Origin of the sequence: Sphingobium sp. B11D3B, from assembly GCF_025961735.1 — a bacterium.
GTDB lineage: Bacteria > Pseudomonadota > Alphaproteobacteria > Sphingomonadales > Sphingomonadaceae > Sphingobium.
The window spans coordinates 2,511,890-2,742,575 of record NZ_JAOQOF010000001.1 but is presented as its reverse complement, the minus strand read 5'-3'; the positions used below and the strand labels follow the sequence as shown (position 1 = coordinate 2,742,575).

The 230,686-nt window shown below is 65.0% G+C and carries 201 protein-coding genes, 1 tRNA gene and 1 pseudogene (2 of these 203 cut by a window edge); 111 read left to right on the top strand and 92 right to left on the bottom strand.

The features are described 5' to 3' along the window. From M2333_RS12680 to M2333_RS12600, 17 genes are all read left to right on the top strand, one after another. Positions 1–66: the end of a flagellar biosynthesis protein gene (locus M2333_RS12680; RefSeq protein ID WP_264612000.1), read on the top strand. Its footprint begins 618 nt before the window's first position; the window shows 66 of its 684 coding nt (coding positions 619–684); the start codon falls outside the window, past its left edge; its stop codon occupies positions 64–66. Beyond that, a complete protein-coding gene (locus M2333_RS12675; protein WP_264574126.1) occupies positions 63–1,394 on the top strand; it encodes a FliI/YscN family ATPase in 1,332 nt (443 codons plus the stop codon). Before M2333_RS12680 ends, M2333_RS12675 begins: the two co-directional genes overlap by 4 nt. Further along, the gene (locus tag M2333_RS12670) at positions 1,391–1,819 is read left to right on the top strand and encodes a hypothetical protein (protein ID WP_264576889.1); all 429 of its coding nucleotides are present in this window, start codon (positions 1,391–1,393) and stop codon (positions 1,817–1,819) included. The genes M2333_RS12675 and M2333_RS12670 overlap by 4 nt, the downstream gene beginning before the upstream one ends. Continuing rightward, positions 1,816–3,207 (top strand): flagellar hook-length control protein FliK, encoded by a 1,392-nt coding sequence (locus M2333_RS12665; RefSeq protein ID WP_264611999.1) that lies wholly within the window; start codon positions 1,816–1,818, stop codon positions 3,205–3,207. Before M2333_RS12670 ends, M2333_RS12665 begins: the two co-directional genes overlap by 4 nt. A 12-nt stretch (positions 3,208–3,219) precedes the next feature. Continuing rightward, positions 3,220–3,840 carry a flagellar basal body-associated protein FliL gene (fliL, locus tag M2333_RS12660; RefSeq protein ID WP_264571515.1) on the top strand — a complete coding sequence of 207 codons (621 nt, stop codon included), beginning with the start codon at positions 3,220–3,222 and terminating at the stop codon, positions 3,838–3,840. A 38-nt stretch (positions 3,841–3,878) separates the two neighbouring features. Continuing rightward, on the top strand, positions 3,879–4,748 hold the full coding sequence (locus tag M2333_RS12655; RefSeq protein ID WP_264611998.1) for a flagellar motor switch protein FliM: 870 nt from the start codon (positions 3,879–3,881) through the stop codon (positions 4,746–4,748). An 11-nt stretch (positions 4,749–4,759) separates the two neighbouring features. Further along, on the top strand, positions 4,760–5,089 hold the full coding sequence (gene fliN / locus M2333_RS12650) for a flagellar motor switch protein FliN (RefSeq protein ID WP_181560894.1): 330 nt from the start codon (positions 4,760–4,762) through the stop codon (positions 5,087–5,089). Beyond that, the gene (locus tag M2333_RS12645) at positions 5,086–5,358 is read left to right on the top strand and encodes a flagellar biosynthetic protein FliO (RefSeq protein WP_181560893.1); all 273 of its coding nucleotides are present in this window, start codon (positions 5,086–5,088) and stop codon (positions 5,356–5,358) included. Before fliN ends, M2333_RS12645 begins: the two co-directional genes overlap by 4 nt. Further along, positions 5,351–6,301, top strand: a complete 951-nt coding sequence (gene fliP, locus M2333_RS12640) for a flagellar type III secretion system pore protein FliP (RefSeq protein ID WP_413716495.1) — start codon at positions 5,351–5,353, stop codon at positions 6,299–6,301. The genes M2333_RS12645 and fliP overlap by 8 nt, the downstream gene beginning before the upstream one ends. Positions 6,302–6,326: 25 nt before the next feature. Next, a complete protein-coding gene (fliQ, locus tag M2333_RS12635) occupies positions 6,327–6,599 on the top strand; it encodes a flagellar biosynthesis protein FliQ (protein WP_181560891.1) in 273 nt (90 codons plus the stop codon). Beyond that, the gene (gene fliR, locus M2333_RS12630) at positions 6,596–7,372 is read left to right on the top strand and encodes a flagellar biosynthetic protein FliR (RefSeq protein ID WP_181560890.1); all 777 of its coding nucleotides are present in this window, start codon (positions 6,596–6,598) and stop codon (positions 7,370–7,372) included. Before fliQ ends, fliR begins: the two co-directional genes overlap by 4 nt. Positions 7,373–7,375: 3 nt before the next feature. After that, positions 7,376–8,521, top strand: coding sequence for a flagellar biosynthesis protein FlhB (locus M2333_RS12625; protein WP_264611997.1), 1,146 nt, complete (start codon positions 7,376–7,378; stop codon positions 8,519–8,521). Between the two features lie 58 nt (positions 8,522–8,579). Beyond that, entirely contained in the window at positions 8,580–9,023 is a 444-nt protein-coding gene (locus M2333_RS12620) for a hypothetical protein (RefSeq protein WP_181560888.1), read from the top strand. A gap of 120 nt (positions 9,024–9,143) precedes the next feature. Beyond that, the gene (gene fliD / locus M2333_RS12615) at positions 9,144–10,526 is read left to right on the top strand and encodes a flagellar filament capping protein FliD (protein ID WP_264611996.1); all 1,383 of its coding nucleotides are present in this window, start codon (positions 9,144–9,146) and stop codon (positions 10,524–10,526) included. A gap of 75 nt (positions 10,527–10,601) precedes the next feature. Continuing rightward, positions 10,602–10,970: a flagellar export chaperone FliS gene (gene fliS / locus M2333_RS12610; RefSeq protein WP_264576883.1), complete on the top strand. Its 369-nt coding sequence runs from the start codon at positions 10,602–10,604 to the stop codon at positions 10,968–10,970. A gap of 133 nt (positions 10,971–11,103) precedes the next feature. After that, positions 11,104–11,256: a hypothetical protein gene (locus M2333_RS12605; RefSeq protein ID WP_264571511.1), complete on the top strand. Its 153-nt coding sequence runs from the start codon at positions 11,104–11,106 to the stop codon at positions 11,254–11,256. A gap of 164 nt (positions 11,257–11,420) precedes the next feature. Then, positions 11,421–12,920, top strand: a complete 1,500-nt coding sequence (locus tag M2333_RS12600) for a PQQ-dependent sugar dehydrogenase (RefSeq protein WP_264611995.1) — start codon at positions 11,421–11,423, stop codon at positions 12,918–12,920. Between the two features lie 46 nt (positions 12,921–12,966). Here M2333_RS12600 and gdhA read toward each other — a convergent pair whose 3' ends face one another. Then, positions 12,967–14,316, bottom strand: coding sequence for an NADP-specific glutamate dehydrogenase (gene gdhA, locus M2333_RS12595; RefSeq protein WP_264611994.1), 1,350 nt, complete (start codon positions 14,314–14,316; stop codon positions 12,967–12,969). 471 nt (positions 14,317–14,787) lie between these two features. On the opposite strand from gdhA, the gene ung reads away from it, so the two are divergent. After that, complete coding sequence (gene ung, locus M2333_RS12590) at positions 14,788–15,528, top strand: uracil-DNA glycosylase (protein ID WP_264611993.1); 741 nt, start codon at positions 14,788–14,790, stop codon at positions 15,526–15,528. A gap of 74 nt (positions 15,529–15,602) precedes the next feature. Further along, the gene (locus tag M2333_RS12585; RefSeq protein ID WP_264611992.1) at positions 15,603–16,532 is read left to right on the top strand and encodes a DUF808 domain-containing protein; all 930 of its coding nucleotides are present in this window, start codon (positions 15,603–15,605) and stop codon (positions 16,530–16,532) included. A 58-nt stretch (positions 16,533–16,590) separates the two neighbouring features. Here M2333_RS12585 and M2333_RS12580 read toward each other — a convergent pair whose 3' ends face one another. Further along, positions 16,591–16,962, bottom strand: coding sequence for a hypothetical protein (locus M2333_RS12580; protein ID WP_264611991.1), 372 nt, complete (start codon positions 16,960–16,962; stop codon positions 16,591–16,593). Positions 16,963–16,988: 26 nt separating this feature from the next. Here M2333_RS12580 and M2333_RS12575 point away from each other — a divergent pair, with 26 nt between their 5' ends. Continuing rightward, positions 16,989–18,101: a serine hydrolase domain-containing protein gene (locus M2333_RS12575; protein ID WP_264611990.1), complete on the top strand. Its 1,113-nt coding sequence runs from the start codon at positions 16,989–16,991 to the stop codon at positions 18,099–18,101. A 4-nt stretch (positions 18,102–18,105) separates the two neighbouring features. Here the strand turns inward: M2333_RS12575 and M2333_RS12570 are convergent, their stop codons facing one another. From M2333_RS12570 to pdxH, 4 genes are read right to left on the bottom strand one after another with little or no spacing between them, the layout of a single operon-like run. Then, positions 18,106–18,519 carry a hypothetical protein gene (locus tag M2333_RS12570; protein WP_264611989.1) on the bottom strand — a complete coding sequence of 138 codons (414 nt, stop codon included), beginning with the start codon at positions 18,517–18,519 and terminating at the stop codon, positions 18,106–18,108. A 6-nt stretch (positions 18,520–18,525) separates the two neighbouring features. Then, positions 18,526–19,353 carry a PhzF family phenazine biosynthesis protein gene (locus tag M2333_RS12565; protein ID WP_264611988.1) on the bottom strand — a complete coding sequence of 276 codons (828 nt, stop codon included), beginning with the start codon at positions 19,351–19,353 and terminating at the stop codon, positions 18,526–18,528. Then, positions 19,350–20,354 carry a cation diffusion facilitator family transporter gene (locus M2333_RS12560; protein WP_264605998.1) on the bottom strand — a complete coding sequence of 335 codons (1,005 nt, stop codon included), beginning with the start codon at positions 20,352–20,354 and terminating at the stop codon, positions 19,350–19,352. Before M2333_RS12560 ends, M2333_RS12565 begins: the two co-directional genes overlap by 4 nt. A 10-nt stretch (positions 20,355–20,364) precedes the next feature. Beyond that, on the bottom strand, positions 20,365–20,985 hold the full coding sequence (gene pdxH, locus M2333_RS12555; protein WP_264605997.1) for a pyridoxamine 5'-phosphate oxidase: 621 nt from the start codon (positions 20,983–20,985) through the stop codon (positions 20,365–20,367). A gap of 173 nt (positions 20,986–21,158) precedes the next feature. Between pdxH and M2333_RS12550 the strand changes: the two genes are divergently transcribed. The 10 genes from M2333_RS12550 to M2333_RS12505 all read left to right on the top strand — a co-directional run bounded on the left by M2333_RS12550 (position 21,159) and on the right by M2333_RS12505 (position 31,301). Then, entirely contained in the window at positions 21,159–21,854 is a 696-nt protein-coding gene (locus M2333_RS12550) for a DUF4136 domain-containing protein (protein ID WP_264611987.1), read from the top strand. Between the two features lie 237 nt (positions 21,855–22,091). Further along, positions 22,092–23,018 (top strand): DnaJ C-terminal domain-containing protein, encoded by a 927-nt coding sequence (locus tag M2333_RS12545; RefSeq protein ID WP_264577866.1) that lies wholly within the window; start codon positions 22,092–22,094, stop codon positions 23,016–23,018. 95 nt (positions 23,019–23,113) lie between these two features. Next, positions 23,114–24,070 (top strand): YihY/virulence factor BrkB family protein, encoded by a 957-nt coding sequence (locus M2333_RS12540; RefSeq protein ID WP_264612621.1) that lies wholly within the window; start codon positions 23,114–23,116, stop codon positions 24,068–24,070. Beyond that, a complete protein-coding gene (gene fabI / locus M2333_RS12535; protein ID WP_181560875.1) occupies positions 24,067–24,876 on the top strand; it encodes an enoyl-ACP reductase FabI in 810 nt (269 codons plus the stop codon). The genes M2333_RS12540 and fabI overlap by 4 nt, the downstream gene beginning before the upstream one ends. Before the next feature lie 52 nt (positions 24,877–24,928). Further along, positions 24,929–25,999, top strand: coding sequence for a chorismate synthase (gene aroC, locus M2333_RS12530; RefSeq protein WP_264611986.1), 1,071 nt, complete (start codon positions 24,929–24,931; stop codon positions 25,997–25,999). Further along, the gene (locus M2333_RS12525; protein ID WP_264611985.1) at positions 25,996–26,583 is read left to right on the top strand and encodes a hypothetical protein; all 588 of its coding nucleotides are present in this window, start codon (positions 25,996–25,998) and stop codon (positions 26,581–26,583) included. The genes aroC and M2333_RS12525 overlap by 4 nt, the downstream gene beginning before the upstream one ends. A 27-nt stretch (positions 26,584–26,610) precedes the next feature. Next, on the top strand, positions 26,611–27,027 hold the full coding sequence (locus tag M2333_RS12520) for a secondary thiamine-phosphate synthase enzyme YjbQ (protein ID WP_264572319.1): 417 nt from the start codon (positions 26,611–26,613) through the stop codon (positions 27,025–27,027). A 73-nt stretch (positions 27,028–27,100) separates the two neighbouring features. After that, entirely contained in the window at positions 27,101–28,423 is a 1,323-nt protein-coding gene (locus M2333_RS12515) for a dicarboxylate/amino acid:cation symporter (RefSeq protein WP_264611984.1), read from the top strand. An 8-nt stretch (positions 28,424–28,431) separates the two neighbouring features. Then, positions 28,432–29,367, top strand: a complete 936-nt coding sequence (locus tag M2333_RS12510; RefSeq protein ID WP_413716494.1) for a glutaminase — start codon at positions 28,432–28,434, stop codon at positions 29,365–29,367. Between the two features lie 77 nt (positions 29,368–29,444). Next, positions 29,445–31,301, top strand: coding sequence for an ABCB family ABC transporter ATP-binding protein/permease (locus tag M2333_RS12505; protein ID WP_264571494.1), 1,857 nt, complete (start codon positions 29,445–29,447; stop codon positions 31,299–31,301). Between the two features lies 1 nt (position 31,302). Here the strand turns inward: M2333_RS12505 and M2333_RS12500 are convergent, their stop codons facing one another. From M2333_RS12500 to M2333_RS12485, 4 genes are all read right to left on the bottom strand, one after another. Next, entirely contained in the window at positions 31,303–31,995 is a 693-nt protein-coding gene (locus tag M2333_RS12500) for a methyl-accepting chemotaxis protein (protein WP_264611982.1), read from the bottom strand. A 100-nt stretch (positions 31,996–32,095) separates the two neighbouring features. Further along, the gene (locus tag M2333_RS12495) at positions 32,096–32,626 is read right to left on the bottom strand and encodes a L,D-transpeptidase family protein (protein WP_264611981.1); all 531 of its coding nucleotides are present in this window, start codon (positions 32,624–32,626) and stop codon (positions 32,096–32,098) included. Further along, positions 32,623–33,687 carry a GTP cyclohydrolase II gene (gene ribA, locus M2333_RS12490; protein ID WP_264611980.1) on the bottom strand — a complete coding sequence of 355 codons (1,065 nt, stop codon included), beginning with the start codon at positions 33,685–33,687 and terminating at the stop codon, positions 32,623–32,625. Before ribA ends, M2333_RS12495 begins: the two co-directional genes overlap by 4 nt. Positions 33,688–33,700: 13 nt before the next feature. After that, positions 33,701–34,501, bottom strand: coding sequence for an exodeoxyribonuclease III (locus M2333_RS12485; RefSeq protein ID WP_181560868.1), 801 nt, complete (start codon positions 34,499–34,501; stop codon positions 33,701–33,703). Positions 34,502–35,119: 618 nt separating this feature from the next. Between M2333_RS12485 and M2333_RS12480 the strand changes: the two genes are divergently transcribed. Beyond that, the gene (locus tag M2333_RS12480; RefSeq protein WP_264611979.1) at positions 35,120–35,605 is read left to right on the top strand and encodes a vgr related protein; all 486 of its coding nucleotides are present in this window, start codon (positions 35,120–35,122) and stop codon (positions 35,603–35,605) included. A gap of 5 nt (positions 35,606–35,610) precedes the next feature. Here the strand turns inward: M2333_RS12480 and M2333_RS12475 are convergent, their stop codons facing one another. From M2333_RS12475 to M2333_RS12435, 9 genes are all read right to left on the bottom strand, one after another. Next, entirely contained in the window at positions 35,611–36,105 is a 495-nt protein-coding gene (locus M2333_RS12475) for a flavin reductase family protein (RefSeq protein ID WP_264611978.1), read from the bottom strand. 134 nt (positions 36,106–36,239) lie between these two features. Next, positions 36,240–36,671: a SufE family protein gene (locus tag M2333_RS12470; RefSeq protein ID WP_413716493.1), complete on the bottom strand. Its 432-nt coding sequence runs from the start codon at positions 36,669–36,671 to the stop codon at positions 36,240–36,242. Positions 36,672–36,711: 40 nt separating this feature from the next. Further along, on the bottom strand, positions 36,712–36,972 hold the full coding sequence (locus tag M2333_RS12465; protein ID WP_264611976.1) for a hypothetical protein: 261 nt from the start codon (positions 36,970–36,972) through the stop codon (positions 36,712–36,714). Between the two features lie 25 nt (positions 36,973–36,997). Beyond that, complete coding sequence (locus M2333_RS12460; RefSeq protein ID WP_264611975.1) at positions 36,998–37,297, bottom strand: hypothetical protein; 300 nt, start codon at positions 37,295–37,297, stop codon at positions 36,998–37,000. A gap of 29 nt (positions 37,298–37,326) precedes the next feature. Further along, entirely contained in the window at positions 37,327–37,629 is a 303-nt protein-coding gene (locus tag M2333_RS12455; RefSeq protein WP_264572317.1) for a cell division protein ZapB, read from the bottom strand. Positions 37,630–37,724: 95 nt separating this feature from the next. Further along, positions 37,725–38,105: an envelope stress response membrane protein PspC gene (pspC, locus tag M2333_RS12450; RefSeq protein ID WP_181560863.1), complete on the bottom strand. Its 381-nt coding sequence runs from the start codon at positions 38,103–38,105 to the stop codon at positions 37,725–37,727. A 1-nt stretch (position 38,106) separates the two neighbouring features. Further along, positions 38,107–38,373, bottom strand: a complete 267-nt coding sequence (pspB, locus tag M2333_RS12445) for an envelope stress response membrane protein PspB (RefSeq protein WP_181560862.1) — start codon at positions 38,371–38,373, stop codon at positions 38,107–38,109. Positions 38,374–38,376: 3 nt separating this feature from the next. Next, positions 38,377–39,045: a phage shock protein PspA gene (gene pspA / locus M2333_RS12440; RefSeq protein WP_181560861.1), complete on the bottom strand. Its 669-nt coding sequence runs from the start codon at positions 39,043–39,045 to the stop codon at positions 38,377–38,379. A 66-nt stretch (positions 39,046–39,111) separates the two neighbouring features. Beyond that, positions 39,112–39,288, bottom strand: a complete 177-nt coding sequence (locus tag M2333_RS12435) for a hypothetical protein (protein ID WP_181560860.1) — start codon at positions 39,286–39,288, stop codon at positions 39,112–39,114. A gap of 182 nt (positions 39,289–39,470) precedes the next feature. On the opposite strand from M2333_RS12435, the gene pspF reads away from it, so the two are divergent. Further along, the gene (gene pspF / locus M2333_RS12430; RefSeq protein WP_264611974.1) at positions 39,471–40,511 is read left to right on the top strand and encodes a phage shock protein operon transcriptional activator; all 1,041 of its coding nucleotides are present in this window, start codon (positions 39,471–39,473) and stop codon (positions 40,509–40,511) included. Positions 40,512–40,544: 33 nt separating this feature from the next. Here pspF and M2333_RS12425 read toward each other — a convergent pair whose 3' ends face one another. Continuing rightward, a complete protein-coding gene (locus tag M2333_RS12425) occupies positions 40,545–41,108 on the bottom strand; it encodes a urate hydroxylase PuuD (protein WP_264574156.1) in 564 nt (187 codons plus the stop codon). 247 nt (positions 41,109–41,355) lie between these two features. Here M2333_RS12425 and M2333_RS12420 point away from each other — a divergent pair, with 247 nt between their 5' ends. After that, positions 41,356–41,967, top strand: coding sequence for a superoxide dismutase (locus M2333_RS12420; RefSeq protein ID WP_264571487.1), 612 nt, complete (start codon positions 41,356–41,358; stop codon positions 41,965–41,967). Between the two features lie 175 nt (positions 41,968–42,142). Here M2333_RS12420 and M2333_RS12415 read toward each other — a convergent pair whose 3' ends face one another. Continuing rightward, positions 42,143–42,598 carry a universal stress protein gene (locus tag M2333_RS12415; protein ID WP_181561548.1) on the bottom strand — a complete coding sequence of 152 codons (456 nt, stop codon included), beginning with the start codon at positions 42,596–42,598 and terminating at the stop codon, positions 42,143–42,145. A gap of 142 nt (positions 42,599–42,740) precedes the next feature. Between M2333_RS12415 and M2333_RS12410 the strand changes: the two genes are divergently transcribed. From M2333_RS12410 to M2333_RS12385, 6 genes are all read left to right on the top strand, one after another. Further along, entirely contained in the window at positions 42,741–44,054 is a 1,314-nt protein-coding gene (locus M2333_RS12410) for a pyruvate dehydrogenase complex dihydrolipoamide acetyltransferase (protein ID WP_264611973.1), read from the top strand. A gap of 7 nt (positions 44,055–44,061) precedes the next feature. Beyond that, positions 44,062–44,466 (top strand): acyl-CoA thioesterase, encoded by a 405-nt coding sequence (locus tag M2333_RS12405; protein WP_264611972.1) that lies wholly within the window; start codon positions 44,062–44,064, stop codon positions 44,464–44,466. A 107-nt stretch (positions 44,467–44,573) separates the two neighbouring features. Then, on the top strand, positions 44,574–44,948 hold the full coding sequence (locus M2333_RS12400; RefSeq protein ID WP_264611971.1) for an endonuclease domain-containing protein: 375 nt from the start codon (positions 44,574–44,576) through the stop codon (positions 44,946–44,948). After that, positions 44,941–46,356, top strand: a complete 1,416-nt coding sequence (gene lpdA / locus M2333_RS12395; RefSeq protein WP_264611970.1) for a dihydrolipoyl dehydrogenase — start codon at positions 44,941–44,943, stop codon at positions 46,354–46,356. The genes M2333_RS12400 and lpdA overlap by 8 nt, the downstream gene beginning before the upstream one ends. Positions 46,357–46,367: 11 nt before the next feature. Beyond that, positions 46,368–47,030 (top strand): phosphatase PAP2 family protein, encoded by a 663-nt coding sequence (locus tag M2333_RS12390; protein WP_264611969.1) that lies wholly within the window; start codon positions 46,368–46,370, stop codon positions 47,028–47,030. A 378-nt stretch (positions 47,031–47,408) separates the two neighbouring features. Continuing rightward, the gene (locus tag M2333_RS12385) at positions 47,409–50,732 is read left to right on the top strand and encodes a TonB-dependent receptor (protein ID WP_264611968.1); all 3,324 of its coding nucleotides are present in this window, start codon (positions 47,409–47,411) and stop codon (positions 50,730–50,732) included. A gap of 101 nt (positions 50,733–50,833) precedes the next feature. On the opposite strand, the gene mtgA is transcribed toward M2333_RS12385, so the two are convergent. Next, positions 50,834–51,586 carry a monofunctional biosynthetic peptidoglycan transglycosylase gene (mtgA, locus tag M2333_RS12380; protein WP_264611967.1) on the bottom strand — a complete coding sequence of 251 codons (753 nt, stop codon included), beginning with the start codon at positions 51,584–51,586 and terminating at the stop codon, positions 50,834–50,836. Positions 51,587–51,615: 29 nt separating this feature from the next. Continuing rightward, complete coding sequence (locus M2333_RS12375; protein WP_264611966.1) at positions 51,616–52,953, bottom strand: dihydroorotase; 1,338 nt, start codon at positions 52,951–52,953, stop codon at positions 51,616–51,618. 49 nt (positions 52,954–53,002) lie between these two features. Between M2333_RS12375 and M2333_RS12370 the strand changes: the two genes are divergently transcribed. The 3 genes from M2333_RS12370 (at position 53,003) to M2333_RS12360 (ending at position 54,807) form a co-directional block, all read left to right on the top strand. Continuing rightward, a complete protein-coding gene (locus M2333_RS12370) occupies positions 53,003–53,779 on the top strand; it encodes a YgfZ/GcvT domain-containing protein (RefSeq protein WP_264571480.1) in 777 nt (258 codons plus the stop codon). After that, positions 53,776–54,522 (top strand): glutaminyl-peptide cyclotransferase, encoded by a 747-nt coding sequence (locus M2333_RS12365; protein WP_264571479.1) that lies wholly within the window; start codon positions 53,776–53,778, stop codon positions 54,520–54,522. Before M2333_RS12370 ends, M2333_RS12365 begins: the two co-directional genes overlap by 4 nt. Positions 54,523–54,624: 102 nt before the next feature. Continuing rightward, the gene (locus M2333_RS12360) at positions 54,625–54,807 is read left to right on the top strand and encodes a DUF2892 domain-containing protein (RefSeq protein ID WP_264571478.1); all 183 of its coding nucleotides are present in this window, start codon (positions 54,625–54,627) and stop codon (positions 54,805–54,807) included. Between the two features lie 141 nt (positions 54,808–54,948). Here the strand turns inward: M2333_RS12360 and M2333_RS12355 are convergent, their stop codons facing one another. From M2333_RS12355 to M2333_RS12345, 3 genes are all read right to left on the bottom strand, one after another. Beyond that, a complete protein-coding gene (locus M2333_RS12355; protein ID WP_413716128.1) occupies positions 54,949–55,671 on the bottom strand; it encodes a DsbA family protein in 723 nt (240 codons plus the stop codon). Positions 55,672–55,763: 92 nt separating this feature from the next. After that, complete coding sequence (locus M2333_RS12350) at positions 55,764–57,188, bottom strand: M48 family metalloprotease (protein WP_264611965.1); 1,425 nt, start codon at positions 57,186–57,188, stop codon at positions 55,764–55,766. Between the two features lie 89 nt (positions 57,189–57,277). Beyond that, entirely contained in the window at positions 57,278–59,965 is a 2,688-nt protein-coding gene (locus M2333_RS12345) for an Rne/Rng family ribonuclease (RefSeq protein ID WP_264611964.1), read from the bottom strand. Positions 59,966–60,477: 512 nt separating this feature from the next. Between M2333_RS12345 and M2333_RS12340 the strand changes: the two genes are divergently transcribed. From M2333_RS12340 to M2333_RS12320, 5 genes are all read left to right on the top strand, one after another. Further along, positions 60,478–61,383, top strand: a complete 906-nt coding sequence (locus M2333_RS12340) for an N-acetylmuramoyl-L-alanine amidase family protein (RefSeq protein ID WP_413716492.1) — start codon at positions 60,478–60,480, stop codon at positions 61,381–61,383. Positions 61,384–61,454: 71 nt separating this feature from the next. Next, positions 61,455–63,956, top strand: a complete 2,502-nt coding sequence (locus M2333_RS12335; RefSeq protein ID WP_264611963.1) for a penicillin-binding protein 1A — start codon at positions 61,455–61,457, stop codon at positions 63,954–63,956. 123 nt (positions 63,957–64,079) lie between these two features. Beyond that, a complete protein-coding gene (locus M2333_RS12330; protein ID WP_264611962.1) occupies positions 64,080–64,631 on the top strand; it encodes a DUF2062 domain-containing protein in 552 nt (183 codons plus the stop codon). Between the two features lie 120 nt (positions 64,632–64,751). Next, on the top strand, positions 64,752–65,879 hold the full coding sequence (gene prfB / locus M2333_RS12325; RefSeq protein ID WP_181560842.1) for a peptide chain release factor 2: 1,128 nt from the start codon (positions 64,752–64,754) through the stop codon (positions 65,877–65,879). Further along, positions 65,879–66,637 carry a class I SAM-dependent methyltransferase gene (locus M2333_RS12320; RefSeq protein WP_264611961.1) on the top strand — a complete coding sequence of 253 codons (759 nt, stop codon included), beginning with the start codon at positions 65,879–65,881 and terminating at the stop codon, positions 66,635–66,637. The genes prfB and M2333_RS12320 overlap by 1 nt, the downstream gene beginning before the upstream one ends. 12 nt (positions 66,638–66,649) lie before the next feature. Here M2333_RS12320 and M2333_RS12315 read toward each other — a convergent pair whose 3' ends face one another. After that, positions 66,650–67,321: a helix-turn-helix transcriptional regulator gene (locus M2333_RS12315; protein ID WP_264611960.1), complete on the bottom strand. Its 672-nt coding sequence runs from the start codon at positions 67,319–67,321 to the stop codon at positions 66,650–66,652. A 102-nt stretch (positions 67,322–67,423) separates the two neighbouring features. On the opposite strand from M2333_RS12315, the gene M2333_RS12310 reads away from it, so the two are divergent. Together M2333_RS12310 and M2333_RS12305 are read left to right on the top strand one after the other, a co-directional pair. Beyond that, the gene (locus M2333_RS12310; protein ID WP_181561545.1) at positions 67,424–67,609 is read left to right on the top strand and encodes a hypothetical protein; all 186 of its coding nucleotides are present in this window, start codon (positions 67,424–67,426) and stop codon (positions 67,607–67,609) included. Positions 67,610–67,617: 8 nt separating this feature from the next. Continuing rightward, the gene (locus M2333_RS12305; protein ID WP_264611959.1) at positions 67,618–68,001 is read left to right on the top strand and encodes a hypothetical protein; all 384 of its coding nucleotides are present in this window, start codon (positions 67,618–67,620) and stop codon (positions 67,999–68,001) included. 21 nt (positions 68,002–68,022) lie between these two features. Here M2333_RS12305 and M2333_RS12300 read toward each other — a convergent pair whose 3' ends face one another. Continuing rightward, the gene (locus M2333_RS12300) at positions 68,023–68,502 is read right to left on the bottom strand and encodes a hypothetical protein (RefSeq protein WP_264611958.1); all 480 of its coding nucleotides are present in this window, start codon (positions 68,500–68,502) and stop codon (positions 68,023–68,025) included. Positions 68,503–68,641: 139 nt separating this feature from the next. Between M2333_RS12300 and M2333_RS12295 the strand changes: the two genes are divergently transcribed. The 3 genes from M2333_RS12295 to M2333_RS12285 all read left to right on the top strand — a co-directional run bounded on the left by M2333_RS12295 (position 68,642) and on the right by M2333_RS12285 (position 72,809). Next, positions 68,642–69,601 carry an NAD(P)H-dependent flavin oxidoreductase gene (locus M2333_RS12295; RefSeq protein ID WP_264586338.1) on the top strand — a complete coding sequence of 320 codons (960 nt, stop codon included), beginning with the start codon at positions 68,642–68,644 and terminating at the stop codon, positions 69,599–69,601. A gap of 102 nt (positions 69,602–69,703) precedes the next feature. Then, complete coding sequence (locus M2333_RS12290) at positions 69,704–70,006, top strand: hypothetical protein (RefSeq protein WP_181560836.1); 303 nt, start codon at positions 69,704–69,706, stop codon at positions 70,004–70,006. Between the two features lie 313 nt (positions 70,007–70,319). Beyond that, a complete protein-coding gene (locus tag M2333_RS12285; protein ID WP_264611957.1) occupies positions 70,320–72,809 on the top strand; it encodes a PAS domain S-box protein in 2,490 nt (829 codons plus the stop codon). Between the two features lie 16 nt (positions 72,810–72,825). On the opposite strand, the gene M2333_RS12280 is transcribed toward M2333_RS12285, so the two are convergent. Next, a complete protein-coding gene (locus M2333_RS12280; RefSeq protein WP_264611956.1) occupies positions 72,826–73,320 on the bottom strand; it encodes a MarR family winged helix-turn-helix transcriptional regulator in 495 nt (164 codons plus the stop codon). Between the two features lie 270 nt (positions 73,321–73,590). Between M2333_RS12280 and ectA the strand changes: the two genes are divergently transcribed. The 12 genes from ectA (at position 73,591) to M2333_RS12220 (ending at position 88,890) form a co-directional block, all read left to right on the top strand. After that, positions 73,591–74,106, top strand: coding sequence for a diaminobutyrate acetyltransferase (gene ectA, locus M2333_RS12275; protein ID WP_264612620.1), 516 nt, complete (start codon positions 73,591–73,593; stop codon positions 74,104–74,106). Then, positions 74,103–75,413, top strand: a complete 1,311-nt coding sequence (gene ectB / locus M2333_RS12270; RefSeq protein ID WP_264611955.1) for a diaminobutyrate--2-oxoglutarate transaminase — start codon at positions 74,103–74,105, stop codon at positions 75,411–75,413. Before ectA ends, ectB begins: the two co-directional genes overlap by 4 nt. A 15-nt stretch (positions 75,414–75,428) precedes the next feature. Further along, a complete protein-coding gene (locus M2333_RS12265; protein ID WP_264611954.1) occupies positions 75,429–75,842 on the top strand; it encodes an ectoine synthase in 414 nt (137 codons plus the stop codon). A 33-nt stretch (positions 75,843–75,875) separates the two neighbouring features. Next, on the top strand, positions 75,876–76,796 hold the full coding sequence (thpD, locus tag M2333_RS12260) for an ectoine hydroxylase (protein ID WP_264611953.1): 921 nt from the start codon (positions 75,876–75,878) through the stop codon (positions 76,794–76,796). After that, positions 76,793–78,229: an aspartate kinase gene (locus tag M2333_RS12255; protein ID WP_264611952.1), complete on the top strand. Its 1,437-nt coding sequence runs from the start codon at positions 76,793–76,795 to the stop codon at positions 78,227–78,229. The genes thpD and M2333_RS12255 overlap by 4 nt, the downstream gene beginning before the upstream one ends. 22 nt (positions 78,230–78,251) lie before the next feature. Continuing rightward, entirely contained in the window at positions 78,252–79,487 is a 1,236-nt protein-coding gene (locus M2333_RS12250; protein WP_264611951.1) for an MFS transporter, read from the top strand. Further along, complete coding sequence (locus M2333_RS12245) at positions 79,484–80,830, top strand: MFS transporter (RefSeq protein WP_264611950.1); 1,347 nt, start codon at positions 79,484–79,486, stop codon at positions 80,828–80,830. Before M2333_RS12250 ends, M2333_RS12245 begins: the two co-directional genes overlap by 4 nt. A 269-nt stretch (positions 80,831–81,099) precedes the next feature. Beyond that, the gene (locus tag M2333_RS12240; RefSeq protein WP_264611949.1) at positions 81,100–83,910 is read left to right on the top strand and encodes a TonB-dependent receptor plug domain-containing protein; all 2,811 of its coding nucleotides are present in this window, start codon (positions 81,100–81,102) and stop codon (positions 83,908–83,910) included. Between the two features lie 80 nt (positions 83,911–83,990). Next, entirely contained in the window at positions 83,991–85,463 is a 1,473-nt protein-coding gene (locus tag M2333_RS12235) for an FAD-dependent oxidoreductase (RefSeq protein ID WP_264593402.1), read from the top strand. Positions 85,464–85,479: 16 nt separating this feature from the next. After that, positions 85,480–86,568: a hypothetical protein gene (locus M2333_RS12230; protein WP_264611948.1), complete on the top strand. Its 1,089-nt coding sequence runs from the start codon at positions 85,480–85,482 to the stop codon at positions 86,566–86,568. 34 nt (positions 86,569–86,602) lie between these two features. Further along, positions 86,603–87,514 (top strand): LysR family transcriptional regulator, encoded by a 912-nt coding sequence (locus M2333_RS12225; RefSeq protein ID WP_264571458.1) that lies wholly within the window; start codon positions 86,603–86,605, stop codon positions 87,512–87,514. A gap of 56 nt (positions 87,515–87,570) precedes the next feature. After that, positions 87,571–88,890, top strand: coding sequence for a hypothetical protein (locus tag M2333_RS12220; RefSeq protein ID WP_264611947.1), 1,320 nt, complete (start codon positions 87,571–87,573; stop codon positions 88,888–88,890). A gap of 70 nt (positions 88,891–88,960) precedes the next feature. Here M2333_RS12220 and M2333_RS12215 read toward each other — a convergent pair whose 3' ends face one another. The 4 genes from M2333_RS12215 to glpD form a co-directional block, all read right to left on the bottom strand. Next, positions 88,961–89,749, bottom strand: a complete 789-nt coding sequence (locus M2333_RS12215) for a DeoR/GlpR family DNA-binding transcription regulator (RefSeq protein ID WP_264611946.1) — start codon at positions 89,747–89,749, stop codon at positions 88,961–88,963. Between the two features lie 131 nt (positions 89,750–89,880). Continuing rightward, positions 89,881–91,368 (bottom strand): glycerol kinase GlpK, encoded by a 1,488-nt coding sequence (gene glpK, locus M2333_RS12210; RefSeq protein ID WP_264611945.1) that lies wholly within the window; start codon positions 91,366–91,368, stop codon positions 89,881–89,883. A gap of 39 nt (positions 91,369–91,407) precedes the next feature. Continuing rightward, the gene (locus M2333_RS12205) at positions 91,408–92,244 is read right to left on the bottom strand and encodes an MIP/aquaporin family protein (protein WP_264586348.1); all 837 of its coding nucleotides are present in this window, start codon (positions 92,242–92,244) and stop codon (positions 91,408–91,410) included. Positions 92,245–92,272: 28 nt separating this feature from the next. Continuing rightward, entirely contained in the window at positions 92,273–93,790 is a 1,518-nt protein-coding gene (gene glpD / locus M2333_RS12200; protein ID WP_264611944.1) for a glycerol-3-phosphate dehydrogenase, read from the bottom strand. 294 nt (positions 93,791–94,084) lie between these two features. On the opposite strand from glpD, the gene M2333_RS12195 reads away from it, so the two are divergent. Next, the gene (locus tag M2333_RS12195; protein WP_181561543.1) at positions 94,085–94,285 is read left to right on the top strand and encodes a hypothetical protein; all 201 of its coding nucleotides are present in this window, start codon (positions 94,085–94,087) and stop codon (positions 94,283–94,285) included. A 20-nt stretch (positions 94,286–94,305) separates the two neighbouring features. After that, the gene (locus M2333_RS12190) at positions 94,306–95,367 is read left to right on the top strand and encodes an FAD-dependent monooxygenase (RefSeq protein ID WP_264611943.1); all 1,062 of its coding nucleotides are present in this window, start codon (positions 94,306–94,308) and stop codon (positions 95,365–95,367) included. Positions 95,368–95,724: 357 nt separating this feature from the next. Here the strand turns inward: M2333_RS12190 and M2333_RS12185 are convergent, their stop codons facing one another. Further along, entirely contained in the window at positions 95,725–96,144 is a 420-nt protein-coding gene (locus M2333_RS12185) for a hypothetical protein (RefSeq protein WP_264611942.1), read from the bottom strand. Positions 96,145–96,346: 202 nt separating this feature from the next. Here M2333_RS12185 and M2333_RS12180 point away from each other — a divergent pair. Beyond that, positions 96,347–96,675, top strand: a pseudogene (locus tag M2333_RS12180) (transposase); the annotation flags it as partial. Positions 96,676–97,122: 447 nt separating this feature from the next. Here M2333_RS12180 and M2333_RS12175 read toward each other — a convergent pair. Then, a tRNA-Ser gene (locus M2333_RS12175) sits at positions 97,123–97,214 on the bottom strand. Positions 97,215–97,577: 363 nt separating this feature from the next. Here M2333_RS12175 and M2333_RS12170 point away from each other — a divergent pair. After that, positions 97,578–98,735 (top strand): M23 family metallopeptidase, encoded by a 1,158-nt coding sequence (locus M2333_RS12170; protein WP_264571391.1) that lies wholly within the window; start codon positions 97,578–97,580, stop codon positions 98,733–98,735. After that, a complete protein-coding gene (locus tag M2333_RS12165) occupies positions 98,674–99,087 on the top strand; it encodes a bactofilin family protein (RefSeq protein WP_264611941.1) in 414 nt (137 codons plus the stop codon). The genes M2333_RS12170 and M2333_RS12165 overlap by 62 nt, the downstream gene beginning before the upstream one ends. Positions 99,088–99,120: 33 nt before the next feature. Here the strand turns inward: M2333_RS12165 and M2333_RS12160 are convergent, their stop codons facing one another. Next, on the bottom strand, positions 99,121–100,701 hold the full coding sequence (locus M2333_RS12160; RefSeq protein ID WP_264571389.1) for a peptide chain release factor 3: 1,581 nt from the start codon (positions 100,699–100,701) through the stop codon (positions 99,121–99,123). A gap of 409 nt (positions 100,702–101,110) precedes the next feature. Between M2333_RS12160 and M2333_RS12155 the strand changes: the two genes are divergently transcribed. Further along, a complete protein-coding gene (locus tag M2333_RS12155; protein ID WP_220128563.1) occupies positions 101,111–103,213 on the top strand; it encodes a TonB-dependent receptor in 2,103 nt (700 codons plus the stop codon). 182 nt (positions 103,214–103,395) lie between these two features. After that, positions 103,396–103,929, top strand: a complete 534-nt coding sequence (locus tag M2333_RS12150) for a hypothetical protein (RefSeq protein WP_264611940.1) — start codon at positions 103,396–103,398, stop codon at positions 103,927–103,929. A gap of 29 nt (positions 103,930–103,958) precedes the next feature. On the opposite strand, the gene pheT is transcribed toward M2333_RS12150, so the two are convergent. From pheT to rpmI, 5 genes are all read right to left on the bottom strand, one after another. Beyond that, positions 103,959–106,361 carry a phenylalanine--tRNA ligase subunit beta gene (gene pheT, locus M2333_RS12145; RefSeq protein WP_264611939.1) on the bottom strand — a complete coding sequence of 801 codons (2,403 nt, stop codon included), beginning with the start codon at positions 106,359–106,361 and terminating at the stop codon, positions 103,959–103,961. A gap of 130 nt (positions 106,362–106,491) precedes the next feature. Next, on the bottom strand, positions 106,492–107,604 hold the full coding sequence (gene pheS, locus M2333_RS12140) for a phenylalanine--tRNA ligase subunit alpha (protein ID WP_264611938.1): 1,113 nt from the start codon (positions 107,602–107,604) through the stop codon (positions 106,492–106,494). Between the two features lie 89 nt (positions 107,605–107,693). Further along, complete coding sequence (locus M2333_RS12135; RefSeq protein WP_264571384.1) at positions 107,694–108,341, bottom strand: choice-of-anchor C family PEP-CTERM protein; 648 nt, start codon at positions 108,339–108,341, stop codon at positions 107,694–107,696. Between the two features lie 150 nt (positions 108,342–108,491). Next, positions 108,492–108,854: a 50S ribosomal protein L20 gene (rplT, locus tag M2333_RS12130; protein WP_181560727.1), complete on the bottom strand. Its 363-nt coding sequence runs from the start codon at positions 108,852–108,854 to the stop codon at positions 108,492–108,494. A 12-nt stretch (positions 108,855–108,866) separates the two neighbouring features. Next, on the bottom strand, positions 108,867–109,070 hold the full coding sequence (rpmI, locus tag M2333_RS12125; protein WP_014078133.1) for a 50S ribosomal protein L35: 204 nt from the start codon (positions 109,068–109,070) through the stop codon (positions 108,867–108,869). 214 nt (positions 109,071–109,284) lie between these two features. On the opposite strand from rpmI, the gene M2333_RS12120 reads away from it, so the two are divergent. Beyond that, positions 109,285–110,124, top strand: coding sequence for a universal stress protein (locus M2333_RS12120; RefSeq protein ID WP_264611937.1), 840 nt, complete (start codon positions 109,285–109,287; stop codon positions 110,122–110,124). A gap of 38 nt (positions 110,125–110,162) precedes the next feature. Here M2333_RS12120 and M2333_RS12115 read toward each other — a convergent pair whose 3' ends face one another. Together M2333_RS12115 and mutS are read right to left on the bottom strand one after the other, a co-directional pair. Next, complete coding sequence (locus M2333_RS12115; protein ID WP_264611936.1) at positions 110,163–112,940, bottom strand: [protein-PII] uridylyltransferase; 2,778 nt, start codon at positions 112,938–112,940, stop codon at positions 110,163–110,165. 69 nt (positions 112,941–113,009) lie between these two features. Continuing rightward, on the bottom strand, positions 113,010–115,595 hold the full coding sequence (gene mutS / locus M2333_RS12110) for a DNA mismatch repair protein MutS (RefSeq protein WP_264612619.1): 2,586 nt from the start codon (positions 115,593–115,595) through the stop codon (positions 113,010–113,012). A 197-nt stretch (positions 115,596–115,792) separates the two neighbouring features. Here mutS and M2333_RS12105 point away from each other — a divergent pair, with 197 nt between their 5' ends. Continuing rightward, positions 115,793–118,054: an NADP-dependent malic enzyme gene (locus M2333_RS12105; RefSeq protein ID WP_181560724.1), complete on the top strand. Its 2,262-nt coding sequence runs from the start codon at positions 115,793–115,795 to the stop codon at positions 118,052–118,054. Positions 118,055–118,114: 60 nt separating this feature from the next. Here the strand turns inward: M2333_RS12105 and M2333_RS12100 are convergent, their stop codons facing one another. Next, positions 118,115–118,882, bottom strand: coding sequence for a hypothetical protein (locus M2333_RS12100; protein WP_264611935.1), 768 nt, complete (start codon positions 118,880–118,882; stop codon positions 118,115–118,117). A gap of 113 nt (positions 118,883–118,995) precedes the next feature. Then, the gene (locus M2333_RS12095) at positions 118,996–119,472 is read right to left on the bottom strand and encodes an outer membrane protein assembly factor BamE (protein WP_264571380.1); all 477 of its coding nucleotides are present in this window, start codon (positions 119,470–119,472) and stop codon (positions 118,996–118,998) included. Positions 119,473–119,650: 178 nt separating this feature from the next. Here M2333_RS12095 and M2333_RS12090 point away from each other — a divergent pair, with 178 nt between their 5' ends. Both M2333_RS12090 and M2333_RS12085 read left to right on the top strand, forming a co-directional pair. Then, positions 119,651–120,166, top strand: coding sequence for a ubiquinol-cytochrome C chaperone family protein (locus M2333_RS12090; RefSeq protein WP_264611934.1), 516 nt, complete (start codon positions 119,651–119,653; stop codon positions 120,164–120,166). Between the two features lie 4 nt (positions 120,167–120,170). Continuing rightward, positions 120,171–120,722: a YceD family protein gene (locus M2333_RS12085; RefSeq protein WP_264611933.1), complete on the top strand. Its 552-nt coding sequence runs from the start codon at positions 120,171–120,173 to the stop codon at positions 120,720–120,722. Between the two features lie 133 nt (positions 120,723–120,855). Here M2333_RS12085 and M2333_RS12080 read toward each other — a convergent pair whose 3' ends face one another. Together M2333_RS12080 and M2333_RS12075 are read right to left on the bottom strand one after the other, a co-directional pair. Further along, the gene (locus tag M2333_RS12080) at positions 120,856–121,167 is read right to left on the bottom strand and encodes a GIY-YIG nuclease family protein (protein ID WP_264611932.1); all 312 of its coding nucleotides are present in this window, start codon (positions 121,165–121,167) and stop codon (positions 120,856–120,858) included. Positions 121,168–121,321: 154 nt separating this feature from the next. Continuing rightward, positions 121,322–121,750 (bottom strand): GFA family protein, encoded by a 429-nt coding sequence (locus M2333_RS12075; RefSeq protein WP_264611931.1) that lies wholly within the window; start codon positions 121,748–121,750, stop codon positions 121,322–121,324. A 48-nt stretch (positions 121,751–121,798) separates the two neighbouring features. Here M2333_RS12075 and dinB point away from each other — a divergent pair, with 48 nt between their 5' ends. Then, positions 121,799–122,896, top strand: coding sequence for a DNA polymerase IV (gene dinB, locus M2333_RS12070; RefSeq protein ID WP_264611930.1), 1,098 nt, complete (start codon positions 121,799–121,801; stop codon positions 122,894–122,896). On the opposite strand, the gene M2333_RS12065 is transcribed toward dinB, so the two are convergent. Both M2333_RS12065 and M2333_RS12060 read right to left on the bottom strand, forming a co-directional pair. Then, positions 122,893–124,473 (bottom strand): SLC13 family permease, encoded by a 1,581-nt coding sequence (locus M2333_RS12065; protein ID WP_264611929.1) that lies wholly within the window; start codon positions 124,471–124,473, stop codon positions 122,893–122,895. The genes dinB and M2333_RS12065 overlap by 4 nt on opposite strands. A 105-nt stretch (positions 124,474–124,578) precedes the next feature. Continuing rightward, a complete protein-coding gene (locus M2333_RS12060) occupies positions 124,579–125,187 on the bottom strand; it encodes a flavodoxin family protein (protein ID WP_264611928.1) in 609 nt (202 codons plus the stop codon). 140 nt (positions 125,188–125,327) lie between these two features. Here M2333_RS12060 and M2333_RS12055 point away from each other — a divergent pair, with 140 nt between their 5' ends. The 6 genes from M2333_RS12055 to M2333_RS12030 all read left to right on the top strand — a co-directional run bounded on the left by M2333_RS12055 (position 125,328) and on the right by M2333_RS12030 (position 136,515). Then, the gene (locus tag M2333_RS12055; RefSeq protein WP_264611927.1) at positions 125,328–127,667 is read left to right on the top strand and encodes a prolyl oligopeptidase family serine peptidase; all 2,340 of its coding nucleotides are present in this window, start codon (positions 125,328–125,330) and stop codon (positions 127,665–127,667) included. Positions 127,668–127,717: 50 nt separating this feature from the next. Next, positions 127,718–128,293 (top strand): hypothetical protein, encoded by a 576-nt coding sequence (locus tag M2333_RS12050; protein ID WP_264578018.1) that lies wholly within the window; start codon positions 127,718–127,720, stop codon positions 128,291–128,293. Between the two features lie 53 nt (positions 128,294–128,346). Then, positions 128,347–129,927: a glutamine-hydrolyzing GMP synthase gene (guaA, locus tag M2333_RS12045; protein WP_264571370.1), complete on the top strand. Its 1,581-nt coding sequence runs from the start codon at positions 128,347–128,349 to the stop codon at positions 129,925–129,927. Positions 129,928–130,316: 389 nt separating this feature from the next. Then, positions 130,317–133,166 carry a TonB-dependent receptor domain-containing protein gene (locus M2333_RS12040; protein WP_264611926.1) on the top strand — a complete coding sequence of 950 codons (2,850 nt, stop codon included), beginning with the start codon at positions 130,317–130,319 and terminating at the stop codon, positions 133,164–133,166. A 60-nt stretch (positions 133,167–133,226) separates the two neighbouring features. Then, entirely contained in the window at positions 133,227–134,828 is a 1,602-nt protein-coding gene (locus M2333_RS12035; RefSeq protein WP_264611925.1) for a carboxylesterase/lipase family protein, read from the top strand. Positions 134,829–134,847: 19 nt separating this feature from the next. After that, positions 134,848–136,515: a tannase/feruloyl esterase family alpha/beta hydrolase gene (locus M2333_RS12030; protein WP_264611924.1), complete on the top strand. Its 1,668-nt coding sequence runs from the start codon at positions 134,848–134,850 to the stop codon at positions 136,513–136,515. Positions 136,516–136,777: 262 nt separating this feature from the next. Here the strand turns inward: M2333_RS12030 and M2333_RS12025 are convergent, their stop codons facing one another. Genes M2333_RS12025 through M2333_RS12000 form a run of 6 tightly spaced genes read right to left on the bottom strand, consistent with a single transcriptional unit; the run spans position 136,778 to position 144,644 of the window. Then, entirely contained in the window at positions 136,778–137,524 is a 747-nt protein-coding gene (locus M2333_RS12025; protein WP_264611923.1) for a response regulator, read from the bottom strand. Next, the gene (locus M2333_RS12020) at positions 137,521–140,190 is read right to left on the bottom strand and encodes a sensor histidine kinase (protein ID WP_264611922.1); all 2,670 of its coding nucleotides are present in this window, start codon (positions 140,188–140,190) and stop codon (positions 137,521–137,523) included. The genes M2333_RS12025 and M2333_RS12020 overlap by 4 nt, the downstream gene beginning before the upstream one ends. Beyond that, entirely contained in the window at positions 140,187–140,777 is a 591-nt protein-coding gene (gene kdpC, locus M2333_RS12015; protein WP_264576724.1) for a potassium-transporting ATPase subunit KdpC, read from the bottom strand. Before kdpC ends, M2333_RS12020 begins: the two co-directional genes overlap by 4 nt. Before the next feature lie 11 nt (positions 140,778–140,788). Next, positions 140,789–142,822, bottom strand: a complete 2,034-nt coding sequence (kdpB, locus tag M2333_RS12010; protein ID WP_264611921.1) for a potassium-transporting ATPase subunit KdpB — start codon at positions 142,820–142,822, stop codon at positions 140,789–140,791. Between the two features lie 13 nt (positions 142,823–142,835). After that, positions 142,836–144,539 (bottom strand): potassium-transporting ATPase subunit KdpA, encoded by a 1,704-nt coding sequence (kdpA, locus tag M2333_RS12005; protein ID WP_264611920.1) that lies wholly within the window; start codon positions 144,537–144,539, stop codon positions 142,836–142,838. 15 nt (positions 144,540–144,554) lie between these two features. After that, positions 144,555–144,644 carry a potassium-transporting ATPase subunit F gene (locus M2333_RS12000; RefSeq protein ID WP_181560703.1) on the bottom strand — a complete coding sequence of 30 codons (90 nt, stop codon included), beginning with the start codon at positions 144,642–144,644 and terminating at the stop codon, positions 144,555–144,557. A gap of 366 nt (positions 144,645–145,010) precedes the next feature. Here M2333_RS12000 and M2333_RS11995 point away from each other — a divergent pair, with 366 nt between their 5' ends. The 3 genes from M2333_RS11995 to M2333_RS11985 are packed head-to-tail and all read left to right on the top strand — an operon-like array spanning position 145,011 to position 149,214. Continuing rightward, positions 145,011–146,684: an MFS transporter gene (locus M2333_RS11995; RefSeq protein WP_264611919.1), complete on the top strand. Its 1,674-nt coding sequence runs from the start codon at positions 145,011–145,013 to the stop codon at positions 146,682–146,684. Then, positions 146,681–147,841 carry an HlyD family secretion protein gene (locus tag M2333_RS11990; RefSeq protein WP_264611918.1) on the top strand — a complete coding sequence of 387 codons (1,161 nt, stop codon included), beginning with the start codon at positions 146,681–146,683 and terminating at the stop codon, positions 147,839–147,841. The genes M2333_RS11995 and M2333_RS11990 overlap by 4 nt, the downstream gene beginning before the upstream one ends. Then, positions 147,841–149,214 carry an efflux transporter outer membrane subunit gene (locus M2333_RS11985; RefSeq protein WP_264611917.1) on the top strand — a complete coding sequence of 458 codons (1,374 nt, stop codon included), beginning with the start codon at positions 147,841–147,843 and terminating at the stop codon, positions 149,212–149,214. Before M2333_RS11990 ends, M2333_RS11985 begins: the two co-directional genes overlap by 1 nt. Before the next feature lie 56 nt (positions 149,215–149,270). On the opposite strand, the gene M2333_RS11980 is transcribed toward M2333_RS11985, so the two are convergent. Then, positions 149,271–151,658 carry an arylsulfatase gene (locus tag M2333_RS11980; protein WP_264611916.1) on the bottom strand — a complete coding sequence of 796 codons (2,388 nt, stop codon included), beginning with the start codon at positions 151,656–151,658 and terminating at the stop codon, positions 149,271–149,273. A gap of 241 nt (positions 151,659–151,899) precedes the next feature. Here M2333_RS11980 and M2333_RS11975 point away from each other — a divergent pair, with 241 nt between their 5' ends. After that, positions 151,900–152,811: a LysR family transcriptional regulator gene (locus tag M2333_RS11975; protein WP_264611915.1), complete on the top strand. Its 912-nt coding sequence runs from the start codon at positions 151,900–151,902 to the stop codon at positions 152,809–152,811. Between the two features lie 18 nt (positions 152,812–152,829). Here M2333_RS11975 and M2333_RS11970 read toward each other — a convergent pair whose 3' ends face one another. The 10 genes from M2333_RS11970 to M2333_RS11925 all read right to left on the bottom strand — a co-directional run bounded on the left by M2333_RS11970 (position 152,830) and on the right by M2333_RS11925 (position 165,770). Next, positions 152,830–153,399 (bottom strand): alpha-ketoglutarate-dependent dioxygenase AlkB, encoded by a 570-nt coding sequence (locus tag M2333_RS11970; RefSeq protein ID WP_264612618.1) that lies wholly within the window; start codon positions 153,397–153,399, stop codon positions 152,830–152,832. Between the two features lie 16 nt (positions 153,400–153,415). Further along, the gene (locus M2333_RS11965; protein WP_264595277.1) at positions 153,416–153,679 is read right to left on the bottom strand and encodes a DksA/TraR family C4-type zinc finger protein; all 264 of its coding nucleotides are present in this window, start codon (positions 153,677–153,679) and stop codon (positions 153,416–153,418) included. A gap of 65 nt (positions 153,680–153,744) precedes the next feature. Further along, on the bottom strand, positions 153,745–155,715 hold the full coding sequence (gene malQ / locus M2333_RS11960) for a 4-alpha-glucanotransferase (RefSeq protein WP_264611914.1): 1,971 nt from the start codon (positions 155,713–155,715) through the stop codon (positions 153,745–153,747). 11 nt (positions 155,716–155,726) lie between these two features. Beyond that, positions 155,727–156,008, bottom strand: coding sequence for a DUF2934 domain-containing protein (locus M2333_RS11955; protein WP_264611913.1), 282 nt, complete (start codon positions 156,006–156,008; stop codon positions 155,727–155,729). Next, entirely contained in the window at positions 155,998–158,277 is a 2,280-nt protein-coding gene (treY, locus tag M2333_RS11950; protein WP_264611912.1) for a malto-oligosyltrehalose synthase, read from the bottom strand. Before treY ends, M2333_RS11955 begins: the two co-directional genes overlap by 11 nt. 2 nt (positions 158,278–158,279) lie before the next feature. After that, on the bottom strand, positions 158,280–160,010 hold the full coding sequence (gene treZ / locus M2333_RS11945) for a malto-oligosyltrehalose trehalohydrolase (protein ID WP_264611911.1): 1,731 nt from the start codon (positions 160,008–160,010) through the stop codon (positions 158,280–158,282). Then, a complete protein-coding gene (glgX, locus tag M2333_RS11940; RefSeq protein ID WP_264611910.1) occupies positions 160,007–162,157 on the bottom strand; it encodes a glycogen debranching protein GlgX in 2,151 nt (716 codons plus the stop codon). The genes treZ and glgX overlap by 4 nt, the downstream gene beginning before the upstream one ends. Then, the gene (locus M2333_RS11935; protein ID WP_264611909.1) at positions 162,154–163,386 is read right to left on the bottom strand and encodes a glucose-1-phosphate adenylyltransferase family protein; all 1,233 of its coding nucleotides are present in this window, start codon (positions 163,384–163,386) and stop codon (positions 162,154–162,156) included. Before M2333_RS11935 ends, glgX begins: the two co-directional genes overlap by 4 nt. Before the next feature lie 233 nt (positions 163,387–163,619). Further along, positions 163,620–164,633, bottom strand: a complete 1,014-nt coding sequence (locus M2333_RS11930) for an inorganic phosphate transporter (RefSeq protein ID WP_181560695.1) — start codon at positions 164,631–164,633, stop codon at positions 163,620–163,622. Between the two features lie 12 nt (positions 164,634–164,645). Then, positions 164,646–165,770 (bottom strand): DUF47 family protein, encoded by a 1,125-nt coding sequence (locus tag M2333_RS11925; RefSeq protein WP_264572309.1) that lies wholly within the window; start codon positions 165,768–165,770, stop codon positions 164,646–164,648. Positions 165,771–166,040: 270 nt separating this feature from the next. Between M2333_RS11925 and M2333_RS11920 the strand changes: the two genes are divergently transcribed. From M2333_RS11920 to M2333_RS11910, 3 genes are all read left to right on the top strand, one after another. Beyond that, positions 166,041–167,576 (top strand): right-handed parallel beta-helix repeat-containing protein, encoded by a 1,536-nt coding sequence (locus M2333_RS11920; protein WP_264611908.1) that lies wholly within the window; start codon positions 166,041–166,043, stop codon positions 167,574–167,576. A gap of 195 nt (positions 167,577–167,771) precedes the next feature. Next, positions 167,772–169,265 (top strand): ATPase domain-containing protein, encoded by a 1,494-nt coding sequence (locus tag M2333_RS11915; protein ID WP_264611907.1) that lies wholly within the window; start codon positions 167,772–167,774, stop codon positions 169,263–169,265. Next, positions 169,265–171,691 carry a PAS domain-containing sensor histidine kinase gene (locus M2333_RS11910; protein WP_264611906.1) on the top strand — a complete coding sequence of 809 codons (2,427 nt, stop codon included), beginning with the start codon at positions 169,265–169,267 and terminating at the stop codon, positions 171,689–171,691. The genes M2333_RS11915 and M2333_RS11910 overlap by 1 nt, the downstream gene beginning before the upstream one ends. Before the next feature lie 21 nt (positions 171,692–171,712). Here M2333_RS11910 and M2333_RS11905 read toward each other — a convergent pair whose 3' ends face one another. After that, positions 171,713–173,881, bottom strand: a complete 2,169-nt coding sequence (locus tag M2333_RS11905; RefSeq protein ID WP_264611905.1) for a family 1 glycosylhydrolase — start codon at positions 173,879–173,881, stop codon at positions 171,713–171,715. A 256-nt stretch (positions 173,882–174,137) separates the two neighbouring features. On the opposite strand from M2333_RS11905, the gene glf reads away from it, so the two are divergent. Then, positions 174,138–176,336 carry a UDP-galactopyranose mutase gene (gene glf / locus M2333_RS11900; protein WP_264611904.1) on the top strand — a complete coding sequence of 733 codons (2,199 nt, stop codon included), beginning with the start codon at positions 174,138–174,140 and terminating at the stop codon, positions 176,334–176,336. 164 nt (positions 176,337–176,500) lie between these two features. Here glf and M2333_RS11895 read toward each other — a convergent pair whose 3' ends face one another. Beyond that, on the bottom strand, positions 176,501–177,124 hold the full coding sequence (locus M2333_RS11895) for a class I SAM-dependent methyltransferase (protein WP_264611903.1): 624 nt from the start codon (positions 177,122–177,124) through the stop codon (positions 176,501–176,503). 173 nt (positions 177,125–177,297) lie between these two features. Between M2333_RS11895 and M2333_RS11890 the strand changes: the two genes are divergently transcribed. Beyond that, entirely contained in the window at positions 177,298–178,305 is a 1,008-nt protein-coding gene (locus M2333_RS11890; RefSeq protein ID WP_264611902.1) for an alcohol dehydrogenase catalytic domain-containing protein, read from the top strand. A 23-nt stretch (positions 178,306–178,328) separates the two neighbouring features. Here M2333_RS11890 and M2333_RS11885 read toward each other — a convergent pair whose 3' ends face one another. Together M2333_RS11885 and M2333_RS11880 are read right to left on the bottom strand one after the other, a co-directional pair. Further along, complete coding sequence (locus M2333_RS11885) at positions 178,329–178,562, bottom strand: hypothetical protein (protein ID WP_264611901.1); 234 nt, start codon at positions 178,560–178,562, stop codon at positions 178,329–178,331. 145 nt (positions 178,563–178,707) lie between these two features. After that, complete coding sequence (locus M2333_RS11880; protein WP_264611900.1) at positions 178,708–179,613, bottom strand: LysR family transcriptional regulator; 906 nt, start codon at positions 179,611–179,613, stop codon at positions 178,708–178,710. 87 nt (positions 179,614–179,700) lie between these two features. Here M2333_RS11880 and M2333_RS11875 point away from each other — a divergent pair, with 87 nt between their 5' ends. The 3 genes from M2333_RS11875 (at position 179,701) to M2333_RS11865 (ending at position 182,396) form a co-directional block, all read left to right on the top strand. Beyond that, positions 179,701–180,735, top strand: coding sequence for an aldo/keto reductase (locus M2333_RS11875; RefSeq protein ID WP_264611899.1), 1,035 nt, complete (start codon positions 179,701–179,703; stop codon positions 180,733–180,735). Between the two features lie 14 nt (positions 180,736–180,749). Further along, complete coding sequence (locus tag M2333_RS11870; RefSeq protein ID WP_264611898.1) at positions 180,750–181,931, top strand: MFS transporter; 1,182 nt, start codon at positions 180,750–180,752, stop codon at positions 181,929–181,931. A gap of 114 nt (positions 181,932–182,045) precedes the next feature. Next, positions 182,046–182,396: a DUF2200 domain-containing protein gene (locus tag M2333_RS11865; RefSeq protein WP_181560683.1), complete on the top strand. Its 351-nt coding sequence runs from the start codon at positions 182,046–182,048 to the stop codon at positions 182,394–182,396. 175 nt (positions 182,397–182,571) lie between these two features. On the opposite strand, the gene M2333_RS11860 is transcribed toward M2333_RS11865, so the two are convergent. Beyond that, the gene (locus tag M2333_RS11860; RefSeq protein WP_264611897.1) at positions 182,572–185,136 is read right to left on the bottom strand and encodes an EAL domain-containing protein; all 2,565 of its coding nucleotides are present in this window, start codon (positions 185,134–185,136) and stop codon (positions 182,572–182,574) included. Between the two features lie 184 nt (positions 185,137–185,320). Between M2333_RS11860 and M2333_RS11855 the strand changes: the two genes are divergently transcribed. Beyond that, the gene (locus M2333_RS11855; RefSeq protein WP_264571338.1) at positions 185,321–185,530 is read left to right on the top strand and encodes a hypothetical protein; all 210 of its coding nucleotides are present in this window, start codon (positions 185,321–185,323) and stop codon (positions 185,528–185,530) included. A 1-nt stretch (position 185,531) separates the two neighbouring features. On the opposite strand, the gene M2333_RS11850 is transcribed toward M2333_RS11855, so the two are convergent. Then, the gene (locus M2333_RS11850; RefSeq protein ID WP_181560681.1) at positions 185,532–185,717 is read right to left on the bottom strand and encodes a YbdD/YjiX family protein; all 186 of its coding nucleotides are present in this window, start codon (positions 185,715–185,717) and stop codon (positions 185,532–185,534) included. After that, a complete protein-coding gene (locus M2333_RS11845) occupies positions 185,714–187,762 on the bottom strand; it encodes a carbon starvation CstA family protein (protein WP_264578050.1) in 2,049 nt (682 codons plus the stop codon). The genes M2333_RS11850 and M2333_RS11845 overlap by 4 nt, the downstream gene beginning before the upstream one ends. 313 nt (positions 187,763–188,075) lie before the next feature. Between M2333_RS11845 and M2333_RS11840 the strand changes: the two genes are divergently transcribed. Genes M2333_RS11840 through M2333_RS11825 form a run of 4 tightly spaced genes read left to right on the top strand, consistent with a single transcriptional unit; the run spans position 188,076 to position 194,128 of the window. Continuing rightward, positions 188,076–188,405, top strand: coding sequence for a hypothetical protein (locus tag M2333_RS11840; protein WP_264574284.1), 330 nt, complete (start codon positions 188,076–188,078; stop codon positions 188,403–188,405). Positions 188,406–188,462: 57 nt separating this feature from the next. Further along, positions 188,463–189,737: a TolC family protein gene (locus tag M2333_RS11835; RefSeq protein ID WP_264611896.1), complete on the top strand. Its 1,275-nt coding sequence runs from the start codon at positions 188,463–188,465 to the stop codon at positions 189,735–189,737. Then, positions 189,734–190,876 carry an efflux RND transporter periplasmic adaptor subunit gene (locus tag M2333_RS11830; RefSeq protein WP_264611895.1) on the top strand — a complete coding sequence of 381 codons (1,143 nt, stop codon included), beginning with the start codon at positions 189,734–189,736 and terminating at the stop codon, positions 190,874–190,876. The genes M2333_RS11835 and M2333_RS11830 overlap by 4 nt, the downstream gene beginning before the upstream one ends. Positions 190,877–190,879: 3 nt before the next feature. Continuing rightward, the gene (locus M2333_RS11825) at positions 190,880–194,128 is read left to right on the top strand and encodes an efflux RND transporter permease subunit (protein ID WP_264611894.1); all 3,249 of its coding nucleotides are present in this window, start codon (positions 190,880–190,882) and stop codon (positions 194,126–194,128) included. Here the strand turns inward: M2333_RS11825 and M2333_RS11820 are convergent. The 10 genes from M2333_RS11820 to M2333_RS11775 all read right to left on the bottom strand — a co-directional run bounded on the left by M2333_RS11820 (position 194,113) and on the right by M2333_RS11775 (position 206,906). After that, complete coding sequence (locus tag M2333_RS11820) at positions 194,113–195,558, bottom strand: spinster family MFS transporter (RefSeq protein ID WP_264611893.1); 1,446 nt, start codon at positions 195,556–195,558, stop codon at positions 194,113–194,115. The two genes, M2333_RS11825 and M2333_RS11820, sit on opposite strands and share 16 nt — an antisense overlap. Before the next feature lie 48 nt (positions 195,559–195,606). Next, entirely contained in the window at positions 195,607–196,764 is a 1,158-nt protein-coding gene (locus tag M2333_RS11815) for a 12-oxophytodienoate reductase (RefSeq protein ID WP_264584110.1), read from the bottom strand. Between the two features lie 40 nt (positions 196,765–196,804). Then, a complete protein-coding gene (locus tag M2333_RS11810; protein ID WP_264611892.1) occupies positions 196,805–198,919 on the bottom strand; it encodes a TonB-dependent receptor in 2,115 nt (704 codons plus the stop codon). Between the two features lie 120 nt (positions 198,920–199,039). Continuing rightward, on the bottom strand, positions 199,040–199,960 hold the full coding sequence (locus tag M2333_RS11805) for a helix-turn-helix transcriptional regulator (RefSeq protein ID WP_264611891.1): 921 nt from the start codon (positions 199,958–199,960) through the stop codon (positions 199,040–199,042). Positions 199,961–200,441: 481 nt separating this feature from the next. Next, a complete protein-coding gene (locus M2333_RS11800; RefSeq protein WP_264611890.1) occupies positions 200,442–201,515 on the bottom strand; it encodes an isopenicillin N synthase family dioxygenase in 1,074 nt (357 codons plus the stop codon). A gap of 188 nt (positions 201,516–201,703) precedes the next feature. Beyond that, entirely contained in the window at positions 201,704–201,922 is a 219-nt protein-coding gene (locus M2333_RS11795; protein WP_264611889.1) for a hypothetical protein, read from the bottom strand. Positions 201,923–201,990: 68 nt separating this feature from the next. Beyond that, positions 201,991–203,355 carry a hypothetical protein gene (locus M2333_RS11790; RefSeq protein ID WP_264611888.1) on the bottom strand — a complete coding sequence of 455 codons (1,365 nt, stop codon included), beginning with the start codon at positions 203,353–203,355 and terminating at the stop codon, positions 201,991–201,993. 4 nt (positions 203,356–203,359) lie between these two features. Then, positions 203,360–204,268 carry an amidohydrolase family protein gene (locus M2333_RS11785; RefSeq protein ID WP_264611887.1) on the bottom strand — a complete coding sequence of 303 codons (909 nt, stop codon included), beginning with the start codon at positions 204,266–204,268 and terminating at the stop codon, positions 203,360–203,362. Between the two features lie 38 nt (positions 204,269–204,306). Beyond that, on the bottom strand, positions 204,307–205,704 hold the full coding sequence (locus M2333_RS11780; protein ID WP_264575527.1) for a spinster family MFS transporter: 1,398 nt from the start codon (positions 205,702–205,704) through the stop codon (positions 204,307–204,309). A gap of 50 nt (positions 205,705–205,754) precedes the next feature. Continuing rightward, positions 205,755–206,906 carry an iron-containing alcohol dehydrogenase gene (locus M2333_RS11775; protein WP_264611886.1) on the bottom strand — a complete coding sequence of 384 codons (1,152 nt, stop codon included), beginning with the start codon at positions 206,904–206,906 and terminating at the stop codon, positions 205,755–205,757. Between the two features lie 240 nt (positions 206,907–207,146). On the opposite strand from M2333_RS11775, the gene M2333_RS11770 reads away from it, so the two are divergent. From M2333_RS11770 to M2333_RS11760, 3 genes are all read left to right on the top strand, one after another. Beyond that, positions 207,147–207,446 carry an antibiotic biosynthesis monooxygenase family protein gene (locus M2333_RS11770; protein ID WP_181560674.1) on the top strand — a complete coding sequence of 100 codons (300 nt, stop codon included), beginning with the start codon at positions 207,147–207,149 and terminating at the stop codon, positions 207,444–207,446. A 142-nt stretch (positions 207,447–207,588) separates the two neighbouring features. After that, positions 207,589–208,617 carry a 6-bladed beta-propeller gene (locus tag M2333_RS11765; RefSeq protein ID WP_181560673.1) on the top strand — a complete coding sequence of 343 codons (1,029 nt, stop codon included), beginning with the start codon at positions 207,589–207,591 and terminating at the stop codon, positions 208,615–208,617. Continuing rightward, complete coding sequence (locus M2333_RS11760) at positions 208,617–209,333, top strand: ThuA domain-containing protein (RefSeq protein WP_264611885.1); 717 nt, start codon at positions 208,617–208,619, stop codon at positions 209,331–209,333. Before M2333_RS11765 ends, M2333_RS11760 begins: the two co-directional genes overlap by 1 nt. Positions 209,334–209,348: 15 nt before the next feature. Here the strand turns inward: M2333_RS11760 and M2333_RS11755 are convergent, their stop codons facing one another. Beyond that, positions 209,349–210,404, bottom strand: a complete 1,056-nt coding sequence (locus tag M2333_RS11755) for a mandelate racemase/muconate lactonizing enzyme family protein (RefSeq protein ID WP_264611884.1) — start codon at positions 210,402–210,404, stop codon at positions 209,349–209,351. Positions 210,405–210,602: 198 nt separating this feature from the next. Here M2333_RS11755 and M2333_RS11750 point away from each other — a divergent pair, with 198 nt between their 5' ends. Genes M2333_RS11750 through M2333_RS11740 form a run of 3 tightly spaced genes read left to right on the top strand, consistent with a single transcriptional unit; the run spans position 210,603 to position 215,210 of the window. Then, positions 210,603–213,164, top strand: coding sequence for a TonB-dependent receptor (locus tag M2333_RS11750; RefSeq protein WP_264611883.1), 2,562 nt, complete (start codon positions 210,603–210,605; stop codon positions 213,162–213,164). Positions 213,165–213,223: 59 nt separating this feature from the next. Further along, positions 213,224–214,429 carry a cobalamin-independent methionine synthase II family protein gene (locus M2333_RS11745; protein WP_264611882.1) on the top strand — a complete coding sequence of 402 codons (1,206 nt, stop codon included), beginning with the start codon at positions 213,224–213,226 and terminating at the stop codon, positions 214,427–214,429. 34 nt (positions 214,430–214,463) lie between these two features. Further along, positions 214,464–215,210: an SDR family oxidoreductase gene (locus M2333_RS11740; RefSeq protein ID WP_264611881.1), complete on the top strand. Its 747-nt coding sequence runs from the start codon at positions 214,464–214,466 to the stop codon at positions 215,208–215,210. A 69-nt stretch (positions 215,211–215,279) separates the two neighbouring features. Here the strand turns inward: M2333_RS11740 and M2333_RS11735 are convergent, their stop codons facing one another. Together M2333_RS11735 and M2333_RS11730 are read right to left on the bottom strand one after the other, a co-directional pair. After that, positions 215,280–216,296 (bottom strand): helix-turn-helix domain-containing protein, encoded by a 1,017-nt coding sequence (locus M2333_RS11735; protein WP_264575535.1) that lies wholly within the window; start codon positions 216,294–216,296, stop codon positions 215,280–215,282. Between the two features lie 30 nt (positions 216,297–216,326). After that, positions 216,327–216,941, bottom strand: coding sequence for a GntR family transcriptional regulator (locus M2333_RS11730; protein ID WP_264612617.1), 615 nt, complete (start codon positions 216,939–216,941; stop codon positions 216,327–216,329). A gap of 355 nt (positions 216,942–217,296) precedes the next feature. Between M2333_RS11730 and M2333_RS11725 the strand changes: the two genes are divergently transcribed. Together M2333_RS11725 and M2333_RS11720 are read left to right on the top strand one after the other, a co-directional pair. Continuing rightward, positions 217,297–218,484 carry a hypothetical protein gene (locus M2333_RS11725; RefSeq protein WP_264611880.1) on the top strand — a complete coding sequence of 396 codons (1,188 nt, stop codon included), beginning with the start codon at positions 217,297–217,299 and terminating at the stop codon, positions 218,482–218,484. A gap of 284 nt (positions 218,485–218,768) precedes the next feature. Next, positions 218,769–219,779 carry an MBL fold metallo-hydrolase gene (locus M2333_RS11720; RefSeq protein ID WP_264612616.1) on the top strand — a complete coding sequence of 337 codons (1,011 nt, stop codon included), beginning with the start codon at positions 218,769–218,771 and terminating at the stop codon, positions 219,777–219,779. A gap of 227 nt (positions 219,780–220,006) precedes the next feature. Here M2333_RS11720 and M2333_RS11715 read toward each other — a convergent pair whose 3' ends face one another. Continuing rightward, positions 220,007–221,134: a pyridoxal phosphate-dependent aminotransferase gene (locus M2333_RS11715; protein WP_264611879.1), complete on the bottom strand. Its 1,128-nt coding sequence runs from the start codon at positions 221,132–221,134 to the stop codon at positions 220,007–220,009. A 410-nt stretch (positions 221,135–221,544) separates the two neighbouring features. Between M2333_RS11715 and M2333_RS11710 the strand changes: the two genes are divergently transcribed. Then, positions 221,545–222,711 (top strand): MalY/PatB family protein, encoded by a 1,167-nt coding sequence (locus tag M2333_RS11710; RefSeq protein WP_264611878.1) that lies wholly within the window; start codon positions 221,545–221,547, stop codon positions 222,709–222,711. Positions 222,712–222,739: 28 nt separating this feature from the next. Here M2333_RS11710 and M2333_RS11705 read toward each other — a convergent pair whose 3' ends face one another. Next, entirely contained in the window at positions 222,740–223,672 is a 933-nt protein-coding gene (locus tag M2333_RS11705; RefSeq protein ID WP_264611877.1) for a LysR family transcriptional regulator, read from the bottom strand. A gap of 488 nt (positions 223,673–224,160) precedes the next feature. Here M2333_RS11705 and M2333_RS11700 point away from each other — a divergent pair, with 488 nt between their 5' ends. From M2333_RS11700 to M2333_RS11690, 3 genes are read left to right on the top strand one after another with little or no spacing between them, the layout of a single operon-like run. Further along, positions 224,161–225,411 carry a spinster family MFS transporter gene (locus M2333_RS11700; RefSeq protein WP_264611876.1) on the top strand — a complete coding sequence of 417 codons (1,251 nt, stop codon included), beginning with the start codon at positions 224,161–224,163 and terminating at the stop codon, positions 225,409–225,411. Positions 225,412–225,454: 43 nt separating this feature from the next. Next, positions 225,455–225,943 (top strand): c-type cytochrome, encoded by a 489-nt coding sequence (locus M2333_RS11695; protein ID WP_264611875.1) that lies wholly within the window; start codon positions 225,455–225,457, stop codon positions 225,941–225,943. Positions 225,944–225,980: 37 nt separating this feature from the next. Continuing rightward, positions 225,981–227,744, top strand: coding sequence for a pyrroloquinoline quinone-dependent dehydrogenase (locus M2333_RS11690; protein WP_264611874.1), 1,764 nt, complete (start codon positions 225,981–225,983; stop codon positions 227,742–227,744). Positions 227,745–227,762: 18 nt separating this feature from the next. Here M2333_RS11690 and M2333_RS11685 read toward each other — a convergent pair whose 3' ends face one another. The 4 genes from M2333_RS11685 to M2333_RS11670 form a co-directional block, all read right to left on the bottom strand. Next, positions 227,763–228,647 carry an MBL fold metallo-hydrolase gene (locus M2333_RS11685; protein ID WP_264611873.1) on the bottom strand — a complete coding sequence of 295 codons (885 nt, stop codon included), beginning with the start codon at positions 228,645–228,647 and terminating at the stop codon, positions 227,763–227,765. A gap of 63 nt (positions 228,648–228,710) precedes the next feature. Then, positions 228,711–229,460, bottom strand: a complete 750-nt coding sequence (locus tag M2333_RS11680) for a glutathione S-transferase family protein (protein ID WP_264611872.1) — start codon at positions 229,458–229,460, stop codon at positions 228,711–228,713. Positions 229,461–229,527: 67 nt separating this feature from the next. Beyond that, positions 229,528–230,385 carry a 3-mercaptopyruvate sulfurtransferase gene (gene sseA, locus M2333_RS11675; RefSeq protein WP_264611871.1) on the bottom strand — a complete coding sequence of 286 codons (858 nt, stop codon included), beginning with the start codon at positions 230,383–230,385 and terminating at the stop codon, positions 229,528–229,530. A 116-nt stretch (positions 230,386–230,501) separates the two neighbouring features. Further along, positions 230,502–230,686, bottom strand: partial view of a TonB-dependent receptor gene (locus tag M2333_RS11670; RefSeq protein ID WP_264611870.1) — the end only. Its footprint extends 2,137 nt past the window's final position; only the last 185 of its 2,322 coding nucleotides appear in the window; the start codon falls outside the window, past its right edge; it ends in the stop codon at positions 230,502–230,504.

Genomic DNA, 230,686 nt, shown 5'->3' with positions numbered 1-230,686 from the left:
GATGGCCCGGACGTGCGCCTCGCGCGCCTCAAGGCGCTGATGGATGATATGGAGGGCCGACTGTGATCCAGGCGGAACTCGCCCGCGCCACGCGCTTGCTCGATCATATGCAGGTGCCCAATCAGGCGCCGCGCCATGTCGGCCGGCTGGTTGGCCATGATGGCGGGATGCTCGAAGTGACCGGCTTCTCCCGCCCCATCGGCGCCGGCGCGCGCATTCGTGCAGCCGATGGCATGTCGGTGCGCGCCGAGGTCGTTGGCTTCCGGGGCAGCCGCGCCGTGCTGGTGCCGCTGGATCAGGATGCGCCGCTGGAAAATGGCGCGCGCGTCGAGCCAGACAGCGCCGCCAATATGGTGCAGGTCGGCGAGGGGCTGATCGGCCGCGTCATCGATGCGATGGGCCAGCCGCTCGATCGCAAGGGCCCGGTGCTTGCCAATGGCCAGTGGCCGCTGGCTGGCGTGCGCGGCAATGTGCTGGATCGCGGCCGGGTGCTTGAGCGGTTCGATCTCGGCGTCCGCGCCGTGAATGCCTTGCTCACGGCCGGGCGCGGCCAGCGTATCGCCATCATGGCCGGTTCGGGCGTCGGTAAATCGGTGCTGATGGGCCAGATGATCGCCGGGGCCGAGGCGGATGTGATCGTCACCGGTCTCATCGGCGAGCGCGGCCGCGAGGTCAGCGACTTCCTCGAGACCAAGATCGGCGGCGCGCTCATGAACAAGAGCGTCGTGGTTGCCGTTCCGGCCGATCATCCGCCGGTGCTGCGCCTGCGCGCGGCTGCCCGGGCGACCGCCATCGCCGAATATTTCCGCGCGCGGGGCAAGCAGGTGCTGCTGCTCATCGACAGTCTTACCCGCTGCGCCCATGCCCAGCGCGAGATCGGCCTGTCGCTGGGCGAGCCGCCGGCGATGAAGGGCTATCCGCCCTCGGCGCTGTCGCTCATCCCCCGCCTTGTCGAGCGGGCGGGCGTGGACAGCCGCTCGGGCGGGTCGATCACCGCGATCTACACTGTGCTGGCCGACGGCGACGATACCGACGATCCCATCGTCGATACCGCCCGCGCTATTGTCGACGGGCACATCGTGCTCTCGCGGCATCTTTCAGAGCAAAGCATTTTCCCGGCTATCGACGTCGGGCGTTCGCTCTCGCGCGTGATGGCGGACATCGTGGATGACGAGCATCTGCGCGCCGCCGCCAATTATCGGCGGCTGTGGGCGGCCTATGAGGAAAATCGCGATCTCATCCTGATGGGCGCCTATCGCCCCGGCAACGATCCGACCATCGATGAGGCCGTGGAACGCCGGCAGCAGTTGCTGGGCTTCCTGCGCCAGAGCAGCAAGTCCACGATTGACGTCGACACCAGCGCCGCGGCGCTGATCGCGGAGTTCGGCGCATGAGCCGCATGGTCGCCGCGCGCAAGCGCCTCGTCCGGGTGCGGGACGTGCAGCACAATCAGGCCGTCGCCGCGCTCACGCTTGCGCAGGATGAGGCGAGCCAGATCGCCAGCAATGCCCGCCGCATCGCGCAGGTGCGCGAGGAGCTGTGCGGCCAGAGCGGGCAGCAAATCGGCGGACTCTTCGCTGCGCGGCGCGAACTCGCCAGCCGCCTGGAGCGCGCCGGCCGGCAGCTCGATGGCGCGCTGTTCGACGCCAATCGGCGGATCGACGCGCGCGATGCGGAACGGGTGGTGGCGGATCGTGAACGCGAAATCGCCGAGCGGCTCAAGGACAAGGCCAAAGCGGCACGGGAAGCACTGCGCGAAGCCCGGCTGGCCGCGCAGCCGCGCGTCCGGCGGATGCAGAACAGGGGACTGGAAGAATGATCAACATCACGTCGCTCTTCAGCATGATGACGGGGCGCGCTCCGGCTGCCGATGCGAAGGCCGGGGAGCCGGGCCTCGCCACGGGCGGGCAGTTCGCTGCGCTTGTCGAGCTGGCTGCGCTGAACGGCAATGCTCCGGCGGCCGGGGGCGCGGGCCTCAGCCTTGTCGTCGACAATGACGGGACTGCCACGACCGGACCGGCCGGTGCCCCGGACGAAGGCTTCAGCGCCGATATCCTCGCGCTGGTCGGCGGCGAAAAGCTGGCTTTGACAGCGCCCGATCGGTTCGCGAGCCAGCCCCAGCAGGCTGTGACCGTCGCGGCTCAGCTGCAGGCGCAGCAGGCCCAGCAGGGCGCTGCGACAGCGCAGCCGCCCCAGGATGCTGCCCTGGCGTTGACCGAAGGCGAGCCGAATGCAGACGCCGAGGCCGGTGACACGGCCGCGACGGATGATGGCGCCACCAACGCTGCGGCGCCCGCGCAGCCGCTGCAGGCACAGGTCATTCCCTTCCCGCTCGCGCCCGGTATGCCGGCCATGGCTGCCCATGTTGCCGCCGGCACCGGGCCCAAGGGAGGCCGTGCCGCCGCTTCAACGCAGGATGGCGCGACCGTGGCCGCTGGTGTGGCGGCGCTCGCTGCCCCCAAGGCCGATGGGGCGGACTCTCCAAAGGCGGAGGGTGCCAGCCTGGCAGATGCTCTGGCGGCGCAGGGCGCAACGACCGGCAAGGCCGCGGCGCCGGCTCCAGACACGGCCCAGCGCTTCGTGATCGACTTGCCGGTCGGAATCTCGGCCGAGAGCGGCGCCGTCAGCAGCAGTGGCGGCGCAGGACAGGCAGCGCCTTCGGCAGCCTCGGCGCTGGGCGCACAGGTTATCGACATGGGCGTCTCGGGCCAGTGGATCGATCGGCTGGCGCGGGAAATTGCCGGGCTGGCGGAAGGCGGCGGGCATAGCCGCTTCTCGCTCAATCCGCCGCATCTGGGCCGGCTTGAAGTCGACGTGTTCCAGGGCGCCGGCGCCATGGACATCCGCCTGACGGCCGAAACGGACGAAGCCGCACGGCGCCTTAACGAAGGGCGCGGCACGCTGCAGGCCGATGCACGCCTGGCCTCCCTGCATCTCGGGCAGATCACGGTCGAGAAGGCCGGCCCCTCCTCGGATACCGCGCGCGATCAGGGTCAGGCGCAAAGCCAGGCCCAAAATCAGGCGCAAAATCAAGCTCAGGGCCAGGCCCAGCGCGATCTGGCGAGCCAGATGCAGCAGCAGGGGCGCGGACAGGATGGCGATCGCGGGACATCGTTCCCGCGCGTCGCCGGGGAACAATCTCGCCAGCCCGATGAGAGCAGGGTCGCCGCGCGCGACAGTGCCGACGGGCATGTGCGCTTTGCTTAAGGGGATCGATTGATGAGTGATGCACCGGACGCCGGCGCCGCCAAGAAGAAGGGCGGCGGCAAGAAGAAGCTGATCATCATCCTGGGCGCCGTGGCGCTGCTGGGTGGCGGTGGCGCGGCCGCGGGGTTCTTCGCCGCTGGCTCCATGCACAAGGAAAGCGGGCCGGCGGAAGATGCCTTTCGCCCGCAGCTGGTGCTGACCGGCGAGAAGCCCGAGGAGGTCGCCAAGACCTGGGCTGCCAAGGCCGCCGAGCAGCACGCGCCGGAGCGCGAGGGCAAGGGCGTGGATCTGCCCCGCCCGGCCAATGCCTCGGCCTATCAGGCGACCTATTTCCAGATCCCGGCGCCGTTCACCTCAAACCTCGCGGACAGTGACTCCTTCGCGCAGGTCTCGATCGCCGTGTCGACCTATTACGACCAGCGCGTGATCGAGGCGGTGCAAGCACATGAGCTGCCGATCCGCTCGGCCATCCTGATGATGATGGCGCAGGAGCAGGAGCTCGACCTCTCGACCCCGCAGGGCAAGGAGAAGCTCCAGGCGAAACTTCTGACCGTTATTAACGATGTTTTGAAGGAAAAGACGGGCTACGGCGGCATTGATAACGTTTATTTTACCAATTTCGTTATTCAGTAGCGCCGTGTCCGACGGGGGTCGGACGGGGACAATGAACGATGAATGACGTGCAGCCTTTCGCGCTCGGGCGACAGACCAGTGAGCCGGTCGCCGCGATCAGCGGACTGGAAAAACTCGGCGAGCGGGTGAGCCGCCGGTTGCGCGCGATCATCGAGCCCTATGGCGGCGCGCGTCCGCTGGTCACCGCGCTGCCGCTCGAAGAAACCATGTTCATGATGTGGGATGCGAGCGCGCCGGAGTTCGCCAGCCTCTCGCTCTATCGCCTGCACCCCATCAAGGGGCCAGTGGTGCTGCGCATCGACGCGCCGCTGGTCTCGTTGCTGGTCGACCGCTTCTATGGCGGCAAGGGCGACCGTGCGAGCAGCGACAAGCGCGAGTTCACGCCCACGGAGACGCGGCTCGGCGCCCGGCTTGCCGATGGCATTATCGCGGCGCTGGTCGAATGCTGGGCCGAGATCGCCCCGCTGGAACCAGTGCTCATCAACCGCGAGACCAATCCGGCCCATGCCCAGCTGATGTCCGGCGAGACGGCCATCGTGGTGCAGGGGTTCGAGGTCGACATGGGCGATCATCGCCCGCGCATCATCGAGTTCATTTATCCCAAGGCCGGCTTTGGCGGGCTGGAGATCGTCGGATCGCCCAAGGCGGGGGACGAGGCCCGGCCGGCCGACCCGGTCTGGCGGGCCCGTCTCGCCACCCGGCTGGACGATGTGCGCTTCCCCGTCCGCACGGTGCTGGCGCGGCCCAATCTCAAAATGGCGGAGCTGATGTCGCTGAAGCCTGGCGACGTCATCCCCATCCACATCGCGCGGCAATTGCCGCTGCTCGTCGGGGACCGCGTATTTGCGCAGGGCACCGTGGGCGAACAGGACGGCAGTGCCGCCTTCATGATCGAAAAACTGGCCTGAGGACCAACATAATGAGCGAGATGAGCGAAACACTCCGGGCTGAGGCCGCCGCACCGGTGGACATGGGTCTGGGCCGCAACATGGCCCTGCTGGCCGATATCCCCGTCCGCATGTCCGTCGAGGTCGGCGCCACCCAGTTGCGTCTGGCCGAAATCATGAATCTGGGCGAGGGCAGCGTCGTGCAGCTCGATCGTCAGGCCGACGATCTGCTGGACATCATGGTCAACGGCACGCTGGTCGCCCGGGGCGAGGTGGTGACGGTGAACGGCCGCTATGGCGTGCGCATCGTCGAGATCGCCTCCACCGAGGCGCGCCTCGCCGGGCTCGAGCGCCGCGCATGAGCGCGCTCGCCTGGTATTTCCTCAAGCTGCTCATCATGCTGCCGCTGGTCGGCGGCATGGCCTATGGCGCGCTGTGGCTGTGGCGCAAATATCAGCCCGGCATGCTGGGCGCCGGCCAGCGCGACCGGATGGTCAAGCTGGTCGATGTGCTGCCCATGGGCACCCTCGGCAAGCTCGCGGTCGTGGAATTCGAGGGCAAGCGCCTGCTGCTCTCGGTCTCGCGCGGCAAGGTCGAGAAGATCGCGGAGAGCGAAACCCGTCATGGCTGACCCCATTCTGGCGACCACCCAAGTGCTCCTGCGCAGGCAGGAGCCCAAGGCGCAGTCGCCGTTCCTCGCCGCCCTGGGCTCCTGCCTGCGCAGGAGCACGGGTTTGCTGATCCTCCTTTGCGCTCTGCTCTTTGGCGCGCTGAGCCTCACGCAGCCCGCCTTCGCCCAAGCTGCGCCCGCCGCGCCGGCTGCACCCGCCGCCGCGCCCGCGCCGCAAGCACAGGCGCCGGCAACCGGCGCGCTGCCGCAAGGTGCCGCCGCCGCCTCGGGCGGGCTGACCCGCGCGCTCGACGATGTTTCGGGCGATGGCCGCCCGCTCTCCATCTCGCTGCAGATCCTCGTCCTGATGAGCCTGCTGACGGTGCTGCCGTCGCTGGTGCTGATGATGACCAGCTTCACGCGCATCATCATCGTGCTCTCGCTGCTCCGTCAGGCGCTCGGCCTCGCGCAGACGCCGCCGAACCAGGTGCTTGTCGGCCTCGCGCTGTTCCTCTCGCTGTTCGTGATGCGCCCGGCGATCGACCAGATCACCGCCAGCGCCTACACGCCTTATGGCGAGGGCCAGATCAGCATCGAGGAAGCGGTGAGCCGCTCAGGCAAGGTGCTGCATGGCTTCATGGCCAAGCAGACCCGCCAGAACGACCTCGCTCTGTTCCAGAACCTCGCCAACGTGCCGGCCTTCCGCTCGCCCGAGGAGATTCCCTTCTCGATCATGCTGCCGGCCTTCATCACCAGCGAGTTGAAGACCGCCTTCCAGATCGGCTTCATGATCTTCCTGCCCTTCCTCATCATCGATCTCGTCGTCGCCTCCACGCTGATGGCGCTCGGTATGATGATGCTCTCGCCGACGATCATCTCCATGCCGTTCAAGCTGCTGCTGTTCGTGCTGGTGGATGGCTGGGCGCTGACCATGGGCTCCCTCGCCGGCTCGTTCGCGACCTGAGCGGGCAGAAAAGGGAGCACATCGCATGGAAAATGGCGATTTCTTCGTCGGCCTCGCCCAGCAGGCGCTATGGGTTGCCGCGCTGGCGACCGGGCCGATCCTGATCCCGGCCCTGCTGGCGGGGGTCATCATCGGCATGATTCAGGCCGCCACCTCCATCAATGAGGCGACGCTCTCCTTCGTGCCCAAGCTCATCATCGTCGCGGTGACGCTGGCGCTGTTCGGCGGCGCGATCCTGATGCTCATCGCCGATTTCACGCGCGAGATCTTCGAGCGGATTCCGGACCTGCTCAGATGATCGCACCGGCATTTGCGGGCCTCGAGGCGCAGCTGTGGCTGTGGATGCTGGCGATGATCCGGCCCGGCGCCGCGCTGCTGGCCGCGCCGATCTTCGGTGCCGCCGCCGTGCCGGTGCAGCTGCGCATCATCCTCAGCCTCGCGATCGGCATTGCCGCGCTCAACAGCGCCCCCTTTGCGCTGCCCGAACAAGGGCTGGCGAGCATCGCCGGCATCGCGCTTGTCGCGGCGGAAGTGATCGCCGGCCTCAGCCTCGGCTTCGCCTTGCAGATCGGCTATTCGGCGGCGTTCATCGCTGGCGAGACGATCGCCAATGCCATGGGCCTGGGCTTTGCCTCCATGGTCGATCCGCTCTCCGGCCAGCCAACGCCGGTCGTCGGCCGTTTTCTCTCGATCATTGCCACCTTCCTGCTGCTCGCCATGGATGGGCATCTGCTGCTCATCCAATATGTGGTGATGAGCTACAAGGCGCTGCCGCCGGGCAATCTCATGCCGGCGAGCGCGTTCGAGAGCATCGCGCAGTTTGGCGGCACCATGTTTGCCTCGGGCGTCATCATCGCCCTGCCGGTCACCTTCACGCTCATTCTTGTCCAGCTCGTCATGGGGATGCTGGCGCGCACCGCGCCGTCGCTCAATCTCTTTGCGGTCGGCCTGCCGGCCACGCTGCTGGCTGGCCTCGTGCTGCTCGCCATCGCCGCGCCGGTCATGGGCGAGGCGATCAGCGACGCCTTGCGCCAAGGGCTCGACATGAGCCGCTTGCTGGCGGGCGGCTGAGCCATGGCGCAGGAGCCCTCCGGCGGCGGCGAAAAGACCGAGAAGCCAACAGCCAAGCGTCTGACGGACGCGGCCAGCAAGGGCGACATTCTCCAGTCCCGCGAACTCTCCACCGCCATGGTGGTGATGGCCGGCGTCGGCTGGCTCGCGATCGCCGGGCCGGCATTGATCGACGCCATCCGCCTGATGCTCGCCGAAGCCTTGCGGTTCGATCAGGGTGATATTGCGGGCTTCGCGCCGGAGCAGCGCGCCTATCATCTGCTCGCCATCATCGCGCTGCCGCTCGCGGGCGTGCTGCTGGCGACGGTCGTGGCGGCGATTGCCGCGCCTGCCGTGCTTGGCTCGCTCGGCTTCCGCACCGGCGCGCTCGTGCCCAAGCCGGAGCGGATGAACCCGATCAACGGGCTCAAGCGCATCTTCGGCATGCAGGGCATTATCGAGCTGATCAAATCGCTCGCCAAGGTGGTGCTGCTCGGCAGCATCGGCGGCGTGCTGCTGTGGCGGCAGTTCGATGCGATCCACGGCATGGCCAAGACCGGGGTGATGCCGGCGATGAGCGAGATGGGCCACATCTTCGTGGTCGTCACGCTCGCGCTCGCGGCGGCCCTGTTCCTCATCGCGGGCATCGACGTGCCGGCGCAGATCTTCCAGCGCATGAAGCGGCTCAACATGAGCAAGCAGGAAGTGAAACAGGAGCACAAGGAGACGGAAGGCTCGCCCGAACTCAAGGGCGCGATCCGCCGGCGGCAATATGAGACGCTCAACGGCTCGGTGCGCAAGGCGGTGGAAGAGGCCACGGTGGTGCTCACCAACCCGACGCACTTCGCCGTCGCGCTGCGCTATCATCCGGGGCGCGACGCGGCGCCTGTCGTGGTGGCGCGCGGTTCCGATGAAATCGCCGCGGCGATCCGCACGCTCGCGGCCGATCAGGGCCGGCCGGTGCTGCAATATCCCGAGCTCACCCGCGCCATCTACTTCACCTCGCGCGCTGGGCAGGAAGTGGACGAGCGGCTGTTCATGGCCGTCGCCGCGATCCTCGCCTTCGTCTACCGGATCGAGCACGCCATGGCGACCGAGATGGACCGTCCGCACATCGATCTGCCCGACGCGATGCGATTCGATGCGGATGGGCGCAATATCGTGAATTAAAGCTTAGCCGAACTCGTCCGTCTTTTGTTGATGGGGACACATTAGAAGGCAATGTGTCATGAACGAGTTCTTGCCCCGCGCCGGGGCTGTCACCCCGGTGACCAGCGCAACGGAGCGCAGCCCCTTGGCCGTGCCTGCCGTTTCCCAATCCCGTGCCATGCATGGCGGGGCGGAGGGCGAGACCTCCCGCGCCGCCTTGCTGCGGGATCGCGAACGCTCCGCCGCCGCTGCCGATTATGCCCGCATCCATGCCGAGATTGCCGATGTGCTGGCGCATATCCAGCCCTCCGCCCGCAATGCTGAATCGAGCGTCGAACTGGCCGACCGGGCCATCGTCGCATTGATGCCGAGCCCCGTCGTCATGCTCCCCATGCCGCCGACCGACGAGCAGATGGTCACCTTCGTCGCCAATGTGGCGCAGGCGGTGGCGCGACAGGCCGGGCTGGCTCAAGCGGCGCAGGCATCGGTCACCTCGCTCATGGTGGAAGCCGCCTCGCACTGAGGGTTCCGGCGCCAAGCGCGCCGCTGTTCGACGACTGAATGCGCCTGCCCTGATTCTTTGTCCATGGCACTAAAGCCGCGCGCGCCGCTGCCGTTCTGAAGCCTTGAAAGGACGACGGATATGGCGACGGATATTGCGAGCGCACTCGGCATCGGCTCCGGGATCAACATCACCCAGATGGTGTCCGATCTCACCAATGCCTCGTTTCAGCCGCGCCAGAGTGCCGTCCAGTCCCGGCTGGATACCGCCAGTGCCCGCGTGTCGGCGCTGGCCTCCGCCAAAAGCTCGCTCGAGACCTTCTCCAAGGCCCTGACCGACCTGCTGCAGGGCACCGGCTATCGTGGCAATCCGGTCTCCAATGATCCGACCATCGCGGCGGTCTCGCTCATTCCGGGCGGCGTGCCCAAGGGCCTCCCGGCGCAGCTTGAGGTGCGCCAGCTTGCCGCCGGGCAGGTGCTCCAGTCCGCCGCGCTGGCCGACAGCGCCGCCGTCGCCGGCACCGGCACGCTCAAGCTCACCGTGGGCAGCACCGAGACGATGATCACCGTCGGCGGCACCGGCACGCTGGCTGACCTTGCCTCGGCCATCAATGCCGCGAATGCCGGCGTGACGGCTTCGATCGTCACCGATCAGTCCGGCGCGCGCCTCGTTCTCAAGGGCGAGACCGGCACAGCCAAGGCCTTTACGCTCACCGCCGAGGCCGATGCGGATGCCAATCTCCAGCGCTTCGTCTGGGATGGCGCCGCCGGGACGCTGACGCAGAGCCAGGTCGCCGCGAATGCGCTGATCCGCATCGACAATGTCGATATGGAATTCGGCTCGAACAAGATCACCACCGCCATTCCCAATATCCAGATCGACCTCAACAAGGCGGAGCCGGGCAAGACGATCACGCTCGCCACGGACCAGCCGACCAGCACGATGAGCGATCTCGTTCGCGAGTTCGTCACCGCCTATAATCAGCTCAAGGGCGCCCTCAACGATGCGACGGTCGCGCAGGGCGATACGGCCGGCCTGCTCTCGGGCGACTTTGGCGTGCGGGATCTGTCGCGTCGTCTCGCCGGCCTCGTCTCCCAGCCGCTGACCGATAGCGGCACCTATCGCACGTTGAGCGACCTGGGCGTGCGCACCGAGCGCAACGGCACGCTCACGCTGGATACCAAGCGGCTCGAAGCGGCGCTGGCGGCTGACCCGGAAGGCGTCACCCAGATGCTCAATCCCGCCGTGCCCCGCGCGACGCAGCCGGGCATTGCCGGCGCGCTCAAGGACATCACCGATTATGTGAACGGCAGCGAAGGTCCGCTCGCCAGTTCCGCAGCCATTTACGGGAAGCAGAAGGCCGCGCTGGAGAAGGAGCTGGAGAAGCTGGGCGATCAGCGCAGCACCTACAGCACCCAGCTCACCGCGACCTACGCGAAGATGCAAACGCGCCTGCTGCAGTTCCAGGCCACGCAATCCTATCTTGAGCAGCAGGTCAAGATCTGGAGCAAGAACAACGACTAACGGTCCGGACGCAGACGCTGGACACACCAATAAGGGATACGCTGTATGTACATGGGTTCGCATCCGATGAGGCCGATGGCCGCGCTTCGCCATTATGCGGCGGTGGATAGCGGCAGCCGCGTCGAGGGCGCCACGCCGCACCAGCTCGTGCGCATCCTGTTCGACGAGCTGCTGCTCGCGCTGGATACCGCCGCACTGGCGCTCAAGGCCGGCGATCGCCACAAATGCCTGGACCGGCAGACGCGCGCGCTCGCCATTCTCCACGCGCTGGAGACGAGCCTTGATTTCGATCAGGGCGGCGAGATCGCCATCAGCCTTGCGACCATCTACCGCGAGACGCGCCGCCGGACGCTGGAGGCGACCGTCGCCAATGATCCCAGCCTGATGGAGAGCGCCCACGGCTTCATCGCGGAAATCGCATCGGCCTGGAAGCAGATCGGCTGACGGCCTAGCCGCCCCGTCCGTCGTTCCTTTCAACTCGTCCGCTTTTCCGGCATTCGTCGCAAAGCCGGGCACCGGCCGGCCCGCCATCCGTTTCTCTCCCATGCCCATCAAGGGCGAAAAGAGAGGATGGACCATGGCAAACCAGAACCAGCAGAATGATCAACAGCGCCAGCCCGGCCAGGGCGGCCAGCAGGACCAGTCCAACACGGACAAGTCCGGCCGCCAGCAGGGCGGACAGGACGATCAGAACCAGCAGGGCGGCGGTCAACGCCAGAACCAGCGCTGATCCGATCGGACATGCGAAGGTCGCCGGTGTTCCGGCGGCCTTTGTTGTGTCCACGCATTCCGCAGCATCTTCACGCCACCGCCGGATCATTTCACCGCCTTGTCCTTGACTTAGCGCCATATTGCCGATCTCCTGGGATCTGAAGGAACAGGCGGGAGCGAGTGATGCGGTCAGTTATCCTGTCGTGCATGATCCTCGCGCTGGCCGGATGCGGTAGCGATGACTCCGCCACTCCAACGCCCACGCCAACCCCCACACCGTCATCCAATCGCGCGCCTGCTTTCACGTCGCCCGCCGCCGTCTCGGTCGTCGAGAACGTCACGGCTGCTTATGCCGCCCGCGCCTCCGATCCGGATAATGATCCCGTCACGATCAGCATCGCCGGCGGTGCCGATGCAGCGCTGTTCTCGATCAACGTCACCGGCGATCTGGCCTTTCGCACCGCTCCCAACTTTGACGCGCCGGGCGATGCCAATGGCGACAATGTGTATGAGGTGGCGCTCAGCGCCAGTGACGGGCGCACGAGCGCCCAGCAGGATGTCCGGATCACGGTCACCAACGATCGGGAAGGCATTGCCGTCCGCCGCGTCGCGCAGGGCTTCAGCCAGCCGATTGCGCTGTATCGCAGTCCCGACAGTTCCTCCGTTATCTACGTCGCCGAGCGTGGCGGACGCGTCTACCGGCTGGACACCACCAACGGCTCGCGCACGCTGGCGTTGACCCTTCCCAATCTCTCGACCGATGGCGAACGCGGACTCATCGGTATGACGGTGGGGCGGAGCGGTCTCGGCAATGCGAGCGATCCGCACGCGCTCTTCCTGCTTTGGACGGACTCAGTCGGCACCATTTGGCTTACCAGCCATGCCGCTCAATCCGATGGCACATTCTCGGCGGGGAGCGCGGTCTTTTCCGCCCCCCATCCCAATTTCAGCAATCACAATGGGGGATGGGTCGATTTTGGCCCCGGCGGAGATAGTCCCGCCGGCGTGCTCTATGTCGGCCTCGGCGATGGTGGCGGAGCGGGGGATCCCAATAATAACGCCCAGAACAACGCTTCGAGCCTCGGGAAGATCATGCGTGTGGCGCGCAGCCCGGACCCCTATGCCGGTGCCTCAGTTCAGTTTTGGTCGCCAGCCACCGTCTTTGCCTCAGGCCTGCGCAATCCCTTCCGTGGCGGTCTTGAGGATTCGACCATCATCATCGGCGACGTCGGTCAGGATCAGCGCGAGGAGATCAATGTGCTGCCGATTGCAGAAGGGCCGTACAATCTCGGCTGGCCCTATCTGGAAGGCACGCTTCCCTATAAGGGCGCCGTCCCGTCGAACGTCAGTCTGACCGCGCCCAAATTGCAATATGGCCACGGGACGGGGCTGTTTCAGGGCCGGTCAGTGATCGGCGGCGTGGTCTATCGCCAGTCGATTCCTGCGCTCAATGGTCATTATCTTTTCGCCGATTTCGTCAGCGGCAATCTCTGGTCGGTCCCGTTCGACCGGCTGCGGAACGGGCCGTTGCTGGACGGTACGGGTTTCGAGAACCGCAATGCCGATTTTGTGCCGGACGTGGGCACGATTGATCAGCCCGTCGCCTTCGGCAAGGATTCCCTCGGAAACGTCTTCATCATCGATTTCGACGGCGAGATTTTCCAGATCGTCCCGGCCAGTTGATTCGCATCCGGAGGCCACCGTCTCGCCGGCAGCCCCCGTTACCACGTCAGATCACCCCAAGCGCGTCCATCGCCTCGGCCACGCGGACGAAGCCGGCGATGTTGGCGCCCAGCACATAATCGGCGGGGGCGCCATATTCCTCGGCGGTTTCCGCGCAGCGGTCGTGGATGTCGTGCATGATCGAGGCGAGGCGGCTTTCCGTCTTCTCGAAGGACCAGCTATCGCGCGAGGCGTTTTGCTGCATTTCCAGCGCTGAGGTGGCGACGCCGCCGGCGTTGGCGGCCTTGCCGGGTGCGAACAGGATGCCGGCTTCCTGGAACAACCGCACCGCATCCGGGGTGGAGGGCATGTTGGCGCCTTCGCCCACCGCGATGACGCCATTTTTGAGCAGCGTCTTGGCGTCATTGCCGGTCAGCTCGTTCTGGGTGGCGGATGGCATGGCGATGTCGCAGGGCACATCCCAAACCGAGCCGCCCTCAACATAATGGCTCTTGCCGCCCTTGAGGCGCACATAGTCGCTGATCCGGTCGCGGCGGACGAGCTTCACTTCCTTGACCAGTTCGAGGTCGATGCCGTCCTCGTCCATCACATAGCCGTTCGAGTCCGAGCAGGCCGCGATGATGCCGCCGAATTCGATGACCTTCTCCATGGTGTAGATGGCGACATTGCCCGAGCCGGACACGGTCACGCGCTTGCCATCGAAGCTCTGCTTGCGGGTCGCCAGCATCCGCTGGACGAAATAGGTCGCGCCATAGCCGGTGGCCTCCGTGCGGGCGCGCGAGCCGCCATGGAACAGCGCCTTGCCGGTCAGCACGCCAGCCTCATAGCGGTTGGTGAGCCGCTTATACTGGCCGAACATATAGCCGACCTCGCGCCCGCCCACGCCGATATCCCCGGCCGGCACGTCGGTATATTCGCCCAGATGCCGGAACAACTCAGTCATGAACGACTGGCAGAAGCGCATGATCTCACCCTGCGAGCGCTCGCGGGGGTTGAAGTCCGATCCGCCCTTGCCGCCGCCGATCGGCATGCCGGTGAGGGCGTTCTTGAAGGTCTGCTCGAAGCCGAGAAACTTGATGATGCCGACATTGACCGAGGGATGGAAGCGGATGCCGCCCTTGTAGGGCCCGAGTGCCGAGTTGAACTGGACGCGGAAGCCGCGGTTGATCTGCACCTGGCCATTATCGTCCACCCACGGCACGCGGAAGATGATCTGCCGCTCGGGCTCGCACAGCCGCTCGATCAGGGCATTGTCGAGATAATGGGGCCGCTTTGCGACGACGCGGCCGAGGCTTTCCAGCACCTCCGTCACCGCCTGATGAAATTCCGGCTCGCCGCCATTGCGGCGGATGACGTCATGCAGGACCGGGCGAAGCTTATCGTCAATTCTCAGCAATGTTTGGCCTTTCTTCTCTGGACTTAAATTTGATGGCCGGGGCTGGACGGCGCCGACACGGCGCGCGTGGGGCAGGCAGAGACGAAGCGACCGAACATTGCCGGGCCGAGCAGGACTCAGCGCGGCGAAGGCCGGCGGTCGTGCTCTGGTCAGGCCCCGGAAGGGTGGCGGAATGTGATGGGGTGGCGTGGCATCATGCTGACTTTCGGGCGTGGGGCGTGCGCGTCTGGAACGTCGCACGGCGGTTCGGCGAAAGGGCCCCGAGCCCGGCGCGCACGGCACCGGGTCCCGGGGCTAGATGCCCGCGAGAAGCTGCCCCGCATGATGGCGGATGGAAAAATGCCTGATGCATATCCGCATGAAAAACCCCATGCGTTTCATTGCCTTGCGTGTCAACCGGCAGCGGCTGTCTGCCGTTCGCGCCTATGCGGACCGATTTGCCCGGCGCCGCAAATGCTCTAAGCCGGGCGAATGACTGCCGATGCCGACACCGCCATAACCCCGCCCTCCATCCCTGCCTCGCTCGATGAGAGCTGGCGGGTGGCACTGGCTGATGCGTTCGCCGCGCCCTCCATGGCGCAGCTGAAAGCCTTTCTTCAGGCCCGCAAGGCGGCCGGCGCGCAAATCTTCCCGCGCGGCAGCGACTGGTTCAACGCGCTCGCCCTCACGCCCCTGCCCGATGTCCGCGTGGTGATCCTCGGGCAGGATCCCTATCATGGGCCGGGGCAGGCGCATGGCCTGTGCTTCTCGGTGAAGCCGGGCGTGCGGCCGCCGCCGAGCCTCGTCAACATCTTCAAGGAACTGCGGACGGATGTGGACTTTACCCCGCCCGGCCATGGTCACCTCGTCCATTGGGCGGAGCAGGGCGTGCTGCTGCTCAACAGCGTGCTTACCGTCGAGATGGGGCAGGCCGGCGCCCATGCCAATCGGGGCTGGGAGCGGTTCACGGATGCAGTGATCGCCGCCGTCGCCGCGCAGGACAAGCCCGTCGCCTTCCTGCTCTGGGGGGCCTACGCTCAGAAGAAAGCGGCGTTCGTGCAGGATGTGAGCGCCGGGGGGCGGCATCTGGTGCTGAAGGCGCCGCATCCCTCGCCGCTCTCGGCCCATAATGGATTTTTCGGCTGCCGGCACTTCTCGCGGGCCAATGCGTTTCTCACCGCGCAGGGGCGGGGGGCGATCGACTGGTCGTTGCCGCCCGAGCCTGCTGCCTGACCTGTTGCCCGATCTTTCCGCCCGCCGGGAAATCAGGCAGGGTGGCTGCAATATCCTGACGAGGAGCATCCCTTATGGCCTCCGGCCTCGCCGCCCTGCTTGACGACGTCGCCGCCATCGCCCGCCTTGCCGCGGCATCCGTCGACGATGTGACCGCCGCGGCCGGCCGGGCCAGCGTGAAGACAGCCGGCGTGGTGGTGGACGATGCCGCCGTAACGCCGACCTACGTCACCGGCTTTTCGCCGCAACGCGAACTGCCGATGATCTGGCGTATCGCGCTCGGGTCCATCCGTAACAAGCTGATCATCCTTTTGCCGCTCGCGCTCCTGCTCAGTGCGTTCCTGCCGCAAGCGATCACGCCGCTGCTGATGATCGGCGGCACCTTCCTCGCCTTCGAGGGGGCCGAGAAGATCATCGAGATGCTGCGGGGCGGCCATGCGCAGGAGGAGGACATGCTCCCCGCCGATGGCGACGCCGTGGCGCTGGAAAAGGCGAAAGTCTCAGGCGCGATCCGCACCGACCTCATTCTCTCGGCCGAGATCATGGCGATTGCCCTGGCGGACGTGGCAAGCCGCCCGCTGCTCACGCAGGCGCTGGTCCTCGCCGTCGTCGGCCTGCTCGTCACCGTCGCGGTCTATGGTGTGGTCGGGTTGATCGTGAAGCTCGACGATATCGGCCTGCACTTCGCCAAGACCGGTGGCCCTTTGGTCCAGCGGGTGGGTCGCGGGCTGGTGCGGATGATGCCGGGGGTGCTGAGCCTGCTCGAATCGATCGGCATGGTGGCGATGCTGTGGGTCGGCGGCGGGATCATTCTGCACGGGCTGGAAGGGACGCCGCTGGCTGGGCTGCCTCATGGCCAACATGCGATTGCCGAAGCGGTGAGCCACGCTCCGGTGATTGTCTGGACGATCAGCGCGATGCTGGCGGCGCTGTTCGGCTTCCTCGTCGGCTTGGTGGTGGCGGCGGTGGTGCACCTCATCCAGCGGCTGCGCGGCAGGCACTGATCCATCTTAGCGCCTCCTCGTTAGAGGAGGGGAGGCATGGCGGTTCGTCCTGCGCCCCTCAGCGCTCGGGCATGCAGCCGAAGCCGGGCTTGAGCCGTGCGGATCGCGTGGCCAGCATGGGTATCTTGGCGGTCAGGCGCCGGGCCTCGGGCGCATCCTCATAGCGCACCAGCGCCATCCACGGCACGCCGGCGAGATCGCTCTGGCAGCTTTCGAGCGGTCGATTCTCGACATAGCGGCACGAGCAGCCCAGGCGCGCGGCGAGGCCGGCGGCCTGGTCGGCCTCCCGCTGCCAGCCGGGCCAGCTCACCGCGACCCAGAAGGCGACCAGAACTACCGGCAGCAGGGCGAGCCAGCCGCTCGCGCGCTTCATCATGGCCTTGCGCTTGAGAGGATCGCGCTGCCCCCACATCTGATTATCCCCTTTCATCGCGCTGCGTGATAAGGCCGCGCGCCATGAAGATCAAAAGCCTTTCCCGCTGGCTGTGCGTCACCGCCGCCAGCCTGATGCTCGCCGGAGCGGGCGCATCGCAGGACGTGCCGGCCAGCCGCTATGCCGTGCTGAAGGACAGCCCCGGCCTTTCCGCCATGGCGCTGCGCGAGGCGGTGGACCCGCTGTTCGATCCCGGCGATGGCGCGGACGTCGGCGAGACGCGCGCACTCATCGTGATGCGCGGGGGCGAGATTGTCGCCGAGCGCTATGCCGATGGGTTCACGCCGCAGAGCCGCTTTTTAAGCTGGTCAGTTGCCCGCACGGTCACCGGCCTCATCGCCGGCATGATGGTCTCGGACGGGCTGCTGGCGCTGGACGATCCGGCCCCCGTGGCCGCCTGGCGACAGACCGGCGATCCGCGCGCCGCGATCAGCTTGCGGCACCTGCTGCAGATGAGCAGTGGCCTGCAATATCGCGAAGATTGGCAACCGGGCGAGCCGAGCGACACGCTCGCCATGCTCGCCGGCGAGGGGAGCACGGATCAGGCGGCGTTCGCAGCGGCCAAGCCACTGGTGCAGGCCCCGGGCGCGACCTTCGCCCCGAGCGCGGGCAGCACCATGATCCTCACCGGCATCATGACGGACCGGCTGACCGCGAATCGTGACCCGCTCGCCCGGCGCGCCGCCATGGCGCGGTTTCTCGATGCCCGCTTCGCGAAACCGCTCGGGCTCAAGGACTTCGTGCCGGAATTCGATGCGCGCGGGACGCTCGAGGGCGCGCTGATGATGCATATGACGGCGCGCGACTATGCGGCGATCGGCGAACTCATCCGCCAGCGCGGCCATGTCGCGGGGCGCCAGCTCATCGCCGATCCCTGGTTCGATTTCATGACGGCGCCGTCGCCCGCTCATGCCGCATTTGGTGGGCATCTCTGGCTCAACCGGGGCGGCGACCCCTCACCGCTCTTTCCGGGCCAGGCCGGTGCCGGCGTGATGGCGGCGGTGGGCGAGCGCGGCCAGTTCGTCCTGGTTTCGCCCGAGCAGCGACTGGTCATCGTCCGCCTCGGCATCACCCGCGAGGAAGACATGGACGCCCTGCGCGAAGCCATGGCGCGACTGGTCCGGCGGTTTTCGTGACTGGTCAGGAGTGTGGCGCTGCCAGTTTAACGGACCAACCGTAGCACGAGGCGTTGGCGTGGATGACGCTTGCGCGCGGTGCGTCGGTCGCGATGACCAGCGTTGCCTGCGCCCACTCCAGACGAACAGCTGGTTGACCATCGATCGCTACGGCTCGACAGGCGAAGAGCCGATCCGTTGGAAGCCAGCGGGGCTGTATCCAGACGATTCTGGAAAAGCCAGACAAAGCGCCGCAGTCCGTCATTTGAACGCGCGCTTCGGTCCAACCGTCGGGCGAAAGACTTTCATAAAACGTCGTTGTGTCGCACATTGCGCTGCCGGCTGACCGCACAAGTCCGAACGCCAGAATGAGGAGCAAGGCGGCGCAGCCCAAGTGGAACTGCCGACGTTCGTTTTGCGTCAGTTCTCTCTTGCTCATGACGGCTTACCACCCTGAAAGCAAAAACTGCCCCTCGATCACCGTGCGGCAGCGACCGGTGAGGATGACGCGGTCGCCGGCGCGTTCGCAGTCGACATAGCCGCCGCGCGCGCTGGCCTGATAGGCGGTGAAGCGGTCGCGGCCGAGCCGGTCGCTCCAATAGGGCGTGAGCAGGCAATGGGCCGAGCCGGTCACCGGGTCTTCGTCGATCCCTGCGCCCGGCACGAAAGCGCGGCTGACGACATCGGTTTCGGTGCCCGGCGCAGTGGCGATGATGAGCAGATTGCCGAGTTTGCCGAGCGCCGCGAAATCGGGGCGCAGCGCGCGCACTTGCGCGTCGTCCGCAAAGACGAGCAGGCGATAGCCGCCGTCGCGGGCGTGCGTCTCCTGCGGCGCGGGGCTACCGAGCAGGGCAGCGATTTCTGAAAGGTCCGCCGGCGTCATGGCCATGCCCGGCAGATCGAGCCGGTAGGTATCGCCTTCACCGCCCGCCACGCGTTCGACCACCAGATCCCCGGCCTGCTGTGTGCGGAAGCGCAGGCTCTGTCGCGCGGCGCCCATCAGGGCATGACCGCTCGCCAGCGTGGCGTGGCCGCACAGCGCGACTTCCACCGTCGGCGTGAACCAGCGCAAGTCATAGTCCGCGCCGGCGCCGGGTGGGAGCGGCACGGTGAAGGCCGTCTCCGCGAGGTTATTCTCCTGCGCGATCGCCTGCAGCACATCGTCCGCCAGCCAGTGATCCAGCGGCATCACGGCGGCGGGGTTGCCGGTGAACGGCGCATGCGCAAAGGCATCGACCTGGACGAAAGGGAGGATCATCGGCGCTGCCGTCATGGGGCGGGCGTCTCCGGCCCGGGCGTCTTGTCGCTCGCGGCGGCTTCGTTGACGAGCACCGTGCGGGCATCCTGCTGGGTGAGCAGGTCGCTTTCCGGCTGGTCGGCGGGGTCGGGGTGGATGATCAGCTCCAGGCCGGGGAAGTCGGCGGTCAGGTCGCGGGTGATGTCCTCCATCACGTCGTGCGCCTGTTTCAGCGACATATGCGGGTCGAGCCAGATGTGGAACTGGGCGATGTCATGCGATCCGCTGCTGCGGGTCCGCAGATCGTGAATGCCGTGCAGGGCGGGGTGCCGCTCGGCAATGTCGAGGAAGCGCTGGCGCTTTTCCAGCGGCCATTCCTTGTCCATCAGCTCGCCAATGGCGTGCATCGCCGTCCGGCCCGCATTGAGCGCCAGCCACAGGCCGATGCCGAGGCCGAAGAGCGCATCCGCGCCGCGCAGGTGCAGCGCCGTTTCCAGCACCAGCGCCAGGATGACCGAGCCATTGAGCAGCAGGTCGCTGCGATAATGCAGGCTGTCCGCGCTGATCGCGACCGATCCCGTCGCCCGGATCGCGCGTGCCTGATAGCTGACGAGCAGGATCGTCAGCACGATGGCGAGGATGGAGACGCCGATGCCATATTCGATCGCCGTGGGCGTGCCGGCACTGCCGAACCGCTCGACTGAGCGCAGGATGATGAGCACGGCGGCAACGCTGATCAGCGAGACCTGAAACAGCGCGGCCAGAGCCTCCGCCTTGCCATGGCCGAACCGGTGGTCGTAATCCGCCGGGCGCGCGGCGAGGCGGACGGCGAAGAGCGTGACGAGGCTGGCAACCAGATCCAGCCCGGTATCCGCCAATGAGCCCAGCATGGCGATGGACTCGGTGCGCAGCACGGCCCAGCTCTTGGCCGTCGCGAGAATGAGCGCCACGGCGACGCTGGCGAGCGCGGCCTTGCGATTGATCGCCCCGGTCGTGGCGAGATGATCCTCGTGCGCCGGAGGCCTCGCCGCACTCACCGGCCATGCCTCATGGATAGAGCATCTGCGCGGCCCAGCGACCCGCGCCGTCCGCCTCGTAGCGGCGACGCTCGTGGAGGCGGAAGGCCCGGTCCAGCCAGAACTCGATTGCGCGCGGGGCAAGGCGGAAGCCCGACCAGTGCGGCGGGCGGGGCACGTTGACGCCGGCGAAGCGCGCCTCGACCTCCCTGATGCGATCCTCGAAGGTTTCGCGGGCATCCAGCGGCCGGGACTGGTCGGATGCCCAGGCGCCGATCTGCGACACGCGCGGGCGCGAGGCGAAATAGGCGTCCGCCGTTGCGGCATCCACCGGGCCGACCGGTCCCTCGATCCGGATCTGGCGCCGCAGCGACTTCCAGTGGAACAGCAGGGCCGCCTCGGGATGGGCGAGCAGTTCCCCGGCCTTACGGCTCTCGAAATTGGTGTAGAAGGTGAAGCCTTCCGGCCCATAGCCCTTGAGCAAGACCATGCGGGTGGAGGGGCGGCCCTGCGCATCGACGGTCGAGAGCGCCATGGCCTCGGGATCATTGGGCTCGCTGGCCCGGGCGTCGGCCATCCATTGGGCGAAGAGGGCGAAGGGGTCGTCCGTCAGCGTGGTCGGCTCGGATGAGGTCGCGGTCTGTGTCGTCATGCGCTTCACCTAGCCTGTGCGGCCGCGCGTGGAAACTCTCCTGTCGCGTCGTGCCCCGGAGGCGCGATGCCCATTCATATGGGGGCAAGGCGCGGGTCGATAAACTATGCGCGCCGATGCTGGACCAGTTGGGTGGGCTGGCGCGGAAACAAGCTCTGCGCAAGAGGACCACCATGAACGTCTCCGTCCCTGTCCGCTTCATCGCTGCCCTCTCCCTCCTCGCGATGGCCGCGCCGGGCGTCGCCCAATGGGGTCGCGGTCCGGATCGGTGGGGCGGCTCGCGCATCGATTCGCCGCGTGCGCCTCTGGTGAGCAACGGCCGTGACTCGCGCGAAGGGCAGGTCGATGCCGCACAGTTCACCGCCGAGGGCGGGGCTGCGCGGCTCGGCAGCGGGCCAGTCCAGGTTTCGACGCTGACCGGCGCGGTCGATGACGTCGCGGGCACCGCGCCCTTTGAAGCGGCGGTGATCGATCAGTTGGTGAAGGCCGGCTATGATACGCTGGCGCAGTCGCAGGGCGACAGCGGGCAGGTGACCGAACTGCGCATCCGCCGCGAGGTGCTGGTGCCCGAGGAGACCAAGCGCAAGCCGGTGAGCGGCGAAATGATGGTCGGAACCGGCACCTATGGATCGACCATGGGCATGGCGCTCGCGGTGGATCTCTCCAAACCGCGCAAGGCGCTGGTGTCGACCCGCATGGAAGCGCGCATCCTCGATAAGGCCACCGGCGCGCCCCTGTGGGAAGGCCGGGCCGAGATTGCGACGCGCGAGGGCGATTCGCGCTGGAGCGATCAGGCGATCGCCACGCGCCTCGCCGAGGCGATGTTCGAGCGCTTTCCGAACGGGCCGGCACGCGTCGCCGCGCGATAGGGCCAATCGACATTCAGCTCTGACGGCCTGCAAATGGCGATTTTCCGTGCTTCCGGTGCTCACGTACCTTGAGTACGCTGCGCTCCGGGTCACGAAAAATCACCATTTTCGCCACGTCATCATCTGAATGTCGATCGGCCCTAGCCGCACGCCAATCCCCACTTGCGGCGCCGCGCCGCAATCGCCAGATGAATGCCATGAGGCATGATATCTTCGTGAACGGGTGGGTAGAACGACATGGCTGATCCCTATTCGCTGCTGGGCGTCCCCCGCAGTGCGGACGAGGCGGCGATCAAGTCCGCCTATCGCAAGCTCGCCAAGGAGCTGCATCCGGACCGGAACAAGGACAATCCCAAGGCCGCGGAGAAATTCTCCGAGGTGACGCGCGCCTATGATCTGCTGTCCGACAAGGACAAGCGCGCCCGGTTCGACCGGGGCGAGATCGATGCCGACGGCAACCCCACGCATCCCTTCGGCTTTGGCGGACAGGGCGGGGGGCGCTCGCAGGGCGGCGGGCCGGAAGGCTTCGAGTTCGGAGCCGGCGGCGCGGACTTTTCGGACATTTTCGAGGGGCTGTTCAGCGGCGGCCGTGGCCGATCGGGCGGCGGCTTCGGCTTTGGCGGGCGCGGCGCGCCACCGCCGCAGCGTGGCGCCAACATGGCCTATCGCCTGTCCGTGCCGTTCGTCGATGCCGCGACACTGGCGCCGCAGCGCATCACGCTCGCCGATGGCAAGACCATCGATCTCAAGCTCCCTGCCGGTGTCGAGAACGGCACCCAGATGAAGCTGGGCGGCAAGGGCCAGCCGGGACCGGCGGGCGCGGGCGATGCCATCGTCACCATCGAGATCGGCGATCACGCTTTCTACAAGCGCGATGGCGACAATGTGCGGCTGGACCTGCCGATCAGCCTTAACGAGGCCGTTGCCGGCGCGCGTGTCAAGGTGCCCACGGTCGATGGGCCGGTGATGCTCGCTGTTCCGGCGGGCGCGCATTCCGGGCAGACGCTGCGGCTCAAGGGCAAGGGTTTCCATCGCAAAAGCGGTGGTCGCGGTGACCAGCTCGTCACGCTGATGATCGACGTGCCGGGCCATGATGCCGCGCTCAAGGCTTTCGTGGAGAGCTGGAGCGACACGCGGCCGTTGCGGACGCATCTGGGCGTGTGATCCCGGCGCGGGCGAGCCCTGCGCTATGGCCGGGGGGCGAGGGGTGCATGTGCGCGATTCCCTCGCCTGCCGCTTTGTTCTAGAGATCGGGCGTGCTGACCAATCCCTCTCCGCAATCGCCTGAAGCGCGCCGTCGCCGGTTGCGCGATCGGGGCGAGCGCCTGCGCGCGGAAATCGAGCGGAGCCGCTGGGCGAGCCGCGCCCTGGCCGTGGTCAAGCGCGTTGCGGTCGGCGTTTATAATGAAGGCTTCATCCATGCCGGCAATCTCGCTTATCTGACGCTGGTCGCGGTTTTCCCCTTCTTCATCCTTGCTGCGGCGATCGCGCAGATCCTCGGGCGGACCCGCGCCGGTCTCGAAACGGTGAACGGCTTTCTGCTCACGGTGCCGCCCAGCGTCGCGCAGGTGCTGCGGCCGGCCATCGTCGATGTGCTGGAGGCGCGGACCGGACCCTTGCTCTGGCTTGGCGCCATCATCGGCCTGTGGACCGTCGGCAGCCTGATCGAGACGATCCGCGACATTCTCCGCCGGGCCTATGGCACGCGCTCGACATCGCCCTTCTGGCATTATCGACTGCGGGCCATGGGGATCATCGTGCTCAGCGTGTTCGGGGCGCTGCTGGCGCTTTCCCTGCAGGTGCTGCTCGTCGCGGCGGAGACGATCGTCGAGCAATTGCTGCCGGGCAGCGACCAGGCTTTCGCCATTCTTACCGCCACCCGCTTCGTGCCGGCGATCATCCTTTATCTCGCGCTTTACTTCATCTTCGCGGCGCTGACCCCGAGCCGTTATCGCGCCAAGCGCTTCCCGAAATGGCCCGGCGCGGCGTTCACGGCGGGCTGGTGGTACGTCACCTCGTTGCTGCTGCCGCTCTTCTTCTCGAACATCACCAGCTACAGCCTGACCTATGGCGGTCTGGCGGGCGCGATGATCACGCTCATTTTTTTCTTCATCATTGGGCTTGGCGTGGTAATTGGCGCCGAACTCAACGCCGCGCTGGCTGATTTCCCGGACGGGGAAGAACCGGCGGAAGAGACGGAGGATCCAACATCATGACAGGCCTTATGGCCGGCAAACGCGGCCTCATCATGGGGTTGGCCAACGACAAGTCGCTGGCCTGGGGTATTGCCAAGGCACTTCACGCGCAGGGCGCACAAATGGCCTTCTCCTATCTGGGCGAGGCGCTGGAGCGGCGCGTGCGCCCGCTGGCGGCGGAAGTCGGCTCTGATTTTCTGTTGCCCTGCGACGTGTCGGACATGGCGTCTGTCGATGCCTGCTTCGAGGGATTGGCCGCGCGCTGGCCGACCATCGACTTCGTGGTCCACGCCATCGGCTTCTCGGACAAGAACGAGCTGCGCGGCGGCTATGTCGATACCAGTCTCGAAAACTTCCTGCTGACCATGAACGTCTCGGCCTACAGCCTCGTCGCCGTGACGAAGCGCGCGGTGCCGATGATGAGCGAAGGCGGGTCCATCGTCACGCTGACCTATTATGGCGCCGAGAAGGTGATCCCGCATTATAATGTGATGGGCGTCGCCAAGGCTGCGCTGGAAACCAGCGTCAAATATCTCGCCATGGACCTGGGGCCGCAGAACATCCGCGTGAACGCGATTTCGGCCGGGCCGATCAAGACGCTCGCGGCATCGGGCATCGGCGATTTCCGCTACATCCTCAAGTGGAACGAGCTGAACTCGCCGCTGCGCCGCAACGTCACCATTGAGGATGTCGGCGGGGCCGGGCTGTATCTGCTGTCCGATCTCGCCTCCGGCGTGACCGGCGAGATCCATCATGTGGATGCAGGCTATAACGTGATCGGCATGAAGGCCGAGGACGCGCCGGATATCGCGCTCGACAAGGGATGAGCGGCAGCGCAGCCGTCTGCGCTGCCCTGGCGGCTGAGCTGGAAAGAATGGCATGAGCGTCAATAGTTTCGGGCGGGTCTTCCGCTTCACCACCTGGGGCGAGAGCCATGGCCCGGCCATCGGCGCCGTGGTGGATGGCTGCCCCCCGGGACTGGCGCTGAGCGAGGCCGATGTGCAGCCCTGGCTGGACAAGCGCCGCCCGGGCACATCGCGCTTCACCACCCAGCGGCAGGAGCCGGATCAGGTGCGCATCCTCTCCGGCGTGTTTGAGGGGAAGACGACCGGAACGCCGATCAGCCTGATGATCGAGAATGTCGACCAGCGCTCCAAGGACTATTCCGAGGTCGCGCAGGCCTATCGGCCCGGCCATGCCGATTATGCCTATGATGCCAAATATGGCCTGCGCGATTATCGCGGCGGCGGGCGCTCATCGGCGCGCGAGACGGCGAGCCGGGTCGCGGCGGGTGCCGTGGCACGGCTGGTGGTGCCGCAGGTCCAGATCCTTGGCTATGTCAGCGAGATCGGCGGGGACGCCATCGATCCTGCGGCATTCGATGCCAGCGAGATCGGCAACAATCCCTTCTTCTGCCCGGACCCGACTGCGGCCGCGCGCTGGGAAGCGCTTGTCGATGCGGCCCGCAAGGATGGCTCCTCGCTCGGCGCGGTGGTCGAATGCGTCGCCATGGGCGTGCCCGCCGGCTGGGGCGCACCGCTCTATGCCAAGCTGGACAGCGAACTGGCGGCGGCGATGATGAGCATCAACGCGGTGAAGGGCGTGGAGATTGGCGACGGCTTTGCGGCTGCGCGGCTGCGCGGCGAGGAGAATGCCGACCCGATGCGCCCGGGCAACGACGGTCGCCCCGTGTTCCTCGCCAATCATGCAGGTGGCATCGCCGGCGGTATCGCCACCGGTCAGCCGATCCGGGTGCGCGTGGCGTTCAAGCCGACCAGCTCGATCCTTATTCCGCAGGAAACGGTGACGCGCGAGGGGACGGCAGCGGACATCCGCACCAAGGGTCGCCATGATCCCTGCGTCGGCATTCGCGGGGTGCCGGTGGTCGAGGCGATGATGGCGCTGGTGCTGGCCGATCAGGCGCTGCTCCACCGGGCGCAGTGCGGATGAGGACGGCCCTCGCCATCCTCGCTCTGGCAAGCCTTGCCGCCTGTCAGTCCCAGCCTGACGATCCGGGCAATGGCGCGCAGGCGGGTCGCAACATCGCTGTGCCGGCCAACGACAGCGCCGACGCGGCGAATGCGGCTGAGGAGCCGGCGGAGGCAGAGACGCTCGACCAGGTCGGGCCGATCCGCATCGGCGCAACGTTGGCCGAGCTGGCCGCTGAAGGGCTCGCGGTCGCCGGGCGGGACGATCCCATGCCGGGCTCGACCTGCACCTATGCGCATTTCAAGGGCTGGCCGGACGCGGCGGTGATGCTGGATGGCGACCATGTCGTGCGGGTCGACGTCTCCGATGCGCAGCAGGAGGGCCCCTTTGGCCTGCGCGTGGGCCAGAGCGAAGCCGAGGCGATCAAGCGGCTCGGTTCGGCCGAAGTGCAGCCGCATCCCTATACCGGGCCGACCGGCCATTATCTGGTGTTCCATCGGGCCAATGCGCCGACGGGGCTGATCGCGGAGACGGACGGCAAGACCGTGCAGAGCTGGCGCATCGGCCAGTGGGAGCAGGTCCAATGGGTCGAGGGCTGCTCGTGATCTTTGCTACGGGCGCCCATGGCTGATCTGCGGCAGGCCAGCACGGTCCTGCGCATCGCGACGCCGGGGCAGGCCATGGTGGAGATCAGCCGCGAGGTTTCGCATTGGGCTTTGGCGCAGGGCATGGACGAAGGCCTGCTTACGGTCTTCTGCCGCCACACCTCCGCCTCGCTCACCATTCAGGAAAATGCCGCGCCGGCGGTGCAGAAAGATCTGCTCGCCTGGCTGGCGCGGATGGCGCCCGAGGACCAGCGCTATCTCCATGACGATGAAGGGCCGGACGATATGCCGGCGCATGTCAAGGCGGTCCTGACCGGTGTTTCGCTCAGCGTGCCGCTGATCGGCGGGCGGCTGGCGCTCGGCACCTGGCAGGGCATCTATCTGGTCGAGCATCGCCGTGCCCCGCATCAGCGCGAGGTGGCGTTGCATCTTCTGGGATGCTGAGTGGCTTTTTGCGTATTTGCGATGCGCTCCCCGCACTGTTAGCCTGCTTCGCAACACCAAAAGGGGATCGAGCATGACCGAAGCCAGCGCGGGCGAAGACCGCAAGGAAACGCGCCTGCAATACTGGATGCTCGGCGGGTTCCTTGCGGGGCTGGTGCTGGGGCTGATCGTCCACAGCGTCGCGGCGGACGCGGCCTGGGTGGCGATCGTCACCACCTATGTCACGCAGCCCATTGGCCAGATCTTCCTGCGCCTGCTGTTCATGCTCATCATTCCGCTGCTGGTCTCGGCGCTGATCGTGGGCGTCGCGGATATGGGGGAGGCGCGGCATCTCAAGACCGTGGGCCTGCGCACCTTGCTCTACACGGTCGTTGTTTCCAGCATTTCGGTCGCCATCGCTCTGGCGCTCGTCAATCTGCTCCAGCCGGGCGGCGGCATCAATCCGGCGCTGGCCCGCAGCATGATCGCGCAATCGGCGGAAGGGGCCGCCTCCATCGTGGCGCAGGCTGGCGAGTCCAAAACCGGTGTCGACGCTGTGCTGTCGATCGTGCCGACCAATATCGTCGGGGCAATGGGCGCGAATGACATTCTGGCGGTGATGTTCTTCGCGCTCTTCTTCGGCGTCGGCTTCCTGCTGGTCGATCCGGCGAAGACCGCCACGCTCAAAGCCGGGTTCGAAGGCATTTTCGAGGTCTCGATGCGGCTTATCGGCCTTGTCATCAAGCTCGCGCCCATCGCCATCTTCTGCTTCATGTTCAATCTGGCGGCGCTGTTTGGCTGGGAACTGATCGGGCGTCTTTCCGCCTTTGTCTTTGTCGTGCTGCTGGCGCTCGGCCTGCAGATGTTCGGCGTGTTTCCGCTCATCCTCAAGTTCATCGCGGGCAAAAGCCCCATCGCCTTCTTCCGCGAGACGCAGGAAGCCAGCGTGATGGCTTTCGCCACAGCCTCGTCCAACGCGACCCTGCCCACATCGTTGCGGGTCGCCGAGGAGGGCCTGAAGCTCCCGCGCCCTATCTCCCGCTTCGTGCTCACCATCGGCGCCACTGCCAACCAGAATGGCTCAGCCATGTTCGAGGGCGTGACGGTGCTGTTCCTCGCGCAATTTTTCGGCGTTGATCTGTCGCTCGGCCAGCAGCTCGTCGTGATGCTCATCTGCATCATGGGCGGGATCGGCACGGCGGGCGTTCCGGCCGGCACGCTGCCGGTGATCGCGCTCATCCTCGCCAGCGTGGGCGTGCCCCCGGCAGGCATCGGGCTCGTGCTGGGTGTGGACCGCTTCCTCGATATGTGCCGTACCACGGTGAATGTGGTGGGCGATCTGGTCGCGGCGCAGGTGATCGCCAGCACCTCAGGCGATGAGCTGCCGCAGGAGCCTGCCGATATCGTCATCCATTGATCGCTCCGATGGCTGGCGACCTGCAGACAATCGTCGACGAGATCGTCGCGGCCATGGCGGCCGAACGGGATCGCGGCGCCGTCGCGACCTATATCCCCGGCCTTGCCAACGTGTCCCCGGACCAGTTCGGCATGGCCATTGTCGGCGCGGATGGGACCATCGCCATGGGTGGGGATGCGCGCACGAGCTTTTCGATCCAGTCCATCTCCAAGGTGTTCGCGCTCACCATGGCGCTCGGCAAGGTGGGGGACCAGCTCTGGAAGCGCGTTGGCCGCGAGCCTTCCGGCAATGCCTTCAACTCCATCGTCCAGCTTGAGGCCGAACAGGGCATTCCGCGCAATCCGTTCATCAACGCCGGCGCGCTGGTGGTGGCGGACGTCAATCTCTCCGGCCATCGCCCACGCGAATCCATCGGCGCGCTGCTGCGCTTCGTGCGCTATCTGGCCGATGACGAGAGCATCGCCATCGATGAAAGCGTGGCGCGCGGCGAGGCGGAGACCGGCTACCGCAACATTGCGCTGGCCAATTACATGCGGGCGTTCGGGAACATCCACAATCCCGTCGATCTGGTGACGGGCTGCTATTTCCACCAATGCGCCATTGCGATGGATTGCGTGCAACTGGCGCAGGCCGGCCGCTTCCTCATGCTGGATGGACGCCAGCCGGCGGGCGGGCGCGTGGTCTCGCCCCGCCGCGCTCGCCGCATCAACGCGCTGATGCTGACCTGCGGCCATTATGACGCCAGCGGCGACTTCGCCTTTCGGGTGGGGATGCCGGGCAAATCCGGCGTCGGCGGTGGCATTCTCGCCGTCGTACCCGGCAAGGCGAGCATCGCCGTCTGGTCGCCCGGCCTCAACGAAAGCGGCAACTCCCACCTCGGCACGCGCGCCCTGGAACGGCTGGCCGAAGCGACCGGCTGGAGCGTCTTCAGCGCGCGGGCGTGAGTTGGGCAGGGCCGCTCTTGCGCATTGGGATGATCACCACCCTTGGCAAGCGGTGGCCGCGCGCCTAACTGGCATCCATGCCACCGGACAATCAGGATAAGGATCTGCCCACGCCGCCCGCATGGGCGACGTTGCGGCGCTTCCTGCCCTATCTCTGGCCGGCGGGTGAGCCCAATCTCAAGGCGCGGATCATCGTCGCGCTGGTGCTGGTGTTGCTGGGCAAGGCGATCATCCTCGTCATGCCCTTTGCCTATAAGGGTATCATCGACCGGATGGGGCCGGGGATGCAGGCGGGGGTGGCCGTCGCATTGGGGCTGGTGCTGGCTTATGCGGGCGCACGCTTTGGCGGCGTCGTCTCTGACAATCTGCGCAATGTCGCCTTCGAGCGGGTCGGGCGCAATGCCCAGCGGCTGATGGCCGAGCAGACGCTGCGCCACCTGCACAATCTCTCGTTGCGCTTCCACCTCAACCGCAAGACCGGCGGCGTTACCAAGGTCATCGAGCGGGGCACCACGTCCATCGAGACGATGCTGCACTTCCTGCTGTTCAACATCGCCCCGACGGCGATCGAGCTGATCGCGGTGTGCATCATCTTCCAGGTCAAGTTCGGCTTCGGGCTGGTGGCGGGCACGCTGGTGATGATCGCGCTCTACACGGCCTTCACGCAGAAGATCACCGAATGGCGCAACGCGCTGCGGCGGGAGATGGTCGATCTCGATACCGGGGCGACGGCCCATGCCGTGGACAGCCTGCTCAACTTCGAGACGGTCAAATATTTCACGGCGGAAGACCGCGAGGCAGCACGCTATGGCGCAGCGCAGCGCAGCTACATGAACGCCGCGACCAAGAGCAACAACAGCCTTGCGATGCTCAACATCGGCCAGGCGCTCATCACCAATGTGATGATGGGCGGGGCGATGGCGTTCACGGTGTGGGGCTGGGCGCAGGGCCGGTTCACGCCGGGCGATGTCGTACTGGTGAATGCGTTGCTGATGCAGCTTTTCCGCCCGCTCGATCTGCTCGGCATGGTGTATCGGACGATCCGCCAAGGCCTCATCGACATGGAGGCGATGTTCAGGCTGATCGATACCGAGACCGAGATCAAGGACGTGCCCGATGCGCCGCCGCTGGCGGTGACGGCGGGCGATATCCGCTTCGAGGACGTGGTGTTCGGCTATGATCCCGACCGAACGATCCTCAAGGGCGTGAGCTTCCATGTCGCTGCGGGTACGACGCTGGCGGTGGTCGGCCATTCCGGCGCGGGCAAGTCGACCATCGCGCGGCTGCTCTTCCGCTTCTACGATATTCAGGGCGGCCGCATCCTCATCGACGGACAGGATATTGCCCGCGTGCAACAGACCTCGCTGCGCGCCGCCATCGGCATCGTGCCGCAGGACATGGTGCTGTTCAACGATACCATCGGCTACAACATCGCTTATGGCCGTGACGGCGCGACGCAGGCGGATATCGAGGCCGGTGCGCGCGGGGCGGCGATCGACCGCTTCATCGACTCGCTGCCCAAGGGCTATGACACGCGGGTGGGCGAGCGCGGCCTCAAGCTCTCCGGTGGCGAGAAGCAGCGCGTCGCCATCGCGCGCACGCTGGTCAAGGACCCGCCGATCCTGGTCCTCGACGAGGCGACCAGTGCGCTCGACAGCCGCACGGAAGCGGCGATCCAGACCGTGCTCGATGACGTAGCCGCGCGGCGCACGACGATCATCGTCGCGCACCGGCTCTCGACCATCGTCCATGCCGACAGCATCATCGTGATGGATGACGGCCGCGTGGTCGAGCAGGGCACGCACGCGCAATTGCTCGCGCTCGGCGGCCATTATGCGCAGATGTGGATGCGCCAGCAGGCCGAGCGGATGAACCCGGAGGCGGGATTGGCGGCATCCGAATCCAGCGCATCGCTGGAGGATGCGGCGGAGTAGCTCAGGCGGCGATGCCGGGCGCGATGCTGTGCTTCATCATGTCCGCCGCGCGGGACGTCGCAAGGCGCGTGTCCCCAGCCAGCTTCTTCACCTCATTGGCGACGACCGCGAAACCCTGACCGGCCTCGCCGGCGCGGGCGGCTTCGATGCGGGCGTTGAGTGCCAGCAGGTTGGTCTGGTTCGCGATGGCGCCGATCGTGGTCACGATGGCCGCCAGTTCGGCCATGGTGGACTGGAGCCGGGCATTGCCGCGCTGCAATTCACCCTGCAGGCGCTGGCTTTCCTCATAGCGGGCCTGCACTTCCTGTTCGAGCTGGACCTGCCGGGTAACGTCGGAGGCGATCTTGAGGATCCGCACCGGTCTGCCCTGACAATCGACAACGGGATTATAGGTCGCCTGAAGATAGACAGAGGCGCCGCCGCGTGAGCGCCGCTCATAGCGGCCGGCGTGGAACGCGCCGGAGGTCAGCGTCCGCCAGAAGGCCGCATAGTCAGTGGAGCGCACGAAGGATGGTGCGCAGAAGATGCGATGATGCTCGCCGACCACCTCATCGAGGCGGTAGCCCAATGTCTCGAGCAGGACGTCATTGGCCCACAGGATGGTGCCTTCCGGACTGAATTCGATGACGCCCTGGGACCGGCAAATGGCTTGCCAGGCTGCGTCGGTCCGCCCGTCTTCGAGATATGCGTTCATGAATCACCTTGTGGTCGTCCCGGCAGGTGAGGCCCCTGTGGTTAAGCGCTGCTTACCATGGGGTGGTTTCGCGACGAGCCGTTGAACGCGGCAGGATGCGCTATCGCAAACGGAGCGTCGTGCCGGGGCGAAGCAGCCCAAGGACGGTGCGCATGTCGTCCGGGGCGATGGCGACACAGCCTTCCGTCGCCTTGGGCTGGCCATTCTCACCGATCACCCATTGGTGGAAGAAGATCGCGCTGCCCATGCCGGGCGTTGGCGGCGCATCATTATGGCCAAGGACGATGATGACGTCATAGGCCTGATCCGCGCGTGCGAGCAGCTCGTGGCTGGTGTGGCGCGGCAGATGGACGGGGCGGTTATAGGCCGGGTCGGCGGGATCGTCGCTCCAGCCATCGTCCGGCCGGACCCAGCGCCACGGGATTGCGGGCGCCTGAGCGGCATCGATGCGACCGGGGCGGAGCAGCGCGGCGCGCACTGGCCAATCACCGATGGGCGAGGCGCCGTCGCCTTCGCGCTTGTCCGCCGCAGCAATGAGCCCGCTCTTGCCGATGACGCAGGCGCAGGACCAGTCGCCGATGGTCAGGCGCCCCGCCTCGCCATCGACCAGAATGGCTGGCGCTTCGCTCACAACTGATGGCCGGTGCGGTCCCGCTTGGTGGCGAGATAGCGCTCATTATGGGGATTGGAGGGCAAAGCCAGCGGCAGCCGTTCGGCCACGCGGATGCCCTGCGATTCCAGGCCGGCGACCTTCTCCGGATTGTTGGTGAGCAGCCGGATTTCGTCGATGCCGAGCAGATCGAGCATGCGTGCCGCGACGCCGAAATCGCGCGCATCGATGGCGAAGCCCAGGCGGACATTGGCGTCCACCGTATCGAAGCCCTGATCCTGCAGCTGATAGGCACGCAGCTTGTTGATGAGGCCGATGCCGCGCCCCTCCTGCCGGAGGTAGAGCAGAACGCCCCAGCGCGCATGGGCGATCTCGTGCAGAGCGCCGTGCAATTGCGGGCCGCAATCGCATTTGAGCGAGCCGAGTACGTCGCCGGTCAGGCACTCGCTGTGCAGGCGGACGACCGGGGCGCTGCCGTCGCGCTCGCCGATGACGAGGGCGATGTGCTCGCGCGGGTCTTCCGGGGAGCGGAAGGCGACGATTTGCGCATCCACGCTGGCTTCGACGGGCAACCGCGCGCGGGCGGCGATGGCAAGCCGGGTCGGGTCTGCATAAGTGGCGATATCGTCCGCGCTCAGCTGCACCTCGGCCTCGGCGTCCTCGGAGCCGATGAAGAAGGCGGGCAACATGCCGGCGAGGCGCGCAAGGGTGAGGGCGGCGGCGGCCAGGGCCGGGTGCGGCACCGGCAGGGCGCGGAACGGGCCTTTGAGCGGCGTCGCGAGATCGCGCACCGGATCGGCAATGGCCATGGCGGCGGCGGGCGAATCGATCCAGCGCTCGCGGGCGATGAGCGCCGGCGCTTGTGGGTCCGCCGCCTCCCGCTGGTTGGCGAGCTTGAGCGTGACGGCCCGCGCGGCGGAGAGCAGCAGGGGCGCCTCTGCCGCCGGGTCGAACGAGGAGAGGCTCGTCGGCGTTGCGCCTTCCACAGGCAGCAGCGTCAGCGCGTCACCTGCATCGACCAGCCGGATCGGCCAGCCGCGCCGGAGAGCATCGATGGCGCGAGCCGCAGCGCGCGCGTCCATTATCGCGCGCCCATCAGAAGGCGAATTCCGTGATGAGCGGGGCGTGGTCCGAGGGGCGCGTCCAGCTGCGACAATCCTCGGCGACCTGGTGCGACACCGCCGTCTCGGCGAGATCGGGGCTCAGCCACATATGGTCGAGCCGACGGCCGCGATCCGACTTTGCCCAATCCTGCGCGCGGTAGCTCCACCAGGTGTAGAGCCGCTCGGGCGCGGGCACGAAGCGCCGGCCAAGGTCAATCCAGTTGTGCGAGCTTTGGAGATGGCCGAGCAGGTCGCGCTCGATCTGGGTGTGGCTGACGACGTTGATGAGCTGCTTGTGGCTCCACACGTCGCACTCGAGCGGCGCGACGTTGAAGTCGCCGAGCAGCAGGGTCGATCCGCCGAGCTTGCCGGACCAATCGATCATGCGTTGCAGAAAATCGAGCTTCTGGCCGAACTTGCGGTTGATCGTGCGGTCCGGCTCTTCGCCGCCGGCGGGCACGTAGACATTCTCGATGCGCAGGCCGTTTTCCAGCCGCACGCCGATGTGGCGCGCCTCGCCATTGGCCTGCCAGTCGAGTCGCTCGTCCTCACGCACCGGAATGCGGCTGACGATGGCTACGCCATGGTGCATCGGCTGGCCGTGCAGCACCTGATGATTATAGCCGAGCCGGCGGAACAGGCCCTCCGGAAAGGAGCCGTCCACGACCTTCGTCTCCTGCATGCACAGAACGTCCGGCTGATACTCGGTGAGGAAGCGCTCGACGATTTCGAGGCGGGCGCGGACGCTGTTGATATTCCAGGAGGCGATCTTGAGAGTCTGCTTGGTCGACATGGCCAAAGTCCCTAGCCGCCCTCGGCGCCGAACCCAAGCCGCGAAGCGATTATTTTGACTCGGGGGCTGTGCGCCGCGGCATTAGACCGGGCGGATCGCGCGGACATCGAAAACCCCCGCTCCGGGGGGCATGGAGCGGGGGCTCGAAGAAAGCGCCTGAATTTTTGCGCATGTGGTGCGGGGCGAAGCCCGGGCAACAGGGGGGAATCCCGAGGTCAGTCCCCGCGCCACATCGCTTTTCTAAGTCAGCCCAGATGACCGCCCGATGAATGGACCTGTCAGACTTGGGCAAGATTGTCGGTTTTTGCGCACGGGAAGAGGGGAGCTGTGATCATCCGTAAAAAATTCCGCCCGGATGGGGCGGGCGCGGGTTTGATGCCGATCAATGTCGGCGGCGCCGTTCGGTGAAAAGAGGGCTCATCACATGGTTTGCAGGAGCATTCGCGATGAACCTTCTTATGCAGTGGCCGGTCCTGACCTTCATCGGCATGGTTGCGGTCTTTGGCGTCATTCTGGCGGCGGTGTCGGTTCTCGATCTCAAGAGCGAGTGACGGCCGGCGGGAATGCGCCGGGGCGGGCGGGCCTTGCCGGTGAGGCAGGGGCGCCTATCTCGGCTGCATGGCCGTCCTACCCCCGCACGTTGCCGCCGTCGATCGGCCGCTGTCCCAGCCGGAGCGCGCGCTGGTCGAGCGCATGTTCGGCGATGCGATCGCGCTCGATGAGGTGCGAATTCGCAACCGCAAATGGTGGCCCTTCCAGCCGCGCGCCATCGTCATGGCGCCGCGCGGGCACATTCATTTCCATCCGCAGGGGCGCAGCTATTGCGATTGCTTCGGCGCGAGCGACCTGGCGGCGCAAGGGCTGTTCATTCACGAAATGACGCATGTCTGGCAGCACCAGACCGGGACCAACCTGCTGGTGCGACGCCACCCGTTCTGCCGCTATGATTACGACTTCCAGCCGGGCAAGCCGTTCGCGCGCTATGGGATCGAGCAGCAGGCGGAGATCGTCCGCCATGTCTTCCTGATGCGGAACGGCCGGCAGGTGCCGGGCAAGCCGCCTTTACCGGTGCTGGAGGCGATCCTGCCGTTCGGCCGGGCGTGAGCCGGTCAAGCGGTGGCGTCTTCCAGATCGACCAGCCGGTGATAGCCGCCGCGATAGAAGATCAGCGGCGATCCCTCGGGCGCACGCTCCATGGCCTGCACCGCGCCGACGACGAGAAGATGGTCGCCCAATTCCACGACCTTTTCGATCGCGCATTCGATCCATGCGAGCGCGCCATCGAGGATCGGCAGGCCGCCGGGGCTGGTGCCATGGGCCATGCCCTCGAACTTGTCGTCATGCCGCGAGGCGAATCGCCGGCAGGTTTCCAGCTGGGCATTGCCGAGCACATTCACGCAGAAGCGGCCGGTGGTGGCGATATTGGCCCAGCTGCCCGAGCGCTTGTCGGGCAGGAAGCCGACCAGCGGCGGGTCAAGCGAGATCGAAGAAAAAGTGCCGACCGCCAGACCCCAGCGCTGACCGTCCGCATTATTTGAGGTGATGACGCATACGCCGGTGGGATAACTGCCGAGAACGTCGCGGAAATGCTTGGAATCAATCAATGCGCCACCTGTTTCTTCTGGCGCCCGCCCTGTTCGTGACGGAGGCCGCATTCCAATTACACTGCGGTGAAAACCGCTCACCGGCATGGCGCCCAACCTGCAAGCTGTGATGCGAGCCTGTCAACCGCCCCCTTTCAACTGGCAGCATCCTCCGCCTGCAGGCGAGTCGCCGTTTCCCGGATCAGCGCGATCATGTTCGGCAGCCCTTGCGTGCGATTGGACGAGAGCTGGCGCTTGAGGTCGAAGGGTGCCAGCGCCTGTTCGATGTCGAACGTCGCGACCTCCGCCGGCATCCGGTCCTGCACGGTGAGGAGGACCAAGGCGATGATGCCCTTGGTGATGGCGGCATTGCTGTCCGCCAGGAAATGCAGCGCGCCATTGTCCAGCCGTGTCGGGTAGACCCAGACGGAGGCGGAGCAGCCCCGCACGAGCGTCGCGTCCGTCTTCAGCGCGTCCGGCATCGGCTCCAGTTCGCGGCCCAGGTCGATCAGTAGCCGGTAGCGCTCATCGCCTTCGAGCAGTTCGTAATCGTCCTGGATGGTCTGCAATGTCGTCATGCCGCCCATATAGGTCGCGGCGCGCGGGAGGCCAGTGAAACTCTGCGGATCAGACGTCGATGCCGGCGGCGATGGCTTCCAGCTTGCGGATGCGCTCCTTGAGATCGGCCATCTCGATCAGCCCGCCGGCCAGGGGTGCGTCCGGGGTCGGCGCGCGCGGGGCGGCGCGGCTGGCGGCCATGTCCAGCTCTGCCCGCTTTAGCGCCAGCCATCCGTTCCAGCCCTTGAGCATGGCCAGGGCGACAAGTGCGAACGACAAAGTTAGCGCTATCATGGTCATGGCGTGCTTCACGAGGTCAAGATCGGTCATGACTCTATCTCCTCCTGTCGATGTCTTAGTGGTCGGTCCGCGTGGGCATTTCGTGAGAGACGGATTCAGGGCCGCCGAGCTGGTCGATTTCGTGGGCGAGGGCGGCGCCGCGATCAGTCACGATCCGCTCCAGCACCCGCACCCGCTGCTCCAGCCGCTCGACCTGCGCGGCATATTGTGCGGCCTTTTCTGCGGTCTGTGTGCCGAGCACGTCCAACTCGCGCTCGCGGAGCTTCATCTTCTGCCGCATATATTTGCTCCAGATGCCCCCGATGACCGGGATGCCGACGACAATCATGAAGAATAACAGCATTGAAGCGGGCATGATGGGGCTCCCGGCCAGTTGGATGGCGATCAGTTGGAGGGGGTGCGCAGGCTTTCGATCTCGTTGGTCAGATGAAGGGCGCTGTCGGTCACGATGCGCTCCACATTGGCCAGGCGATCCTTGACCGCGCCAAGCTCGGCACGCAGCTGCGCATTCTCCTGACTGAGCAGCTTGATGCGCTCGCTGAGCTCCTCATTCTTCTGCGGATAGACGGCCTTGCCCCAGCTGTTCTCGAGCGGATAGCCGTGCCGGACGCGCAGCCATGTGTTGAAGACCCATCCGGCGATGGCCAGCAGGCCGATCAGTGAACTGGCGCCGACGATGAGCGGCATCGATTCGACGACGGCGTCCGCGGTGATAGGATCCATGGTTCAAATTCCCCTGTAATCGAGCGCTGTTGCGCCTCTCATTCGCCTCGCGTCTCGTGTCAGCGCAGGCTGTCGATCTCGTCGGCAAGCCGGGTGTTGCGGCTGGTGTAGAAGGTCTCGATGTCGGACAGGCGCCGGTCGATGTCGCGGAACTTGCTGCGCACATCGCGGGTAGAGCGCGCCGGATTGGTGCGCACGCCCTGCCAGAAGCGCTCGTCTTCCCGGTCGGCATAGAGGCCGGTCGGCTTGGGCTCGGCCATCCATGCGGCGAGCAGATAGGCGATCACCGTCCAGGGGAAGCCGCCGGCCAGCGTCACGAGCACGGCGCCAATGCGGACCCAGAGCACGTCGATGCCCATATAGTCGGCAATGCCAGCGCAGACGCCCATGGCCTTGGCATTCTTCTTGTCGAGGTAGAATTTGGTGCGGCGGGCGGACATCTCAGTTCCTCCTGTCGAAATAGGGATCGTCGCTCGCGCTCGGGCGGGCTGGACGGAAATCGGGATTGTCGGCGGCGATGATCCGCTCGACCGTCTGGAGGCGCTCCTCCAGGCGACGGGCGAGCATGTGCATCTCATCGAGCAGCCGTTCGTCCTCGTCGGTGATCTTGGGCGCCTGCTTCCACTTGGTGACATAGTGGAAGATCAGCCACGGCATGCCGATGAACAGCATCCCGCAGATGACGATAGGCAGAAAGACGTCCTCCATGGATCAATCCTTCCTGGCTTGCGCGGCCTTGAGCGCCGCGAGTTCGGCTTCCACCTTGTCGGCGGATTGGAGTTCGGCGATCTCCTGCTCCAGCGTCTTGGGCTGACCGCCCAGACCCATGGCATCGGCCTCGCCTTCAGCCAGATCGACCCGGCGCTCCAGCAGTTCGAAGCGGGAGAAGGCATCCTGCACGCGCTCACCATTGTACATCTCGCGCGCACGCCGGCGCGTCTGTGCACTCTCCATGCGGGCGACGAGGCTGTTCTGCCGGACACGCGCCTCGCGCAGCTTGGCCTGCAGCTTGGCGATGTCCTCTTCGGATGCGGCCAGCGCCTCATCCAGCATGGCAATCTGCCCGCGCAGCTGCTCGGCCATGTCGCCGGCCTTCTGCTTTTCGACCAGCGCGGCCTTGGCAAGGTCTTCGCGATCCTTGGAGAGGGCGAGCTGCGCCTTCTCGACCCAGCTTTCCTGCAGGGCATCGAGCTTGGCGATGTGGCGGCGCATCTCCTTCTGGTCGGCGATGGTCCGCGCTGCCGATGCACGCACCTCGACCAGCGTCTCCTCCATTTCGAGGATGATCATGCGGATCATCTTGGCCGGGTCCTCGGCGCGATCCAGCAGATCGGTCACGTTGGCGGCAATGATGTCCCGGGTGCGAGAGAAAATACTCATGTACATACTCCAACTGAGGCGGTTCGGTCGGGGCAGCGGGGGTGTGCTGCCCCGACCTTGAAGCCGTCACACAAGGGATTGTGACGGCTTGTCCGGTGTGTTGTCCAGAGCCGCTGCAGTCGTGGCGGCAGGGTTGCCGGTGACCGCAGGGCCGACAGCGCCGATCACCATGATGGCGCTGAAAATAAGGGTAAGACATGCTGCGGCGGTCTGAGCACCGAAGCGGTCGATTGTGTTCAACATGGCGGTCTCTTCCTGATCCTGGTTAGGCCTTCAAATCCCGCTCATTGGCGGATTGCCTAATGCACTGCAGGGGGCGTGCCAATTTCTGAGAAGCCCGGATTTTCGCCAATTTCTTCTCGGCCGAGGTGCGCGCGAAGCATTGTTTGTTGCAATGAGTTGGGAAATATCCCTAAAAGTTGGGAATGGAAAAGACGACGCATTTCGTCGGGGAATCCCTCGCCTTTCTGGATGCGGTCGAGCAGGCCGGCCGTGCGGCTGACCTCAACCGCCCGGTGCTGGTCATCGGCGAGCGGGGTACTGGCAAGGAGCTGATCGCCGAGCGCATCCATCGCCTTTCCCAGCGCTGGGATGGGCCGCTCATCATCATGAACTGCGCCGCCTTGCCCGAGACGCTGATCGAGGCCGAGCTGTTCGGCCATGAGGCCGGCGCCTTCACCGGCGCGACACGGGCGCGGGCCGGTCGCTTCGAGGAGGCTGATGGCGGAACCCTATTCCTCGATGAACTGGGCACGCTCTCCATGGCGGCGCAGGAGCGGCTGCTGCGCGCCGTGGAATATGGCGAGGTGACGCGCATCGGCAGTTCGCGGCCGCTCAATGTGGATGTGCGGATTGTCGGAGCGACCAACGAGCATCTGCCCGATGCCGTGGAAGCCGGGCGGTTCCGCGCCGACCTGCTCGACCGGCTGAGCTTCGAGGTGATTACCCTGCCGCCTCTGCGCGGGCGCGAGGGCGATGTCGACGTTCTGGTCGAGCATTTCGGGCGCAAGATGGCATCGGAATGCGGCTGGTCGTCATGGCCGGGCTTTTCCAAGCGGATGATGACGGCGCTCAACGCCTATCGCTGGCCCGGCAATGTGCGCGAGCTGCGCAATGTCGTCGAGCGCGCCGTGTATCGCTGGCCCGACCCGGATCGGCCGATCGACGAGATCCAGCTCGATCCCTTTGCTTCGCCATGGAAGCCGCAGCCGATGCCGGGCAAGCCCGCTGCCGCCAGCGCGGCGCCTGTTTCCGGTCCTTCCGAGGAGGGCGCGGTCGAGGACGGGCGATTGCTGATCGCGCTGGACGATGTCGCCGACTTTCGCGGCGCTGTCGACGCGCATGAGGCCGCGATCCTGCGCCATGCGCTCCAGCGCCACCGCTTCAACCAGCGCGCCACGGCCAAGGCGATCGGGCTCTCCTACGACCAGTTGCGGCACTGCCTGAAGAAACACGCCCTGCTTTGAGGCGCTTGCCGCCTCGCGCAGGGCGCCGGCCGCTCAGCCGCCGTTGAAGTTGACCATGCAGTAGAGCATCGGGATCGACAGCAACGTGTTGGTGCGGCTGAAGATCATCGCGCGGGTGGCGGCGCTGGCCTTGGTCGCATCGTCGGCGGCCACCAGCCCCAGCGCCTTCTTCTGCGCCGGCCAGATCACGAACCACACATTGATCGCCATGATCACGGCGAGCCACATGCCCAGACCGATCAGTTGATAGGGCGCCTTGAACGCGAACGCCTCGTGCAGATAGCCGGTGCGCCATGCCACCAGCAGACCGGTCAGCACGGTCAGCGCCGCGGCCCAGCGGAAGAAAAACAGCGCGGAGGGCGCGATGAACTTGGAGACGCCCGGTTTCAGCTCTGCCGGGACCTTGGGCATGGTCGGGATCTGCACGAAGTTGAAGTAATAGAGCAGGCCGATCCACAAAATGCCGAAGAAGGTGTGCAGCCAGCGCAAGGCGGCGGAGACGGATTCGCCATTCGGGCCAATGCCGTAAATGACAGCCAGGGTCAGAATAACCCCGATCAGCAGGACGAGATGCAGATTGCCGAACAGTTTCGTCATGATGCTCCCCCAGTCGTTTGCCGGGTGCTTTGACCGCACCCTCCCCTAAAGCCGGTTATCGGCCATCGCACAGGCTATGCCAAAGTCGCGCCGCTGTCATATCGAAATTATATTTGGCGCTGATCGGGAGAGATGACTGGAAAGCTGCCGGTCTACGCGCCATCTGCTGCGGGCAACCGACACGAATCGCGCGCCTGCGCGTTTCGCCTGCAGAACGACTTTAATGCACCAAGAGGAGATTAGCGCCATGGCATTCACACTGCCCGACCTTCCCTATGCCAAGACCGCCTTTGGCGATGACATGTCGGCCGAGACCTTCGACTATCACCACGGCAAGCACCACAATGCCTATGTGACGAAGGCCAACGAGCTGGTTGCCGCCGATCCGGCCCTGCAGGGCAAGTCGCTCGTGGAGCTGATCAAGTCCTCCAAGGGCGGGCTGTTCAACCAGGTCGGCCAGATCTGGAACCACAGCTTCTTCTGGCAGTGCCTCTCGCCCGAGACGCAGGAGCCGAGCGGCAAGCTGGCCGATCTCATCAACGAAGGCTTCGGCTCGACCGACGCGTTGATCGAGAAGCTGAAGGCGGAAGCCGTCGGCCACTTCGCCAGCGGCTGGGCCGCGCTGATCCTCAAGGACGGCAAGCTGGAAGTGACCAGCTATCACGACGCCGATTGCCCGGTGGCGCATGGCGATACGCCGCTGTTCATCCTCGATGTATGGGAGCACGCCTATTACATCGATTATCGCAACGCGCGCCCCAACTTCGCGGACACGATCCTCAAGAAGCACGTCAACTGGGCGTTCGTCGCGGAGAATCTGGACGGCAATGGCGCCGAGCGGGCCAACCAGCCGGGCTGAGCACGCCGCAATCGGATTTTGAAGGAGGGGCTGTCGAAGGTCGGCCCCTTTTTCATTGTCGTAATGAAATTAACAGTGCTCCTGCGAAGGCAGGAGCCCAGGGCGGCGAGGTTCGTTGGTTGCGCCCTGGGTTCCTGCCTTCGCAGGAACACGCTGCAGGGACACGATGGCCGACCTAACTCAGCCGTTCGATATCCTCGCGGCTCAGCGATCCGGGGATGATCATCACGGGGCAGGGCAGTGTGCCGGCGTCATTGCCGGCAAAGTGCGCCACCAGTGGTCCGGGCGCGCCCTTGGGCGCGGCGCCGAGTACGAGCGCGGCGACCGTTTCGCCCGAGGCCAGCATCTCTTTCACCGATGCCACGGGATCGCCGACCTTGACCGTGATCGCGGGCTGGATGCCAGCTTCCGCCATCAGCGTGCCGGCGGCACTGGCCGCGAGGGCTTCGGCGCGGGCGCGGGCTTCCTCCTCCATCGTCGCCTGTACGGCGCCCCATTGGACGAACTCGGTCTTGGGCACGAGCGCCAGCATATGCACGCCGCCGCCCGTCTTGGCAGCGCGGCGCGCGGCGAACAGCAGGGCCGATTCCGCCTCGCTGCTTTCGTCCACCACGACGAGATAAGTCCGCATCATCGCCTGCTCCCCCGAAGAAACCGGCTCGGTAGGTGCGGGAAATTCGGTCCGGATGCAAGGGATGGCCTTGACCCCGACGGGCAAAGCGTGAAGGTGGCCGGTGATTGTCCAACCCGAAAAACAGGAAAGCCTGGCCCCCATGGCGATCAATATCCAGATGCCCGCCCTCTCGCCGACCATGGAGGAAGGCACGCTTTCGAAATGGCTCGTGAAGGAAGGCGACACCGTCTCTTCCGGCGATTTGCTCGCCGAAATCGAGACCGACAAGGCCACCATGGAATTTGAAGCCGTGGACGAAGGGGTCGTCGGTAAGATCCTCGTCGCCGAAGGGACCGACAATGTGAAGGTCGGCACCGTCATCGCGGTGCTGGTCGAGGAAGGCGAGGAGGTGCCGAGCGGCGATGCCCCCGCTGCAGCCAAGCCCGCACCCAAGGCCGACGCCGCTCCGGAGAAGAAGCCGGAAGCCGCCAGCGCCCCCAAGCCGGAGCCGGAAGTCGCGAAATCGACTGCCGCGCCGGCCGCTGCCTCCTCTGGCGATCGCGTCAAGGCCAGCCCGCTCGCCCGCCGCATCGCCACGAACAGCGGCATCGATCTGGCTGCGGTTTCGGGCACCGGCCCCAATGGCCGTATCGTGAAGGCAGATCTGGAGGGAGTGAAGCCCGGCAGCACCGCGCCTAAGCCCGCCGCGAGCCCCTCAGCGGCGCCCGCAGCGTCGGCTTCGGCCGCGCCTGCGCCTGTGGCCGCGACCGCGCAGGATTTCGGCATTCCGCACGAGGTCGAGAAGCTCTCGAACATGCGCAAGACCATCGCGCGCCGCCTCACCGAATCGAAGCAGCAGGTGCCGCACATCTACCTTACCGTGGATGTGCGCCTCGATGCGCTGCTTATGCTGCGTGGCGAACTGAACAAGGCGCTCGAATCGCGGGGCGTGAAGCTCTCGGTCAACGATCTGCTCATCAAGGCGCTGGCCAAGGCGCTGATCGCCGTGCCCAAGTGCAATGTGCAGTTCGCCGGCGACCAGTTGCTCAAGTTCAGCCGGGCCGACATCTCGGTGGCGGTGTCCATCGAGGGCGGACTGATCACGCCGATCATCACCGATGCCGGCGCCAAGTCCGTCTCCGCCATCTCGACCGCGATGAAGGACCTCGCCACCCGCGCCAAGGAAGGCAAGCTCAAGCCGGAAGAGTTCACCGGCGGCACGGCCAGCCTCTCCAACATGGGCATGATGGGCATCAAGCAGTTCGAGGCAGTGATCAATCCGCCGCAGGCGATGATCATGGCGATCGGCGCTGGCGAGAAGCGGCCTTATGTGATCGACGATGCGCTCGGCATCGCGACCGTCATGTCCGCCACCGGCAGCTTCGATCATCGCGCCATCGATGGCGCCGACGGTGCGGAGCTGATGAAGGTGTTCAAGGAACTGATAGAGGCGCCGCTGGGTCTGGTGGCGTAAGCGCACCATGGCCCCTGACGTGGATGTCCTGCCGGAAGGTGCGCCCGCGACGCGGATCACCGCGACGCCGGCGGATGCCAATCCCTATGGGGACATTTTCGGCGGCTGGTTGATGGGCCAGATGGATATGGCGGCGGCGCTTGTCGCCTCGCGGCACAGCAAGGGCCGGGCTGTCACTATCGCCGTGGAAGGCATGCAGTTCCACCGCCCGGTGCTGGTGGGGGACGAGGTCTCCGTCTTCGCGACGCTCGTGAAGGTGGGCAGCACGTCGATGACCATTGAGGTCGAGGCCTGGCGCCGCGCGCGGCACAGCGAGGAAACCTACAAGGTCACGCAGGCCCGGTTCATCTTCGTCGCCATCGACGAAGTGCGCCGCCCCCGCAGGGTGCCGCCCCTGGCGAACGCGCAATGAAGGCTCGGCGCGTAGACCTTCCCTCTCCCCTTGCGGGAGAGGGAGGGGCCCGCCGCAAAGCGGTGGGAGGGAGAGGGGGCGACGTCCTTCTCGAACGAGCCCGAGAGATGCGTGCAAATCCAACCGAAGCAGAAAGTCGGCTCTGGGCGGTCCTGCGGAATAAGCGGTTGGCGAGTCACAAGTTCAAGCGTCAGCAAGTGATCGGTCGATTCATCGTCGATTTCGTAAATTTCGAGCAGCGCCTCATTGTCGAGGCAGATGGTTCACAGCATATCGCAAGCGAGCGGGATTATCAGCGAACCCTCTGGCTTGAGCACCAAGGCTTCCGCGTCTTGCGCTTCTGGAATGATGATATTCTGGCGCGGACGGAGCAGGTTGCCGAGGCGATCTGGTCCGCGCTGACCGACGGGGCCAGCCCCCTCTCCCCCAACCCCTCTCCCACGAGGGGAGAGGGGCCTTTGAATGGAGCATTTCGTGTCTGAATCCTATGACGTCATCGTTCTCGGTTCCGGCCCCGGCGGCTATGTCGCGGCGATCCGCGCGAGCCAGCTTGGCCTCAAGACGGCCATTGTGGAGCGCGAGCTGCTCGGCGGTATCTGCCTTAACTGGGGCTGCATCCCGACCAAGGCGCTGCTGCGCTCGGCCGAGATCTTCCATTATATGAGCCACGCCAAGGATTATGGCCTGGCCGCCGAGAAGATCAGCGCGGACATTGAGGCGGTGGTGAAGCGCTCGCGCGGTGTTGCCAAGCAGCTCAATGCCGGCGTCACGCACCTGATGAAGAAGAACAAGGTCGCCGTGCACATGGGCACGGGTACGATCACCGGCAAAGGCAAGCTCTCGGTCACGGACAAGGACGGCAAGAAGACCGATCTGGCGGCCAAGCACATCATCGTGGCGACCGGTGCGCGGGCGCGTGATCTGCCCTTCGCGCCGGCGGACGGCAAGCGTATCTGGACCTATCGCACCGCGATGACCCCGCCGGAAATGCCCGGCAAGCTGCTGGTTATCGGCTCGGGCGCCATCGGCATCGAGTTCGCGAGCTTCTACAACGACATGGGCGCGGATGTGACCGTGGTCGAGATGATGGACCGCATCGTGCCGGTCGAGGACAAGGACGTCTCGGCGTTCCTTGAAAAGCAGCTGGTGAAGCGCGGCATGAAGATCGTCACCGGCGCCTCGCTGGAGAGTCTCAAGGCCAGCGACACGGGCGTCACCGCCGCCATCAAGGGCAAGGATGGCAAGAGCGAGACCAGCGAGTTCAGCCACTGCATCGTCGCCATCGGCATCGTGCCGAACACAGAGAATATCGGGCTGGAGGCGCTGGGCGTCACGCTGGAGCGGGGCCATATCAAGACCGACGGCCTGTGCCGCACCGGCGTTGATGGCATCTGGGCGATCGGCGATGTCACCGCGCCGCCATGGCTCGCGCACAAGGCCAGCCATGAGGGCGTGACCGCCGCCGAGGCGATTGCGCAGGCGCTGGGCAACAAGGATGTCCACCCGCATGAAATGGACCCGCTCAACATTCCGGGCTGCACCTACTGCCAGCCGCAGGTCGCCTCCGTGGGCCTGACCGAGGCGAAGGCGAAGGATGCGGGATACACCGTCAAGGTCGGCACCTTCCCGTTCATCGGCAATGGCAAGGCCATCGCGCTGGGTGAGGCGGAAGGCTTCGTGAAGACGGTGTTCGACGCCAAGACCGGCGAGCTGCTCGGCGCGCACATGGTCGGCGCTGAGGTGACCGAGATGATCCAGGGCTACACCATCGGCAAGACGGCCGAGTTGGTGGAGCAGGACTTCATGCAGACGGTCTTCCCGCACCCGACCATCAGCGAATCCATGCATGAGAGCGTGCTGGCCGCTTACGGGCGGGCGGTGCATATCTGATCCAAAGGCGGATGCGGCAACCGCCAACTCCGGGCGTCGCGCTCAGTTTTGCGCTCGGTCTGGCGTTGCTGGTCGCGGCCATCGGCTTCCTCCAGCCCACCGGCCTGTTCGCGCCCATCGATGAGCGGCTGATGGGGCTGGCGGGCAAGTTGCACGGCGTGCGCGGTGCGGGGCTGGTGACGCATGGCGCGGTGGCGCTGGACCGGCTGGGCGCGGTGGGCGGCCGCACGTTGATCGTGCTGGCGGTGGGGCTGGTCTTCATCAAGCTGGGGCATCCCGAACGCTTGATCCCGCTGCTGGTCGCGGGCGTGGGGACCGCGCTCGTCATCGGCGTGGTGAAGCTCGGCTTCAATGCGCCGCGCCCGATGATGCTCTCCCCCGATATGCTCCCCAGCCTCGTCGAGACTGTGGGCACCAGCTTTCCCAGCGGGCACGCCGCCGGCGCAATGGCGCTCTATGGCGCCATCGCGCTGCTGGCGCGGAGCCGGGTGGTGACATGGGTCTGCGCGGCGATGATTCTCGCCACGGGGGCCAGCCGGGTGTGGCTCGGCGTGCATTGGCCGAGCGATGTGGCGGGCGGCTGGGCGGTCGGCCTGATCTGGCTGCTGCTCGTGTTTTTCATCCTGCCCTGGTGGCGTCCGCTTCTGCAGCGGCCGGTCATCTCGCGCGACTGAGCCTCGCCGGCAGCCCAGACGGTCGATTGGGCCAGCGATCCGTTCATCTCATGGCAAGATTCTGCGCGAGCGTTGCATCGATGCCGCACTGCACAATATGCCATTGATATCGCGCGATTTTATTGCCGCGTTACGAGCGATTTGCGGAATTTTCCTCCTTTTTCCGGATACATACCGCTCATTTCGCAATGGCGAGACTGGGCTGGTCGCCAGTATGAACCCGCCATCGTCATAATTGAGTCACGTCCGCCAGACACGGGCGATGACATAAGGATCGCAGACCAGGCGAGAGGATGTGTCCGAGCCCATAGGGGTGAAGGCAGCCGTGATCAGGACGGCTCAAGACCAGTTTTCGTGATGATCTAAAGGGGATCTTCGATGCGCAACTTCCGCTTCTTCCTCGCTGCCTCGGCCGCGAGCATCGCCACCTGCGTGGCGCTCAGCCCTGCCCATGCGCAGGAAACAACCTCTTCCGTGCGCGGTACGGTCACGGCGGAAGGCGCGCCGGTCGCCGGCGCCGCCGTCACCGTGACGCACGTCCCCTCGGGCACCGTCTCGCGCACGACGACGGGCGCCGACGGCAGCTTCTCGACCAGCGGCCTGCGGATTGGTGGGCCTTACACGGTTGAGGTCGCCGCATCGGGCTTCGAAGATGTCCGCGTGACGGACGTGTACACGGTCGTTGGCCAGTCCTTCACGCTGCCGATTGAGATGGCCTCGGGCGACGCCATCGTCGTGACGGCATCGGCCATCCGCGGCGCTGGCAACGTATCGCAGGGCCCCGCCATGGTCATGACTGCTGAGCAGATCGGCAAGATCGCTTCGGTCAATCGCGACATCCGCGACATTGCCGCGCGCGACCCGTTTGCGACGCTCGACACCAGCCAGACGACCGGTCGCCAGGTTTCGTTCGCGGGCCAGAATCCCCGCTTCAACCGCTTCACCGTGGACGGCGTTCCGGTCACCGACAGCTTCGGCCTCAACCCGGATGCGCTGCCGTCACGTCGTGGCCCGGTTCCGCTCGATTCCATCGGGCAGTTCGAAACCAAGGTTGCGCCGTACGATATCCGCGAAGGCTTCTTCCAGGGCGGCGTCTCGAACGCGATCCTCAAGTCGGGCACCAACGAATTCCATGGGACGGCCTTCTTCACCTTCAGCTCGGACGAGCTGACCGGGAAGCGGACCAAGCCCTATATCCTCAACACCGCCGGTCGGGTCACGCAGCCCGATTTCACCAGCAAGGACTTTGGCGCCACCCTCTCGGGTCCGATCATCAAGGACAAGCTGTTCTTCATGGTCTCTGCCGAGCGCGTGCGCGCCGCCCGTCCGGTGGCCTTCGGCACGCAGGAAGACAATGCTGGCACGCCGGTCATCGGCGCGACGAATGCAGCCCTGCAGCAGATCGTGGGCATCGCCCAGAGCCGTTACAACTACGACGTCGGCGGCCTGCTCCGCACCGATGGCGACAAGGACGACCGGATCGTCGGCAAGCTGGACGCCAACCTTTCCGAAACGCAGCGCGTCTCGCTGACCGGTCTTTATACCAAGGATGAGTTGAACGTCAGCACGACCACCGGCACCCGCGATCTGGGTCTGGAATCCAACGCCTATCGCAAGCCCAACGAGCTGAAGGCCGGCATTCTCGCGTGGAATGCCGACTGGTCCGAGACCTTCTCGACGGAAACCCGCGCTCTCTACAAGACCTATGACAGCGGCCAGTTCCCTCTGATGGGCCGCAGCGCCCAGATGTCCGTCTGCGCGGCGCCGACCTCGGATCGCACGACGAATGGCGCTACCACGACCGCGGCCAGCATCGTGTGCCCCACTGGGACGCCGCAGTTCGTCCTGGGTGCCGGCGGCCCGAGCCAGTCGAATGTGCTGAACATCAAGAGCTGGGGCGGGTCCGTTTCCGCCAAGCTGAAGGCTGGCGACCACAACCTCCGCGCTCTTGCGGAATGGAATCACACCAAGTCCTTCAACATGTTCGTCAATCCGTCGGCGGGCACCTATTATTTCGACTCGATCGCCGACTTCCAGGCCGGCACGGCGCAGAGCTTCAGCTACAACAACGCGGCTTCGCTTAACCCCGCGGATGCCGCCGCCAGCTTCTCCTACAATGTGTACACGTTCGGCTTGCAGGACGATTGGCGCGTGAACGAGACGCTCTCGGTCGGCGTCGGTCTGCGCTGGGATGTGTTCGGGATGAAGAGCACTGCGGCGGTAAACCCCAACTTTTACCCGCGCTACGGCTTCTCGAATAACAGCAACATCAGTGGCATCGACCTGCTGCAGCCCCGCCTTGGCTTCACCTACAAGGCAACGCCGCGCCTCACCATTCGCGGTGGTGGCGGCATCTTTGGTGGCGGATCGCCGGACGTTTATATCGGCAACTCCTTCTCCAACACCGGCGTGATCAACACATCGATCACGGCGCGCCAGACGGACGGCGGCATTTACCAGCTTAACGGTTCCGCGAGCGGCGCCAACAGCGCAAACGCGTCCTCCATCCTCAACAACCCGTCGTTCACCAACATTCCCGCTGCTGCCAACACTGCGGTGGTCGCCGCAGCCAACGGTCTGTCTGCGAACCCGAACGCGACCACGTCGATCAATGCGATCGATCCGAACTTCAAGGCACCCAACCAATTCCGCGCGACCTTGTCGGCGGACTATGAGGCCGATCTGGGTCCGCTCGGCGACGGCTGGCGCTTCGGCGCCGATGTGCTGTATTCGAAAGTGCGTTCGCAGGTGAAGGTCATCGATCTGCGGTCGATCCCCGTTGCAGGCTCGCTCACGCCGGACGGCCGTCAGCGCTACACCAGCAAGATCGGCAACGCGAACGATACCGGCCAGGACCTGCTCCTGACCAACACCGATTATGGTCGCGGCTGGATCGGCGTCCTGCGCGCCGAGAAGAGCTGGGACTGGGGTCTGACGCTCGGCGGTGCCTATACCCGTCAGGACGTGCGTGACGACACCTCGCTCACGTCCTCTCAGGCAAGCTCGATCTACGGCAACACCGCGGCTTATGACGCCAATCTGAGCGGGCCTGGCCATTCGAACGACGAAGTGACTTGGGCCTTCCGCTACAATGCGTCGTTCGAGCGCGCGTTCTTCGGGGATTACAAGACGCGTATCGACCTGTTCGGCTCGACCCGTGCCGGTGCCCGGTACAGCTACACGATGCAGGATCTCTCGGGCGGCCGCTCGGGTGTGTTCGGCACGGCCGGCAGTGCACAGCGCTATCTGTTCTACGTGCCGACCGGCGTGAACGACCCGAAGGTCATCTATGATAGTGCGGCGACGGCAACGCGGATCGACAGCATCATCCAGTCCTCTGGGCTGGCAGGCTATCGCGGGCAGGTTGCGCCGCGCAATGCCTTCCGCTCGAAGGCGTTCACGCGCATCGACCTTCATGTGGAGCAGGAACTGCCGCTGCCTCTGGGCACGCGTTTCGCGCTGTTCGCGGACATCGAGAACTTCACGAACCTGCTCAACCACAAATGGGGCCAGCAGCTTCGGTCGAGCTTCCCCTTCCGCAAGACCGTTGCGAAGGTGAGCTGCGTGGCAGTGGGCGCCAACAGCTGTGCTCAGTACAAATATGAGCAGCCGAGTAGCGACACTGTGCTGGCGGACGAACTGGTGACGACAAACGGATCGTCGTTGTACGCGATCCGTCTGGGCGCACGCTTCAGCTTCTGATCGGCGCGGGATAAAGATCGAAAAGGGCGGGGGCAGCGATGCCTCCGCCCTTTTTGTTGGGCTGTTTATTTGCTCTTTGTGCGGGAACTGCGTCTGCCCGCTCAGTTCAGATCAAGGCAGGCATCCAGTCCGTCGGCTTTCACATGGCCGATCCAGCGGGCGATGTTGTTGCCGTGGCGGCGGGTGAAGCCGGTGGGGGCGATGGCGCCGCGCTTTTTGGGCAGGGGGAGGACCGCCGCGATGCGGGCGGCCTCGGTGCGGCTCATCTTGTCGGCGCCGTGGTTGAAGTAGCGGATTGCGCCCGCCTGCACGCCATAGGTGCCGATGCCCGTCTCGGCGACGTTGAGATAGACTTCCATGATCCGGCGCTTGCCCCAGATCGCTTCGATCAGCACCGTGTACCAGGCCTCCAGCCCCTTGCGGAAGAAGCCGCCGCCCTGCCAGAGAAACACGTTCTTGGCGGTCTGCTGGCTGATCGTGGAGCCGCCGCGAATGCGCCCGCCGCGGGCGTTCTGCTCCATCGCCTGCCGGATGGCATCGGTGTCGAAGCCGTGATGCTGGCAGAATTTGGCATCCTCGCCGGCAATGGCGGCACGCGGCATGTCCGGATCGATGTCCGACAGCGGCGTCCAGTCCTTGGTGATGCCGTTCTTGTCCATCAGCATGGTGATCGTCACCGGCACCGGCACGACTTTATAGACCAGCACCTGCAGCAACGAGATGCCGATGAAGGCGAGGATGAGCATCAGCAGCCAGCGGAACAGCTTGCCCGGCAGGCTGGTGGGATTGCCGGGAAAGCCCAGGCCCTTGCGCCGGGGCGCCTTGCGTCTCGTGGTGCTCCGCGTTGTCGCCATCGCCCCGCCTTCCCCCTTTTGCCTTTGCCTCAGTGGCCGGGGAACTCGGTCGCCTCGAAGCGCACCGGTTCGCCTACCGCCTCATTGGCGAGCTGGTTGTCCCACATCACCCGATGGCCGCGCACGATGGTGCCGATCGGACGGCCGGTCACGCTCATGCCCTCAAATGGCGACCAGCCGCAGCGCGAGGCCATCCAGTCCGCGCCCATCGTCCAGCGCGCCTTGAGGTCGACGACGGTGAAGTCGGCATCATAGCCGGTCGCGATGCGGCCCTTGCCGACCAGGCCAAAGATGCGCTGCGGTCCGGCGCTGGTCAGATCGATAAAGCGCTGCAGCGTCAGGCGGCCGTTCGCCACGTGATCGAGCAAAAGCGGCACCAAAGTCTGCACGCCGGGCATACCGCTCGGGCTGGCAGGATAGGTCTTGGCCTTTTCTTCCTTGGTGTGTGGCGCGTGGTCGGAGCCGAGCACATCGGGCACGCCCTGGCCGACCCAGTGCCACAGCCCCTCGCGATGGGCAGCGCTGCGGATCGGCGGGTTCATCTGCGCATAGGTGCCGAGGCGCGGATAGGCATCCTCGCCCGCCAGCGTGAGATGCTGCGGCGTCACCTCGCAGGTCGCGACATCCTTGTGCTGGCTGAGGAATTCCAGCTCGGCGGGCGTTGTGACGTGCAGCACATGGATGCGGCGGCCGGCTTCGCGCGCCAGCTTCACGATGCGGCGGGTGGCCATCATCGCGCTTTCATCGTCGCGCCAGACCGGGTGGCTGGCCGGATCGCCCTCGATCCGCTCATCTTTGCGCGCATTCATCCGCGCCTCGTCCTCGCAGTGCACGGCGACGCGGCGACGGCCATGGGCGAGCACCCGCGCGAGGGCCTCGTCCTCGGCGACCAGCAGGCTGCCGGTGGAAGCGCCCATGAAGATCTTCACGCCCGCCGTGCCGGGGATGCGCTCCAGCTCGCCGAGCTGCTCGGCATTGTCGCCGGTGGCGCCGACATAAAAGGCATGGTCGCACCACATGCGGTGATGGGCGCGCTTGAGCTTGTCGGCCACGCGCTCGGCAGTGTCCGTGTTCGGATTGGTGTTCGGCATCTCGAACACGGCGGTCACGCCGCCCAGCACCGCGGCCCGGCTGCCCGATTCGAGATCTTCCTTATGCTCCAGCCCGGGTTCGCGGAAATGGACCTGGCTGTCGATCACGCCCGGCAGCACATCAAGGCCGGTACAGTCGATCGTTTCCCCCGCATCGCCAAGGCTGGTGCCGATCGCGGCGATCCTGCCGGCATTGACGCCCACGTCCACGCGTGCGGGGCCGCTCGGGAGGTGGACGGTGCCGCCCTTCAGCAGCAGGTCGAATGTCTGGGCCATCGCGCGAACCTCTCTTGGCTTGGTGCTCCTCTCCCCCTACCTAAAGCGCATGTCCGCCACCACCCCCCTTGCCACGCCGCCCCTCGCCACCACGCTGCGCGATCGGGCCATTCTTCGTGTCGGCGGAGCGGAGGCGCGGCCGTTCCTGCAAGGCCTGCTCACGCAGGACGTGCTGAGCCTGCAGCCGGGCGCGCCGCGTTATGCCGGACTGCTCACGCCGCAGGGCAAGGCGCTCTACGATATGCTGCTCTGGGCCGATCCGGCGGGCGGCGAGGACGTGCTGATTGATTGCGAGGCATCGCGTGTCGAGGCGCTGGCCCGCAGGCTGACGCTGTACCGGCTGCGCCGCCCCGTCACCATCGGCATCGAGGAAGGGCTTGCCGCGCACTGGTCCGCCGATCCGGTCGATGGCGCATCCACCGACCCCCGCCTCGCGGCACTGGGCTGGCGCTGGCTGGCCCCAGCGGGGGAGGACGACGCTTCGGACATGTATCGCGCGCATCGGCTGGCCCAAGGCGTGCCGGAAGGCGTGGCGGAGCTGGGCGACGACAAGACGCTCTGGCTGGAGTGCAACGCGGAAGAGCTGCACGGCGTGGATTATGGCAAGGGCTGCTATGTCGGGCAGGAGAATACCGCGCGGATGCACTATCGCAACAAGGTGAACCGGCGGCTCGTGGTGGTGCCGCTTGACCGGTCCGACCCGGCCCGGCTGCGCATTGCCTATCCGGCTTTGGGGCTCGCGGTGGATCATCGTCCGGTCGATTCGCTCGAGGGGATCACGCTGCCGGACTGGCAGGCCGACGCGCTCGCGGAAGACGCCGAATGAAGCGGCTATTGGTCGCGATCTTCGTCCTCGTCTTCAGCGCGGGGCCCGCGCAGGCGGAGATCAAATGGGAGATCGTGCGCGAACTGCCGCATGATACCCGCGCCTTCACCCAGGGCCTCACCATCCATGGCGAGCTGATCTACGAAACCACCGGGCAGGTCGGCGAGTCAGATGTGCGGATCATGCGGCTGAGTGACGGCAAGATCCTGCAGCGGCGGCCCATGCGCGCCGATGTGTTCGGCGAGGGCAGCACAATCTGGGGCGACCGGATCGTGAGCATCACCTGGAAGGACGAGACCGGCTTCGTCTGGAACCGCAAGGATTTGAAGCCGATCGGCTCGTTCGGCTACACGGGCGAGGGCTGGGGCCTCACTCATGATGGCCACGCGCTGATCATGAGCGATGGCACGCCGGACCTGCGCTTTCTCGATCCCGAGAGCTACAAGGAGCAGCGCCGCGTCACCGTCACATGGGAAGGCGAGCCTGTGCGCTTTCTCAACGAGCTGGAGCAGGTCGGCGACGTTCTCTACGCGAACATCTGGTTCTCGCCGCTCATTGCCCGCATCGATCCGGCCACCGGCAAGATCGACGACTGGATCAACCTGCAACCGCTGGTGGCGAAGAATATGAGCGCGAGCGGCGAGGGCGTGCTGAACGGCATCGCGTGGGATGCCAAGGCGCAGCTTCTCTACGTCACCGGCAAGAACTGGCCCAAAATCTACGCGCTGCGCCTGCAGGACTGAGCCTGAACGACTGAGATCGCGCCTGTTTGATCTTCGTCAAGGTCAGGCGCCTGCGACCCGCCTAGCATCACCGTCAGATGAAATTGTGAGAGGGCTGTGGCCATGGCTGCGAACATCGGACGACTGGACCGGATTATCCGGATCCTGATTGGCCTCGGGCTGATCGCGCTCGTCTTTGTCGGCCCGCGAACGCCGTGGGGCTGGATCGGCCTGGTGCCGCTGCTCACCGCGTTCGTAAGCTTCTGCCCGCTCTACGCACTGATCGGAATCAGGACCAAGTCCTGACCGTCACTTTGCGCGCCTCTCGTCCCACCGTCCGGGCATTGGAGGCCAGTGCAAAGGGAGGCCCCCTCTTGGCAGCGGAGGGGGCCTCCAACGTCCGGCTTGGAGTCCTGAACGGCGCCGACCCAAGCCGTCTCTGGTCAATCAGCCCTTGGTGCGCGCCTTGTCCACGGCCGCCTGTAGCGTCTCGGTGCCGACCAGGCCGTTGAACACCTGATCGCCCACCACGAACAAAGGCGTGCCCTCGGCGCCGAGGGCCTGGGCGAGGCGGATGTTGCTCATGAACTCATCATCGCCGCCCTTGGCCGCAATGGCGGCCTTCGCCTTGTCGGCATCCAGCCCCGCCGTGCGCGCGGCCTTGAGGATGGCGTCCGAGGAGACGCCGCCGGCCGCGTACATCGCCTTGTGAAAGGCCATGAACTTGTTCTCGCTGGCGGCCAGCAGGCTGACCTTCGCCGCATTGGCACTGCCATCGGCAATGATCGGCAGTTCGCGATAGACCACGCGCAGATCGGGATTGGCCTTCACCAGTTCCTCGATATGCGGCAGCGCGGCGCGGCAATAGCCGCAGGCATAGTCCATGAACGCGACGAGGGTGACCTTGGGCTGGGCCGCGCCTTCCCATGCGCCCGGATAGGGCGTTTCCAGCGCGGACCGGTTCTGATCGACGGTGCCGGCGGTCTGCTTGGCTTTCAGCCGTTCCATCGCCTGCGGAATGATCTCGGGATGCTCGAGTATATAGTCACGCACCACCGATTCGATGGCGGCGCGGTCCGCCGTCGGCATGGCCGGGCTTTGATTGGTCGCAGCATAGGTCACCGCCGCGCCGCCGGCGAGCAGCGCAACGGCCATAGCCGGCATCACCATCCGCCCGCGCTTGCGCTCGCCGGTGCGGGTGCCCAGCGCGGACACGATCACCCCGGCTGCGCGGAACAGCGCGCCCGCGCCTGCCTTGTTCGTCATTTCTTTCGTGTCCTTTCCATGGCGGCGCGGCTGGCCATCGCAATGTCCTGCGCCCGCAGATAATCGGGTGAGTTGGGCTGGATGCCGGCCAGTGCCACATCGGCATGGCGCAGGGCGAGTGCGTCCTGCCCTTCCATCGAGTAGCGCTCGGCCGTGGCGAGCGCGGCGCGGGCGGTGTCGCCCTTGCGCTGATAGACGACGCCGAGCGAATACCAGGCGAACGGATTCTGCCGATCCCGCGCGACCGTGTTGCGCAGCACGCGCTCCGCCTCATCGAGATGGCTGTCATCCTCGGTCGCGACGAGGGCATGGCCGAGCATCGCGGCGATCAGCGGCTCGCCATTGGTGCGCTGCACGGCCTCGCGCAGCGACGGGATGGCATCGGCGGGCTTGCCGGATTCGAGCATGACCTGGCCCTGCAGCTCCAGAAAATACGGGTCATGCGGCGCGGCCTTGAGCAGGGTATCGACTTCCGCCAGCGCTTTCTCGGTGAAGGCGCTCTTATGATAGGCATAGGCCCGCGCATAATGGGCGGGCAGGCTCTGGTCCGAGGGCGGATAAAGCTTGAGGGTCTTTTCCGGCTCGCTGACGAAGCCGATCAGCTTGGCGCGCACACGCTGGAAGCGCGCTTCCAAGGCCGGGTCGGTTGGCTTGTTCCAGGCCGGATCATTCTCATACAGCGCCGTCAGGGCCGAGATGCGGTCGCGCGAGAGCGGGTGGGTGCGGACATAGGTGTCCTGCGGCACATACAGCCGATATTCGAGATTCTGCAGCTTCTGGAAGAAGGCGATGCTGCCCTTGCCGCTGATGCCGGCGGCCTTGAGATAGCGCGCGCCGGCGGCGTCCGCGCTCGATTCCTGCGTGCGGGTGAAGGTGAGGAAGCGGCCCATGGCGGCCTGTTGACCCGCCGCCATGATGCCCATGCCGGCCTCGCCCCCGCCCGCTGCCATCGCCGCCGCCCCGAGCAGCAGCGAGACGAGCTGGATGCCGGTGGCTTCCCGCGCGCCATCGGCAAAGCGCACGATGTGGCCGCCCTCGATATGGCCAAGCTCGTGGGCCATCACGCCCTGCACCTGATTGAGGTCATCGGCTTCCGCGATCAGGCCGCTGTGGAACCAGACGATCTGCCCGCCCGCGACGAAGGCGTTGAGGCTGGGATCGTTGATCACCAGCATCTGCACATTGCGCTCATCGAGCCCGGCGGCCCGGATGATCGGGACGGAGGCATCGCGCATCAGCGCTTCGGTTTCGGCATCGCGCAGGACGGACTGGGCCAACGCGGGCTGCGCGGCGAGCAGGCTCAGCAGCGCAAGAACGGCGAGAAGTCGGCCGATCAGCCAGGGCGCGACAGCCGCCTCACGGGCATGATGGGGTTTGAGCTGGCCGGCAAGCTGCCGGGGAGGGGAGAGCGGCCGATCCATGACCGGCCCCTTAGCCCGGCGAGCCTGAACCCGGCATGACGGATCGGGCGACCCATCATGCCGGTTCTCAGACCGCAGGGCGGTGTGCGTCACGCGCCGAACGTGCGCTGCCACCAGCCGCGACGGGGCGTTTCAGCGCTGTCGCCGTCGGCTTGCGCCGGCGCGTCAGCGTCCGTGACCGTGTCGGCGGCATCCGCGACCAGCGTCTCGCGCGCCTCGGTAGCGGCCTCGACGGTCTTGGGCTTGCGACGCGCGCGGGGCTTGGCGGCGGGCTTGGGAGCCTCTTCTGCCGCCTCCGTGCTTGCCTCGGCTGCCGGCTGGGCCTCACCCTCGGTCGCGGCGGGCGCTTCCGCAGCCTTGGTCGTCTTGCGACGCGTGCGGCGCTTGGGTGCCGGTGCCTCTTCGGCGGCCTCGGTCGGTGCTTCAGCAGCAGGCGCTTCGACGGTCGGGGTTTCGGCCAGTTCCGGCGAGACTTCGACCGTCACGGCTTCATCCGCGGCTTCGGCAGCCTTGCGGGTGCGGCGGCGGCGCTTGGGCGCAGGCGCTTCTTCCGCGTCGGCAGCAGGCTCGGGCGATGCGGGCTCGGCCGTCTCCTGCACTGCCTCGGCAGCGTCCGCCGATTCGACCGGCGCGACGCCTGCGGCGTCGTCCGTCTCGCCTTCGTTGGCTTCGGCACCATGGTCTGCACCGTCGCTCTGTCCGCCCCGCCGGCGACGACCACCCCGGCGACCACGGCGGCCGCGGCGCGGTGCCTCGTCAGACCCTTCGGCCTCGCTCGATTCGGACGGGCCGGCATCGGCCTGCTCGTCATCGCGCTCATCGGCATCGGCCTGCGCGTCATCATCCTCGTCGGACGCAGCGCCATCGCTGTCCTGCGGCGACTGGTCGTCCCGGTCACGCCGGCCACGGCGACCACGACGGCGACGCTTGCGCTTGCGTCCCTCGCCACCTTCGTCGTCTGCGCGAGGCTGGCGCTCTTCAGCGACCTCTTCCTCTTCCTCGACGTCCTCGATCTCGTCCTCTTCGTCCTCCACCTCTTCGGTGATGACGGGGGCATAACTGACCTGCATGGTCGGGCGCGGGCCACTAGCCTCGACCGACATGCGGGCGCCCTCGATCTCGCCATCGGGCAGGATGAGGATGGTCACGCCATAGCGGTTCTCGATCTCATCGAGTTCGCGGCGCTTGTTGTTGAGCACGTAGAAGGCCGCTTCCTGGCTGGCGCGCAGGGTGATCTGGCTCCCGCGACCGCGCGCGGCTTCCTCTTCCAGCATGCGCAGGGCCGAGAGGCCCGCCGAGGATGCCGTGCGGACGAGACCGGTGCCCTCGCAATGGGGGCAGGGCCGGGTCGAGGCTTCCAGCACGCCGGTGCGCAGGCGCTGGCGGCTCATTTCCATGAGGCCGAAGCCGGAGATGCGGCCGACCTGGATGCGGGCGCGATCGTCCTTGAGCGCCTCCTTCATCGCCTTCTCGACCTTACGGATGTTGGAGTTGTGCTCCATGTCGATGAAGTCGATGACGACGAGGCCGGCCATGTCGCGCAGGCGCAGCTGGCGGGCGATCTCGCGCGCAGCTTCCAGATTGGTGGCCGTGGCGGTCTGCTCGATACTGTGCTCGCGCGTCGAGCGGCCCGAGTTGATATCGATGGAGACCAGCGCCTCGGTCGGGTTGATGACCAGATAGCCGCCGGACTTGAGCTGCACGACCGGATTATACATCGCGGCGAGCTGGTCCTCGACCCCGAAGCGCTGGAACAGCGAGACCGGATCGGCATATTGCTTCACGCGCCGGGCATGGCTCGGCATCAGCAGCTTCATGAAGTCCTTCGCCTGGCGATAGCCTTCATCGCCCTCGACGATCACTTCCTCGATATCGCGGTGGTAGATATCGCGGATCGCGCGCTTGATGAGGTCGCTGTCATTGTGGATCAGCTCCGGCGCGGCGGCCCTGAGCGTGTTTTCGCGAATCTCGTCCCACAGGCGGGCGAGATAGTCGAAGTCGCGCTTGATCTCGGTCTTGGTGCGCGAGAGGCCCGCCGTGCGCACGATGCAGCCCATGGTGTTGGGCAGCTTCATCTCGGCGATGATGGACTTCAACCGCTTGCGATCCGCACCATTGCTGATCTTGCGCGAGATGCCGCCGCCATGGCTGGTGTTGGGCATCAGCACGCAATAGCGGCCGGCGAGGCTGAGATAGGTGGTCAGCGCCGCGCCCTTGTTGCCGCGCTCTTCCTTCACGATCTGGACGAGCAGCACCTGGCGGCGCTTGATGACGTCCTGAATCTTGTAGCGACGGCGCAGGGCCATGCGCTTGCGGCGCACTTCTTCTGCGGCCTGCTCATTGCCCTTGCCGTTCTGCTTGCGGGCCGGCGCTTCGCCTTCGCTCTCTTCGTCTTCGTCGAGATTCGGGCGCTCGACGACTTCTACGCCGTCCTCGCCATGATCATCCTCGTCGTCGACATCGCCGCGCAGGGCAGCCTCTTCGGCGGCATGTGCGGCTTCTTCAGCCAGAAGCGCCTCACGGTCCTCGCGGGGGATCTGGTAATAATCCGGGTGGATTTCCGAAAAGGCGAGGAAGCCGTGGCGATTGCCACCGTAATCGACGAACGCCGCCTGCAGCGAGGGTTCGACTCTGGTAACCTTGGCGAGATAGATATTGCCCTTGAGCTGCTTGTGTTCAGCGCTCTCGAAATCAAACTCCTCGATCCGGTTCCCCGTTACGACCGCGACCCGGGTCTCTTCCCGGTGGCGCGCATCGATCAGCATACGCATTGTCATTAAAGTCTCTCCAGCCGGTCATCGCCATGCGCCGCAAGCGGGGATGGCGACCCGGTGTCATGTAGGGGGGCGCGCTCTTGCGTGTCGTGTCGACACGGCAGCGGCGCTGAAAACCCCGGTTTTCAAAAAAGGATTGCGTGTCTGTCGCCTGGGCATGTCCGCGTCCTGCGGATACCGGCTTGAACAGTGCTCGCGGCTGAAGGCCCGCTTTCGCGCGCTCCAAGCTCATCAAGCCATGCCCCATGCAACATCAACCTGTCGGATCGCCCAGAAGGCGATGATTAACCGGAAAAATCCCCACCGCGCGCCAGTCGGGCACAGCGGGTTGTCCGGGAGAACGAAGCGCTAGCAGGGCTTGCTCCGCAGAGCAACGTGGAAAAGCAGAAGGCCCCGCGCTGCCCGACCAAGCCAGGCTGCTTACCAGCGCGGTGGCACCCTGCACGCAAGAGCCTTGCCGGCCGGTTAACTTTTGGCTGGCGCTGGCGCCGCATGGACGGCAAAAGTCGCCCTCCATGGCCCTGTTGACCGCATTTTCTGCTCTTGTGCTGACCCTTGCCGCGCCGTTGGACGAGGGGCTGGCGCCTGTGGTTTGGGCGCCTGCGTCCGGCGCTGGTGACCTCACAAACCATATGAGCCGGCCGCCCAAGGGCCCGCGCCTTGTCGTGCGTATTCCCGATGCCGCGCCGGCCGTGCCCCTGCCAACGATCGAAGGGCCGAAAGACCCGCGCCGCCCGCTGGTGGTGATCGACGCCGGCCATGGCGGGCACGATCCCGGCGCCTACAATGCCAGCCTCGATATTCGCGAGAAAGATCTGACGCTGGCCATCGCTCAGGCCGTGCGGGACGAACTGCTCAAGACCGGCCGCATCCGCGTTGCGCTGACCCGGTCGGACGATCGCTTCCTCATCCTGCAGGAGCGCTACAGCATTGCCAGCAAGCTGGGCGCCGGGCTGTTCATTTCGATTCACGCGGACGCCGCGCAGGACGGGGAGGCGCGCGGCGCGACTGTCTACACCCTGTCCGACGTCGCGTCCGATCGCGAGGCGGCGCGGCTGGCGGCGCGCGAGAACCGCACGGATATCATCAATGGCGTCGACCTCTCGGGCGCCAGCACGGCGGTCAGCTCGATCCTGATCGATCTGACGCGGCGGGACACGATGGAATCCTCGGCGCGCTTTGCCGAGATCCTGCATCGCGAGGGGCTGCCGCATTTCCGCTTCCGCACGCCTTATCACCGGCAGGCCTCGCTGGTGGTGCTCAAATCGGCCGATACGCCCTCGGTGCTGCTGGAAACCGGCTATGTCAGCAACAATGCCGAGGCCGGCTGGATGGCGACGCGCGATGGGCGGTTGCAACTGGCCAAGGGCGTTGCCGCCGCCGTCTCGGTCTATTTCGCGCGGCAATCGGCGCAGCGCTGAATTCCAGATTTGCGCGCACCCTGCCGCAAAATCGGTTCCCTCACGCGGCAGAATTGGTCTAGGTGGCGCGCATGGAAGAAGCGACAAACGAAGCGACGAGCTTCCGGTTGCAGCGGGGCGGGCGTCTTGACGCCGTGCGCGCGCGCCTGCGCGACATGATGAAGCGGCGGCGCTGGCGCTGGCTGGCTTATGCGCTGCTGGCCTTCATTGGCGCGATTTTCCTCTTCTGGCTGCTGTTCGCACGCGATCTGCCCGATGCGCGCACGCTGCTCGATTACCAGCCGCCGCTGCCGACGGTGGTGCGCGATATCGATGGCCAGCCCGTCTACAGCTTCGCCCGCGAGCGTCGCGTCCAGCTGCAATATTCCGATTTCCCGCCGATGCTAGTGAATGCCTATCTGGCTGCGGAAGACCGGACGTTCTTCAGTCATCACGGCCTCGATTATCCGGGTCTTGCCCGCGCCGCATTCCAGGGCCTGATGAGCGGGCAGACGCCGCGTGGCACCTCCACGATCACCCAGCAGGTCGCCAAGAACCTGCTGGTCGGCAATGAGGTGAGCTATACGCGCAAGCTCAAGGAAGCGATCCTCGCCTGGCGCATGGAAAGCGTGCTGACCAAGCAGCAGATCCTCGAACTTTACCTCAACCAGATCTTCCTTGGCCGCAACGCTTATGGCGTACAGGCCGCGGCGCGCGCCTATTTCGACAAGGATGTCGGCGATCTCAAGCTGCATGAGGCGGCCTATCTCGCGATCCTGCCCAAAGGGCCGGCGAACTATCGGCCCGAAGTCCACATGGATCGCGCGCTCGAACGGCGGAACTGGGTGCTTGGCGAGATGCTGCGCAACCGCTTCATCACGCAGGGCCAGTATGAGGAAGCGCGGGCGCAGCCGCTCGGCGCGGTGCGGCAGCGCGGCAGCGGCTACAGTGCTGTGGGCGGCTATTATATCGAGGAAATCCGGCGTCGCCTGATCGCCGAGTTTGGCGAAGCTGCCGAGCATGGCCCCAACAGCGTCTATGCAGGCGGCCTGTGGGTGCGTTCGCCGCTCTCGCCTTTCATGCAGGAGCAGGCGGCGCGGGCGCTGCGCGAGGGCCTGCTGCGTTATGATTCGGGCAAGGGCTGGTCCGGACCGATCGCGAAAATCGACAATCTGGATCGCTGGGAAAGCGAGCTTGCTGCCTCCAATCTTGGCATTGATTATGCGGACTGGACCGTGGCGGTGGTGCTGGACAAGTCCGGCAGCAGTGCCTCGCTCGGCCTGCCCGGTGGCCAGACCGGCACATTGCCGCGCGCGTCGGCCTTGCTGGCGGACCGGCGCAATGGCCGGCCGACCTTCGATTCGCTCAAGCCCGGCGACGTCATTGCGGTGAAGCCGGAAGGCAATGCCTATGCGCTGCGCAACGTTCCCGGCGTCTCGGGCGGCTTCATGATCGAGGGCGTCCACACCGGCCGCGTCTTCGCCATGCAGGGCGGGTTCGATGCGCGCCTGTCTTCCTACAACCGGGTGACGCAGGCGATGCGACAGCCCGGCTCGACCATCAAGCCGTTCGTTTATGCCGCCGCGCTCGACAATGGCATGACGCCCGCCTCGATCATCGTCGATGGCCCCTTCTGCGTGTGGCAGGGCGCCAATCTCGGGCAGAAGTGCTTCCGCAACTTCTCCGGCGGGGGCGGTGGCGCGCAGACGATGCGCTGGGGCATCGAGCAATCGCGCAACCTGATGACGGTGCGCACGGCGGCGCAGACCGGCATGGATCGCGTCGTCCGCACCATCAAGGCGATGGGCATTGGCGATTACCAGCCCTATCTCGCCTTCGCGCTCGGCGCCGGCGAGACGACGGTCGAGAAGATGGTCAATGCCTATGCGATGCTCGCCAATCACGGCCGCCAGCTCACCCCCAAGGTGATGGATTATGTGCAGGACCGGAACGGCCAGGTGATCTGGCCGCGCAAATGGAAACCCTGCCAGGGCTGCAATGCCGATGACTGGAACGGCAAGGCCATGCCGCGCTTCGCCCATGGCGGGCGGCAAGCGATGAACCCGATGACCGCCTATCAGATGGTGCACATCACCGAAGGCGTGATCCAGCGCGGCACCGCGACCAGCCTGCGCGATCTCGATCGGCCGCTGTTCGGCAAGACCGGCACCACCAACGGCCCGACCAACGTCTGGTTCGTGGGCGGATCGCCGGACATCGTCGCCGGCGTCTATGTCGGCTTCGACCAGCCCCGTAACATGGGCGGCTATGCCCAGGGCGGCACGCTGGCGGCGCCGATCTGGAAGTCCGCCATGGCGCCCATTCTCAAGGATATGCCCAAGACGCCGTTCGTGGCGCCGGCAGGCGTCCGCATGGTGCGGGTCGACCGGCGCAGCGGCAAGCGCGTCTACGGCGGCTGGCCGTCGGACGATCCGCGGACCGCGATCATCTGGGAGGCGTTCAAGCCGGAAACCGAGCCGCGTATTTCCATGCGGCGCGATGAGCTGGAAGAGCGCGCGCGCGAGGACAAGCCCGCCGCGGCCCGCCGCGATGTGAGCCGCGATTTCGCCGGGGAGCAGGGCGGCATCTATTGAGCCGCGGGCCCGGCGACCTATATCGCGTGTCTGGCCCGTTACTTGTCCCGTCCTCGTGCGCCGCGTTCACGCGATGCTCAGCCTTGATGGGTTAGACAGGTCGCCTGTCATGGAGGACCCGTCTTGAAGCGCTGGTTGATCGGCCGCCTGCCGACCCGCGAAAGCCTGCTGTCGAATCGGTGGATGAAGCCGTTCGCGCACCGCATCGCGCACCCGCTGCTCTGGCATTTCAACCGGCGGTCGACAGCACGCGGGGTCGCGCTGGGTCTGTTCGCGGGCTTCCTGATTCCCTTCGGGCAGACGCCGGTTGCGGCCATGCTGGCATTTTCCGCACGGGCCAACATATTGACCGCCGCGTGCGCAACGCTGGTCACAAACCCGCTCACCTTCCCGCCCATTTATTTCGCGGCGTACAAGCTGGGGCATGGCGTGCTGGGCGACCGGCTTTCGGCAAGCGGCGATACGATGATTCGCTCCATCGGCGCGCGCGCGCTGGATTTTGCGGCGCCCACCGCGCTCGGGCTTCTGCTGTTCGCCATTGTGGCATCGATCCTGGGCTTTTGCCTCGTCCACCTCGGCTGGCGCGGCTGGGTGGCCCATCGTTGGCGGCAGCGCAGCCGCGCGCGGCAGGGCGATTCCGCCGCATCCGATCCGCGCGATCAGTCGTTGATCTGAGAGCAACTTTCCGCCCGCTGTGCCAAGGCCGGCCTTCTCGCCCCTTGACCGGGGGGAAGCGGCGTCGCATCGGGCTGCATTCGGCCCACCATCTGGCCACGGACTTGACGGAGATTTCTCATGCGTGCCGAAGCGCAGGCCCATGTCGACCACATTCAGGCAGCGCTGGATTTGCTGCGCCGGTTCCTCGACTGGGATCGCGCGCTGCGCCGCCTGGATGAGCTGAACGCGCGCGTGGAGGATCCCACGCTGTGGGATGATCCCAAGGCAGCACAGGACGTCATGCGCGAGCGCCAGCGGCTCGACGCAGCCATCAACGCCACCCGCGCCATCGAATCCGAGATGAACGATACCGTCGAGCTGATCGACATGGCGGATGCCGAGGGCGACGAGGAGATGGCCAATGAAGGCATTGCCGGCCTCGCCGCGCTGGCCGAGCGGGCGGATCGTGACAAGGTGACGGCGCTGCTCTCCGGCGAGGCGGACGGCAACGACACCTATCTGGAAATCCATGCCGGCGCCGGCGGCACCGAGAGCCAGGACTGGGCCGAAATGCTGCTGCGCATGTACCAGCGCTGGGCCGAGAAGCGTGGCTACAAGGTCGAGATGATCGAGTATCAGGCGGGCGAACAGGCGGGCATCAAGTCCGCGACGCTGCTGCTCAAAGGCGAGAATGCCTATGGCTACGCCAAGACCGAGAGCGGCGTGCACCGGCTGGTGCGGATCAGCCCCTATGACAGCTCCGCCCGGCGCCACACGTCATTCAGCTCGGTCTGGGTCTATCCGGTGATCGACGATAATATCGAGATCGAGATCAAGGAAAGCGACCTCAAGATCGATACCTATCGCGCGTCCGGCGCGGGCGGTCAGCACGTCAACACCACCGATTCCGCGGTCCGCATCACCCACGTGCCGTCCGGCATCATCGTGGCGAGCCAGAATGACCGCTCCCAGCACAAGAACCGCGCCACCGCGATGAATATGCTCAAGGCGCGCCTCTATGAGGCGGAGCTGCAGAAGCGCGAGGCCGAAGCCAACACCGATTATCAGGCCAAGACCGAGATCGGCTGGGGCCACCAGATCCGCTCCTATGTGCTGCAGCCCTATCAGCTGGTGAAGGATCTGCGCACCGGCGTCACCTCCACCGCGCCCGATGACGTGCTGGACGGCGCGCTCGATCCGTTCATGGCGGCCGCGCTCAGCCAGAAGGTGACCGGGGAGAAGGTCGACGTCGAGGATGTCGACTGATGCTGGGCGGGCGGGATGCGCGGCGCTCTGCCGCGCTGGTCCTGCTGCTTGGCCCTGCCTTGCTTTCGGGCTGCGATTCGCTCGCGCCGGCGTCCAGTGGTCGGCCCGACACGGCCGAAGCCTTCCCCCGCGCCGACCGGCCGGTGGCGCCGATCATCTCGACGCGCTGGTCCACGGAAGAGGCGCGCGACCGGGTCAACGAGGCCGAGGAGATCATGGACCGCGCCGGCATCGCGCCGGGCATGACCGTAGCCGACATTGGCGCGGGTGAGGGATACTACACCGTGCGGCTCGCCACACGCGTGGGGCCGAGGGGCCGCGTGCTCGGGCAGGACATCATCGCCGAGGTGATCGACCAGCTCGGCCAGCGGGTGACCCGCGAGAATCGGGACAATGTCAGCGTCAAGCTCGGCACGCCGGACGATCCGCGCCTGCCGGAGCACAGCTTCGACCGAGTGCTGATGGTGCACATGTATCATGAGATCGCCGAGCCCTACGCCTTTCTCTGGCGGCTCTATCCCGCGCTCAAGTCCGGCGGGCAGGTGGTGGTCGTCGATATCGATCGCCCGACCGAGCATCATGGCACGCCGCCGGCACTGCTGCGCTGCGAGTTCGAAGCGATCGGCTTCCGCTTCGTCGGTATGGAAGGCCGGACAGCGGCGGGCGGCTATCTGGCGCGTTTCGAGCCCGGCGAACGCCGTGTCGAGCCGAGCGAAATCAGGCCGTGCCGCCTCGCGCGTCGTGGTCGCCCCGGATAGCCGGCGAGGCGATCAGCCCACCCGGCGCCCGGCCCAGATCACGCGACCGACGATATTGACGAGGGCGGGGTCGACATCCTCCCATGTCGGGTAGAGCGGGTTGTCGCTGCGGATCGAGAAGAGCCCGCGGCGGGGCGCGAGCGCGACGCGCTTGACCATCAGCACATCATCCATGCGCAGCACATAAATGCCATCGCGCAGCCGATCGATGCCATCGGCCCGATCGACCATGATGTCGTCGCCATCGCTGAGCGTCGGCGCCATCGATTCGCCATCCACGCGGATGATGGAGAGCTGATCGGGCTGGCCGCCCAGGGCCCTCAGCCAGCGCATGTCGAAGGCCAATGCACCGGCTGCCGCCTCATCCTCGACCAGCGCGCCGACACCGGCAGAAGCGCCGAGGGCGAGGCGAGGAACCGCGATGAGACCGCGCGGCAGGGACGCGCTGTGCCTCATCGGGGTTGGCGCCAGCGCTGAAGAGCCGCCGAGCAGCGCCTCCTCAACGCCGAAGAAGCGGGCGAGCAGCTGGCGATCGGCCTCGTCCAGCTTGCGGGGCGAGCCGCGCTTCACGAACTGCTGAATATAGGCCGGATTGCGACCGAGCAGGCGGGAAATGCTGCCATAGCTTTCCCCACGCTCTTGAATCAGCCGCTCCAGATTAGCTCTCGCATCGACGCTGTCCATTGCGGAACACTACACATAGGAATTTTCCTAGACAAGTAGGAAATAACTTTAGAACCTAGGGGTCTTCCTATTGTCGAGTCCAGTGAGGAGGTTCGGTTGGCGATGACGGTCCTGAGATCCATAGAGTTATTCCTGCGCCGTACAGGCATGGCGGCAACCCGTTTCGGTCGCGAATGCGTGCGCGATCCCCGCTTCGTGCATGATCTGCGTCGAGGGCGTGAACCCTCCGAACGCACGCGGCGCCGCGTAGAACATTTCATGAACATTTATGAGGAAGGTGCGCAATGAGAGCGCTGTTGAGATTCACGCCGGCTCGTTCGTCTGCCATGGCCAGCTCGTTGCCTCGCAAGGCCGCCCCAGCTCGCAGCACGCGGCGCGATTGTCACGGCCGTCTGCTGGCTGCTTTGCAGGCGCTGGCAGGCCAAGATTGTGCTGTGGAGGATGGCGGACAGCGCCCCTGGTGCAGCGCGACGTTCATCGGCGCGCAGCATCGGATCGTGCTGCACCTCCCCGGTACGGATGCGTGGGACAGGGCGACGGCGCTGACCAAGACGTTGCCGGACGCAGAGATCGCCCTCGTCCATCACATCGTCGTCGATCTGGCGGTCGATTCCGTGATGGATGGGCAGGATGGCGGGGTGGAGATGGTGCTGGCGGTCCTCACGATTGAGGACTGGTGACTGGCGTGCGGTGCGGCTTTGTCAGTGGCGGGACTGGATGGTCAGTGCGCGCAGGCGGGCGAGCGCCTCGCTCAGCGCGGCCTGCATCGCGGCGGAGTCCTCCTCCGTCGCATCGCTGGCGACGCGGATGGCTGCATCATCGCTTATCGGGCGGGCGCGGGGCCAGTGCGCGGCGGCCAGCTCGCTGACCTCCAGATCGCTAAGTGGCGCCGGCATGACCGCGCTGAACGACGCCCATGCGGGCAGCGCGTTGGTCTCGGTGACGAGCATGAGGGCTGGGCGGCGCGGCGTCGGCGCTGTCTCCGCCACATCCGGAGTGGCGGGCAGGTCGTCGTTCATGCGGAGGCGAGGCGCCGGCCTCGGGCTCCATGCGGAGGGTGCAGCCTGACCCTGAACCGATGCCTGCGCGCGACTCGTGCGGTCGAACAACCGCGCCAGCAAGCTCGTCACATCCGGCGCGGCCCATGTGAGGCCCGCCCGCATCGTTCTTGTCTGTCCCATGCCGCTTACCCCCTTTGCCTCGAATGGCCCTGCCGTAGCGGTAGCGCGCAGATGGTAAATGAAACGGTAACGACGCGATTTTCGCCGGCATTGACGGGTGCAGGCCGCCATGTCAGGCCGGGCGGGAGAGGAGAAACTGGTGTCCGTTCCCGAGAGCCTTCGCCGTGGTTTGCGTCTGCCCGTCATCGGCGCGCCGCTGTTCATCATCTCCAATCCCGATCTGGTGATCGCGCAGTGCAAGGCGGGCATCATCGGTGCCATGCCCTCGCTGAATGCCCGCGCGCCGGACCGGCTCGAGGACTGGCTGGAGCGCGTCGTCACCGAACTCGCGGCGCATGATGCCGCCCACCCCGAGGCGCCGGCCGCGCCCTTTGCCGTCAATCTCATCGTTCATCGCTCCAACCCGCGCCTGATGGAGGATCTCGCGATCTGCGCCCGCTTCAAGGTGCCGCTGATCATCACCTCGCTGGGCGCAAATGAGGAGGTGAATGCAGCGGTGAAGGCCTGGGGCGGCCTCGTCTTCCATGACGTCATCAATCAGCGCTTCGCTCACAAGGCGGTCGAAAAGGGGGCGGATGGCCTGATCCTGGTGGCGGCGGGCGCAGGCGGCCATGCCGGCAGCCAGTCGCCCTTCGCGCTGGTGGCGGAGACGCGGGCGTGGTTCGACGGGCCAATCGCCCTTTCCGGCGCCATCGCCACGGGCAGCGGCATCGCTGCCGCGCAGGCGATGGGCGCGGACTTTGCCTATATCGGCTCGGCCTTCATCGCCACGCAGGAAGCGCGGGCCAGCGCCGCCTACAAGCAGGGCATCGTGGACGGGCAGGCGGCGGACATCGTCTATTCGGATTACTTCACGGGCGTCTCCGGCAATTATCTGCGCGCGTCCATCCTCGCACAGGGGCTGGACCCGGACGCGCTACCCGCAAGCGATCCCTCGGCGATGGACTTCGCTGCGGCGACAGGCGCCAAGGCGTGGAAAGACATTTGGGGCGCAGGCCAAGGCATTGGCGCGGTCACCGATGTCGTGCCGGCCGCTGCGCTCATCGCGCGATTCGCCGCGGAATATGAGGATGCGCGCCGCCGCCTTTGCGCATCGTGAAGGCGCGCACGGTGCGCGGGCTGCACGGCGCGCCACGCGCCCGCCGGGCAAAACACGCCATGGGCCTTGATAATCGGCGACAAACCGGCCAATGGCCCGGCCATGGACAATAGTCGCATCTTTGAAGCGATCGCGCTGCGTCGCTGTCTTTCCGCCCGCTACAACAAGCTGGCGCTCGTGCTCGCGCCGCATGTGCTTTACAAGCGCAACGACAGCTACTTCATCGATGCCATCACCATTACCCGCGACGGCGCCGAGCCGCGCGAACCGAAGGTCGGCAGCTACAATCTGGCGGGCCTGAGCGAGCTGGACGTTCTTGAGACCACGTTCGATGTCCACCCGCTGTTCGACCGCATGGACCCGAAATATCGGGAAAACACGCTTTTCATGATCGACGCGGACTGAGTCTGGGTGGGGCGTACGCCCTGAAGACTTCCTCCCGTCCAGGCTCATCTGAATCGGATGACGCCGCAGCGCCCGCCATTTTTGGCTCCTCTGCATTCCAAGACGGCCCGAGATTTCTGCTGTTTGTAGCCTGTTCCTGTTTCAGAGCGGGCACAGGCTAGTCTTTGGGTTAACGCGCTGAGCAAACTCTGTACAAAATGGCATTTCGCGACCGTAGGTGGTGAGATAAACCGTCAGACCTTGGCGTATCGGCGCAGATGGCAAAATCTCGCGGGCGGCCCTCGATAGGATCTCGATACGAATGCTCCAGAATATGCCTGCGCGCGCTCAACATCTGGCCTCTGCCGATCTGGCCTTCCTGGCTGGCGGGGGCGAGTGCGCTGCGTTGATCAGGGACAGGGACTGGAGCGCCACGCCACTCGGTCCGATCGAAGACTGGGCGCCCTGCCTCAAATGCGCCGTTTCGCTGCTGCTTCGCTCGCAGGTGCCGATCGTGATGTTGTGGGGCGAGGAAGGCGTCATGCTTTATAACGACGCCTATTCCGGCTTCGCGGGCGGGCGCCACCCCGAGCTTCTGGGTTCCAATGTTCGGGAAGGATGGGGCGAGGTCGCCGACTTCAACGACAATGTCATGAAGGTCGGGCTGGCCGGCAAGACGCTCCATTATCGCGATCAGGAATTGACGCTGCACCGCCACGGCCGGCCCGAGCAGGTGTGGATGGACCTCGATTATTCGCCGGTGCTCGATGAGCAGGGCCAACCGGCGGGCGTCATCTGCATTCTCGCCGAAACGACCGAGCGCGTTGCGGCTGAGCGCAAGACCGAATTCCTGATGTCGCTGTCCGACGCGTTGCGCCCTTTGACCACGCCGGCCGACGTCATTGCCCTGACGGCGGAACGCCTTGGGGCGTATCTCTCGGCCAGCCGGGTGTTCTACGCGGAAATCACCGACGGCCGCATGACCGTCGAGCGCGATCATCATCGCGGTGTCGGGTCGATTGTTGGCGAACATTCGCTCGAAGCCTTCGGCCCGGACCTGCTGAACGCCTATCGCGTCGGCACGCCCGTGGTGGTGCGTGACGTGCAGGCTGACGCGCGCCTGAGCGCCGAGGCAAAGGCCGGCCTTGGCGCGCGCGAGGTCGGTGCCTTCGTGGACGTGGTGCTGTTCGAGGAAAAGCAGTGGGTGGGCCTGCTCGCGGTCCAAAATGCCGCGCCGCGCGTCTGGACGGCGGAGGAAGAAACGCTCGTTCAGGAGGTGGGCGAACGCGTCAAGGTCGCCGTGGAGCGCGCGCGCTCGGAGCGGGACCGCCTGTGGACCTTGTCGCAGGATATGCTCGCGCGCGCCGATTTCACCGGCATGATGTCGGCCGTGAGCCCGGCCTGGACGCAGGTGCTGGGCTGGACGGAAGCCGAGCTGCTTACCCGCGGTTACGCGACCTTCATGCATCCCGAAGACATGCCACCGACGCTGGAAGCCATTGAGCGCATGGCGCAAACCGGGGAGCCGACGCGGTTCGAGAACCGCATTGCGACGCGCGATGGCGGCTGGAAGCATATCGAGTGGACCGTCGCGCCGGAGCCCGATGGCGTGAACTTCGTCGCGGTCGGCCGTGACCTCAGCGAAACCAAGGCTCGTAATGCGGAACTCGAAGCGGCGCGGGAGGCGCTGCGGCAGAGCCAGAAGATGGAAGCCATCGGCCAGCTGACCGGCGGCGTCGCGCATGATTTCAACAATCTGCTGATGGCCATCACGAGCAGTCTCTCGTTGCTCGGCAAGCGGATCCCCGATGACCCCATGTCGAAGCGACTCCTCGACAATGCCCAGCAGGGCGCCGAGCGCGGCGCCGCATTGACCCAGCGGATGCTGGCCTTTGCGCGGCGGCAGGACCTCTCGCCCGAACCGGTCAACGTCTCCTCGCTGCTCGACGGGCTCAAGGAACTGGCGCAGCGGACGCTGGGGCCGCTCTGGCCGCTCGAATTTCACGGCGTTGCGGACGGCCCCTTCATCGTCGCCGATCCCAACCAGATCGAGATGGCGCTGCTCAACCTGCTGGTGAATGCGCGGGATGCCTCACCCGATGGCGGCACGATCAGGATCGAGACGGATACCAAGCGGATCGCGCCGGGCGAATCGGCCGAACTCGCGCCGGGCAGCTATGTGCGCATTCTGGTCATAGACCAGGGCACGGGGATGGATGCCGAGACGCTGGCGCGGGCGACCGAGCCATTCTTCACCACCAAGGGGGTCGGCAAGGGGACGGGCCTTGGCCTGTCGATGATCCATGGCCTTGTGCGCCAGCTCGGAGGCACCTTTACCCTGACGAGCGCACCCGGCATCGGGACGACGGCGGCGCTCTGGTTCCCCGTCTCCAGCGACGACGCCAACCGGCCCGCACGGGAGGCGGAGCCGGCGCTGTCTGCGGACGGCAAGGTTCGCCCGCTCAAAATTCTCGCCGTGGACGATGATCCGCTCATCCTGATGAACACGGCAGCGTTCCTGGAAGACCTCGGCCATCAGGTGTGGGAGGCCGATTGCGCGGCCGATGCTCTCAAGATCTTGCGGGACAATCCGGGCATCGACCTGCTCGTCACCGATCAGGCCATGCCGAACATGACCGGCGTGCAGCTTGCCATGCAGCTGATGGCGGAGGACGTCCGCCTGCCGATCATCCTCGCCACTGGCTATGGCGAGGTGCCGACGGATAGCGGCCTCAACGTCCTCAAGTTGGGCAAGCCGTTCTCGCAGGGTGAGCTGAAGGCGGCCATCGCCCGCGCCATGGCGGAAGTCCGGCAGGCTCTGTAAGCGCCGGAATCAGCGCTCAGGATGAATGCGGCCGCGCCCGGTCGATCGGGCCGCTGTCGAGCAAGGGCGCTGCGTCGATATGTTCGGCGTCCATCAACATGGCGAGACGCTCGGTCGCGGCGAGGACCATCGCCTGTTCCCAGACGGGCAGAGCTGAAAAGCGCTCGGTAAAGGTCGCCTGAAGGGGATCGGGCGCTTCTGCGAGAGCCGTTTCTCCCGCCGCCAGAACATGCAGATGGAACTGCCGCTTGTCGCGTTCGCTGCGCTCCCGCTGAACAAAGCCCAAGGCGACAAGGCGGTCGACGATCGCCGTGATGGTGGCCTGGCTGAACTGCAGCGATTGGGCAATCGCGCTTGGCGTAGGGGAGGGGGCGGCGGCGATCTCCCGCAGCACCAGCAGTTGCGAGGGCGTGAGGCCGGTGGCCGTGGCGAGCTGGCGGCTGCCGATCTCCGTGGCGCGGAGAATCCGCCGCAAGGCGCGCAAAGTGGATGAAGCAATATCGAGGCTCATGCCGTGTCGATAGCGCAAGGCGCGCCCCACGCCAATTCGCCGGAACGACGGGAGCGGGCGGGCATATGCTTTATCAGATGAACTAAAATTTGCCTCTTCCTGTTGAAGTGAGCGAGATAAGTGCCATATATGGCGCCGAACGACGCTCTGCACAGCGTCGCGTCTCAGAAAAGATAATTCGGGAGATAAACAATCTTTGATCGACAAGCTACAGCGGCTCTTGAGCCGCCAAGGGCTTCTGCGCACTTTTTAGATCGCGAGGGGCGATCTATCTCGCTTCGAAAGCCTGCCGCCACGGACGGGCCTGCCGTCAGTGCCCTGATTGCCGCATCACCGCCGCTGGATGCGAACTCCGCCTATTGCAACCTGCTCCAGTGCACCGATTTCGCCGATAGCTGTGCCGCCGCGGAATGCGATGGCGCACTGGTGGGCTGGGTGTCTGGCTATCGCGTGCCGCAATCGCCCGAGACGTTGTTCGTCTGGCAGGTGGCCATCGCCGCCTCCATGCGGGGCCATGGCCTCGCAGGCCGGATGATCGAGGCCTTGCTGGCGCGCCCGCAGCAGCATGGCGTGACTCACGTCACGACCACGATCACGCAGGACAACCGCGCATCCTGGGCGCTGTTCGAAGGACTGGCGCGGCGGTGGAACGCCCCCATCGAGAAGACCGCGCGCTTTGAGCGCGAGCCACATTTTGCTGGAGCGCACGCCACCGAGTGGCAGGCGCGCCTCGGCCCGCTGCCTCATCTGGCAGCCGCAACACAAGAAGGAACGCTGACAGCATGACCGCCAACATCTTGCCCCACCCCACGGCTCGCAAACCCGACACCGCCATTTACGAGCGGCGGGAATCCGGCGTGCGCAGCTATGCACGCTCCATGCCGCGTCAGTTCAACCGCGCGCAGGGCGTCTGGATGCACGACAATCAGGGCGGCCGCTATCTCGACTTCCTCTCGGGCTGCTCGACGCTCAACTACGGCCATAATCATCCGGTGCTCAAAAGCGCGCTGGTCGATTATATCGCCAGCGACGGCATCACCCATGGCCTAGACCTCCACACCGATGCGAAGGCGGATTTTCTCGCCGCGCTGGAAGAGGTTATCCTGCGCCCCCGCGGACTGGATTATCGGGCCATGTTCACCGGGCCGACCGGTACCAATGCGGTCGAGGCTGCGATCAAGCTGGCCCGCAAGATCACCGGTCGCGAGATGGTGATCGCGTTCACCAACGGCTTCCATGGCATGACGCTGGGCGCGCTGGCCTGCACCGGCAATGCCGCCAAGCGCGGTGGCGCCGGCGTGCCGCTGAGCCATGTCGCGCATGAGCCCTATGATGGCTATCATGGGCCGGACGTCGACACGGCCGAGCTGCTGGAACGCCGCCTGTCTGATCCCTCGAGCGGTCTCGATGCGCCTGCCGCCATTCTGGTGGAAACGGTGCAGGGCGAAGGCGGGCTCAATGTCGCGTCGGCGGAATGGCTCCGCAAGATCGCGGCGATTGCCAAGCGCCATGGCGCGCTGCTGATTATCGACGATATTCAGGCGGGCTGCGGCCGCACCGGCAACTTCTTCAGCTTCGAGGGCATGGGCTTCACGCCGGACATCGTGACGATGGCGAAGTCGCTCTCCGGCATGGGCCTGCCCTTTGCGCTCACTTTGTTCAGCCCCGCGCTCGATCAATGGTCGCCGGGCGAGCATAATGGCACCTTCCGGGGCAACAACCATGCCTTCGTGACCGCCACCGCCGCGCTTCGCCATTTCTGGAGCGACGACACATTCCAGCAGGACATCGCCCGTCGCGGCGCGCTGCTGAAGCGGCGGCTGGAGGCGATGGCCGCCGAACATGGCCTCTCCACCCGCGGTCGCGGCATGATGCGCGGCATCGATGTCGGCTCGGGCGAGGTCGCCGAAACCATCACCGCCGCCTGCTTTGCGCAGGGGCTCATCATCGAAACCAGCGGTGCGCATGACGAGATCGTGAAGGTGCTCGCGCCTCTCGTGATCGAGGACGACGTGCTGTCGGCCGGCCTCGACATTCTCGAGGAGAGCATCCGGTCCGCGCTGAGCGTCCCTTATGGCGTCGCCGCAGAGTAAGAGGAGATACGCATTATGATCGTTCGCAAGCTGCAGGACATCCGCAAGACGGACCGCAACGTGAAGTCCAAGGGCTGGGAGAGCGCACGCCTCCTCCTGAAGGACGACGATATGGGCTTTTCCTTCCACGTCACCACCATGCACGCGGGTGAGGAACTGCACATGCATTACCAGAACCATCTGGAGGCGGTGCTGGTCCTCAAGGGCACCGGCACCATCGAGGATCTGGGCACCGGCATGACGCACAAGCTCTCGCCCGGCGTCATGTACGCCCTCAACGACCATGACCGGCACATCGTGCGCCCGGAGACGGACATATTGTGTGCCTGCACCTTCAATCCGCCGGTGACCGGCAAGGAAGTCCATGACGAACATGGTGCCTATCCCGCCGACACCAGCGCCCCGCGCGACCCCGCGCTCGCCGACTGAACCACCTTTTCAACCATTAGAAGGGGGAGAAGCATGCAAGACCTCTACCCATCCCGCCACGACAGCGTGGCGGCCTTTTCGCCGCGCCTCGACCCCGTCGTTCATAGCGACTGGAGCGAGGACGCACCCATCAGCCGCGCACAGGCCGAGCGCTTCGACCGCGACGGCTATCTGGTGCTGGAAGACCTGTTTTCCGACGAGGAAGTCGCGTTCCTACAGCGTCACGCCGGCAAGCTGCTGGCCGATCCCGATGCGCTGGAAGAAGAAACGGTGATCAGCGAGCCGGGCAGCCGTGAGATCCGCTCCATCTTCCGCATCCACGCGCAAAGTCCGGTGCTCGGGCGGCTGGCCGCCGATGCGCGCCTGGCCGAGGTCGCCCGCTTCCTGCTGAGCGACGAGGTGTACATCCACCAGTCCCGGCTCAACTATAAGCCCGGTTTTCGCGGCAAGGAATTCTACTGGCACAGCGATTTCGAGACGTGGCATGTGGAAGACGGGATGCCGCGCATGCGCGCCCTGTCGATGTCCGTGCTGTTGGCCGAAAACACGCCGCATAATGGCCCGCTGATGCTGATCCCCGGATCGCATCGCCAGTTCCTCACCTGCGTCGGTGAAACGCCGCAGGACCATTATCGCCAGTCTCTCAAGAAGCAGGAATATGGCGTGCCGGACGAGGACAATCTCGCCGAGCTGGCCGACACGTTCGGCATCGTCGCGCCGACCGGCAAGCCCGGATCCGTGGTGATCTTCGACTGCAACATCATGCATGGGTCGAATGGCAACATCACGCCCTTCCCGCGCGCCAATGCCTTTCTGGTCTACAATGCCGTCTGCAACCGACTGGTCGCGCCGTTCGGCGTCGAGACGCCGCGCCCGGCGTTCATTGCCGCGCGAGGCGAGCCGCAGGCGATCACGCCTGTGAAGGGACCGTTGATGGAGGAGGCGCTGGCATGAGCCATAGTGTGGAAAAGATCGGCGGTACATCCATGGCCGCCACAACGACTTTGTTCGACAATGTGCTGATCGCCGGCCGCAAGGGCGCCGATCTCTACAACCGCATCTTCGTCGTCTCGGCCTATGCCGGCATGACCGACCTGCTGCTGGAGCACAAGAAGAGCGGCGATCCGGGGGTCTATGCCCGCTTCGTCGCGGATGACGATGCCGATGGCTGGCGCCACGCCATGGATGCGGTGCGCGATGCGATGAAGACGCGCAACGCCGGGATGTTCGTGCGCGAAGAAAGCCTCGCCGAAGCGGATGCCTTTGTCGAGATGCGGATTGCCACCGTCGCTGCCTGCCTCGAGGATCTGGCGCGGCTGCGCAGTCACGGCCGCTTCTGCCTCAAGGAGCAGCTGGTGACGGTGCGCGAGCTGCTCGCTGGCCTCGGCGAGGCGCACAGCGCGCATTCGACGGCGCTGCTGCTGCGCGACCGGGGCGTCAACGCCGCGTTCGTCGATCTCACCTTGTGGGACCAGCAGGACATGCGCGAACTGGATGAGCGCATCCTGCAGGCCTTCGCGTCCATCGATCTCAGCAACACGCTGCCGATCGTGACCGGCTATGCCGGATGCAGCGAGGGCATGGTGCGGCTCTATGCCCGTGGCTATTCGGAAATGACCTTCTCGCGCATCGCGGTGCTGACCGGCGCACGCGAAGCGGTCATCCACAAGGAATTCCACCTTTCGAGCGCCGACCCGCGCCTCGTCGGGACGGACAAGGCCCGCAAGATCGGTCGCACCAATTATGACGTGGCCGATCAGCTCGCCAATCTGGGCATGGAGGCCATTCACCCCGGCGCCGGGCGGGGCTTACGTCAGACGGAGATCCCGCTGCGCGTGCGCAATACTTTCGATCGGGAGGATGGCGGCACGCTCATCTGCGGCAAATATGTCTCCGATACGCCGCGCGTTGAAATCGTGACCGGCGTGCGCCAGGCGCAGGCCCTGCAGTTCTTCGAGCAGGATATGGTCGGCGTGAAGGGCTATGACGCCGCGATCCTCGAGGCGTTGACCTGCCATGGCGCGTGGATCGTCAGCAAGGCCTCCAACGCTAACACCATCACCCATTATCTCTCGACGGACGCCCCCACGGTGAAGCGCGTGATCGCTGATCTGCAGGGGCGCTACCCGGATGCGGCGATCTCCGCCCAGCCGGTGGCGATCGTCTCGGTGATCGGCAGCGACATTTCGCGGGCGGGGCTGCTGGCCGATGCCTTGCGGTCGCTCGCGGATGAAGGCGTGCCGATCATCGCGATGCAGCACCAGATCCGCAACGTGGATGTGCAGTTCGTCGTCGCGGTCGAGGATTATGACACGGCAGTCGGCGCCTTGCACCGTGCCCTGGTGGAAGATGACGCGGCCATGTCAGAGGACCGGCGCGCGGCGTGATCCGCGCGCTGCTCCACCCTTGATGCTCGCCGCGATCCAGCCCGTCCGCAGCCTCCTGCTCGCCATCTTCATGCTGATGGCGGGCAGTGGCTTTTTGTCGACACTGATCAGCCTGCGGCTGGAGCGGGCAGGCGCGGGCACGATGGTGATCGGCGTGGTGGCCACGGCCTATTTCGCCGGGCTGGTCGTCGGCGCGCTGCGGGCCGGTGAGATCGTCCGGCGGGTGGGGCATATCCGCGCCTTTGCGGTGTTCGTCTCGCTGCTCTCGGCGAGCACGCTTTCTTATGCCCTGATCCAGTCCGCGCCGTTCTGGGCAGGCCTGCGCCTGATCGACGGCCTGTGCGTGGCCGGGGTCTTCATCTGCCTCGAAAGCTGGCTCAACGACCGGGCGGAGATGGAGACGCGCGGCAGCATCCTCGCGGCTTATATGGTCGCGCTCTATCTGGGGCAGGCAGTGGGCCAGCTGCTGCTCGGTGCCAGTGGTACGCTGCCGGCCGCCCCGTTTCTGCTCGCGTCCATTCTCATCTCGCTGGCGATCATTCCGCTCTGCCTCACCCGCAGCAGCGCGCCGGCGCCGGTCGATGCAGAGGCCTTCACGATACGAGGACTCTACGCAGCCTCGCCGCTGGGCACGGTCGGTGCGGTGGCGACCGGCCTGATGCTCGGCGCCTTTTACGGCATGGCAGCAGTCCATGTACGGCGGCTGGGGCTGGACCTGAGCGCCACGGCCACCTTCATGATGATCGTGATCCTCGGCGGCGTGGCCCTGCAATGGCCGCTTGGCCGCCTGTCCGACCGGCTGGATCGGCGGCGCGTGATCGTCGGCTGCTTCACGGCGACGCTGGTCGTCAGCCTGATGCTCGCCATGCTGGCATCGCGAGGGCTCGACCTGTTGGTCCTGGGCGCTCTGTTTGGCGGGCTGAGCTTCGCGCTGTATCCGCTCTGCGTCGCGCACTGCAACGACCGGTTGCTGGCGACCGAGCGCGTCGCGGCGAGCGGGCGGCTGGTGCTGCTCTACTCGGCCGGGGCTGCCGCCGGTCCCCTGGGGGCGGCACTGCTGATGAGCGCGGCGCCCGTGGGCGGCCTGTTCTTCTTCATCGCGCTGTGCGCGGGCCTGACGCTCGCTTTCGGCCTCTGGCGGCAGGCATCGACGCCGCCTGTGCCGGCGCCCGACCAGCAGGATTTCCAGATCGTCCCGCGCACCACCCCCATGGCCTCGCTGCTGGACCCCAACACTGTCGATGGACACACCGAATGACCGCATCCCCCCTGCCAGCCTCCCCCGACCAACCGGTCGAGACTGCCACGCTGCGCCGCGCGATCGCGGCCTCGGCATTGGGCAATGCCACCGAATGGTTCGATTACGGCATCTATGCCTATGGGGTGACCTATATCTCGGCTGCGCTCTTCCCGGGCGATCTGGATGATGCGGTGCTGTTCGCGCTCGCGACCTTCGCCATCTCCTTTCTGGTGCGTCCGCTCGGCGGGCTGTTCTGGGGACCGCTGGGTGACCGGCTGGGGCGCAAGTCGGTCCTCGCATTCACCATTCTGCTGATGTCGGGCGCCACGCTCGCGGTCGGGCTTATCCCGTCCTATGCCAGCATCGGCCTCTGGGCGCCCGCGCTGCTCATCCTGCTGCGGATGGTGCAGGGCTTCTCGACGGGCGGCGAATATGGCGGCGCGGCAACCTTCATGGCGGAATATGCGCCCGACAAAAGGCGCGGCTTTTACGGCAGCTTTCTCGAATTCGGCACGCTGGCCGGCTTCTCCTTCGGCGCGATCCTCATGCTGAGCTTCTCGATGCTGCTCGGGGAGGCGCAAATGTATGAATGGGGCTGGCGCATTCCGTTCCTGGTGGCGGGGCCGATGGGACTTGTCGGCATGTATTTGCGCTCGCGCATGGAGGACACGCCGGTCTTCCGCGCCCATGAGAGCGAAGCGCGGCCTTCGGTTTCGCTCCGCCAGCTCATGCACAGCCACTGGCGCCCGATGCTGGTCGTGGGCGGACTGGTCGTCGCGCTCAATGTCGTCAACTATACGCTGCTCAGCTACATGCCGACCTATCTCGAGCGGCGCATCGGCCTCACCGCGCAACATGCGCTGATCGTCCCGATTGTCGGCATGCTGTTCATGATGCTGTTCCTGCCCTTCGCCGGTTCGCTCTCGGACCGGATCGGCCGCAAGCCAATGTGGCGCTTCTCGCTCATTGGCCTGCTGGTTTGCGTGGTGCCGCTTTATCTGCTCATGGGCACGGGCTTCCTCGGCGCCACGATTGCATTCGTTTTGCTCGGCCTCCTCTATGTGCCCCAGCTGGCGACAATTTCGGCGACATTCCCGGCGCTTTTCCCGACCGCCGCGCGCTTCGCCGGCTTCGCCATCGCCTATAATGTCTCCACCTCCATCTTCGGTGGCACGGCGCCGGCCATCGGCAGCGGCCTGATCACACTGACGGGGAACGAGCTGATGCCGGCCTTCTATATGATGCTGGCTTGTCTGGTCGGGCTGGTTGCCTTGCGCTTCATGCCGGAAACGGCAGGCCGCTCGCTTCACGAAGATGTTTTTGCTCGCGGTGACCGCCCCGGGAGGCCGACGCGCCACTGACCATTCTCGAATCGAGAACGCACCGCCAAAGCTACATGGCCTTCTGAACTGGCCCTCTCGCGCGTACCGCAGATCCTATCGCGCTCAGCCCCGACGGGAATCGTGTCGAACCCAGCTCTACTGGTTCGAATCTTCGGTCTGGCGATGCGCAATAAGAGCTTGAGCAGGGAGAGGATCAGATGAAAGCTATCAGCGCAGCCCGTTCGCGGTTCCATTTGGGCGTTTGCATTGCGGCAATGGTATGCCCCCTCAGCGGCGCCTTAGCGCAGGTGAGCGACGATACCGCCGAGCCGGCGACGGCCCAGGTTACGAGCGCGCAGCCGGAAGTCGCCGGCGCGGCGTCTTCTGCCGGCGCAGCGGCCGATCAGGACATCGTCGTCACCGGCTCACGCATTCAGGCGAGCGGCTTCACGGCGCCGACGCCGACCTCGGTCATCAGCACCGCGCAAATTCAGTCCGTGGCGCCGACGCGGGTCGATGACGCGCTCCGCCTCATCCCGGCCTTTTCAACGACCGGCAACGGCGTCGCACGGGCCTTGTCATCCGCGACGGTGGTTGCCGATCTGCGCAATGTCGGCGCGCAGCGCACGCTGGTGCTGGTCGATGGCCGCCGCCATGTCGCGACCGCGCCGGAGGGCACGGTCGACCTCGGTGTCATCCCGGCCATTCTCATTGAACGCACGGAAGTCGTCACCGGCGGCGCCTCGGCGTCCTGGGGCTCGGACGCCGTGTCCGGCGTGATCAACCTCATTCTCAAGTCCAAACTCCAAGGCGTCGAGGGCACGGTACAGAGCGGCATTTCGCAATATGGCGATGCCCAGAACGTGCTGGCCGGGCTGGCGGCCGGAACCAGCTTTGGCGGCGGGCGCGGCCATATTCTGATCGGCGGCGAATATTCCAAGAATGAGGGCATCGGCCAGACGCCCTATCGCCCGCGTCCCTGGGTGAGCCGTGGCGTCGCCGGCAACTCGGCTTATGCGCAAAATGGCCTGCCTGCGACCATCTACGCGGACGACGTGCGCCGCACCGACCTGTGGGAAGGCGGCCTGATCACCAGCGGTCCGCTGCGTGGCACGACCTTCCTGCCGGGGCAGCAGACCGGCCAGTTCGGCTATGGCGAAGTCTTCGGCAACCGGATGATCGGCGGCACGAGCAACTACACCGAGATCATCAATCCGGGCGGCAACCTCCAGCAGCCGGTCGAGCGCTATTCGGCGATGGCTCGCGTCTCCTATGAGGTGGTCGACAACCTCACTCTGTTTGCGGAAGGCAGCTTCGCGCGGTCGATCACCAATGGCTATTTCGCCGAGCCGCGTCAGCAGGGCTCCGTCACCGGCAACCCCACTTGTTCGGCGACCACCATTCCCGGCGGGCAGACCGGCAATGTGCTGGTGCCGATCACCAACCCCTATCTGAGCGACGACTTCCGCACGCGTGCGCTTGCCGCCGGCGTGACCTGCTTCAACTTCGGCCGCTCCCTGCGTGAGCAGGGCCTGGGCGCCGTACGTGGGCATGTCGGCTCGCCGTCGGTCTATCGCGGGGTCGTCGGCGTGGAAGGCACGCTCGGGGACTGGTCGTTCGACGCTTATTACCAATATGGCCGCAATCACTTCGTCCAGGAGTATGTCGGCCAGATCAACATGATCAATTATCGCAAGGCGATCGACGCCGTGCGCTCCGGCAGCAACATCGTCTGCCGCGTGAATGCCGATGCCAATCCGCTCAATGACGACCCGGCGTGCGCGCCGCTCAATCTGTTTGGCTTTGGATCGCCTTCGCAGGAAGCCATTGCCTACATCACCGGCACGTCGCGCTTCGACCTCATCACCAAGCAGCAAGTCGCTGCGTTCAGCGCCAATGGTGCGCTGTTCGAGGGCTGGGCCGGCCCGATCAACGCCGCGTTCGGCGCGGAGTATCGCGAAGAGTCGATCGATGCGACGGTGGACGCCATTTCGCAGGCCGGCCAGTGGCAGAGCGGCGCGCGCCAGCCGATCTCCGGCAGCTACAATGTGAAGGAAGTGTTCGGCGAACTGGCGATCCCGCTGTTGAAGGATCTGCCGTTCATTCGCTCGTTCGATCTCAACCTTGCCGCGCGCTACACGGATTACAGCACATCGGGTGGCGTCACGACCTGGAAGGTCGGCGGCACATGGGAATTGTCGAGCGAACTGCGGCTTCGCGCCACGCGGTCCCGCGATATCCGGGCGGGCAATTTTGCCGAGCTGTTCGCGCCGACGACGGTGGCGCGCCAGAACATTCGCGATCCGCGCCGGTCGACCAACTACACCGTCGAGGTCGCATCTCTGGGCAACCCCAATCTCGATCCCGAAAAGGCCGATACGCTCACGGCGGGCATCGTCTATCAGCCCCGCTGGCTGGACGGCCTGCGTCTCTCGGTCGATTATTACGATATCGACATCAAGGGCGTGATCGGGACGATCTCCGCGAACGAGGTGCTCGAGCGCTGTTATGTCGACGGCATTTCCGACTTCTGCGGTCTCGTCACGACCTCTGGCGGTGCCCCGGCCGGCGACATCACCGGTGTGACGGTCCGCTTCGAGAATCTGGATCGTCTGAAGACCAAGGGCGTCGACTTCGAAGCCGCCTATCGCTCCTCGCTGGAGAACATCTTCGGTCAGGGCGCCGGGTCGCTCTCCATTCGCCTGCTGGGGACATATCTGGACACATTGGCCACCACGGCCGTGTCCACCGCCAGCACGGAAGAACGGGCAGGCGAATATGTGACGCCGCACTGGCGCGTGTCCGGCCTCGTCACGCATGAACTGGGCCGCCTGACGAGCACGCTGGACCTGCGCTGGCTGCAGGGCGGCAAGATCGACAATGATTTCGTTGTCGGCACCGGCACGCTGAACAGCATCAACTTCAACGATACGAAGAACACCTTCTACACCAACGCGACGTTCACGGTCGATGTCTCGCGGGACGCCGATCGGAGCCGGGAGATGTTCATTCGCCTGAACAACATCTTCAACGTCGCGCCGCCCTTCCCGGACCAGGCATCGCCCTTGTTCGATCAGGTCGGGCGCGCATTCCGCGTCGGTCTGCGGTTCAAGATGTAAGGGCGCCCGCGCTTCACCAACACTCATGGGATGGCGCCCGCAGCGCCATCCCTCCCCAGAAAGGATATGGTTCGCCGATTATGGACAGACCTAAAGTTCAGGAAGTTCGCCAGTCGGAGGATCGTTTTCTGGCCTCTGACGTGTTCGAGACGGGTGGTCGGGTGCTGCCGCGGGCCAATGGCACGGGGACCTGGGTCGAGCCCGCGCGCGAGATTCCGGTGTATCACAGCTGCGACGTGCTGGTGGTCGGCGGCGGGCCTTCGGGCACGGCGGCGGCCTGGGCGGCGGCGCAGGCCGGGGCCGATGTGGTGCTGATGGAGCGCTACAATCATCTGGGCGGCCTTTCCACCGGCGGCCTCGTCATCTGGATCGACCGGATGACCGATTGGACCGGCCGGCAGGTCATCCAGGGCTTTGCCAATGATGTGCTGGGGCGCCTGCCCGCTGCGGGCCTCGCCGGGCCGCCGCGCGCCGACTGGGGCTCGCGCGATCCCAAGAAGGCCAGCTACTGGGGCCAGCGCACTGCGGCGTTCCACGGCACGGTCTGCTGGTCGCCCACGCTCGATCCCGAGCGGTTGAAGCTGATCAGCCAGGAGATGCTGCTGGCAGCCGGCGTGCGGCTGGTGTTCCACAGCTGGGCGGCGGTGCCGATGGTCGCCGACGGCAAGGTCGAGGGCGTGGTGTTCGAATCCAAGGCCGGGCGTCAGGCGCTGCGTGCCAAGGTGGTCGTCGATACCACCGGCGATGGCGACATCTTCGCGCGCGCCGGGGCCGAGTTCGACACCGACATTGAGGAAGGCGACGTCCATCACAGCGCCAACACCGGCTTCATGCTGGGCGGTGTGGACATGGACCGCTGGCTGGCCTTCCGCGCCAATGAGCCCGAGCAATATGCCGAGTTCGCCAAGCTCGGCCGTGAGCGCCTCGGCTTCTTCCAGCCGCCTTATGTCTCCTGGCGCAACGACATCGCGCTGTTCCTCGGCCCGCGCCAGTCCGGCCTGTCCGCGCTGGACGTGGATGACCAGACCGAGCTGGAGATCCGCTCGCACCGGTTCATGCAGACCCATTGCGAATTCTTCCTCGAACATGCGCCGGGGTTCGAGCAATGCTATATGCTGCAGAGCGGCTCGCAGCTTGGCGTGCGGCACACACGGCGTTTGGCCGGCATGGGCAAGATCCTGCGCAGCCAGTGGGCCGACGGCATTGCGCTCCCTGACGAGGTCGGGGTCAGCCCATCGGTCAGCCTCAAATATCCGGTGATCTCGGTGCCCTATGGTGCGCTGGTGCCGCGCAAGCTCGATGGCTTGCTGGCGGGCGGCAAGCACATCAGCTGCGATGCCAACTCGCATGGCTTCATGCGCGAAATCCCGCAATGCTGGCTGACCGGACAGGCCGCCGGCGCCGCAGCGGCGCTCAGCGTGAACGCCGGCGTTCAGCCGCGCGCGCTCGATGTGACCAGCCTGCAGGCAGAGTTGCGCAGGCAGGGCGTGTTCCTGCATGACCAGCCCGGTGAGATGAGCCAGACAGCGCAGGCGGCCAGCCGGCAGGCCTGACGCGCCCATAGAAACGATGGAGAGGATCAGAGAGATGCGCAGCGGTAACAGGACGAAGCGAACATATGCCGGGCTGCTGGCCAGCCTCCTGATCTCTCCGATCCTCGCCGGTGCCTCTCCCGCGACGGCTCAGGCGCCGACATCGCGCTCGACCGAGAGCGTCAAGGTCTCGGCCGTGGTGGCCGAACGCATCGGCTCAGGCCCCGTCATCTATCCGGACATGCCGGGGCTGGAAGGCGATCTGGGCAACAATATCAACGGCCCGTCGGTGATCCGGGTGCCGAGCTGGATCAAGAATCCGCTCGGCAAATATTATATGTATTTCGGCCATCACCGCGGCGGCTACATCCGCCTGGCTTATGCCGATCGGCCCGAAGGCCCTTGGACCGTTTATAAGGATGGTACCTTGCGGCTGGAGCAGACCCCGGCGCTGCACCACATCTCGTCTCCCGATGCCGTCGTGGATGAAGAGAATAAGCGGATCGTGCTCTATTATCATGGCGCCACCGAGATGCCCGGCGGCGACTATGGCGGCCGGCCCTACGCCCAGCGCAGCTTTGTTGCGACGTCGCCAGATGGATTGAGCTTCACTGCAGCGTCCGGCGCGTTCGGGGCGCCCTACATTCGCGTGTTCAGCTACAAGGGCAGCAGCTACGGCCTGGGCATGGCCGACAAGGCGAGCGCCTATCCGGTCTGGCTGCGCAGTGGCCAGTTCTTCCGGTCCGCATCGCTCCTGCCGCCGTTCGAGGCCGGCCCGCGCATTCTCGATGAGATGCGTCATGCCGGGGTGACGCGCATCGGCGACACGCTGCATGTCTTCTACACCAATGTAGGGGACTCGCCCGAACGCATCCTCCATGCCAGCGTCGATCTGCGGCCGGATTGGTCGGAGTGGACGGCTTCGACGCCGACGGAAGTGATGCGCCCGGAAAAGGCCTATGAAGGCGCCAATCTGCCTTTGGTTTCCTCGCGCGGGGGCATGGCGACGGGCGCGGAGCATGCCTTGCGCGATCCCGGCGTTCTCAACGACGATGGCCGCATCTATCTCTATTATGCCGTCTCCGGCGAGAAGGGGATTGCGGTGGCGCGGGTGACTTTCAAATGATGACGCGCGGGCGGCCATTCGTGAGCGCGCCCTGATGGATACGCTGCTCAACATGCGCGCCTTTCTGGCCGTGGTTGAATGCGGCAGTCTCGCTGCTGCCGCGCGCAAGCTCAATATCGCGCCGTCGGTCATGTCCAAGCGGATCGGGCGGCTGGAGGATGAACTGGGCGCGGTGCTGTTCGTCAGGACGCCGCGCAAGGCCGAGCTGACGGCCTTTGGCGAGCGCCAATTGCCGCGCGTCCGCGCGCTGGTGCGCCAGACCGACGATGTCGTCGCCGGCGCGCGTCGATCCCGCCAGGCGCTGGACGGGCACCTGCGGATCAAGTGCCCGACCACGGTGGCCAGCAGCTATTTCGGGCGCTTCTTCGCGGATTTCGTGCAGAGCCATGTCGGCGTCAGCATCGATCTCATGCTGGTCGATCGGTCCGTGAACCCCATCGAGGAGGGCTTCGATCTGGCGATCGGCGCCATGGCCGCCTCTTATGCCGGGGTGATGGATGTTCCCCTGTGCGAGCATCCGATGGTGATCTGCGCCGCGCCTTCTTATCTGGCCCGGCGGGGGCACCCCAAGCATCCGCGCGAGCTGGTCGAGCATGATTGCCTCAACTCGCAGTCGATCGGGGGGACCTGGGTCTTCGAAAGCGAGTCAGGCGATCTGGCGGTCGATGTCAGTTCGCGCTTTGCGGTCAACACCGCCATCGTCCTGCGCGATGCCGCTCTGAGGGGCGCGGGGATCGTCATGCTGAGCGAGTTCGTCTCGCGCGAGGCCGTGCGCGCTGGCCGGCTCGTGCAGTTGCTGCCGGACTTTCCAGTCAAATCTCTCTGGCTCAAAGCCCTGGTTCCCAATGTCAAAATGAGCCTGCCGCTGGTGCAGGCGCTGATCGAAGATCTCCTCGCCTTCACCCAGCCCGTGGCGCCCTGGGACCGGGCGGACCCGGCCAACTGAACCAGCGCCTGCGGGCGACCCATAGAAGGAACACATCGATGCAGAGCAGGCGTGATATGCTTCAGGCTTCTGTCGGGCTGGCGGGCGTTGCCGTCTGGGCTGGGGGAGCGCCGGCCTCGGCTGCATCCGCTCCGGCACCCACCGGCGCCGCGCCCTTCGCGTCTCCGCTTCAAAAGCAGCTGCGCGAAGACATGGAGACCTACGCCTCGTTCGGCAGCAAGGTCTCGGGCTCTGCGGGCGATCTTGCCACCGCAGCGTGGATCGGCAAGCGCCTCGCGACGGTCGGCTTCAAGGTCGATGAGGTCAAGTTCCCGATTCCCACATTCGCGCCGGCGGTGACGGAGTTGCGCGCCGGGGACAAGCGCGTCGCGGTGGCCGCGCAGCCGGTCGTCGTCTCCACGCCTGCGAAGGGCATTACCGCACCGGCCGTTCTGGTCCGCGATGCGTTCGAGGCGCAGGGCGTCGCCGGGAAGATCGCCATCGTCGTCCTGCCTTATGGTCGCCACGCGGCGATTTTCTCGGGCGAGGTCAAGCCGATGCTGGATCGGGTCATCCCCAATAAGCCCGCTGCCATTGTCATCGTGACGACCGGGCCGACCGGCAGCATCGTGGCGCTCAACACCCGGTTGAATCCCATCGCCGACGTGCCCATCGCGCTGATGGCGCCGCGCGACCTGTCGATCATCGCTGAGGCGGTTGCCGCGCGCCGGCCCCTGACCCTCATTCTCACCGGGAAAAGCGCCACCGGCCACAGCAGCAATATCATCGCGCGACGCGAGGCAGGCCCCAAGTGGCTGGCTTTCTCCACGCCCCGCTCGGGCTGGGGCGTCAGCGTCGGCGAGCGGGCGCCCGGGACTGCCGCCTTTCTGGAGCTGTGCCGCTGGGCGGCGATCCGCTACCCGGATCATTCGCTCTTCGCCATCAACGCCGGCGGGCATGAGCTCGATTTCGCCGGCACGCACCACTCCCTCTCCGAAGGGCCGCCCGCTGCCCAGACACAGATCTGGACCCATCTGGGCGCCGGGCTCGCTACCCGCGATGCCTATGAGGTGCTGAGCCGCAATCACCAGCTTCTCTCCTGCGCCGATCCGCAGCGCGTCCTGATGACGTCGCCGGGCTTGATGGCAGAGACCACTGAGGCGTTTCGCGGGCTTGCGGGGTATGAGCGGCCGATTGAAGTCGTCGGCGGCGCCGGTGAGCTGTCCTCCATCATCGACCGGGGCTATGTGAACGCCTTTGCCGGCCTTGGCATCCATCGCTGGTGCCATGTCGAGGACGATACGATCGACAAGGTGGATGCCGCGCTGCTCGAACCGGTTGTTGAAGCTCATCGCGCCGTGGTCGAAGCGGCCGTCGCGCGGGCAGTGAGGGGTTAGGCGGGATCTTGAGCCCCTCCTCGGAAGAGGAGGGGAGTCAACCCCATGAACCTCGCGCGCGCTTCGGATGTTATTCCGTCGTGGCGCTTTCGGGCATTGCGTTGACGACCTCGACATTATGCTCGGCGCAGACTGCGGCGAGTTCCGCGCTGTCGAGATAGTCGGTCACCAATATGTCGACGGCGCTGATGTGGCCGATGCGGACCGGGGCGCTGCGGGTGAGCTTGCTACTGTCCGCGACGAGAATCACGGAGCGCGAGTTCTCGACGATGGCGTGCGAGACCTGCACCTCGTTCAGGTCGAAATCCAGCAACGAGCCATCCTCATCGATGGCGGACGCGCCGATGACCGCGAAATCGACCTTGAAGTTCCGGATGAAATCGACCGCAGTGGGGCCGACCGCGGCCCGATCGGCATGACGTACCCGTCCGCCGACGACGATCAGGTCGATTGCGCTATTGCGGCAGAGGATATCGACTACGTTCAGATTGTTGGTGAGGACCATCAGATTGCTGCGGCCGGCCAGCGCCCGCGCGACTTCCTCGGTCGTGGTGCCGATATTGATGAACAGGGAGGCGCCATCGGGAATGCGGGCCGCAGCCTCCTTGCCGATCGCCTTTTTCTCGGCCACGGACAGGCGGCGGCGGGCCTCATATTCCAGATTCTCGACGCCCGAGCCGAGAATGGCGCCGCCATGCACGCGCGACAGATAACCGCGCTCGCACAGATCGTTGAGATCCTTGCGAATGGTCTGCGGCGTCACATTCATGCGGCCGACGAGATCCTCCACCGTCACCTTGCCGTTCCGGCGCGCCAGATCCAGGATCTGGCGGTGGCGGGTGTTGGATGCGCTCGTCATGCCGGCGTTCTGACGCTTCGATCCTTGAGTTGCAAGCGTCCTTGTAGCCCGGCGCGCGGCATCATCGGGCGGGCCGTAATGGCTGCGCGGCCGGCCCTTCGTGGCATGGAACAGCGGGGCGAGAGCGCGGCTCAGGAAATGGCGCGTTCGACCGCCTTGCGCCAACCATCGACGGCGGCCGATCGGGTTGCTTCCGGCATCTTGGGCTCGAAGCGCCGCTCGCGGGTCCAGATCCGGTCGAGGTCATCCAGACCGCTCCAGACGCCGGTCGCCAGCCCGGCCATGAACGCCGCGCCCAGTGCCGTCGTCTCGACAATCGCGGGCCGCTCGACCGGCGCGACCAGCACGTCGGAGAGGAACTGGCAGAGCCAGTCATTGACGGCCATGCCGCCATCGACGCGCAAGGCGGTTTCGCCTTCGCCGACATCGGCCTTCATGGCGTCGATCAGGTCCATGGTCTGATAGGCGACGGATTCCAGCGCGGCGCGGGCCAGGTGTGCGTCCGTCGCATCCAGCGTAAGACCGCAGATCAGCCCCCGCGCGTGCGGATCCCAATATGGCGCGCCCAGGCCGACAAAGGCAGGCACCATATAGACGCCATGACTGTCCGGCACGCGGGTGGCCATGCCGTCCGTTTCCGAGGCATGGGTGATGATCTTGAGCCCGTCGCGCAGCCATTTGACCGCCGCGCCGGCGACGAAGATCGAGCCTTCGAGCGCATAGGTCGTCGTTCCGGCCAAGCGATAGGCAGGGGTGGTGAGCATGCGCGTTTTCGAGAGCACCGGCTCCGTGCCGATGTTCATGAGCGCGAAGCAGCCTGTGCCATAGGTTGATTTCGCCATGCCGGTGCGGAAGCAGCCCTGACCGAAGAGCGCGGACTGCTGATCGCCGATCATCCCCGCGACCGGGATGGCCTTGCCGAGAATGTCGGCATCGCACTGGCCGAAGATGCAGCTATTGTCCCGAACCTCCGGGAACATCGCGGCGGGCACGCGGAAGAGGCTGAGCAACTCCTTGTCCCAGGCCTGGTCCATGATGTTGAACAGCAGGGTGCGGCCTGCATTGGTGGGGTCGGTTGCGTGGACCGTGCCGCCGGTCAGCCGCCAGAGCAGGAAGCTGTCGATCGTGCCGAAGGCCAGCTCGCCGCGCTCGGCGGCAGCGCGGGCGCCCGCGACATTGTCCAATATCCACGCGGCCTTGGTCGCCGAGAAATAGGGGTCGATCAGCAACCCCGTCTTGGCGGTGACCATTTCTTCGGCGCCGCTGTCCTTCAGCCGCGCGCATTCATCGGCGGTCCGCCGGTCCTGCCAGACGATCGCGTTGTGGATGGGCTTGCCGGTCGCCCGGTCCCACACCACAACGGTCTCCCGCTGGTTGGTGATGCCGATCGCGGCGACATCCGCGACATCGACGCCGGCCTTGGCCACCACATCCCGCATCATGGCGACGGTGTCGGTCCAGATGTCCTCGGGATCATGCTCCACCCAGCCGAGATTGGGATAATGCTGCTTGAATTCGCGCTGCGTCGTAGCGACCGGATTGGCGGCGGCATCGAACAGGATGCACCGCGTCGAGGTCGTGCCCTGGTCGATCGCGAGAATATAAGGTGGCTGGGCCATGATTGCTCTCCTGTGGTCGCCGGCTGTGCGGCGCGATTGTCAGTTGGCCGCGTCTGCCTCGGCGGGGATCGTCTCCTGCAGGGCGCGCTTGTGGCGTGCGGGCAGGAACGGCCGGATCAGCCAATGATAGACGCTGGCGCCCAGCACGCCGCCGCAGAACGGGCCGGCGATGGGCACCCACCAGTAATTGCCCGGCCCGGGGAAGGCGGATTCGCCCCAGCCCGCCAGATAGCCGAAAATGCGGGGGCCAAGGTCGCGCGCGGGGTTGATCGGCCACCCTTCCAGATATCCCGCGCCGCCGCCGATCATGGCGACCAGCAGGCCGATGATGAGCGCGCTCGAATTGGCCTCGGGCGCCTGCGTGTTATATTCCTCGGTGATCGCGAAGATGCCGAGCAGCAGGAAGCCGGTCAGCACGATCTCGTTGAAGAACGCCCGGATCGGTGTGATGTGCGCGCCCGGCGCGGTGAAGAACACGCCGGCGCCGCCACCGGCCGCCCGCTCCACGCCCTGCGTGGCGTTGAACGCGTCGATCACCGGCGAGAACATCATGTAGACCACCGCGGCACCCAGAAATGCGCCGAAGATCTGCGCCAGCCAGAATGGCACGACCTTGCGCCCGGGGAAGCCCCGATAGATCATGAGCGCAAGCGTGACTGCCGGGTTGGCGTGCGTGCCGGAGACCGCGCCCGTCACATAGATAGCGATGGTGACGGCAAGGCCCCAGGTGATGCACACCCCGAAATAGGCTGTGCTGTAAGGGCTTGGATCATAGAGAAAATACATCGCGGCGGCAGAACAGCCGATGGTGATGATGATGAACACTGCAATGCATTCGGAGATCAGTTCTCCAATAAATGCCTTCCCCGGTGACATTGGCCTCTCCACGTTTATCGATTGTCATTTATCCGACGGCGTTGACGTCCACCCTCGCATGATCCGCGAGATAGGCCTTCAGCGCCGCCACCTCTTCCTTGCGCATATGCAGGCCAAGTTTCGATCGACGCCAGACAATATCGTCGACCGAGCGTGCCCATTCATGCGCGAGCAGATAATCCACTTCGGCTTGGGTGAGCCCGGCGCCGAAATGCTGCCCGAGGTCCTCCGCCGTCTTCACGTCCGCGAACAGCTTGAAGATGCGTGAGCCATAGCTCTCCGCCAGGCGGCGGATGGTGGTTTCGCCGAGAAAACCAAACTTTTCCCGCAGGTCGGCAATGAGGCCGTCCAGCCCTCGCGCGCCCAAGTCGCCGCCGGGCAGCGGAGCGGTGGCCGTCCAGGCCGATCGCAGGTTCGGGAGGTGCCGGGCGAGCTTGTCCATCACCTCTTCGGCCAGCGCTCGGTGCGTGGTGATCTTGCCGCCAAAAACGCTCATCACCGGCGCCGCGCCCCCGGCATGATCCAGCGAGAGGACGTAGTCGCGACTGATCTCCGACGCGTTGGTCGTCGCGTCGTCATAGAGCGGGCGCACGCCGGCGAAACTCCACATCACATCCTGCGGCGTGATCTGCGTTGCGAACCAGCGGTTCACGGAGTTGCAGAGATAATCCGTTTCCGCCGCGTCGATCGTCACCACGTCCGGCGCGCCCTGCCACTCCACATCCGTCGTGCCGATCAGCGTGAAGTCGTTTTCATAGGGAATGGCAAAGACGATGCGATTGTCCGGATTCTGCAGGATATAGGCATGGTCGCCCTCGTACAGCTTGCGGGTGACGATGTGGCTGCCCTTGATCAGCCGCAATGTGCCCGCGCCTGTGATGCCCGCCCGCTCGGGCAGAAAATCAGCGGCCCAGGAGCCGGTGGCGTTGACGAGCACATGCGCCGTCACGGAGAACGGCGTGCCGTCAGTGCCCTGCAAGGACACACGCCAGCCATGCTGATCCCTTTGTGCGGCGAGGCATTTTGTGTGGGTGAGGATCGTCGCGCCATGCTCGGCGGCATCCTGCGCGTTGGCGACGACGAGGCGGCTGTCGTCGCCCCAGCAATCGGCATAGACATAGCCGCGGCCAAACCGAGATTGAATGGCGCTGCCATAGCCATCCCCGGCCAGCCTGATCGCCCGCGAGTGAGGCAGGCTGCTGCGCCCGCCCAGCCGATCATAAAGGAACAGGCCAATGCGCATCATCCACATGGGGCGCATGCCGCGATCATGGGGCAAAACGAACTCGAGCGGGCGGATGAGGTGCGGCGCCGCACGCATCAGCCGTTCCCGCTCCGCCAGGGCCTTGGCGACCAGCCGGAACTCATATTGCTCGAGATAGCGCAGCCCGCCATGAATGAGCTTGGTGCTGGCCGAGGAGGTGTGCGCGGCGAGATCGTCCTGCTCGACGAGCATGACACGCGCGCCACGGCCCGCCGCATCGCGCGCAATCGCAGCGCCGTTTATGCCTCCCCCAACGACCAGAACATCATACTCAATAGCCATGGAGCGACTTTCGCAGGGCCCGGCAACGAAAGTCAATTACTTTCGTATCTTTCGTTCCTTTGAGTTGGGTAGATGGTCGGCCCCCGGCGCGAGCGAATTTCGCTCGCAAGACTATATTGGCTAGCGAGTTTCCCGTTAGCTTGGCCGGACGACGGGGTCGGCGCGAGATACGGGACCTATCAGCGCACGAAAAAGCGAAATTTCAAACGAACCCCGTCGGATGTACCCGCGCGGCGTCGGCAGGCTATCAATATCACTGGACCGCAGCACGCCATGGTGGCTATCGGCTGGGCCATGAGTGTCATCGCAACCATCATGAATTCGGCCACCGGCCAACCCGTTCAGAAAATGACCTTCGGTCGCATGCCCAAGCCCTGGGCCAGCTTTAATCTGGAAAGCGGTGAGCTGGTGACGATCGATCGCGTGCAGGTCGGCAAACCGGCGCCCGGCAAGTTCGTCGCCCCCGTCGAGGTCTGGGTGACGCCGAAAAGCTGATGTCGGCAAGCCCGGAGCGGATGAGCGACATTCTGATCGTCGGCGGCTCGCTCGCCGGCCTCATGACCGGCCTCGCACTTTCGCGGCATGGCTTCTCGATCACGCTCCTGGAGCGCTCGACCGATACCGACCGGACCGGGGCCGCGCTGCAGGTCGGCTATGGCTTGCTCGAGCAGTTGACTGGGCGTCCTCATGCCGCCGGCGCGCTCGCCACGGGCGTCCAGGCATGGCAATCGGTCTATCGCGGTCTGCGCGCAGCGGCGGACGAGGCCGGCATTGTGGTCCTGCAGAATGCCCGTGTGGAAGCGACGGGAGAGGCGGAGGATCGGGCCTGGGCAAGGAGCGCCGATGGTCGGCGGTTCGACGGCAAGGTGCTGGTCGGTGCGGACGGCTATCAGAGCGTTGTGCGGCGGCAGGTCAGTCCGGAGCGCCCGGATGCCGTCTTTGCGGAGTATCTGGCCTGGGTCGGCTTTGCCGAAGAGTCGGCGCTGTCTGTCCGCTATCCGCCCAATCTGGAGTTTCTCGAATCCGGGCCCTATGTGCTTCTCGGCTTTCCACTGACCGCCGCCGATGGCAGTCCGGAGCGCGGCCGCCGCCGGGTCGGCTGGGGCTGGTACGACGCCGGACATAACGCAATCCTCCGCAGCACAGGGGCGGTCGAGGGCGCGCTGGTGCGGCATTCGCTGCGCCCGAGCGACATGCCGGATGCGCTGTTCGACGAGCTGGCCGCACTGGCGCGCCGGCACTGGCCATCGCCTTGGCGCGACGCGATCCTGGAATGTATCGCCCGCAAAGCGGTGCTCGGCACACCGGTCGTGGAATATTGTCCCGACCGACTCGTCGCCGGCCGGATGTGTCTGGTTGGCGACGCTGCCCATGTCTGCACGCCGATGACAGGCAATGGCTTTGCAACCGCCGCGCAAGATGCTCTCACCCTCGCGCGCTGCCTCGACCCGGCGGCCCTGCAGGCCGACCCGAATGCCGCGCTCATGCGATATGAAGCGTCTCGGCTGCCCGAGGTGCGCAGACTGGCCCGGTCCGGCCAGCAGATCAGCCAGAACTTCGTGCGCTCTGCCGGTTGAGGCAGCTCGGAGAAGTTGCGCGACTGGTTGAGCTTTCAACGGTTCCAACGCGTCATTGAGCCATTGAGCACCATGGCGACTGCGGTTGCAGCCGGGCCGCTGCGAACAAAGGCCCAAAGCTCGTCCGAGCGGCATCCATCCGTCGGCGCACGATTGAAGACATGCAGTTGGGAGCGAAGCCGGATCAGTCCACCCGGCCTCGTGAAGAGCGAGATCGCTTTGGCTCTCGACACCAATACAGATGATAGGACGGCACGTTGAGCCAACGCCGGCGCCGTTTCGCTCGTGTGAAGACTTTGCGGAGTGACGGTTCGATCGTCCGACGCACCTGATAATCGAGGAACTCACCGTCGTCGGTCAGAAGGTGCGCGGCATCCTCCACAATTCTTGCCCTGTCGGCCTTCTCCAACGCCGCCCGGCTACGTCCTCCCCTAGGATAGCTTGAGCTTTGAGGGCTGATTCTGTGTGGACGATCAGACGAGGATCATCGATGGTTCGGCGAAGATGGTCTGCAAGACCGTCCTCGCTTTCGATCGCGATCAGCTTGGCGTCGCGTGGCAGGTGCGCAAGAATATAGCGGGTAAACTCACCTGTGCCGGGACCATATTCGACGAACAGGCGCGTTTTGGCCCAATCGACCCCTTCTAGCTGGCGCTCGATGGTGCCCGTCGAGGTGGCAATGGGCGAGCCGACGGAAAGGGGCGCCTTGGCGAACTCCTTGAGGAATGTCGTCCAATGCGTTGAACCACCATTCCCGCCCTGCGGCGTGCTCGCCATGGTATATATCCTCCGAGATCTCCCAGAACAATGTGATCGAGCGCTGTCCGTTCCGGGCTTGGCATTTTATCGGGCACGCGTGTTTGGAAAGGCCATCGTCTGCATTGCGGCGGATAAGGTGGAGGGTGCTGATCATGATCCGGATGATCAGCCAGGCTCAGGATTTATTAATTTGCTTTCGGGGTGGGATTGGGTTGATTCAATGGCGGGGCGAAGAGGCCCTGCCACGAGTGATCTGATCTGGTTGTCGCAAGCGCAGATGCGCCGAATAGACCGGCATTTTCCATTGTCGCACGGGGTGCCGCGCGTCGATGATCGTCGGATCATCAGCGGCATTATCTTCGTGATCCGCAATGGCCTGCGCTGGCGGATGCGCCAGCAGCCTACGGACCTCCGAAGACGATCTACAACCGGTGCATCTGCTCGGGCCGCATGGGCGTGTTCAACAGGATCTTCGTGGCGCTCGCTGCAAAGGGCGGCAAGCCGGACCAGTTGATGATCGACGCGACGCACCTCAAAGCGCACCGATCCTAAGAGAGAAGCCTAAATTACGGCAAAGCACACTGCGACGTCGATGAACGAGCGGCCGCTATTGAACAGGACGTTTGAGTTAAAAGACGGCCGCTATTATTATGGCATCATTAGCCAGAGACGGTCTTCCTAGAGAACGAACGAAGGTCCGCTTTCAAGATGCTCCGATCATTTGTCCAATGTCCGTTATTAGGGGTACCGCCATTCTTCGGAAGGTCTTCAACAACCGGTGTGGTTGCGGAGCGGTGCAGCAAGTCGGTGTTCCGAAAGTCACGCGGCGAAGAGCCGAAGCAGCCTTGAATGCCCGGCTGAAATGGTGGGAATCCTTAAAGCCGCAGCTGTAGGCAATTTCCGTCATCGACCTCACACGCGATTTCACGAAAACCGCAGTTTTCTAAAGTGCTGGGGGTTCGCATTAGGCCGTGGGGGATCGCTGAGGCCCAGAGATGGCGGAGACGGAGGGATTCGAACCCTCGGTAGCCCCTTAAGGCTACGACGGTTTAGCAAACCGCTGGTTTCAGCCACTCACCCACGTCTCCGCGCTCACCGGGGGAAGTGGCGTCCCGTACCGGCTGAGAGCGGCCTATAAACAGGCTGTTCGTACATGGCAACGCCCGGTGTCGCCTGTTTCTCGAAAGGCTGCAATTTATCGCGCCAACAAGCTCTGGTAGGCAGGTGTGACGGGGAACGCAAAATGATGCGACTCGACGCAGTGCGGGGTGGCGGTTTCGGAGCAACCGGACGCGAACCAACGCGGTGCACGCGCCGCCGTTCCACCATCATTCATCGACTCGTCGTGTCCACTTTTCGACTCATCGCAGGCCTCGGCCCCGCGAGTCGCTTGTGGTGGGTCGCTCTGGTAGCCGCCGTGGCACTTCAAACGATATAGAACAGAGCAATCCTTGTCCGCTGACAAAACCAATTCCGGGGGTGTGATCGCACGTCTGCTGTCTCTCGCGCCCGAGCGGGAGATTTTTCTCCGCACTGGCGGACGCGTGCGCTTCATCCGTATCTCCACCCGCTTCCAGATCGTCGCTGCCAGCGCGCTGGCAGTGCTGGCTTTGCTCTGGGCCGTCGGCACATTCGCGATCCTGTGGAATCAGGCCAGCCTGCTCCTTGAGCGCGGCCATGTCGCGCGGGATCGGGCCGAGGTTCTCTCCCAGCAGGCCAAGGTGAAGGCCTATCGCGAGTCGGTGAACGATATCGCTCAGGATATCGAGCAGCGGCAGAAGGCCCTCGATGAACTGCTGCGCTCCAGCCTCGGCACGGGGATCGAAGAGGGCGGCGCAGGTGCGCCCGCTGACGGTCCGGAGGTCAGCAAGCCGCTCAGCGCGGCCTCGCCCGAAGCCTCGCGATTGGAGGCGCTGCGGCGTCATCAGGAAGTGCTCGAGACGCGCCTGGCTGGCGCGGTCGAACATCGCCTTGCGGCGGTCGAAAAGGCGATCCGCAGTTTCGGCCTCGATCCGGCCCGCATGGCGGTGCGCGAGCGGGGGCAGGGCGGTCCCTTCATTCCCGTCGCCTCGATTGTCGCCGACCAGCCGGAGCTGCGGGATATCGCCCTGCTGCTGACCCGTCTCAACACCATGGAAGCTGCGCTGGCGGCGATCCCTTCCGGCAAGCCGACGGCCGCGCCGATGACCACCAGTTCTTATGGCTATCGTCGTGACCCCTTCAACGGCAGCCTCGCGTTCCACGGCGGCATCGATTTCCGGGGACGCATGGGCCAGCCCATCCTCGCCGCCGCGCCGGGCACGGTGACGTTCGTCGGCACCAAGCATGGCTATGGCAATGTCGTGGAAGTCGACCATGGCAAGGGTCTCTCGACGCTCTATGCGCACCTCTCCGGCTTCAATGCCAAGCCGGGCCAGAAGGTCGCGCGCGGCACCCAGATCGCGCGCATGGGATCCACGGGCCGCTCGACCGGCACGCATTTGCATTTCGAAGTCCATGTCCATGGCGCGGCCGTCAATCCGCGTCCCTTTCTGGAGGCACGCAGGGATGTTCTCGAAGTCCAGCAAACGGCCAAGCGGCGCGTCGCCGACAGTGGCAACCGGGGCTAAGCACACGCCTTTCTCGATCCTCGGCAGCGATGTCAGGATCACGGGCAATCTGGAAGCCAGCGTGGATCTGCACATCGACGGGACAATCGAGGGCGACATTGCCTGCGCGGCGCTGGTGCAAGGCGCCGAGAGCCGCATCGCTGGCCATGTTAAGGCCAAGAGCGCCCGGATCGGCGGCCTGATCGAGGGATCGATCACGGCAGAGGAACTGGTGGTGGAGGCGCCCGCCCGGATTACCGGTGATGTCAGCTATGAGCGCATCACCATTGCTACTGGCGGCCAGATCGACGGGCGCATGACGCATAGCGGCCAGCCGACCGAACTCAAGCTGATCAAGAGCGATGTCGGGTAAGGGCGCCGGGGAGGCCCGGGCTAACCCCTCGGATCAGCGCTCGCGTGTGGCGCTGAAGCTGATGTCCGGGTTGCGCTCGGCCTGATAGCCCACATCCCAGGCCGATCTGGCGAGGAAGACGGGGTTCTCGTCGCGATCCTTGGCCATGCTTGTCCGGTTGATGCTGGCGAAGTCTTCCAGCTTCTTGGCCTCGCCGGTCAGCCAGCGGGCCGTGTCGAACGGCGCCGGCTCTAGCACCGCGCCGACCTTATACTCCGCCTCCAGCCGGCTGATCAGCACATCGAGCTGCAACTGGCCGACGACGCCGATGATCCACTGACTGCCGATCTCGGGATAGAAGACCTGGATCACGCCCTCTTCGGAGAGGTCGTCCAGCGCCTTTCGCAATTGCTTTGTCTTGGTCGGATCCTTGAGCGCGATGCGGCGCAGGATTTCCGGCGCGAAATTGGGGAGGCCGGTGAAGCGCACATCCGCCTTTTCGCTCAGCGTGTCGCCCACCCGCAGCGTGCCGTGATTGGGGATGCCGATGATGTCGCCGGGGAAAGCCTCGTCGGCAATCTCGCGGTCCTGCGCGAAGAACAGGATCGGCGAGTGGACGGCGATCGGCTTGCCGCTGCCGGAGGGCGTGAGCTTCATGCCGCGGCGGAACTTGCCCGAGCACAGGCGCATAAAGGCAATGCGGTCGCGGTGCTGCGGGTCCATATTGGCCTGCACCTTGAAGATGAAGCCGGTCACGTCGCCGCGTTCCGGCTCGACCGGCGCGGGCTCGGCCGGCTGGGTGCGCGGCGGCGGGGCATGGGCGGCCAGCGCGTCGATCAACTCGCCAACGCCAAAGCGCTTGAGGGCCGAGCCGAAATAGACGGGCGTCAGGTCGCCATGGCGATAGGCTGTCAGGTCGAACGCGGCATAACCAGCCTGCGCCAGTTCGGCCTCTTCCCGCAGGCGCGCAAGACCTGCGGCGGAGAGCACGGTGGCGAGCTTTTCGTCGTCCAGGCCGGTGAGCTGGGTGAAGCTGCCGTCGAATTCCTTGCTCGGGCCGACCGGCTGGTAGAGCCGATTGGTGGCAAAATCGTAGATGCCCTCAAACTCGCCGCCCATGCCGACGGGCCAGCTCATCGGGCAGACATCCAGCGCGAGCGCGTCGGCCACTTCATCCAGCAGCGAGAAGCTGTCGCGCCCCTCGCGGTCCACCTTGTTGACGAAGGTGATGATGGGCACGTTGCGCAGGCGGCAGACCTCGAAGAGCTTGCGCGTCTGCGGCTCGATGCCCTTGGCGGCGTCGATCACCATCACGGCGCTGTCGACGGCGGTCAGGGTGCGGTAGGTGTCTTCCGAGAAGTCCTCGTGCCCCGGCGTGTCGAGCAGGTTAAAAGTGATCACGCTGCCATCGGGCTGGGTGCGCTCGAAGGTCATGACTGAGCTGGTCACCGAGATGCCGCGCTGCTGCTCGATCTTCATCCAGTCCGAGCGCGCGCGACGATTGGCCCCGCGCGCCTTCACTTCGCCGGCGAGGTGAATGGCGCCGCCGGCGAGCAGCAGCTTTTCGGTGAGGGTCGTCTTGCCCGCGTCCGGGTGGGAGATGATCGCGAACGTGCGGCGGGAAGGGATCGTCATAGCAAGCGTCTTAATCCAGGGAGCGAGCGCGCCGGGCGTGGTCGGGCCGGCACAAATGTGGCGCTGCTATAGGGGCTGGGGCGGCGATCCTGCAAGGCGCGGCTTTGCACAGGGCGAGCGTGGCGTGGGGGGGCATCGATCAGGCGCGCTCTCTTCCTATCCGCGCACGGGGGCTGCGCAGGGGTTTTCAAGCGCCGAGTGCACCAAGGGGGTTGACGCGCTGCCGGTAATCGATTGTACTGAATGCCGATTGATAGCCGCAAATCGGGACGCCCCGCGTCGCCGATGACCGTAGCATTTCGGTAACACTCCACCATAAACTGGTTTGCGCGCGCATCGTGCGTTGGACATTGTCATGCATCTCTCTATGCAATCGATTGCTCGATTTTGTTTTTGCAGGAGATGGATGATGAAGCGGCTTCACGCCGGTGTTGCGGTTTTGGCACTGATGGCTGTCATGGGTGCAGCGCCAGTTCGCGCACAGCAGACCACCACAAACAGTGTTGATACCGCGCCTGACGAAATCATCGTCACCGCTCAGAAGTCCGGCGTGCAGGCGCTGCAGGAAGTGCCGCTCGCCATCCAGGCGTTCAGCGGTGAGGACCTCAAGGAGCGCAACATCAACAATATCGCGGATCTCGCCACGGCGATTCCGGGTATTTCCGAGAGCCAGCGCCAGTCGGTCGCTTCGCGCTCGTTCAGCATTCGCGGCGCTGGCGCCGGCGCTGCCAATGGCGACTCGGCCATCGGCTATTATGTCGACGACGTGCCGTTCGTGGTTACCAACTTCGGCATCGCGCCGCCGATCCGCTTTCTCGACCTCGACCGCGTCGAGGTTCTGCGCGGTCCGCAGGGCACGCTCTATGGCCAGGGTTCGGCCGGCGGTGTGTTCATCTTCCACACCCGCGATCCTGACCTGACCGAGATCAAGTTCGCTGCCGAGGCGCAGGCCTCGCAGACGCGCGGGGCCGGTGGCCTCAACTATGGCGTTGCAGGCGTCGTCTCCGTCCCGATCATCAAGGACGTGCTTGCTGTCCGCGTCAGCGGCGGCCACTCCTATAATCCGGGTTGGGCGGACGAATATTACGGTGCGTTCGACGGCACGCCGGACCGCAAGGGCGTGAACGAGGTTCGCGACGACGACATTCGCGTGGTCGCGCTGTTCCGTCCGGTCGACAACCTGAATATCCGCGCGCAGTACTGGCATTTCCGTCCGCGCCAGCAGTTCCTGGGCGGTCTCGCCTCGACCCAGCCGCCTTATTACGCGAACACGGCGGCGCAGCCGAGCTTCGGCAATGGCGACTTCAAGCTTTACAGCCTGTCGGCCGGTCTGGACTTCGATACCTTCTCGATCTCCAGTGCGACCACGTACCTCAAGGGCAATTTCGGCATTTACGTGCCGATCGCGCCGGCGGGTGCCTTCTCGAGCCAGTTCTTCCCGGACATGTTCAGCCAGGAAGTGCGGATCAACTCCACGACCGACGGCCCGTTCCACTGGCTGCTCGGCGGCGCCTATCAGGACGGCAGCGGCCCGCAGGAAAACTATCTGCGCATTCCCGTTGCGGGCATCGACACCAATGCCGACAACAACACCATCACCAAGAACTGGGCGGTGTATGGCGAACTGGGTTACGACCTGTTCGACGGCAAGCTGCGTCCCCGGGTTGGCCTGCGCTATTATCATGACAAGCGCACGTTCGAGGACGCCAACACGACGAACACGAACAAGAAGAACGTGACGACCTGGCGCGTCAACCTCTCCTATGTGCCCAATGATGATCTGACGGTGTTCGCTACGGCGGCGACCGGCTTCCGTCCGGGCATCGTGCAGTCGCAGATCCAGGCGGACCTGCTTGCGGACGTCGGCATCCCTGCCGGCACCCAGACCCGTCCCGAAAGCTCGACCAACTATGAGGCCGGCATCAAGTGGCGCTCGCCCGATCGCACGCTCAACGTCGGGTTGAACTTCTACGTCAACAAGCTCGAGGACATGCTGACGCCGACGCCGACGCTGGACGCGAACGTCTCTGGCTTCTCGAACTTCGGTGACGGCACCAGCAAGGGCGTCGATATCGAGATGCGCTGGCGGACGCCTCTGGACGGGCTGACGCTGAGCGCAGTCGCGAACATCAACCAGGGCAAGTATGACACGGTCGATCCCGCCGTGCAGGCGCGCCTGCCGTACCTGCGTCCCGGTACGCGGCTGGTCAACACGCTCGAGGAAAACGCCCGCGTGGATGCGACCTATGAGACATCGCTGGGCGGTGACCTCAACGGCCTGTTCAACGTCGCATGGACCTACAATGGCAACCGCCTCCAGACCAACGGCGAGTATGTGAAGGCCTATAGCGTATACAGCGCCAATATCGGCCTGCGGTACAAGGCCTATGATCTGACGCTGTTCGGCGAAAATCTCGGCGATTATGATGGTGCTGTGCTCACGCTCAACACCTCCAGCATCCGGGTGACGCCGCGCACGATCGGCCTGCGGTTGCGCGTCAACTATCAGTGATCCTGCCACGGGCGTGGTGACACGCCCGGCAGTCAGACGAAAGGGCGGGCGCGGCGAAGGCTGCGCCCGCCTTGTTTTTGGGGCTATCCGCCGGCGGAGATTGTGCCCCGAGGCGGGAACCAGATGGCAGGGATCGCAATTCTGCAGGCACCGCAGCTGTTGCGGTCGGAGACACGGTCATCATGAACAGGCTCATCCGCGCCGCCCTTCTCAGCGCTGTCCTTGCGGCAGCTCCCGCCCTTGCACAGAACGAGCCCGAGAAAGAGGACAAGACGGCGCAGAAAGCGGGCGAGATCGTGACGCAGCCCGCGCGGGACGTGGGCATCGAGAAAACGAAAATCCCCGAGGTGCTGGCCCGCGCTGTCGAGCAGCCCTATGCGCCGGCGGGCAAGGGTTGCCGCGCGGTGATCGACCAGATCGCCGAGCTGAATGCGGTGCTGGGCCCGGACTTTGATGCCAACAGCAAGGCCAATGAGAACAAGTTCGGCAACCTCGCGGCCGCCGGTGGCGCAGCGATCGTCAATTCGATCATTCCGTTCCGGGGCCTCGTTCGTGAAGTGAGCGGCGCGGCAGGGGCCGAGCGTCGCCTGCAGGCTGCCATCAACGGTGGCGTCGCGCGCCGGGGCTATCTGCGCGGGCTGGCGGTCAGCCGAGGCTGCAAGTTGCCGGCTCCGCCTGTGGCTGGGCCCGAGGAGGAGAAGCGGAAAGCGGACTGATCGCCCGCGTTTCCGCCGCTCCTTTGTTCTTATCCGCGCAGAGTCGCGCCCTGTTTGGTGGCTGCGGCCACCACGCGATCAGCGATGGCCTTCAACTCTTCGTCCGTGAAGCTTTTTTCGCCGGGCTGCAGTGTGACTTCCACGGCGAGGCTCTTCTGCCCTTCCGGGACGCCCTGCCCGGCGAAGAGATCGAACAGGCGCGCATCGACGATGGCGTTCTTGTCCGCCCCCCGCACGGCGCGCACCAGCGCGTCGGCTTCCAGATTCACCGGCACGAGGAACGCGAAGTCGCGGGTAACGGCCTGCAAGGCCGGCGGCGCATAGGCCGTGCGCATGAATGTGGTCTTCTTGGGCACGGGAATCGCATCGAGCTGGATTTCCGCCGCAACGACCGTGCCATCGAGATCGAAGGCGCGAGCGAGGCGGGGGTGCAGCACGCCATAAGCGGCAAGCACATTTTTGGGGCCAAGGCGCAGCGTGCCGGATTGGCCGGGATGATAGGCATCGCCAGCCTCGCCCATCATCTGCAGGCGTCCGGCAGGCGCACCGGCGGCCGTCAGCAGCGCAATGACCTCCGCCTTGATGTCGAAGGCATCGAACGGGCGGGCCTTGCCGCCCTGCCAGCCGCGCGGGCTTTTCTCGCCGGCCATCAGGATGCCGAGGGTCAGCTTCTCGTCGCTGCTGCCATCATCGGCGCGGAAATAGCGCCGGCCGATCTCGAACAGGCGGATCGAGGATGCCCCCCGATCGGCATTGCGTCGCGCGGCGGAGAGCAATCCGGCGAGCAGCGTCGGCCGCATCACCTTCATATCTTCGCTGATCGGGTTGGCTAGCGTCCAGTCGCCGCCACCAAAGGGCGCGGCTTCACTTTCAGAAATGAAGGACCAGTTGATCGCCTCGTTCAGGCCGCGCGCGGCGGCCGCGCGGCGAGCGCGCCGCTCGATGAGTTGCAGCGGTGTGGCAGTGGGCCGGGCAACGCCGGGCGTGCGGGGCAGGGGGACGGACGGGACGTTCTCCAACCCTTCGATCCGCACGACTTCCTCGACGATGTCGGCGGTGCCGTGGATATCGCGGCGCCATGTCGGGATGGTGATCCGCCAGCTTGCACCAGCCTCCACGGTGAAGCCGAGCGCGGCGAGGATCGCCTGCTGGCGCTCGGCGCTCACCGTCATGCCGGCCAGCGCATCGACCATGTCGGGCCGATAGCCCTCGATGACGCGCGGCTCTGCCGGCGGAGTGCCGGCGCGCGTCGCCTCGGTGGGCGTGCCGCCGCACAAAGCGAGCACCAGCCGCGTCGCGATGTCCAGCCCCTCATCCAGGAACGCTGGGTCCACACCGCGCTCGAAGCGTTGGCGGGCATCGGAGGTGAGGCTGAGCGCCTGACCGGTCCGCGCGATACTCTCGGGCGTGAAATAGGCGCATTCGATCAGCACATCGGTGGTGCTCTCCTGCGCGCCGCTATGCTCGCCGCCCATGATGCCGCCGATATCGTGAACAGCGGAGGCATCCGCGATCACCGTCATGCCCTCGGCCAGCGTATAGGTCTTGCCGTTGAGCGCGAGCACCTGCTCACCAGCCTTCGCCTTGCGGGCGACGAGGCCGCCATCGAGGCGGGCCATGTCATAGACATGCAGCGGGCGGCCCAGGCCGATCATGACGAAGTTGGTGATGTCCACCAGCGCGCTGATGGGTTTCTGGCCGATGGCCTTGAGGCGCCGCTGCAGCCATTCCGGCGAGGCGCCGTTGCGCACGCCGCGCACGGCGCGGGCATAGAAAGCCGGGCAGCCATCGGCATCGTCCGTGCGCACGTCCGGGCCTGCGCCCTGCGCGTCGATTGCCGGGAGCTGTCCGATGATGTCATCGAGCGGCCGCAGCGTGCCGAGGCCCTTGGCAGCGAGATCGCACGCGATGCCGCGCACGCCCATGCAATCCTGCCGGTTGGGCGTGACCGAGACCTCGATGACCGGATCGTCAAGCTGCGCATAATCGGCAAAGCGCGTGCCGATGGGCGCGTCCGCAGGCAGCTCGATGATGCCCTCATGATCCTCGCCCAGCTCCAGCTCGCGCGTGGAGCACATCATGCCGTTGGATTCGACACCGCGAATGGCCGCGACCCGCAGCACCATGCCATTGGCCGGCACGGTCGCGCCGGGCAGGCCGAACACGCCGACCAGCCCCGCGCGCGCATTGGGTGCGCCGCAGACGACCTGCAGCGGGCCGTCGCCCGCATCGACGCTCAGCACCTGCAGCTTGTCGGCCTGCGGATGCGGCGCGGCCGTGAGCACCTTGGCGACGCGGAAGCCATCGAGTTTTTCGGCGGGGTTTTCGACGCCCTCGACCTCAAGGCCGATATCGTTGAGCGCGCGCAGAATCTCTTCCAGCGAGGCGCTGGTGTCGAGATGGTCCTTGAGCCAGGAGAGGGTGAACTTCATGCGCGGGCTCCGGGGTTGCCGGTAAGATCAAACCCGTGCTCCTGCGAAGGCAGGAGCCCAGGGCGGTGAAGGACGGCGGCTGCGCCCTGGGTTCCTGCTTTCGCAGGAACACGAAATCGCAAGAAATGGCTCATGCGCCCACTCCTCCGCTCAGCGTAGGCACATCCAGCGCCGAGAAGCCGTAATGGCGCAGCCAGCGCAGATCGCCGTCGAAGAAGGCGCGCAGGTCGTTCATGCCATATTTGAGCATGGCGAGGCGATCGACGCCGGTGCCGAAGGCGAAGCCCTGCCACTCTTTCGGGTCCAGCCCGCAATTGCGGATGACATTGGGGTGGACCATGCCGCTGCCGAGCACTTCCATCCAGCCGCCATTCTCGGCATCGCCGCTGCCGCCGATGACGCGCTGGCCCTTCTCGATGGTGTAGCCCACGTCCACTTCCACCGAAGGCTCGGTGAAGGGGAAGTAGCTGGGGCGCAGGCGCAGGACGATGTCCTCACGCTCGAAGAACGCCTTGAGGAAGGTCTCCAGTGTCCATTTGAGGTGGCCGAGGTGGATGCCCTTGTCGATCACCAGACCTTCGATCTGGTGGAACATCGGCGTGTGCGTCGCGTCGCTGTCCGAGCGGTAGACGCGGCCGGGCGCGATGATGCGGATCGGCGGCGGCGTGCTCGTCATGGTGCGGATCTGCACCGGCGAGGTGTGGGTGCGCAGCAACATGGCGGCCGGATTGCCGTCTCCGCCGGTCGCGCGCGCATTGTCGCCGAAGTAGAAGGTGTCGTGCATGGCGCGCGCGGGGTGCGTCTCGGGGATGTTGAGCGCGGTGAAGTTGCGCCAGTCATCCTCGATCTCCGGGCCGGTGGCGACCGCGAAGCCTAGGTCGGCGAAGATCTCGGCTAGCTCGTCCATCACCTGGCTGACGGGGTGAATGCTGCCCGGCGGGGGCAGGTCCACCGGCAGCGTCATGTCCAGCGTCTCGGAGGCGAGGCGGGCGTCGAGCGCCGCGGTTTCGAGCGCGGTCTTGCGGGCGGCGATGGCGCTCGTCACGCTTTCGCGCAGGTCGTGGATCGCGGGGCCTTGCTGCTGGCGCTCTTCCGGGCTCATCCGCCCGAGCGTCTTGAGCAGGGCAGTGATGGCGCCGCTCTTGCCCAGCGCGCTGACGCGCAGCGCTTCCACGGCATCGAGGGTGTCGGCGGCGGCGATGTCGGCGATGAGGCCGTCCTTGAGGGATGTGACGTCGGTCATGGCCGCGTCCGCTAGCCTAATTCACCGCAAACGAAAAGGGCGCCGGCATGCCGACGCCCTTTCCTTTGATGGTTGCGACCCGGTTTCGATCAGGAGAACTGAACGACCGACTGACGACGACGCAGCGTGCTGCCGATCAGCGCGAAACCGCCGAGCATCAGCGCCCAGGTCGTCGGCTCGGGCACCGGCACTGCGCTCATGGCGGTAACCGTCACGCCATCCAGTGCCGGGCCGGTCCAGGGCGAGTCGGTCATCGACGCAAAGCTGAGCGTCGTGAGATTGCCCGAGGCCGTGAAGGTGTAGGTGTAGTTGGTCCAGCCCATATTGGTCTTCGAGAAGCCCGTATTGTCGAAGCTGAACAGCTGGCCGTCATTGCCCGTCGCGGCGACTTCCAACGTCTTGACCGCCGGCCCGCCTTCGGGATTGCCGGCCATCAGGAAGTCGACATTGTAGGTCATGCCTTCAATGGTATCGAACGTCTGTGCGATCGCGCCCTGGGCGCTGCCGTTCAGATCGATGCTGCGGCTGCCGCTACCCGACTGCCAATAACCACCGATCAGCTCCACATTGCCGGATGTGATAGTCCAACCCGTCAGGGCCGTGCTGTCGGTGCCCAGGCGAAGGAAATAGGTGCCTGGATCGTTACCGGTCTCGAAATCGCCGTTGATGAACGTTGCTGCCTGCGCAGCGGACGGGAGGGCGAGCGTCGCCGCGACCCCCAATAGCAGTCCCTTCATTTGGTTCTCCACTTATAGTCCCACGCACTCGCAATGCTGCAGTGCGGAAAAGGTTTCCGAAGCGTTAACCAAAATCCAGAGAGTCCCGAAATGATACAAAAAGGGCGCCGGAAGCATCCGACGCCCTCTTTGGGATGATTGTGCAGATGCTCAGGCTGCGGGCAGGGCCGCGCGCGCCTGGGCAATGATGCCCTTGAACACATCGCCTTCATGCATGGCGATGTCGGCCAGAACCTTCCGGTCCAGTTCGACGCCCGCCAGCTTGAGGCCGTGCATGAACTGGCCATAGGTCAGGCCTTCCATGCGGACAGCTGCGTTGATGCGCTGGATCCACAGGGCGCGGAAGCTCCGCTTCTTCACCTTGCGGTCGCGATATGCGTACTGGCCAGCCTTTTCGACAGCCTGACGCGCGATGCGGATCGTGTTCTTGCGACGGCCATAATAGCCCTTCGCCTGATCCAAAATCCTCTTGTGCTTCGCCTTGGTGGTTACACCGCGTTTGACACGTGCCATGTCGCCTGCTCCTTACTTGAGGCCGTAGGGCGCCCAGAGGCGCACGTGAGCGACATCCGCGTCGGAGAGAACTTCCGTACCGCGATTCTGGCGAATATACTTCGCGTTGTGGCTGATCAGGCGGTGGCGCTTGCCGGCGACACCATGCTTGACCTTGCCGGTGGCGGTGAATTTGAAGCGCTTCTTCACACCGCTCTTGGTCTTGAGCTTGGGCATTTTCGTCTCCTTTGTCTTAGCGCAAGCACCCCGGAGGATGCTCGCAGACGATTACGGACGAACACGGCAGCCCTTACTGGCCGGCCCGTCCTTGCGGTCTTCCATAGGACATGGAAGCGCGGGCGTATAAGCGCGGCCGCGCGCCGACGCAAGCCCCTTAGCTAAGGGCCTGATTTGACGCCGGTCAACGACTCCTCGCCCCCGTCGCATTAATATGGCACCAGTTTCGCACGATCCCGATGCGGTGAACAAGGAGACTGCCATGAAGACGGTGATGGTTCTGATCCATGACGACCCGAGTCAGGAAGCGCGCCTGCAAACCGCGCTCGACATTGTGCGCGCGGTCGAGGGGCATCTGCTGTGTCTCGATGTCGTCCAGATTCCCATGATCGCCGACGGTTTTGGCGCGGGCGGCGGCACCGGCGTGCTGATGATGGATGAGCGCGACCGGGAGGACAAGAATATCGAGGCGCTCGAACCCCGGCTCGCCAATGAAGGCGTGAGCTATGAGTGGGCGCGCGTGCAGAGCCAGTCCGACGAGGGCATTACGGACAATGTCCGGCTGGTCGACATGATCGTCGTCGGCAAGCAGGCCTTCGGCGCGGTGAACGAGACCGGGGACACGGCCTCCCGTCTCGCGGCGCTGACCTCCGCGCCGGTCCTGCTGGTGCCGACGGAGCAGAAGCGCCTGGATCTCTTCGGCAAGGCGCTGGTTGCCTGGGATGGATCACGCGCGGCCGATGCCGCGCTGCGGGCGGCCATTCCGCTCCTGCGCATGGCCAGCGAGGTCGAGGTGGTGACGATCGGCGAAGGGGAAGGCGACCCGGACGAGGCGGCCGCCTATCTTGACCGGCATGGCTGCAAGGTCGTCAGCCGGCGCCTGCCCAAGGCTGGCGCGGTGAGCGACCAACTGATTGAGGCCATGCTGTCCTCCGGCGCGAGCTGGGCGGTGATGGGCTGCTATGGCCGCAGCCGCCTGCGCGAGCAGCTGTTCGGCGGCACGACGCGGACGCTGCTGGCCAAGGCGCCGATCCCGATCCTGCTCTCCCACTGAGGCGCCACCGAGGCGCGCATCCCGCACTGGGGCGCGCCTCAGTTGGCCATGGCGAAGCTGTTGGTGTCGATCAGTTCGCCAGCCTGATTGCCGGCCGCTTCGATCAGCCGCCGTTCGAGCGTAGCGAGGCGGGTCTTGCTCTCCAGCTTTCCGCCCAGAAGATCGGTCAGATAGAAGGTATCGACGGCCCGCTCGCCGAAGGTGGCGACATGGGCGCTGTGGACCATGGTCTTGGACTGGAACAGCGCAAAGGCGAGGCTGAGCAGCAGGGCAGGGCGGTCGCGCGCCATGACTTCCACCACCGTGAAGCGATTGGAGGCCTTGTTGTCGATCAGCACCTGCGGCACGATCTGGAAGGCTTCGGCGCGCCGACGGGCCAGCGGGCGCTCGTCCAGCTTGTGCATCAGCTTGTGGCGGTTGAGCAGCGCGTCCTCGATGTAGGTCTTCACGCGCTGCAACTGCTCGGGCGCATCGAAGCGGCCCCCGAGCGGGTCCTGCACCAGGAAGTTGTCCAGCGCCGTGCCATCCTTGAGGGTGTGGATGCGGGCATCGATGATGTTGCCACCGGCCAGATGGATCGCACCGGCGATGCGGTAGAAGAGCCCAGGATGGTCCGAGGCATAGACGGTCACCAGCGTGGCGCCGCGCTCGGGATAGGAACGGGCATCGATGGAGAGATCGGACTGCCCGGCATCCAGCAGATGCCGCGCGTTGCGCTCCAGGATGTCCTGCGATTCGGCGATCCAGTAGGATTGCGGGAAGCGCTTCACCAGCCTGTCGAAGGCCTTGTCGTCCAGCGCCAGGCTCGCGCGCAAGGCGTCGCGCTTCTCCTCGATGCGCTCCTGACGGCCCCGCTGCTTGTGGCCGGGGCGGATGACCTCCTCGGCGGAGTCGTACAGCTCGGCAAGCAGCTGGCGCTTCCAGCTGTTCCACACGCCCGGTCCGACCGCGCGGATGTCGACGATGGTCAGAATGACCAGCAGCCGCAGTCGCTCGGGGCTTTGCACCACTTCGGCGAAGTCGAGGATGGTCTTGAAGTCCGAAAGGTCGCGCTTGAAGGCGGTGGCGGACATCAGCAAATGATAGCGCACCAGCCAGGCGACGGTCTCCGTCTCGGCATCGCTCAGGCCCAGGCGCGGGCAGAGCTTGGTCGCCACCTCCGCGCCGAGAATACTGTGGTCGCCGCCGCGCCCCTTGGCGATATCGTGCAGCAGCACCGCGACATAGAGCACCCGGCGGGAGATGATCTTCTCGATGATCGTGCTCGCCAGCGGATGATCGACCTTGAACTCGCCCTTTTCGATCCGGGAGAGCAGGCCGATGGCGCGGATGGTGTGCTCATCCACCGTATAATGGTGGTACATGTCGAACTGCATCTGCGCGACCACGCGGCCAAAGTCCGGCACAAAGCGGCCGAACACCCCGGCCTCGTTCATCCAACGCAGCACCTTCTCCGGGTCGCGCGGTGAGGTCAGCACGTTCATGAACAGCGTATTGGCCTGCGGGTCTTCCCGCTCCTTGCGAGTAATCAGCACCGAATCGCGGTTGAGCGCGCGCATCGCATCGGGGTGGATCTCCAGCCCGTGCTTGTCCGCCAGCGAGAAGATCTCGATCATCCGCACCGGCTGCTCGCGGAAGAAATCATCCTCGGGAATGGTGATCCGGCCCCGCTCCAGCACGAAGCCATCCAGCTTGCGCGGGCGGTTGAACATCGCCGGGATGTAGCGCCGGCCGCGGCTGGCCATCTTGTCATCGAGGTGGGCGAGGAACACGCCGGTCAAGTCGCCCACCGTCTTGGCCATCAGGAAGTAGAGGTGCATGAACCGCTCGACGGCGGAGCGGCCGCGCTTGGGCGAGAAGCCCATGCGCTCGGCGACCTCGATCTGCAGATCGAAGGTGAGGCGATCCTCGGCGCGGCGGGAAATCTCGTGCATGTGGCAGCGCACGGCCCAGAGGAAATTCTCCGCCCGCTGGAACTGGGAAAGCTCGGCGCGGGTCAGCAGGCCCACGTCGACCAGCTCCGCCACCGTGCGCACCCGGTTCACATATTTGCCGATCCAGAACAGCGTGTGCAGATCGCGCAGGCCGCCCTTGCCCTCCTTGATGTTGGGCTCGACGACATAGCGGCTGTCGCCCATCTGCTTGTGCCGGGCATCCCGCTCGGCCAGCTTCTCGGTGACGAAGGTCTTGGCGGTGCCCTGCATCACATCCTTGTCGAAGCGGGCGACGCATTCGTCGTAAATGCCTCGGTCGCCCCACACGAAGCGCGATTCCAGCAGGGCGGTGCGGATGGTAAGGTCCGACTTCGCCATGCGCACCGTTTCGTCGATCGAGCGGCTGCTGTGCCCGACCTTGAGGCCCAGATCCCACAGCGCGTAGAGCATGCTCTCGATGACCTGCTCGGTCCATTCGGTCGGCTTGTAAGGCGTGAGGAAGCCGATATCGACGTCACTATAGGGCGCCATTTCGCCGCGCCCATAGCCGCCCACCGCGACCACGGTCAGCCGCTCGGAGGCGGTGCGGTTGCTGATCGGGTAGAGGTGCTTGACCGTCGCATCGAAGAGCAGGCGGATGATCTGGTCCATCAGGAAGGCCTGCGCCGTCACGGCGTCGCGCCCGCGTGTCGGGTTGCGGGCAAGCCGGCGGGAGACTTCCTCCCGGCCGATGGCAAGCGCCTCGCGCAACGCCGCGACGATCACTTGCCTACGCGCGGCGGTATCGCTCAGTTCCGTCAATTGGGCAGTGAGCGCATCGGCAATCTGGCGGCGATCAATGATCGCACGGCGGCCGGGCAGCGAATCGGGCACCTTGTTCATGGGTGCCATATAAGCGCGCTTTGCCGCAGTTGCAGGTGCAACCTCGGCATGGCGCGCAAATCGACGGGCTCAGGCGGTGGGCGCGGTGGCGATCTGCTTGAGCTGATAGATGAGGTCGAGCGCCTCGCGCGGACTGAGTGTATCGGCGTCGATGGCGTCCAGCTGGTCGCGCAGTGGGTCGGTGGCGACCTCCGGCGCGGCGGACAGCGTGGCGGCGAACAGCGGCAGGTCATCGAGCCCCGCCGCGATGCCGCCGGTCTGCGCCTTGCCGGCCTCCAGCTTGCCGAGCACGGCCTTGGCGCGGGCCAGCACCGGGGCGGGCAAGCCTGCAAGCCGCGCCACCGCGATGCCGTAGCTGCGGTCGGCCGGGCCTTCGGACAGCTCGTGCAGCAGCACCAGATCGCCATTCCATTCCCGCGCGCGAACATGGTGGAGCGAGAGGGCGCCGAGGCGCTCGGCCAGGCGCGTCAGCTCGTGATAATGGGTGGCGAACAGGCAGCGGCAGGCATTGCTGTCGTGGATCGCTTCCACGACCGCCCAGGCGATGGCGAGGCCATCATAAGTCGATGTGCCGCGCCCCACTTCATCGAGGATCACGAAGCTGCGCTCGGTCGCCTGCGCGAGTATCGCGGCGGTCTCGATCATCTCGACCATGAAGGTCGAACGCCCGCGCGCCAGATTGTCCGAGGCGCCGACACGGCTGAACAGACGGTCCACCAGCCCAAGGCGGGCGGCGCGTGCGGGCACGAAGCTGCCGGCCTGCGCGAGAATGACGATGAGCGCATTCTGGCGCAGGAAGGTCGATTTACCGCCCATGTTGGGGCCGGTCACCAGCCACAGCCGGTTGTCCGGCGTGAGCGTGCAGTCATTGGCGACGAAGCTGGTGCCGTCCTTCGCCAGCGCGGCCTCCACCACCGGATGGCGCCCGCCCTCGATGGCGATGCAGGGTTCTTCGGCGAAGACCGGCCGGCTCCAGCCACCTTCGACGGCGCGCTCGGCCAGAGCCGCCGCCACGTCGATGCGGGCGAGGGCGTCCGCCGTGCGCGCGATGGCGGTGCGGCTGTCCATCACCAGCGTCACCAGTTCCTCGAAATGCGCCGCTTCGGCCGCCAGCGCGTGGGCGCCGGCCTGCGTGACGCGACTGGCCTGCTCGTGCAGGTCCACCGAGTTGAACCGCACGACTCCCGCCAGCGTCTGGCGATGGGTAAAGCCGCTGTCATTGGCCATAAGCTGGTCGGCGTGACGGGCGGGTACCTCGACATGATAGCCGAGCACGCCATTGTGGCGGATCTTCAGCGCGGAGATACCGGTCTGCTCGCGATAGCGCGCTTCGAGCGCAGCAATGGCGCGGCGTCCGTCGCCGGCCATGCGGCGCAGCTCGTCCAGGGCCGCATCATAGCCATCGGCGATATAGCCGCCATGCGCCGCTTCCGTCGGCGGGGCGGGCACGAGCGCGCGCGCCAGCAGATCGACCAGTTCGCCATGCCCGTCGAGCGCCGGCAGCAGATCGTCGAGCAGGGGCGGTCGGTCGGGCAACGCGCCCAGCCGCTCGCGCAAGGCACGGCCGCCGTCGAGGCCATCGCGCAATTGTCCCAGATCGCGCGGGCTGCCCCGGCCGATGGCGACACGGCCGAGCGCGCGGCTCAGATCCGGCAAGGCGCGCACGCGGGTGCGGACCAGTTCGCGCAGCGGCCCGTCATCATGGAACCAGCGCACCAGATCGAGTCGCGCTTCCACCTTGGTGCGGTCCATCAAAGGCGCGGAGAGGTCTGCCGCAAGCAGGCGCGCGCCGGCGCCCGTCACGGTGCGGTCCACGGTGGCGAGCAGGCTGCCGGCGCGCTGCCCGCTGGCCGTCGTCACAATTTCCAGGCTCTCGCGCGTGGCCGGGTCGATGGCGAGATGATCCTGCGCGCCGGCCCGCACCGGCGCGGCGAGGAAGGGCATACGCCCCTTGCCGACATGCTCCAGGTAGCCGAGCAGGCCCCCCAGCGCGGAGAGCTCCGCGCGCGAGAAGCTGCCGAAGCTCTCCACCGTCTTCACGCCGAAATGGCGGCAGATGTCCGCTTCCGCCCGCGCGCTGTCGAAGCCGCGATTCTCGAAGGGGAGGGCGCCGGTCAGCCGATCGGCGAGTCCCGGCCGCGCGATGACTTCGCTCGCGTTGATCCGCGCCAGTTCCGCCTCGATGCCGCCGGCATCCACAGCCACCACGTCCAGCCGGCCGGTGGAGATGTCGGCGGCGGCGACGGCATATTGGCCGGCGGCTTCCCCCACGGCGGCGAGCAGATTGGCGCGGCGGCTGTCCAGCAGCGCATCCTCGGTCAGCGTGCCGGCGGTGACGAAGCGCACAATGGCGCGGCCGACCAGCGCCTTCGATCCGCGCGCCTTGGCCTGCTCGGGTGTCTCGGTCTGCTCGGCGATGGCAACGCGCAGCCCGGCCTTGATGAGTCGCGCCAGATAGCCCTCGGCACTGTGCACCGGCACCCCGCACATCGGGATCGGCTCGCCCTCATGTTCACCGCGCGTGGTGAGCGCGATGTCGAGCACGGCGGCCGCGGTCCTGGCGTCCTCGAAGAACAGCTCGAAAAAATCGCCCATGCGGTAAAAGAGCAGGTCGCCCCCGGCTTCCGCCTTTAGCGCCAGATATTGCGCCATCATCGGCGTGGGGCCACCGGCTGCGGCGCTGGCTTTGGAGGATTTGGCTGGCGGACTGGTCACGCGGTTGCGTTAGCAGGGGCTTTCGATCTCGAAAAGCCGGCGGTGGTGTTTCATCCGCGTGGTTGTTCGTACCTGGCCTCTTGTGGAGCCGGGCGGAAAGTCGCTAGGGCGTTCCCAATTGCCGAGGAACCCTGCTGATGACCGATAAAGCCGCCATCGAATTCTCCGAGCGCGAGGCGCTGCTCTTTCATTCCTTCGGGCGGCCCGGCAAGATCGAGATCATCGCCTCCAAGCCGATGGCGACGCAGCGCGATCTGGCGCTGGCTTATTCGCCCGGCGTCGCGGTGCCCGTGCAGGCCATCGCCGATGATGCCGCCAAGGCCTATGACTACACCGCCAAGGGCAATCTGGTCGCGGTCATCTCCAACGGCACGGCGATTCTCGGCATGGGCAATCTCGGCGCGCTCGCCTCCAAGCCGGTGATGGAAGGCAAGGCAGTGCTGTTCAAGCGCTTTGCCGATGTGGACGCCATCGACCTGGAACTGAACACCGAAGACCCGCAGGCGTTCATCGATGCGGTGGCGCTGCTTGAGCCGAGCTTCGGCGGCATCAACCTTGAGGACATCAAGGCGCCCGAATGCTTCATGATCGAGGCGGCGCTCAAGGAGCGCATGAACATTCCGGTCATGCATGACGACCAGCATGGCACCGCGATCATCTGCGCCGCCGGCCTCATCAATGCCTGCTTCCTGACCGGGCGCGATATTCGCGAGACCAAGGTGGTCGTGAATGGTGCCGGCGCGGCGGCGATTGCGTGCACCGAACTCATCAAGGCGATGGGCGTGGCGCATGACAATGTGATTATGTGTGATCGCGAAGGCGTGATCTATCAGGGCCGCACCCATGGCATGGACCAGTTCAAGTCCGCCCATGCCGCCCGCACCGAGGCGCGGACCCTGCATGAGGCGCTGAAGGATGCCGATATCTTCCTCGGCCTCTCCGCCAAGGACGCGCTGAAGCCCGAATGGATCAACGAGATGAAGCCGCGGCCGATCCTCTTCGCCATGGCTAATCCCGATCCGGAGATCCTGCCGCCGGTGGCCAAGGCCGCGCGCCCGGATGCGATCATCGCCACGGGTCGGTCTGATTATCCCAATCAGGTCAACAATGTGCTGGGCTTCCCGTTCATCTTCCGGGGCGCGCTGGATGTGCGCGCGACGGCAATCAATGAAGCGATGAAGATCGCGGCGGCGCAGGCCATTGCCGAACTGGCCCGCCAGCAGGTGCCCGAGGAAGTCGCCTTGGCTTATGGCACCAAGCACAGCTTCGGCGCGGATTACATCATTCCCGCCCCCTTCGATCCGCGTCTGATGGAAGTGGTGCCGGCAGCGGTGGCGCAGGCGGCGATGGAGTCGGGCGTCGCCCAGCGGCCCATCGAGGATATGGACGCCTATCGCCAGTCGCTGCGGGCGCGGCTCAATCCCACCACCTCCGTGCTGACCCTCGCTTATGAGGGCGCCAAGGCCAGCCCCAAGCGGGTCGTCTTTGCCGAGGCGGAAGAGGAAGTCGTGCTGCGCGCCGCGATCCAGTTCCGCGATGGCGGCTACGGCACCCCGGTGCTGGTCGGCCGGCAGGATGTCTATGATCGCCTGCGCGATCTTGGCGTGCGCGATCCGGAGAGCTACGAGCTGTATAACAGCGTCAATTCGCCGCTCGTGCCGCGCATGGTCGACATGCTGTACGAGCGCCTGCAGCGCCGTGGCTACCTCCGCCGCGATTGTGAGCGCATGGTCAACCGCGATCGCAACATCTTCGGCGCGCTGCTGCTGCAGATGGGTGAGGCGGACGCGATGATCACCGGCGTCACCCGCACCTATGCGCAGACAATGCGCGAACTGCGCCGCGTGCTCGACCCCGCCGAGGACCGCACGCTGTTCGGCATGCACATCCTCGTCGGGCGTAGCCACACCGTGTTCATGGCGGATACCACTGTCAACGAGCGGCCGAATTCCGCCGAACTGGCGCATATCGCCATCGAATCCGCCGCGCTTGCCCGGCGTATGGGGCATGAGCCGCGCGTGGCTTTTCTCTCCTACTCCACCTTCGGCAATCCGCACGGCAACTGGCTCGATAATATTCGCGGCGCGGTCCAGATCCTCGACGGAATGGAGGTGGACTTCGAATATGAAGGCGAGATGGCGCCCGACGTGGCGCTCAACCGGCGCGTCATGGCGAATTATCCGTTCTGCCGCCTGTCCGGCCCGGCCAATGTGCTGATCATGCCCGGCCTGCAGTCGGCCAATCTCTCGGCCAAGCTGCTGCGGGAATTGGGTGGCGACTCGGTCATCGGGCCGGTGCTGCTCGGCCTCAACCAGCCGGTGCAGGTGGCGACGATGGCCTCGACCGCGTCTGAGCTGGTGACGCTGGCGGTTCTGGCTGCTGGCGGGATCGCACGCTGATAGGGATCGGGATCGGGTGAGCGCCGCCGGCTGAACCGGCCGCGCCGCGCTCCCTTCGCCTTACCGGCAGCGCTGGAACGTCTGGGTGCGGCCCTTGATGGTGCCGTCGCGCAGCAGGATCGTGCCGTCCCGGCAGGATTTGCCATCTTGGACCACGGCGTCGCCGACCACCACGATGCCGTGATAGGAGCCGGCCATCCAGTTCTGCGCATCGCCGCTCTTCAGCGCGAGGCCCACAGCGCGATCGACGGCCGGGATCAGCAGGAAGTTGCCGGACTGGACGATCGCCTCATCCGGGGTCGCGCTCGGGAGCGTCGGCGCCTCATCGGACTTGGGCGCAATCGCCTGGCCCTGCGCGATCGGCACGGTGGCCTGTTTCGCCGGTGCAAAAGCGGGGGCCGTCGCGCGCTTTTCAATCACGGCGGAGAGAAACGGCGCGGGACGGTCGGCGGGGATCAGGGTCGGCTGCTGGCCGGCGGGCGTCGCATCTTCGCTTTCGGTCGCGCGGGGCGCATGATCGATGATCGCTGCCGATACCGTCTCACCGCCCCAGATCGGCCCGCGTGCCGACCATAGCCAGCCGGCCAGGGCGATCACCAGCAATGAGATGCTGACCATGCCTGCCGCGATCAGGAGCTTTTGGGCAAGGCCGGGCCGGGCATCCACACCGCTTCGCGCGTGAAGCTGCTCGCTCGCGCGGTCGAAGCCGATCTCCAGCGACCCGATGGCGAATCGCCAGCGGCTCCGGCTGGCCTTGTAATGGCCGACTGTCTCAGTCCGTCGCGCGTAAGTCCGCTCGAGCGGCTGCAGATCGCCAATATGCTGCATGACCACGCTCCCGCTATAGGACGATTTGAAGCGATGGCGCGGTTAATGCAAGCTAAACCAGTCCGTCGGGCGCGCGAACCGGCGCCGACTGAGGGCAGGCCTGCAGCGCTGATTTACTGAGACGGACCTGCCGCTCCGGCCCCGCCAGCGCCAACCGCGCCGATATTGCCGAAGATTTCATCGAACAGGCTGCGCTTGCGGCCGAGCGTCGGCGTCGTGGCGCCGGTCGGCGAGATATTGGCGACCTGATCGAGCGTCGCGTTGCGATCGATCGTCGCGACATTGCCATTGGCATCGAACTGCACGGTCACCAACGTCTGCGCGGTCGGACGCGGGGAGGCGAACGCCAGCGCGCGGGTGTCGCGCGCCACATAATACCAGCGCTCCGGGCCGAACTGGGAGACGAAGGTCGGACGACCCAGCGCGCCTTCCACGGACGCCTTGTTGTCCACGCCCGGCAGCACCGAACTCACGATCAGATCGTCGATCATGAAGCCCTGATGCGCGCGAATGCGCGTGCAGCCGCCCGCCAGCAGAAGGACGGCCGCTGCGCCCACGACCAGAAACGGCCGCCTCAAGCCACGCTGCATTCTCGTCTCCTGCCAATCATGCGGTCAAAAACCGGACATCCAATCAAAAAAGCGTCGCATCGCCTAACCCGCCCATTGCATTGCCAGCCGCCGCAATCAATATGCAAGTGCTGGCGCGGGCCAATGGTTGATCGGTCCCGTCCGCGCTTTCCTGTGCCGCCGCAAAGCTGAACCGAGCATGAGCCTCTTATCCACTCTGTTTTCCCGCAAGGATGATCGCGCCTATCTGCGCCCGCTTTACGACGCTGTCGTCGCGACGGCGCGGGAGCCGCATTGGTATATGGAAGGCGAGGTGGCGGACACGCTGGATGGCCGATTCGACATGGTGGCGCTGGTCCTCTCGCTGGTGCTGTTGCGACTCGAGGCGCTGGAGGCCACCAACGATTCGGCGCGGCTGACCGAGCTGTTCATCGACGATATGGATGGGCAGATCCGCCAGATCGGCTTTGGCGATGTGGTGGTGGGCAAGCAGATCGGCCGCATGGTCGGCGCGCTCGGTGGCCGGCTTGCCGCCTATCGCGCCAGCTTGCAGGGCGAGGCTTCATTGAGCGAGGCGCTGGTGCGCAACCTCTATCGCGGCGAGGCGCCGGCGGCGGATGCGCTGGCCTATGTCGAAGCACAGGTACGCATGCTGGCCGCGACGATCAACGCATGCAGCCGCGGCGCGCTGCTGGCCGGCCAGTTGCGGGGGTGATGCCGTGAGCGAAGCGACGTCAGGCGCCGCGCCGGAATTTTCCCGCATTCTGCGCCTTAATGAGCTGGGTGACGGGCGGCGGGACCGCACCGTCGAGGCCGATGCCGCAGAGCGGGCCGCGCTCGCGCGCCGCTTTGGCCTGCGCAGCCTCGATTGGCTGGAGGCGCAGGCGCATGTGGCGCCGGATGCCGGTGGCTGTCGGGTGACCGGGCGCGTGCGCGCGTCGCTGGTGCAGGCCTGCGTCGCAACCGACGAGGATGTCCCGGCAGAGCTCGACGTGCCGATGGACGTGCGATTCGTACGCGGTCTCGACGAGAGCGGCGAGAGCGACGCCGAAGAGATCGAACTACGCGAGGAGGATTGCGATATCCTCCCGCTGGAGGACGAGCGAATCGATCTTGGCGAAACGGTCGCGCAGACGCTGTTCCTGAACCTCGATCCCTATCCCCGCGTCGCGGACGCCGACGCCAAGCTGCGCGCGCTGGGCGTGCTGAGCGAGGAAGACGCCGGACCTTTCGCGGCGCTGAAGGGACTTAAGCTCGGCGGTGGTGCCTAGGACGCTTGGATAGATTTCGGCTGAAAGATTGTCCGCTATTAAGCGCCCCAGAATGCGCGACTAACGGCTAAATGGGCGTGGGGGCAGGCTATATGCATCGCTTTCCGTCATTCCCGCGAACGCGGGAATCCAGTCAATCCAGCGGCAGAAAGCCAAGGCCGATTGCCAGATCCTTCCAGTCCGGGTTGGTTTCTTCAATCAAATCGATTTTCCAGGATCGTCGCCATTTCTTCATTTGCTTCTCGCGCAAGATCGCGTTTTCCATTGTAGCGTGTTGCTCGAACCAGACGAGCGCCTTGACGCCATGTTGTGCCGTAAAGCCGCCGAAGGTTCCCTCACGATGCTGCGCCACGCGCTGCATCAGATTGGACGTAACGCCAACATAGAGCGTGCCGTTGCGACGCGACGCCAACAGGTAAACATAGGGATCGATGGTGCGCCTCATTGCAGCGGTGCTGCTAGATTCCCGCGTGCGCGGGAATGACGAGGTAAGGGCACAAGAACGTCCGCAACGACGTCGTGTGCGGAAAGGCAGCTTTTGGGAAAAAAGCGCAATAGCCGCCGTTCCACCAACCTTGAAGTTCGTCGACGCCGCCGAGCTAGGCCCCGTTCGCCGGGATAAACCGCAACACACCTGCGATCCGTGACACGCCAGTGTCGGAGGGATGCGCCACCCCGTCATTCACGATAACCTCGGCAAAGTCGAACGGGCTGATCCCCGCCAGGCAGGCGACATTGACGCCATATTCATGGGGGTTCGAGCGGCGCCGGTGATGGGTGTAGATGCCGCAGGTTCCGCAGAAATGGTGCTGCGCGATCCCGCTGTTGAAGGTGTAGCAGCGCAGCGATTCCTCGCCAGCCGTCACCTGCAGGTCTTCGATCCGGGCGGAGACGGCGATGGCGCCGCGCATCCGGCAATATGAGCAGGTGCATCGGCGTGCCGAGCGCAGGCCGTCCTTCAGGCGCACGTGAAAGCGCACCGTGCCGCAGTGGCAGGCGCCATCGATCTCAGTGACATTCAGGTCCATGCTTCGTTCCTCTTTCGTTCGCGCGGTTGCCATGGCATAACAGGGGGCATGGCGCAGACGCCCGAGCAGGATCGCAAGATCATCCATATCGATATGGACGCCTTTTACGCGTCGGTCGAGCAGCGCGACGATCCGGCGCTGCGCGGCTTGCCGGTGGCTGTCGGCGGCGGCGGGCCGCGCGGCGTGGTGGCAGCGGCGAGCTATGAGGCGCGCGTGTTCGGCGTGCGCTCGGCCATGCCGGGCGGCAAGGCGCGCCGGCTCTGCCCGGAGCTCATCTTCGTGCGGCCGCGCTTCGAGGCCTATCGCGCCGTCTCGCAGCAAATCCGCGCGATCTTCGAGCGTTTTACCGACATCATCCAGCCGCTCTCGCTGGACGAGGCCTATCTCGATGTGACGCGCAACAAGCCGGGCGTCGCCTCCGCCACTTATGTCGCGCAGGAAATCCGGCGGATGATTCGCGAGGAGACGGGGCTAACCGCCTCGGCCGGCGTTTCGTGTAACAAGCTGATCGCCAAGCTCGCATCGGACCAGAACAAGCCCGATGGCTTGTGCGTCGTGCGCCCCGATGAGGCCGAGGCGTTCATGGCGGCGATGCCGGTGTCGCGCATTCATGGCGTCGGCCCCGTGACGGCGCGGCGCATGGCGGCGCTGGGCATTCATAGCGGCGCGGACCTCAAAGAGTGGCCGCTGCCGGCGCTGCAGCGCCATTTCGGCAAGGCGGCGGCATTCTACTTCGGCGCGGCGCGCGGGCTGGACGAGCGCCCGGTGCGCGACCGGGAGTCGCGCAAGTCGATCAGCGTGGAAGATACCTTCGCCAGCGATATCGGCGCGGAAGGCCTGTTGCTGGCGGAGCTTGAGAAGATCGCAGCGCGCCTGTGGGGCCGGGTCACAGCGAGCCGGGCCTTGGGGCGCACCGTCACGCTCAAGATCAAGCTGGGGGATTTCCGCATCCTCACCCGCTCGCGCTCGCTGCCCGCGCCGCCGGGCGACGCCGAGGATCTGTTCGCGATCGGCGCCGATCTCCTCCGCGCGCAATTGCCGCTGCCGGTCGGCGCGCGGCTGCTGGGGCTGGGCCTCTCCAACCTGATCGACGCCGACCGGGAAGAGCCGGACGAGACGCCGCAGCTCAGCCTCGCCTTCGGCTAGAAGCGCAGGCCGAGCGCCAGGCCGCCGAGCAGCCAGCAGAAGAAGGTGATGAGCACGATGCCGACGAGGTTCAGGATGAACCCGCCGCGGACCATCTGCCCCATGGTGACGGCCCCGGTGCCGAACACGATGGCATTGGGCGGGGTGCCGACCGGCAGCATGAAGGCGAGCGTGGCGGCGAAGGCGGCGGGGATGAGCAAGGTCATCTGATCGGCCCCGATGCCGAGCGCCACGGCGCCCAGCACGGGAATGAAGGTGGCGGCGGTGGCCGTGTTGCTGGTCACCTCGCTCAGGAAGACGATCAGCGTCACGACGGCGATGACGAGGAGCAGGATCGGCAGCGTACCAAGCCCGCTCACTTGCGCACCCAGCCAGCCATCGAGCCCGCTGGCGACGACCTCCCCGGCAAGGCTCAGGCCGCCACCGAACAGCACCAGCACGCCCCAGGGCACGCCGCTTTCGGCATCCTTCCAGTTGAGCAGCATCTGCCCTCGGCCCTCGCCGGGCAGCAGGAAAAGTGCCAAGCCGGCGGCGAGTGCAATGGCGTTGTCATCAAGGCGCCCGAACCAGCCAAGATCGGCCTTGCTGCCGAGAATGGCGCCGACCACGCCGGGCACGACCCAGAAGAAGACCGCACAGCAAAAGACGAGGGTCACCAGCAATTCGCTGCGGCTGAACCGGCCGAGGCCGGCCAGCTCCCGGTCAATGAGCGCGCGGCCGCCCGGCACCTCGCCGAAGGTGAACCGATAGAAGACCCGCGTCATCAGCAGCCACGCAATGAGAATGAAGCTGAAGGCAATCGGCACGCCGACCAGCATCCAGTTCAGGAAATCGACCTGCCGGCCCAGTTCCTTCTCGATATAGCCGGCCACGATGGCATTGGGCGGGCTGCCGAGCAGCGTGCCCACGCCGCCCATGCTGGATGACCAGGCAATGGCGAGCATCAGGCACGCGCCGAAATTCGCGAGCTCCCTGGGTGCCACGGCGGATGCGCCATCGCAGGCGAGTGCCCCGGTTTCGTCGCGGCGATCACAGACCAGCGTGAGAACGGAGAACGCAATCGGCAGCATCATGAGCGTCGCCGCCGTGTTGGAGACCCACATGGAGACAAAACCCGTCGTCAGCATCAGGCCCAGCACGATCTGGCGCGGGCTGGTGCCGACCCGGCGGAGCGTGAGCAACGCGACGCGGCGGTGGAGCTGCCATTTCTGCATGGCGATGGCGAGCAGAAAGCCGCCGAGGAACAAGAAGATGATCGGGCTGGCATAGGGCGCCGCAACCTGCGCGACGCTGCGGTCGCTCGCCATGGGGAAGAGCAGGATCGGCAGCAGTGCGGTAACGGCGATCGGTGCGGCCTCGGTGATCCACCAGAGCGCCATCAACGTCGCGACGGCGGCGACCCAGCGGCCCTCCGGCGACAGACCCTGCGCATCGCCCAGCGTGAGCCAGACCAGCGCTGCGCCGGCCAGGCCGAGCGCGCGCAAGGTCCAGATCTTGCGGGGCGAGCGCGCGGTCGTGGCATGGTCGCCATCGCCCTGCTGCCCGGTCGGTTCACTCTCTTGCGATGATGGTGCCACCTTGCCCCCGCTCCCTGTCCCGCGCGAATGTGCGGCAGGAGCGGCGGCGTGGCAAGCCGCTCCCGGCTGGAATGCCGACTGGGGTGGCGGCTGGCATCCGGCCTGTCAGCCGGGGTAGGGGCTATCCTTCAGCAGGCCCGCGAGGTGCGCGGCATTAGATGCCACCATGCCGGCGGTCTTGCTCACCGGTTTGGGTGTCGACTTGAGGTCCTTGAAATCCGTGCTCCCCATCGCCTCTCCCACCCAATAGCAGGCGGCGACGGCGGGGATCGTCCAGCCGACATCGTTCAGCGCCTGGAAGAGTTGCGCGCTGGAGAAATGGGCACCATCCTCATTGCCGACAATGGCGGCGACGGCGACTTTGCCATAGCTCGGCATCCGGCCCGCATCGTCGGTTTCGCTCAGAAAAGCGTCCATCCGCTCCAGCACGCGCTTGGCGATGCTGGAAAGCTGGCCCATCCAGATCGGCCCGCCGAAGATGAGGATGTCGTGCGCCAGGATCTTCTCGCGCAAGGCCGGCCAATCATCGCCCTTGCCTTCATCGGACGTGACGCCGGGGAGGATGTTGAGCGCAGCAACGTGCACGGTTTCGCTCAGTGTCACATCATGTTCGGCGAAGGCGTCGGCCAGAACCGCGATCATCGCGTCCGTTGATGAGGGTTCGCTGCTATCGGCTTTCAGGGTGCAGTTGAGGGCGAGGGCCTTCAGGGTCATGCTGGTGCTCCGTGTCCGTCCCCCCCTCACACACAACACCCCAGCCCGCAGAGAGTTCACCGCCCTGTCCTGCGCCATTGCACGCGGGCGGCCGCAGGGCTATCGCGCGCCGCAAGCCCGTTTTCCCAAGGGCATTGAGGATGTTGGCCGTTCCCTTTCGCCTGCCTGTTGCCGCCCTGCTGCTGGCCTTCATGGCGCTGCCTGCGCAGGCGCAGCCGGGCGCTGCTGCGGCCGAGGACGCCGCCGTCGTCATCACGACGGACGCAGCCGCGGGTCGGGCCGTGGATTCCGCTGCCAAGCCGGGTGCGCTGCGGATCGGCCCGGCGCCCCGCCTGCCAGCGCTTAGCTACCCGCAAGCCCGCCGCCTCGACCTGACCGAGACGCATTTTGGCGTGCCCGTCGCCGATCCCTATCGCTGGCTGGAGGGCAACCCGCGCCACGATGCCGATGTGCAGGCGTGGATTGCGGCGGAGAATGAGACGACCTTCCGCTACCTCAAATCCTTGCCGGGCCGGGAGGCGTTGCGTGCCCGCATGGCGACGCTGCATGGCTATGAGCGCTTCGGAAATCCGCGCAAGGCCGGCGAGCGCTATTTCTACACGCGCAGCAAGGGCGAGAATTTCTCGCCCATCTATGTGCGCGAGGCCGTGAATGGGGCGGAGCGTCTGCTGATCGATCCCAACAGGCTCTCCACCGATGGCGCGGTTGCGCTCGCCGAGTGGCTGCCTTCGCGGGACGGGCGAGCGCTGCTGCTGGCGCTTCAGGAGCGGGGCAGCGACTGGCGGATTGTGCGGGTGCTGGATGTCGAGAGCGGCGCGCTGATGCCTGACCAGGTGGCCTGGGTGCGCTATTCGGCGCTGGCCTGGAACCACGAGGGCAGGGGCTTTTATTATGCGCGCTTTGCCGCGCCGACTGAGGGCGGGCGTGATCCCTCGTTCGAGAACCAGCAGGTCTGGTTTCACGCGCTGGGCACCGAGCAGGCGCAGGACCGGCTGGTCTATGCCACGCCGGATCGGCCCCGGCTGCTTCACCGCGCCGAGGTAACGGCGGACGGTCGCTGGCTGCTGATCAGCTCGAAAATGGGCACCGAGCAAACCGCCGAACTGGTGCTGATCCCCCTGACCGTGCCGGACGCCCGGCCCGTGACGCTGGTGCGGGGGCTGCGCAATGCGTGGCAGATGATCGGCCAGCTTGGCGATCGGCTCTATTTCCGCACGGATGCAAAGGCGCCCAACGGACGGATCGTGACCATCGATGCCGGCCATCCGCGCCGCCGCCCGGCCGAGGTCGTCGCGGAGCGGCCGCAGACGCTGGCCGGGGGATCGATGATCGGCAGCCGGCTTGTGCTCGCCTACATCGTGGATGGGCGGATCGTCGCGGAAATCACGGATCTCGCCGGCAAGCGTCAGGGCGATGTGCCGCTGCCCGGGCTGGGCGCAGCCGCAGGCTTCAGCGGCCGGCCCGGCGATCCGGAAACCTTCTACGCCTTCTCCAGCTTTACCCAGCCGCCGACGATCTACCGCTTCAATGTCGAAACCGGCGAAACCAGCATCTTCGCCCGCTCCGCGCTCGGCTTCGATCCGGCGGATTATGTGACGGAGCAGGTCTTCTACCCCGCGCGCGATGGCATAGCGGTGCCGATGTTCATCGTGCGGCGGCGCGATCTCGCCCGTGCGGGCATGCCGGCACCGACCCTGCTCTATGGCTATGGTGGCTTCAACGTCGCGCAGACGCCCAGCTTCTCGCCCACCCGCTTTGCCTGGGTCGAGCAGGGCGGCGTGCTCGCCATTGCCGGCGTGCGGGGCGGCGGGGAGTTCGGCAAGGCCTGGTACGATGCCGGGCGGGGCGCCAACAAGCAGACGACCTTCGATGATTTCATCGCAGCGGCCGAATATCTCAAAGCCCAGGGCTATACCGGCGCCAACCAGCTGGCCATCGAGGGGCGCTCCAATGGCGGTCTGCTGGTGGGGGCCGTGGTCAATCAGCGGCCCGACCTGTTCGCCGCCGCCCTGCCCGGTGTCGGCGTGATGGACATGCTGCGGTTCGACCAGTTCACGGCTGGCGCCTTTTGGGTGGACGATTATGGCCGGCCCGACCGGGAGGCGGATTTCCGCACGCTGCTTGCTTACTCGCCCTATCACAATATCCGCAGTGAGGCGGACTATCCCGCCATTCTCGTGACCACGGCGGATAGCGACGACCGCGTGGTGCCCGGCCACAGCTTCAAATATGCCGCAGCCCTGCAGGCGGCGGCGCTCGGCGAAAGGCCAAGGCTGATTCGCGTGGACACCGGCACAGGCCATGGCATCAATCGCCCGACCGACAAAATCGTCGACGAATATGCGGATATGTACAGCTTTGCGGCCTATTGGACCGGACTGACGCTACGGCCGCGGTCAGACCGCTCCACCGCGCCCACAGAGAGCGCCAGTGCGGGCCCGGTCGCTATTCAGCCCGCGCTCATCGACCCGGTGCGATAACGCTCTCGCCGGCGATGCTGTTGCCGGTGTTGCCAGGAAGCGATCCGCCGATGAACGTTCACTCCAAACTTGCCTTGGCCGCTGCGGCCGGGGCGATGGTCATGGGCTCTGCGACGCCCGCCTCTGCGCGCGGCTATGATGGCCGCTGGGATCGGTATCCGCGCCATCATCGCGGTCATGACAATAGCGGCGCCGTCATCGGCGCGATCATCGGCGTCGGGCTGATCGCAGCGATCGCGACGGCGGCTGCCAGGCAGCGCGATGCGGACCGCTATCCCACGCGCCGGCCGGGCGATCGCGGCTATGACCCGCGCTATGATGATCGCGCCGGCGACTATCGCAATGACCGCTATGACGACGGCTATGATGGGCGCCCCGCGGGTCAGGCGCTGGACGATGAAGACGCGGCGGTCGACGCCTGCGCCATCGCGGCGCGCGATCAGGCCTCGCGCGATGGCAATTATGCCGAGGTGCGGGACATCACCGGCGCGCGGCCGTTCGGTTCCGGCTGGGATGTGACCGGCACGCTGAGCATGCGGTCGAACTTCAGGGCCGGCGAAGGCCGCCTGCGCAGTTTCCGCTGCATCTGGGACGATGGCCGGGTGGACGGCGTCACCTTCGGCTGACGAGGCTTGCGGACAGGCTGGACAGGCCAGCCTGCCCGTCTTATCCGCTGCCCATGTCAGCACATTCCTCAGCTCACCCCGATTCCATCCTCATCGTCGACTTCGGCAGCCAGGTGACGCAGCTCATTGCGCGCCGCGTGCGCGAAGCCGGGGTCTATTCCGAGATCGCCCCCTTCACGCAGGCGCTGGCCGCCTTCCAGCGGATGAAGCCGCGCGGCATCATTCTCTCCGGTTCGCCCGCCAGTGTGTGCGACGAGGGGAGCCCGCGCGCGCCACAGGAGCTGTTCGAGAGCGGCCTGCCGATCCTCGGCATCTGCTATGGCCAGCAGGTGATGAGCCATCAGCTCGGTGGTGAAGTGCGGCCCGGCCATGAGACGGGCGAGGGCGGCGAGTTCGGCCGCGCCTTCCTTACCGTCACCGAGCCCTGCGTCCTGTTCGACGGGCTGTGGGAGACAGGCGAGCGCCATCAGGTTTGGATGAGCCATGGCGACAAGGTGACCAAGTTTGCGCCGGGCTTCCGCATCGTGGCGACATCGGACGGCGCGCCCTTCGCGCTCATCGCCAATGACGAGAAGCGCTATTATGGCACGCAGTTCCACCCCGAGGTGGTGCATACGCCCGACGGCGGCAAGCTGATCGCCAATTTCGTGCGCCATGTCTGCGGCTGTGCCGGCGACTGGACCATGGCGGAGTTCCGTGCGACCAAGATCAAGGAAATCCGCGAGCAGGTCGGCTCCGGCCGGGTGATCTGCGGCCTCTCCGGCGGTGTGGACTCGGCGGTCGCCGCCGTGCTGATCCACGAGGCGATCGGCGAGCAGCTCACCTGCGTGTTCGTCGATCATGGCCTGATGCGCCATGCCGAGGCCGAGCAGGTCGTCAGCCTGTTCCGGGGGCATTACAACATCCCGCTGGTCCATGTGGATGCGAGCGAGACCTTCCTCGGCGGCCTCGCCGGCGTCACCGATCCGGAAGCCAAGCGCAAGTTCATCGGCAAGGCCTTCATTGACCTGTTCGAGGAGGAAGCCCGCAAGATCGGCGGCGCGGATTTCCTCGCGCAGGGCACGCTCTACCCGGACGTGATCGAGAGCGTCTCGTTCACCGGCGGGCCGAGCGTGACGATCAAGAGCCACCACAATGTCGGCGGGCTGCCTGAGCGCATGAACATGAAGCTGGTCGAGCCGCTGCGCGAACTCTTCAAGGACGAGGTGCGCGATCTGGGCCGCGAGCTGGGGCTGCCGGACATCTTCGTCGGTCGCCATCCCTTCCCCGGCCCGGGTCTCGCAATCCGCATCCCCGGCGAGGTGACCAAGGAGCGCTGCGACGTGCTGCGCAAGGCGGACGCCATCTACCTCGAGGAAATCCGCAACGCCGGGCTTTATGACGCGATCTGGCAGGCCTTCGCGGTGCTGTTGCCGGTGCGCAGCGTCGGCGTGATGGGCGACGGGCGGACCTACGACAATGTCCTCGCCCTGCGCGCGGTGACCTCCACCGACGGCATGACGGCCGACATCTACCCCTTCGACGCGGCCTTCCTCAGCCGCGTGGCGACGCGGATCATCAACGAGGTGCAGGGCATCAACCGGGTGGTGTACGACTATACCAGCAAGCCGCCGGGCACGATCGAGTGGGAATGAAATCGGCATAAGCTACGCACGGGTATCTTGCTAAACTCCCGGAGGCCGCGAGTCTCCGGGTTGGCTTTTATCTACGCGCGAATTGGCGATCCCGGCGGCTCGGTGGTGATCGTGACAGCTTGATGCCGTCCCGCCCATACCGGGGATAAAGGCGATCCTCTCTATTACCCCGACAAATAATATCCGATGACCGAAAATTGCGGCGCGGAAAATTGGCGTGATTTCAACGGAAAGCACCAAAATCTGCCGCCAGCGCCCACGCTATTTGTTGAAGTTTCTACATCATATATTGACATCTCAACAACATTTGACAGATAATGGTCTGCAATCGATTGAATCGAGCATGCTCGCCAGGGAGGCGGGCGCAATTGTCCGAAAGAGGGGATGTTATGAACGAGCAAGTGTCAGCCAAAACGCGTGGATTGCGCGATTCTCTGCTGATCACGGCAGCAATCTGCGCGGTGGCGGCAAGTGTGCCGGCGATGGCGCAGGACGCGCCCCAGGCCGATGAGGCCGACGCCGAAAGCATCGTGGTTACCGGCACGCGCCTGAGCGCCACCGGCTTTACCGCGCCGACGCCGGTCACGGTGATGGATGCAGACCGGATCGCAAAGATCGCGTCGCCCACCGTCGGTGAGGCGCTGGCCCAGTTGCCGTCCTTCCGCCCGTCCAGCACGCCGAACACGCAGAACATCTTCCCGGCCAATGCCGGCGCTCGCATCTCGGACCTGCGCGGTCTCGGTGCCTCGCGCACGCTGGTGCTGCTCGATGGCCGGCGCTTCACGCCCAGCACCTCGACCGGCAGCATCGACCTCAACATGATGCCGACCCTGCTGATCCGCAGCACGGAAATCGTCACCGGCGGCGCGTCGGCTGCTTATGGTTCGGACGCTGTCTCGGGCGTCATCAACCTGCGCCTCGACACCCGTCTCGATGGCCTCAAGGCGACGGCCGGCTACGGCGTGACCGATCGCGGCGATGGCGACCAGTATTTCTGGCAGATCGGCGCGGGCAAGCGCTTCGCCGATGATCGCGGTCGCTTCATCTTCGGCGCCGAGTACAACAAGGACGAAGGCACCGGCGGCTGCTACACCCGCGATTTCTGCGGCAATGAAGTCGGCGACCTGACCAACGTGCCGGGCCTCGGCGGTCGTCCCGCTCACAACATCATCACCGGCATGCGCACCGCGACGCTGACCCCGGGCGGCCTTATCACCGCGACCATCAACGGCGCAGGCACGTCCACGCCGGCGCGCGGCGGCGTGCTGGACGGCATTCAGTTCGGCCCCAATGGCTCGCCCACGCAGTTCGTCTACGGCCAGAACGCCAGCGGCCTCTTCCAGCAGGGCGGCTCGGGCGAAGGCCTCAACGCCTTCTTCGACGATCCGCTCCTCTCCATCCCGGTGACGCGCTACAACACCTTCGCGCATCTGGAATATGAGTTCTCGCCAGCCTTCACCGCCTTCCTCGAAGGCAGCTATGGCCATGTCGATGGCTTCACGCGGGGCCCGGAAATTCGCGCGGCTTCCAACATTGCCGTCGACAATCCCTTCCTGCCCGCCTCCATCCGTACCACGATGCAGAACAACGGCATCGCCGCGATCAGCGTCGGCAAGCTCGGCGTCGATTTCGGCCGCATGGACAGCACGTCGATCCGTGACACCTATCGCATCGTCGGCGGCGCACAGGGCGATCTGGGCGGCGGCTGGTCGTGGGATGCTCATGCGCAATATGGTGAGACGGCTTACAAGCAGAACACCATCAACAATCGCATCAATGCGCGCTACGCCAATGCCGTCGACGCGGTGGCCGGCCCCAATGGCCCGGTCTGCCGGATCAATGCGGACAGCAATCCCAACAATAACGATCCGTCGTGCGTCGCGCTCAACATCCTGGGTCAGGGCCAATATTCGCAGGCCGCGAAGAACTACGCCTTCGGCACCACCTGGCAGGACAACAAGTACACCCAGCTCGCTGGTGCTGTGAACATCAACGGCACGCCGTTCGAGACCTGGGCCGGCCCGGTCGCCTTCGCGGTCGGTGTGGAAGGGCGTCGCAACACGCTCGACATCCGGGTCGATCCGATTTCGGCCGCCAACGGCTTCTATGTGTTCAACCAGACGCCGTCGGCCGGTAACACCAGCGTCGTCGAAGGCTATGTCGAGCTGGGCGTGCCCCTGCTGCGCGAGAGCGCTGTCGGGTCGCTGGACCTGAACGGTGCCATCCGCCAGGCCCATTACAAGAACGAAGGCGCCGCAGGCAGCAACACGTTCAACGCCACCACGTGGAAGGTCGGTGCGACCTACAAGCCGGTCAACTGGGCGATGCTGCGGACGACCTACTCGCGCGACTTCCGTGCGCCCAACACGTCCGAGCTGTTCACGACGCCCGTCAGCGGGGTCGGCGTGTTCTATGACACGGTCAAGGGCGCCGAGAAGTTCATGAACGTGCTCACCGGCGGCAATGTCCGGCTGCGTCCGGAAACGGCCAACACGTTCACCGCTGGCTTTACCCTGCAGCCGCAGGGCGCATTGCAGGGCCTGCGCTTCTCGGCCGACTATTATAACATCCGCATCAACGATGCGATTGCCACGCTGTCGGCGCAGGTCATCCTCAACACCTGCAACACGACCGGTGCTGCCGATGTCTGCTCGCTGGTCCAGCGCGACGCCAACAACTTCGTGGACACGATTTCGGTTCTCTTCCTGAACCTCAATCGTCAGCAGCTGCGCGGCGTTGACTTCGAGGCGGGCTACAACCTGCCGTTCGGCGGTGAGCGTTCGGTCGATTTCCGGCTGCTCGCCACCCACACGATCGACTTCACCAACAGCGCCCTGCCGGGCATCGATCGCGCCGGGGACAACAGCGCGTCCGGTATCCCGTCCTGGATCCTTGATGGCATGGTGAGCCTCGATATGGGTCGCCTGGGTGTGAACCTGCAGGGCCGCTATCTCTCGAGCGGTAAATATGATGCGACGCTGATCGGCCCGGAAGATGCCGGTTACAGCATCACCCTGCCCAACAGCATCAACACCAACCGCGTGCCGTCGCGCTTCTACACGAACGTCGGCGTGACGTTCGATCTGATGAGCGAAGGCAGCAAGAAGGTTGAGCTGTTCGCCAACGTCTACAACCTGTTCGACGTGATGCCGCCGCCCTACTGGAACGGCAACAACAACGCCGTCTACTACGACAATGTCGGGCGCCGTTACCGCATGGGCGCACGGGTCGTCTTCTGATCAAAAATCCTGAAAGCCCCGACCTTGGCCGGGGCTTTCGCTTTTTATGGAGAGGGCGCAATGCGCGAGGATGCTTTTCCGGCCAAAGGCATCAGCCGCCGGGCTTTTTCGATAAGCTGTGCGGCGGGGCTGGGCGGACTGCTTGCCCGTCCCGCACTGGCCGCAGCGGCACCGATCGCAACGACCACGCACGGGCAAGTGCGCGGTCGGTGCGAATACGGCATCAATGTCTTCCGCGGCATTCCCTATGGCGCCTCGACGGCGGGCCGGAACCGTTTTGCTGCCCCGCAGCCGCCCCAGGCTTGGAGCGGCGTGCGCGATGCGGTCGACTATGGCCTGCGCAGCCCGCAATTGCCGGACGGACCGGACGGGCCGGGCTTCTCCTCCTGGCGTGAGCCCAAGGCCTCGGGCGAGGATTGCCTCGCGCTCAATGTATGGACCCCGGGCCTTGCCGACGGGAAGAAGCGCCCGGTGATGGTGTGGCTGCATGGTGGCGGCCTCGCGGTCGGCTCCGGGGCAACGCCGGTTACCGATGGGCGCAATCTGGCGGCGCGGCAGGATGTCGTCGTCGTGGCCGTCAATCACCGGCTTAACCTGTTCGGCTATCTCTATTTCGGCGATCTCACCCGCGATCGCAGCGTCGCCGCCAATCCGGGGCAGCTCGATATGGTCGCCGCCCTGCAGTGGGTGCGTGACAATATCGCCGCGTTCGGTGGCGATCCGCAGAATGTGACGATCTTCGGCCATTCCGGCGGCGGCCTCAAGGTCGCGGGGCTGATGGCGATGCCGGCGGCCAAGGGGCTGTTTCACCGCGCAATTCTGCAAAGCGGCTTTGGCACCACCACTGTCGCGCGCGACGAGGCGGAGCGGATCACTGCCTCCCTGTGCAAGGCCGTGGGTGTGCGGGCCGGGGACGTGGAGGCGCTGCGCGCCATCCCCATCGAGCGCCTGCTTGCCGGCCTGCAGGAGATCACTGGCGGCAATCCCGTGCGCGGGCCGGGGCTGGTCGCCGATGGCACTGTCGTGGCGCGGACACCGTTTGCGCCCGATCTTCCGGCGGTCTCGCCCGACATTCCGGTGATGGTTGGCCATACCAGTGCGGAGACGACCGTGCTGTTCCCGCCGCCCGGCGCCTTCGATCTCGACTGGACAAGTCTGCCGGCGGCGTTGGAAGGCCGCGTGGCATCGCCGGCGCCGTTGATCGAGGGGTTCCGCAAACTGCACCCCAAGGCCACGGCGAGCGACATCTTCTTCGCCATCACGACCGAGGCCGGCATGGGCCGCAATGCCCGCATCGTCGCGGAAACCCGCGCGGCGGGCGCGACGAAGCCGGCCTATGCCTATCTCGTCAACTGGCAGTCCCCGGCGCAGGGCGGGCGGATGCGCAGCCCGCACGGCATCGAGGTGCCGATGGTGTTCGATATGGTAACGGAGAGCTATGGCAGCGTCGGCGAGCGCATGGCCAATGCCCAGCATCTGGCCGACGGCATGAGCCGCTATTGGGCCAATTTCGCGCGGACCGGCGATCCGAATGGCGATTGCCTGCCGCTCTGGCCGGCTTATGGACAGGACCAGCGGATGACCATGGTGTTCGACACGGAGTACGCAGCCAGCGCCGATCCGCTCGGTGCCGAACAAGCGCTGATTGCCCGCTATGCCTGAGGCCTTTCCCATTCGGGTTGTGACGTCTGCTCGGTCTGCCACGCGGGCCGTGCTTGCTGTCATCCTGCTCGTGCTGGTGGCCCTTGTCGCCGCGCCGCACGCTATGGCCGCGCCGAAGAGCGAGGCCACGCCGTTCACGCTCCCGGCTCGCCCGGCCAGTGCGCCGCAAATGCCCTGCGGTGACCTCGTCAAGCCGGTCTCCCAGCAAGCGGAGGACATCGTCTATCGCGTGCGCTCGGCGACGGTAGAAGGGGCCAGCGCGGCGACACCGGGCGTCTGCCTCGTCAAGGCCTACACGGCACCGCAGACCGAGTTTGAGCTGAGACTGCCGATGGCCGGCTATGCCGGGCGGTTCCTGCAAGGGGGCTGCGGGGGCATGTGCGGAGTGATCGGCCGCGAGGTGACGCCGCTCTGCAGCAATGCGCATATCGCCGATGGCAGCTTTGCCGTCGCCTTCAACAATGGCGGCCATCACAGCGCCGGCATCGGCGATAGCACATGGGCGGTCGGCGCGCCGGAACTGCGCGAGCAGTTCGCGCACAAGGCGGCCCACGCCGTCGCCGTCGCTTCCAAGGCGATCATCGCGCAATTTTACGGCGTGCCCCCGGCTTACAGCTATTTCGTCGGCTGCTCGGGCGGCGGGCGGGAAGCCTTGATGGAGGTCCAGCGCTATCCGAACGATTTCGATGGCGTCGTGGCCGGCTCGTCGGTCGCCATGCCGGCGGCGATGCAGCTCTTCCTGTGGGAAGCGCAGCAGGGGCTTTATCCCGATGGGCGCGAGATTTTCACGCCGCAGGCCGTCGAACTGCTGCACGCCGCCGTCATCAAGGCCTGCGACGGGCTGGATGGCATCACCGATGGCCAGATCGACGATCCGCGCCGCTGCCGATACGACCCGGCAAAGCTCGCCTGCCGTCCGGGCGCGGCGGGGCAGGCTAACTGCCTCAATGCCGATCAGGTCGTAGCGGCCCGCGCTTATTATCGCGGCCCGACCGATGCCGATGGCCAGTCCCTCTTCCCCGGTGGCGCGCCTTATGGCGCCGAACTGGGCTGGGTTGGCCGCGGTGCGCCGACGCAGACGGGCAAGTTCGCGGCACAATCCTTCCTGCAATATCTGCTGCTGCAAGGCGAACTCCCGGCCGACTTCACCTGGCGCGACTGGACCTTCTCCCGCGAAAGCCTGCAGCGGCTGCTCAAGGGGGGCGAACTCTACGATGCCGGCAACCCGGACCTCTCGGCCTTCCGCGACGCCGGCGGCAAGCTGCTGATGTGGCAGGGCGTGGCGGACAATGCCGCCGGCGCTTATGGTATGCTCGACTATTATCAGGCCGTGCGCGACCACGCCGGTGGCCTGGACGCGGCCCGCGCCTTCGCCCGCATGTTCCTCGTGCCCGGCGGTTATCACTGCGCGGGCGGCTATATTCCCTATGATCAGGATTTCCTGGGCGCAGTGGTGCTCTGGGTGGAAGAAGGCAAGGCGCCGGACGCCGTGGTGGCCAGCGCGCGCCTTGACGATGGGGTGGTACGTCATCGGCCGCTTTATGCCTATCCCATGCTCACCCGTTATCGGGGCGGCGACGTGAATGCGGCAGCCTCCTTCGAGCCGGTCGCGCCCAAGACGGAGCCGCAAGACGGCTTCGACTGGCCCGGCTCCCACGCCAAGGCGCGCCCGCTGACGGGGCGTTGATCCGCTCTCTCCTGACCGGCGCGGGGCGGGCCAAGGGTGGATGGTATCACAACGCGTGATACCGCCGCGATCTCGTAAGCTGCCGGCCTGCGCGAGCAGACGCTGGTCGCGGTCGCCATGAGCGTCCCCCGCCCCGACGAACGCCTGCTCCTGATCGGCGATGCGCTGCTGTGCCCTTGGAGTGAGCGCAAGCGAGCCGCAGCTCTGGCGCAGATCGGGAAGGCTGCCGCGAGGATTGATCCGACGGCGGTTCGCCCGCTCCTTATCCGCCGGACGTCGCCGCTGTGTCTCCTGCGGCGAACTCTTCCGTCTCGCCTTCGACATTGAAGCGCAGGCGATAGCCGATGCCAAGCTCGTTGCCGATGATCCGGGGACGCTGGGGATCGGCTTCCAGCTTCTGGCGCAGCGTGCGGACGAGCACGCGCAGATACTCCACATGATGCGCCTTTTCGTGCGGCCAGGCATGGGCCATGATCTGCTGATGCGTGATCACGCGGCCGGGGAATTTGGCGAGCTGGGCGAGCACGGTATATTCCTTGGGCGTCAGGTGCACTTCCTTCCCCGCCTTCAGCACGACCCTGTTCAAAAGATCGATTTCCACGTCGCCCGCCCGCACCATGGACGCCCCGCCATCCTTGGCCATGCGATTGCGCAGCGCCACCCGAACGCGCGCCAGCAGCTCGTCGGTATCGAACGGCTTGGTCAGATAATCGTCCGCACCCAGATCGAGCGCGGCGACCTTCTGGTCCGTCGCGTCGCGGGCCGAGACGATGATCAGCGTCGTGTCCGACTGCTGCTTGAACAGCGGCACCAGTTCGAGGCCGTCGCGGTCGGGCAGTCCCAGATCGAGGAGGCTGATATCCGGTCGCTCCGCCTTCAGCCGCTCCATCGCTTCGCGCGCATTCTCCGCTTCGACGACGGCGTAATCGGCCCGAGTCAGCGCGGTGTGGATGAGCTTGCGGATATGCGGCTCGTCATCGACGATCAGCACCTTGTGGCGGACGTTCATAAGAGATCCTCATGGGGGACGTCGGAGATGATCAGCGCTTGCGGGATCATGATCGTGAAGGCGGCGCCGCGCGGCTCGGCATTGTTGGCGGCGGACACAGTCAGGCCCATGGCCTCGGCAAAGCCTTTCACGATGGCGAGGCCAAGGCCGGTGCCATGCTTGGCCCGGTCGGAGCCTTCCAGCCGCGTAAAGGTATCGAACACCCGCGCTTCTGCGCCCGCCGGAATGCCCGGCCCTTCATCGACCACTGACAGGGCGATCGCATCGGGCAGGCGCTGGCCGCGCACGATCACGGGCGTTCCGGGATGGGCATAGCGACCTGCATTATCCAGCAGGTTGATGAGGCAGTGATGAAGCAGCGTCGGGTCGACACGGACCAGCGGAATGTCGGGTGCGATCTCCACCTCGACCGCATGGCCCTGCAGGGACTGGCGCGTATCATGCACGGCGCCCGCGACCGCGTCGAAGAGGTCGGTCGGCTCGACCTTGAGCGGCAAGGCGCCGGCCTCCACCCGCGCCATGTCCAGCAGGTTGGCGACAAAGCGGTTCAGCCTTTGCGCTTCGGCATCGACGGTATCGAGCAGATCGGAGGGATGCTGGCGTTTCAGCTCGTGGACCGCGGAGAGGATGGTCGTCAGCGGTGTCCGTAAATCGTGGCTGACCGAGGAGAGCAGCGCCGCGCGGAGCCTGTCGCGCTCCTTGATCTGTCGCGCATCCAGCATCTCCTGCTCCAGCGCCATGCGATCGAAGGCGATGGAGGCCTGATCGAGCAGGCTCATCAGAAGCGGAACCTGATCGGAGCGCAGCGGTGGCCCGGCATCTTCCCGGGCCAGACCCAGCACGCCGAGCACGCCGCGCTTGGTCCGCAGCGGATGGAACAGCCAGTCCGAGGCGGTAAGCGTAGACGATCCGCGCCCGGCCGGCTGCTCATTGTCCATCGCCCATTGCGCGGCGGCCTTCTCGATCTGTTCGAGCCGATCCTCAGGTGGCACCGCCGCGCGCAGTTGCGGGCCGTCCGGCGATGGCAGCAGCAGCACGGTGCGCAGTTGGAGCAGGCGGCCGACTTCCGCGCAGATGGCGTGCATCAGCTCCTCCTGGCTCGCCGAGGCGGTGATTTGCCGGGAAAACCCTGCAAGAGCCGCGTTCTGGCGCGCGCTGGACTGAGCAAGGTCGGCCTGGGCGCGGACGCGCGCGGCGAACTGGCTGGTCACGATCGCCACACCCAGCAGCACCAGAATACTGACGACATTCTCGGGATTATTGACCGTCAGCGTGCCGGTCGGCGGCAGGAAGAAGAAGTTGTAGGCGAGGCTCGAAAGCAGGCCGGAGACCAGCCCCGCCCGCAGGCCATAGCTGGCGGCGGCGAACATGACGGGCACGAGGTACATGAGCGCGATATTGCTGAGGTCGATCGCCTCGATGAGCAGCCTGCCGAGCGCCGTCATCGCGGCGATCATCACCGCCGACCAGAGATAGTGGGACGGTTTGCCCCATCCCTGACGAAAACGCTGGCGCACCGCCTGCGGGCCGGGCGTGACGGCATCGCCGGGCAGGACATGCACCGCGACATCCCCGATCTCGCGCACCAGCTTGTCGACGACGGAGCCATGGCGCAGCTCGAACCACCAGGGGCGCGCCGATTTGCCGATCACGATCTGGGTCGCGCGGGCGTCGGCCACATAATCTTTCAGCCCCTCGACGACGGAGGTCGCGGGGATGGTCGCGGTCGTGGCGCCGAGGCGGGATGCGAGCGCCATGGTATCGGCCAGCTGCTCCCGCTCTTTGGGGGTAAAGGAGAGGCTGCGCTGGGTCTCGATATGGACGGCGGACCACGGCGCCTTGAGCGCATCGGCGAGCCGCTTGGCCGCGCGCACGAGGCCCTGCGCGCTGGTGACTTCGCTGATCGCGACCAGAATGCGTTCCCCCGCCGCGAAACTGCCGGCCAGGGCATGGGCGCGAACATAATCGAGCATCTGGGCATCGACGGCTTGCGCGGCGCGCCGCAGCGCCATCTCGCGTAGGGCCGCGAGGTTGGACTTCGAGAAGAAATGGTTGAGCGCGCGGCTCGCTTCCTGCGGAATATAGACCTTGCCCTCTTTCAGGCGCTCGATCAGTTCGTCCGGCGGAATATCGACCACCTCGATCTCGGCCATTTCGAGGATGGAATCGGGCACGGTCTCGCGCACATGGACGCGGGTGAAGGAGGCGACGACGTCGTTGAGGCTCTCGACATGCTGGATATTGACCGTGGAATAGACGTCGATGCCCGCATCCAGCAGTTCCTCGACATCCTGATAGCGTTTGGGATGCCTGCTGCCCGGCGCATTGCTGTGCGCCAGCTCATCCACCAGCACGAGCTGGGGGCGGCGTGCGAGGATGGCGTCGATGTCCATCTCGCCGAGCCGGTGCCCTTTATGCTCGACGGCGCGGCGGGGGATGACCTCATGCCCGATCAGCAGCGCCTCGGTCTCCTTGCGGCCATGGGTCTCGACGATGCCGACCACGACGTCGATCCCGGCCCTGAGCCGCTGCATGCCGTCGGTCAGCATCTCGTAGGTTTTGCCGACGCCCGGAGCAGCTCCCAGGAAGATCTTGAGACGGCCGCGACCTTCCTGCGTCGCCTGACGCAGAAAGGCTTCCGGATCGCGGCGGTCTGGATCGCTCATGACGGCGTGGTAGCGCCGATTCCGTCCAGACGTCGATTGATTTCCAGCACATTGACGCGCGGCTCACCCAGAACACCGAGCAGCGGTTGTTCGATGCTCTGGTCGACAAGGGACCGGACCCTGGCTGCGTCCCAGCCGCGCGCACGGGCAATCCGGTCCACCTGATAGTAGGCCGCCTGCGGGGTGATGTGCGGATCGAGGCCTGAGCCGGATGCCGTGACCAGATCGGCCGGCACCCGCTTGCCGGGATTGGTCCGTTCCAGCGTGGCTATGTCTGCCTGCACACGGTCGATGAGCGCGCGGCTGGTCGGGCCGAGGTTGGAGCCGGAAGATGCCATGCCATCATAGCCGTCGCCCGCCGCCGAGGGGCGGGGGTGGAAATAGCGATCCGCCGTGAACGCCTGCCCGATCAGGCGCGAGCCGACCGGCTTGCCCTTCTGTTCGACCAGGCTGCCATTGGCCTGTGATGGAAAGATCAGCTGGCCGATGCCGGTGAGCGCGAGTGGATAGGCGAGCCCCAGCAGGAGGGCGAAGAGCGCTGTCATGACCAAAGCCGGTCTGAGCGCGGTGAGAATGTCCTTGTTCATGCGTCTGTTCCTCAGGCGAGGCCAAGGCCGTTGACGGCCAGGTCGATGAGCTTGATGCCGGCGAAGGGCGCGATCAGGCCGCCCAGGCCGTAGATGGCGAGATTGCGCGCCAGCAGCGGACCGGCGCCGATCGGCTTGTAGGTCACCCCCTTGAGCGCGAGGGGCACCAGCAGCGGGATGATGAGGGCGTTGAAGATGATCGCTGACAGGATGGCGCTCTGCGGCGTCGCGAGGCCCATGACGTTGAGCACGCCCAGCCCCGGATAAAGCACGACGAACATGGCCGGGATGATCGCGAAATATTTGGCGACATCATTCGCGACGGAGAAAGTGGTGAGCGCCCCCCGGGTCATCAGCAACTGCTTGCCGAGGCCGACGATCTCGATCAGCTTGGTGGGGTCGCTGTCGAGATCGACCATGTTGCCTGCCTCGCGCGCCGCCTGCGTGCCGGTGTTCATGGCGACGCCGACATCGGCCTGCGCCAGCGCGGGCGCATCGTTGGTGCCGTCACCGCACATGGCGACGAGGCGGCCGCCTTGCTGCTCCTTGCGGATCAACGCCAGCTTGTCCTCCGGTGTCGCCTGAGCCAGGAAATCGTCGACCCCCGCCTCGGCGGCGATCGATGCGGCGGTCAGCGGATTATCGCCGGTAATCATCACCGTGCGGATGCCCATATTGCGCAGTTCGCCGAAGCGCTCGCGGATGCCCGCCTTGACCACATCCTTGAGGAAGATTGCCCCCAGAAGCTCGCCGTCCTTGGCGACGGCCAACGGCGTGCCGCCGGCGCGGGCGATCTCGTCGGTGATGCGCCGCAGTTCCGCCACCGCGGGGCTTTTGTCCGGGCCTGCCATGGCATTCAGGACAGCATCGACGGCGCCCTTGATGACTGTGGTGTCGCCCGTGACCACGCCGGAAATCCGGGTTTGCGCAGTGAAGGGGATCACCTGCGCATCGGCCGGCAGGGCTTGGGCCGCCTCACCGAATTTCTCGCGCGCGAGCGCCACGATCGAGCGGCCTTCCGGCGTCTCATCGGCCAGACTGGCCAGCAGGGCGGCTTCGGCCAACTGGGCCGGCGTCGCCCCGCCGACTGGCCGGAATGCCGTCGCCTGCCTGTCACCGACCGTGATCGTGCCGGTCTTGTCGAGCAGCAACACGTCGATATCGCCGGCCGCCTCAACAGCCCGGCCGGACTTGGCCAGCACATTGAAGCGAACGAGGCGGTCCATTCCGGCGATGCCGATGGCCGAGAGCAAAGCGGCGATGGTCGTCGGAATGAGCGTGATCAGAAGGGCCGCAAGGATCGACACCGGAATGGCGCCGCCGGCATAGCTGGCGAAACCGGGAATGGTGCCGACCGCGATCAGGAAGATGATGGTGAGGCCGACCAGCAGCAGCGTCAGCGCGATTTCGTTCGGCGTCTTCTGCCGTTCGGCGCCTTCCACCAGGGCGATCATACGGTCGAGAAATCCCTGGCCGGGATTGACGGTGACGCGCACCTGGATCTCGTCCGAGATGACGCGGGTGCCCGCCGTCACCGCCGACCGGTCTCCGCCCGCCTCACGGATGACCGGTGCGGACTCGCCGGTGATCGCGGCCTCGTTGACCGAGGCGACGCCAGACACCACCTCGCCGTCCGATGGGATGAGATCGCCCGTCCCGACCACTACGATGTCGCCGGCCCGCAGCGCGCTGGCCGGCACGGTCTCGGGCTCCTGGCCGTTCTTCAGGCGGCGGGCGATGAGGTCCGCCTTGGTCGCGCGCAGGGACGCCGCCTGCGCCTTGCCGCGACCTTCGGCCAGCGCTTCGGCGAAGGTGCCGAACAGGACGGTCAGCCACAGCCAGATGACGAGCTGGAGCTTGAAGCTGGCGGCAAGGCCATCCTGACCGACGATGAGCAGCGCCGTCAGGAGCACCGCCACGATGGCGGTCGTGAACATCACCGGGTTACGGATGAGCTGGCGCGGGTTCAGTTTGCGGACCGAGTCCGTGATCGCCGGGACGATCAGATCGGCCGTGAAGAGCGATGGGGACGCTTGGCGTGCCATGGAGGGGCTCCAATCAGAAAAGCTGGCCACGGATCATCGCAAGATGATCGGCGATGGGACCAAGGGCGAGGCTGGGCAGGAAGGTGAGGCCGCCGACGATCAGCACGATTCCCACCAGCAGGCCGGTCCAGAGCGGCCCGGTGGTCGGAAAACTGCCCGCCGTCTCCGGCGTAGAGGTCTTCGCCGCCAGCCCGCCGGCAATCGCCAGCATGGGCACGATGACGAAGAAGCGGCCGACCCAGATGGCGACGCCCAGAATGCCATTGTAGAAAGGCGTGTTGGCCGAGAGGCCGGCAAAGGCCGATCCATTGTTCGCCACCGCGCTGGTGAAGGCGTAGAGAATCTCGGAAAAGCCGTGCGGTCCCTTGTTGAGCGGGCCGGCCAGCCCGGCCTCGGTGACCGAAGCGATGGCCGTGAAGCCCAGGATCATGAGCGGCAGCACGGCGATGGCGAGAACCGCGAGCTTGACCTCGCGGGCCTCGATCTTCTTGCCGACATATTCCGGGGTTCGCCCGACCATCAGCCCCGCGACGAACACTGCGAGGATGGCGAACAGCAGGAAGCCATAGATGCCAGCGCCGACGCCACCGACAACGACCTCACCCAATTGCATGTTGAAGAGCGGGATCAGGCCACCAAGCGCGGTGAAGCTGTCATGCATCGCATTGACCGCGCCGCAGGAGGCCGCCGTGGTGACGACGGAAAAGAGCGCGGAGGCGGCGATGCCGAAGCGGACTTCCTTGCCCTCCATATTGCCGCCGGCGATGCCGAGGCCGTGCAGGATGGGGTTGCCCGCTGCCTCCTGCCAGTAGGTGATCGTCGTTCCGGCCAGGAAGAGCAGCATCATGGCGGCAAGGATCGCCCAGCCCTGGCGACTGTTCCCGACAGCCTTGCCGAAGGTATAGGTGAGACCGACCCCGATCACGAAGATCGAGAGCATCTGGACGAAGTTGACGAGCGCCGTCGGGTTCTCGAACGGATGCGCGGAGTTGGCATTGAAAAAGCCGCCGCCATTGGTGCCGAGCATCTTGATCGCTTCCTGCGAGGCGACCGGCCCCAGCGCGAGTGTCTGCCTCGCGCCTTCCAGCGTCGTTACATCGACTGACCCCGCCAGCGTCTGCGGCACGCCGCTCGCGATATAGAAGAGCGCGATGACGCAGCAGAGCGGCAGCAGCAGATAGAGCGTCACCCGCGTCACATCGGCCCAGAAATTGCCGATCCCCTGGGCTTCCCGCTGCGCGAACCCGCGGAACAGCGCAAAGGCCAGCGCGATGCCGGTCGCTGCCGACAGGAAGTTGTGGATCGTCAGGCCGAGCATCTGGCTAAGGGGCGACATCGTCGACTCACCGCCATAATTTTGCCAGTTGGTGTTGGTCGCGAAGCTGATTGCCGTGTTGAAGGCGAGCGGCTGGCTCACCCCCGGATGGCCCAGCGGGTTGAGGGGCAGCAGGCCCTGCAAGCGCAGGATCGCATAAGTGAAGACCAGGAGAGTGGCGTTGAACATGAGCATGTGGACGGCATAGCGGCGCCAGCCCTGCTCCTGCTGCGGGTCGATGCCCGCCAGCCGGTAGAAGCCGCGCTCCAGTGGCCCGAGCAGGCCATGGAGCGGCGTCCGCCGCCCTTCATAGAGCGCGAAGAGCCACAGGCCGACGGGTTTGGCCAGTGCCAGCAATATGCCGACAAAGGCGAGGATCATGATCCATCCCTGAACTGTCATGATGTCGCTCCCCGATCAGAAGCGTTCGGGGCGTGCGAGCACGGCCACCAGATAGAAGAGCAGGCCGACCGCGGTCGCAGCGGCCAGCCAATGGTCGATGGTCATGGCCGCCTCCCTACGCCTTGTCGCACAGCGCTGCGTAACCGAGCGTTGTGGCCAGCAAGCCGAGGGTGAGCCCCAACCAGAGCATATCCTGCATGATCGTTCTCCTGCACGACGTCGGAGACCGCAGGAGATGCGGCGCCGAATCATGTGCCGCAGGTCAAATAAGGCAGAGCCGCATTTGAATTCGAGAGACAGGAAAGGCGATCCGCATAGTATTTGCATATGAATCGCGCAGGTCTGGGCCCCGCAGCGCGCTGGACTGGCCGACAGACCGCCAACCCTGGAACGATCCGCGCGCTGAACACTTTGCATTGCAGTCTTCAGATATCCGTCCGAGGATAGAGGCAGGCATGGAAAGGCCCGTGGTTGAGCAGACGGTCTGAAGAGTCGGAATATCAGTTCGAGCCGCACGAGCGGCCGATGATGCCGGGGTCTCCGGCGACGCCCTACCATCCAGGCCGGCGCCGTCTGGGATATTTGCTGATCGGCGTGCTGCTCGGCCTCACGGGTGGCTTCATCAACGGGCTGCTGATGGCGAACCTGCCCCAGATCCAGGGGGCGCTCGGGCTGACCAGCGTGGAAGCCGGCTGGCTGACTGCTGCCTATACGATGACCAATGTCTGCATGAGCCTGCTGCTCATCAAGTTCCGCCAGCAATTCGGCATCCAGCGCTTTGTGCGGATCGTGCTGATCGGCTTTCTCGTGCTCAACACGCTGCAACTGTTCGTGCACAGCTATGGTCTGGAACTCTTCGTGCGCGCGGGCAGCGGTATCGTCGCAAGCGGCCTGTCCACGATGGCGCTGTTCTACATCATGCAATCGATGAAGGCGGAGGCGCGGCTGGGCGGGCTGGTGCTGGGCGTCGGCGTCTCGCAGATCGCAACCCCGCTCGCTCGGGTGATCTCTCCGGCATTGCTCATCCATGGCGATGTGCAGAACCTGTACCTGTTCGAGTTCGGCCTTACATTGCTCTGCCTCGCCGGGGTGTGGCTGCTGCGCCTGCCGCCCAGCGAGCGCATCGACGCCTTCGAGCCGCTGGATTTCCTGACCTTCGCCTTGTTCGCCCCCGGCATAGCCCTGCTCTCCGCCGTGCTCGTGCAGGGGCGCATCGTCTGGTGGTCGACGCAGTGGCTGGGCTATGCGCTGGCGGGCGCGATCCTGCTGATCGGCGCGGCGGTGATCGTGGAGCACAACCGCGCCAATCCCCTGCTCAACACGCGCTGGATGGGTAGTGCTGCGATCGTCCGCTTCGCCGTCATCGCCGCCAGCATGCGGGTGCTGCTCGGCGAGCAGAATGTCGGCGCCAGTGGCCTGCTGAACGTGCTGGGCATGGGGCAGGACCAGCTGGTCGGTTTCTACACGGTGGTCACGCTGGCGACCATATTCGGGCTGGCGGTGAGCCTGAAAACGCTCAAGCCGACGGACCTGCTTAAACCTGTGATCATCTCCTGTGCACTCATCGCCCTCGCCGCGTTCTTCGACACCCAGTCCAGCAATCTCACGCGCCCGGCGCAGCTTTATGTGACGCAGGCGATGATTTCCTTCGCTGCGATCTACTTCATGGGGCCAACGCTCATGGCGGGCATCCTGCAGGCGCTCGCCAAGGGGCCGAGTCATATCGTCAGCTTTTCGGCCGTATTCGGCATTTCGCAGCAATTGGGCGGCATCGGCGGGGCGGCCCTGTTGGGCAGCTTCCAGATCATTCGCGAGCGCTTCCATTCCGAAATGCTGGTCCAGTCGCTCGTGGGCACCGATCCGCAAGTGGCGCAGCGCATCCAGCAGCTTGGCGGCGCCTATGCACGAACGCTGGGCGATCCGGCCTTGCGTCAGGCGGAGGGCAGCATCCTCCTCTCCCAGCAGGTCGCGCGGGAAGCCAATATCCTGGCGTTCAACGATGTGTTCATGCTGGTCGGTGCGCTGGCGACGCTCGCCTTTGTGTATCTCGGCGCGCGGTGGATCTATTATCGTCGCAAAGGCATTACCCCTCTGGCCGAAGAGCTTGCGGCCTTGGCGGCAATGAGGACCAGGGCCCAATCATGAGTGACACACCCGCCGAACATTCGCGCCCATCGAACCGGACCGACCGTCTGGAAGATCCGGTGGAAGTGCCCAATGACACCACCCCCGTGGCCAGCGCGCCGAAGCGCGGCTGGGCGCCCCCGCAAGCCGGCCGAAGGGTGACGCTGCTGGCCGTCCTGTTCATCGTCGTCGGCATTCTCATCGTGCTTTACGCCTGGGGCCTGCCGCCTTTTTCCTCGGATGTTCAGACGACGGACAATGCCTATGTGCGCGGCCAGACCACGGTCATCGCGCCACAGGTGAACGGCTATGTCGTGGAGGTGCAGGTTCAGGATTATGAGCAGGTCCGCAAGGGGCAGGTCCTCGCGCGCATCGACGACCGGATCTATCGCCAGAGAGTGGCGCAGGCGCAGGCCCAACTCGCCACGCAACGCGCCAATCTGGCCAATAGCAGCCAGAGCGAAGCGTCGAGCCAGGCTCAGCTTGCGGGGCAAGCCGCCAGCGTGGCCAACGCCAAGGCGCAACTGGCCCGCGCGCAGGCCGATATGCGCCGGGTGAATGATCTCGTCAGCCAGGGCTCCGTCTCCCTGCGCGAGCGGGACCAGACTCTGGCGGCGTTGCGGCAGGCAGAAGCGGCCGTGCTGCAGGCGCAGGCGCAGCAGCAGGTGGCGAGCGAGCAGGTCCGCACGGTGACGGTGGGGCGCGGTGGCCTGCGCGCCAATGTCGATGCGGCGCAGGCGGCCCTGCGCCTCGCCGAGATCGATCTCGCCAACACGATCATTCGCGCCCCGCAGGATGGGCGGCTGGGCGAGGTGGGCGTGCGGCTGGGGCAATATGTCACGGCCGGCTCGCAGCTGACCTTCCTCGTGCCGCCCTTCGTCTGGGTGGCTGCGAACTTCAAGGAAGCGCAGACGGCCCATATGGCGCCGGGCCAGAGCGTGCGGCTGCGGGTCGATGCGCTCGATGGCGCCGTGATCCACGGCAGAGTCGAGCGGCTGGCGCCCGCCGCCGGCAACGAGTTTCAGGTGATCCGATCCGACAATGCCACCGGCAATTTCGTGAAGGTGCCGCAGCGCATCACGGTGCGGATTGCCCCGGATGCCAAAGACCCCCTCTATGCGCGGCTGAGGCCGGGCATGTCCGTCCAGGCTAGGGTCGATACGGCAGGTCACAGGTGATGCGGCCGGCCATCGCCTTGCTGGGCGTCGCCTGCCTGTCCGGCTGCATGGCGCCACCGACGCCGCTGCCCTCCTCGGCCACCGTGACGCCGCCTGCCGGCTGGCAAAACGCCGTGGTGGGGGACGGAGAGGTCGATGCCGGCTGGTGGCGGGCATTCAATGATCCCGCGCTGACGCAGCTGGTTGAGACCGCGATCGCCAACAATGTCGACATTGCTATCGCTGCCGCGCGGGTCCGCGAAGCGCGGGCGCAGGAGCGGCTGGCGCGCGCCCAGCTTTTCCCCACGCTGGATGCGACCGCCGCCGGCTCCCACGGCCGATCGCTCAACCCGTTTGGCCAGGCGACCGAGGGCACCAGCGCCCAGCCTGCGCTGCAGGTAGCCTATGAAATCGATCTGTTCGGCAGGATCGACGATCAGACATCGGCCGCGAGATCGGCCTGGTTGGCCAGTCAGGCTGCGCGCGACGCGACGGCGCTTTCGGTCAGTGCGGCCACGGCATCGGGCTACATCACGCTGCTGGCCCTCGATGCGCGTCGCGACGTGGTCCGCCGGACGATCACGGCGCGGGCCGAAAGCCTTCGCATTGCCCGCTCCCGCGCCGAGGCCGGCTACACCTCTCAGCTGGAGCTGCGCCAGGCCGAGGCGGAATATCAGGCGGCAGCCATCATCCTCCCACAGGTCGATCTGGCGATCCTGCGGCAGGAGAATGCCCTGCGCCTGTTGACCGGGGATGGGCCGGGGGTGATCCAGCGCGGCGGATCGCTCGACGCCCTTGTTGCGCCGCCCGTGCCCGATCAGGGGCTGCCGTCCGAGTTGCTGCGCCGCCGTCCCGACATCGCGCAGGCCGAGTTCGCTCTGGCCGCATCGGATTCCACCCTGTCAGCCGCGCGCAAGCAGTTCCTGCCGAGTCTTCGCCTGTCTGCTGCGGCGGGCGCGGTCTTCAGCAGCGCGCTGGCGAACCCGGTGACAATCTGGTCCGTCGGCGGGAGCGTGCTGGCGCCCTTGTTCGAGGGCGGGCGCTTGCGCGCCGGCGTGGAAACGGCCGCCGCCCGCCGCGATCAGGCTGCCTTTGCCTATCGCAAGACGGCCCTGACGGCATTTGGTGAGGTGGAGAACGCTCTGGGCAACGTCTCCAGCCTCCGCCAGCAGCGCGCGAGCGCCGAGGCGCAAAGGGCAGCCATTGCCGACGCATTGCGTCATGCGACCAACCGCTATCGTGCGGGCTACAGCAGCTATCTTGAAGAGCTCGACGCGCAACGCGCCTTGCTCTCCGCCGACCTCGCGCTGGTGCAACTGCGTGCCGATCAGCTCAACGCCCTGGTTACCCTGTATCAGGTGCTGGGCGGCGGTTGGGAGAGCGATGGGCGTTGACCTGCGCTAGCTTCGGGAGGCTGGCTCAGATCAGGTCCTTCCGAGGTCGCGAGCGTCTAGTCCGGCGCCACTTCGATCGTCACATTGTCCAATTGTCCGTTGAAAGCGAAGGGGGCCGTGAAGCTGCCGTCCAGCGTGTCGAAGCTGCGCCCGATGGCGCCGCCGCCGCGAACGATGGCGGGAATGGTCCGCTTGATCGGACCCTGGCCTACAGTGACGCCATCCACGTGCAGCACCGCATCGCCGGGCTTGCCCTGCCCATTGTCGGTCACCGCAACCGAGATGCGGTGTTTGCCGGCGGGAAGGGCAGGGCCCTGCAGGCGCAGAATGTCGCCGGGCGAATCCGAGGCCTTGTAGAGGAAGGTCGGTCGGCCGCCTGTCATGTAGAGGCTCCAGCCGCCATAACGGCTGCCGTTCATGACCAGCGTGCCCTCGGCGCGTATGCCTTTCGCAAGGGCGATATCCGCCTCTGCCCGCCAGGAGCGGCCGGCCAGATCAGGGAAGCCGGGGCCGGTGATCGGCCGTGACGTGGGCTGGTAGGTGAAGCGTGTCTCCCCGGCCAGCAGCGTGGGGCGATTGCGGCTCGACCAGCGCGCGAAGGAGCGGTTGTCGAGCGGCAGAATGTCCCCGCTCTTGGCGTCCGCCCAGAACTGCTCGATCATCGATTTCAGCCGCGCCGGCTCCTGCGCCGCCAGATTGCGCGACTGGGAGAAGTCCTCGGAGAGATTATAGAGCTCCCAGCCATTGTCGGTGGGCAGGCCGCCGGGGCCAGCGAAATCCCACGGTGCGCGGGTCGGGGTGCTGCTCAGGAACCAGCCGTCGCGGTACAGGCCGGCATTGCCTTGCAGTTCGAAAATCTGCTCGTGGCGGCGGTCCGGCGCATTGGCCTGCCCGAAACTATAGGCCATGCTGATGCCATCAAGCGGCATCTGCGTCACCCCGTCCACCTGCTCGGGCGGCGTGATGCCCACAGCTTCATAGATGGTCGGGACGATGTCCGCGACATGGTGGAACTGCGTGCGCACTTCGCCATGCGCCTTGATCCGCGCAGGCCAGGACACCACCAGGCCATTGCGCGTGCCACCGAGATGGGAGGCAACCTGCTTGGTCCACTGGAACGGCGCGTTCATCGCCCAGGCCCAGCCGACGGGGTAATTATTATAGAGTTCCGGGCCGCCCAGCTTGTCGATCTGGCCGAGCATTGTCGGGAGATCGGGGCGCATCCCGTTGATCGCCGCGATGTCGTTTGTTGATCCGTTCAGGCCGCCTTCGCCGCTCCCGCCATTGTCACCCTGGATGTAGATGACGAGCGTGTTCTCAAGCTGGCCGGAAGACCGCAGCGTCTCGATGACCCGGCCGATCTGGTGATCCGCATAGGAGAGGGCGCCTGCGTAGGTCTCCATCATCCGGGCGTAGAGCCGCCGCTCGTCCGGGCCGAGCGTGTCCCAGGCGGGAATGGAGGCGGGGCGCGGCGTCAGCTTGGTGCCGGCCGGGACGACGCCGGCCGCGATCTGCCGCGCCAGAATCTGCTCGCGCATCTTGTCCCAGCCCTGATCGAACTGGCCCTTGAACCGCGAGATCCAGTCGGCCGGGGCATGGTGAGGGCTGTGCGAGGTGCCCGGTGCATAGAGCATGAAGAAGGGCCGACCGGGTGCCGAAATCCCCTGCATGCGGACCCATTCGATCGCGTGATCGGCCATGTCGCGCTCAAGATGATAGCCCGGCGGGAAATTTCCGCGGGCGAGCGGAAGCTGGTTCTCGAACAGGGAGGGGTTCCACAGGCTGGTCGCGCCGCCCATGAAGCCATAGAAATAGTCGAAGCCCAGCCCGTTGGGCCAGCGGTCGAAGGGACCGGCGGCACTCTGTTCCCATTCCGGGGTATTGTGGTTCTTGCCGAACCACGCTGTGCCATAGCCATGCTGGCGCAGCACCTCGCCCACCGTCGCTGCGCTCTTGGGCAGGATCGTCGTGTAACCGGGATAGCCCGTGCCCATTTCTGTAATGGCGCCAAAGCCGACGCGATGCGGATTGCGGCCGGTCAGCAGTGAGGCCCGGGTCGGCGCGCAGAGCGCCGTCGTATGGAAGCGGTTGTAGCGCAGCCCATCATGGGCGAGTGCCTCGAAGGTCGGTGTCGGGACCGGGCCGCCGAACGGGGTGGTGGCGCCGAAGCCGACATCGTCGGTGATGATGACCAGAACGTTCGGCGCGCCGGCAGGCGGCTTGGGCAGCGGCGCATATTTCGGCGGATCGGACTGCGCCAGCGTGCGGCCGATCTTGCCTTCAAAGCGCTGTTCCGGCGCTGGCAAGATCGCGCCCGCCGTCTGGGCCGTTGCGGATCGCCCCTCTTCTTGTCCAGGCCCTGCAGGTTGCGCCTGCGCCAGCGCCGCGCTGCTCGCGCAGATGCAGGTGAGGCAGGACGTCGAAATCAGTCGGCTCGTGATCATGTCGTGCATCCCTCAGTTCGCTGGTCGTTGCGGCTTGTGACTCTGCGGAAAAACGGCACTGCACCTTAGGGATGTCGCCCGTGTAGATGGAAGGCATCGGCGACCTCGGTAACCTCCCAATGGATTGCATCTGCCCTAAGAGTTCTTTTATCCGTCCTATTTGTCGGATGACGTGCTCGAGCAATGCATCTAAGGCTACGAAACCTATAAGGTAAAGTTATGGCTTGGGCGGAGGTACAGCATGTTCACCCTGCGGCAACTGGAAGCGCTGATCGCGCTGGCGGACAGCGGGAGCATCAGCGCTGCGTCTTTACGGCTGGATATCTCTCAGGCGGCCGCCAGCTCGCTGCTTGCTGGCCTTGAGCGGGAGACCGGTTTGTCGCTCCTGCATAATAGACGCGGGGCGAGGGCGGCTTTGACCAGTGAGGCTCTGCAACTGCTCCAGCCCGCACGCGACATCGTCCAACAAGCCCACCTGCTGATGGGCATGGTCGGTCGCATGTCCCATTCCCCGATCACTGAGCTGCGAGTCGCCGCTCGACCGCACATTATCGATCAGTGGCTGCGCAACGCAGTCATTCAGCTCGAGCGAGAAAATACCGATCTCGCTGTCTCCATCCTGCGTGGCACGAATGAGGACATTATCGCGCTCGTCGAGTGCGGCGAGGTTGCGGCTGGGTTTCTGATGACCGAGGGCGAAGCGGTGTCTTTGCCGTCGAAAAGAATCGGCGTCCTCCCTGCCGGTCTCTTTGTCGCCCCCTCGCATCCGCTGGCGCAAATCGGCTCTCCCAGTCCCGCCGAGATCGCCTCAGCCGGCTTCATCCTGCCGCCCAAAAACACCGCGCTCGAACGGCGGGTGCTGGAAAGGCTCAGCCGCGTGGGACTCCACGGTGTTTTCGCCAGCGGCAGAACCGAGCAGAAGGACTCCGTGCGGCTCATGGCGCTCGCCGGCAGCGGGATCGGTCTGCTCTTTGAAAGCGAAGTGAAAGAGGAGATGGCGAGCGGGCGGCTCGTGCCATTGCCCATGAATTTCCCGCCCGTCGAGCTACACGTCGTTTGGAAAGCTGTGCGTCATCATGCACTCGACAGGTTGGTCGGCTTGGTCGACGCCGAATGCCGACGCGGGAGCACGCCAGACCCCGCGCACGCGTAGACGGCGCGGCGCTGCGGTTTACCCCCTGCGCCCTTTGTCGGATAGGCTGCGGAAGGTGATCGACCAGCGCGGCTGTGTCATCGGCGCGATGCTGTGTTCCCAGTCGTGCCGGACCTCGCCGCTCAGATGGTAGACCGATCGCGGCGCCAGTCCGAGCTTCGCGCGCTCGAAGCCGCCCGCATGGCGCCGGCGCAGCCGCAGCACCGCGTCGCTGCCGAGCGAAATGCCCACGACATGCTCGAACACCGGCCGATCCCTGTGCCAGCCGATGCCGGCCCCCACGTCGTAGCGGGTCAGCAGCGACTGGACGAGATCGTCAGCGGCGAGCCCCGCGAAGCGGGCGGCGCGGGCTCTGAGCGGGAGCAGCCAGTCGGGTATGGGGTCGGTCGTCCCGAAGCTGCCGGTCTCGAAATCGTAGCGCCATCCAAAGGAGTGGGTGAGGCGCTTGCCGGTCCACTGCTGGAACCGGAAAGGCGCCAGGCCCAGTGCGTCGATCCGCTCGATCAGCGCGGCTTCCTCCCGGGCATCAATGATGTCTGCGCGTGCGTTCAGGCCGGGCACAAGGGGCGTATCGAACAGGTCGAGCATCGTCATGCAGGCGGCATCACCGCAACTGGCTGTCCTTGCTGCCGCGCCGGTTGATGGCGGAAAATGCCGGGCGCTTGTCGCGTGCCGACTGGCAGGCGACGCACGTCCGCGCGCCGGGCAGCGCCTTTCTGCGCGCCTCGGGGATTTCCTCGCCGCATTCCTCGCACGCCAGGGTACCGGGGCCCGATGGCATCCGGGCCCGGGCGGTTGCCAGAGCGTCTTTCACGCTGTCGTCGATCTGATCCTGAACGGCGCCGTCGGGCGCCCAGCCATTGGCCATGCTCGCCTGCTCCCGCATCTGTGTCTGCGATAAGTCCTATATGGGGTCGCTATCCCCGAATTTCATCAGGTCGACATGGGGGCATCGACGGACGTGTCCGCCTTGCGCCCGCAAAGATCGCGCAGCATCTTCGTGCGGCGCGCGACCTCCGGTCGTCGGAGCAGGGCGTCGATCGTGGCGGGTAGGCGGCGGCGCCAATTGGGGTGCTCGTCGAGCGTGCCGGGGAGGTTGGGCTGTTCCTCAAGGCCCAGCAGATCCTCGATCGAGATGATCTTCACCGGAGTCGGCGCCTGGGCGATGTGGGCGAGAGCTGCATCGACCACGCTGTCGGTCGAGACGCTGGCAAGCGCCTCGGGTGCGCCGGCCAGCAGGTTCCACAGATGCTCACGCTCCTCCGCGCGCCGGTCATGGTCTGCGGGCGTCTCGGGCTGCAGGCTCTGCCGCCATTCCAGATCGCGCGCGCGCCACCAGCCGGCGACGGTGGGCGTGTCGTGGGTGCCGGTCATCGCGACGCTGTGCGGACGATAGGCCGAGGCTGCGGCGAATTTGCCGTGGGCGTCCCGCTCGAACCACAGCACGCTCATGCCCAATATGCCCCGCGCGGCGATGACCTCCATGAAGCTCTCGGGCGCGGTCCCAAGATCTTCGGCAATGATGAGCGCATGACTGCGATGACTTTCGATGGCCAGAATTCGCAGCAGATCCTCGAATGGATAGTCGAGATAGACGCCCTCCGTGCTGGGCGCGCCCTCGGGGATGACCCACAAGCGACGCAATCCGAACGCATGATCGATGCGAAGCCCCCCGGCATGGCGCAGGGCCGCCCGGATCATCCGGATCCATGGGCGGAAGCCCCGCGCGCGCAGGGCGTGCGGCGAATAGGTGGTAAGGCCCCAATTCTGCCCCTCGGGGCCGAGCGGATCGGGCGGGGCGCCGATGGTCAGGCCGCGCAGAAAACCATCCGGATCGCTCCAGACGTCGCTCCCGCCGGGATCGACCCCGACGGCGAGGTCGGCGATCAGGCCGATGCGCATCCCCGCCTGGCGCGCCGAGGCCTGCACTTTGCCCAGCATCCGGTCGGTCTGGGTCTGCGCCAGAATGTAAACCGCAACCTCCTGCCAGTGGCTCCGGGCGAAATGGTCGACGGCCGGGCTTTGCGGGTTTTGAAACGCGGCCGGCCAGCGCTGCCAGGGGCGGCCGCGAAACTCGATCGAGAGCGCGTCGAACAGCGCTTGGCGGATCAGGGCGGGGTCGGATTGCCCCTCGTCCCAGACTGCGCGCTGGGTCTCCTCGTCGAGCGCCGCGAAGGTGGCGCGCTGCTTGAGAAGCGCCGCATCCCTGGCTGCGGTCCAGTCGATCAGTTCATCATTGGCATGATCGGGCGGCGAAACAGGCGCATCGGCCAGCAGGGTGTTGAGATAGGTACGGCTGGACGGCGCATAGGGGCTGAAATGGCGAGCGGAACCGGGCACCAGCGCATGGACCGGACTGATCGCCAGCAGATCGGCGCCTTGCTCTGCAAAGCCGAAGCCCGCCACGCGCAGGTCGTCGAAGGTGCCGTACATCCTCTCGCCGCGCAGCGAAGGGATCTGGATCGCTGGCCCCCAAATGGCGGGATCTGCCAGCTCGCAGCATCGGGGCGGCGCCACCGCCAAGGTAAAGACATGGCCTGCGATGTCGACCCGATGATAGCCGATTGCGGTGAAGGCCGGCAGTTGACCATCGTGGATGGCGAGACGGCCTGCGCTGCCGTCCTCATAGGTGACCTCTGCAGAGGCTTCAGCCGCCAGCCCATCCGGCAAAGGGACGGGCTGGCCGGCATCCGCACTCAGAAAGTCCGGATTCCGCGCGGCCTCTTCAGTCAGCTTGGCCCAAGCCTGCGCCCGCTGCGCATCCGTCTCGGCGGCATAGCCCAGTGCCTGCAGGACCGCTCGAAGCGTGTACTGCGACACGCTATGCGCGAGCCCGTCGGCATCCTTCCAGTGGATCGCGAGCCCTGCCGCGTGCGCCAGGGCTAGAATTTCATCGTCAGGCACAGCGCCCGGCCTCAGGCTGTTTTGGCTTTCTTCGCGCGGCCAGCTGCCGATATCTTTTTGGCCGGCAGCGCCGTAGACGCCGGAGAACTGGCGGCAGCCATCGTTTCGCTCTGCTCCTGCGGCAGCGATAGGTCAGCATCATCGGGAGCGGAGGCAGCCTGCTGTTGCTGCTGGCTCAGGACTTCCTGTTCCACCTGCTCCCAATGCTCGCGGTCACGCCCATGGGGGCGGCCTTCGGCTTCCCACAGCTCATAGGCCCGCTTGCTGATCGTCTGATACTGGTCATCGTCCATATTGGGTTCCTTGCGTTTCGTGGGGTCGATCATGCTCGCCTTGCGCCGCCGCATCGGGGCCGGCGATCAGGTCGGGCAGGGGAATGTCGATGGTAACCGCACGGTTTTGCCATGCCCGGGTCACGCGCAGCCCTTCCGGCGTTCGCTCCAGCCGATAGCTGCCCATCGCGAACAGTTCCGCATCCTCCCGGCGGCGCGCGAGCAGGTCCTGTGTCAGCTTTAGCTTGCGGGCATCGCGCCCGGCTGGGCCGGAGGCGATCGTGTCCCAGTCCACGGCTCGGCGATTGTCCGGGTCGGTCAGGGCGATCGCGACGATTTCGGTGCCCTGATAGATGTCCGGCACCCCGGGCGCGGTGATCTGGAGGGCGGTCTGCGCCATCATGAGCGCTTCCCATGTCTGCAGGAACGCCTGTCGCTCGTCGGCCGACCACAACACGCTGTCTTCAAGCGAGGCCATCAGGGACAGCGCGAGCTCGGTCACGCCGTTTTCCATCTCAAGTGCCGGCGCCTCATAGCTGGATTCGAGCTTCGCCTCGCGCATGGCCTTGGCCATGTGGTCCGCAATGCGTTGCGCGGCATCCGGCTGATCGAGCATCATCAGCGCGCATTGAATGGCATAGATGCCCCAGCGCGGCGGCAATGCCCGATCCAGTGCCCGTGCCAGCGCCTCCCCGTAGAGGCGCGCGCCCAGCTCCGGGAAGGCGGTCAAGGCGATGATCGCGGCCCGGGCATCAGCCGAGCGCTTGGTGTCATGGGTGGACAGGGCATTGAGCGCGCAGGGCGTCTCGGACGCACGCTCGTTTATGCGCGCCGCAAAGCGCTCAAGGTTCATCGGCTGGAGGTCCGGGGCGGCGCCCACCTCGCAAAATGGCAGATAGGCGATGGACCGATAGAAGACGGTATCCTCCTCCGACTTGGCGGTGAGCGCGCCGGTCAGCTGTTCGAACCGGGCCGCGAAGGCCCGTGCCAGCGGATCGTCCGGGGCAGACAGCAGACTGAACACGGGCCCCAGCATACCGCTTGGGTGCGGATCGCCACGCGCACCGGCGAGAGCCTGCGCGCAAAGGTCGCCCGGCGGCATCACGTCGGCGGCGTAGGAGCGATAGACCGGCCAGTGCATCGCAAGCTGCACGATGGCCGCGCGCACCTCCGGCGCTGCGACGGGCGATCCGGCCAGCGCCATGATGGCCGCATCGGTCACCCGATCCAACTCGGGCGTAAAGACGGTGTACAGCATCGTCCGGCGGACGCCGCGCACCTCAAGGGCATAGTCCGTCGGCACATGCGCGCGCGCTGCGGCTGCCAAGGCATCCAGCCCTTCCGGCGGGGTCAGCAATTGGGTGACCGGCGCCATGAACTCATAGCCGCTCATGCCCTCGACCGGCCAGCCCGGCGCCAGCGGCTCGCCTTCCTTGACGATCTTCTCCACCCAGATGGGGATGAAGCCCAGCGCCTCGCGTAGCCGGCGGAGGTAGCTGAGCGGGCGGGCCAGCCCATCGATATGGTCGACGCGGACGCCCTGGACGCGCCCGGCCCGAACTTGCTCCACAATCCAGCGATGGGTGAACTCAAAGACCTCGGGGTCCTCCTGTCGCACCCCGATCAGATCGGTGACGTTGAAGAAGCGCCGGTGGACGATGTCGCCGCCATCATCCTGCCAATGGCCGATCTGCCAATGCTGTTCCTCGAGCAACTGCGCCAGCAGGCCTTCGTCCAACGCCTCCCCGCCCGCCAGCCGCTCGGTCAGCGGTGTTGCGCGCAGGGGGTAATGCTTGTCGTAGACGCGCAGGGTCGGATCATTGCCGATGGGCGAGAAGGCCAGCTGCGCTGCGTCCAGAAGATCGGCCGGCGTCCCGTCCAGAACCGGGAACTGCAGCGGGCCACGGTCCCAGTTGATATCGAACAGGGGCGCAAAGCGACTTTCCTGCCCATGCCGCATGATGTCGGCGATAAAGGGATTTTCCGGCGTAAACGCCATATGATTGGGCACGATGTCCAATATGATGCCCAGCCCGGCGGCCCGCGCCGCGTCGCTCAGCGCGCGAAAGGCCTCCTCACCGCCGAGCACCGGATCGACCCGATTGGGATCGGTCACGTCATAGCCATGGGTGGAACCCGTCGCGGCGCTGAACAGCGGCGAGAGGTAGATATGGCTGATGCCCAGCGCCTGCAGCCAGGGAATGCGCGCGCGCACCGCCTCCAGATCGACGCCGTTCCGCAGCTGAATCCTGTACGTCGCGACGAGGCCGGGGGCGCTGGGATGGCGCATGGTCATTGGTCCTTTCGAACGGCGGCGGCGAAAGCGAAGCCGCTTCCTTGCGCAGCCTCCACGAAGAAGGGGTCAGTGGGTGTGGAAAAATCCTCGCCGCCAAGCAGCAAGCGGACGTGCAGGGCCGCAGTGGTAAATTCCCACCGCGCATCGAACGCCGCGCCTTCGCGCAGGACGACTGCCTTGGGCCGTTCCGTCTGTGCAAGGAGCGGCGTGATATGGAACGCCCGCAGCGCGAGAAGATCGCGCACAAAGGCTTCATGCTCGCGCTGCGCATCGTTGGCCGCGTGGCCGATCATCGAGCGGGCGGCCGTTTGCGGGTCATTGGGGTCCGGCACGGTACCGGCGAAGGATGTGAACTTCGCGAACTCCCGTGCCCGGCCGGTGCGCACCGCTTCAGCCAGATCGCCCGTGAAATCCGTGAAGAACAGGAACGGCGCTTCGGTGAGAAACTCATCGCCCATGAACAGCATCGGCGTGAAGGGCGTCAGCAGCGTCAGGGCCGTCACCACTCGCAGCGCGGCGCGATCCGCCACCAGATGGTGCAACCGCTCGCCCTGCGCGCGATTGCCGATCTGATCGTGATTGCCCAGGAAATTGATGAACGCCGTCCGGGGCAGCAGGGCGGATGGCTCGCCGCGCAAATGCTCATGCGGGGGCCGCTTCTGCCCCTGCTCGACATATCCATCGCGCAGCGCTAGCTCGATGTCCGCCAGCGGATCGACGGCGAAGGGGGCGTAATAGCTCTCGTCTTCCCCGGTCAGCACGCAGTGGATCGCGTGGTGCCAGTCATCGTTCCAGCTGGCATTGAAGGGCGCATCCGGCTCGAGATAGTCGACGAGGTTGCGCTCATCCTCGGTCACGAGATGGATCGGGCGTCCCCAGTCGCGCGCGCGAACAGCCTTGCCCAGATCCGCCAGAAAGTCCTCGGTGGTCTGGTCGGCAATGGCGTGAACGGCGTCCAGGCGCAGCCCGTCCAGCTGATATTCCTCCAGCCAGAACAATGCGTTGTCGAGAAAGAAGGCGCGAACGGCGGGCACATCGAAGGCAATGCCGTCCCCCCAGGGGGTGCGGGCCGAGGTGTGGAAGAAGGACGGGCACCAGACGGGCAGATAATTCCCCGAGGGGCCGAAATGGTTGTACACCACGTCGAGCATTACCGCGATGCCGAGCTTGTGGGCTGCATCCACGAACTGCTTGAGGCCGTCCGCACCGCCATAGCAAGGATGGGGCGCATAGAGCAGCACGCCATCATATCCCCAGCCGCGCGCGCCCTCGAACTGGGCGACCGGCATCAGCTCGACGACCGTCACGCCGAGGCTTTTCAGGCGTGGCAATGCCCGTTGCGCGGCGGCAAATGTGCCCTCGGGCGTGAAGGTCCCGGCATGAAGCTCATAGATGACCGCCCGATGCCAGGGGAGACCCGCCCAGTCGGCGGACCATTGGAAGGCGCGAGGGTCGACCAGGCGCGAGGGGCCGTGAACATCGCCCATCTGGGCCCGCGCTGCCGGATCGGGATAGAGCCTGTCGCCGATCCGAAAGCCGTAGGAGGCTCCCGGTTGAGCCGCAGCGCTGCCGGAGAACCAGCCATCTTCGCCTGGCGCCAAGGCCGTCGATACGCCGTCGATCTCGACCGACACTGCTTCGCGATCAGGCGACCAGAGCGAGAAGCGCCATTGCCCGTCTTCCTCGGGCTCTGCGCCCCAGCCCTTGCGGAAATGATGGCCGGTCATCGTGCGGTCGGCGCGTAGACGCACACGCTGTTGGCCGGGATGGCGAGGATATCGCCCTCGCACGGCTCTTCGCTGAAGGGGTCGGCGCTGGCGGTATCCAGGATGCGCGTCCAATGCGCGATCCCATTGGGGTGGGGCAGGGTGAAGTCGAGCGCGTCGCCGGCGTTCACGATGATGAAGAGCGCACCGATATTCTCATCGTCAAGGAAGGCCGCTCGCGCGGAGTGGTCGATGAACAGGCCGAGCACGCGCAACTCCGTTTCCGCCCACACCGCCTCGTCCATCTCGCGCCCGTCGGGCTGATACCAGGCGACTTCCGTCCGCCCATCGTCCCCCGCATCGCCGAGCAGGAATGTCTCCTGCGCAAGGACCGGATGATCGAGGCGGAAGCGGACCATCCGCTGCACGAAATCGAGAAACGAATCGTCGCGCTCGGCCCATGAGATCCACGCCGTCTCATTGTCCTGGCAGTAGACGTTGTTATTGCCCTGCTGGCTGTTGCCGATTTCGTCCCCGCTCAGGATCATCGGCACGCCTTGGCTGAGCAGCATCGTCGCGATCATGTTCCGCCGGCGCTGGCTGCGTGCCGCGCGGATATCGGCGGCGTCGGTTGCGCCTTCGGCACCCATATTGGCGGACAGATTATGATCATGGCCGTCCGCGCCATTCTCGCCATTGGCCTCGTTGTGCTTGTCGTTGAAGGACACGCAGTCCATCAACGTGAAGCCATCATGAGCAGCGAGGAAATTCACCGAGGAGGTGGGGCTGCGGTCCGAATGGTTGAACTGCTCGGGTGAGCTCAGCAGGCTCCCCGCCAGATCGCCGACCAGGCCGCCATCCCCCCGCCAGAACCCGCGCACGGTATCGCGGAACTTGTCGTTCCATTCGCGGAACGGCGCCGGGAAGCCGCCGACCTGATAGCCGCCTTCCCCCACGTCCCAAGGCTCGGCGATCAACTTTACACCCGCAAGGATGGGGTCCTGCCGGATCGCGCCGAAGAATGTCCCTTCCCGATCGAACCCCGCCGCCTGCCGTCCCAGCGTCGAGGCGAGATCGAAGCGGAACCCGTCGACATGCATGACCTGCACCCAGTAGCGCAGTGAATCGAGCACCATCCGCAGCACCATGGGGTGCGCCACAGAGAGCGTGTTCCCCGTGCCGGTCTGGTCGAACGAGTATCGCGGATGGTCCGGCGACAGGACATAATAAGCCGCATTGTCGAGGCCCCGGAAGCAGAGCGTCGGGCCGCGTTCCGATCCTTCTGCGGTGTGGTTGTAGACCACATCCATGATCACTTCGATGCCGACCCGGTGGAAGCGCTTCACCATCTCCTTGAACTGGCGAATGGCACCGGGGACGCCCTCGCCCTGCTGGAGGAAGCGGGTTTCCGGGGCGAAATAGCCGAGCGTCTGATAGCCCCAATAATTGGAGAGCCCGCGTTCCAGCAGGCTGCGATCATCGAGGAAGAACTGGCAGGGCAACAGCTCGATGGCGGAGACGCCGAGCTTGCGGAGATGGTCGAGGATCGGCTCGCACACCATGCCGGCATAAGTGCCGCGCAGCTCCTCGGGCACATCGGGGTGCGTCATGGTGAGGCCACGCACATGCGCTTCGTAGATGATCGTCTCGGTCCACGGGAGGCGCAGCGCTGCGTCTCCTTCCCAATCGAAATCGGGATTCTGCACTACGCTCTTGACCGTGAACGGGGCGGAATCGCGCGTGTCGAACGTCAGATCGTCGCCACTCAGGAGATCATAGCCCCACAGCGCATCGTCCCATTTGAGCGTGCCGGATACTTCCCGCGCATAAGGGTCGAGCAGCAGCTTGTTGGGGTTGAAGCGATGGCCCTGCTCGGGCTCATAGGGGCCATGCGCGCGATAACCATAGAGTTGACCGGGCTTGAGGCCGGGGAGAAAGCCCGAGTGGATCGAGCCTTCTCGTCGGGGCAGTTCGAGCCGCTGAACCTCTTCTTCCCCATCGTCCGAGAAGAGCGAGAGTTCGATGGCCTCGGCGTTTTCGGAAAAGACCGCAAAATGAACGCCGTCACCGGTATATTCGGCGCCCAGTTCATGGTGCAGCCTGTCCGGCTTTGCGAAGGCCAAAGGTGTCGCGTCTGGCTCCAGGCCGATATCGTCTGCCTGGGTCAAAGTCCGGGCGCCAGCATTCTCCGGGCGCCCTCATCTGCCGAGGCATAACGGGGCTTGGCGGATCGTTTCGCGCCGGCGAGCCGGCTCATCGCCTGCGCGGACAGGAGGCGAATGCCCCCTTCCGAGACAAGGCAGCCCTCGCCGCACTGCCTGAGCGCTGCGGAGAGATCGAAGCCGTCGGGAATGACGGCATCGCCGGTCACGATCGCATTGTCGATGCGCACATCCGAGCCGACCCGCGCGCCGGGCATCACCACGACGTTGCGAAGCTGGGCTCGCTCGCCGACGCTGGCACCCTGGCCGATCATATGGCCCGGCCAGGCCGGACGGTCGGAAACCGGGGCCGACCGCACCGGCAGGCCAATGGCGCGCCGCCCGGCGACCGGCCACGAGGGATCGAGCGCGACCCGGCCGCTGGCGATATCGGCATGAATGCCATGATAGGCATCCACCGTGCCGAGATCGCGCCACAGGGGCGCGGCCTGCCCACGCCCGGGCAGCGCGTAGACATAGGCGCCTCGCTCGGCCACCAGCCGGGGCAGGACATGCTTGCCGAAATCCAGATCCTCATGGAGCGGAGCCAGTTCGGCCAGCACCTGCCGCAGCAGCTGCCAGGTGAAGACATAGATGCCCATCGATGCAAAGGCATGACCGGGACGGTCCGGCGCTTCCGCAGGCGAGGCCGGCTTCTCCGCGAAATCGGTGATCAGGCCATCCGCACCTGCCGTCATGACACCAAATTCGTCGGCGTCGGCCAGCGGGACGTGCACCGCGCCGACCGTCACTTTCGCGTTGCTCAGCATGTGGCGCTCGATGAACGGCCGGTAGTCCATCTGATAAAGGTGATCGCCCGCGAGAACCACGACATGGTCCGGCGCTTCCTGGTCGATCTGGTCGCTGATCTTGACGACTGCGTCCGCGGTTCCGTTGAAGGGGCCGCATTCATTGCCGTCGAGCACGTTCAGCTCGATGCCGCCAAAGCGTTGCCACGTCTGGTTCAAATGGCGATGGAGCGCGTCGGGCTCATATTGGGTAAGCACCAGTGCGCGGGGGATGCCGGAATTGGCGACGTTCGCCAGCGTGAAATCGATGAGCCTGCCCACATCGCCAACCGGCAGAGCAGGTTTGGCGAGCGCGCTGGTCAGATCATGAAGGCGACTGCCCCGACCGCCTGCCAGGACAAGAGCCAGCGCCGCAGAAGTCGCATGCCGGGCATTCGATTGGCTCATATCTACCTCAGGTCAAAGGAAATCTTCGCCTGATTAACCAACAGCAACGCGCACTGTTCCCTGTCTTTACATATGTTAAGCGATTTTTGTTGCGCCCATCGGAGGGGCGCGCAGGGGCCCGGAGCGTGCGGCGGACGAAGGCGCGCCGATACCGGCATAGAGGCGCCACTGTGCCAGCCGCCAAGCCGGCCGCAACGTCGGTGTTTGGCTAGTCCCTCACGACGGCCGCAAGATCAGAACAGCCGGGCCAGAAAATAGAAGGCTGCGCCCACGACAGCTGAGGCCGGGATGGTGATGATCCAGGCGATCATGACGCTCTGCGCCACGCCCCACCGCACGGCGGAGGCCCGTCGCGCGGTGCCCGCCCCGATCACGCAGCCGGTAATCGTGTGGGTGGTCGAGACGGGGATGCCCATCAGCGAGGCCGTGAACACCATGATCGAGCCGCCAAGCGAGGCGCTGAATCCCTGGTGCTGCGAGAGCTTGGTGATCCGCGAGCCCATCGTCTCGATGATCTTCCAGCCGCCCGTCAGCGTGCCCAGCGCGATCGCGATATAGCAGGCAATCGCCACCCAGTGCGGCACCGCGAATTCGCCGGTGAGATAGCCGGTCGAATAGAGCAGCACCGTGATGATGCCCATGGTCTTCTGCGCGTCATTGAGGCCGTGGCTGACGGAATAGGCGGCCGAGGACAACAGGTGCAAATAGCGAAATGCATGCTCGGCGCCGCGAGCGGTGGCCCGGCGGAACACCCAGCTCGTCGCCAGCATGATGAGCATGGAGAGCAGCATGCCCAGCGTGGGCGAGAGCACGATGGCGATCAGCGTCTTGTTGAGGCCGCTCCACTGGATGCCGGAGATGCCGGCATGGGCCATTCCCGCGCCAATGAGGCCGCCGATCAGCGCGTGGCTGCTGGAGGAGGGAATGCCCTTGAGCCACGTCACCACATTCCAGAACATGGCGCCGATCAGCGCGCCGAAGATGACGGCCGGCGTGATCAGATCCTGGCTGACGAGGCCCGCGCCGATCGTCTCGGCGACCTTGTGCAGGCTGGGGAAGGCCAGCATGAGAAAATAGGCCGCGAAATTGAAGAAGGCCGCGAAAACCACCGCCGCGACCGGGCCGAGCAGGCGGGTCGCCACCACGGTCGCAATCGAGTTGGCGGCATCGTGCAAGCCATTGAGATAATCGAATGCGAGCGCGATGACGATCAGGCCGACCAGCAGCGGAAAGGCGAGGTTGTGCATGACCCTGTGCGCTCAGCTATGGTCGATGACGATGCCGTCAATCGCATTCGCGACATCCTCGAGCGCGTCGACGATCCGCTCCAGATGCTTGTAGATCTCGCGCCGGACGATGAACGCCATGGGATCGGCCGTCCGGAACTTGCGATAGGCCTGCTTCAGCCCCTCGCTGTGGATGGCGTCGGCATGGCCTTCCATCCGCACCAGCCGCTCGGTCAGTTCATGCAGGCGCTTGCCGTTCTGGGCGACATTGCGCAGCAGCGGCATGGCTTCCGCCAGCACGCGCGTGCTGTCGACGATAATCGCCGCCATGTCCTTCATTTCCTGATCGAAGTCGTGCACGTCATAGATGTCGATGGCCGCCACGGCCGACTGCATCTCATCGATCGCATCGTCGGTTGAACTCACAAGGCTGATGATCGCGCTGCGGTCGAAGGGCGTGAGGAACGTCTTGCGGACGAGGTGAAGCACCTCGCGGATGATCTCGTCGGCATCGGTTTCCCGCTCGATCACCTCGCGAATATGGTCATCGCGACTGTCCCCGTCATGCAGCAGCCGGGTCAGCGCATCGGCGCCAGCGACCACGGTCTGGACATGCGCTTCGAACAGATCGAAGAAATTGCCCTGCTTGGGCAAAAGGCGCTGAAACCAACCAAACATCCTGCTTATCCCTGAAGTGTGCGCAACGGTGTCCATCACCGATTGGCGCCGTGTCGCCGCCTTGAACTCGGATGCTGCGAAGGATCGGATCAGATCGCTCAGATCCGGCTCGTCGACGGCATCGGCTGCCTCGCTGAGGCTGAACCACCGCCGCTCGCGTTCGTGCTGCTCTTTCCAGTCTGTGAGTTCCCGATTGACCGCCAGCGGGAACACCTCGACGTCCACCATCAAGTTGGCGCCGTTACGCCGCCGTTTGCGATAGCGATAGGTCCCCAATGGCGTCGGGCAGACGGCCCCGACGATGCCGGCTTCTTCCTCGGCTTCGGCCGCGGCCGCCTGATGCGGGAGCTTGCCCGCCGATCCGTTGCCCTTGGGAATCACCCAGCGCTTCGTCTCGCGCGAGGTGATGAGCAGAATCCGGATCGGTGCATCCAGCGCATCGCCTTCAGCCCGATAGGGTAGTGCCGCAATCTGTTTGATTGTTTGTCCCCTCAGCAGAGCGCGTGGCGCCCATTGTGACAGTTTTATGTCAGTTGCAACAGTCAACCGCGCGCGATGTGCCCTGAAGAGCAGCGGGTCATTCGACATTCATGCACTTGCCGCTAGAGCGAGGGCTGTTCGATCTTCAAGGCCCTCTGCCGCACTATGTTCAGCACGCTGCTTCCGACCCTCTGCTCCGCCCACGTTCCCCGGCCTTCGCCAGACCTCAGCAATCCCGGCGCTGGCCCGCAAGGCCGAGCCCTGCGTTTCATGCGCCCGGGCAAAGGCCTCAAGCTCATCGCGGTGGCGCTCAGCCTCACCGCTGCCCATGCCAGGGCAGAGACCTATCATGTGAACGCGATCACTGGCGACGATCGGTTCGACGGGCGCGCTGCGACGCAGCCATTTCGCTCGCTCGCCCGCCTAAGCAGCGTGAAGCTCAAGCCGGGTGACAGGATTCTGCTGGCGGCGGGGTCGGTTTGGAAAGAACCGCTCACCATCACCCAATCGGGCAGCAGAGGGGCGCCGATTGTGGTCGCCGCAACCGGTTCGGGCGCGCGCCCACGCATCGATGCGGGCGGCGTCTCGCCCCATGCGGTCGCGATCCTGAACGCAAGCTATGTGACGGTGAGCGGCCTTGAACTGACCAATGACGGCCCGCCTGCCGGCTCGCGCTATGGCGTGCTCGTGTCGGCCGAAAATGTCGGCGTCGTCCGCGGCATCCGCATCAGCGACATGTACATCCATGATGTGCGCGGCACGAATGATCGCAAGGACAATGGCGGCATCGTCTTTCAGGCGCTCGGCCCCCGCTTTCCGACCCGTTTCGACGACCTTGCGATCGAGCGCAACATCATCTGGCGGGTGGACCGCTCCGGCATTGCCGGCATCAGCGATCAGGTCACCGCTGCGCGCTGGTATCCAAGCTATGATATCGTAATCCGGGACAATTATCTGGAAGACATTGGCGGGGACGGCATCGTGCCGCGCGGCACCGATGGCGCGCTGATCGAGCATAATATCGTCCGCTATGCCGCTGGCCGGGCGCCCGGATACAGCGCCGGAATCTGGCAGTGGAGCACGGATCACAGCCTCATCCAGCTCAATGAAGCTGCCTACACCCGCACGCGCTATGACGGTCAGGGCTTCGATTCCGACTTCAACTCGCGCCGGACCACCATCGCGTACAATTACAGTCACGATAATGCCGGGGGCTTTCTGCTGATCTGTTCGCCCAAAGCCAATGACAAGGACAATATAGGCAATCGCGGCACCGTGGTGCGTCACAATGTCAGCCAGAATGACGGGACGCGCATCTTTCAACTGTCAGGCACGATTTCGGACGCCTTGATCGAGAAGAATGTGATCCACGTCGCCAAGGGCAAGGATGTCCAGATGGTCGTTGCGACCGAGTGGCAGGGCTGGGCGAGCGACGTCCGCTTCCGCAACAATCGCTTCGCGGTCGCGGGCACGGCGCGTTATGGCAGCGAGGTCGGCCGCCAAGGGCCGGATTATCTGATCTCGGCCGGCTTCTCGCCGGCTCAGTTCATTCGCTTCACGGGCAACGACTATCTCGGCGCTCATGTCGATCCGCCCCGCGACGAGGTCGGCCTGATGAAGGCTGACTATAAGGCCCCCTCGCTCGATTGGGCGGTGCCGACATTCGACCCGGCCAAGCCGGACGGCTTCGCGGATTATCTCGCGCGCCACCGCCAGTGGATGCTCGCCACGCTTGAGCGAGAACTGGGCGCGCCGGTAAAGCTGCTCACGCCCCGCCGCGCGTCGGTCTTCGAGGCGCGACGGTAGGGGGCTCCAGCTTTCGGGTTCCTCGCGCGTGCCCAGCGGCAAGTCCAACACCGCAACCTCAAATTAAAGCGTTGCGCCCGCGCAATCCTGAGAGACGGAGGGATCGCAATCCTCTATCGTGGGTTTTCAGCTTGCTCTTTTCGGGAGCGGTGGACGTGCGGAGACGGTCCGGCGTTTGCGAAGGGAGATGTGCGGATGGATCGGACGGCGAAGGCGTCGAGTGGGATTGAGGGGCTTGATGATGTGACGGCGGGCGGCTTTGCCAGCGGCAGGCTTTTCCTCGTCGAGGGCGATCCGGGCACCGGCAAGACGACCATCGCAAGCCAGTTCCTCCTGAACGGTGCAGAGGCCGGGGAGCGGGGGCTGTACATCACCCTGTCGGAAACCGAGGAGGAACTGCGTGAGACCGCTGCCTCGCACGGCTGGGCACTGAATGAGCATTTCCACATTTTCGAACTCGTACCGCCCGAGACGCTGCTGGACGAGAATCAGCAGCAGAGCCTGCTCTACTCCTCCGACCTCGAACTGGGCGAAACCACCAAGCGCATCCTCGAGGCGATCGAGCGGGTCAAGCCGCAGCGGTTAGTGATCGACAGTCTCTCGGAAATCCGGCTGCTCGCGCAAAGCTCGCTGCGCTACCGCCGCCAGATTCTGGCGCTGAAGCACTATTTCGCCAAGCATAATGCAACCGTGCTGATGCTCGACGATCTGACCTCCGACACCAATGACAAGACGGTGCACAGCGTCGCTCATGGCGTGCTGCGGCTTGAGGAGCTGGCACCGCTTTACGGTTCGGAACGCCGCCGGTTGCGGATGCTCAAATATCGCGGCCAGCGCTATCGCGGGGGCTATCATGATTTCGTGATCGATACCGGCGGTGTGCGGGTTTTCCCCAGACTGGTATCGCTGGAGCATAAATCCGATTTCGTGCGGACCACCGCGCCGACGGAAAGCGCCGAACTCAATGCCCTGCTCGGCGGGGGCTTTGACTCCGGCACTAGCACGCTGATCCTCGGCCCGACGGGGACGGGCAAATCCCTCCTGGCGCTCAATCTCGTAAAAGGGTGCACCGCGCGCGGTGAGACGGCGGCCATGTTCGTCTTCGATGAGGAACTTGGCCTGCTGGCCGATCGGGCCAAGGGGCTTGGCATCGATGTGAGCCGGCTGGTCGCGGACGGCAAGCTCGTCATCGAGCAGGTCGATGCGGCCGAAATGTCGCCCGGCGAGTTTGCTCATCGGGTGCGCGCGACCGTCGAGGAGCATGGCATCCGCACCGTCGTGATCGACAGCCTGAACGGATATCGCGCGGCGATGCCCGAGGAGAGCGCGCTTGTCCTCCACATTCATGAGCTGTTGCAATATCTCAATCGGCGCGGCGCGAGCACGTTCCTCACCGTCACGCAGCATGGCGTGGTGGGAGACATGCAGGCCCCGGTGGACATCACCTATCTGGCCGATACGGTCGTGCTGCTGCGCTATTTCGAGGCGGTGGGCCATGTCCGGCGGGCCATCTCGATCGTCAAGAAACGCTCGGGCGTCCATGAGAATACGATCCGCGAATATCGTATCGACGCACAAGGCATCACCATCGGCGAGCCGCTGACGCATTTTCAGGGTGTATTGCGTGGCATCCCCACGATGGTCGGTGCCGGCAATCTGATGGACCTCGGCCAGGACAAGCGAGGCTGATGAACCGCACTTTTTCGGAGCGTGCCGTCATCCTCGCCCCTCACGGTCGGGATGCAGAGATCGCCGCCGCCATCCTCAACCAAGCCGGTATCGAAACCGAGATTGTCCCGTCGCTCGATGCGCTGGTCGCGCGCCTCGCACAGGGTCTTGGGTTCGTGATGATGACCGATGAAGCGGTCAAGGCGGCCGATCTGAGGCCGCTGGTGGAGCTCATCGCCGCGCAACAGGAATGGTCCGATCTGCCCTTCGTCCTGCTCACCCAGCGCGGCGGCGGCGTCGAGCGCAATCCTGCCGCCGGCCGCCATCTCGAATTGCTCGGCAACGTGACCTTTCTCGAACGCCCCTTTCACCCGACCACATTGGTCAGCGTCGCCACGGCTGCGCTGCGGGCGCGCCGGCGGCAATATGAAGCGCGAACCCGGCTTGAGGATATTCGCGCGGTCGAGGAACGCTACCGCCTGGCGAGCAAGGCGACGAACGACGCCATCTGGGATTGGGATTTCGTCACCGACTATGTGACCTGGAACGACGCGCTCTCCATCGCTTATGGCCACCCGGCCGACCAGATCGAGAATAGCGGAGAATGGTGGATCGCGCAGATCCACCCTGACGACCGGGACGAGGTCGACAGGACCATCCACGCAGCGATTGACGGCTCGTCGGACAGCTGGAGCGGGGAATATCGGTTCAGGCGTGGAGACGGGAGCTACGCCCACGTCTTCGATCGCGGCCACATCATCCGGGATGCGCAGGGGCGGGCCTTGCGCATGATCGGGGCGATGCTCGATCTATCCGAGCGGATGCGCGTCCGGGCCGAGCTGGCGATCAGCGAGGAGCGGCTGCGGCTGGCGACGGATGCCGCCGAGGTCGGCTTCTGGGACGTCGACGTGGTCAACGATGTTCTGATCTGGCCACCCATCGTGAAAGGGGTGTTCGGCATCTCGCCCGATGTCGAAGTGTCGATGCAGGATTTTTACGAAGGCCTCCATCCCGACGATCGCGCGCATACCACCGAAGCCTATCTGGCGGCCGCAGACCCCAATGTCCGCGCGATCTATGATGTCGAATATCGGACGATCGGCAAGGAAGATGGACTGGTGCGCTGGGTGGCCGCCAAGGGACGCGGCGTCTTCGACGAGGCCGGGCGGTGTCTGCGCGTCGTTGGCACGGCGATTGACGTGACGGCGCGCAAGCGGGCCGAGGCGGAACTGCGGGAGCTCAACGAGCATCTCGAGCGTCGCGTGACCGAGGAGGTGGCCGTGCGCGAGCAAGCGCAGGCGGCCTTGCGTCAGGCACAGAAAATGGAAGCTGTCGGCCAATTGACCGGCGGCATCGCGCATGACTTCAACAATATGCTGGCCGTGGTGATCGGCTCACTCGACCTGTTGAGCCGGCGCGTCATGGCCGATGATGAGCGCGCGAAACGCTATATCGATGCCGCGATCGATGGTGCGCAGCGCGCCGCGACCCTGACCCATCGCCTCCTCGCATTCTCGCGCCAGCAGCCGCTCAATCCCGAGGTGCTCGATCCCAACAAGCTCGTCTCGGGCATGTCCGAGCTTCTGCTGCATTCGCTGGGCGGCGATGTCCGGCTGGAGACGGTTCTGGCGGCGGGGGTCTGGCGCACCCATGCCGACCGCAATCAGCTTGAAAACGCGATCGTCAATCTTGCGGTCAATGCCCGCGATGCCATGCCAGATGGCGGACACCTGACGATTGAAACGCAAAACACGCACGCCGATGATCGCTATGCCGCGGAGAATTTCGGTGTTCCGGCGGGCCAATATGTGATGATCGCCGTGACCGATACCGGCACGGGCATGCCGGACGACGTGATCGCCAAGGCGTTCGATCCCTTCTTCACCACCAAGGCCGTGGGCAAGGGCACCGGTCTGGGGCTGAGCCAGGTGTACGGATTTGTCCGGCAGTCGGGCGGGCATATCAAAATCTATTCCGAGCCGGGCGAAGGGACGACGATCAAGATCTACCTCCCGCGATTCTATGGCGAGGCCGCCGGAGAGATCGAACAGGTGCGGGCCGACCTGCCGAGGGGCGATGAGCAGGAGGTCATTCTGGTCGTCGAGGACGAGGCCGCCGTCCGCCGGTTCAGCGTCGATGCGCTGGTCGAACTGGGCTATCGCGTGCTGGAAGCGGATGGCGGACATGCGGCGCTCCGCGTGCTGGACGAGCATCCGGAGATCACGCTCTTGTTCACGGACATCATCATGCCGGACATCAACGGACGGAAACTCGCCGATGAAGCGTGCCGCCGCCGGCCGGACCTGAAGGTGCTCTATACCAGCGGCTATACGCGCAACGCCGTTGTCCACAACGGCGTTGTCGATCCCGGTGTGGAGCTTCTCGGCAAGCCCTTCACGGTCGAGCAGCTCGCGGCCAAGATCCGGGCCGTTCTCGAAAAGGCCTAGGCCGGGGCGGCAAACCCGGGCTCAGCCAAGGTGCAGGGCAAAGCGGTCGATTGCCGAAGCCAGGCTGGGCATGATCAGGCCGCGCTCGCTGCTCATCGGCGCATGGCGGGGCCGCCGCGCCGGCCAGTTCATCGCGTCGATGGAGACCGTTTCGATCAGATCGGTCGGCAGGTCCATCCTTTCGCCGACGGCATGCGCAAACTGCGCCCAGGAAAAAGCGCCGTCGCTGGTGAGGTGCCAGATGCCGCACTCGTCATCGATCACGAGGTCGAGCGTGGCGCGGACGAGATCGGGCACATAAGTGGGCGAGGTGATGCAATCCCCCACGGCGTGAAATACGCGTTCGGTCCGCAGCGCCGCCACCAGATGCATGGCGAAATTGTGCGGATCATAGGGTGAGAAGAAGGATGCGGTTCTGATAACCAGGGCGCGCCCGCCAGCCGCCAGAACACCCGCCTCGGCCCGCGCCTTGCTCTCTCCGTAGACGTTGAGCGGCGCTGGCGCGTCGCTTTCCACATAAGCGCGCCGACCATGGCCATCGAAGACGAGGTCGCTGGAGAAGCAGCTATAATGGATGTCGCGTTGCGCGCAGGCGGCTGCAAGGGCGACGCAGCCTGTGAAATTGGTTGCAAGGCAGGCATCGGCGCTGCCCTCTGCTTCATCGACCCGCACCCAGCCTGCGCAGTTGATGACGGCCCAGGGCCGCAGCCGATCCAGCGCGTCGGCAATCGTGGCGGCATCGTGCAGGTCGATGACGTCTCGTCCGACCAGCCGATGATCGATATCACGAAGCGAACAGGCCCCCGCAAAGGCCTGGCCCAAGGTTCCGGTTGCACCCAAGATCAAGAGCGGGCGCGCTTCTGGAGCCGGCGGTACATCGATCGCGCGTGGCTCTGTCGCAGCCCCGGTGAGGCGCCCGGGTCGACGCCACCATCCCTGTCCATGCAGGACCGGATGAGCCGGCCTTGCGCCTCCTGCCAGTGCGCGCATCATCGGCGCCAAAGCGGTCTCTCGCGGCTGGGCGCCCCGCACGTCGAACACGCCGCTCTCATAATGGCCGGCCTTTTGGGTGAGCAGGCTGTCCCAGTCGAACGCGCCGAACAGGCTCCAGACCGTCACCGCGTCGATGCAGATGCCGTCCGCGCGGAGCGCCGTGGCCGTTGTCCAGGCTTCGTCGAGCCAGCGCATCTGCTCCTCGCGCGTGCAGCCATTGTGCACCTCGGTGAGCACGATTGGCACCTCATAGCGTTCCCAGGCAGCGCGAATGGCGCCTTCAAGCCCCGGCGGGTGAGCTATGGCTCTGACCGCTTCGACATCGGCAACCGGCCCGATGGCACAAGCGCCATGGCTGGCCGGGGGGTGGCGCTCCAGCCGGTGGTCGAGGAAGCGGTCGCTGGTGAGGTAGTGATTGAGGCCGATGACGGCCGGCGGGCATGGCGCGGCGGCGATGTCGCGCAGACGATCCGACAGCCCCAGGCCGTCGAGATGATTCCAAAGCGCGTGCCCCGCTACCAGGCGGCCAGTCAGCAAATCCCAGGTCGCCCAGCGGCGATGATTGTCGAAGGCTGCCTGAGCGGCCCGCTGCGGTGTCGCGTCAGTGTGCCCCAGATCCTCCGTTTGAACGAGGCGCGCCGCGGGAATGATCGTGCGGATCGCGTCCATCGCCCCCCGAATGGCATCGATCTGGTTGAGGAGCGCGGTCCAGAAAGCCGTCTCGTCGTGAAGATGGGGATACCAATGACCATAAAGGGCGGAAAAGCGCGCAGTGGTGAGAGGCTCGTTGACCGGCGTCCAATCCTGGACCCAGGGGAACCGCTCGGCCGCCTCCCGCGCGTGATCGGCAAGACCCGCCGCAAATGCCGGGTCCAGCAAGTGGGTGGGGGCGGGACCGCTGCCATGATGGATCAGGCCGAGGATCGGGCGGATGCCAAGCGCGCGCAGCCGCCCTAGCCGGTCGGCGTGCCACGCCCAAAGAGCCTCGCGCTGGTCGCTTTGGGCAAAACTCTCCCACAGCAAAGGGTAACGCAGCGCCGTCACGCCCAAGCCGGCCAATCGATCCAGATCTTCGGGTCGATCACTGTGCCCGCTTCGCGCCGACTGATCGAGATAATCATCCCCGACGCGATTGATCGTGCATTCGCAGCCGCCCCACAGGGCGAGAGGGGCAAGCTGGGTCGATACGGCGTCCAAGGGAACCTCATACGGCGATGGCCGTGCACCGAGCATATACCAACCCGGCCCCCCGTTCGCCTCCAATCAAAGTCCTACTGGCACTATCGTATTGATATCGATCAATCGTGGTAAATAAGCGGGAGCAAGGACGCTGTGCGCGCATTGTTGCCCATACAGGTTCATTCCGCTCTAGCCTCGAAAGCCACAAATAATGACGCTGATGTGCTTCTCGCATCTGCGCTGGGACTTCGTGTTCCAGCGCCCGCAACATCTTATGTCGCGTTTCGCATATCGTCAGCCGGTCACCTTCTGGGAGGAACCGCTCGTGAGCGGCGAGACCGCTGATGCCTGGCTGGAGCTGAGGACGCCCGCCCCGCACATCACCGTCGCGACACCGCACCTCCCGGAAGGCCTGACGGATGCGGAAAGCCAAGCAACGCTGCGGCACCTGCTCGACGCCCATCTGAGCGATCATGCCGAGCCGCTGGTGACATGGTACTATACGCCGATGATGCTGCCCTTCTCGCGGCATCTCCAAGCGGTCTGCACGATCTATGACTGTATGGATGAGCTGGCGAATTTCCGGTTTGCGCCCCCCCAGCTGGCGGAACTGGAAGCCGAGCTGTTCGAGAGAGCCGATCTGGTTTTCACTGGCGGCTACAGTCTCTACGAGGCGAAGCGCGCGCGCCACCCTGCGGTCCATGCTTTCCCTTCCAGCGTCGACGCCGCGCATTTTGCCGCGGCGCGCCTGCCGGGGGAGGATCCTTCCGACCAGGCCGCTCTCGCGCGGCCGCGGTTCGGCTTCTACGGCGTCATTGACGAACGGATGGACCTCGCCCTGCTCGCCGCCATCGCCGATGCGCATCCCGACTGGTCGCTGGTGCTCGTGGGGCCCGTGGTCAAGATCGATCCCGCCGATCTGCCGCAGCGGCCCAACATCGCCTATCTGGGAAGCAAAGCCTATGGCGTGCTCCCGCACTATGCGCGGGGCTGGGACGTCGCGTTGATGCCCTTTGCCATCAATCCGTCCACGCAGTTCATTTCTCCCACCAAGACCCCGGAATATCTTGCAGCGGGCCTGCCGGTGGTCTCCACCCCGATCATCGATGTCGTGCGCCATTATGGCATGCTCGACGCGGTCGAGATCGCCGGTAATCCCGAGGCATTCGTGGCTGCGTGCGAGCGGGCTCTCTCTCGCGCCCGTGCGCCTGCCGATGCCCCGTGGAGGGCGAGCGCAGACGCATGTCTCGCCGATCTCTCCTGGGACAAGGTGGTCGACGCGATGTCGGCGCTCATCGAGGAGGTGATGACGCCGCTCCCCACCCGCCATTACGACTATCTGGTCGTCGGCGCGGGTTTTGCGGGCGCGGTGATGGCGGAACGCCTCGCGGCGGACGGCGGCAAGCGCGTCCTCGTCATCGATCGGCGCGACCATATCGCCGGCAATGCCTATGACCATTATGACGAGGCCGGCATTCTGGTCCATCGCTACGGTCCCCATATTTTCCATACGAACAGTCAGGACATCGTCGACTATCTCTCACGCTTCACGCGCTGGCACCCTTACGAGCATCGCGTCCTGGCGGACGTCGATGGGCTGCAGGTGCCGATGCCGATCAACCGCGACACATTGAACAGCCTCTACGGGCTGGCATTGGCGGACGAGGCAGAGGCGGAGGCCTTTCTTGAGAGCCAGGCGGAGCCGGTCGAGACGATCCGCACATCGGCCGACGTGGTCATCTCCAAGGTGGGGCGCCATCTCTATGAGACTTTCTTCCAAGGCTATACCCGCAAGCAATGGGGCATGGACCCGTCCGAACTCGACAAATCGGTGACAGCCCGCGTGCCCACGCGGACAAATACGGATGATCGCTATTTCACCGACAGCTTCCAGGCGATGCCGGCCGAGGGCTATACGGCGATGTTCGCCGCCATGCTCGACCATCCGCTGATTGACATGGAGCTTGGCGTTACCTTCGAGGAGGTTGCGGCCCGCGTGCGGTATGACCGGCTCGTCTTTACCGGCCCGATCGATGAATATTTCGGCCATCGCTACGGCAAGCTGCCCTATCGGTCGCTTGAGTTTCGGCACGAGACGCGCGACACCGAATGGCTGCAACCGGTCGCCGTCATCAACTATCCGTCAGAAGCAGTGCCCTATACACGGATTACCGAGTATAAGCATCTGACCGGCCAGAGTGCGGCCCGCACGAGCATCACCTACGAATATCCCAGCGCGGAGGGTGACCCCTATTACCCCATCCCGCGCCCGGAAAATGCCGCTCTGTTCAAACGCTATGAAGCGCTCGCTTTGGGTACGCCCGATGTCCTGTTCGTCGGACGGCTCGCCACCTACCGCTATTATAATATGGATCAGGTGGTCGGCCAGGCGCTCGCGACCTATCGGCGGCACATGATGCAGCTGAGGACGGCAAAACCCGCGCATGATATCGACGCGATCGCTGCTGAATAGGGGCGTCCCGCGCAAGCGCGATCATGGAGTATCTGATGGCCCGCTGCGGGGCGATAGGACAGGGGACTTCAGTGAGACAGATGCTGCGGCCTTGGCCATTGCACAGCCAGACCCGAGCCTCTCACGCTGAGATCCAACAATTGTGGTGGGGAGCGACGCCCGGATCAGTCCACCCGGTTCGAAGGGCGAGATCGCTTCGGCTCTCGACACCAATAGAGATGATAAGGCGGCATGTTGAGCCAACGCCGGCGCCGTTTCACTCGTGCGAAGACTTTGCGGAGCGAGGGTTCGATCGTCCGACGCACCTGATAAGCGAGGAACTCACCGTCGTCGTTGAGAAGGCGCGCGGCATCTTCCACGATTCTCGCCCTGTCGGACTTATCCAACGCGGAGAAGGGGAGGCCAGAGAGAATATAGTCTACCCGCCCGACCACGTCGTCCCCAAGGATGGCCCGAGCTTGGAGAGCCGATCCTGTATGGACCGTAAAGCGAGGATCATCGATCGTGTGGCGAAGATGGTCGGCAAGCCCGTCCTCACTTTCGATCGCGATCAGCTTGGCGTCGCGTGGCAGGTGCGCAAGAATATAGCGGGTAAACTCACCTGTGCCGGGGCCATATTCGACGAACAGGCCCGTGTTGGCCCAGTCGACCCCGTCTAGCTGGCGCTTGATGGTACCCGTCGAGGTGGCAATGGGCGAGCCGACCGAAAGGGGTGCCTTGGCGAACTCCTTGAGGAATGTCGTCCAATGCGGTGAGCCGCCATTTTCGCCCTGCGACGTGCTCCTCATGGCATATATCCTCCCGAAATCTTCAAGAACAATGTGATCGAGCGCTGTCCGTTCCGGGCTTAGCGTTTAATTGGATACGAGCAGTCGGTTAGGCCGTGTCAGCATTGAGGCGGATCAGGTAGAGATGTCCCCCCTCGGGCACGGGCCTCGGCGAGAGACGAAAGGGCATATTTGTGAAAGCCGTTATCTTCCAGGCGCTCCACACGCCGCTGGCGTTCGAGGACATTCCTGATCCCACGCCGGGCGAGGGTGAACTGGTGGTCCAGGTCGGGCGCTGCGGGATTTGCGGCAGTGATCTGCATATGACGCAGGATGCCGCTTATGGATGCAAGCATGGCGATGTGCTGGGCCATGAGTTCGCTGGCGAGGTGGTGGCGCTGGGTCGGAACACGCAAGGGTGCAAAGTGGGCGAGCTCGTCTCGGTCATCCCGCTCAAAAGCTGCGGCGACTGCGAACATTGCCGCAAGGGCGAAGTGCAGTGGTGCGCGTCATTCGGGCTGCAGGGCGGCGGCTATGCCGAATATGCCGTCACCCGCCCGAACCAGTGCGTGCCCCTGCCTGCGGGGCTGACGCTGGCGGATGGCGCCATTATCGAGCCGCTGGCCGTAGCCCTGCACGGCGTGAACCTGTCGGGCCTGAAAACCGGTGACAAAGTGCTGGTGTTGGGCGCAGGGCCGATCGGGCTTGCGGTGGCCTTCTGGGCCAAGCGGCTCGGGGCCGCCAGGGTGGCCGTGCAGGATATCTCCCCCGCGCAGCAGCAGCGCGCGCACGATATGGGCGCGGACGTGTTCGTGGTGGACCCGCAGAACCCGGTCGAAAGTGCCGTGCAGGGTCTAGGCGGCATGGCCGACATCGTCTTCGAATGCGTGGGTGTGCCCGGCCTGATCGCGCAAGCCGTGGACCAGGTGCGTCCGCGCGGCACGATCCTGCTGCTGGGCCTGTGCACCAAGCCGGACACGTTCAATTCCTTCGCCATGCTGGGCAAGGAAGTGCGCCTCGTTACCTCAGCCTTCTTCACTGTGCAGGAATATGAGGCCGCCCTTGCCGCGCTGGAGCAGGGCGCCATCGCGCCCCGGCTGATGGTCACCAGCACCATTGCGCTCGCCGAGACGCCCACGGTCTTCGAGGCCCTCAAACAGCGCGGCGAGCAGTGCAAGGTGCTGATCGCGCCGGGCGTCTAGGCCCTCGGCGCCCTAACCCAGCGTCAACGGTCAGCCGTGATGATGGGGTGGTTCTGGCGCAGTTCATCGAGCAGGCCCTCGACCTTTGCGATATCGGAGGTCGAACCGGTCGCATCGACCATCCAGTTGCAATGGGGATGGGTCCTGAGATCGTAAATCCGGATCGGACCGACGACCTTGCGCCAGCGTTGACGAGTGCCGCCATGGTCGCGGACCAGTCGTGCGATGAGAATATCGGCCAGCTGAGATTGGGTCATGGCGCTGCCTATCTCTTGCGGCGCGGCCCGCGCAAGGGAGGAGTGAGCGCCTGATCCCCAGCGCTTTCCCGCGTCATGGGCGCCATGCGACGACCAGCCTCCCGGGCCGTGAGCGCGAGCACAACGGTCGTCTCGTCCACGACGGCTAACGCATATGCTCGACCAGAAAGTCGACAAAGACGCGCACGCGGGCCGGAAGGTTGGCGCCGCCGACGAACACCGCATTGATCTGCTCGACGTCACCGGGGTTGTAGTCTTCCAGCAGCGGCACGAGCGTGCCGTTGGCGATTTCCTGCGCGACGCTGAAGGCGCCGACCCGCGCGATGCCGACGCCCTGTGCGGCGAGTTGGCCGAGCGTTTCGCCATTATTCGCTTCAATGCTCCCCTTCATCGCCAAGGAGAACGCCTCCCCGTCGCGCATGAAGGGCCAGACTGGCTCACTGCGGCGAAAGTTGAAGTTCAGGCAATTGTGCCCATGCAGATCCTCCGGCACGCGCGGGGTCCCGGCCCGCGCAAGATAGTCGGGTGAGGCGATGATGACGCGGCGGCTTTCGCCCAGTCTGCGCGCGGTCAGGGCGCTGTCGGCGAGCGGACCGAAGCGGATCGCGACATCGGCCTGCCCCGCCGCGACATCGACCAGCGCATCGGTCAGCGCGATGTCGACCAGAATATGGGGATAAGCCTGCGCGAAGCGGCCGAGCAGCGGCACCACGCACAACCGCCCGTGCGACAGCGCCGCGCTGATCCGCAGGCGTCCGCGCGGCAGGCCCTGATCGGCGATCTGCTGCTCGCTATCGTCGAGATCGGCAAGGATGCGCCGTGCGGCCTGGAGATAGGCGAGGCCTTCCGCCGTTGGGGTGAGCGCTCGGGTCGATCGGAGCAGGAGCCTGACGCCCAGTCGCGCCTCGATCCTGTCGACCGCACGGCTCACTGCCGAGGGCGTCAAACCCACCGCGCGGCCGGCGGCGGAAAAACTGCCCCGATCGATCGCCGCGACGAATATCTCCAGGGCGCGCGCACGATCGCCACTCTCAATAACTTTTGCGTCCATAGCAAAGATCCTTGGCTCGAATGCGCACTACAACAGTGGGGCGCTGCGGTCCATTTATGAGTGGAAATCGCAATCGAAGGATCGAGCATGGATTATCGGCAACTAGGGCGCTCGGGTTTGCGCGTGTCGGCCCTGAGTTTCGGCGCCGGGACGTTCGGCGGCAAGGGGCCGTTGTTCAGCGCCTGGGGACAGAGCGACGCTGCCGAAGCGCGGCGGCTGGTCGATATCTGTCTCGATGCGGGCGTGACCCTGTTCGATACCGCCGACGTCTATTCGAACGGCGCGTCGGAAGAGGTGTTGGGGTCCGCAATCAAGGGGCGGCGCGACGCCCTGATGATCTCCACCAAGACCGGCCTGCCAATGGGCGAAGGGCCGCAGGATTGGGGCGCTTCACGGGCACGGCTGATCCGCGCGGTGGAGGATGCGTTGCGGCGTCTGGGCACGGATTATATCGACTTGCTGCAACTCCATGCGCTCGATGCGACCACCCCGGCGGAAGAGGTCATGGGCACGCTCGACAGGCTGATTGCTGCGGGCAAGCTGCGCTATGCGGGTGTCTCCAACTATCCAGGCTGGCAGGTGATGAAGGCGCAGGCCGAGGCGGATCGCCATGGCTGGCCGCGCCTCGTCGCCCATCAGGTCTATTATTCGCTGATCGGACGCGCCTATGAGTGGGATCTGATGCCGCTCGCCGCCGATCAGGGCATGGGTGCGCTGGTGTGGAGCCCGCTCGGCTGGGGACGGCTGACCGGGAAGATCGGGCGCGGCCGGCCGATCCCTCCGGGCAGTCGCCTGAATGAGACAGAGCATTTCGCGCCGCCGGTTGCGGAGGACCATCTCTATCGCGTGATCGACGCGCTGGAGGCGGTTGCAGCCGAAACCGGCAGATCCGTGCCGCAGGTCGCGATCAATTGGCTGCTCGGGCGGCCGACCATCTCCTCCGTCATCATCGGCGCCCGGAATGAGGCCCAGTTGCGTGACAATCTGGGCGCGGTCGGCTGGGCTCTGACGCCGGAACAGATTGCCGCGCTGGATGCGGCCAGCGCCGTTATGCCGCCCTATCCGCATACGCCCTACCGCCAGCAGGACGGCTTTGCCCTGCTCAATCCCCCCATGGTCTGACGGGAGTGAACCCTTTGAAACTGAATCCCGGCATCATCGCACTGGCCATCGGCGCGTTCGGCATCGGTGTGACCGAGTTCGCACCCATGGGCCTGCTCCCGGTCATCGCCAGCGATCTTGGCGTGTCGATCCCGACAGCCGGCCTGCTCATCAGCGCCTATGCGTTCGGCGTGATGCTGGGTGCGCCATTGATGACCCTGACCACTGGCCGGGTGCCGCGCCGCACGCTGCTCATTGCGCTCGCCGGCATCTTCACGCTCGGCAACCTGTTGGCTGCGATCTCGACCGGATACGGGATGCTGCTGGCGGCGCGGCTCGTCACCTCGCTCAACCACGGCGCCTTTTTCGGCGTCGGGGCGATCGTGGCCGCGAGCCTGGTGCCGCCCGAGCGCAAGGCTGGTGCAGTCGCGGCGATGTTCATGGGGCTGACCATCGCCAATGTCGTCGGCGTCCCGCTCGCGACCTGGGCGGGCGAGCATCTGGGCTGGCGGATGTCGTTCTGGGGGATCGCCGGACTGGGTGTTGCCACCATCGCCGCGCTGCGGCTGACCCTGCCGATCTTGCCTGCGCCCCAAGGCGGCAATGCCATTGCCGAGTTGCGCGTGCTGAAGCGCGGCCCGGTGCTCGCCGCCTTGGCGCTGACCGTGATCGGATCGAGCGCCATGTTCACCGTGTTCACCTATATCGCGCCCATCCTCCGTGCAGAAACGCATGCGTCGCTCGGCTTCGTGACGGCGATGCTGGTGACCTATGGCGTCGGACTCACGGTGGGCAACTGGCTGGGCGGCATCTTCGCGGATCGCTCGGTCGATCGCACATTGATGGTGACGCTCGCCGGGCTGGCGCTGGTGCTGGTTGCGTTCGCGGTCCTGATGCCCTTCGCTGCGCCAACCGCGATCCTGATCTTTCTCTGGGGCGTTGCAAGTTTCGCGCTCGTCCCGCCGCTTCAGGTGCGGGTGATGGCTGCCGCAGCGGATGCGCCCAATCTGGCATCCGCCGTCAACATCGGCGCCTTCAACCTCGGCAACGCGATCGGCGCCGCCATCGGTGGCGCTGTGATCGCTGCGGGACTTGGCTATCGCGCCGTCGCCCTGGCAGGGGCCGGCGCCGCAGTCATCGGCCTGATCGCCGTCGTGGCCGCGGTGTGGACATCGCAGGCTCCTCAACGTCAGGAACCGAAAATTTGCGATGCTTGAACGGTGTTGAGACGCAACCACCTCTCTGCCACGGAACGGTCATTCCGGCAGAGCACTTGCTTATCGCCGGTCCTCTATTCATGCTTCGAGGACGATCATGTGATGGAGCGGCCGATGGCAGGGCATCGTATCTATTCAGTCAGTGTCGCAAGCGTCTATCCTCTCTATGTCGCCAAGGCAGCCAAGAAAGGGCGCACAAAGGAAGAGGTGGACGAGATCTTGCGCTGGCTGACGGGGCACAGCCAAGAGTCCCTCGATAGCGTGCTGGCCGCCGGCACCTCATTCGAGGACTTCTTTGCAACCGCCCCCTGCATGAATCCCGCGCGTTCCCTGATCACCGGCGTAGTCTGCGGGGTGCGCGTCGAGACGATCGAGGAGGGCACCATGCGCGAAATCCGCTATCTCGATAAACTGATCGACGAACTTGCGAAGGGCAGGGGGATGGAAAAGATCCTGCGCGGATAACACTATCGCGACTGCGGCTTAGCCAGCAGCGCGCCGATATAGTCGCACTTCGCCTGGCCGACGCCAACCATCTCACGAGGCAAGCGTCAGTCCGAGCTGGATCGAGCGCCGGGCGTAAGAACTCTCGCCACAATAGGTGGCCCGCACGGACGCCGACCGCGATCGGAGAGAGAAGTTACGCCATTCTGAAAGCTTTGGTCTCTAAATCGGGACTGCGCGCCAGCATCTGGCGCAATGTGCGCGCACCGACTGGCTTGCTCAATAAATAGCCCTGCAGGTGCGTACAGCCGCTCTCAATCAGGAGACGCACTTGTTCTTCAGTCTCAATGCCTTCGGCCACGATGCCCATGTCCAGCGCACGGCCAAGGCCAACCACCGCCTGCACGATTGCCTTTGCCGCGCGGGACGTGGCGATCTCATCCACGAATGACTTATCGATCTTGACCTTGTCGAATGTGAAGCGCTGAAAATAGCTGAGGGAAGAGTATCCCACTCCAAAATCGTCGATCAGGATTTGAATACCGAGTGCGCGCAGCTCCTCCAACTGCTTGAAGGTTCGTTCAACGTCCCGGATGACGAGGCCTTCTGTGACTTCGAGCTGGACGCGGTCGGCACGAATGCGGGAATCATCCATGGCGCGCCGCACTGTTTCGACAAGCCGCCCCGAAATAAACTGCATGGGGGAAAGGTTGATGGCGACACGCACATGTTCGGGCCAGTCTTGCGCGTCACGACAAGCGCGGCGCAGCAGTTGTTCGCCCAAGCGATCGATCAACCCACATTCCTCCGCGAGGGATATGAAGATGTCAGGGCGGATCGGCCCGCGCTCGGGATGTGTCCAGCGTGCCAGCGCTTCGGCACTGGTGATCTGGCCGGAGTTTGCGGAGAGGACGGGTTGATAGGCGAGTTCGATCCTGTCTTTCTCAATGGCTTCGCGTAATTCGGTCTCCAGCTTCCGGCGATCCTGCGCTGCGGCGTCCATCTCGGCATTGAAGAAGCAGGCTTTGCCCCTTCCCATCTGCTTCGCGCGGTAAAGCGCCAGATCGACATTCTCCCGAAGCTGCTCGGTTGTCAGACCATCTTCAGGCATGAGCACAATGCCGATGGAGGCGCCGACATGTGCGACCACACGATCGGTCAGGAACGGCTTGCAGATACTCATCAGAACAGCCGAAGCGACGTCGTCGGCACGTTCGCGCAATCGCGTGCCGGTAAGGACGGTGATGAATTCGTCTCCGCCGATACGCGCCACCCACCCTTGGGCGGGAACCGCGCTCCGGAGCCTGTCACCGACCTGTGAGAGAACCACGTCGCCTACCGGGTGGCCGAACTGGTCGTTGACCGCCTTGAACCGGTCAAGATCGATGCTGAGCATCGCAAAAGGCTCGCCTGCCCGGACGAGACGGTGAAGTTTGTCGGTGAAGCTCGCCCGATTGAGCAGTCCGGTGAGGGCGTCATAATGTGCCAGGCGGAGAACTTCCGCCTCCGCCAGTCGCGTTGCGGTCACGTCTTCAGATATACCAAGGAGATATTGCCCCGGCCGGTCCGGACCGTCGATCAGGGTGCGGGTCGTCCGCAAATGGACAGACTCGCCATCTTCGCGGACGAACTCGCTTTCGAAGATCGTGGCCGAAGGCGACGCGATCGACTCATTGTCGCGTCGCTCGTAATCTTCCCCATAATCGGGAAAAAGATCCTTGTCGGTTTGTCCGATGATGTCGCGGGCGGGACGACCGATAGCAACCTCACCGGCGCGATTGATCATCAGATATTGGCGCGTTTGCGTGTCCTTCACGAACAGCATCGCAGGCAGGTTCGTCACGACTGTATCCAGAAACGCCTGGGTCTGCTCGCGCTCCCGTTCCAAAACCTTGCGCGCGCTGATGTCTCGAATGATTGCCGCAAAGCCGCCCTCCGGCGGTCCTGCGCCCCAACGGGCTAAGGACAGTTCTACCGGGAACTCGCTGCCATCTGCCCGCCCGCCTACGAGCTCAACGAATGTTCCGACAATTCTGGTGGCACCGCCAGCGGCGGCCCGCGCGAATATATCCCGATGACCTTCTGCAAGGCGTGGCGGGATGATGATCTCGACATTCTTGCCGAGAGCCTCGTCGCGCGCATGACCAAACATGCGTTCGGCGGCCGGATTCCAGTAGACAATCGTTCCGTGGCGATCGGCCGCGAGCACCGCGTCCGAAGTCGCGTCAACCACCCTCGCGGCGATCTCTCCCATGTTCCGGAAGCGTCGGGACTCGATCAGGTCGGTCGCAAGCTTGGCTAAATCCCGGAGCACAGCTTCCTGCGGCGCGGTAAGCCCATCACGAGCGGTGGGATCGAACACACATAAAGTGCCGAGACAGTGCCCCGAATTCACAATCAGGGGGATGCCGGCATAAAAGCGTATTCCGCTCTCTTGCGTTACGAGCGGGTTAGAGCTGAACCGATCATCCTCCGTAGCATCTGGAACCACGAGGAGGCCGCGCGAAGCGACGGCGTGAGTGCAGAAAGCGATGTTCCGGGGTGTTTCAGAAAATGGGATACCGTGCCGCGATTTGAACCATTGCCTCGCTTCGTCGATGAGGCTGATTGCGGAGCTCGCAACACCCAGCGCGGCGGCAGCCAGCCGGGTAATCTCGTCAAATTCGCGCTCGGGCGGGGTATCGAGAATCTCCAGTTTGTGGAGAGCAGACAGTCGGTCAACCTCGCTGAAAGCGGGAGGTGGCGTGTGGGAGCGGTCCATCGAACTGGTATGGCGAAATGGGTTTACAGAGTCGTAAATTACAGTTGTCGAGCCGACTGACGAAGGTGGCGGGCGTGATCGCAGCCAGTCACGGCAAGAGCGAGCGAGAAAGCCGCACCGTTGAACGCGCGCGCGGAACTGGCTCCTGCGGCCTCCGTTTCCAAAACAGAAACGGAGAAGACACATGGAAGAACACAACCCTCGACAAAAGCCGGAACGCGATCGGTCCATGCCGGACGGAAGGCCGGAGCCGTCCAACCCCTCGGTCGTCCCGAACACCGATAAGCCACAAGGCCGCGAGCGCGATTATATTGAGGATGGCCAGCGAAAGGCCGAGCGCGACGAAAAGCAGATGCGGGATGCAGGTTTTGGCTCCGAGATAGGCGCCGAATAACCTAGCAGCACTTGCCTCCGCCAGCGCCTCCATAACGCGCCTGCTCACGGTTGCGGAAAAACTCGGTCCGCGTCATCGGTACCGCCTGGGGATGGTGACGCGCCATATGGGCCAGATAGGCCTCATAAGGCGGTTGCCCGACCATCAAGCGCGCGGTGGCGCGCAGCCGATGCCACAGGCCGCTCATTCCGCCGGCACCATCTGGGCCGGGGCTTCATGTGCCGTCGGAGCGGGATTGCGCAGGCTCGCCAGGCATGTCCGGATGGTGAAGAAGAGCAGCGAGAGCACGACGGCGACGAACAGCGCGCAAAGACCGGCATCGATCCGATCATTGAAGATAATCGCGTTCATCTCCGCCATGGATTTCGCCGGGGCCAGAACTTCGCCCCGCGCGGCGGCGTCCGAAAAGCGCCGGGCATGTGCGAGGAAGCCGACGGCCGGATCGCTCGACAGGAGCTTGAGCGCGCCGGCGCTCAGCGTGCAGACCAGCAGCCAGAGTGTGGGCACCACGGTCACCCAGGCGAACCGGTGCTGCTTCATCCGGAAGAGAACCACGGTAGAAAGCATCAGTGCGACGGCCGCGAGCATCTGGTTCGAGATGCCAAACACCGGCCAGAGCGTGTTCACGCCGCCAAGCGGATCGGTGACGCCTTGATAGAGGAAGAAGCCCCAGCTGGCCACGCACAGACCGGTCGCGATCACCCCCGGCAGCAGGGCGTTGCCCGCGCGGAATGAGGGGACGGCAAGGCCGATCAGATCCTGCAGCATGAAGCGGCCGGCGCGGGTTCCTGCATCGACGGCCGTCAGGATGAACAGCGCCTCGAACAGGATGGCGAAATGATACCAGAAGGCCTTCATCGCTGGCCCGCCGACGACATGGCTGAAAATCTCGGCCATGGCCACGGCGAGGGTCGGCGCGCCACCGGTTCGCGAGACGATGCTGTGCTCACCGACATCGCGGGCGGTCTGGGCCAATGTGTCGGCTGAGACCGGGAAGCCCATGGCGGTGACCGCGGCCGCTGCGCTCACGGGATCGCCGCCGGTGATCGCGGCCGGACTGTTCATCGCGAAATAGATGCCCGGATCGAGGATCGAGGCGCCGACCAGCGCCATGATCGCCACGAACGCTTCCATCAGCATCGCGCCATAGCCGATGAAAGGCGCATCGGTTTCTGCCGCGATGAGCTTGGGCGTCGTGCCGCTGGAGATGAGCGCATGGAAGCCCGAGACGGCGCCGCAGGCGATGGTGATGAACAGGAAGGGGAAGAGGCCACCCGACCAGACCGGACCGCCCCCGCCGACGAACTGGGTCAGCGCCGGCATCCGCAGCGGCGGGGCCATGACGACGATGCCGATCGCCAGCGCCGCGATCGCGCCGATCTTGAGAAAGGTCGACAGATAATCGCGCGGCGCCAGCAGCAGCCACACCGGCAGGATGGAGGCGACGGCGCCATAGCCGATGAGGATCCAGCAGAGCTGCGTGGGCGTGAAGGTGAAGATCGGCCCCCAGACGGGGGAAGCGGCGACCGATTGCCCGTACATGATGGCGAGCATCAGCCCCACGAAGCCAAGCAGCGAAACCTCGCCAATGCGGCCCGGGCGGATCCAGCGTGTGTAGATGCCCATCAAGAGGGCGAGGGGGATCGTGGCGGCGACAGTGAACATGCCCCAGGGGCTCTCCGCCAGTGCGCGCACGACGATGAGGGCGAGCACCGCGAGGATGATGACCATGATCAGAAAGGCGCCGGCGAGCGCGATCGTGCCGGCGACCGGCCCCATCTCCATACGGACCAGTTCACCGAGCGATTTGCCGTCGCGCCGCATCGAGATGAACAGCACCATGAAATCCTGGACCGCGCCGGCCAGCACGACGCCGAAGATGATCCAGAGCGTGCCGGGCAGATAGCCCATCTGCGCCGCGAGCACCGGGCCGACCAGTGGGCCGGCGCCGGCAATGGCCGCGAAATGATGACCAAAGAGGACGCGGCGGTCCGTGGGCACATAATCCAGCCCGTCGCCCCGATACTGGGCCGGCGTGGCGCGAGCAGGATCGAGCCGCATGACGTGCCGGGCGATGTAGAGCGCATAATAACGATAGGCGACGAGGAAGATGCTGACCGCGGCGATCACAATCCACAGCGCGTTGACCGCCTCGCCGCGTGCCGTGGCGACGATGCCGAGACAGACGGCGCCGATGATCGCGAGGATGATCCAGAAAATATGCTTCACCATGTCCGCCCCTAACATTCCATCCTGGATTCGCCGCAATGCCCCGTTGCCACCATGAGCTGTCGTAAGCGTGACATACACGCTTTCCAAGCCGATCCCGCAAGCTGCCGCGAGGGTGACCGCGTAAAGCCTGGCGCGTGATGCGAAAACCTCCGCCGCTGCTCACGTCGGCGAGCACGGTATGCCTGCTGCTCATCTCGATAACGGGGTACCGCTCTCGCCACCTCCGGCGGCACGCAAATCATCCTTACGGATAAGGAGCTTATTTCAAAAAACACCGGTTACGTCGTGGCGGCGGAGTGATAAGGGAGGGATGATGCGCAAGCTTCTCCCTTTGCTCGCCTGCCTGATGCTGGTGCTTTCCGGCTTCGCTGGCATGGCGCACGCTGCTGAAGCGGTGGGCGGGAGCGTGCTTGGCGCCGAACTTACGGTCCACGCACCGGGTGATGGCGACGAGGTGCCTGCGGACAGCGACAATGGACTGCCGCATCATCACAATCCCTGTCACGGACATCATGTTGGAACGCCTGCAACGATCATCGGGTCACAGGCGAGCCTGGTGACAAACGATCCCGAGCAGCGCCATTTGCGCGCGCCGCTGCCGGATGCCCGCGGCGGCGTCTTGCCAAGGCCGCCCCAAGCCTGACGGTTTCGCCGGCCGGCGCATGCCGGCCTGACGATCAGCTGTCAGGAAGAATCACTCATGAAGAAATTGCTCGCGGCGATGCTCGCCGCAGCGTCCTGTGCCTCGGCGGCGCAGGCGCAACAGGGGCGCGTATCGGCCGATGCTGCGGCGTCGATCCTCACGCTTGAACAGGCCATCGCCGCAGCGGGCGGCGCTGCACCGTCAACCGACGCTGCCAAAGCCGCTATCGAAGCCGCCCGCGCCAACCGCATGGTTGCGGGCCTGCGTCCCAACCCCTTGGCGCAGGCGCAGGTCGAGAATGTCGTCGGCACCGGACTATATAGGGGGCTCCAGAGCGCGGAGACGACGATGGGCGTGACATTGCCCATCGAACTCGGCGGCAAGCGCAGTGCGCGTGTGGCTGTCGCCACAGCGCAACTTTCGGGTGCGGAACTGGAAGCAGCGGTCGTTGCGGCCGATGTTCGCCTTCAGGTCACCTCGCTCTATGTCGAGGCGATCGCGGCGGAAAGACGGCTCGCAACCGCCGGAGACCAGCTCAGGATCGCGAACGATGCCCTGCAAGCGGCACGGGTGCGCGTGCAAGCCGGCCGTGCGTCACCGCTTGAAGAGCAGCGTGCGGATCTCGCCAGGATCAACGCGGCGGCGAGCCTGGAACGCGCGGCCCGGCTTGCGGATGTCGCCCGGCTTAACCTCGCACGACGGCTTGGCCGTTCGATTGATGGTGCGCTGGATATCGGGCTGTTGGACCAAATTCCGACAGCATCCTATGGCCCGACGATCGCGCCGTCTGCGTCCGGCACGCTCACGCTTGCGGCAGCCGACGCCAATCTTGCCGTCGCCGATGCCGGCATCCGTCTGGCGCGCGCCAATCGTGTGCCCGATCTCAATATCGGGCCGGCGCTCCGGCGTCTGGAAGCGACCAACGACACCGCCGCGGCTTTCGCCATCTCGATTGCGATCCCGCTGTTCAACAACGGGCGGGCGGCAGTCGCGCAGGCCAGTGCGGAACGCACGAGGGCTGAGGCGCGGCGGCGCATGACGGCACTCGATGTCGATCAGGCGATTGCCGAAGCGCAAGCTGAAGCAGCCAATGCCGAAACGACCGCACGCGCGGCCGCCGGTCCGGCGCTCGCGGCCGCGCAGGAGGCGGCCCGTATCGCACGGATCGGCTATCGCGAGGGCAAGTTCAGCCAGCTCGACTTGCTCGACGCCGAGCGCACGCTCGCGGACACCCGCGTCGCTGCGATCGATGCCCTCGCCAATTATCACAATGCCCGTGCGCGGCTGGAGCGGCTGACCGCTCCCGCGCCTCGAGGGGGGAACCAGTCATGAAGAAACTTAAGCTTGCGGGCGCAATGTCGCTCGCGCTCATATTGGCTGCCTGCGGTGACAGCGCTTCGACGAACGAAACCGCGCCCGAGCAACCCAAGGAAACCGGCCATGTGGATGAAGGCGTCATCACGCTCTCGGCCGAACAGATTGCGGCGGCAGGCGTGCAGGTTGCCGTTCCGCTGATCGGCGGCGCCGGCACGATCGAACTGCCCGCGACGATCGATGGCGATCCGCAGGCGACACAGGTCGTCTCGGCGGCGATCGCGGGTCGTGTCGTCGCGCTTAACCGCAATCTCGGCGAAAGCGTTTCCCGCGGGCAGACGCTTGCGGTGATCGAGAGCCGCGAGGCGGCGCAGCTCAAGGGGGCGGTCGAGGCGGCCCGGGCACGGCTCGCCCTCGCCAATTCCAATCTCGCGCGCGAGCAACGGCTGTTCTCTCAGCGCGTTTCACCTGAGCAGGATCTGATCGCGGCGCGAACCGCGGCAACCGAAGCGCGGATCGCACTCACCCAGGCGCAAAGCCAGGTTTCGGCAACTGGGGGCGGTGGGGGCGGGCTCAATCGCCTCGGCATCGTTGCCCCCCTCTCGGGCCAGGTGATCGCGAGACCGGTCGTGCTCGGTCAAACGGTTGCGGCTGACGCCGAGCTGTTCCGGATCGCCAATCTGTCGAAGGTCTCGCTCTCGCTCAGCCTCAAGCCCGAGGATGCGGGCCGCGTCCGACCCGGGGCGCCCGTGACGGTCACCGCAGCAGGACGCTCGGCAATCGGGCAGATGAGCTTCGTGTCGCCAGCGCTCGATCCACAGACCAGGCTGGTGCCGGCGATCGCATCGCTCGACAATGGCGGCGGCGTCTGGCGCGTTGGCGAGGCGGTTACTGCGTCGGTGCAACTGGCTGGCGGCGGCGACGGTCCCGCCTCTGTGCGCGTGCCCCTGACGGCCGTGCAAACGGTCGAGGGGAAAACGGTCGTGTTCGCGCGGACGGCGACAGGCTTCAGGGTCACGCCGGTCCAGCTTGGCGATCCCGCCGGCGACACCGTGCTGATCCGCTCCGGGCTTTCAGGCCGTGAGCGGATCGCCACCACCGGAAGTTTCACGCTCAAGGCCGAACTCGGCAAGAGCGAAGCAAGCCATGAGGACTGAACCATGATCGCACGCATCGTCACATGGGCGGTGGAGCAGCGCTGGCTTGTCCTCGCTCTCACCACCGTTGCCGCCGTCATCGGCGCCTATTCCTTGTCCCGCCTGCCGATCGACGCCGTGCCGGACATCACCAACAATCAGGTGCAGATCAACGTTCGTGCGCCCGCGCTCTCGCCTGAACTGGTCGAGAAGCAGGTGTCGTTTCCGATCGAAACGGCGCTCGCCGGTATTCCGGGTCTTGAGTACACCCGTTCGCTGAGCCGCAATGGCTTTGCCCAGGTCACGGCCGTGTTCACCGACGCAACCGACATCTATTTCGCGCGTCAACAGGTCGGCGAACGCCTTGAAAGCGTGAAAGAGAGCCTGCCCGGCGGCGTCAGCCCTGAAATGGGGCCGATCGCGACGGGGCTTGGCGAGGTTTATATGTGGACCGTCCGGCTCGACCATCGGGCGGACGACAAGCATCGGCCCGGCGAGCCTGGCCAGCAGCCAGACGGCAGCTACATCACGCCCGAAGGGCAACGGCTGACGAGCGAGGCCGATAAGGCCACCTATCTGCGCACCACGCAGGACTGGATCGTCACGCCGCTCCTCAAGAACGTGCCCGGCGTCGCCGGCATCGATTCGATCGGCGGCTACGCCAAACAATATCTCGTCGTGCCCAATGTCCAGAAACTGGCATCAATGGGGCTAACCCTGACCGACCTCGGCACGGCGCTCGAGCGCAACAACTCCAGCGTCGGGGGCGGGTTCGTCAATCGCGGGGGCGAAGGTCTCGCGGTCATATCGGACGCGCTGATCCGCAACGAAGCGGAATTGGCGCGGACAGTCATCGCCACCCGCGAAGGCGTGCCGATCACGCTTGATCAGGTCGCCACGGTGCAGACCGGACAGGCGGTTCGGATGGGATCAGCCTCGGAGAACGGCACCGAAGTGGTGGTTGGCACGGCGATCATGCGGATCGGTGAAAACAGTCGCACCGTGGCGACCGCGGTTGCCGACAGGCTGCAGGAGATCAACGCATCCCTGCCCCCCGACGTCGTCATTCAGCCGGTGCTGGATCGGACGGTCCTCGTGAACTCAACGATCAAGACGGTCGCAAAGAATCTCAGCGAAGGCGCGCTTCTGGTCATCGTCATCCTGTTCCTGTTGCTCGGCAACGTCCGGGCGGCCCTGATCGCAGCGCTGGTCATCCCGATCACGATGGTGCTGACCGGTTTCGGAATGCTGCGCGTCGGCGTCTCAGCCAATCTGATGAGCCTTGGCGCGCTCGACTTCGGCCTTATCGTCGATGGCGCCGTCATCATCGTTGAGAATGCGCTCAGGCGTATTGCCGAACAACAGCATCATGAGGGGCGCCTGCTCACAGTGCAGGAGCGGCTCGGCAATGTTGCGAGCGCCGCGCGCGAAATGATCCGTCCCTCTGTCTACGGCCAGGCGATCATCATTCTGGTCTATGTGCCGCTGCTCACGCTCACCGGGGTGGAAGGCAAGACCTTCGTGCCGATGGCGCTCACGGTCATCATCGCGCTCGCCTTCGCCTTCATCCTGTCGTTGACCTTCGTGCCGGCGATGATCGCGATCTGGCTTTCGAAGAAGGTTGAGGAAAAGGATGGCCGGATCATCTCCTGGTTGAAGGCGCGGTACGAACCGGGCCTCCATCGGGCGATGAAGACGCCTTCCTTCACCATCGGCGCGGCGGTTGGAAGCCTTGCGATCGCGGCGGCGGCATTCCTCTCGCTGGGGCAGGTGTTCCTGCCGCAGCTCGATGAAGGCGACATCCTGATCCAGGCCCTGCGGATTCCGGCGACCTCGGTCCAGCAGAGCCAGGCGATGCAGGCGCCGCTCGAGCAGATGATGTCGCGTCAAAAGGAGGTGAAGTTCGTCTTCTCCAAGACAGGCACGGCGGAACTGGCATCCGACCCGATGCCGCCCAATGCCACGGACATGTTCGTGATCCTCAAGCCGCGAGACGAGTGGCCCGATCCCCGCCTGACCAAGGCGGCACTGGTCGAACGTCTAGAAGGCGAGTTGGGGAAGATCCCCGGAAACGCTTATGAGATCACTCAGCCGATCCAGATGCGCTTCAATGAGCTGATTGCGGGCGTCCGCGGCGATGTCGCGGTCAAGGTTTTTGGTGACGATTTCGCATCGATGAACCGGGTGGCCGAGCAAATCGCTTCGGTTCTGCGGAGGACGGAAGGCGCGACCGACGTGAAGGTCGAGCAGACAACGGGCCTGCCGATGCTCGACATCCGCGTCAATCGCGATGCGATGGCGCGGCTCGGCGTGACGGCGCAGGACGTGCAGGACACCATCACCGCCACAATCGGCGGGCGGACGTCAGGCATGATCTTCGAGGGTGATCGGCGCTTCCCGGTGGTCATCCGCCTTTCCGAGGCCCAACGTGCCGACCTCGGCGCTCTGGCCCAAATCCAGGTGCCGGTCGCTGGGGGCGCCTATGTTCCGCTGTCGAGCGTCGCGACGATTGCGGTGGTCGACGGGCCAAACCAGATCAGCCGCGAGAACGGCAAACGCCGCGTCGTTGTCCAGGCCAACGTCCGGGGCCGCGATGTGGGCAGTGTCGTTGCAGACGCTCAGGCTGCGATTGCGAACGAGGTGCGCTTGCCTGCGGGCAGTTATCTCGAATGGGGCGGGCAGTTCGAGAATCTCGCGTCGGCAAGCGAACGGCTAAAACTTGTCGTGCCGGGCTGCTTCGTCATCATCCTGTTGCTGCTCTACGGTGCGCTCGGCAATGTTCGGGACGCGGCGATCGTGTTCACCGGCGCGCCCTTCGCGCTTGTCGGCGGCGTGTTGCTGCTGTTCCTGCGCGGGATGGACTTCTCGATCTCGGCGGCGGTGGGATTCATCGCCCTGTCGGGAATCGCGGTGTTGAACGGCCTGGTCATGGTGAGCTCCATTCAGGATCTGATCGGCAAGGGCATGAGCCGCGCTGAGGCAGCACGAACGGGCGCGATCCAGCGCCTTCGGCCCGTCGCCATGACTGCGCTGGTCGCAAGCTTGGGCTTTGTGCCCATGGCGTTTGCTAGCGGCTCCGGAGCCGAGGTCCAGAAGCCGCTGGCGACCGTGGTGATCGGCGGCCTGATATCCGCAACGCTGCTGACGCTGTTCGTTCTTCCAACACTCTATGCCCGCTTTGGACAACGCGCTGTCGGGCGGCGCAGTCATCCGGCGACCTCGGACAAGCGTCCCCCGCTTTTGTCAAAGCCGGTTAGTCAGACGCGCGAATGATGTGCATTTGAGGTGGTCCGAATGGTCATGTGACGCGCCGCAAGGAAGAAATGCCAGGCGGGCCACACCATCGCTGCGAGGCATCCCATGATCACCCATTGCGTGGCCTGGGATGTCGCGGAGCGGCATGCGCTGGCCAGTTCCGGGCCGCTCCCGGTGGCGGCCGCGCCGCCGGGGCACGCGCTCGAAAAACCACCTTGCTCAAGGGCGCTGAAGAGATGAGCTGCCAGCAGATCGATCCCCATGCCGGCAAGCAGCGGACCAAAACCCATCGCGATCAGACTGAGGCAGAAGCTCGCGATGACCGATGCGGTCGCACGTCCGTTTGGCCCGACCGTGCTGTGCAGCATGGCGTAGGAAGGCGCGAGATAGGTCGAGTTGACGACGGATGCGAGAAACAGGATCGCCGCGAGGCCCTGCCAGCTGCTTTGCGCATAAGCCGCGACATATAATGGCGCGCTGAGCGCAACGCCGATGGCAGGCACCCACATGATCCAGCGGTCGTCAAAGCGGGATGCCCAATGGACGATGAGCCCGCCTCCCAGCGTCGATATGGCCGATCCGAGCATGAAGGTCAGCGCGATGATCACGCCCAGTTCCGTGTAGCCCAGGTCGAAGCGGCGGATCATGTAGGGGCCCATGAAGGTGACATTGGGCGCGCCCACCAGGCCCGCAGCCGTCAGAGCAATGATCACATTCCGGGCAATGGGCGATTTCCATAACGTCATCGCAACTTCGATCAGGGACCCGGCGCTGGGCAACGTCCGCGCGGATGCCCGCTCGAAACGGCCCCGCTCGGGCTCCTTGATAACCATCCAGGTCAGCAGGGCTACCAGCAGGCCGGGCAGACCCACGACCAGCATCGCGCTGCGCCATCCCCAATGGTCCATGACGAAGCCACCGATCACGACGCCGGCAAACCCGCCCAGCGGCAGGCCCAGCCCGAAGATCGACATCGCACGCGTTCGCGCCTCCGGCGGAAAGAGATCACTGATCAACGAGTGTGAAGCGGGCAGGCAAGCCGCTTCACCGACACCGACACCGGCTCTGAACACGCAAAGCTGCACGAAACTTGTCGCGAGCCCGCACAGCGCGGTCATGATCGACCAGAAGGCCACGCAGAGGGACAGGATCAACGTCCGGTTTCCCCGGTCGGACAGGCGCGCCATCGGAAATCCGACGACGACATACAGGAGACTGAAGGCAAAGCCGGTGAGCAGGCCAAGCTGCCAGTCCGCGAGGCGCAACTCTTCCTTGATCGGCTGGGCGAGGATCGAGAGGATGAACCGATCGAGATTGTTGAGCAGATAGACGAGCAGCAGGATGGAGAGCGCGATCCATGATGCACGCGTGACATCCGGGCGGCTGGTCGCCCCCTTCAGATCGACTGCCTCACCCACCGCTAATTCGGCTGGCCTGCCAGAGCTCATTGCCTCGTCCCAACCCTTATCCTGATATCTGCCATACCGATGTGTCGCTCAGGCCTTTGGGGGCACACCCTCCATATGGTCCGTTTCCCCATCGAGCTTACCAAGCGCTTTGCGGGAAAAGGCGATGATGTCACCATAACGCTGCTCCCGCACCTTGTTGACCCATTCGGGGTCGCTAATCTGCCCGCGCCCGACAGCGACGAGGTCGAAGTCGCCCCGCTGCAGACCCTGGTCGAGAAGAGCGATGCTCGCCTGTGCATCGGAGTGCGATTCCAGGCCTTGAGCCGTTTCCATGATGTCCGTGCTCAGGCCGACGCTGCCCACGGCGATGACCGGGAGTCCGCTCAGTTGCCTGACCCACGCGGCCAGCGTCTTGTCGCTCTCCGGCCAGGCGGCCTCCCAGAAACGTCGCGTCGACACGTGGAGAATATCGACCCCTGAGTCCCGCAGCAGCGAGACGAATAGCGCCAGCTCCTCTGGCGTCTCGGCGATCCGCGCCTTGAGATCGATCTCCTTCCACTGGGAAAAGCGAAAGGAAATGATGAAATCTTCCCCGCAGGCTGCACGTACGCTTCGCGCAATTTCGCCAGGATAGCGCGCCCGCTCGGGCAGCGACCGGCCACCATAGCGATCCGAGCGGCGGTTGGTTTGCTCCCACAAAAACTGATCGAGAAAATAGCCGTGCGCGCCGTGCAGTTCTATGCCGTCTGCCCCGGCCTTTTGCGCGAGAAGCGCGGAGCGAACGAAGGCCTGTTTGATTTCCTCCAGGTCCTCAAGCGTCGCCGCCCGACCACGCGGTCGGTCCGCCGCCATCAATCCGGATGGGCTGAGTGTCGGCGTGACGACCACCCCGTCTCCCAGATCCTCATCCTTGCGCACTGCGCCCTCATGCCAGAGTTGCAGGAGAATGTGCCCGCCTGCAGCGCGCACTGCCCCAACGCACTGTCGCCAGGCCTCGAACGTGCCTTCGTCCAACCGGCTGAAAACAGCCGACCGTGTCGCGCTAGGGTGATCGACCGCGACCGACTCCGTGATGATAAGGCCCGCGCCACCCTTCACGCGCCGCACGTAGTAATCGGTGAGCGTATCGGTCGGCGCGCCGTCGACGCTCCATCCGCGTTGCATGCCGGGGAGGACGAAGCGATTGGCGAGTTGCCGCCCTTTCAAAGTGAACTGGTCGAAGAGGAGGGAGGACTGATCCGTCATGCGGTTGCGCCTCGCATCGATGATAGCTGGCCTGCCACGATCAGTAGCGCCATTTGACCGTCGCGCCGAAGGTGCGCGGCGGATTGAGCAACACCAAGTCGCCATTTGCGGACGGCTGGAAGGCCGCGATCTGCGCCTTGTCCTCGATGTTCCTGACGAACGCCGAGATCTGCCACGCGCGATTGGGGGTTTCGAAGGTCAAGCTCGCATTGGAGCGCAAATAGCCATCCTGATAGGAGCCGGGGGCGTTGCTGTTGGCCACGAAATGGCCCGTCACATATTTGCTGTCGATGCCGAAGGTCAGGCGGGCGCCGCTGTCGAAATCGAACCGGTGCTCGTAGGCGCCACCTAGCGTGAAATCGGGCGCGGCCTGGATCTGCTTGCCCGACAGGTTGGTCGCGCCGATGATATAGGTATCAAAACGGGCATGGAGCCAAGTGGCCGCCAGCGACAGGCGACCCGCGGAGGAAACGGCGACCTCGGCCTCCAGCTCGCCGCCGTACATCGATGATTTCTGCGAATTGGTCGTCTGGATGAAGAAGCCGGGAATGGCGGCGTCGCGGATCACCTGCAGCGCCTGGAAATCCTTGTAATCATAATAGAAGACTTCGCCGTTGATCTGGAGGCGGTTGCCGAGCAGGCGGTTCTTCGACCCCAGTTGATAGGCAGTAATCGTCTCCGGTCGGTAGGAGCCGGTGAAGCCGGGCAATTGCGGAACCTGATTGATGCCGCCCGATTTGAAGCCGGTGCTGACCGTCGCGTAGACCAGCGACGTCTCGGCCAGATCGAGCTCTGCCCCGGCTTTCCAGGTCCATTTGCGGGTCCGGAAATTCTGCAGGATCGGCAGTTCGGTGGCGGAGGTCGGCGAGATGGTGCGCACCACACCCGTCGCGGACTTCTCCTCGTCGGTATAACGCAGCCCTCCGATGAGCCGCAGTATGGAGGCGAGGGGCACGGTGACTTCGCCGAACACCGCTTTCGAAGTCGTCACCAGATGCGGATCGCTGGAGAAGTAGGGGATCTCGTCCTGATTGAAGGTCTGTGAGGCCGGCCCGGTCTCGCGCGCGTAAAAGCCGCCGAGGAGCCATTTGAAAGGCGACTGGGCAGGCGATGCGAGGCGTAGCTCCTGCGTGAACAATTTGCTGCGCACACCCTGGATAAAGCCTGAGGACGGCGTGCCCAGCACCTGCGTCTGCCGGGCGAGGAAGTCGTTGTCGCGGTAGCCAGTGAGCGAGGTGAGCGTGGCCCAGGGGAGCGTGAGATCAATCTGATTATAGACCGACCAGCTATCACTATGATTGAAATCCGCGAGGTTGCGTCCGCTCAGCCCGGTATAGGGGCGGAAAGGGCGGCCGGCGCACAAAGCGCTGGTGGTGTTGGGCGGGCAATAGTCCCAACCCGCGCCATCGTTGCTCAGCTTGGAGCGGTCGGCACTCAGGACGATCCTTAGTTGATCGCTGGGCTGGACCAGTAGACGCGCGCGCCCGACCCAATCAGCGGCATTGCTGTATCCATCGGGATAGAAGCCATCGCGCCTGTTCGAGCCAAACGCGAAACGGATCGCGGCCTTTTCACCCACGGACACGTTCAGCATCGCCTCGGAACCGAAGGTCGCATAATTGCCCGCAGTCAGCGCGATATTTGCCTGCACTTGCCCCAGCACCGGTTCGTTGGTCAGGAAGTTGATCGCGCCGCCATTTGAGTTGCGGCCGTAGAGCGTGCCCTGCGGTCCACGCAGAGACTCCACACGCGCGATGTCAACCAGAACCGGGGGATAGGCCTGGGGATGGGCCAGAAAGATGCCATCGACCGTATAGGCTATGGCGGAATCGACACCGGCCTGCGTGCTGAACGTGCCGACACCGCGCACGGTGACGATCGGCGTGCTCGTCGCGGTCTGGAATTCCACAGCGGGCAGCCGGCTCTGCAGGTCCGTCAACCCGGTGATGCCGGCCCGCTCAAGGGCGCCGCCGCCGATCACCGAGACGGCAACAGGTGCGTTCTGCAACGTCTCTGCCGTCCGACGCGCAGTGACGACAATGTCCTCGATCGTTGCCGATGGTTCGCTTGCGGGTCCCGTCTGCGCCATCCCCGGCGTCGCCACCAAGGCCGCCAGCACGCAAAAACCCGACAGACTGTCAGAGCCCTTCCACATATCCTCGCCCTCTTCATTTCGTTGTTTTGTGGCGAGCAGGCTTAATTGGCCGCAGCCATGCCGTCTTTCCGATTTCCGCAGTGGATTTTTGAAATTTGGAAGTGCGGGTCGGTTCTAAATCTAAGCAATGCGGCCATATCGCAACTGCCGTGGCGAAACCCCGGCATAGGACCGAAAGCTGGTGCTGAACTGACTGCTGCTGTTAAAGCCACACTCCAGCGCAATGTCGGTGATGGATCTATCCTGCCAGGCTGGCGATTTGAGGAGCGCCTCTGCTTGTTGGAGCCGGAAATTCCGGATCATCCGGGCGGGTGACTCTTCAACCTGGCAGATGAGGTGCAGGTAGCGCGTGGATATCCCGAGCGCGCGCGCAATATCCGCCGCTGAAAAATCGGGATCGCTGAAGTTTCGTGCGATGATCTCGCGAATGCGCAGCACATCGGCGCTGCGCTTGTGCAAGCCAGGGCTATGGTCATCGGCTTTGACGGGACGCAGAGTATCAAGGAAGCCGTCCACCAGCTTCGTGCTGATCGAAGGAAACTGCGCCAACCCAATGCATGATCGAAGCGCAAACATGATGTCGCGCGCTGCGAGCCCATTGGCATCGGGCAAGACAGTCGCTGCTGTGCTCAGATGAACCGGCTCCGGAACATGGCGCGCGACCATCCAGTGAGGCAGAACGAGTGTAAGATGCCGCGTGTCGCCAAGGCTGATCGTCCTGATTGGATCGTTCGTATTGATGACAACGAGTTTATGTTCAGGGATTTCCTGTATTTGGCCATCGCCTCGGCCGATCCAAGTGGGACGGTTCGCGATGTAGAAGCAGAATTTCGCAGCGCGATTGTCGGAACCGCCGCCGCTTATGACCTCGAAACGCTCGGGCACCAGCCAGTCAAAGAGCTGGATTTCGCTCTGACTGTTCGTGGTCGCGGCCACGATGACAGGCCGATGTGGCGTCCCGACATATGTCGCCGCCTGATACAAGGCAAAGCCACTGTTCCACGACCCATTGATTGGCGAAACTGAAATGTTCTGTGCCATGATGGTATCAAGATGTCATGCGATGCGCATTCCGCATAGTGTCAATGCGTGGGGTCGCTCTTTGCGTGACCTACCCGGCTTGACTGGTCCCCGGTACATGTGACCCCCAGTGGGCCGGTCATAGGAGAACCCTTGGACAGCGCGCCCGCGGGTTGTCCTCAGTTTTAACAGTTCAACATAGCCGACATTTCACCGCGCGAAACGGCCCGTGAGGACCTGCGCTGGTTCATGAAGCTGGCTTGCGCCATGAGCCTGAGATCGGCCGCGGTTAAGATCGAAGCGCACGCTGTCGGATGCGGTTGCGGTTTCGAGGCGATCCATCTGAGATCGTTTAGCAAGGATTCTTGGGGCGAGGCAGGCTGAATCAGTCGCGGTATGACACCGGCTTCGGCAGACAGATCGCATTCTGCTCGCGCCCCTTGCCTTATTCTTCTGTCTGACGACGCCAGCTGTTCTCTCTAATGAGAGCCGCTCATCAGCATCACACACAATCGGCGTAAAACCGTGCTGCTACATCAGGGTGGGATCTCAAGCGCGCCTTGAGGTGGTTCATGCCGACGTCGCGAAACAGTGGGTTGTCGGGGTCTGAACTCACCCCGCGTTCGACTGCGCGGAGTTCGGGGGGCAGTTCGATCAGGGGGATGCTGCCTTCGTGGCTCGCACCGAGAAAGAACGGAATGGAATAGCGCGCCGTGCCGGGCTCTGGTGAGGTGGCGCAATGGACGTCCGCGTGGACGAAGCCGTTGGTGGCCAGTTCAAGCAGTTCTCCGGTGTTCACGACGAATGTACCCGGCACGGGCGGCGCATCGATCCACGATCCGTCCTCAAGCTGGACCTGCAGCCCCGGCAACACGTCTTGCAGCAAGATGGTGATCAGCCCGCCATCCTTATGGGCGCCGACGCCCTGTTTCGACGTGGTTTGATCGCGACCGGGATAGCGCACGATTTTGAGATGCTGGCGTGGGCCCGACTTGTACATGGGCGCAAAGGCATCTTCGTCTTGGCCGAGCGCTAGGGCGATCGCGCGGAGGACTTCGATCCCGACCCGCGTCACCTCAGCCTGATAGGCCAGAATGATGCCTCGCATCTCCGGCAGGGCATCGGGCCACTGATTGGGCCCGATGGCGCGATGCCACGCGGGTGTGTCGGGGCCAGTCGGCAGCGGGGCTTCCTCGCGGTCGAAATCCACCTGCTCGCGCCAGTCGGGCTTACCGCCTGTCAGTTCCATGCCGGCCCGGCAATAGCCCCGGAAATGCGGCGATCTGATCATTTCAATGGCGAGCTTGTTTTCCTCCGGCAATGCGAAGAACTGCTTGGAGACGGCGAGGGCTGCGGCGCACAGCGCGGGGTCGACGCCATGACCCTTAAGGTAGAAGAAACCGAAACGGTGCAGCACACTCCTCAGATGTGCGATCAGCGTCTCACGGTCTCGCGCGCTGCCTTGCAGTCTGGAGATGTCCACGACCGGCAGGGTGTCAGGCAGATCGGCACCCTGTTCGGGTTGATCGCCAACGCCGGCTTTTCCGGCCACAAGATCTGAAAGAACGTCCAACATCATACTCTCCATTTGTGTCGCCAAGCGTGCAGTCATTGTCCAGGCGGGCAATGATCGCGTTGGCTGATCCATGGTGTTGATTTTGAACGACCGTGTCGGTGGGTAAACCACATTCGTTCCCACCGTCGTTGGGATAAATCCCACCCTTCGAAAATTATGAATCTATATTTCCAGTGATGGAAATATATTCAGAAATAGAAGAGATTTACATCGGGTTTGAGCTGCGTCTGAATCTCTTCAATATGGTGACGGAAGAGATTTGGCGCGAGGTAGATCGCCTTGCCACAAGTCGCGCAGCACAGGTCGCGTTTGGGCGTCTCCAGTGGCTGGTGGGCCACAAGGTCTGGCGTCAGGCTGCAACAGGCGCAGCCGCCGGCACTCGAAAATCTTTCGAGCTGGTCAATCATCTCCTGTGTCCAGCGCGCGTGGCAGAATGGGCAGGTCGCGTGATTATTCATATGTCTTCTTTCCATGGCTATCCAAGGTCTGCGCGACGGGAGATGATGTAGGCTTCGTTCTGGAACCACAGCCCGCCATATTCGCGCAGCGTCTGGCGGGTGGCCTCGAGATAGCGATCGCTGTTCATCGCCACGGACAGCCGGTCGTCTTCGATCTGCGCCACGTAGCTGGCGGCATTCCAGGCCGCGAGCAGCGTGGAGGAGCCGATCGACTGATCGATTTCGGTATCCAGCGTCTGGATACCATAGCGGAACACCGAGCGCTCATCGGATAGATCGTGAAGCTGGAATTTGCGCGCGTCACGGCCGAGTTCGGCCTGGACAGCGGCCATCAGTATCTGCCGCTTGTGGACGAAGGGGGCTTCGTCCGGCCAAATGGTCTGAATCAACTCCATGCCCGGATCGTCACCAAAGGAATGCACGCCCATCAGCTGCCCGCTCAGGCGCAACGCGCGGGCGAGCGGCGCGACGATCTTCTCCGCCTTGAAGGATAGCTCTGCCCGCGCGCTATAGGGTTGGGACAGTAGTACGAAGTCGAAATCGGCACTGGCCCGGCCCCGACGTGGAATGACCGCGTCGAGCGCGAACCGATGGTCGCGGCGGTACAGGATGAGGACGGCGGGGACTTCATGCAGCGGGCGCCCTGTGGCGGCACTGCGGCGCACGCGCCAGTTGCGTTCCAGAAATGGCTGAAGCTCGGCGATCGCCTCCTCGAAATCGCCGGCCGTGGTCCCATCGAGCGGCACTTCTTCCCAGACCATCCGGCTGGCGTCCACAGGATTGCGCGGGTTGAGCCAAGGGGCCTCGGTATAGGGCAGGTTGGTGACGACCAGCACCGTCGCCGGATGCTCCTGAAACCTGTCGGGCATTTTCTCCAGCATCAGTCGCACGTTTTCGAGGCTGATTTCCTTCGCGACGATGTAGAAAGGTAGCCAAGCGTAACGGCGGTGCGCGCCGCGCAGAAGCCGGGTAAGTGCGGTTCCATCGCCGGCGCCCCCATCAAACAAGCGGATCGCGGGCGGACGGGGCTGGGCGAGGGCCAATTGCTGCAACGCGCGGTCGGCGATCACCTGCTTTTCCGATGAGGTGTTCACGAACATCAGATATTTCTGGCGGTTGTCGTAGAAGCGGAAGCTGTGCTCGACGCTCATCTCGGCGCGACCGATAATGGCCGATCGCAACGTCGCTGCCGATGGCCCGCCCTGCTCGGCGATGAAGCGGTGGACCCGTTCTACCGTCTGGAGCGTCACGCGGCCGCCCTGCTGCAGGCGGCTGACGAACTTGCCGTCGTTGACAGCCTGCCGCCCGAATGTCGTCTGGGCGATCTTCAGACGCTTGCAGGCTTCTTCCACCTGAGCGAGCAGGGTCTCAGCATCGGTCATGCCGCTACCATCGCATCTCGGGCATCGGCCAGTCCGTACCGATGGGGGGCAGGCGCAGCAGGCGGGTGGCTGTGCCGCCGAAAATCTGGCGCTTGTCCGCAAGGCTCAGCCGGTCGCTCCGCAGCAGAAAGTTGAGGCTCTCCGCATAGGTCAGTCCGCGTCGCCGTGGCCGGGCGCCGCGTGGAAGATCGGCTGTGCGCAAGCGGGTATAATCGCTCGCCCACATGATCCGCTCCGCGCCGAATGCCGCAATCAACTGCTCAAGGCGTGGCCACAGATCCTCGAACGGGTATGCGTGTTCCGAGAGCAGCGGCGCGCCGCAGAGCTTGACGGCGACATTGGGGTAGCGGGCAAGGTCCAGCAGGTCGGGAAAACTCGCCCATGACATGGTCTCGGGCGGCGACACGGGATGCTGGGCGACGCCGATATGATCGATGATCAAGGTCAGGGCGGGGTGGCGTTCGGCGACTTCCGCCATGCGCGCGCAGCCGCCATGGGTGGAATTGAAGATCGGCAGGCCGACATCTTCCGCCGCCGCATAAAGCGTATCGAACTTGCCGGCATCGAACTCCGGGCGCATTTCTGCCGTGGCGAAGTTTCCGACCAGCGCGCGCCCTGCGACCATGGCGGGGTTGGCTGCGACCTTGCGGACAGCAGGGCCGAAGTCGTCGAGGATCGGGAAGAAGGTATGGACCCCCGGAAAGCGCCCCGGGAAGAGGGTGCTGGCGAGTTCGATGAACGCGTCGTCGGTGACGGCGAGCGCCCGGTCGACGCCGATCGCGTCCATCGCTTCGCGCGCGAGTTCGATCTGCATCCTTGTCAACAGGTGCATGTCTGCCCCGTTCGGCCGAACTGCAGGGAAAGGCTCATGGATTTGCGCGTCGATGATTTCGAGCGTGTCGATCGGGGCCATGCAGTCGGGGTCTCCTCCGCGGGTCGGATCTTGCGCGCTCATTGCCCGGCCTCCAGGGCCATGCGGTCGACGCTGCGGGCGAATGGCTTGAGGCCCTGCCAGGTGATCAAAAGGGTCAATGGGCCAAGCAGGGCAGTGCTTAGCGAGATGGAGTAGTTGAGCAGTTGCGGATCGCGGAAAAGATAGTCCGTCAGGATCGCGACGAGGAGCGGGCCCACCGCAAAGGCTAGAACATTGGTGCAGAACTGGCTCACCGAACTGACCTGCGCGCGCATGCTGTTGGGCGTGACAAGCTGGAAGGCGGCGATGGCAGGGCCGGCGCCCATAGCGGAAACGAACACGGCCACCGATTGAAGCGTCAGCACTATCCAGGGATTGGGCAGCAGCGGCGCGACGATGTAGCAGGGCACCGACACGCACAGGCCGTAGAAGACGATGCGCAGATTAGCGTCGGAGCGCCCCTGCTTCATCCAGCGTTCCGAGACGCGCGCGCCGAGCAGCAGGGCGATGGGCGAGAGGACCATGGCGATCCCGCCCGTGATCATGCCGACATCGGACAGCTCCCAGCCGAATTCGCGGTGGTAGAGCGTTGGCATCCATTGCGAGATGCCCATAACCATCAGCAGCTTCATGGCGAGGCCGCCGATCGCAGCGAGATAGACGCGCCAGTCATCGCGCATGAAGCGTGCGACATCCTTCACCGGGACGCTTTTCAGCTTACGGCCTTTTAGTCCACGCCGCGCCGGCTCCTTGGTGGTCAGCACGACGAGCGCCCAGATGAGGCCCGGCGCGCCGACGATGATGAAGGCCCACTGCCAGGGGCGGATCGTGCCGCCGAAGGGCAGGCTAACCGTCGGGAAGTGTTCGACCATCGCGAGCACCGCGCCGCCCATGAAGAGGGCAAGGCCCGTGCCCACCGTCGCGCCGATGGAAAGCACACCGGTTCCAAAGGCCACCTTTTCCCGTGGGTAGGAGTCCGTCACGATCGACCAGGTCGCCGGGCCATAGCCCGACTCGCCGGCGCCGATGCCCATGCGCGCGAGGAAGAGATGCGTGTAGTTTTGGGCCAGACCGCACAGCATCGTGGCCCCGCTCCAGAAAGCGATGCAGGCGGCGACGATGTTGCGGCGGTTGCGGGTGTCCGCGATGCGGGCGATGGGCAGGCCGGCGATTGCATAGGTCAGCGAAAAGGCCGCGCCCAGCAACAGAGCCGCCTGCGTATCGGAAATACCGAAATCGCGCTGCACGGGCAGGATCAGCAATGCGAGAACCTGACGGTCCACGACCGTGAACAGGACGACGACCGTCAGCACGAAGAGCGAATAATGCGCTTGCCCGCGGGTCGGCATGTCCGTGTCATCTGCGCGCGCGCCAAGCGTGGGACCAGCGGTTGCTTGGGAAACGCCAGGATCATGCGCATCGTGATGGACAGTCAAAAATCGTCTCCCAAAACCGGTTGTTTTTTATCTTCTATTCGCATGTCGATTCAGAATGCAGCGTCGTAGATCTGGCGCGCGTCACGCCATTCGACGGGGCGCACGTTGCGGTCCAACAAGCGGGTGACGGTCATCGCGCCATCCGTCATCCGGTCCAGCGCATCGGCCGGCACGCCATGGTCGGAGAGGCGCATGGGCACGCCGCAATCGCGGCACAATCCTTCGATCAAACGCAGCCCTGCGCGCGCGATCTCGGCCGTCGTTCCGTTGCCATCCGCACCAGCCGCCATCGCGATGTCGGCATAGCGTGCCTCCGCCGCTGGCAGGTTGAAGGCGAGGACGTGCGGTAGAAGGATGGCGTTCGACACGCCGTGGGCGACATGGAACTCGCCGCCGAGCGGATAAGCCAGCGCATGAACCGCGGCCGTGTTCACCGGGCCAAGGCATAGGCCCCCATAGAAGCTGGCCCGCGCCATGTCCGTCCGTGCTTGTACATCGTTGCCATTGCGCACGGCGTTGAGCAAACTGCGGAAGACGAGCCGCACGCCCTCCAACGCGAAGGTATCGATCACCGGATGGGCAAAGCGGTTGGCATAGGCTTCAATGCAATGAGTCAGCGCGTCCAGCCCGGTTGCGGCGGTGACGGCGGGCGGCATCGACTTGGTGAGCATCGGGTCGATATAGGCGGCATCCGGCACCAGATGCTCGCTCACCACGCCCTTCTTGAGCAGGTCATTCTCATCCAGCAGGATAGCAATGGGCGAAACCTCGCTGCCGGTGCCGGCTGTAGTCGGGATGCACGCGAGCCAGCATCTGCGCGGGCCGGACAGGCCGGCGCGCTGAACATCCGCGATCGTCTGGCGGCCATCCAGCAGAGCCGCCGCCAGCTTCGCCAGATCCATCGAGCTGCCGCCGCCGATGCCGATGACGGCATCTGCGGCCCGACTTTGAGCCATGGCCAGCAAGGCCTCGAAGTCGCTTACGGATGGCTCGCTGCCGCTGTCGCACCAGATTTCGGTGCGCAGGCCTTGCGACCGCAAGGGGCCGGCGACGCGCTCCGCGGCGTCGCGTACCGGTGGCGTCGTCACGATAAGGGCAGACTTCGAGCCGATCTTGAGAAGATCATCGACCAACCGCGCCGACACATCCGGCCCGAAATGGAGGAGCGCCACCTGTTTCATGCTGATCTGCTGGGGACTCATGGTCGGCGCGTTCCTGACGGTGATTTTTGCAGGATCGGGATGACATGACCCGCCGGGCGGCACTTACCCTGGTCGGAAGTTGCAGATGCCCGTCGCGGTATGTCTGGCACCCCGCCTGTAGGCCTCCTGCAAACCAGGCGTTGGGCGTAGAAAGGCACAGCGAACTTCCGCGACGGATAAGCGCGGGCCGGTGGCCATGGGCAGTCATGGCCGCTGGCAGCAACGTCGACAGAGAAGATCATGATCACCGAAATCGCACATCTCACCATCGATCCGGCGAAGGCGGAGGCTTTCGAGCTGGCCGTGGCGCAGGCGGCGGCTATTTTGCGGGCCGCCAAGGGCTCACACAGTATGACACTTGAGCGGGTGATCGAAGACCCGGCCCGTTATCGCCTGCGCGTGGAATGGGACAGCGTCGAAGACCATATGGTCGGCTTCCGGGAGTCCGACGGCTTCCTCCAGTGGCGGGCGCTCGCCGGCCCTTATTTTGTCGAGCCGCCCTTTGTGGAGCATAGCCAGACGGTCGGCCGCTTTTTCTGATCTCGCCGCCGCATACCGCGAGGGGCAGCATCATTTTCCGGCCCGGGCAAGTGGCTCCGGGGAGGGCTTCCTAGGTTGCGGTCCTGTCCTCCCCCTTTCAGGCCGCCTTGTTCCGTGCGGACGGCCCACACAGGAAGAAACCATGTCCACTGGCTCAATCACATTCGAAGTCGTGCCCAATTGGGAAAAATGTCCTGCCGGTGATGAATTCAGCCACGAGGACGTAGCCGGCGTCGCTTGCGATTCCCGGGACAGGGTCTTCCTCCACACCCGCAAGGGAGAGCGGGTGATGGTGTATGATTCAGACGGGAACTTCCTCTACAAATGGGGCGATGGCGTGTTCAATCGCGCCCATGGCATCACCATCCATGACGACCTGGTCTACTGCACCGACGATCAGGACAGCGTGGTGCGGGTGTTCGACCTAGAGGGGAATTTCCAGTGGATGCTGGGCGAACCGCGCAAGGTCAGCGATACCGGCTATGGATCGATCAAAGGCCGGAAGCCGCAGATCCATCACAATGAGTATGTGGAGCGCTCTGCGGATGGCTTCAACTGCTGCTGCAATGTGTGCATCGCGCAGAACAAGGACATGTTCGTCGCGGACGGATATGGCAATGCGCGCATCCATCATTTCTCGCCCAAAGGCGAACTGCTCAATAGTTGGGGCGAGGTGGGGACCGGCCCGGGCGAATTTCATCTCCCCCACGGCATCGCGCTCGATCGTCAGGAAAATGTGATCGTCTGCGACCGCGAGAACGACCGCCTGCAGTTCTTCGACCGCTCCGGCAAGTTCATCGCCATCTGGGATGACGTGCTGCGCCCGACGGACGTCGTGGTGGACGACGAGGGGCTGATTTACGTCTCCGAACTCTGGCGGCCGATGGAAGCCGGCCAAGGGTCTTTTACGCATGGCTTTGCGGACAGGGATCTGCCCGGCCGCGTGACGGTGTTTGCGCCGCAGGGCAATATCGTCGCGCGGTGGGGCGCCGATTCCAACGCCCGCTCGGCGCCCGGAAACTTCATCGCGCCGCACGCGCTGGCGCTGGATTCGCAAGGCAGCCTCTATGTGGCCGAGGTTTCGGTCTCCTTTGGCTCCGGCTTCAATCGCATCGCGCGCGAGGCGTGCATCGATCACCAGATCCAGAAATTCCGCAGGGTCGATCGCTGATGGCGCTGCCGCTGCTCGCAAACCTGGTTTGCGGAAGCCCCCATCGCAATCACGACTTTGATTACGCCCGGATCAACCTGGCGCAGGCGCTGTATGATGCCGGCGGCATTCGCACAGATTGCTTCATCGATTATGAGAATGTGGATGCATGGGCGCGCTGCGACATGGTTGTCAGCTACACCTCGCAAGTGCCGGTCTCGGCAGCGGCGTCGAGCGCCATGCGGGCTTTTCTGGAGCGCGGCGGGCGCTGGTTCGCGCTCCATGCCAGCAACTCGGTGGGCGACAATCAGATTGTGCCGCAGATCATGGGCACGCGCTTCATCACGCACCCGCCCTATCAGCGGTTTCGCGTGGACATCGCCCATCCGGATGACCCGCTGTTGGAAGGAATTGCGCCGTTCGAGATCGACGACGAGCTCTACTGCGTCGAGACGGTGCGCGATGATATCGAGGTTTTGCTGCAATGCCACTGGGGCGGCGAGGCCTTTGGCGGGCGCATGATGGAAACCAAGAATTGGCCGTTGATGTATCGGCGCCATGTCGGCGAGGGTGGCCTGCTGTATCTGGCTCTGGGGCACGCCAATCGCCCCTATGACAAACCCTTTGCGGATCGGCCCGACCAGCCCGATCATCGCGGCCCTTGGCAGGACCCCGTGTTCAAGACGTTGATCCAGCGCGGCGTGGAGTGGGCCGCGCGGCGGCGTCCTTTCGCCTAGAGCAGAGCCGGTGCTTCAGGCGCCGGGGCCGTTCCGCTCCAGTACGTCCTCATCCAAGCTTAGCCCGAGGCCGGGCCGATCGGACAGGATCAGATCGCCATCCTCGACCTGCAGTTTCTCGCGGAACAGCGGTTGCGCCCAAGGGACTAGACCCACGATCAATCCATTTGGGACGGCGGCGATTGCATGGCTCAGCGTTTCAGGCGCGAGATGGTTCACCACGGGCAGTCCGTGGGCCTGCGCCATATGGGCGACCTTGAGGAAGCCCGTCAGCCCGAGGTCCTGGTCGATCATCACATAATCGCTGCCGCGCTTCTCCATCAGGGCGCGAAATTCGTGGGGGTGCTGGAACACTTCGCCGGCGCAGATCGCCTGCCGCGCATTGGCCCGCACGAAGGCCATGCCGTCATAATCATGATAGGCGACGGGGTCTTCGATCCAATAGAGATCGTCCGCCTCCGTCTCGCGCGCGAAATGCAGCGCCTGCTTAGCTGTCCACTGAAAATTGCCATCGACGATGATGCGCACGTCCGGCCCGGCGCATGACCGCACGAAGTGGACATGCTCGATTGCCGTCGCCAGCGGGGCAAAGCCGACCGGACATTTGATCGCCCGAAACCCCCGGCCAAGGAGGTCGGCGATGTGGGCGGCGAGCGCGTCCTTGGGCGGCCCGGGCATCAGTCCCCAATTGGCGGACACGGGCAACCGGTTGCGAAACCCGCCCATCAGTTTCCAGACCGGCTGACCGACCGCCTTTCCCTTGATGTCCCAAAGGGCGACATCGATTGCGCTGCCGGCGCGCAACTCCAGCCCGCTGACCGGCGCGCCGAGGAGGGGGCGTGTGAGCCGGTCGTGAATGGGTTCGACCTCCGCCTCATGCCCTATGAGGCTCTCGACCATCGCTTCGATCAGCAGAATGAGGGGCTTGAGCGTGCGCGGGCTCACCCGGCTGACAGAGCCGATGCCCTCGATGCCTTGGTCGGTCATCAGGCGCAGCACGATGTGCGTTCCCGCCATCACGCCTTCGAAATTGACCGTCGCGCCCATCACCTTGGCGCCGGTGATCTTCATGCCCGCTCTCCCGATCGACCCCGGCACCCTGCCCAGAGTTCGGGCGCCTGTCTGCATCGCCGATGAGGCGCGGGCAATAAAGAGCCGACTGTCCCAGCCAATCCGCAAGGCAAACTTCCGAAACGGATAAGTGCGCGCAGGCCCACCTCATATGGTTTAGGTCCCGAGGCAAAGAAAAGCGGGGTTCAGGAGGGTGAAATGCGGAAGGCTATTAGCAAGAAGGCGGGGATGATGTTGACCGGCATGTTGCTTGCGACGGTGAGCGCCGGCGCAGCGGCGCAGGCGCAGCAGACGCAAGGCACAACCGATCGGGCCAGCACGGCGGGGAATGGCCTTTCCGATATCGTCGTGACCGCCACCCGGCAGCAGACCAATGTGCAGGATACGCCGATTGCGATCACCGCCGTCACGGGCGACACGCTCGCCACGCGCGGTATCCAGTCGGCAGCGGAGATTTCGCAGGTCGTGCCCAACGCCACCTTCTCGCGGGCGCAGGGTGCCTTCGGCCCGGGGGTAACGACCTATATTCGCGGCATCGGTTCGCGCGATACGAGCCTCGCTGGTGAGGCCGCCGTCGCTTTCTATATCGACGACATCTACTATCCGCTTCTGCTCGGCGCCAATTTCGACTTGCTCGATCTGGAGCATGTCGAGGTGTTGCGCGGCCCGCAGGGCACGCTGTTCGGGCGCAACGCGCTCGCCGGTGGCGTCGTTCTCGTCAGCAAGCAGCCCAGCCTTACCGAGGCCTCCGGCTTCGTGGACGTCACGGTCGGCGCTTACAAGCGCCGCGATTTCCGCGCCGGAATCAATCTGCCGATCGTGGCGGACAAGCTCGGCATGTCGCTCTCCGTTCTCTCCAAGAGGCGCGACGGATTTGTGAAGCGGCTCGATTTCCGGTGTCAGATGGAGGCCAATGGCACGCCGCAGCTGGCGGGGCGCATCCCCTATGTCGACCAGACGCTGGCCTCTTCTCCCAACAACCGGCCTGATGATTGTCAGGTCGGGACGCTGGGTGGCGAAGACGTGCGCGCGGTGCGGGGCGCGTTGAAATTCCAGCCGAGCGACGGCATCCGCTTCACTCTGTCCGCCGATTATATCCAGGATCAGTCGGAGAATGTCGCCGATACTCTGATCGCGACTAATGCCTCTCGCGCCGCGACGCGCGCGTCCTGGGTCGGGCAGGCCAACCTGCTGGGCGTGGCCTATGATAACAGGTTTCTGACCGGCAACCGCTTCTCCACTTATGCGACCTATTGTGATCCGGTTGGCGCCGGTACGGTGGTTGCCGGCAGCACCTTCTACAACGGCAATCCCAATCATGGCGGGGTCTGCTACAGCCCGCGCGTGGATGTCGTGAACTGGGGCGTTTCCGGCAAGCTGTCCATCGACCTGACGAGCGATATCGAATTCACCGGCATCCTTGGCTATCGCAATTTCAGCGACACGCATGCGTTCGATACCGATGGCTCGCCGTTGGTGCAGGAACACACGCTGGCGACGATCACCTCCCGATATATCAGTGCGGAAGCCCGGCTTTCCGGGCGCCACCAGTGGCTGGATTGGGTTGCCGGTGTCTTCCTGTTCGATGCCGATGGCCGCAATCGGGCCGTCACCTACTCACCGTGGAACGGTTTCCTCAAATATCAGAACACGACCTACGAGCCCACCAGCAAGGCGGTGTTCGCGAATGTCACTGTGCGTCCGTTCGAGCGCCTGTCCGTCGTGTTGGGCGGCCGCTACTCGAAGGATGCGAAGGAGGTCCATTATTCCAATCTGGACGATCGCGATCCGGGCAATCCGAACTTCTCCCAGAACCTGACCTTTAATGTCAAACCCGAGGAGAGCCGCTTCGACTGGAAGGCAGGGCTGACCTATGAGCTCAATGCCCAGACCATCGCGTATGTGTCGGCGGCCACCGGCTCGCAAGCCCCTGGCTTCAATGGGCGGCCGCTGCAGCCGTCGCAGAATCAGCAATATCCCGGCGATCGCACGCAGGCCTATGAACTCGGCATCAAGACCGAGTTTCTCGACCGACGGGTGCGCCTGAACGCGGTGGCCTTCTACACCGATTACAAGACGCGCATCTTCGGCCTGAGCGGTCAGGAAGCGCAGATCGGCACCAACGGTGGCCCATTGCCGGGCACACAGATCGTCATTCCTGATGTCGCTAATGGCAATGGCATTACCACCTGTCGCGCCCGCACCCCTGCGGAGGCTGCAGCCGGTCAGGGTGTGCAGTGCATTGGCCGGACGTTCTTCGTGAACCTGCCGGGCAAGGCCAAGGGCTTCGAGCTGGAACTCGAGGCGAGGCCGGTCGAGGGCCTGCTGATCAACGGGTCGCTTGGCTATTCGCAGTTCACATCGCCGGATCTGAATGCGCCGGGTCGCATCACCAATCGCCTGACCGCCGTTGGCATCGGCATTCCAGAATGGACGGCCAATGCAGGGATCGAATATCGCGTCCCGGTTCCGTCGCTGGCAGGCTCGGTCACGCCGCGGCTGGACTGGTTCTACACAGGCAGCATTCCGTTTGATGCGGTCGATCCCGCCTATTTCCAGAAGGCCTATTCGACCTTCAACGGACGCCTGACGTACCAGAATGACGATCTTGGCCTGTCCGTCTCGCTGGGTGCGACGAACCTCACCAACAAGGCCTATTATCGCAACTACTTCATCTACAGCAGCATCGGTTTCGCCAGCAGCCAAGGCCAGCCTGCCGCGCCGCGGGAGTGGTACCTCAAGGTCAGCAAGACTTTCTAATTCAACGCGCAGTCCTCGCCGGCAGCGCTGGCGAGGACCGCCATGGAGATTGATTTGATATGAGACGTTCTACCGACCACATTCTGAGCAGCCACGGCGGCAACTTGCCCCGGCCCGCCAAGCTGGACGTGCTGCTGGCGAAGGCCGACGATCATCGCGCCGAGATCGACGAGCAACTGCCGCTGGCGGTGCAGTGGGTGGTGGACAAGCAGATCGCGTGCGGTGTCGATATCGTCAACGATGGCGAATATGTCAAAGCCGCCAATATGGGCCATTATGTGGGCTATATTCAGGCTCGCATCACCGGCTTTGGACAACGCGAACGGCCCGAAGGCCTCGCACCCAAACGCGCATTTGTGGCCGAGCGGGATCGCCGCGATTTCCCCGGCTTCTATGAATCCGGCCTGTGGTTCGCCGGCTCGGGCGGACCGGTGCGCCCCGGATTTTCAAAGCCCGGTGTCGTGCCGCAGCCCTCGAAGATGGAAGCGATCTGCGATGGGCCGGTCACCTATATCGGTCAGGAAGCAATCCAGAAGGATATTGCGACGCTCAAAAAGGCGCTGGCCGGCAAGGATAGCGCGGACGGTTTCATCGCCGCGCTCGGTCCGCTCAGCCTCGGCGCGGGCACCCGCAACCTGCACTATCGGGACGAGCGCGACTATATGATGGCGGTCGCGGCGACGATGCGCGAGGAATATAAGGCGATCACCGATGCGGGCCTGATCGTCCAGATCGACGAGCCGGAGTTCGCGACGGCGTGGATGTTCCACCCCGACTGGAGCGTCGAGGAGTATCGGGATTATCTGCGCTTCTGCGTCGAGGTCATCAATCAGGCGCTGGAAGGATTGCCCGAGGAGCAGGTCCGTTTCCACATGTGCTGGGGCAGTGGCCACCGTCCGCATGTGCACGATATCGGCTTTGAGCACATCGCCGACCTGATGCTGATGATCAACGCGCAGACCTATACGTTCGAGGCGAGCAATCCGCGACACGCTCATGAGTATCGCGTGTTCGAGACGCTCAAGCTGCCCGATGGCAAGATCCTCGCGCCGGGAGTGGTCGGGCATTACACCGATCTGGTCGAGCATCCCGAACTGGTCGCGGAGCGGCTGGTCAACTTCGCCAAGTTGGTGGGCATGGAGAATCTCCACGCCGGCACCGATTGTGGCATCGGGTCGCGCGTGGGGCATGAGGAGATTGTCTGGGCCAAGCTGTCGGCCATGGCGGAAGGCTGCCGCATCGCCAGCAAGCGTCTGAAATCCTGATTTGCGTATGGATGCCGAGCCAAGAGGATCAATCATGGTGGATCAAGGCGATCGCGGCGTATTTCTGGTGACTGGCGGAAGCCGGGGCATTGGAGCTGCCATCGCACGAGACGCCGCCAAGGCGGGCTACCATGTGTTGCTCACCTATGCCGGCCGAGCGGACATGGCAGCGGCCGTGGTGGATGCCATTCGGGCGGAAGGCGGAAGGGCGCAGGCGGTCCAGGCGGATACTGGCATAGCCGGCGATGTCGCCACGCTCTTCGCGGCCGTCGATCAGGTCGGCCCACTGGCGGCGCTGGTCTATAATGGCGGCATCGTCGGTGAATCCTCGGCACTTGTGGACGCGAGCGACGACCTCCTGGCCAAGGTGGTGGATGTCAATCTCACCGGCGCCCTGCTGTGTGCGCGCGAGGCCGTGCGTCGCATGTCCACCGCGAACGGCGGGGGAGGAGGCTCGATCGTGCTGATCTCGTCGCGCGCCGCGCTCTATGGGGCGCCCGGCGAACATGTCTGGTACGCGGCCACCAAGGGCGGGGTGGACAGCCTCGTGCTGGGGCTCGCGCGCGAAGTCGCTCCGCAGGGCATCCGTGTCAATGCGGTGTCGCCCGGCCCGATCGACACCGAAATTCATGTCCCGGGGAAACTGGACCGGATCGCCTCGGCCTTGCCGATGCGCCGGGCCGGTCAGCCCGAGGAAGTCTCCGCCGCCGTCATGTTCTTGGTTTCCGACGCGGCATCTTATGTGGCCGGGGCCAATATCGCCGTGGCCGGCGCGCGATAACGAGCGCGTAAATCCGTCATTCCGGAGTGGGGCTTATGCGCTCTCCTCCGGATGCCGCTGTTCCAAGATTTACTGCAACAGGGCCGGTTCTGCGCGCTCCGTCGCGTGTTTTAGGCGATACTGGCTGGGCGCCATGCCAAAATGCTGGCGAAACGTGCGCGTGAAATGCGGGGCGCTGTTGAATCCCCAGCTGAACGCAATCTCCGTAATGGATCGGCCCCGCCAGCGCTCGTCGCTGAACTGCCGCGCGCATTCCTCCAACCGCCGCCGCAGGATATAGGCCGATGGGGACTCGTCGCTTACCGCGAAGATCATGCGGAGGTAGCGGTCGGACAGCTTAAGCCGTTCCGCCACGAGCGAGGGAGAGAGCGACGGGTCGCGCAGATTTTCCTCGATGAAAAGGCGGACTTTCCAGAAGCGCCGTTCCATCAGCGACGTCGCGGATGATGGTTCGTCCATGACTTCCGCGTAGGCGGTGGCCAGAACATCCAGCAAATGCGTGGCCACACGCTCGTTGAAGTGGAGACCGGGCCTTGTTTCGAGCTTGGCGGAGAGATCCTTCGCCATTGCCAGCGCGGTGGATGTCAGCCCCACATCGCCAGGAATGCGCTGGCCATAGAAGCTGTCGGGCACCGGAAAAATCTGCCGGATAGCGGTTGAGTTCACCCGGATCATGATCACTTGGGTCGGCTGCCCGAAGTGCAGGGTGTATTCGGCGCTGTGGTCGTACATGGTGATGTCACCGGGATATAGTTCGATCTGCCGGCCATAATGGCGCAGGCTGGCCCCGCCGGACAGGACGAGGATGAAGGTCGATTGACGATCGGCGGGGGTCAATGCGCCTTCCGGCCGGGAAATCGTCACGGAGCCGCACCGCATCTGGATCAGCAACAGCGGCCCGAGTTGTTCGGCCAAAAGCATGGAGTTTGGGATGCGGCTGTGCACCGTCACCTGCGCCCGCCCGCCTTTCCAGACCACGGGAGGTGCCTGACTGGGCTCAATGGCTCTCGCTCGACGCATAAAAGACGGTCCTCTCCACCGTTTTTCGTATTTCCTATACGATATCCTAGTTGCGCTGGCAGTCAATGGACCTGCGCAAGACGGTTCGCCACAAGCCTAGCTTTGCTGCGGCTCTCCGATCAGCCGTTCATAGGAATTGCCGATGTGTAGCCGCATGGCGGCTTCGGCCCCGTCCGCGTCCCGACGGCTCAGCGCTTGCGCGATGAGCCCATGCTCGCGGCTGGCTTCGATCGCGACCTCGGTATTCGATTTCAGGCGAAAAATGTGGAGGTGTGCGTGCAGCCGTCCCAGCGTCTCTTGAATGATCGTATTGCCGCTGCCGCGCGCGATCATATCGTGCAATTCCGCATCGCGATCGGCGTAGTCATCATAGCCGAAAACATGGGTCTGCGGGTCCATCAGCGCGACATGGCGTGTCAGCGCGCGCATATCCGCGTCGGTCATGTTTCGCGCGGCATGTCGGGCGGCGTGCGGCTCCAGCAGCAATCGGACGGCGAAGAGATCGTCGATCTGCGTCCTGGAAAGCTGCGGCGCGCACCAATATCCGGCATAGAGGCGACGCACGACCAGGCCGATCGCTTCCAGCATGCTCAAGGCCTCGCGGATCGGCGTTTGCGAAATGCCGAGTTCGCGGGCCAACTTGTCGATCGAGATCCGCGAGTCTGGCGGAATGCGCAGAGCCATGATGTCCGCGCGAATGATCTGGAACACGTCTTCGACCAAGCCATGCCTGCGCTGGAGTTTGCGCCGGGCACGCACGGACGAGCGGGACGGTCGGGTGTCGGCGGCGCCTTCATCGGCAGGGAAGTCAGGGGGCGGGGTCATCGTCGGGCGTTTATAGCGCGCCGGGCCGGCGCTGTCCGGCAGAACGGCACGCCGCAGATACTATCGCGCGTCCATGCCGAATTGGCGAAGTGGAAGTTCCGCCTGAGGCAGGTTGGGAAGGCCCGGAAACCGCTCTTCTCGGACGAGTGGGATACAATGTGGTTTACCCGGCCCCGTGGATGGACAATTCGCTCCGCCTGCGAACGGCAGGCAAAGGTCGCTAGGCGAGAGGGGAGCCGATATGCAACTGACGAATAGAAACCGGCCCGACCGCGTGCCGGAGGATGCAGCACCCCAACCCTCCGGGCCGAAGCCACGCTTCTACGACAGTCGCCAGAATTACCTGATGTTCGTGCACAGTTGTACCGAGAAGCTGGTGATCGCCGACTGCGTGGCGCAGGAGCTTGAGCATCTCGATCCGCAGCAGCCCGCACTGAGGTTCTTCGATGCCGGCGTTGGCGACGGCACCGTGATGTCGCGCCTACTGCGCGCCATGCACCGGCGCTTCCCGCGCTTGCCCTTCTATGTGGTCGGCAAGGAAATCAGCCTCGAGGATTTGCGCCTCGCGCTCGACAAGCTGCCGGATCGCTTCGTCGAGCATCCCGAAACGGTCGTGGCACTCACCAACATTTCCTATGCGGAGGCTCCCTGGCTGCGCCGGTCCCGTCCGCAGGCGCAGAAGGCGCTGGTCTGGAAGGACGTCGCATTGCACGGCGAGACCTCCGCCGACATGGAGCAGCAAATCCAGTCTCTCATGCCGTTTCTCGCGGACCATTGGCGGATGAAGGTCAACCCCGCGACGGGCGCATTGTCGCCAGAAACGCCGACTGTGCTCCTGCTCTATCGTGAAGCCTATCGGTTCATCCTCGACCGGGTCATTCCTCGCCCGACCGCGACACGGGCCGATTTCGATTTGGTCCTGGCGAGCCAGCCCTTTCGCCTCAAGGCCGACGTGCAGTTCAAGGCTGAGCGCGTGCTGGCGCCGTTGGCGCGGGCCTTGCGCCCCGGCGGCCGACTGATCGTGGTGCAATCCGCCGGCGAGGATCCGGCCATGGAGATCATTCGCAAGGTCTGGCCGGAAGAGCAGCCCTTCCCCTACAGCCGGCAGGACCTGATCCGGGCCACGCAAGCAGCCTTGTCCGGCGGCGCCGCGCGTTACGCCTTCGACACGCTTTCCGATGAAGCCGCGTCGATTCGCTTCGAAATGCACGTGCTGGGCAGCGAAGGCGACCGGGATGCCACGCTCATCGGTACGTCGGCGCTTTATTCCGCCTGGATCGCCGCAACCTATGTGGCGCAGATCGAGAACGAGCGCGTGGCCGAGCAAATGGCAAGACCTGGCTATCTTACGGCCACCCGGGAGGTTCTGGCAAAGCACGGGCGCCTGTGGTTCCGGGACGAGTGCCTGGTCATCGAGCGGGTCGAGTGACGGGGGATGATGCTTGTCGCTGCGGTGTCGCGGGTTGACCCTGCCGTTTTCGTCAGAAATGCAGACGCACGGATAGGGCCAAATCGCAACCAATCACGTCTGATAGGACAGCTGGCTGATCACTATAGAACGTCAGATCTCCTGCCCTGAGCACTGGCATCTCGCTCTGACGATCTCAACGCTGAGCAACCCCGACGCCGGGCGGTCGCCCTCTCCTGACCGGACTTGATCTGCCACAGTGAAACGCCATTTGAGTGGCGCCGGATAGGGGGTCGGTGAACCACATGCCGAAGAACCGCTACTATAACGGCCCCGTCACCGATCATTTCGACGGTCTCCGCTTTCACAATTTGCGCGACGAACCAGAGACGGACCGCTCACTGCGGGACGTGATGCGCTGGAAGCGCAACGTCCCCGATAATCCCTGGCCCAAGTCGGTCGCGGTGAAGCCTGTCGTGCCGGACGACAGAGTCGATGGCCTGCGTGTGACGATGATTGGCCATGCCACGCTGTTGATCCAGATCGGGGGCTACAATCTCGTTACAGACCCCGTTTGGTCCGATCGCGCCAGTCCGCTTTCGTTCGCCGGGCCTCGGCGCATCTGCGCGCCCGGTGTTGCGCTGGCGGACCTTCCCCCGCTCGACGCCGTGTTGCTCTCCCACAATCACTACGATCATCTCGACATCGCGACGCTCGAAGCGATCCACAGTCGTCACCATCTGCTGATCGTCACGCCGCTGGGCAACGACTATATCGTCCGCAAGCACATTTCGGCTGCCCGCTTCGGCGTGGGAGATTGGGGCGACAGCATCGAGGTTGCGCCGGGCCTCAAGGTGCATATCGTTCCCGCACTCCACTGGTCGTCGCGCGGATGGCGCGACCGGCGCATGGCCTTGTGGGCGGGCTTCGTGATCGAGGCGGCCGGCAGGCTCGTCTACTTCGCCGGCGATACCGGCTATGGCACCGGCGGCATCTTTCGGCGGATGCGCGACCGTTTCGGCCCCATGGACCTCGCGATCATTCCAATCGGCGCCTATGATCCGCGCTGGTTCATGGCCGCCCAGCACACCGATCCGGAGGAAGCGATCCAGATCATGCTGGACCTTGAAGCACGAGCCGCCATCGGCATGCACTGGGGCGCCTTCAAGCTCACCGACGAGCCATGGGACGAGCCCCGGACGCGCTTGCAGGCCGGTCTGGTCGCGAGAGGGATCGATCCCACCTGCTTTCCGGCGCTCCGGGCGGGAGAAACTCGAGACCTGTCATTCATCGGCCTAGAAGCCAGCGTGATGTGATTGACATAGGGACAAAGATCAAGCGCCCTCGAGCTGAACTCAGGTACATTGCCTACCTGATATTCTGCGCTCGACCAGAAGTCGATCGATGGCATGGACGGATTGCTGTCCCTCGGTGCCCTCATCCACATCGATCACCAGGACAGGTCAAAGACCGTTATTTCCTTTTCTTGACGCGAAGGATCAATATGCGGCTACGAGATCTAACCACTCGGTGGATGTGACAGTTAAACCATTAATTCGATAATGTTCGGCAGCGCCTCGGCATAGCGTGCAACGTCGTGAAGATGACCGACGGAGACGCGGGAGTACTGCGTCCACTCACCGAACGCGCCCCGAATGACGATGTTGCGCTCGCGCATGGCGCGGTCGAGGGCGTCGGCATCCGGGACTTTGACGAAGACGAAATTGGTCTGGCTGGGCAGGGCGGTCAGACCGGCGCGGGCGACGGCATCCAGGATCATTTCGCGCCCTTCGCGGATCGAGGCGAGGGATGCGGCGAGGAAGGCCTGGTCATTATAGCAGGCGATCGCGGCAGAGATGCCTGCGACGTTGCCGCCAAAACTTGTCATGTAGCTGCGGATGCGCGCGGCATTCTCTTCGCTGGTCAGCGCGTAGCCGACGCGCAGCCCAGCCATGCCGTAGATTTTCGAGAAGGTCCGGGTGACGATCACGTCCTCACCAGCGCGGACCAGATCGACCAGCGAGCTTTCCTCCGGCTGATCCGAGAGTTCGTTATAGGCTTCGTCCACCAGCAAGGTGGTGCCGCTTTGCGCGACGGTGCGCGCGAAAGTGCGCAGGGCGGCGTTGTCCAGCGCCATGCCGGTCGGGTTGTTCGGGTTGACGAGGTGGACGAGCGAAACGTCTTCGCTGAGGTGGCCCGCCATGGCCTCCAGGTCGAAATTCATGTCCGCCGCCAGCGGGACATAGATGCACGCGACACCCTTGCGTTCCGCGAAGAGGATTGGCGCGTCCCAGAACAGGCTGGGGCAGATGATCGATCCCTTCTGCCCCCAGGCCAGTGCGGTTGCGCACAGGATTTCGGTCGATCCGGCGCCGAGCACGACCTGCGCGGGCGTCACGCCATGCCGCTCGGCGATCATCGAGGTGAGGTGGAAGACGCCCCGGTCGGCATAATAGCAGCCGGACCCGGCAGTTTCAGCGAGTGCCTTGAGCGCGCTGGGGGCGGGGCCGAACGGATTTTCATTCCCCACGAGCCGCGCCTGGCCGGGGAGCGGCCCAAATAGGCTGGCGACTGGCGCATCGCGATCGGTCTGCAGGAAAGGAACATTCACGGCCCCGCCTTGAACCAGGCCAGGTGCCCGGGCCGGCGCGCGCTTCTTGTCCTGCATCATCTCGATATCTCCTAAGGTCTTTATTGTGCGATGGGGGGCCGCTGATGGGGGCGGCCATCAGGCGCTAAGCTGGCGCAGAGGCGCGGCTAGGCGAAACCTGCCGCGCGCCCCTAAACAATGGCCTGAATTAGAAATTACGTTGATATTGAATGGTTTGATCGAAATCTTATTCGACGGGAATCTATGGCCCTGCCGGGGGACCGTCAAGAAAACGGCCATGAACCGGGCGCATAACCAATATCAGAATTCATCATTGGTGTTGGCCGAGGCAGCATCTCAATTTGAGGTGGATTATACAGGCGATGGGCCGGCGTGATGTTTGCGCGGTTCATGCAAGCCTGCGCGCGTGTGACGGACGCTGAACGAAGCATCGTCATCCGCCGCGTACGGACAGTGGCTGAGGATGTACTGTGACTTTCATCGAAAAGACCGACCGCATTACCATTGACGATCTGCGCCGCACCGGTGCGACGAAATGGGCGGTGCAGGACGATCTGATCGGCGCCTTTGTTGCGGAGATGGACTTCGGCATCGCGCCCGTGATCACCAAGGCGCTGCATGAGATCGTCGATCAGGGGGCCTTCGGATATCTGCCGACCCGGTTCACCGCCGAGTTGCGGGCAGCAACGGCGCAGATGCTTCAGTCGCGTCACGGCTGGACGGTCGAGCCTGCCGATGTGCGCGTGGTGCCGGATGTCATCAAGGCGCTGGAGCTGTCGATCGAGCATCATTCGCGGGCCGGATCGAAAATCATCGTGCCGACCCCATCCTACATGCCCTTCCTCTCCATCCCGCCGATGATGGGACGCGAGGTCATCGAAGTGCCGATGCGGTGTGAAGACGGGCGCTATGCCCTGGACATGGCCGGCATCCAGGACGCGTTCGATCAGGGCGGCAACCTGCTGATCCTGTGCAACCCCTATAATCCCGTGGGCCGCGTGTTCAGCCGCGCGGAACTGGAAGCCGTTGCGGAGCTGGTCGAGCGCAATGGTGGCCGGGTGTTCTCCGATGAGATCTGGGCACCGCTGACCTATGCCGGCAACCGGCACTTGCCTTATGCCTCGGTCAACGAGGTTGCGGCGGGCCACACCATTACCGCGCTCTCCGCATCAAAGGCGTGGAACTTGCCGGGCCTGAAATGCGCGCAGGTGATCACGAGTAACGATGCGGATCGGGCGATCTGGAACAAGATCGGCTTTTTCGCGGCCCATGGCACGGCCAATCTGGGCGTCGTGGCCAATGCCGTGGCCTATCGGGAGGGCTTTCCCTGGCTGGAAGACGTAGTGGCCTATCTCGACCGGAACCGCAGGGCCATGGCGGACCTCGTCCACGATCTGCTGCCCGGCGTGCGCTACCATATACCAGAGGGCACCTATGTCGGCTGGCTGGACTTTCGCGGATCCGCTGTCGCCGAAAATCCAGGTGCCTTCTTCAAGGAGAAGGCCGGCGTTTACCTCACCGAGGGCGTGACGTGTGGCAAGGACTTCGCAGGGTTCGCCCGCTTCATTTTCGCCACGCCCCTACCCATCATGCAAGAGGCGATGGACCGGATGAGCAAGGCGATGAAGGCGCTGTGATTGCGGCCGCCGGGATGGGTCTTCAGCCTCACCCGCCCCGGTTCTTCGTCGCATCGTTGAACATGCCGAACATCGACTTGCGCAGCCATGAGACCAGCGGATCGTTGTTATAGCGGCGGTGCCAATATTGCAGCACCTCGATGGTGCCTGTGTCGAAATCCAGCTCCAATATCTTGATATCGTGGACCTTCTTCATGAAGGTGGCGAGCGATCTTGGGTAAAGCGCGATCAGCGTCTTGTCATTCGAGACGATGAAGGGCGTCGCGCTCGCATTGGGCGTGATGATCCGGGAGTTGCGGCGCAGGCCCCGACTGTCGAGCATATGATCGACCCGTGTCTTGGCGAGAGAGCGGATCTGATGGATGACATGATCGGCAGCGGCGTAATCCGCGATCGTCATGACGCCCTCATAGGGATAGTCGGTCGCGCAGATGACGACCATGTCGTCGTCGTAGAGCTTCTGGCACATCAAATCGAGCGAGGGCGAGGCGATGAAGCCCACATAAAGATCGAGCTTGCCGTCCAGCAGTTCCTGCTCGGCTTCATGGGCAAGGCTCATGACTGTCTGAATCTTGCAGCTCGGCGCCGTGTTGCGGACGAACTCGAGGAGTGTCGGCATCAGCATGATCTCGCCGACATCGCCGAGCGCAAGATGCAGGGTCCGCTCGGCCAGTTCCGGCTGGAAGGATGCAGTCGAGAGCAGGATATTCCCTGCCGATTGAAGAATCTCGTTGATCGGCCCCGCCAGTTCCAGCGCTTTTGGGGTTGGCATCATGCGGTTGCGCGTCTTGACGAACAGCTCATCCCCCAGCAGGCGGCGCAACCGGGTGAGCGCGTGACTGGCCGAGCTTTGCGACATGGACAGCTCGTCGGCGGCGGCGCTGACGCTCTGATGCTCCAGGACCGCACCCAGCACGACCAGCAGGTTCAGATCGAAATTGCGAAGCTTGCCATATTCCATATCCGCTCCTTATTCCGTCGCAGTCGCTTGCGCGAGGCTTCAGCGTTATCCTCTTTGCCGGCAGAGGCCAGCGCCCACGATGCGACAGGCTCGGCCGCGCAGAGGGGCGCTCTTGTTTAGCTGATTTGACTGCTCATCGAAGGCTCGGTGCTATGCAGCAGGTCGATGACCAATATGGATCAGGCGCCATGGTGGGCGCCGCGGCGCCATGTTAGCCATCGGGAAAATATCATCCGGGCGATCGCACATCCCACCCAATTGCCTTCGCCGTGCATGATGGACAATGAGGGGCTGCAGCCCGACCTGAGAGGATGACGACCGTATGAGCGGAGTTGGATTTAGCGGCGTGTCTGCGCATCGCATCGCCCCCGTTTCATATCGAGTTTGAAGGCCGTTCTATGTCATCGATCCCTTCTTCAGCCGCCGCACCGGCCGCTCTTGACGCCTCAGTATCGCGCGACGGCGGGTGGACCCCCCGGTCGATCTATATGCTCGCCTTGCTCACCCTGGCTTATGCCTTCAACTATTTCGACCGGCTGCTGATCTCGCTGCTCTTCCCGCTCATTCAGGCGGACCTCAAGCTGACCGACACAGAGCTGGGTCTGATCACCGGCGTTGCCTTCGTGCTGATCTATGCGGTGATGGGCCTTCCCATTGCGCGGCTGGCGGACCGGTGGAACCGCAAGATGATCATTGGCATCGGCTTCTCCTTCTGGAGCGCGATGACGCTGGCGACGGGCTTCGTGACCAATGTGTGGCAGATGGCGGCGGCGCGCTTTTTGATGGGCGCCGGCGAGGCTGCGGGGACGCCGCCCTCCACCTCGCTGCTCTCCGACATTTTCGACAAGAAGCATCGGCCGCTGGCCTTCTCCATCATGGCATCCGGCACCGCCATATCCGGGCTGGTGTTCACGCCCATCGCGGGGTGGATGGGGCATCTATATGGATGGCGCGTCGTCTATTGGGTGGCCGGTTGCGTGGGCCTGGGCCTGGGTCTGCTGATGATGCTGACGGTGCGCGAGCCGCAGCGTGGGCGCTTTGATGACAAGGCGCCGGATGGCGAGGCCGCCAAGCCGACATTCAAGAGTTCGCTGGCCTTTTTGCTCAAACGCCGCACATATGTGTTCGCGACGCTCGGCGCCGCGTTGGTGACGATCTCCTTCTATGCGCACATCGTTTGGAGCACGACCTTCATGCTGCGCGTGCACGGCATGAGCGTGGCGGAGAGCGCCAGCCTGCTCGGCCCCATTCGCGGTATTTCCGGCCTTGTCGGCGCGATTGGTGGCGGCATCCTGCTCGCGCGCCTGCTGCGCTATGACGAGCGCTGGCGGATTTGGCTCCCGGCCTTGTGCTTCACCGCCGTGGGCCTCTCGCAATATGTCTTTCTCTTTTCGACGAACATCCTGTTCGTGGCGATTGGGGCGGCCATCGACAGCGTCGCCGCGAGCATGATGGTGCCGTTGCTGTCCCTGTTGCTGATTCAGGTGATGCCGGTGCCGATCCGCTCCTTCGGCATGGCGCTCTACGTCCTCTCCATCGCTATTCTCGGCCAGATCATCGGCCCGCTGGGCGTCGGCATCCTCAACGACCAGCTGGCGACGATCTGGCAGGATGAGGCGATCCGCTATTCCATGGCGATCACGGCGTTTGTGGGGGTGATTGCAGGCCCGATCATGCTGCGGGCCGGGCGCCATCTCTCCAGTGACACAGCCGAAGCGCGGACATGGGCCGGTGCGTGAGGGCAGAACCGTGAGCCGAACAGATCTCGTCCGGATATCGGCTATGTCCCTCGCGGCTGTGGTTCTCGCAGCCTCCACGATTGCTGCCAGCGAACCGGCCGCGACCGTGTTCACGGCCGAGCAGGCGAGCGCGGGCGAGAAGGCCTATAACAGCCAGTGCGCGATGTGCCACGGCGCGGAATTGCGCGGCCCCAATGCGCCCGGCCTTGTCGGCACGGATGTGATGCAGAATTTCGACACGGTGGCAGGGCTATATACCTACATCAGCACAGCAATGCCGCCGCAGGCGCCCGGGCGACTTGCCGAGCAGGATTATCTGAACATCGTCGCCTATATCCTGAAGGCGAACGGGGCCCGCGCCGGCACAGCGCCGCTGGTCGGGGATCCGCAAGCGATGAAGGGCATGTCCCTTGCAGCCATTGCCGGCGCGCATGGCAGCGCGGCGCCCTCTGCATCCAGCGCGCCGCACGAGGCGCCTGAGGCCGTTCCGCAAGCCTACACCTGGGGCAAGGCCCTGCCGAGCGTGAAGTGATCCTGCCGCACCCGGTTGCTCAGATATGGAGTTTATAATGAGCAAGCCTTCTCTTGCTGCAATGACCTGGGCCGCTTTGGCCTTGGCGGGTCTTTCAATGCCGTCCCACGCGCAAGGCGTGAGGGAGCGCTACGAGCCGGTCACCGACCAGATGCTGCGCGATCCGCCTGCGGGGGAGTGGCTCTCCTGGCGCCGTACGATGGACAATCAGGGGTACAGTCCGCTCGCGCAGATCGACCGCGAGACGGTCGGCCAGTTGCAGCTCGTCTGGGCGTGGCCGATGGCCGATGTGGGCGTGCAGGAAACGGCGCCGCTGATGCATGACGGCATCCTCTTCCTGCAGACCAACAACAATATCGTCCAAGCGCTGGATGCCCGCACCGGCGACCTGATCTGGGAATATCGCCCGGCCCTCGCCAAGATTCCCGCCGACTGGAGCTATCAGGCCTATCAGAGCCGCCGCCAGAAGAACTCCATCGCGCTCTATGAGGATAGCGTGGTGCTCACCACGGTTGATGCGCGCATCATCATATTGGATGCGCGGACGGGCGAGGTCCGTCGCGAGGTGCAGGCTCTCGATTACCGCAAGGGCTATAGCTACACGGTCGGCCCGCTCGTCGTGAACGGCAAGATCATCTCGGCGATTTCCGGCTGCTCTACCGCCGGGTCGGCGGGCGGCTGCTACATCATGGCGCACGACTTCGAGACGCTCAAGGAGCTGTGGCGGGTCAACACCATCGATGATCCCGCCAATCCGGCGCAGGGCAAGAGCTGGGGCGCGGTGCCGCCGGCCAATCGCTGGGGCGGCACGCCCTGGGCAACCGGCTCCTACGATCCGCGGACGAACACCACCTTCTGGGGGACCGGCGGCCCCGGCCCTTATTCGGAGCTGATCCGCGGCACCGGCAAGGGCAACGTCCTCTACACCAATTCGACGCTGGCAATCGATGCCGATACCGGCAAGATCAAATGGTATTACCAGCATCTCCCCCGCGACAACTGGGATCTCGACAGCCCCTTCGAGCGCGTGCTGGTCGATGTGCCGGAGGGCGGCAAGATGCGCCGCCTGATGATCTCCGTGGCGGGCAAGAACGGCATCTTCTTCGCGCTGGATCGCGACACGGGAAAATATCTGTGGTCGAAGGACACGGTGTTCCAGAATTCCGTCTCGCGCATCGATCCGGACGGGACGGTTCATACCAATGAGGCGATGATCATCAAGGCGCTGGGCGAGGAAGTGAATATCTGCACCTCGATTTCCGGCGGGAAATTGTGGCAGGCCGGAGCCTATAGCCCGCTCACCGGGCAGTTCTACGTGCCGCTGACCGAGGCGTGCAATACCATCTCGGCAACTCAGACCAAGTTCACGGCCGGCAACATCATCGCGTCCATGAAGTTTGGGCCGCGCACCTTGCCTGAAGGCGTGACGGATGCGGGACTGGTCGAGGCAATCAATATCGGCGCGCGCAAGCCGAGCGTCGAGGGCTGGAAGGCGCGGCAGCGCACCGTCCCGACATCCTCGCTGCTGGCGACCGGGGGCGGGCTGGTGATCGGCGGCGATGCCGGCCGCTTCGTCAAGGCCTGGGACCAGAAGACCGGCGTGGTCCTCTGGCAGCAGCGGCTCAATGCGCCGGTCGGCGGCTCGCCGATGACCTATGAGCTGGACGGCGAGCAATATCTCGTCGTCCCCACCGGCTATAGTGTTTCGGCAAGCTCCATCGCGGCGGCGTTCCCGGAGACACCGCTGCCCTCCGGCGCGGGCAACTCGATCTTCGTGTTCAAGCTGCCGGCGAAGAAATGACCTGCCTGAACAACGTCCTCAAAAGGCGTCGATGGGAAGCTTGAGGTAGCGCACGCCATTGCTTTCCGGCGCTGGCAGATGGCCACCCTGCATGTTCACCTGTATGGACGGCATCAGGAGCTGAGGCATGGCAAGCGACCTGTCGCGGGCCTCGCGCATCGCGACGAAGCTCTCCTCGTCGATGCCGTCCCGCACATGGATGTTCGCCGCGCGCTGGGCTGCCACAGTGGTCTCCCAACAGAAGCTATCGCGGCTCGGCGCCTTGTAATCATGGCAGAGGAACAGGCGCGTCTCGGCCGGCAGGGCGAGAAGGCGGCGGATCGAGCGGAACAGGGTGCGCGCATCCCCACCGGGGAAGTCCGCGCGGGCCGTGCCGTAATCCGGCATGAACAGCGTGTCGCCGACAAAGGCGGCGTCGCCGATGAGAAAGGCGAGGTCGGCGGGGGTGTGGCCGGGCACATGCAGAACCTCGCAGTCGAGATTGCCCAGCGGCAGGCTGTCACCATCCTCGAGCAGCCGGTCAAACTGCGAGCCATCCCGTGCGAAATCGCTGCCGGCGTTGAATAGCTGCCCAAACAGCGCCTGCACGGTGATGATCGCGCGGCTGACCGCCAATTGGCCGCCGAGCCTCGCCTGCAGATAGGGCGCTGCGGAGAGATGATCGGCATGGATATGGGTTTCCAGGTGCCAGGCGACGCTCAGTTCCGCCTCAAGCACGTGCGCCGTGATGGCATCGGCCGAGGTGAACGCGGTGCGCCCGGAGGCCGGATCGAAATCCAGCACGCTGTCGATGATCGCCGCCTGCCGGGACAGCGGATCATGCACGACATAGCTGACGGTAAAGCTCGGCTCATGGAAAAAGGCGGCGATCCGGGGACCGCCGCGCGCTTGGCACATCGTCATGCTTGTTGGTCTCGAATGGGCGCGGACAGCCGGCGAACCGGCCGTACACGGACCGGGGCTTGTTCAGGCGGTCGGCATCTTCAGGCCGAAGATGGAATGCAGGCCGGGATGGCGACCGATGCCGCCGAACAGATCGCAGCCGCGCTCATACCAGTCGCGCAGGAAATCATCCTCGGGGAGGGGCGGCGTCTTCGCGACGGAGGCGGCCCACAGGAAGATGGAGAGCGCGGAATAATCGGCAAAGTCCGGCGCCTCGCCGCCGAGCCATCTGCGCTCGCGCAGCACTTCGCGCAGCGGCTCGAGCTGCGGCACGACCAGCGGCAGGCGCTCTTCCCGTCCGGCCTGCGCGTCCTCCAGCGTGCGTCCGCCCAGAAAATCCCGCTCGCGGCTTTCGCGCACATAGGGGCGATCTTCCGGCAGGGAGAGATCGTGATAGTCGAGGATGTAGCATTGGAACCAAGGCTTGATCGCGGTGGCCCACAGCCAGGTATCCAGGAACTTCACATAGTCATGATGGTCCGGATTGCGGAACAGCATCGGGCGGTCGGGATAGGCGCGGTCGAGATAATCCGCGACGACGAAATCGCCGCTGCGCAGGCTCTCGAACACCCATGTGTCGCCATCGCTGATGCCGGGATGGAAATCGGTGCGGCCACCCGTGCGGCGCGAGAGCGAGGTAAAGCCCCCCTCGCTCATCTCGGCCTCCAGCCCCTTATGGGCCACGGCATATTTGGCCTGCCAGCAGAAGGGGCTGATCGTCGCGCCGGTGACGAGATTGAGGTCGTAGATGCGGATGGAGTTGGTCTGGGTCATGGCACTCTCTTTCGCCGGCCGAGGGGCGTGGCGGGGTTTGTTCGAGGGGAAGTCTGCTGCCGTCCGCTCAGGCGGGAGCAGGTTTAGCGGGGCCTTTGGCCTTGGGCAGGGACGGGTCGGCACCCCATTCCGTCCAGCTTCCGTCATAAAGCGCGACATCCTCCTTGCCGATCCGCTCCAGCGCGAGGGCAAGCGCGCAGGCGACGACACCGCCGCCGCAACTGGTGATGATCGGCTTGGAGAGGTCTACGCCGGCGTTTGCGAACACGCCCCTGAGCGTTTCGTCGCTCTTGAATGTCCCGTCCGCCTCGAACAGATCCCAGAAGGGCACGTTGATCGAGCCGGGGACATGGCCGGATGCAACGGCGGGATTGGGGTCTTCATCCGCGCCGCTGAAGTGGGCAGCGCCGCGGCCGTCGATATGCTGGGCGGTCTGGTCCTCGATGTTGCGCAGAACGTCCGCCTTGTCACGCAGGCGCGCCGCATCGAACGACGCCGTGAAGGTGCTCGGCGCCCGCGTCTCGATGCCCGTGGCGAGCGGCCGCCCCTCGGCCTTCCATTTCGCCAGGCCGCCATCGAGCATGGCAACATTCGGCAGGCCGTACATGCGGAACATGAACCAGGCCCGCGCCGCCGTCTTCACCACGCTGTCATCGTAAATGACGATGCGTTGATCGGCAGAAACGCCCAGCTCGCGCATCCGGGCCGAAAACTGCTCCGCCTGCGGCATCGTATTATCGATGGGGGAGGCGGCATCGACCAGATGAAGCAGATCGAGAAACACCGCGCCCGGAATGTGCCCGGCTTCATATTCGGCGGCGGACTGCCGCTCCGGCTCGAAATGGTGCCGCGTCGCATCGACGATGCAGAGATCGGGAGCGCCAAGCTGCTCGGCGAGCCATTGAGTGGAAACGAGATTGTCCATAGCGGTCCTCATCGATGCCGGGCGACCCGTGTTTTGCGATGCGTCGCCATGCTGTTGTGCCGGTCAGGCAAATCCGGGGCCTGTGACGGCCCCGGACCTGAACTTTCATTGTCTGCTCAGAACTCGTAGCGGGCGGTGACGGCCCACTCGCGCGGTCTGGACGGGGTGGCCTGGATGCCGGCCGTCGAGGTCGGGCCAATGCCGGTATAGTAGAAGGTGTCGGTCAGGTTGCTGACGGACGCCGAGAGCGTCAGCCCGCTCGCATCCGGCTGCCAGCTCACCCGCGCCCCAAGCAGGCCAT

Excerpts from the sequence above, each read along its gene's own strand:
- M2333_RS12670 (WP_264576889.1), top strand. The coding sequence starts at position 1,391 with ATGAGCCGCATGGTCGCCGCGCGCAAGCGCCTCGTCCGGGTGCGGGAC.
- dinB (WP_264611930.1), top strand. The coding sequence starts at position 121,799 with ATGGCGCAGACGCCCGAGCAGGATCGCAAGATCATCCATATCGATATG.
- M2333_RS12345 (WP_264611964.1), bottom strand. The coding sequence starts at position 59,965 with ATGACAATGCGTATGCTGATCGATGCGCGCCACCGGGAAGAGACCCGG.
- M2333_RS11970 (WP_264612618.1), bottom strand. The coding sequence starts at position 153,399 with ATGCTCGACCTGTTCGATACGCCCCTTGTGCCCGGCCTGAACGCACGC.
- M2333_RS11885 (WP_264611901.1), bottom strand. The coding sequence starts at position 178,562 with ATGACCCAATCTCAGCTGGCCGATATTCTCATCGCACGACTGGTCCGC.
- M2333_RS12365 (WP_264571479.1), top strand. The coding sequence starts at position 53,776 with ATGAAGCGGCTATTGGTCGCGATCTTCGTCCTCGTCTTCAGCGCGGGG.
- fliD (WP_264611996.1), top strand. The coding sequence starts at position 9,144 with ATGGCGACGGATATTGCGAGCGCACTCGGCATCGGCTCCGGGATCAAC.
- M2333_RS11985 (WP_264611917.1), top strand. The coding sequence starts at position 147,841 with ATGCGGCCGGCCATCGCCTTGCTGGGCGTCGCCTGCCTGTCCGGCTGC.
- M2333_RS12500 (WP_264611982.1), bottom strand. The coding sequence starts at position 31,995 with ATGAACGCATATCTCGAAGACGGGCGGACCGACGCAGCCTGGCAAGCC.
- M2333_RS12415 (WP_181561548.1), bottom strand. The coding sequence starts at position 42,598 with ATGCGGACTTATCTCGTCGTGGTGGACGAAAGCAGCGAGGCGGAATCG.
- M2333_RS12320 (WP_264611961.1), top strand. The coding sequence starts at position 65,879 with ATGCTGGGCGGGCGGGATGCGCGGCGCTCTGCCGCGCTGGTCCTGCTG.
- M2333_RS12185 (WP_264611942.1), bottom strand. The coding sequence starts at position 96,144 with ATGGCGAGCACGCCGCAGGGCGGGAATGGTGGTTCAACGCATTGGACG.
- glpK (WP_264611945.1), bottom strand. The coding sequence starts at position 91,368 with ATGGCCCAGCCACCTTATATTCTCGCGATCGACCAGGGCACGACCTCG.
- M2333_RS11915 (WP_264611907.1), top strand. The coding sequence starts at position 167,772 with ATGGATCGGACGGCGAAGGCGTCGAGTGGGATTGAGGGGCTTGATGAT.
- M2333_RS12230 (WP_264611948.1), top strand. The coding sequence starts at position 85,480 with ATGGAGAGGATCAGAGAGATGCGCAGCGGTAACAGGACGAAGCGAACA.
- treY (WP_264611912.1), bottom strand. The coding sequence starts at position 158,277 with ATGCGCCATCCCAGCGCCCCCGGCCTCGTCGCGACGTACAGGATTCAG.
- M2333_RS11815 (WP_264584110.1), bottom strand. The coding sequence starts at position 196,764 with ATGACGGATCAGTCCTCCCTCCTCTTCGACCAGTTCACTTTGAAAGGG.
- M2333_RS12665 (WP_264611999.1), top strand. The coding sequence starts at position 1,816 with ATGATCAACATCACGTCGCTCTTCAGCATGATGACGGGGCGCGCTCCG.
- fliL (WP_264571515.1), top strand. The coding sequence starts at position 3,220 with ATGAGTGATGCACCGGACGCCGGCGCCGCCAAGAAGAAGGGCGGCGGC.
- pspA (WP_181560861.1), bottom strand. The coding sequence starts at position 39,045 with ATGAGTATTTTCTCTCGCACCCGGGACATCATTGCCGCCAACGTGACC.
- M2333_RS11810 (WP_264611892.1), bottom strand. The coding sequence starts at position 198,919 with ATGTGGAAGGGCTCTGACAGTCTGTCGGGTTTTTGCGTGCTGGCGGCC.
- M2333_RS12190 (WP_264611943.1), top strand. The coding sequence starts at position 94,306 with ATGAGCGACATTCTGATCGTCGGCGGCTCGCTCGCCGGCCTCATGACC.
- M2333_RS12510 (WP_413716494.1), top strand. The coding sequence starts at position 28,432 with ATGGCTGGCGACCTGCAGACAATCGTCGACGAGATCGTCGCGGCCATG.
- M2333_RS12220 (WP_264611947.1), top strand. The coding sequence starts at position 87,571 with ATGCTTCAGGCTTCTGTCGGGCTGGCGGGCGTTGCCGTCTGGGCTGGG.
- M2333_RS12255 (WP_264611952.1), top strand. The coding sequence starts at position 76,793 with ATGAGCCATAGTGTGGAAAAGATCGGCGGTACATCCATGGCCGCCACA.
- M2333_RS12040 (WP_264611926.1), top strand. The coding sequence starts at position 130,317 with ATGAACGAGCAAGTGTCAGCCAAAACGCGTGGATTGCGCGATTCTCTG.
- M2333_RS12280 (WP_264611956.1), bottom strand. The coding sequence starts at position 73,320 with ATGAGCCTCGATATTGCTTCATCCACTTTGCGCGCCTTGCGGCGGATT.
- M2333_RS12350 (WP_264611965.1), bottom strand. The coding sequence starts at position 57,188 with ATGGATCGGCCGCTCTCCCCTCCCCGGCAGCTTGCCGGCCAGCTCAAA.
- fliR (WP_181560890.1), top strand. The coding sequence starts at position 6,596 with ATGATCGCACCGGCATTTGCGGGCCTCGAGGCGCAGCTGTGGCTGTGG.
- fliQ (WP_181560891.1), top strand. The coding sequence starts at position 6,327 with ATGGAAAATGGCGATTTCTTCGTCGGCCTCGCCCAGCAGGCGCTATGG.
- M2333_RS12050 (WP_264578018.1), top strand. The coding sequence starts at position 127,718 with ATGAACGTTCACTCCAAACTTGCCTTGGCCGCTGCGGCCGGGGCGATG.
- M2333_RS11990 (WP_264611918.1), top strand. The coding sequence starts at position 146,681 with ATGAGTGACACACCCGCCGAACATTCGCGCCCATCGAACCGGACCGAC.
- M2333_RS12420 (WP_264571487.1), top strand. The coding sequence starts at position 41,356 with ATGGCATTCACACTGCCCGACCTTCCCTATGCCAAGACCGCCTTTGGC.
- fabI (WP_181560875.1), top strand. The coding sequence starts at position 24,067 with ATGACAGGCCTTATGGCCGGCAAACGCGGCCTCATCATGGGGTTGGCC.
- pspC (WP_181560863.1), bottom strand. The coding sequence starts at position 38,105 with ATGTCCGCCCGCCGCACCAAATTCTACCTCGACAAGAAGAATGCCAAG.
- M2333_RS12545 (WP_264577866.1), top strand. The coding sequence starts at position 22,092 with ATGGCTGATCCCTATTCGCTGCTGGGCGTCCCCCGCAGTGCGGACGAG.
- M2333_RS11860 (WP_264611897.1), bottom strand. The coding sequence starts at position 185,136 with ATGGACCGCTCCCACACGCCACCTCCCGCTTTCAGCGAGGTTGACCGA.
- M2333_RS12100 (WP_264611935.1), bottom strand. The coding sequence starts at position 118,882 with ATGCAGCATATTGGCGATCTGCAGCCGCTCGAGCGGACTTACGCGCGA.
- M2333_RS11895 (WP_264611903.1), bottom strand. The coding sequence starts at position 177,124 with ATGAGGAGCACGTCGCAGGGCGAAAATGGCGGCTCACCGCATTGGACG.
- M2333_RS12565 (WP_264611988.1), bottom strand. The coding sequence starts at position 19,353 with ATGACGGCAGCGCCGATGATCCTCCCTTTCGTCCAGGTCGATGCCTTT.
- kdpC (WP_264576724.1), bottom strand. The coding sequence starts at position 140,777 with ATGAACAAGGACATTCTCACCGCGCTCAGACCGGCTTTGGTCATGACA.
- M2333_RS12455 (WP_264572317.1), bottom strand. The coding sequence starts at position 37,629 with ATGCCGCTCATCGTCGGCGCCAGTTCACTGATCGGCCTGCTGGCCATC.
- M2333_RS12135 (WP_264571384.1), bottom strand. The coding sequence starts at position 108,341 with ATGAAGGGACTGCTATTGGGGGTCGCGGCGACGCTCGCCCTCCCGTCC.
- M2333_RS12285 (WP_264611957.1), top strand. The coding sequence starts at position 70,320 with ATGCCTGCGCGCGCTCAACATCTGGCCTCTGCCGATCTGGCCTTCCTG.
- M2333_RS12580 (WP_264611991.1), bottom strand. The coding sequence starts at position 16,962 with ATGAAAGGGGATAATCAGATGTGGGGGCAGCGCGATCCTCTCAAGCGC.
- M2333_RS12355 (WP_413716128.1), bottom strand. The coding sequence starts at position 55,671 with ATGGTGATGCCGGCTATGGCCGTTGCGCTGCTCGCCGGCGGCGCGGCG.
- M2333_RS11725 (WP_264611880.1), top strand. The coding sequence starts at position 217,297 with ATGCAACTGACGAATAGAAACCGGCCCGACCGCGTGCCGGAGGATGCA.
- M2333_RS11835 (WP_264611896.1), top strand. The coding sequence starts at position 188,463 with ATGAAGAAATTGCTCGCGGCGATGCTCGCCGCAGCGTCCTGTGCCTCG.
- M2333_RS12465 (WP_264611976.1), bottom strand. The coding sequence starts at position 36,972 with ATGACCGATCTTGACCTCGTGAAGCACGCCATGACCATGATAGCGCTA.
- M2333_RS11695 (WP_264611875.1), top strand. The coding sequence starts at position 225,455 with ATGTCCCTCGCGGCTGTGGTTCTCGCAGCCTCCACGATTGCTGCCAGC.
- M2333_RS12195 (WP_181561543.1), top strand. The coding sequence starts at position 94,085 with ATGAGTGTCATCGCAACCATCATGAATTCGGCCACCGGCCAACCCGTT.
- M2333_RS12315 (WP_264611960.1), bottom strand. The coding sequence starts at position 67,321 with ATGGACAGCGTCGATGCGAGAGCTAATCTGGAGCGGCTGATTCAAGAG.
- M2333_RS12435 (WP_181560860.1), bottom strand. The coding sequence starts at position 39,288 with ATGTTGAACACAATCGACCGCTTCGGTGCTCAGACCGCCGCAGCATGT.
- M2333_RS12625 (WP_264611997.1), top strand. The coding sequence starts at position 7,376 with ATGGCGCAGGAGCCCTCCGGCGGCGGCGAAAAGACCGAGAAGCCAACA.
- M2333_RS12245 (WP_264611950.1), top strand. The coding sequence starts at position 79,484 with ATGACCGCATCCCCCCTGCCAGCCTCCCCCGACCAACCGGTCGAGACT.
- ribA (WP_264611980.1), bottom strand. The coding sequence starts at position 33,687 with ATGGACGCGCGCGCTGCGGCTCGCGCCATCGATGCTCTCCGGCGCGGC.
- M2333_RS12020 (WP_264611922.1), bottom strand. The coding sequence starts at position 140,190 with ATGAGCGATCCAGACCGCCGCGATCCGGAAGCCTTTCTGCGTCAGGCG.
- M2333_RS12155 (WP_220128563.1), top strand. The coding sequence starts at position 101,111 with ATGAAGCGGCTTCACGCCGGTGTTGCGGTTTTGGCACTGATGGCTGTC.
- pheS (WP_264611938.1), bottom strand. The coding sequence starts at position 107,604 with ATGACCGACGTCACATCCCTCAAGGACGGCCTCATCGCCGACATCGCC.
- M2333_RS12385 (WP_264611968.1), top strand. The coding sequence starts at position 47,409 with ATGCGCAACTTCCGCTTCTTCCTCGCTGCCTCGGCCGCGAGCATCGCC.
- mtgA (WP_264611967.1), bottom strand. The coding sequence starts at position 51,586 with ATGGCGACAACGCGGAGCACCACGAGACGCAAGGCGCCCCGGCGCAAG.
- ectB (WP_264611955.1), top strand. The coding sequence starts at position 74,103 with ATGACCGCCAACATCTTGCCCCACCCCACGGCTCGCAAACCCGACACC.
- fliS (WP_264576883.1), top strand. The coding sequence starts at position 10,602 with ATGGCCGCGCTTCGCCATTATGCGGCGGTGGATAGCGGCAGCCGCGTC.
- M2333_RS12375 (WP_264611966.1), bottom strand. The coding sequence starts at position 52,953 with ATGGCCCAGACATTCGACCTGCTGCTGAAGGGCGGCACCGTCCACCTC.
- M2333_RS12360 (WP_264571478.1), top strand. The coding sequence starts at position 54,625 with ATGGCTGCGAACATCGGACGACTGGACCGGATTATCCGGATCCTGATT.
- M2333_RS11785 (WP_264611887.1), bottom strand. The coding sequence starts at position 204,268 with ATGGCCCCGATCGACACGCTCGAAATCATCGACGCGCAAATCCATGAG.
- M2333_RS11975 (WP_264611915.1), top strand. The coding sequence starts at position 151,900 with ATGTTCACCCTGCGGCAACTGGAAGCGCTGATCGCGCTGGCGGACAGC.
- M2333_RS11880 (WP_264611900.1), bottom strand. The coding sequence starts at position 179,613 with ATGGACGCAAAAGTTATTGAGAGTGGCGATCGTGCGCGCGCCCTGGAG.
- M2333_RS11935 (WP_264611909.1), bottom strand. The coding sequence starts at position 163,386 with ATGAGCCAATCGAATGCCCGGCATGCGACTTCTGCGGCGCTGGCTCTT.
- M2333_RS11740 (WP_264611881.1), top strand. The coding sequence starts at position 214,464 with ATGGTGGATCAAGGCGATCGCGGCGTATTTCTGGTGACTGGCGGAAGC.
- M2333_RS11790 (WP_264611888.1), bottom strand. The coding sequence starts at position 203,355 with ATGACCGATGCTGAGACCCTGCTCGCTCAGGTGGAAGAAGCCTGCAAG.
- M2333_RS12290 (WP_181560836.1), top strand. The coding sequence starts at position 69,704 with ATGGACAATAGTCGCATCTTTGAAGCGATCGCGCTGCGTCGCTGTCTT.
- M2333_RS12570 (WP_264611989.1), bottom strand. The coding sequence starts at position 18,519 with ATGAGCAAGAGAGAACTGACGCAAAACGAACGTCGGCAGTTCCACTTG.
- M2333_RS12055 (WP_264611927.1), top strand. The coding sequence starts at position 125,328 with ATGTTGGCCGTTCCCTTTCGCCTGCCTGTTGCCGCCCTGCTGCTGGCC.
- M2333_RS12075 (WP_264611931.1), bottom strand. The coding sequence starts at position 121,750 with ATGGACCTGAATGTCACTGAGATCGATGGCGCCTGCCACTGCGGCACG.
- kdpA (WP_264611920.1), bottom strand. The coding sequence starts at position 144,539 with ATGACAGTTCAGGGATGGATCATGATCCTCGCCTTTGTCGGCATATTG.
- M2333_RS12090 (WP_264611934.1), top strand. The coding sequence starts at position 119,651 with ATGAGCCTCTTATCCACTCTGTTTTCCCGCAAGGATGATCGCGCCTAT.
- M2333_RS12115 (WP_264611936.1), bottom strand. The coding sequence starts at position 112,940 with ATGAACAAGGTGCCCGATTCGCTGCCCGGCCGCCGTGCGATCATTGAT.
- M2333_RS12400 (WP_264611971.1), top strand. The coding sequence starts at position 44,574 with ATGCGTGCAAATCCAACCGAAGCAGAAAGTCGGCTCTGGGCGGTCCTG.
- guaA (WP_264571370.1), top strand. The coding sequence starts at position 128,347 with ATGTCAGCACATTCCTCAGCTCACCCCGATTCCATCCTCATCGTCGAC.
- M2333_RS11690 (WP_264611874.1), top strand. The coding sequence starts at position 225,981 with ATGAGCAAGCCTTCTCTTGCTGCAATGACCTGGGCCGCTTTGGCCTTG.
- M2333_RS11715 (WP_264611879.1), bottom strand. The coding sequence starts at position 221,134 with ATGATGCAGGACAAGAAGCGCGCGCCGGCCCGGGCACCTGGCCTGGTT.
- treZ (WP_264611911.1), bottom strand. The coding sequence starts at position 160,010 with ATGACCGGCCATCATTTCCGCAAGGGCTGGGGCGCAGAGCCCGAGGAA.
- M2333_RS11930 (WP_181560695.1), bottom strand. The coding sequence starts at position 164,633 with ATGCACAACCTCGCCTTTCCGCTGCTGGTCGGCCTGATCGTCATCGCG.
- M2333_RS12205 (WP_264586348.1), bottom strand. The coding sequence starts at position 92,244 with ATGTCACCGGGGAAGGCATTTATTGGAGAACTGATCTCCGAATGCATT.
- rpmI (WP_014078133.1), bottom strand. The coding sequence starts at position 109,070 with ATGCCCAAGCTCAAGACCAAGAGCGGTGTGAAGAAGCGCTTCAAATTC.
- M2333_RS12235 (WP_264593402.1), top strand. The coding sequence starts at position 83,991 with ATGGACAGACCTAAAGTTCAGGAAGTTCGCCAGTCGGAGGATCGTTTT.
- fliN (WP_181560894.1), top strand. The coding sequence starts at position 4,760 with ATGAGCGAGATGAGCGAAACACTCCGGGCTGAGGCCGCCGCACCGGTG.
- M2333_RS12460 (WP_264611975.1), bottom strand. The coding sequence starts at position 37,297 with ATGCCCGCTTCAATGCTGTTATTCTTCATGATTGTCGTCGGCATCCCG.
- M2333_RS12165 (WP_264611941.1), top strand. The coding sequence starts at position 98,674 with ATGTTCTCGAAGTCCAGCAAACGGCCAAGCGGCGCGTCGCCGACAGTG.
- M2333_RS12575 (WP_264611990.1), top strand. The coding sequence starts at position 16,989 with ATGAAGATCAAAAGCCTTTCCCGCTGGCTGTGCGTCACCGCCGCCAGC.
- M2333_RS12250 (WP_264611951.1), top strand. The coding sequence starts at position 78,252 with ATGCTCGCCGCGATCCAGCCCGTCCGCAGCCTCCTGCTCGCCATCTTC.
- M2333_RS12480 (WP_264611979.1), top strand. The coding sequence starts at position 35,120 with ATGGCCGTCCTACCCCCGCACGTTGCCGCCGTCGATCGGCCGCTGTCC.
- M2333_RS11805 (WP_264611891.1), bottom strand. The coding sequence starts at position 199,960 with ATGGCACAGAACATTTCAGTTTCGCCAATCAATGGGTCGTGGAACAGT.
- M2333_RS11965 (WP_264595277.1), bottom strand. The coding sequence starts at position 153,679 with ATGGCCAATGGCTGGGCGCCCGACGGCGCCGTTCAGGATCAGATCGAC.
- kdpB (WP_264611921.1), bottom strand. The coding sequence starts at position 142,822 with ATGGCACGCCAAGCGTCCCCATCGCTCTTCACGGCCGATCTGATCGTC.
- M2333_RS12425 (WP_264574156.1), bottom strand. The coding sequence starts at position 41,108 with ATGACGAAACTGTTCGGCAATCTGCATCTCGTCCTGCTGATCGGGGTT.
- M2333_RS11795 (WP_264611889.1), bottom strand. The coding sequence starts at position 201,922 with ATGATTGACCAGCTCGAAAGATTTTCGAGTGCCGGCGGCTGCGCCTGT.
- M2333_RS12370 (WP_264571480.1), top strand. The coding sequence starts at position 53,003 with ATGTCCGCCACCACCCCCCTTGCCACGCCGCCCCTCGCCACCACGCTG.
- M2333_RS11755 (WP_264611884.1), bottom strand. The coding sequence starts at position 210,404 with ATGAAGATCACCGGCGCCAAGGTGATGGGCGCGACGGTCAATTTCGAA.
- M2333_RS11820 (WP_264611893.1), bottom strand. The coding sequence starts at position 195,558 with ATGAGCTCTGGCAGGCCAGCCGAATTAGCGGTGGGTGAGGCAGTCGAT.
- M2333_RS12645 (WP_181560893.1), top strand. The coding sequence starts at position 5,086 with ATGAGCGCGCTCGCCTGGTATTTCCTCAAGCTGCTCATCATGCTGCCG.
- M2333_RS12025 (WP_264611923.1), bottom strand. The coding sequence starts at position 137,524 with ATGAACGTCCGCCACAAGGTGCTGATCGTCGATGACGAGCCGCATATC.
- M2333_RS12620 (WP_181560888.1), top strand. The coding sequence starts at position 8,580 with ATGAACGAGTTCTTGCCCCGCGCCGGGGCTGTCACCCCGGTGACCAGC.
- rplT (WP_181560727.1), bottom strand. The coding sequence starts at position 108,854 with ATGGCACGTGTCAAACGCGGTGTAACCACCAAGGCGAAGCACAAGAGG.
- M2333_RS11825 (WP_264611894.1), top strand. The coding sequence starts at position 190,880 with ATGATCGCACGCATCGTCACATGGGCGGTGGAGCAGCGCTGGCTTGTC.
- M2333_RS11840 (WP_264574284.1), top strand. The coding sequence starts at position 188,076 with ATGCGCAAGCTTCTCCCTTTGCTCGCCTGCCTGATGCTGGTGCTTTCC.
- M2333_RS12390 (WP_264611969.1), top strand. The coding sequence starts at position 46,368 with ATGCGGCAACCGCCAACTCCGGGCGTCGCGCTCAGTTTTGCGCTCGGT.
- M2333_RS11920 (WP_264611908.1), top strand. The coding sequence starts at position 166,041 with ATGCGCCCGGGCAAAGGCCTCAAGCTCATCGCGGTGGCGCTCAGCCTC.
- prfB (WP_181560842.1), top strand. The coding sequence starts at position 64,752 with ATGCGTGCCGAAGCGCAGGCCCATGTCGACCACATTCAGGCAGCGCTG.
- M2333_RS11850 (WP_181560681.1), bottom strand. The coding sequence starts at position 185,717 with ATGAGCGGCCTGTGGCATCGGCTGCGCGCCACCGCGCGCTTGATGGTC.
- M2333_RS11865 (WP_181560683.1), top strand. The coding sequence starts at position 182,046 with ATGGCAGGGCATCGTATCTATTCAGTCAGTGTCGCAAGCGTCTATCCT.
- M2333_RS11845 (WP_264578050.1), bottom strand. The coding sequence starts at position 187,762 with ATGGTGAAGCATATTTTCTGGATCATCCTCGCGATCATCGGCGCCGTC.
- M2333_RS11775 (WP_264611886.1), bottom strand. The coding sequence starts at position 206,906 with ATGAGTCCCCAGCAGATCAGCATGAAACAGGTGGCGCTCCTCCATTTC.
- M2333_RS11680 (WP_264611872.1), bottom strand. The coding sequence starts at position 229,460 with ATGACCCAGACCAACTCCATCCGCATCTACGACCTCAATCTCGTCACC.
- M2333_RS12160 (WP_264571389.1), bottom strand. The coding sequence starts at position 100,701 with ATGACGATCCCTTCCCGCCGCACGTTCGCGATCATCTCCCACCCGGAC.
- M2333_RS12095 (WP_264571380.1), bottom strand. The coding sequence starts at position 119,472 with ATGCAGCGTGGCTTGAGGCGGCCGTTTCTGGTCGTGGGCGCAGCGGCC.
- M2333_RS11685 (WP_264611873.1), bottom strand. The coding sequence starts at position 228,647 with ATGACGATGTGCCAAGCGCGCGGCGGTCCCCGGATCGCCGCCTTTTTC.
- M2333_RS12585 (WP_264611992.1), top strand. The coding sequence starts at position 15,603 with ATGGCCTCCGGCCTCGCCGCCCTGCTTGACGACGTCGCCGCCATCGCC.
- M2333_RS11770 (WP_181560674.1), top strand. The coding sequence starts at position 207,147 with ATGATCACCGAAATCGCACATCTCACCATCGATCCGGCGAAGGCGGAG.
- M2333_RS11720 (WP_264612616.1), top strand. The coding sequence starts at position 218,769 with ATGCCGAAGAACCGCTACTATAACGGCCCCGTCACCGATCATTTCGAC.
- M2333_RS12605 (WP_264571511.1), top strand. The coding sequence starts at position 11,104 with ATGGCAAACCAGAACCAGCAGAATGATCAACAGCGCCAGCCCGGCCAG.
- M2333_RS12060 (WP_264611928.1), bottom strand. The coding sequence starts at position 125,187 with ATGACCCTGAAGGCCCTCGCCCTCAACTGCACCCTGAAAGCCGATAGC.
- thpD (WP_264611953.1), top strand. The coding sequence starts at position 75,876 with ATGCAAGACCTCTACCCATCCCGCCACGACAGCGTGGCGGCCTTTTCG.
- pspF (WP_264611974.1), top strand. The coding sequence starts at position 39,471 with ATGGAAAAGACGACGCATTTCGTCGGGGAATCCCTCGCCTTTCTGGAT.
- M2333_RS11750 (WP_264611883.1), top strand. The coding sequence starts at position 210,603 with ATGCGGAAGGCTATTAGCAAGAAGGCGGGGATGATGTTGACCGGCATG.
- ung (WP_264611993.1), top strand. The coding sequence starts at position 14,788 with ATGACTGCCGATGCCGACACCGCCATAACCCCGCCCTCCATCCCTGCC.
- M2333_RS12505 (WP_264571494.1), top strand. The coding sequence starts at position 29,445 with ATGCCACCGGACAATCAGGATAAGGATCTGCCCACGCCGCCCGCATGG.
- M2333_RS11830 (WP_264611895.1), top strand. The coding sequence starts at position 189,734 with ATGAAGAAACTTAAGCTTGCGGGCGCAATGTCGCTCGCGCTCATATTG.
- M2333_RS12105 (WP_181560724.1), top strand. The coding sequence starts at position 115,793 with ATGACCGATAAAGCCGCCATCGAATTCTCCGAGCGCGAGGCGCTGCTC.
- sseA (WP_264611871.1), bottom strand. The coding sequence starts at position 230,385 with ATGGACAATCTCGTTTCCACTCAATGGCTCGCCGAGCAGCTTGGCGCT.
- M2333_RS12550 (WP_264611987.1), top strand. The coding sequence starts at position 21,159 with ATGAACGTCTCCGTCCCTGTCCGCTTCATCGCTGCCCTCTCCCTCCTC.
- M2333_RS11765 (WP_181560673.1), top strand. The coding sequence starts at position 207,589 with ATGTCCACTGGCTCAATCACATTCGAAGTCGTGCCCAATTGGGAAAAA.
- M2333_RS12340 (WP_413716492.1), top strand. The coding sequence starts at position 60,478 with ATGGCCCTGTTGACCGCATTTTCTGCTCTTGTGCTGACCCTTGCCGCG.
- M2333_RS12225 (WP_264571458.1), top strand. The coding sequence starts at position 86,603 with ATGGATACGCTGCTCAACATGCGCGCCTTTCTGGCCGTGGTTGAATGC.
- M2333_RS12410 (WP_264611973.1), top strand. The coding sequence starts at position 42,741 with ATGGCGATCAATATCCAGATGCCCGCCCTCTCGCCGACCATGGAGGAA.
- M2333_RS12120 (WP_264611937.1), top strand. The coding sequence starts at position 109,285 with ATGGCACCAGTTTCGCACGATCCCGATGCGGTGAACAAGGAGACTGCC.
- M2333_RS11700 (WP_264611876.1), top strand. The coding sequence starts at position 224,161 with ATGCTCGCCTTGCTCACCCTGGCTTATGCCTTCAACTATTTCGACCGG.
- pheT (WP_264611939.1), bottom strand. The coding sequence starts at position 106,361 with ATGAAGTTCACCCTCTCCTGGCTCAAGGACCATCTCGACACCAGCGCC.
- glpD (WP_264611944.1), bottom strand. The coding sequence starts at position 93,790 with ATGGCTATTGAGTATGATGTTCTGGTCGTTGGGGGAGGCATAAACGGC.
- pspB (WP_181560862.1), bottom strand. The coding sequence starts at position 38,373 with ATGGAGGACGTCTTTCTGCCTATCGTCATCTGCGGGATGCTGTTCATC.
- M2333_RS12515 (WP_264611984.1), top strand. The coding sequence starts at position 27,101 with ATGACCGAAGCCAGCGCGGGCGAAGACCGCAAGGAAACGCGCCTGCAA.
- M2333_RS11800 (WP_264611890.1), bottom strand. The coding sequence starts at position 201,515 with ATGTTGGACGTTCTTTCAGATCTTGTGGCCGGAAAAGCCGGCGTTGGC.
- aroC (WP_264611986.1), top strand. The coding sequence starts at position 24,929 with ATGAGCGTCAATAGTTTCGGGCGGGTCTTCCGCTTCACCACCTGGGGC.
- M2333_RS12525 (WP_264611985.1), top strand. The coding sequence starts at position 25,996 with ATGAGGACGGCCCTCGCCATCCTCGCTCTGGCAAGCCTTGCCGCCTGT.
- pdxH (WP_264605997.1), bottom strand. The coding sequence starts at position 20,985 with ATGACGACACAGACCGCGACCTCATCCGAGCCGACCACGCTGACGGAC.
- M2333_RS11910 (WP_264611906.1), top strand. The coding sequence starts at position 169,265 with ATGAACCGCACTTTTTCGGAGCGTGCCGTCATCCTCGCCCCTCACGGT.
- M2333_RS12405 (WP_264611972.1), top strand. The coding sequence starts at position 44,062 with ATGGCCCCTGACGTGGATGTCCTGCCGGAAGGTGCGCCCGCGACGCGG.
- M2333_RS12300 (WP_264611958.1), bottom strand. The coding sequence starts at position 68,502 with ATGGGACAGACAAGAACGATGCGGGCGGGCCTCACATGGGCCGCGCCG.
- M2333_RS12215 (WP_264611946.1), bottom strand. The coding sequence starts at position 89,749 with ATGACGAGCGCATCCAACACCCGCCACCGCCAGATCCTGGATCTGGCG.
- M2333_RS12655 (WP_264611998.1), top strand. The coding sequence starts at position 3,879 with ATGAATGACGTGCAGCCTTTCGCGCTCGGGCGACAGACCAGTGAGCCG.
- M2333_RS11875 (WP_264611899.1), top strand. The coding sequence starts at position 179,701 with ATGGATTATCGGCAACTAGGGCGCTCGGGTTTGCGCGTGTCGGCCCTG.
- M2333_RS12150 (WP_264611940.1), top strand. The coding sequence starts at position 103,396 with ATGAACAGGCTCATCCGCGCCGCCCTTCTCAGCGCTGTCCTTGCGGCA.
- M2333_RS12265 (WP_264611954.1), top strand. The coding sequence starts at position 75,429 with ATGATCGTTCGCAAGCTGCAGGACATCCGCAAGACGGACCGCAACGTG.
- fliP (WP_413716495.1), top strand. The coding sequence starts at position 5,351 with ATGGCTGACCCCATTCTGGCGACCACCCAAGTGCTCCTGCGCAGGCAG.
- M2333_RS12470 (WP_413716493.1), bottom strand. The coding sequence starts at position 36,671 with ATGGGCGGCATGACGACATTGCAGACCATCCAGGACGATTACGAACTG.
- M2333_RS11855 (WP_264571338.1), top strand. The coding sequence starts at position 185,321 with ATGGAAGAACACAACCCTCGACAAAAGCCGGAACGCGATCGGTCCATG.
- M2333_RS12335 (WP_264611963.1), top strand. The coding sequence starts at position 61,455 with ATGGAAGAAGCGACAAACGAAGCGACGAGCTTCCGGTTGCAGCGGGGC.
- M2333_RS11980 (WP_264611916.1), bottom strand. The coding sequence starts at position 151,658 with ATGATCACGAGCCGACTGATTTCGACGTCCTGCCTCACCTGCATCTGC.
- M2333_RS11745 (WP_264611882.1), top strand. The coding sequence starts at position 213,224 with ATGAGACGTTCTACCGACCACATTCTGAGCAGCCACGGCGGCAACTTG.
- mutS (WP_264612619.1), bottom strand. The coding sequence starts at position 115,595 with ATGATGGCGCAATATCTGGCGCTAAAGGCGGAAGCCGGGGGCGACCTG.
- M2333_RS12035 (WP_264611925.1), top strand. The coding sequence starts at position 133,227 with ATGCGCGAGGATGCTTTTCCGGCCAAAGGCATCAGCCGCCGGGCTTTT.
- M2333_RS12310 (WP_181561545.1), top strand. The coding sequence starts at position 67,424 with ATGACGGTCCTGAGATCCATAGAGTTATTCCTGCGCCGTACAGGCATG.
- glf (WP_264611904.1), top strand. The coding sequence starts at position 174,138 with ATGTCGCGTTTCGCATATCGTCAGCCGGTCACCTTCTGGGAGGAACCG.
- M2333_RS12000 (WP_181560703.1), bottom strand. The coding sequence starts at position 144,644 with ATGACCATCGACCATTGGCTGGCCGCTGCGACCGCGGTCGGCCTGCTC.
- M2333_RS11955 (WP_264611913.1), bottom strand. The coding sequence starts at position 156,008 with ATGGACGATGACCAGTATCAGACGATCAGCAAGCGGGCCTATGAGCTG.
- M2333_RS12600 (WP_264611995.1), top strand. The coding sequence starts at position 11,421 with ATGCGGTCAGTTATCCTGTCGTGCATGATCCTCGCGCTGGCCGGATGC.
- M2333_RS12485 (WP_181560868.1), bottom strand. The coding sequence starts at position 34,501 with ATGTCGACCAAGCAGACTCTCAAGATCGCCTCCTGGAATATCAACAGC.
- M2333_RS11705 (WP_264611877.1), bottom strand. The coding sequence starts at position 223,672 with ATGGAATATGGCAAGCTTCGCAATTTCGATCTGAACCTGCTGGTCGTG.
- M2333_RS11760 (WP_264611885.1), top strand. The coding sequence starts at position 208,617 with ATGGCGCTGCCGCTGCTCGCAAACCTGGTTTGCGGAAGCCCCCATCGC.
- M2333_RS12080 (WP_264611932.1), bottom strand. The coding sequence starts at position 121,167 with ATGAGGCGCACCATCGATCCCTATGTTTACCTGTTGGCGTCGCGTCGC.